The 230,686-nt window shown below is 58.6% G+C and carries 209 protein-coding genes, 6 tRNA genes, 1 other RNA gene, 3 pseudogenes, 1 riboswitch and 2 other annotated features; of the genes and pseudogenes, 56 read left to right on the top strand and 163 right to left on the bottom strand.

Translation table 11 applies throughout. The features are described from left to right. Nucleotides 1–174: 174 nt before the first annotated feature. From H522_RS0101110 to H522_RS21365, 7 genes are all read right to left on the bottom strand, one after another. The gene (locus tag H522_RS0101110) at nucleotides 175–1,311 is read right to left on the bottom strand and encodes a cysteine desulfurase family protein (protein WP_026960890.1); all 1,137 of its coding nucleotides are present in this window, start codon (nucleotides 1,309–1,311) and stop codon (nucleotides 175–177) included. A 63-nt stretch (nucleotides 1,312–1,374) separates the two neighbouring features. Then, nucleotides 1,375–1,785, bottom strand: a complete 411-nt coding sequence (locus H522_RS0101105) for an RrF2 family transcriptional regulator (protein WP_026960889.1) — start codon at nucleotides 1,783–1,785, stop codon at nucleotides 1,375–1,377. Between the two features lie 2 nt (nucleotides 1,786–1,787). Then, nucleotides 1,788–3,113 (bottom strand): replication-associated recombination protein A, encoded by a 1,326-nt coding sequence (locus tag H522_RS16795; protein ID WP_081411750.1) that lies wholly within the window; start codon nucleotides 3,111–3,113, stop codon nucleotides 1,788–1,790. A gap of 264 nt (nucleotides 3,114–3,377) precedes the next feature. Further along, nucleotides 3,378–3,560: non-coding RNA, 6S RNA (ssrS, locus tag H522_RS20835), on the bottom strand. Between the two features lie 110 nt (nucleotides 3,561–3,670). Beyond that, nucleotides 3,671–5,443 (bottom strand): aspartate--tRNA ligase, encoded by a 1,773-nt coding sequence (gene aspS, locus H522_RS0101095; protein WP_051343631.1) that lies wholly within the window; start codon nucleotides 5,441–5,443, stop codon nucleotides 3,671–3,673. A 26-nt stretch (nucleotides 5,444–5,469) separates the two neighbouring features. Further along, the gene (gene hisS, locus H522_RS0101090) at nucleotides 5,470–6,741 is read right to left on the bottom strand and encodes a histidine--tRNA ligase (RefSeq protein WP_026960887.1); all 1,272 of its coding nucleotides are present in this window, start codon (nucleotides 6,739–6,741) and stop codon (nucleotides 5,470–5,472) included. Nucleotides 6,742–6,838: 97 nt separating this feature from the next. Further along, nucleotides 6,839–7,109, bottom strand: a binding site (T-box leader). Nucleotides 7,110–7,168: 59 nt separating this feature from the next. Next, nucleotides 7,169–7,342: a hypothetical protein gene (locus tag H522_RS21365; RefSeq protein ID WP_155836101.1), complete on the bottom strand. Its 174-nt coding sequence runs from the start codon at nucleotides 7,340–7,342 to the stop codon at nucleotides 7,169–7,171. A gap of 139 nt (nucleotides 7,343–7,481) precedes the next feature. Here H522_RS21365 and H522_RS0101080 point away from each other — a divergent pair, with 139 nt between their 5' ends. Further along, complete coding sequence (locus H522_RS0101080; protein WP_026960886.1) at nucleotides 7,482–8,780, top strand: glutamate-1-semialdehyde 2,1-aminomutase; 1,299 nt, start codon at nucleotides 7,482–7,484, stop codon at nucleotides 8,778–8,780. Between the two features lie 100 nt (nucleotides 8,781–8,880). Here the strand turns inward: H522_RS0101080 and trxA are convergent, their stop codons facing one another. From trxA to H522_RS0101050, 6 genes are all read right to left on the bottom strand, one after another. Continuing rightward, nucleotides 8,881–9,198, bottom strand: a complete 318-nt coding sequence (gene trxA, locus H522_RS0101075; protein ID WP_026960885.1) for a thioredoxin — start codon at nucleotides 9,196–9,198, stop codon at nucleotides 8,881–8,883. 148 nt (nucleotides 9,199–9,346) lie between these two features. Continuing rightward, nucleotides 9,347–10,438 (bottom strand): sodium:calcium antiporter, encoded by a 1,092-nt coding sequence (locus H522_RS16790; RefSeq protein WP_051343584.1) that lies wholly within the window; start codon nucleotides 10,436–10,438, stop codon nucleotides 9,347–9,349. 162 nt (nucleotides 10,439–10,600) lie between these two features. Further along, the gene (locus H522_RS0101065; protein ID WP_155836099.1) at nucleotides 10,601–11,434 is read right to left on the bottom strand and encodes a hypothetical protein; all 834 of its coding nucleotides are present in this window, start codon (nucleotides 11,432–11,434) and stop codon (nucleotides 10,601–10,603) included. A 66-nt stretch (nucleotides 11,435–11,500) separates the two neighbouring features. After that, nucleotides 11,501–12,325 (bottom strand): ABC transporter permease, encoded by an 825-nt coding sequence (locus tag H522_RS0101060; RefSeq protein ID WP_026960883.1) that lies wholly within the window; start codon nucleotides 12,323–12,325, stop codon nucleotides 11,501–11,503. Next, complete coding sequence (locus tag H522_RS0101055) at nucleotides 12,325–13,257, bottom strand: ABC transporter ATP-binding protein (RefSeq protein ID WP_026960882.1); 933 nt, start codon at nucleotides 13,255–13,257, stop codon at nucleotides 12,325–12,327. Before H522_RS0101055 ends, H522_RS0101060 begins: the two co-directional genes overlap by 1 nt. Beyond that, nucleotides 13,254–15,245, bottom strand: a complete 1,992-nt coding sequence (locus tag H522_RS0101050) for a hypothetical protein (protein WP_035451970.1) — start codon at nucleotides 15,243–15,245, stop codon at nucleotides 13,254–13,256. Before H522_RS0101050 ends, H522_RS0101055 begins: the two co-directional genes overlap by 4 nt. A 280-nt stretch (nucleotides 15,246–15,525) precedes the next feature. Here H522_RS0101050 and panD (H522_RS0101045) point away from each other — a divergent pair, with 280 nt between their 5' ends. Further along, nucleotides 15,526–15,912 (top strand): aspartate 1-decarboxylase, encoded by a 387-nt coding sequence (gene panD / locus H522_RS0101045; protein WP_026960880.1) that lies wholly within the window; start codon nucleotides 15,526–15,528, stop codon nucleotides 15,910–15,912. A gap of 49 nt (nucleotides 15,913–15,961) precedes the next feature. On the opposite strand, the gene queF is transcribed toward panD (H522_RS0101045), so the two are convergent. Both queF and gerPC read right to left on the bottom strand, forming a co-directional pair. Next, nucleotides 15,962–16,336: a preQ(1) synthase gene (gene queF / locus H522_RS0101040; RefSeq protein WP_026960879.1), complete on the bottom strand. Its 375-nt coding sequence runs from the start codon at nucleotides 16,334–16,336 to the stop codon at nucleotides 15,962–15,964. A gap of 131 nt (nucleotides 16,337–16,467) precedes the next feature. Beyond that, a complete protein-coding gene (gerPC, locus tag H522_RS21695) occupies nucleotides 16,468–16,749 on the bottom strand; it encodes a spore germination protein GerPC (RefSeq protein ID WP_026960878.1) in 282 nt (93 codons plus the stop codon). A gap of 166 nt (nucleotides 16,750–16,915) precedes the next feature. On the opposite strand from gerPC, the gene H522_RS16785 reads away from it, so the two are divergent. The 4 genes from H522_RS16785 to H522_RS21360 all read left to right on the top strand — a co-directional run bounded on the left by H522_RS16785 (nucleotide 16,916) and on the right by H522_RS21360 (nucleotide 20,075). After that, complete coding sequence (locus H522_RS16785) at nucleotides 16,916–18,448, top strand: methyltransferase RsmF C-terminal domain-like protein (RefSeq protein WP_035451967.1); 1,533 nt, start codon at nucleotides 16,916–16,918, stop codon at nucleotides 18,446–18,448. Nucleotides 18,449–18,527: 79 nt separating this feature from the next. After that, nucleotides 18,528–18,908 carry a DUF2089 domain-containing protein gene (locus H522_RS0101025; protein ID WP_026960877.1) on the top strand — a complete coding sequence of 127 codons (381 nt, stop codon included), beginning with the start codon at nucleotides 18,528–18,530 and terminating at the stop codon, nucleotides 18,906–18,908. Beyond that, nucleotides 18,901–19,890: a DUF4097 family beta strand repeat-containing protein gene (locus H522_RS0101020; RefSeq protein ID WP_026960876.1), complete on the top strand. Its 990-nt coding sequence runs from the start codon at nucleotides 18,901–18,903 to the stop codon at nucleotides 19,888–19,890. Before H522_RS0101025 ends, H522_RS0101020 begins: the two co-directional genes overlap by 8 nt. Before the next feature lie 38 nt (nucleotides 19,891–19,928). Continuing rightward, the gene (locus H522_RS21360; protein WP_155836098.1) at nucleotides 19,929–20,075 is read left to right on the top strand and encodes a hypothetical protein; all 147 of its coding nucleotides are present in this window, start codon (nucleotides 19,929–19,931) and stop codon (nucleotides 20,073–20,075) included. A gap of 82 nt (nucleotides 20,076–20,157) precedes the next feature. On the opposite strand, the gene H522_RS20205 is transcribed toward H522_RS21360, so the two are convergent. The 3 genes from H522_RS20205 to H522_RS20200 all read right to left on the bottom strand — a co-directional run bounded on the left by H522_RS20205 (nucleotide 20,158) and on the right by H522_RS20200 (nucleotide 23,880). After that, entirely contained in the window at nucleotides 20,158–21,321 is a 1,164-nt protein-coding gene (locus H522_RS20205; RefSeq protein WP_026960875.1) for an aminotransferase class V-fold PLP-dependent enzyme, read from the bottom strand. Then, nucleotides 21,305–22,276: an SDR family oxidoreductase gene (locus H522_RS16775; RefSeq protein ID WP_081411748.1), complete on the bottom strand. Its 972-nt coding sequence runs from the start codon at nucleotides 22,274–22,276 to the stop codon at nucleotides 21,305–21,307. Before H522_RS16775 ends, H522_RS20205 begins: the two co-directional genes overlap by 17 nt. Before the next feature lie 131 nt (nucleotides 22,277–22,407). Further along, nucleotides 22,408–23,880, bottom strand: a complete 1,473-nt coding sequence (locus H522_RS20200; RefSeq protein WP_162143463.1) for a class I SAM-dependent methyltransferase — start codon at nucleotides 23,878–23,880, stop codon at nucleotides 22,408–22,410. A gap of 202 nt (nucleotides 23,881–24,082) precedes the next feature. On the opposite strand from H522_RS20200, the gene H522_RS16765 reads away from it, so the two are divergent. Beyond that, nucleotides 24,083–24,430 carry a hypothetical protein gene (locus H522_RS16765; protein ID WP_051343580.1) on the top strand — a complete coding sequence of 116 codons (348 nt, stop codon included), beginning with the start codon at nucleotides 24,083–24,085 and terminating at the stop codon, nucleotides 24,428–24,430. A 251-nt stretch (nucleotides 24,431–24,681) separates the two neighbouring features. Continuing rightward, nucleotides 24,682–25,206, top strand: a complete 525-nt coding sequence (locus H522_RS0100990) for a hypothetical protein (protein ID WP_026960874.1) — start codon at nucleotides 24,682–24,684, stop codon at nucleotides 25,204–25,206. Nucleotides 25,207–25,291: 85 nt separating this feature from the next. On the opposite strand, the gene H522_RS20195 is transcribed toward H522_RS0100990, so the two are convergent. The 7 genes from H522_RS20195 to H522_RS0100955 form a co-directional block, all read right to left on the bottom strand. Then, nucleotides 25,292–26,560 carry an ABC transporter permease subunit gene (locus tag H522_RS20195; protein WP_026960873.1) on the bottom strand — a complete coding sequence of 423 codons (1,269 nt, stop codon included), beginning with the start codon at nucleotides 26,558–26,560 and terminating at the stop codon, nucleotides 25,292–25,294. Then, the gene (locus tag H522_RS16755) at nucleotides 26,553–27,527 is read right to left on the bottom strand and encodes an ABC transporter ATP-binding protein (protein ID WP_081411747.1); all 975 of its coding nucleotides are present in this window, start codon (nucleotides 27,525–27,527) and stop codon (nucleotides 26,553–26,555) included. The genes H522_RS20195 and H522_RS16755 overlap by 8 nt, the downstream gene beginning before the upstream one ends. Before the next feature lie 58 nt (nucleotides 27,528–27,585). Then, nucleotides 27,586–28,587, bottom strand: coding sequence for an ABC-2 transporter permease (locus tag H522_RS0100975; RefSeq protein WP_026960872.1), 1,002 nt, complete (start codon nucleotides 28,585–28,587; stop codon nucleotides 27,586–27,588). Beyond that, on the bottom strand, nucleotides 28,553–29,512 hold the full coding sequence (locus tag H522_RS0100970) for an ABC transporter ATP-binding protein (protein WP_051343578.1): 960 nt from the start codon (nucleotides 29,510–29,512) through the stop codon (nucleotides 28,553–28,555). The genes H522_RS0100975 and H522_RS0100970 overlap by 35 nt, the downstream gene beginning before the upstream one ends. Continuing rightward, nucleotides 29,509–29,907 carry a GntR family transcriptional regulator gene (locus tag H522_RS0100965; RefSeq protein WP_026960870.1) on the bottom strand — a complete coding sequence of 133 codons (399 nt, stop codon included), beginning with the start codon at nucleotides 29,905–29,907 and terminating at the stop codon, nucleotides 29,509–29,511. The genes H522_RS0100970 and H522_RS0100965 overlap by 4 nt, the downstream gene beginning before the upstream one ends. Nucleotides 29,908–30,042: 135 nt before the next feature. Next, the gene (locus H522_RS0100960; protein WP_026960869.1) at nucleotides 30,043–30,381 is read right to left on the bottom strand and encodes a hypothetical protein; all 339 of its coding nucleotides are present in this window, start codon (nucleotides 30,379–30,381) and stop codon (nucleotides 30,043–30,045) included. 352 nt (nucleotides 30,382–30,733) lie between these two features. Beyond that, nucleotides 30,734–31,690 carry a nucleoside hydrolase gene (locus tag H522_RS0100955; protein ID WP_026960868.1) on the bottom strand — a complete coding sequence of 319 codons (957 nt, stop codon included), beginning with the start codon at nucleotides 31,688–31,690 and terminating at the stop codon, nucleotides 30,734–30,736. 84 nt (nucleotides 31,691–31,774) lie between these two features. Here H522_RS0100955 and H522_RS20190 point away from each other — a divergent pair, with 84 nt between their 5' ends. The 3 genes from H522_RS20190 to H522_RS0100940 all read left to right on the top strand — a co-directional run bounded on the left by H522_RS20190 (nucleotide 31,775) and on the right by H522_RS0100940 (nucleotide 34,308). Further along, nucleotides 31,775–32,185 carry a DUF309 domain-containing protein gene (locus tag H522_RS20190; RefSeq protein WP_245577964.1) on the top strand — a complete coding sequence of 137 codons (411 nt, stop codon included), beginning with the start codon at nucleotides 31,775–31,777 and terminating at the stop codon, nucleotides 32,183–32,185. 126 nt (nucleotides 32,186–32,311) lie between these two features. After that, the gene (gene galU / locus H522_RS16745; protein WP_211230628.1) at nucleotides 32,312–33,205 is read left to right on the top strand and encodes a UTP--glucose-1-phosphate uridylyltransferase GalU; all 894 of its coding nucleotides are present in this window, start codon (nucleotides 32,312–32,314) and stop codon (nucleotides 33,203–33,205) included. 38 nt (nucleotides 33,206–33,243) lie between these two features. Then, entirely contained in the window at nucleotides 33,244–34,308 is a 1,065-nt protein-coding gene (locus tag H522_RS0100940; protein WP_051343575.1) for a mannose-1-phosphate guanylyltransferase, read from the top strand. A 142-nt stretch (nucleotides 34,309–34,450) separates the two neighbouring features. On the opposite strand, the gene paaD is transcribed toward H522_RS0100940, so the two are convergent. The 9 genes from paaD to H522_RS20185 all read right to left on the bottom strand — a co-directional run bounded on the left by paaD (nucleotide 34,451) and on the right by H522_RS20185 (nucleotide 49,746). Next, a complete protein-coding gene (gene paaD, locus H522_RS0100935; RefSeq protein ID WP_026960866.1) occupies nucleotides 34,451–34,918 on the bottom strand; it encodes a 1,2-phenylacetyl-CoA epoxidase subunit PaaD in 468 nt (155 codons plus the stop codon). Between the two features lie 185 nt (nucleotides 34,919–35,103). Next, nucleotides 35,104–35,904: a 1,2-phenylacetyl-CoA epoxidase subunit PaaC gene (gene paaC, locus H522_RS0100930; protein ID WP_051343573.1), complete on the bottom strand. Its 801-nt coding sequence runs from the start codon at nucleotides 35,902–35,904 to the stop codon at nucleotides 35,104–35,106. Nucleotides 35,905–35,911: 7 nt separating this feature from the next. Further along, nucleotides 35,912–36,253, bottom strand: a complete 342-nt coding sequence (locus H522_RS0100925) for a phenylacetic acid degradation protein (RefSeq protein WP_035451961.1) — start codon at nucleotides 36,251–36,253, stop codon at nucleotides 35,912–35,914. 30 nt (nucleotides 36,254–36,283) lie between these two features. After that, entirely contained in the window at nucleotides 36,284–37,192 is a 909-nt protein-coding gene (gene paaA, locus H522_RS0100920) for a 1,2-phenylacetyl-CoA epoxidase subunit PaaA (protein WP_425386987.1), read from the bottom strand. A 44-nt stretch (nucleotides 37,193–37,236) separates the two neighbouring features. Further along, nucleotides 37,237–37,821, bottom strand: coding sequence for a TetR/AcrR family transcriptional regulator (locus H522_RS0100915; RefSeq protein WP_026960862.1), 585 nt, complete (start codon nucleotides 37,819–37,821; stop codon nucleotides 37,237–37,239). Nucleotides 37,822–37,907: 86 nt separating this feature from the next. Continuing rightward, nucleotides 37,908–41,831 (bottom strand): helicase-exonuclease AddAB subunit AddA, encoded by a 3,924-nt coding sequence (gene addA / locus H522_RS0100910; protein WP_026960861.1) that lies wholly within the window; start codon nucleotides 41,829–41,831, stop codon nucleotides 37,908–37,910. After that, on the bottom strand, nucleotides 41,815–45,444 hold the full coding sequence (locus H522_RS0100905) for a PD-(D/E)XK nuclease family protein (RefSeq protein WP_026960860.1): 3,630 nt from the start codon (nucleotides 45,442–45,444) through the stop codon (nucleotides 41,815–41,817). Before H522_RS0100905 ends, addA begins: the two co-directional genes overlap by 17 nt. Nucleotides 45,445–45,472: 28 nt before the next feature. Then, nucleotides 45,473–48,463 carry an AAA family ATPase gene (locus tag H522_RS0100900; protein WP_026960859.1) on the bottom strand — a complete coding sequence of 997 codons (2,991 nt, stop codon included), beginning with the start codon at nucleotides 48,461–48,463 and terminating at the stop codon, nucleotides 45,473–45,475. Next, nucleotides 48,460–49,746: a metallophosphoesterase family protein gene (locus H522_RS20185; protein WP_051343571.1), complete on the bottom strand. Its 1,287-nt coding sequence runs from the start codon at nucleotides 49,744–49,746 to the stop codon at nucleotides 48,460–48,462. The genes H522_RS0100900 and H522_RS20185 overlap by 4 nt, the downstream gene beginning before the upstream one ends. 183 nt (nucleotides 49,747–49,929) lie before the next feature. Between H522_RS20185 and H522_RS0100890 the strand changes: the two genes are divergently transcribed. Next, nucleotides 49,930–51,174 carry an MFS transporter gene (locus H522_RS0100890; RefSeq protein WP_026960858.1) on the top strand — a complete coding sequence of 415 codons (1,245 nt, stop codon included), beginning with the start codon at nucleotides 49,930–49,932 and terminating at the stop codon, nucleotides 51,172–51,174. Nucleotides 51,175–51,238: 64 nt separating this feature from the next. Here H522_RS0100890 and dusB read toward each other — a convergent pair whose 3' ends face one another. Continuing rightward, nucleotides 51,239–52,225: a tRNA dihydrouridine synthase DusB gene (gene dusB / locus H522_RS0100885; protein ID WP_026960857.1), complete on the bottom strand. Its 987-nt coding sequence runs from the start codon at nucleotides 52,223–52,225 to the stop codon at nucleotides 51,239–51,241. Between the two features lie 91 nt (nucleotides 52,226–52,316). Continuing rightward, nucleotides 52,317–52,547, bottom strand: a complete 231-nt coding sequence (locus H522_RS0100880; RefSeq protein ID WP_026960856.1) for a TM2 domain-containing protein — start codon at nucleotides 52,545–52,547, stop codon at nucleotides 52,317–52,319. Between the two features lie 126 nt (nucleotides 52,548–52,673). On the opposite strand from H522_RS0100880, the gene H522_RS0100875 reads away from it, so the two are divergent. Then, nucleotides 52,674–52,925, top strand: coding sequence for a hypothetical protein (locus H522_RS0100875; RefSeq protein WP_026960855.1), 252 nt, complete (start codon nucleotides 52,674–52,676; stop codon nucleotides 52,923–52,925). A gap of 32 nt (nucleotides 52,926–52,957) precedes the next feature. Here the strand turns inward: H522_RS0100875 and H522_RS16735 are convergent, their stop codons facing one another. From H522_RS16735 to H522_RS0100860, 3 genes are all read right to left on the bottom strand, one after another. Continuing rightward, nucleotides 52,958–53,818, bottom strand: coding sequence for a D-alanyl-D-alanine carboxypeptidase family protein (locus H522_RS16735; RefSeq protein ID WP_081411743.1), 861 nt, complete (start codon nucleotides 53,816–53,818; stop codon nucleotides 52,958–52,960). A gap of 172 nt (nucleotides 53,819–53,990) precedes the next feature. Next, nucleotides 53,991–54,653 (bottom strand): metal-dependent transcriptional regulator, encoded by a 663-nt coding sequence (locus tag H522_RS0100865; RefSeq protein ID WP_026960854.1) that lies wholly within the window; start codon nucleotides 54,651–54,653, stop codon nucleotides 53,991–53,993. A gap of 236 nt (nucleotides 54,654–54,889) precedes the next feature. Further along, nucleotides 54,890–55,315, bottom strand: a complete 426-nt coding sequence (locus H522_RS0100860) for a BrxA/BrxB family bacilliredoxin (RefSeq protein WP_026960853.1) — start codon at nucleotides 55,313–55,315, stop codon at nucleotides 54,890–54,892. 285 nt (nucleotides 55,316–55,600) lie between these two features. On the opposite strand from H522_RS0100860, the gene hemE reads away from it, so the two are divergent. The 4 genes from hemE to H522_RS21355 all read left to right on the top strand — a co-directional run bounded on the left by hemE (nucleotide 55,601) and on the right by H522_RS21355 (nucleotide 59,409). Beyond that, a complete protein-coding gene (gene hemE / locus H522_RS0100855) occupies nucleotides 55,601–56,656 on the top strand; it encodes a uroporphyrinogen decarboxylase (RefSeq protein WP_026960852.1) in 1,056 nt (351 codons plus the stop codon). Continuing rightward, the gene (gene hemH, locus H522_RS0100850; RefSeq protein ID WP_026960851.1) at nucleotides 56,653–57,582 is read left to right on the top strand and encodes a ferrochelatase; all 930 of its coding nucleotides are present in this window, start codon (nucleotides 56,653–56,655) and stop codon (nucleotides 57,580–57,582) included. The genes hemE and hemH overlap by 4 nt, the downstream gene beginning before the upstream one ends. Then, the gene (gene hemG / locus H522_RS16730; protein WP_051343569.1) at nucleotides 57,579–59,084 is read left to right on the top strand and encodes a protoporphyrinogen oxidase; all 1,506 of its coding nucleotides are present in this window, start codon (nucleotides 57,579–57,581) and stop codon (nucleotides 59,082–59,084) included. Before hemH ends, hemG begins: the two co-directional genes overlap by 4 nt. Nucleotides 59,085–59,217: 133 nt before the next feature. Next, nucleotides 59,218–59,409, top strand: coding sequence for a hypothetical protein (locus H522_RS21355; RefSeq protein WP_155836096.1), 192 nt, complete (start codon nucleotides 59,218–59,220; stop codon nucleotides 59,407–59,409). Nucleotides 59,410–59,485: 76 nt separating this feature from the next. On the opposite strand, the gene H522_RS0100840 is transcribed toward H522_RS21355, so the two are convergent. The 3 genes from H522_RS0100840 to H522_RS0100830 all read right to left on the bottom strand — a co-directional run bounded on the left by H522_RS0100840 (nucleotide 59,486) and on the right by H522_RS0100830 (nucleotide 64,038). After that, nucleotides 59,486–59,908, bottom strand: coding sequence for a chemotaxis protein CheW (locus H522_RS0100840; RefSeq protein WP_026960850.1), 423 nt, complete (start codon nucleotides 59,906–59,908; stop codon nucleotides 59,486–59,488). 5 nt (nucleotides 59,909–59,913) lie between these two features. Beyond that, a complete protein-coding gene (locus H522_RS16725; RefSeq protein WP_051343567.1) occupies nucleotides 59,914–61,962 on the bottom strand; it encodes a chemotaxis protein CheA in 2,049 nt (682 codons plus the stop codon). Nucleotides 61,963–62,028: 66 nt separating this feature from the next. Next, complete coding sequence (locus tag H522_RS0100830; protein ID WP_051343565.1) at nucleotides 62,029–64,038, bottom strand: methyl-accepting chemotaxis protein; 2,010 nt, start codon at nucleotides 64,036–64,038, stop codon at nucleotides 62,029–62,031. A 110-nt stretch (nucleotides 64,039–64,148) separates the two neighbouring features. Then, nucleotides 64,149–64,251, bottom strand: a riboswitch (cyclic di-GMP riboswitch). A 189-nt stretch (nucleotides 64,252–64,440) separates the two neighbouring features. Between H522_RS0100830 and H522_RS16720 the strand changes: the two genes are divergently transcribed. The 3 genes from H522_RS16720 (at nucleotide 64,441) to H522_RS0100815 (ending at nucleotide 67,178) form a co-directional block, all read left to right on the top strand. Next, on the top strand, nucleotides 64,441–65,052 hold the full coding sequence (locus H522_RS16720; protein ID WP_051343562.1) for a CheB methylesterase domain-containing protein: 612 nt from the start codon (nucleotides 64,441–64,443) through the stop codon (nucleotides 65,050–65,052). Between the two features lie 74 nt (nucleotides 65,053–65,126). Continuing rightward, nucleotides 65,127–66,440 (top strand): TrkH family potassium uptake protein, encoded by a 1,314-nt coding sequence (locus H522_RS0100820; RefSeq protein ID WP_026960848.1) that lies wholly within the window; start codon nucleotides 65,127–65,129, stop codon nucleotides 66,438–66,440. A 12-nt stretch (nucleotides 66,441–66,452) separates the two neighbouring features. Further along, nucleotides 66,453–67,178: a potassium channel family protein gene (locus tag H522_RS0100815; RefSeq protein WP_051343561.1), complete on the top strand. Its 726-nt coding sequence runs from the start codon at nucleotides 66,453–66,455 to the stop codon at nucleotides 67,176–67,178. Between the two features lie 118 nt (nucleotides 67,179–67,296). Here H522_RS0100815 and H522_RS0100810 read toward each other — a convergent pair whose 3' ends face one another. The 9 genes from H522_RS0100810 to H522_RS16715 form a co-directional block, all read right to left on the bottom strand. Next, a complete protein-coding gene (locus tag H522_RS0100810) occupies nucleotides 67,297–67,932 on the bottom strand; it encodes an MBL fold metallo-hydrolase (protein WP_026960846.1) in 636 nt (211 codons plus the stop codon). A 94-nt stretch (nucleotides 67,933–68,026) separates the two neighbouring features. Continuing rightward, complete coding sequence (gene dtd / locus H522_RS0100805) at nucleotides 68,027–68,476, bottom strand: D-aminoacyl-tRNA deacylase (RefSeq protein ID WP_026960845.1); 450 nt, start codon at nucleotides 68,474–68,476, stop codon at nucleotides 68,027–68,029. Nucleotides 68,477–68,525: 49 nt separating this feature from the next. Beyond that, on the bottom strand, nucleotides 68,526–70,724 hold the full coding sequence (locus H522_RS0100800) for a RelA/SpoT family protein (RefSeq protein ID WP_281173053.1): 2,199 nt from the start codon (nucleotides 70,722–70,724) through the stop codon (nucleotides 68,526–68,528). Continuing rightward, the gene (locus H522_RS0100795; protein WP_026960843.1) at nucleotides 70,724–71,236 is read right to left on the bottom strand and encodes an adenine phosphoribosyltransferase; all 513 of its coding nucleotides are present in this window, start codon (nucleotides 71,234–71,236) and stop codon (nucleotides 70,724–70,726) included. The genes H522_RS0100800 and H522_RS0100795 overlap by 1 nt, the downstream gene beginning before the upstream one ends. Before the next feature lie 21 nt (nucleotides 71,237–71,257). Continuing rightward, entirely contained in the window at nucleotides 71,258–73,258 is a 2,001-nt protein-coding gene (recJ, locus tag H522_RS0100790) for a single-stranded-DNA-specific exonuclease RecJ (RefSeq protein ID WP_026960842.1), read from the bottom strand. Beyond that, entirely contained in the window at nucleotides 73,255–74,193 is a 939-nt protein-coding gene (locus H522_RS0100785; protein WP_026960841.1) for a cation diffusion facilitator family transporter, read from the bottom strand. Before H522_RS0100785 ends, recJ begins: the two co-directional genes overlap by 4 nt. 69 nt (nucleotides 74,194–74,262) lie before the next feature. Further along, nucleotides 74,263–75,180, bottom strand: coding sequence for a protein translocase subunit SecF (gene secF, locus H522_RS0100780; protein ID WP_026960840.1), 918 nt, complete (start codon nucleotides 75,178–75,180; stop codon nucleotides 74,263–74,265). Continuing rightward, nucleotides 75,177–76,439, bottom strand: a complete 1,263-nt coding sequence (secD, locus tag H522_RS0100775; RefSeq protein WP_026960839.1) for a protein translocase subunit SecD — start codon at nucleotides 76,437–76,439, stop codon at nucleotides 75,177–75,179. The genes secF and secD overlap by 4 nt, the downstream gene beginning before the upstream one ends. Before the next feature lie 98 nt (nucleotides 76,440–76,537). Further along, the gene (locus tag H522_RS16715) at nucleotides 76,538–76,870 is read right to left on the bottom strand and encodes a post-transcriptional regulator (protein ID WP_081411739.1); all 333 of its coding nucleotides are present in this window, start codon (nucleotides 76,868–76,870) and stop codon (nucleotides 76,538–76,540) included. Nucleotides 76,871–77,324: 454 nt separating this feature from the next. Here H522_RS16715 and spoVB point away from each other — a divergent pair, with 454 nt between their 5' ends. Continuing rightward, nucleotides 77,325–78,908: a stage V sporulation protein B gene (spoVB, locus tag H522_RS0100765; RefSeq protein ID WP_026960838.1), complete on the top strand. Its 1,584-nt coding sequence runs from the start codon at nucleotides 77,325–77,327 to the stop codon at nucleotides 78,906–78,908. Here spoVB and H522_RS0100760 read toward each other — a convergent pair. Both H522_RS0100760 and H522_RS16710 read right to left on the bottom strand, forming a co-directional pair. Further along, entirely contained in the window at nucleotides 78,804–79,610 is an 807-nt protein-coding gene (locus H522_RS0100760; RefSeq protein WP_026960837.1) for a DUF421 domain-containing protein, read from the bottom strand. The two genes, spoVB and H522_RS0100760, sit on opposite strands and share 105 nt — an antisense overlap. A gap of 62 nt (nucleotides 79,611–79,672) precedes the next feature. Beyond that, nucleotides 79,673–81,376, bottom strand: coding sequence for a sensor domain-containing diguanylate cyclase (locus H522_RS16710; protein ID WP_051343559.1), 1,704 nt, complete (start codon nucleotides 81,374–81,376; stop codon nucleotides 79,673–79,675). Between the two features lie 314 nt (nucleotides 81,377–81,690). Here H522_RS16710 and H522_RS0100750 point away from each other — a divergent pair, with 314 nt between their 5' ends. Further along, nucleotides 81,691–81,912, top strand: coding sequence for a TIGR04086 family membrane protein (locus H522_RS0100750; RefSeq protein WP_026960836.1), 222 nt, complete (start codon nucleotides 81,691–81,693; stop codon nucleotides 81,910–81,912). A 49-nt stretch (nucleotides 81,913–81,961) separates the two neighbouring features. Here the strand turns inward: H522_RS0100750 and yajC are convergent, their stop codons facing one another. The 14 genes from yajC to tyrS form a co-directional block, all read right to left on the bottom strand. Beyond that, nucleotides 81,962–82,297, bottom strand: coding sequence for a preprotein translocase subunit YajC (gene yajC, locus H522_RS16705; RefSeq protein WP_051343557.1), 336 nt, complete (start codon nucleotides 82,295–82,297; stop codon nucleotides 81,962–81,964). Nucleotides 82,298–82,366: 69 nt separating this feature from the next. After that, a complete protein-coding gene (gene tgt / locus H522_RS0100740; protein WP_035451954.1) occupies nucleotides 82,367–83,488 on the bottom strand; it encodes a tRNA guanosine(34) transglycosylase Tgt in 1,122 nt (373 codons plus the stop codon). Beyond that, complete coding sequence (gene queA, locus H522_RS0100735; protein WP_026960834.1) at nucleotides 83,485–84,561, bottom strand: tRNA preQ1(34) S-adenosylmethionine ribosyltransferase-isomerase QueA; 1,077 nt, start codon at nucleotides 84,559–84,561, stop codon at nucleotides 83,485–83,487. Before queA ends, tgt begins: the two co-directional genes overlap by 4 nt. A 122-nt stretch (nucleotides 84,562–84,683) precedes the next feature. Continuing rightward, nucleotides 84,684–86,327: an anti-sigma factor domain-containing protein gene (locus tag H522_RS0100730; protein WP_026960833.1), complete on the bottom strand. Its 1,644-nt coding sequence runs from the start codon at nucleotides 86,325–86,327 to the stop codon at nucleotides 84,684–84,686. Between the two features lie 72 nt (nucleotides 86,328–86,399). Beyond that, on the bottom strand, nucleotides 86,400–87,143 hold the full coding sequence (gene sigI / locus H522_RS0100725; RefSeq protein WP_026960832.1) for an RNA polymerase sigma factor SigI: 744 nt from the start codon (nucleotides 87,141–87,143) through the stop codon (nucleotides 86,400–86,402). 126 nt (nucleotides 87,144–87,269) lie between these two features. Continuing rightward, the gene (gene ruvB, locus H522_RS16700; RefSeq protein ID WP_051343555.1) at nucleotides 87,270–88,319 is read right to left on the bottom strand and encodes a Holliday junction branch migration DNA helicase RuvB; all 1,050 of its coding nucleotides are present in this window, start codon (nucleotides 88,317–88,319) and stop codon (nucleotides 87,270–87,272) included. Nucleotides 88,320–88,356: 37 nt separating this feature from the next. Then, nucleotides 88,357–88,986, bottom strand: coding sequence for a Holliday junction branch migration protein RuvA (gene ruvA / locus H522_RS0100715; protein WP_026960831.1), 630 nt, complete (start codon nucleotides 88,984–88,986; stop codon nucleotides 88,357–88,359). Then, nucleotides 88,983–89,522, bottom strand: a complete 540-nt coding sequence (gene ruvC / locus H522_RS16695) for a crossover junction endodeoxyribonuclease RuvC (RefSeq protein WP_035451952.1) — start codon at nucleotides 89,520–89,522, stop codon at nucleotides 88,983–88,985. The genes ruvA and ruvC overlap by 4 nt, the downstream gene beginning before the upstream one ends. 278 nt (nucleotides 89,523–89,800) lie before the next feature. Continuing rightward, entirely contained in the window at nucleotides 89,801–90,220 is a 420-nt protein-coding gene (locus tag H522_RS0100705) for a hypothetical protein (RefSeq protein ID WP_026960830.1), read from the bottom strand. 111 nt (nucleotides 90,221–90,331) lie between these two features. Further along, nucleotides 90,332–91,066 carry a YebC/PmpR family DNA-binding transcriptional regulator gene (locus tag H522_RS0100700; protein WP_026960829.1) on the bottom strand — a complete coding sequence of 245 codons (735 nt, stop codon included), beginning with the start codon at nucleotides 91,064–91,066 and terminating at the stop codon, nucleotides 90,332–90,334. Nucleotides 91,067–91,069: 3 nt separating this feature from the next. Beyond that, complete coding sequence (locus tag H522_RS21350; protein WP_155836092.1) at nucleotides 91,070–91,237, bottom strand: hypothetical protein; 168 nt, start codon at nucleotides 91,235–91,237, stop codon at nucleotides 91,070–91,072. A gap of 105 nt (nucleotides 91,238–91,342) precedes the next feature. After that, nucleotides 91,343–92,326: a phosphotransferase enzyme family protein gene (locus H522_RS0100690; RefSeq protein WP_026960828.1), complete on the bottom strand. Its 984-nt coding sequence runs from the start codon at nucleotides 92,324–92,326 to the stop codon at nucleotides 91,343–91,345. Nucleotides 92,327–92,391: 65 nt separating this feature from the next. After that, entirely contained in the window at nucleotides 92,392–93,378 is a 987-nt protein-coding gene (locus tag H522_RS20180; RefSeq protein ID WP_051343553.1) for a LysM peptidoglycan-binding domain-containing protein, read from the bottom strand. 152 nt (nucleotides 93,379–93,530) lie between these two features. Continuing rightward, the gene (gene tyrS / locus H522_RS0100680) at nucleotides 93,531–94,778 is read right to left on the bottom strand and encodes a tyrosine--tRNA ligase (protein WP_026960827.1); all 1,248 of its coding nucleotides are present in this window, start codon (nucleotides 94,776–94,778) and stop codon (nucleotides 93,531–93,533) included. A 67-nt stretch (nucleotides 94,779–94,845) separates the two neighbouring features. Beyond that, nucleotides 94,846–95,062 (bottom strand) — a binding site (T-box leader). Nucleotides 95,063–95,173: 111 nt separating this feature from the next. On the opposite strand from tyrS, the gene H522_RS16685 reads away from it, so the two are divergent. Continuing rightward, nucleotides 95,174–98,074 carry a transglycosylase domain-containing protein gene (locus tag H522_RS16685; protein WP_051343551.1) on the top strand — a complete coding sequence of 967 codons (2,901 nt, stop codon included), beginning with the start codon at nucleotides 95,174–95,176 and terminating at the stop codon, nucleotides 98,072–98,074. A gap of 154 nt (nucleotides 98,075–98,228) precedes the next feature. On the opposite strand, the gene H522_RS0100670 is transcribed toward H522_RS16685, so the two are convergent. Continuing rightward, a complete protein-coding gene (locus H522_RS0100670; protein WP_245577958.1) occupies nucleotides 98,229–100,571 on the bottom strand; it encodes an endonuclease MutS2 in 2,343 nt (780 codons plus the stop codon). A 159-nt stretch (nucleotides 100,572–100,730) separates the two neighbouring features. On the opposite strand from H522_RS0100670, the gene H522_RS0100665 reads away from it, so the two are divergent. Further along, on the top strand, nucleotides 100,731–101,078 hold the full coding sequence (locus H522_RS0100665) for a phage holin family protein (RefSeq protein ID WP_026960825.1): 348 nt from the start codon (nucleotides 100,731–100,733) through the stop codon (nucleotides 101,076–101,078). 90 nt (nucleotides 101,079–101,168) lie between these two features. On the opposite strand, the gene H522_RS16680 is transcribed toward H522_RS0100665, so the two are convergent. The 7 genes from H522_RS16680 to hutU form a co-directional block, all read right to left on the bottom strand. Continuing rightward, the gene (locus tag H522_RS16680; protein ID WP_245577963.1) at nucleotides 101,169–101,675 is read right to left on the bottom strand and encodes a CvpA family protein; all 507 of its coding nucleotides are present in this window, start codon (nucleotides 101,673–101,675) and stop codon (nucleotides 101,169–101,171) included. A 32-nt stretch (nucleotides 101,676–101,707) separates the two neighbouring features. Continuing rightward, nucleotides 101,708–102,010 (bottom strand): cell division protein ZapA, encoded by a 303-nt coding sequence (locus H522_RS16675; protein WP_051343548.1) that lies wholly within the window; start codon nucleotides 102,008–102,010, stop codon nucleotides 101,708–101,710. Nucleotides 102,011–102,110: 100 nt separating this feature from the next. Further along, the gene (gene pheT / locus H522_RS0100650) at nucleotides 102,111–104,558 is read right to left on the bottom strand and encodes a phenylalanine--tRNA ligase subunit beta (RefSeq protein WP_026960824.1); all 2,448 of its coding nucleotides are present in this window, start codon (nucleotides 104,556–104,558) and stop codon (nucleotides 102,111–102,113) included. Nucleotides 104,559–104,646: 88 nt separating this feature from the next. Further along, nucleotides 104,647–105,708 carry a phenylalanine--tRNA ligase subunit alpha gene (gene pheS, locus H522_RS0100645; protein WP_035452049.1) on the bottom strand — a complete coding sequence of 354 codons (1,062 nt, stop codon included), beginning with the start codon at nucleotides 105,706–105,708 and terminating at the stop codon, nucleotides 104,647–104,649. A 584-nt stretch (nucleotides 105,709–106,292) separates the two neighbouring features. Further along, a complete protein-coding gene (locus H522_RS16670) occupies nucleotides 106,293–107,285 on the bottom strand; it encodes an agmatinase family protein (protein WP_051343547.1) in 993 nt (330 codons plus the stop codon). Beyond that, a complete protein-coding gene (hutI, locus tag H522_RS16665) occupies nucleotides 107,285–108,577 on the bottom strand; it encodes an imidazolonepropionase (protein WP_035451947.1) in 1,293 nt (430 codons plus the stop codon). Before hutI ends, H522_RS16670 begins: the two co-directional genes overlap by 1 nt. 47 nt (nucleotides 108,578–108,624) lie before the next feature. After that, complete coding sequence (hutU, locus tag H522_RS0100630; protein ID WP_026960822.1) at nucleotides 108,625–110,274, bottom strand: urocanate hydratase; 1,650 nt, start codon at nucleotides 110,272–110,274, stop codon at nucleotides 108,625–108,627. 190 nt (nucleotides 110,275–110,464) lie between these two features. Here hutU and H522_RS22260 point away from each other — a divergent pair, with 190 nt between their 5' ends. Beyond that, the gene (locus tag H522_RS22260) at nucleotides 110,465–110,596 is read left to right on the top strand and encodes a hypothetical protein (protein WP_281173052.1); all 132 of its coding nucleotides are present in this window, start codon (nucleotides 110,465–110,467) and stop codon (nucleotides 110,594–110,596) included. A gap of 128 nt (nucleotides 110,597–110,724) precedes the next feature. On the opposite strand, the gene tenA is transcribed toward H522_RS22260, so the two are convergent. The 7 genes and pseudogenes from tenA to H522_RS0100590 form a co-directional block, all read right to left on the bottom strand. Further along, the gene (tenA, locus tag H522_RS0100620; RefSeq protein WP_026960821.1) at nucleotides 110,725–111,402 is read right to left on the bottom strand and encodes a thiaminase II; all 678 of its coding nucleotides are present in this window, start codon (nucleotides 111,400–111,402) and stop codon (nucleotides 110,725–110,727) included. A gap of 138 nt (nucleotides 111,403–111,540) precedes the next feature. Beyond that, nucleotides 111,541–112,371 carry a carbohydrate ABC transporter permease gene (locus H522_RS0100615; RefSeq protein ID WP_026960820.1) on the bottom strand — a complete coding sequence of 277 codons (831 nt, stop codon included), beginning with the start codon at nucleotides 112,369–112,371 and terminating at the stop codon, nucleotides 111,541–111,543. Continuing rightward, nucleotides 112,371–113,321, bottom strand: coding sequence for a carbohydrate ABC transporter permease (locus H522_RS0100610; protein ID WP_245577957.1), 951 nt, complete (start codon nucleotides 113,319–113,321; stop codon nucleotides 112,371–112,373). The genes H522_RS0100615 and H522_RS0100610 overlap by 1 nt, the downstream gene beginning before the upstream one ends. Before the next feature lie 95 nt (nucleotides 113,322–113,416). Then, nucleotides 113,417–114,772 carry an ABC transporter substrate-binding protein gene (locus H522_RS0100605; protein WP_026960818.1) on the bottom strand — a complete coding sequence of 452 codons (1,356 nt, stop codon included), beginning with the start codon at nucleotides 114,770–114,772 and terminating at the stop codon, nucleotides 113,417–113,419. A gap of 49 nt (nucleotides 114,773–114,821) precedes the next feature. Continuing rightward, nucleotides 114,822–115,889, bottom strand: a complete 1,068-nt coding sequence (locus H522_RS16660; RefSeq protein ID WP_035451944.1) for a LacI family DNA-binding transcriptional regulator — start codon at nucleotides 115,887–115,889, stop codon at nucleotides 114,822–114,824. Nucleotides 115,890–116,062: 173 nt separating this feature from the next. Then, nucleotides 116,063–116,462, bottom strand: a pseudogene (locus H522_RS16655) (SDR family oxidoreductase); the annotation flags it as partial. 260 nt (nucleotides 116,463–116,722) lie between these two features. Beyond that, nucleotides 116,723–118,123 (bottom strand): sugar porter family MFS transporter, encoded by a 1,401-nt coding sequence (locus H522_RS0100590; RefSeq protein ID WP_035451942.1) that lies wholly within the window; start codon nucleotides 118,121–118,123, stop codon nucleotides 116,723–116,725. A gap of 287 nt (nucleotides 118,124–118,410) precedes the next feature. Between H522_RS0100590 and H522_RS0100585 the strand changes: the two genes are divergently transcribed. After that, on the top strand, nucleotides 118,411–119,442 hold the full coding sequence (locus tag H522_RS0100585; RefSeq protein WP_026960815.1) for a LacI family DNA-binding transcriptional regulator: 1,032 nt from the start codon (nucleotides 118,411–118,413) through the stop codon (nucleotides 119,440–119,442). Between the two features lie 13 nt (nucleotides 119,443–119,455). On the opposite strand, the gene H522_RS0100580 is transcribed toward H522_RS0100585, so the two are convergent. From H522_RS0100580 to H522_RS16640, 13 genes are all read right to left on the bottom strand, one after another. After that, nucleotides 119,456–120,229: a lipase family alpha/beta hydrolase gene (locus H522_RS0100580; protein WP_026960814.1), complete on the bottom strand. Its 774-nt coding sequence runs from the start codon at nucleotides 120,227–120,229 to the stop codon at nucleotides 119,456–119,458. 120 nt (nucleotides 120,230–120,349) lie between these two features. Then, on the bottom strand, nucleotides 120,350–121,672 hold the full coding sequence (gene odhB, locus H522_RS0100575; protein ID WP_026960813.1) for a 2-oxoglutarate dehydrogenase complex dihydrolipoyllysine-residue succinyltransferase: 1,323 nt from the start codon (nucleotides 121,670–121,672) through the stop codon (nucleotides 120,350–120,352). Nucleotides 121,673–121,684: 12 nt separating this feature from the next. Beyond that, complete coding sequence (locus tag H522_RS0100570) at nucleotides 121,685–124,537, bottom strand: 2-oxoglutarate dehydrogenase E1 component (RefSeq protein ID WP_026960812.1); 2,853 nt, start codon at nucleotides 124,535–124,537, stop codon at nucleotides 121,685–121,687. Between the two features lie 237 nt (nucleotides 124,538–124,774). Then, entirely contained in the window at nucleotides 124,775–125,572 is a 798-nt protein-coding gene (locus H522_RS0100565; protein WP_026960811.1) for a carbon-nitrogen family hydrolase, read from the bottom strand. After that, on the bottom strand, nucleotides 125,572–126,696 hold the full coding sequence (gene hisC, locus H522_RS0100560) for a histidinol-phosphate transaminase (RefSeq protein WP_026960810.1): 1,125 nt from the start codon (nucleotides 126,694–126,696) through the stop codon (nucleotides 125,572–125,574). The genes H522_RS0100565 and hisC overlap by 1 nt, the downstream gene beginning before the upstream one ends. A gap of 60 nt (nucleotides 126,697–126,756) precedes the next feature. Next, nucleotides 126,757–129,327 (bottom strand): MFS transporter, encoded by a 2,571-nt coding sequence (locus H522_RS0100555; RefSeq protein WP_026960809.1) that lies wholly within the window; start codon nucleotides 129,325–129,327, stop codon nucleotides 126,757–126,759. 130 nt (nucleotides 129,328–129,457) lie between these two features. Continuing rightward, nucleotides 129,458–131,791: a xanthine dehydrogenase family protein molybdopterin-binding subunit gene (locus tag H522_RS0100550; protein WP_026960808.1), complete on the bottom strand. Its 2,334-nt coding sequence runs from the start codon at nucleotides 131,789–131,791 to the stop codon at nucleotides 129,458–129,460. Next, a complete protein-coding gene (locus tag H522_RS16650; RefSeq protein WP_051343546.1) occupies nucleotides 131,788–132,357 on the bottom strand; it encodes a (2Fe-2S)-binding protein in 570 nt (189 codons plus the stop codon). Before H522_RS16650 ends, H522_RS0100550 begins: the two co-directional genes overlap by 4 nt. A gap of 2 nt (nucleotides 132,358–132,359) precedes the next feature. Continuing rightward, nucleotides 132,360–133,190 carry an FAD binding domain-containing protein gene (locus H522_RS0100540; protein WP_026960807.1) on the bottom strand — a complete coding sequence of 277 codons (831 nt, stop codon included), beginning with the start codon at nucleotides 133,188–133,190 and terminating at the stop codon, nucleotides 132,360–132,362. A 178-nt stretch (nucleotides 133,191–133,368) separates the two neighbouring features. Continuing rightward, entirely contained in the window at nucleotides 133,369–134,109 is a 741-nt protein-coding gene (locus H522_RS16645; protein WP_051343545.1) for a VWA domain-containing protein, read from the bottom strand. 111 nt (nucleotides 134,110–134,220) lie between these two features. Then, on the bottom strand, nucleotides 134,221–135,051 hold the full coding sequence (locus H522_RS0100530; RefSeq protein WP_245577956.1) for an AAA family ATPase: 831 nt from the start codon (nucleotides 135,049–135,051) through the stop codon (nucleotides 134,221–134,223). Between the two features lie 49 nt (nucleotides 135,052–135,100). After that, complete coding sequence (locus H522_RS0100525) at nucleotides 135,101–135,550, bottom strand: SRPBCC family protein (RefSeq protein ID WP_026960805.1); 450 nt, start codon at nucleotides 135,548–135,550, stop codon at nucleotides 135,101–135,103. 232 nt (nucleotides 135,551–135,782) lie between these two features. After that, the gene (locus H522_RS16640) at nucleotides 135,783–136,988 is read right to left on the bottom strand and encodes an MFS transporter (protein WP_051343544.1); all 1,206 of its coding nucleotides are present in this window, start codon (nucleotides 136,986–136,988) and stop codon (nucleotides 135,783–135,785) included. Nucleotides 136,989–137,234: 246 nt separating this feature from the next. On the opposite strand from H522_RS16640, the gene pabB reads away from it, so the two are divergent. After that, nucleotides 137,235–138,941: an aminodeoxychorismate synthase component I gene (gene pabB, locus H522_RS16635; protein WP_155836088.1), complete on the top strand. Its 1,707-nt coding sequence runs from the start codon at nucleotides 137,235–137,237 to the stop codon at nucleotides 138,939–138,941. Here the strand turns inward: pabB and H522_RS0100510 are convergent. From H522_RS0100510 to H522_RS0100495, 4 genes are all read right to left on the bottom strand, one after another. Further along, nucleotides 138,938–139,507 carry a manganese catalase family protein gene (locus H522_RS0100510; RefSeq protein ID WP_026960804.1) on the bottom strand — a complete coding sequence of 190 codons (570 nt, stop codon included), beginning with the start codon at nucleotides 139,505–139,507 and terminating at the stop codon, nucleotides 138,938–138,940. The two genes, pabB and H522_RS0100510, sit on opposite strands and share 4 nt — an antisense overlap. A gap of 65 nt (nucleotides 139,508–139,572) precedes the next feature. Beyond that, entirely contained in the window at nucleotides 139,573–139,836 is a 264-nt protein-coding gene (locus H522_RS0100505; RefSeq protein ID WP_026960803.1) for a spore coat protein CotJB, read from the bottom strand. Then, nucleotides 139,833–140,054 carry a spore coat associated protein CotJA gene (locus tag H522_RS0100500; RefSeq protein WP_026960802.1) on the bottom strand — a complete coding sequence of 74 codons (222 nt, stop codon included), beginning with the start codon at nucleotides 140,052–140,054 and terminating at the stop codon, nucleotides 139,833–139,835. The genes H522_RS0100505 and H522_RS0100500 overlap by 4 nt, the downstream gene beginning before the upstream one ends. Nucleotides 140,055–140,233: 179 nt before the next feature. Further along, complete coding sequence (locus H522_RS0100495) at nucleotides 140,234–140,758, bottom strand: divergent PAP2 family protein (RefSeq protein WP_026960801.1); 525 nt, start codon at nucleotides 140,756–140,758, stop codon at nucleotides 140,234–140,236. Between the two features lie 124 nt (nucleotides 140,759–140,882). On the opposite strand from H522_RS0100495, the gene H522_RS20175 reads away from it, so the two are divergent. Further along, the gene (locus H522_RS20175) at nucleotides 140,883–141,545 is read left to right on the top strand and encodes a DedA family protein (RefSeq protein WP_051343543.1); all 663 of its coding nucleotides are present in this window, start codon (nucleotides 140,883–140,885) and stop codon (nucleotides 141,543–141,545) included. A 1-nt stretch (nucleotide 141,546) separates the two neighbouring features. Here H522_RS20175 and H522_RS0100485 read toward each other — a convergent pair whose 3' ends face one another. The 8 genes from H522_RS0100485 to H522_RS0100450 form a co-directional block, all read right to left on the bottom strand. Beyond that, nucleotides 141,547–142,323, bottom strand: coding sequence for a TrmH family RNA methyltransferase (locus H522_RS0100485; RefSeq protein ID WP_026960800.1), 777 nt, complete (start codon nucleotides 142,321–142,323; stop codon nucleotides 141,547–141,549). Between the two features lie 172 nt (nucleotides 142,324–142,495). Continuing rightward, entirely contained in the window at nucleotides 142,496–142,855 is a 360-nt protein-coding gene (rplT, locus tag H522_RS0100480) for a 50S ribosomal protein L20 (RefSeq protein ID WP_026960799.1), read from the bottom strand. A gap of 48 nt (nucleotides 142,856–142,903) precedes the next feature. Further along, nucleotides 142,904–143,098: a 50S ribosomal protein L35 gene (gene rpmI / locus H522_RS0100475; RefSeq protein WP_026960798.1), complete on the bottom strand. Its 195-nt coding sequence runs from the start codon at nucleotides 143,096–143,098 to the stop codon at nucleotides 142,904–142,906. Nucleotides 143,099–143,368: 270 nt separating this feature from the next. After that, nucleotides 143,369–143,872, bottom strand: a complete 504-nt coding sequence (infC, locus tag H522_RS0100470; protein ID WP_035451939.1) for a translation initiation factor IF-3 — start codon at nucleotides 143,870–143,872, stop codon at nucleotides 143,369–143,371. A 321-nt stretch (nucleotides 143,873–144,193) separates the two neighbouring features. Next, complete coding sequence (gene thrS / locus H522_RS0100465) at nucleotides 144,194–146,143, bottom strand: threonine--tRNA ligase (RefSeq protein ID WP_035451937.1); 1,950 nt, start codon at nucleotides 146,141–146,143, stop codon at nucleotides 144,194–144,196. A gap of 495 nt (nucleotides 146,144–146,638) precedes the next feature. Further along, nucleotides 146,639–147,505: a sporulation protein YtxC gene (gene ytxC / locus H522_RS20170; protein ID WP_051343542.1), complete on the bottom strand. Its 867-nt coding sequence runs from the start codon at nucleotides 147,503–147,505 to the stop codon at nucleotides 146,639–146,641. A gap of 307 nt (nucleotides 147,506–147,812) precedes the next feature. Continuing rightward, nucleotides 147,813–147,887 (bottom strand) — tRNA-Val (locus H522_RS0100455). A 43-nt stretch (nucleotides 147,888–147,930) separates the two neighbouring features. Next, the gene (locus tag H522_RS0100450; RefSeq protein ID WP_026960795.1) at nucleotides 147,931–148,356 is read right to left on the bottom strand and encodes an acyl-CoA thioesterase; all 426 of its coding nucleotides are present in this window, start codon (nucleotides 148,354–148,356) and stop codon (nucleotides 147,931–147,933) included. A gap of 276 nt (nucleotides 148,357–148,632) precedes the next feature. On the opposite strand from H522_RS0100450, the gene panD (H522_RS0100445) reads away from it, so the two are divergent. Then, complete coding sequence (gene panD / locus H522_RS0100445; protein WP_026960794.1) at nucleotides 148,633–149,022, top strand: aspartate 1-decarboxylase; 390 nt, start codon at nucleotides 148,633–148,635, stop codon at nucleotides 149,020–149,022. A 130-nt stretch (nucleotides 149,023–149,152) separates the two neighbouring features. Beyond that, nucleotides 149,153–149,240, top strand: a tRNA-Leu gene (locus H522_RS0100440). Nucleotides 149,241–149,562: 322 nt separating this feature from the next. Here the strand turns inward: H522_RS0100440 and H522_RS0100435 are convergent. Further along, nucleotides 149,563–150,120, bottom strand: coding sequence for a recombinase family protein (locus tag H522_RS0100435; protein ID WP_026960793.1), 558 nt, complete (start codon nucleotides 150,118–150,120; stop codon nucleotides 149,563–149,565). A 985-nt stretch (nucleotides 150,121–151,105) separates the two neighbouring features. Here H522_RS0100435 and H522_RS22430 point away from each other — a divergent pair. Further along, a complete protein-coding gene (locus tag H522_RS22430; RefSeq protein ID WP_081411728.1) occupies nucleotides 151,106–151,915 on the top strand; it encodes a hypothetical protein in 810 nt (269 codons plus the stop codon). A 43-nt stretch (nucleotides 151,916–151,958) separates the two neighbouring features. Then, on the top strand, nucleotides 151,959–153,047 hold the full coding sequence (locus tag H522_RS0100415; protein ID WP_081411727.1) for a prenyltransferase/squalene oxidase repeat-containing protein: 1,089 nt from the start codon (nucleotides 151,959–151,961) through the stop codon (nucleotides 153,045–153,047). A 310-nt stretch (nucleotides 153,048–153,357) separates the two neighbouring features. Here H522_RS0100415 and H522_RS21690 read toward each other — a convergent pair whose 3' ends face one another. From H522_RS21690 to H522_RS16605, 4 genes are all read right to left on the bottom strand, one after another. Then, nucleotides 153,358–153,702 (bottom strand): thioredoxin family protein, encoded by a 345-nt coding sequence (locus tag H522_RS21690; protein WP_281173056.1) that lies wholly within the window; start codon nucleotides 153,700–153,702, stop codon nucleotides 153,358–153,360. A gap of 582 nt (nucleotides 153,703–154,284) precedes the next feature. Next, nucleotides 154,285–154,584: a hypothetical protein gene (locus H522_RS16615; protein WP_051343540.1), complete on the bottom strand. Its 300-nt coding sequence runs from the start codon at nucleotides 154,582–154,584 to the stop codon at nucleotides 154,285–154,287. A 758-nt stretch (nucleotides 154,585–155,342) separates the two neighbouring features. Beyond that, nucleotides 155,343–155,696, bottom strand: coding sequence for a thioredoxin family protein (locus H522_RS16610; protein ID WP_051343539.1), 354 nt, complete (start codon nucleotides 155,694–155,696; stop codon nucleotides 155,343–155,345). A 12-nt stretch (nucleotides 155,697–155,708) separates the two neighbouring features. Beyond that, a complete protein-coding gene (locus tag H522_RS16605) occupies nucleotides 155,709–156,209 on the bottom strand; it encodes a low molecular weight protein-tyrosine-phosphatase (protein ID WP_051343623.1) in 501 nt (166 codons plus the stop codon). 630 nt (nucleotides 156,210–156,839) lie between these two features. Here H522_RS16605 and H522_RS0100390 point away from each other — a divergent pair. From H522_RS0100390 to H522_RS0100370, 4 genes are all read left to right on the top strand, one after another. Next, a complete protein-coding gene (locus tag H522_RS0100390) occupies nucleotides 156,840–157,040 on the top strand; it encodes a YozQ family protein (RefSeq protein WP_026960791.1) in 201 nt (66 codons plus the stop codon). A gap of 195 nt (nucleotides 157,041–157,235) precedes the next feature. After that, nucleotides 157,236–157,311: transfer RNA gene (locus H522_RS0100380), tRNA-Phe, on the top strand. Between the two features lie 16 nt (nucleotides 157,312–157,327). Then, nucleotides 157,328–157,402, top strand: a tRNA-Gly gene (locus H522_RS0100375). Nucleotides 157,403–157,406: 4 nt separating this feature from the next. After that, nucleotides 157,407–157,480, top strand: a tRNA-Cys gene (locus tag H522_RS0100370). Between the two features lie 94 nt (nucleotides 157,481–157,574). Here H522_RS0100370 and H522_RS16600 read toward each other — a convergent pair. From H522_RS16600 to H522_RS0100325, 7 genes are all read right to left on the bottom strand, one after another. After that, nucleotides 157,575–158,846, bottom strand: coding sequence for an ATP-grasp domain-containing protein (locus H522_RS16600; RefSeq protein WP_051343538.1), 1,272 nt, complete (start codon nucleotides 158,844–158,846; stop codon nucleotides 157,575–157,577). A 24-nt stretch (nucleotides 158,847–158,870) separates the two neighbouring features. Beyond that, nucleotides 158,871–160,202, bottom strand: coding sequence for a UDP-glucose dehydrogenase family protein (locus H522_RS0100360; RefSeq protein WP_026960790.1), 1,332 nt, complete (start codon nucleotides 160,200–160,202; stop codon nucleotides 158,871–158,873). Between the two features lie 34 nt (nucleotides 160,203–160,236). Continuing rightward, nucleotides 160,237–161,190 (bottom strand): NAD-dependent epimerase/dehydratase family protein, encoded by a 954-nt coding sequence (locus H522_RS0100355; RefSeq protein ID WP_026960789.1) that lies wholly within the window; start codon nucleotides 161,188–161,190, stop codon nucleotides 160,237–160,239. After that, complete coding sequence (locus H522_RS0100350; protein ID WP_026960788.1) at nucleotides 161,187–162,338, bottom strand: glycosyltransferase family 4 protein; 1,152 nt, start codon at nucleotides 162,336–162,338, stop codon at nucleotides 161,187–161,189. The genes H522_RS0100355 and H522_RS0100350 overlap by 4 nt, the downstream gene beginning before the upstream one ends. Beyond that, nucleotides 162,335–163,432: a CotS family spore coat protein gene (locus H522_RS0100345; protein WP_026960787.1), complete on the bottom strand. Its 1,098-nt coding sequence runs from the start codon at nucleotides 163,430–163,432 to the stop codon at nucleotides 162,335–162,337. Before H522_RS0100345 ends, H522_RS0100350 begins: the two co-directional genes overlap by 4 nt. A gap of 222 nt (nucleotides 163,433–163,654) precedes the next feature. Beyond that, nucleotides 163,655–164,470, bottom strand: coding sequence for a dienelactone hydrolase family protein (locus H522_RS0100335; protein WP_026960786.1), 816 nt, complete (start codon nucleotides 164,468–164,470; stop codon nucleotides 163,655–163,657). 164 nt (nucleotides 164,471–164,634) lie between these two features. Further along, nucleotides 164,635–164,709, bottom strand: a tRNA-Ala gene (locus H522_RS0100325). A 169-nt stretch (nucleotides 164,710–164,878) separates the two neighbouring features. On the opposite strand from H522_RS0100325, the gene H522_RS16595 reads away from it, so the two are divergent. Next, nucleotides 164,879–165,370, top strand: a complete 492-nt coding sequence (locus H522_RS16595; protein WP_211230625.1) for a PepSY domain-containing protein — start codon at nucleotides 164,879–164,881, stop codon at nucleotides 165,368–165,370. A gap of 239 nt (nucleotides 165,371–165,609) precedes the next feature. On the opposite strand, the gene speD is transcribed toward H522_RS16595, so the two are convergent. Then, nucleotides 165,610–165,999, bottom strand: coding sequence for an adenosylmethionine decarboxylase (gene speD, locus H522_RS0100315; protein ID WP_026960785.1), 390 nt, complete (start codon nucleotides 165,997–165,999; stop codon nucleotides 165,610–165,612). A 342-nt stretch (nucleotides 166,000–166,341) separates the two neighbouring features. Here speD and H522_RS0100310 point away from each other — a divergent pair, with 342 nt between their 5' ends. Next, a complete protein-coding gene (locus tag H522_RS0100310) occupies nucleotides 166,342–166,872 on the top strand; it encodes a hypothetical protein (protein ID WP_026960784.1) in 531 nt (176 codons plus the stop codon). Here H522_RS0100310 and H522_RS0100305 read toward each other — a convergent pair. Both H522_RS0100305 and H522_RS0100300 read right to left on the bottom strand, forming a co-directional pair. Next, nucleotides 166,818–167,936: a glycosyltransferase family 4 protein gene (locus H522_RS0100305; protein ID WP_162143458.1), complete on the bottom strand. Its 1,119-nt coding sequence runs from the start codon at nucleotides 167,934–167,936 to the stop codon at nucleotides 166,818–166,820. The two genes, H522_RS0100310 and H522_RS0100305, sit on opposite strands and share 55 nt — an antisense overlap. Before the next feature lie 28 nt (nucleotides 167,937–167,964). Next, complete coding sequence (locus tag H522_RS0100300) at nucleotides 167,965–168,270, bottom strand: hypothetical protein (RefSeq protein WP_026960782.1); 306 nt, start codon at nucleotides 168,268–168,270, stop codon at nucleotides 167,965–167,967. Between the two features lie 266 nt (nucleotides 168,271–168,536). Here H522_RS0100300 and H522_RS0100295 point away from each other — a divergent pair, with 266 nt between their 5' ends. Continuing rightward, nucleotides 168,537–169,385 carry a zinc metalloprotease HtpX gene (locus tag H522_RS0100295; RefSeq protein WP_026960781.1) on the top strand — a complete coding sequence of 283 codons (849 nt, stop codon included), beginning with the start codon at nucleotides 168,537–168,539 and terminating at the stop codon, nucleotides 169,383–169,385. Nucleotides 169,386–169,488: 103 nt separating this feature from the next. On the opposite strand, the gene H522_RS0100290 is transcribed toward H522_RS0100295, so the two are convergent. The 5 genes and pseudogenes from H522_RS0100290 to H522_RS16580 all read right to left on the bottom strand — a co-directional run bounded on the left by H522_RS0100290 (nucleotide 169,489) and on the right by H522_RS16580 (nucleotide 173,149). Further along, on the bottom strand, nucleotides 169,489–170,697 hold the full coding sequence (locus H522_RS0100290) for an ABC transporter permease (protein WP_026960780.1): 1,209 nt from the start codon (nucleotides 170,695–170,697) through the stop codon (nucleotides 169,489–169,491). Nucleotides 170,698–170,716: 19 nt separating this feature from the next. Then, nucleotides 170,717–171,379: pseudogene (locus H522_RS16590) on the bottom strand (ABC transporter ATP-binding protein); the annotation flags it as partial. Continuing rightward, nucleotides 171,376–172,428 (bottom strand): efflux RND transporter periplasmic adaptor subunit, encoded by a 1,053-nt coding sequence (locus H522_RS16585; protein WP_051343537.1) that lies wholly within the window; start codon nucleotides 172,426–172,428, stop codon nucleotides 171,376–171,378. The pseudogene H522_RS16590 and the gene H522_RS16585, both read right to left, overlap by 4 nt. 114 nt (nucleotides 172,429–172,542) lie before the next feature. Beyond that, on the bottom strand, nucleotides 172,543–172,890 hold the full coding sequence (locus H522_RS0100275; protein ID WP_026960779.1) for a hypothetical protein: 348 nt from the start codon (nucleotides 172,888–172,890) through the stop codon (nucleotides 172,543–172,545). A gap of 10 nt (nucleotides 172,891–172,900) precedes the next feature. Then, nucleotides 172,901–173,149 carry a DUF3905 domain-containing protein gene (locus H522_RS16580; RefSeq protein ID WP_051343536.1) on the bottom strand — a complete coding sequence of 83 codons (249 nt, stop codon included), beginning with the start codon at nucleotides 173,147–173,149 and terminating at the stop codon, nucleotides 172,901–172,903. A gap of 143 nt (nucleotides 173,150–173,292) precedes the next feature. Between H522_RS16580 and H522_RS0100265 the strand changes: the two genes are divergently transcribed. Both H522_RS0100265 and H522_RS0100260 read left to right on the top strand, forming a co-directional pair. Next, entirely contained in the window at nucleotides 173,293–173,658 is a 366-nt protein-coding gene (locus H522_RS0100265; protein ID WP_026960778.1) for a hypothetical protein, read from the top strand. Between the two features lie 96 nt (nucleotides 173,659–173,754). Beyond that, complete coding sequence (locus H522_RS0100260) at nucleotides 173,755–174,192, top strand: CBS domain-containing protein (protein WP_026960777.1); 438 nt, start codon at nucleotides 173,755–173,757, stop codon at nucleotides 174,190–174,192. Nucleotides 174,193–174,328: 136 nt separating this feature from the next. Here H522_RS0100260 and H522_RS0100255 read toward each other — a convergent pair whose 3' ends face one another. Beyond that, the gene (locus H522_RS0100255) at nucleotides 174,329–174,544 is read right to left on the bottom strand and encodes an alpha/beta-type small acid-soluble spore protein (RefSeq protein ID WP_026960776.1); all 216 of its coding nucleotides are present in this window, start codon (nucleotides 174,542–174,544) and stop codon (nucleotides 174,329–174,331) included. Between the two features lie 114 nt (nucleotides 174,545–174,658). Beyond that, complete coding sequence (locus H522_RS0100250) at nucleotides 174,659–175,795, bottom strand: citrate synthase (RefSeq protein ID WP_026960775.1); 1,137 nt, start codon at nucleotides 175,793–175,795, stop codon at nucleotides 174,659–174,661. Between the two features lie 315 nt (nucleotides 175,796–176,110). On the opposite strand from H522_RS0100250, the gene tpx reads away from it, so the two are divergent. Then, nucleotides 176,111–176,629, top strand: a complete 519-nt coding sequence (tpx, locus tag H522_RS0100245; protein ID WP_026960774.1) for a thiol peroxidase — start codon at nucleotides 176,111–176,113, stop codon at nucleotides 176,627–176,629. A gap of 122 nt (nucleotides 176,630–176,751) precedes the next feature. Here tpx and H522_RS0100240 read toward each other — a convergent pair whose 3' ends face one another. From H522_RS0100240 to H522_RS16565, 7 genes are all read right to left on the bottom strand, one after another. Beyond that, nucleotides 176,752–177,180 carry a hypothetical protein gene (locus tag H522_RS0100240; protein ID WP_026960773.1) on the bottom strand — a complete coding sequence of 143 codons (429 nt, stop codon included), beginning with the start codon at nucleotides 177,178–177,180 and terminating at the stop codon, nucleotides 176,752–176,754. 88 nt (nucleotides 177,181–177,268) lie between these two features. After that, the gene (locus H522_RS16575) at nucleotides 177,269–178,111 is read right to left on the bottom strand and encodes an enoyl-CoA hydratase-related protein (protein WP_051343535.1); all 843 of its coding nucleotides are present in this window, start codon (nucleotides 178,109–178,111) and stop codon (nucleotides 177,269–177,271) included. 13 nt (nucleotides 178,112–178,124) lie between these two features. Beyond that, a complete protein-coding gene (locus H522_RS0100230) occupies nucleotides 178,125–178,871 on the bottom strand; it encodes an SDR family NAD(P)-dependent oxidoreductase (RefSeq protein WP_026960772.1) in 747 nt (248 codons plus the stop codon). Between the two features lie 38 nt (nucleotides 178,872–178,909). Further along, nucleotides 178,910–180,061, bottom strand: a complete 1,152-nt coding sequence (locus H522_RS0100225; protein WP_026960771.1) for an acyl-CoA dehydrogenase family protein — start codon at nucleotides 180,059–180,061, stop codon at nucleotides 178,910–178,912. Nucleotides 180,062–180,093: 32 nt separating this feature from the next. Further along, nucleotides 180,094–181,725 (bottom strand): AMP-binding protein, encoded by a 1,632-nt coding sequence (locus tag H522_RS16570; protein WP_051343534.1) that lies wholly within the window; start codon nucleotides 181,723–181,725, stop codon nucleotides 180,094–180,096. A gap of 311 nt (nucleotides 181,726–182,036) precedes the next feature. After that, nucleotides 182,037–182,954, bottom strand: a complete 918-nt coding sequence (locus tag H522_RS0100215) for a phosphosulfolactate synthase (RefSeq protein WP_026960770.1) — start codon at nucleotides 182,952–182,954, stop codon at nucleotides 182,037–182,039. A gap of 70 nt (nucleotides 182,955–183,024) precedes the next feature. Continuing rightward, the gene (locus H522_RS16565) at nucleotides 183,025–184,458 is read right to left on the bottom strand and encodes a glutamate ligase domain-containing protein (protein WP_051343533.1); all 1,434 of its coding nucleotides are present in this window, start codon (nucleotides 184,456–184,458) and stop codon (nucleotides 183,025–183,027) included. Between the two features lie 307 nt (nucleotides 184,459–184,765). Between H522_RS16565 and H522_RS0100205 the strand changes: the two genes are divergently transcribed. Beyond that, the gene (locus tag H522_RS0100205; protein ID WP_051343532.1) at nucleotides 184,766–185,599 is read left to right on the top strand and encodes an alpha/beta hydrolase; all 834 of its coding nucleotides are present in this window, start codon (nucleotides 184,766–184,768) and stop codon (nucleotides 185,597–185,599) included. A gap of 2 nt (nucleotides 185,600–185,601) precedes the next feature. Here H522_RS0100205 and H522_RS0100200 read toward each other — a convergent pair whose 3' ends face one another. Next, on the bottom strand, nucleotides 185,602–187,284 hold the full coding sequence (locus H522_RS0100200) for an ABC1 kinase family protein (RefSeq protein ID WP_026960768.1): 1,683 nt from the start codon (nucleotides 187,282–187,284) through the stop codon (nucleotides 185,602–185,604). Between the two features lie 85 nt (nucleotides 187,285–187,369). Beyond that, nucleotides 187,370–187,744: a YidH family protein gene (locus H522_RS0100195; protein ID WP_026960767.1), complete on the bottom strand. Its 375-nt coding sequence runs from the start codon at nucleotides 187,742–187,744 to the stop codon at nucleotides 187,370–187,372. 246 nt (nucleotides 187,745–187,990) lie between these two features. Between H522_RS0100195 and H522_RS20820 the strand changes: the two genes are divergently transcribed. Then, nucleotides 187,991–188,548 (top strand): CcdC protein domain-containing protein, encoded by a 558-nt coding sequence (locus H522_RS20820; protein ID WP_026960766.1) that lies wholly within the window; start codon nucleotides 187,991–187,993, stop codon nucleotides 188,546–188,548. Between the two features lie 43 nt (nucleotides 188,549–188,591). On the opposite strand, the gene thrB is transcribed toward H522_RS20820, so the two are convergent. From thrB to aceB, 16 genes are all read right to left on the bottom strand, one after another. Further along, on the bottom strand, nucleotides 188,592–189,593 hold the full coding sequence (gene thrB, locus H522_RS0100185; protein WP_245577955.1) for a homoserine kinase: 1,002 nt from the start codon (nucleotides 189,591–189,593) through the stop codon (nucleotides 188,592–188,594). Next, entirely contained in the window at nucleotides 189,590–190,669 is a 1,080-nt protein-coding gene (gene thrC / locus H522_RS0100180) for a threonine synthase (protein ID WP_245577954.1), read from the bottom strand. The genes thrB and thrC overlap by 4 nt, the downstream gene beginning before the upstream one ends. A 102-nt stretch (nucleotides 190,670–190,771) precedes the next feature. After that, complete coding sequence (locus tag H522_RS16560) at nucleotides 190,772–192,127, bottom strand: homoserine dehydrogenase (RefSeq protein WP_081411723.1); 1,356 nt, start codon at nucleotides 192,125–192,127, stop codon at nucleotides 190,772–190,774. Beyond that, complete coding sequence (gene leuD / locus H522_RS0100170; RefSeq protein WP_026960763.1) at nucleotides 192,124–192,723, bottom strand: 3-isopropylmalate dehydratase small subunit; 600 nt, start codon at nucleotides 192,721–192,723, stop codon at nucleotides 192,124–192,126. The genes H522_RS16560 and leuD overlap by 4 nt, the downstream gene beginning before the upstream one ends. Then, nucleotides 192,701–194,167: a 3-isopropylmalate dehydratase large subunit gene (gene leuC, locus H522_RS16555; RefSeq protein ID WP_051343531.1), complete on the bottom strand. Its 1,467-nt coding sequence runs from the start codon at nucleotides 194,165–194,167 to the stop codon at nucleotides 192,701–192,703. Before leuC ends, leuD begins: the two co-directional genes overlap by 23 nt. Next, a complete protein-coding gene (leuB, locus tag H522_RS0100160) occupies nucleotides 194,133–195,287 on the bottom strand; it encodes a 3-isopropylmalate dehydrogenase (RefSeq protein ID WP_026960762.1) in 1,155 nt (384 codons plus the stop codon). Before leuB ends, leuC begins: the two co-directional genes overlap by 35 nt. Next, entirely contained in the window at nucleotides 195,284–196,816 is a 1,533-nt protein-coding gene (locus tag H522_RS0100155) for a 2-isopropylmalate synthase (protein ID WP_026960761.1), read from the bottom strand. The genes leuB and H522_RS0100155 overlap by 4 nt, the downstream gene beginning before the upstream one ends. Next, nucleotides 196,803–197,849 (bottom strand): ketol-acid reductoisomerase, encoded by a 1,047-nt coding sequence (ilvC, locus tag H522_RS0100150; RefSeq protein WP_026960760.1) that lies wholly within the window; start codon nucleotides 197,847–197,849, stop codon nucleotides 196,803–196,805. The genes H522_RS0100155 and ilvC overlap by 14 nt, the downstream gene beginning before the upstream one ends. Nucleotides 197,850–197,901: 52 nt before the next feature. Continuing rightward, entirely contained in the window at nucleotides 197,902–198,435 is a 534-nt protein-coding gene (gene ilvN / locus H522_RS0100145; RefSeq protein ID WP_026960759.1) for an acetolactate synthase small subunit, read from the bottom strand. Beyond that, on the bottom strand, nucleotides 198,432–200,129 hold the full coding sequence (ilvB, locus tag H522_RS0100140; RefSeq protein ID WP_026960758.1) for an acetolactate synthase large subunit: 1,698 nt from the start codon (nucleotides 200,127–200,129) through the stop codon (nucleotides 198,432–198,434). Before ilvB ends, ilvN begins: the two co-directional genes overlap by 4 nt. A 104-nt stretch (nucleotides 200,130–200,233) precedes the next feature. After that, entirely contained in the window at nucleotides 200,234–201,898 is a 1,665-nt protein-coding gene (ilvD, locus tag H522_RS0100135) for a dihydroxy-acid dehydratase (protein WP_026960757.1), read from the bottom strand. 78 nt (nucleotides 201,899–201,976) lie between these two features. Next, on the bottom strand, nucleotides 201,977–202,885 hold the full coding sequence (ilvE, locus tag H522_RS0100130) for a branched-chain-amino-acid transaminase (RefSeq protein WP_026960756.1): 909 nt from the start codon (nucleotides 202,883–202,885) through the stop codon (nucleotides 201,977–201,979). A gap of 441 nt (nucleotides 202,886–203,326) precedes the next feature. After that, entirely contained in the window at nucleotides 203,327–204,526 is a 1,200-nt protein-coding gene (locus H522_RS16550) for a MalY/PatB family protein (protein WP_035451933.1), read from the bottom strand. Nucleotides 204,527–204,625: 99 nt separating this feature from the next. Then, complete coding sequence (locus H522_RS0100120) at nucleotides 204,626–204,817, bottom strand: hypothetical protein (RefSeq protein ID WP_026960755.1); 192 nt, start codon at nucleotides 204,815–204,817, stop codon at nucleotides 204,626–204,628. Nucleotides 204,818–204,938: 121 nt separating this feature from the next. Further along, nucleotides 204,939–205,835 (bottom strand): fumarylacetoacetate hydrolase family protein, encoded by an 897-nt coding sequence (locus tag H522_RS0100115; protein WP_026960754.1) that lies wholly within the window; start codon nucleotides 205,833–205,835, stop codon nucleotides 204,939–204,941. 171 nt (nucleotides 205,836–206,006) lie between these two features. Beyond that, nucleotides 206,007–207,617: a malate synthase A gene (gene aceB / locus H522_RS0100110; protein WP_026960753.1), complete on the bottom strand. Its 1,611-nt coding sequence runs from the start codon at nucleotides 207,615–207,617 to the stop codon at nucleotides 206,007–206,009. A 191-nt stretch (nucleotides 207,618–207,808) separates the two neighbouring features. Here aceB and H522_RS0100105 point away from each other — a divergent pair, with 191 nt between their 5' ends. Further along, the gene (locus H522_RS0100105; RefSeq protein WP_026960752.1) at nucleotides 207,809–208,615 is read left to right on the top strand and encodes an IclR family transcriptional regulator; all 807 of its coding nucleotides are present in this window, start codon (nucleotides 207,809–207,811) and stop codon (nucleotides 208,613–208,615) included. A gap of 183 nt (nucleotides 208,616–208,798) precedes the next feature. Here the strand turns inward: H522_RS0100105 and H522_RS0100100 are convergent, their stop codons facing one another. From H522_RS0100100 to H522_RS0100085, 4 genes and pseudogenes are all read right to left on the bottom strand, one after another. Next, nucleotides 208,799–209,752 carry a DUF979 domain-containing protein gene (locus tag H522_RS0100100; protein ID WP_026960751.1) on the bottom strand — a complete coding sequence of 318 codons (954 nt, stop codon included), beginning with the start codon at nucleotides 209,750–209,752 and terminating at the stop codon, nucleotides 208,799–208,801. Between the two features lie 15 nt (nucleotides 209,753–209,767). After that, entirely contained in the window at nucleotides 209,768–210,472 is a 705-nt protein-coding gene (locus H522_RS0100095) for a DUF969 domain-containing protein (RefSeq protein ID WP_026960750.1), read from the bottom strand. Between the two features lie 102 nt (nucleotides 210,473–210,574). Further along, a complete protein-coding gene (locus H522_RS0100090; RefSeq protein ID WP_026960749.1) occupies nucleotides 210,575–214,102 on the bottom strand; it encodes a M14 family metallopeptidase in 3,528 nt (1,175 codons plus the stop codon). 589 nt (nucleotides 214,103–214,691) lie between these two features. Continuing rightward, nucleotides 214,692–215,111: pseudogene (locus H522_RS0100085) on the bottom strand (MBL fold metallo-hydrolase); the annotation flags it as partial. A 292-nt stretch (nucleotides 215,112–215,403) separates the two neighbouring features. On the opposite strand from H522_RS0100085, the gene H522_RS20160 reads away from it, so the two are divergent. The 5 genes from H522_RS20160 to H522_RS16540 all read left to right on the top strand — a co-directional run bounded on the left by H522_RS20160 (nucleotide 215,404) and on the right by H522_RS16540 (nucleotide 221,777). Next, nucleotides 215,404–216,720, top strand: coding sequence for an FAD-binding oxidoreductase (locus H522_RS20160; RefSeq protein WP_162143457.1), 1,317 nt, complete (start codon nucleotides 215,404–215,406; stop codon nucleotides 216,718–216,720). A gap of 26 nt (nucleotides 216,721–216,746) precedes the next feature. After that, nucleotides 216,747–218,093, top strand: coding sequence for a (Fe-S)-binding protein (locus H522_RS0100075; RefSeq protein WP_026960747.1), 1,347 nt, complete (start codon nucleotides 216,747–216,749; stop codon nucleotides 218,091–218,093). After that, nucleotides 218,090–219,517 carry an FAD-linked oxidase C-terminal domain-containing protein gene (locus tag H522_RS0100070; protein WP_026960746.1) on the top strand — a complete coding sequence of 476 codons (1,428 nt, stop codon included), beginning with the start codon at nucleotides 218,090–218,092 and terminating at the stop codon, nucleotides 219,515–219,517. The genes H522_RS0100075 and H522_RS0100070 overlap by 4 nt, the downstream gene beginning before the upstream one ends. A gap of 96 nt (nucleotides 219,518–219,613) precedes the next feature. Continuing rightward, entirely contained in the window at nucleotides 219,614–221,257 is a 1,644-nt protein-coding gene (locus H522_RS0100065; protein WP_026960745.1) for an L-lactate permease, read from the top strand. Nucleotides 221,258–221,414: 157 nt separating this feature from the next. Then, nucleotides 221,415–221,777 (top strand): SPW repeat protein, encoded by a 363-nt coding sequence (locus tag H522_RS16540; protein WP_051343529.1) that lies wholly within the window; start codon nucleotides 221,415–221,417, stop codon nucleotides 221,775–221,777. Nucleotides 221,778–222,112: 335 nt separating this feature from the next. Here the strand turns inward: H522_RS16540 and H522_RS21345 are convergent, their stop codons facing one another. The 3 genes from H522_RS21345 to H522_RS0100045 all read right to left on the bottom strand — a co-directional run bounded on the left by H522_RS21345 (nucleotide 222,113) and on the right by H522_RS0100045 (nucleotide 224,267). Continuing rightward, a complete protein-coding gene (locus tag H522_RS21345) occupies nucleotides 222,113–222,361 on the bottom strand; it encodes a hypothetical protein (RefSeq protein ID WP_155836085.1) in 249 nt (82 codons plus the stop codon). A gap of 61 nt (nucleotides 222,362–222,422) precedes the next feature. After that, a complete protein-coding gene (locus H522_RS16535) occupies nucleotides 222,423–223,460 on the bottom strand; it encodes a rod shape-determining protein (RefSeq protein ID WP_051343528.1) in 1,038 nt (345 codons plus the stop codon). Between the two features lie 150 nt (nucleotides 223,461–223,610). Next, a complete protein-coding gene (locus H522_RS0100045) occupies nucleotides 223,611–224,267 on the bottom strand; it encodes a 3'-5' exonuclease (RefSeq protein ID WP_026960744.1) in 657 nt (218 codons plus the stop codon). 201 nt (nucleotides 224,268–224,468) lie between these two features. Here H522_RS0100045 and H522_RS21340 point away from each other — a divergent pair, with 201 nt between their 5' ends. From H522_RS21340 to fadH, 6 genes are all read left to right on the top strand, one after another. Further along, complete coding sequence (locus H522_RS21340; protein ID WP_155836084.1) at nucleotides 224,469–224,645, top strand: hypothetical protein; 177 nt, start codon at nucleotides 224,469–224,471, stop codon at nucleotides 224,643–224,645. Nucleotides 224,646–224,699: 54 nt separating this feature from the next. Further along, nucleotides 224,700–225,593 carry a ubiquinol oxidase subunit II gene (locus tag H522_RS16530; RefSeq protein WP_035451931.1) on the top strand — a complete coding sequence of 298 codons (894 nt, stop codon included), beginning with the start codon at nucleotides 224,700–224,702 and terminating at the stop codon, nucleotides 225,591–225,593. A gap of 14 nt (nucleotides 225,594–225,607) precedes the next feature. Next, entirely contained in the window at nucleotides 225,608–227,572 is a 1,965-nt protein-coding gene (locus H522_RS0100030; RefSeq protein WP_026960743.1) for a cbb3-type cytochrome c oxidase subunit I, read from the top strand. Between the two features lie 12 nt (nucleotides 227,573–227,584). Continuing rightward, entirely contained in the window at nucleotides 227,585–228,214 is a 630-nt protein-coding gene (locus H522_RS0100025; RefSeq protein ID WP_026960742.1) for a cytochrome (ubi)quinol oxidase subunit III, read from the top strand. Continuing rightward, on the top strand, nucleotides 228,214–228,558 hold the full coding sequence (locus H522_RS0100020; RefSeq protein WP_245577953.1) for a cytochrome o ubiquinol oxidase subunit IV: 345 nt from the start codon (nucleotides 228,214–228,216) through the stop codon (nucleotides 228,556–228,558). Before H522_RS0100025 ends, H522_RS0100020 begins: the two co-directional genes overlap by 1 nt. Nucleotides 228,559–228,663: 105 nt before the next feature. Further along, nucleotides 228,664–229,464, top strand: a complete 801-nt coding sequence (gene fadH, locus H522_RS0100015) for a 2,4-dienoyl-CoA reductase (RefSeq protein ID WP_026960740.1) — start codon at nucleotides 228,664–228,666, stop codon at nucleotides 229,462–229,464. On the opposite strand, the gene H522_RS0100010 is transcribed toward fadH, so the two are convergent. Both H522_RS0100010 and H522_RS16525 read right to left on the bottom strand, forming a co-directional pair. Continuing rightward, nucleotides 229,440–230,414 (bottom strand): ABC transporter ATP-binding protein, encoded by a 975-nt coding sequence (locus tag H522_RS0100010; protein ID WP_026960739.1) that lies wholly within the window; start codon nucleotides 230,412–230,414, stop codon nucleotides 229,440–229,442. The two genes, fadH and H522_RS0100010, sit on opposite strands and share 25 nt — an antisense overlap. Next, nucleotides 230,375–230,686 (bottom strand): oligopeptide/dipeptide ABC transporter ATP-binding protein (locus tag H522_RS16525; protein ID WP_035451927.1); only part of this gene is annotated, 312 nt, incomplete at its 5' end. The genes H522_RS16525 and H522_RS0100010, both read right to left, overlap by 40 nt.

Genomic DNA, 230,686 nt, shown 5'->3' with positions numbered 1-230,686 from the left:
GTGTCTTTTTCTGAAAATATTGTACAGATAAATATTTCGTATACAGAAACATATGTACACGAAAATCTATTGATATGGTAAACCATCTGTCCAACTGTTGCAATATAGGAATTGGTACAGTCCTCGCTAACCCCATATCCTGCAAAGGAAAACACGGCGCGCCAAATGTTTGCATCAGGTGTCTCGACGCAGGTCTGCCAACACGGAAGCGAGGATTTGCAGGGCACGTTCGATATCCGTTTCCTGTGTGTCTTCGGAAAAACTGAAACGCACCGCCGACCTAACTCGGTCTTCCGGCAGCCCGCAGGCAGACAGAACATGACTCGGCTCCAGGCTGCCGGCCGAACAGGCTGCGCCTGCGGAGGCAGCGACCCCTTCCAAGTCCAGCCGCATCAACAGTGTCTCATTGCGAACGCCCGCAAAGCTCACATTGACGATGGCAGGAGACGCGTCTGTGGGCGTGTTCATCGATACCCCAGGAATTTGCGCGAGTCCACGACAAAACCTGTCCCGTACGGCCCGAATGTGTTCGCGTCGCTCTGGCCCTGTCTGCAACAACCGCCGAGCCGCGGCGCCAAAGCCGACGATGGCTGGGACGTTCTCGGTTCCGGCACGCCGGTTTCTCTCCTGCGCTCCTCCCCGCAGGACAGGGGTCCAGCGTGTTCCCTGCCGGATGTACAAAAGGCCAACACCCTGAGGACCGTGAACCTTATGGGCCGAGAAACTGGCTAAGTCCACCCCCATCACGTCGGGACCTAGGTCGATGATACCTAGAGCCTGAATCATATCGGAGTGAACCACAACCTCTGGATGTTTAGCCTTGATTGCCGCTGTGACTTCACGCACCGGCTGGATGGTGCCAAGCTCGTTGTTGACCGCCATCAGAGAAACCACGCATGTGTCCGCCTCAATGGCACAAAGCAGTCGGGACACATCCACTCGTCCTGCCTCGTCCACGTCCACCTGCGTAACGCGAGCTCCAAGCGCCTCAAGCAAGTCGCAGGTGTGAAGGACAGCATGATGTTCGACTGCGGATACGACCACATGACCTTTTCCGCCCGCAGCAAGAAACGCGCCGACCAGCGCGGCCTGCACCGCCTCCGTGCCCCCCCCCGTGAAGACCAAGTCTCGAGCCTTACACCCGATGAGACGCGCCAGGTCAAGCCGCGCCTCGTCGATGGCCGCGCGCATCCGTCGCCCATACTGATGCAGGCTGGACGGGTTGCCCGGCGGACCGGACAGGCAAGCCTGCATGGCTTCGACAACCTCGGGATACGGGGCGGTCGTCGCTGCATGATCTAGATAAATCACCGTTCCTGCTCCTTTAAGAGGCTGTCCAGAAAGGGTCAGAACTCCTCTTTCTGGACACGCGCTTTAAATGTAATACATGAAGGTTCCGTCGTGCTTATCCTTCATGTTGACCAGGTCTTCCAGGGTAAATCCCTCCAATACGGACAGGATAGCCTGACGAAGTTTACCCCAGAGTTCAGCAAAGCCGTCATCAATGTCATCATCGACCAGATCCAGCGGTCCCTCCAGGGTGAGAATGACGTCTTTTACGGTAATTTCGTCTTTCCCTTTGGCAAGCACATATCCGCCGTATGCACCACGAATACTGCGCACCAGACCCGCGTTGCGCAAGGGTGCAATTAATTGTTCCAAGTAGTGTTCCGAAAGAGATTGACGTTCTGCAATCGACTTGACCGAGACCGGATTGTGGCCTTCACTCGCCGCTAAATCAACCATCAGCATCAGGCCGTAGCGGCCTTTGGTGGAAATCTTCATCTTCACCTCAGCCCCTTGGATTCGCTCTCACTCTGTCGATACACGGTGGAAACCCGGGCAACCGCATCCGCGTCATAGTAGCAGCGCGGTGTTACCCCCTCCGGCCAGTAGTTCTGTTCTACATAGGCCCCTGGATAGTCATGCGGGTATTTATAACCCACGCCGCTCCCCAGGCGCTCCGCGCCTTTATATCCCGTGCCGCGCAGATGCGCGGGCACCGTCAGCGAAATGCCGGCGCGAACGTCCGCCAGGGCCTGGTTAATCCCTTTGTACGCATGGTTGGATTTGGGCGCCGTGGCCAAGTAGGTGGTCACCTGCGCTAACGGGATACGCCCTTCCGGCATGCCAATCGCTTCCACGGCATGGAGAGCCGCCACCGCCAAGGGCAGTGCCTGCGCATCCGCGTTTCCGATATCCTCGGACGCCAGGATGATCAAACGCCTGGCGATGAAGCGCGGGTCCTCCCCGCCTTCAATCATTTTCGCCAGCCAGAGTAGGGCCGCATTCGCATCCGATCCGCGCACCGACTTGATAAAGGCGGAAATTGTATCGTAGTGCTCGTCCCCGTTTCGGTCATAGAGCACCGGCCGCTGCTGAAGCACAGACTGGATGACGTCGCGCGTGATGCGCGTGCTTCCGTCGGCGTCAAGCGCTGCGGCCATGGTTGCCATCTCAAGCGTGTTCAGTACCCGCCGGGCATCTCCGCCCGCGCCGCGAATCAGGAGCCTCTCCGCGTCCTCGTTCAGGGTGACCTGGTAGCGGCCCAGCCCGCGCTCTTTATCGGCGAGGGCACGGTGCACCAGCACCCGCAGGTCCGCCTCGCGAAGCGGACGCAGCCGAAACACGTGCGACCTTGAAACCAAGGCAGGATTGACATGGATGTGCGGGTTTTCCGTAGTGGCCCCAATCAGTGTAATCAGACCGGCTTCCACGTGCGGCAACAAAGCGTCTTGCTGAGCCTTATTGAAGCGATGAATCTCGTCGATGAACAAAAGGGTCCGCCGCTGGTAGAGCGCCTGCTCTTCCTTGGCCGTCTCCACGACCTGCCGAATATCGGCCACACCGGCTGAAACGGCGTTCAAGGTGGTGAAGTGCGCCTTGGTTTCGTTCGCCATCACCTGTGCCAAGGTGGTTTTCCCCGTTCCCGGTGGGCCAAACAGCAGGACCGAAACCATGCGGCCAGCTTGCATGACCCGCCGCAGCATGCTGCCCGGCCCTACCAGGTGCTCCTGGCCCACCACCTCGTCAAACGTCCTGGGACGCATCCGATAAGCCAGCGGCGCGTTTTCGTCCTGCTGCTCCTGTGCCTGCCATGTAAACAAATCCACTTTTATCGACCTGCCTGTACGGCCTGAGCCGAAATTTTCTATTTCCAAGCAACCCGCTCAACATTATTCCATTATAAGGAGTATCAACATTCCGGCGCAACCGTTCCCTCCGAGGCCGTCGCATCTCCAGTAGAACCCCGTTCGATTCCAGCCAAGCCTCGCCGAGCACCCGTCAATCGCGAGCTTCCGGAATCATGAGCATCCGCAAAATTTAAAAAAGCAACGGGACATCCCCGTTGCTTGACGTTCGGCAAGTTATGCGCGATGCGCCCCGCCCCTGCCGTGAAACCTGTAGTTTTGAACCTGCTCTCGCAGGTGGGTGTCCTGCTCTGACGTGAGACAAGTCCTCTTGTGACGAGGCAGGTGTTCACGAAAGAGACTCCGAACTCCCTTTCAAATGGGTGTTGGCTCAAAACGAGGAGGCTTACACCAACAGCGCAGGGCGTCATCGGTTGTGTGCTGTTATCGTATCACCATCGCCGTCCGCGCGCAAGTCGACAGCCGATTACACTTTTTGGCTGATCCGCGATGACATGGCCTGACTCGATGACGCAGCCTCATACAAGCGACTTGGCGGATCGCACACGCTCGGCCAAATCTAACCCGAGCACGGCCAGCTGCTCGGGACTGACATCCCCCGGAGCCCCAGTCAACAAATCGGTGCCGCTGGAGGTCTTGGGGAACGCGATGCAATCACGCAGGGACTTCCGCCCCCCCATAATCATCACCAGTCGGTCGAACCCGAACGCGATGCCCCCGTGCGGCGGTGTGCCATACTCAAACGCGTCCAATAGGAAGCCGAACTTCTCATACGCCTCCTCGGGCGAGAAGCCAAGTCGTTCGAACATCTGGTTCTGAATCTCGCGCCGATAGATGCGCATGCTCCCGCCGGCGACCTCAAATCCGTTGAGCACCAGGTCGTACGCCTCGGCACGCACCGCCAACGGGTTGTCCGCAAGCAGCGGCAGGTCTTCCCACTTTGGCATGGTGAACGGGTGGTGCATGGCCACGTACCGACCCTCTTCTTCGTCATACTCGAGCAACGGAAAATCGACCACCCACAGGAAGTGGAAACCATCCTTGGCCAGCTTCAGGTCGGCCCCCAGGCGGCTGCGCACAGCCCCCAACGCCGGCAGGACCACCTGGCGCGGTCCGGCCGCAATGAACACCAAATCGCCCATCTCGGCCCCGGCCCGTGAGGCCAACGCGCGCAGCTCGTCTTCTGTGAAAAACTTGGCGATGGACGACTTCACACCGCCTTCTGTCAAGGCGATGGTCGCGAGCCCCCGGAGTCCGTAGGAAGCCACGAATTGGTTCCACTCGTCCAGCTGTTTGCGCGACCAGGTCGCGCAACCGGGTGCCCGCACCGCCTTGACGACACCGCCGGCAGCGAGGGCATCGCGAAAGACGCGAAACTCGGTTTCCGTTACGAGATCGCCCAAATCCGTCAATTCCAGACCAAAGCGAATGTCCGGTTTATCCGATCCGTACCTCTCCATGGCCTCTTGGTAGCTCAAGCGCAGAAACGGAGTCGCCAGGTTTACGCCGAGGACGTCGCGAAAGACCTCGACCATCATCTCTTCCATCATTGACTGGAACGTTTCCTTCGGGATGAACGACTGCTCAATATCAAACTGCGTGAACTCCGGCTGTCTGTCGGCCCGCAGGTCTTCATCGCGAAAACACCGGGCCATCTGGTAGTAACGCTCGACACCGGCGACCATCAAGAGTTGCTTGAACAACTGCGGCGACTGTGGCAAGGCGTAGAACTCCCCCGGCTGGAGACGGCTCGGAACCAAGTAGTCGCGCGCCCCCTCCGGCGTGCTGCGGGTCAACATCGGCGTTTCCACTTCGAGAAACCCGTGTTCATCCAGGTATCTCCGCATCGCCCGCGCCACTTGATGGCGCAGCTTCAGCATCTGCTGCATCTCCGGCCGTCGCAAATCCAAGTAACGGTACCGCAGGCGTACGGCTTCATCCACCTCAATCCCGTCCTCAATGTAAAACGGCGGTGTCTTCGAGGCGTTGAGAATCTCTAGCTCCTGGACCGAGAGCTCAATGTGTCCGGTCTCGATTTTGGGATTGACTACCTTTTCATCCCGCTGAACGACCGTACCCTTAACCGCAATCACATACTCGCTGCGCAGCTGCCCAGCCCGCTCCAAAACCGCTTTGGGCGTCCCCTTTTCGGCGTCGAAGACGAGCTGGATAATCCCCGTCCGGTCGCGCAAATCGATAAAGACAATGCTGCCTAAGTCGCGGCGCCGGCTGACCCAACCAGTGAGCGTCACTTGCCCACCCGCGGGCACCTGCAACGTATCGTGGACCATGTGAGATCGAATCAGTGTCGGACCGTTCACGCCTGCCCCTCCTTGACTGCCTGAATGTGCTCGACCAACTCGACCAATGGAAGTGTGGTCTGCTCACCCGTATTCAGGTCCTTGACGGTAACCTGCTGCTGCTCTTGCTCCAGCGAACCGACGACGACGGCGAAGCGCGCCCGCTCCCGGTCGGCTGCTTTGAATTGGGCTTTGACGCTGCGCCCTTGATAGTCCCTATCTGCGAGGAGCCCGGCTTTGCGCAAGCTCTGCAAGACGCTCATCGCATAGACGTCGGCCTCCTCGTCCGCGGTCACGACATAAGCGTCCAAGCGCTCATCCTGCATCGACGTCAGGGCACCTTGTTCGGACAGTATGAACAGTACCCGTTCGATGCCAGTGGCAAAACCGACCCCCGGCGTCTCGGGACCCCCGACTTCGCGCACCAGCGAATTGTACCGGCCGCCGCCGCCAATCGTACCAAATCCAGCCACCTTCATCTCCCAAGCCGTTCGCGTGTAGTAGTCCAGCCCACGTACGAGGTACGGATCGACCGAATAAGAGACGCCAAGCGCGTCCAAGTAGTGCCGCACCGAGGCAAAGTGGGATTCGCACTCGGGACAGAGCTTATCGAGAATGGTCGGCGCGCCCACCTCCTGCAACAGCGCCTGACAGCGGTCATTCTTGCAGTCAAATATGCGCAATGGGTTGCGCTCCAGGCGATTTTGGCAGTCCTTGCAGAGCCGGTCTTTGACCGGGCGCAGCCGCTCGAGCATCTGCTCACGGTGCTGTGGACGGCACACCGGGCAACCGACACTGTTGATGACCGCCTGCGCCTGATGTATGCCAAGTGCGTGCAGTTGATAGAGGTGCAGGGTAATCACTTCTGCATCGAGCGCGGGAGCGTCGGAGCCCAAGACCTCGCACCCGTACTGGTGAAACTGTCGCTCACGGCCCTTCTGCGGCTTTTCGTAGCGAAACATAGGCCCGATGTAGTAAAGCTTTACAGTGCCTGGCTGTCCGTACAGCTTGTTTTCCACATAGGCACGAATGACGCCGGCTGTGCCCTCGGGACGTAGCGTGAGACTGCGGCCGCCCCGGTCATCAAATGTATACATTTCCTTTTCGACAATATCGGTGGTCTCCCCAACACCGCGGGCAAACAACTCGGTGTGCTCAAACATGGGTGTGCGGATCTCCGCGTAGTGGTACTCGGCAAACGTCCTCCTCACGACGCTTTCGAGGTAACGCCAGGCACCCGCGTCTTGCGGCAGCACATCCGAAGTGCCGCGTGGGCGCTGAACCAGCATCCCGTCACCTTCTTTCCTTGAAATGACCTACAGCACAAATCATCCAAAACCGACACCAGTCAAACGAAAAGCGCCCTCCGTCCATCTGCCGGAAACCGACAGGGACGAAAGGCGCTGCCTTCCGCGGTGCCACCCTGTTTGAGACATCCCAGGCTTATCAGCCCGATATCTCCTCTTTCGTACGCGTAACGGGCGCCGCCGCCTTCCCTTGGGACCTGTGCGTCGGACTTTGAAGTCTCTTGACTAACAGGTCGTTGAAGAAGGTTCTCAGAGGTGTCGTTCCCGTCCGATCTGCAAACCTGCTTCCAGCCAAGGCAGGTCTCTCTGTGTGCATCCAGAGCGGTACTCATCCTCGTCATCAAATCCGTATGGTTTGACTTTGCCAGAAAGAATTAATTGCAAATTATACGCATACGCTGGCAACCTGTCAATTTCTCCGCGCGAGTCCTGCCCTTCCCGGTCGCTCCCCCGGCGCCCAGGACGTGTCCGCCGGACGCCAGCGAATACACTCCGCCTCCGCCTCCATGCGCGTGCCGCGAATCTCCATCACCAGCTCCGACATGGGTCTGCCTGTATGTTCGAATACCTCAGACCGCTCCACATCCCCACCTCCGGCCGCACCTTCCTTTCCGGATTAGGGTGCGCCATCTGCGGTTGCAGCATGCAAAGTGTGATACCATCATGGGCGTGATCAACCCTTATCTGGTATCGGAGGAGAGCGAAGGATGAGTTCAACCGTGATGAACATTGCGCAGTCACGCGCCTGGTACGAACGGGCGGAAGGAGTCATCATCGGGGGGGTCAACAGCCCCTCCCGCTCGTTTAAATCGGTTGGCGGGGGCGTACCGATTGTCATGGCGAGGGGAGAAGGGGCGTACCTGTTTGACGTCGACGGCAACCGCTACATCGACTATCTGGGGGCATATGGCCCCGGCATACTCGGTCATGCCCATCCGCATGTGATGGAGGCGCTGCGACAAGCCACCTACGATGGCATCCTGTATGGGACGCCGACACGCTGGGAGGTGGAATTTGCGGAACGCCTGCGCGAAGCGATCCCGGATTTAGAGCGGATTCGCTTCGTCAACTCGGGGACGGAGGCGGTCATGACCACCATCCGCGTGGCCCGTGCTGCCACCAACCGGACTAAGGTCATCAAGTTCGCCGGGTGCTATCATGGACATTCTGACCTGATGCTGGTTGCAGCCGGGTCGGGACCGTCATCCATCGGCGTTCCAGACAGCGCCGGCGTCACGGCCGCGACGGCCGGTGAGGTCGTAACCGTGCCCTACAACGACCTGCCGGCACTGACTGAGGCGCTTAAAGTTCACGGGGGAGACGTGGCGGCGGTCTTGGTGGAACCGATTGTCGGCAATTTCGGCATTGTTCCACCCGAAGACGGATACTTGGCCGCCGTCATTGAGGCGGCGCATCAGGTCGGAGCGCTGGTCATCTTCGACGAAGTCATCACAGCGTTTCGATTCCATTACGGATCGGCCGCACAGCTGTACGACGTCCATCCCGATTTATACGCGTTGGGTAAGATTATCGGGGGTGGGCTCCCGATTGGCGCCTATGGCGGCAAACGGGAAGTCATGGAGCTAGTCGCCCCGTTGGGGCCTGCGTATCAGGCCGGGACGATGGCTGGCAATCCGGCCTCCATGCGCAGCGGCTTAGCCTGTTTGGAAGTTCTGTCACAACCCGGTTTTTACGAGCACCTCGACCGGTTGGGGCAACGTTTGCAGGAGGGCATTCAGGCGGCTGCGAAGAGCGAAGGGATTGACCTGACCATCAATCGTGTGAAGGGGGCGTTCACCGTCTTTTTCGGCACCCAACCGGTGCGCAACTACGCAGACGCACAAGCGACCGACAGTCAGCGGTTTGCGCAATTTTTCCATGCCCTGCTCAAACGCGGTGTGTTCATTGCGCCATCCAAATACGAAGCCTGGTTTGTCTCGGCTCCGCACACCGACGCAGACGTGGACATGACCCTCTCTGCATGCGCGGCGGCGTTTCAAGAAATGTCCGCCACCTCGTGATGGACTCACCCTGTGTCGATAACGATGGCGTACATGAAAAATCAGCCCACAGGCGGAGAGGTTTTCTCCGCTGCGGGCTGATTTCTGCTTGGACTATCGGTCAGTTGAGTACGTCCGCCAGTTGTGCAACCATGTCGCTCTTAGGACGATACCCGACCAATTGCTTGACCACTTCGCCGCCTTTGAACACGAGCACCGTGGGCACGCTCATAATCCCAAATTTCTGGGTCGTCTCTGGATTTTCGTCGACGTCGAGTTTCCCCACCTTCAGCTTATCGGCATACTCCTTGGCCACATCTTCGATGACCGGTGCCAGCATCTTACACGGACCGCACCAGGTCGCCCAAAAATCGACCAGAACCGGTTTATCCGATTGAATGAACGAAGCGAAATTCGCGTCCGTTACGACTTCCGGCATTCTATCTCCCCCCGCGAAACCATTGCATCCATATTGCGGTCACGGCCCTGCAATACGGTGCAACATCAATGTATTGCCATGCGGCTCTCATTGTACCACAGTCGTGCGGCCTGCTTGTAGTACTCACCTGTGAAAGGCTTGGACATACCTACGGTTCACTGCGATAGCGTGCCCGCATCCCCAAGGTCAAAAGCAGCATGGCGCCAAGAAGGGCGCCGCTGACCCAGTAGACAATGTGGGGGTCATAACGCAAGGCCAGCGCTTGCAGGGGGAGCACCCAGTACAGTAAGGATGCGCACAGCAACACCCCCGGGGAAAGCGCCTGATGCAACCGGAACATGCCAAACACGAAAGCAGCCGCTGCCAGGGTCAGGCCGCCGGTCAACTGTGCGTCCATGTTCAGTCGCCAAGGGGTCAACAGGATACCGATAGCCGGTACGAGCGTACTTTGAAAAACCATCGCCCCGGTGATATTCCCAACCGCTAAGGTATCCTTCCCCTGGTGTATCCAGACCACACTGTTCAAGGTTTCTGGGAGTTCCGTAGCCAGCGGAATCAAGAGGGCAGACAAGATAAACGGCGGGATGTTCAACCATTTTGCAATTTGTTCCACGCCGCTACTGAGCAAATGTGCGCCGCCGATAATAAGCCCCAGGGACAACAGCAGTTGAAGCATGATATGGGGCATCATGGGTAGCGGCGCCTGTCCCTGTAGATAGAGTGGATGAATCGGTCCAGATGCCTCAGCGGAATCCCGGGCCCGTAGCGTCAAAAACAGAAAAAGTGTATACAGCGCCATCAAAGCCCAAGGGACGAACGATTTGGAATGAGGGAGTCTGACGACGCCAACCACCAGGGCGAGGGAATAGGCAACAAGAAAAAAAGCCATATCGCGTTGAAACGAAACCGGATTCACTTCCAGCGCAGGGAAGCTGCGCCTGCGCACCAACAGGGCCGCCAAGGCCATAATGAGCGACCCGAGTGTCGCTAAGAGGAACGGTGCGCCCAGGATACCACCGATACCGACGTCCTGAGCGTCCCGAGAACCGCCACCAAGGATAATGGCTGTAATCGGGACCGCCGTCTCTGGCAATGCGGTCCCCAGGGCCGCGAGGACGCTCCCTACAGCACCTTGACTGAGGCCCAGTCGACGGCCTAGCCACTCCACCGCATTGGTAAACAACTCTGCCCCAAATAAAATCATTGCCAGGGCCAGCAGGATAGCCACCACGACCTGCATGCCAATCCCCCCCTGCCAGGCACGTCCGTCTCTAGACTGTACGTCCGGGGCAGGTCAGATATGACAAGCCGTAAGGCGAGGTTTTACGACAAAGCTTGATGCGCTACCCTGAATACCTAGGCCACGGCCCGGTCTGGGTAGCCGCCTCTATCCAGCTAACGACTAGTCCTGATGAACGTCATCCAGCAGCGTGTGGGTCAGTTCACGGGGATCCGCATCCGCGTCCACGAACAACGCCAGCCAAGCGTCATCGACCGCGGTAATCAACCAAACCTTACCCTCCTCTGCCTGGATGGAGGTCTCCATGAAGGAAGACAAGCCGACTTCCAAGCGCAGCCGGTTCGCCATCTGCCAGTACTCGCAGAGCGCCGCAATCAGGCTCTCTTCATAATCGCTATCCGCTGCCCCCACCCGTTTATCTTGAAACGCAATCCAACCTAGAATCCATGGTTCCTCCGTCAGGCGAGTAAAGACACGTTGCCACGTATCCGTCGCAAACATCGGTACGCGATGGGTGTACAGGCGAAACGGAGCATTCTCGCGTCGAAATACTGACTTACTTCCAGACCCAGTTTGGGACAACACTTCGACGTCCGATACCGCCACCGCCGGATCCTCCGAATCATCCGGCGATCCGCTCGTGTCCAATGTGGTCGGGTCGTCCGCCCGCTCCCCCGTGGAAACCGGGCTGTGCACCGCACCCGCGTCTTCCGGTCGCGCGTCGTTGGCGTTAGCGTCGGCGTCGTCTGTGTGCCCGGCAAGGTCTGGATTGAAAACGGGACGGGCTCCGCCAGCCGCAGCCAAACGGTGCGGGGCGACACTCGTATTCGCGGGTGCAACTGGCTGTTGTGCCCCGGCTTCGTCCCTACGTTCCACAGGCACTCGGTGATTGCCGCTTTTCGCCGGGGTATCCTCCTTGTCTTTGACCAAAATCACATTCAGCCACAACCAGACCGCACATAACACCGCCGCGACGGCGATCAAAGCGTAGATCATGCTCAGACCTTCCTTTCCTCCAACATACCCGTGCAGGGCGGCGGTTTCGTTGCCCAGCCGCATCAACTACTGATAGTTCCGTTCATCGCCTGGAAGGAACCGCCACAGCTGTGGCCGCAGTCGAAACACGGCTGGGATGGCCAAGACGACCACCAGAGCCGCGTAAAACCCAAGAAACCGTAGCCAGGCGTGTGAGACGGTGGTGACAACCCCGGCCAGCGACGCCTCAATCCAGAGCGGATTTAGACCGAGGAGCTCGTTCGACCACTGCATGGCAAAAAACTCCATCGGGCTCTGGGCCAACAGGCGTAAACCATAACCGACGACGCCTGTGAAGATGACCATGAAACCGACCGTGGCGTAGCTGAGAACCGTGCTCCATCCGGATCGGAGAGCAATGGTGGACCACAGCACGCTCAACGCGGCTATCAGGATAATGTTGAGCATTTGAAACCCGAACACCGCCAGGACCTCCTGGGGAACCGCTCCGCCAAACAGGAAGACCAGACTGTATAACGGCAGGGTAACCACCAAGAGCAGAGCGAGCAATGCACTGGAAGACAGAACCTTACCAACCAAGATGCCAATCGGGGACAGCGGTGTGGTCAATAGGACGGCCAACGTACGCCGTTCCCGCTCGCCGCTGATGGCGCCAGCGGCAAACGCGGGCGTGAGGAACGCCACCACCGTCATCTGCAGCAGGCTTAACAGCAAAAAAACCTGTTCACTGCGGGCTGGTAGCACAAACACCAGTTGTCCTTGCACGTTTTCGTACAGTAGAAAGAAGGTAAGAGCGGCCATCGAGACGAAATATCCGGCAACGACCAACGGCGTGCGGCGTGCCCGCATCCGCTGGCGGAATTCCTTGTACAGTAAAGGGTTGGCTCGCATCAATCGAGGTCTTCCCCCCTGTCCGTCAGGCGCAAAAACAGCTCCTCAATGTCTGTGGGGCGTTCCGCAAACTGGTACAGAACGATGCCCCTGTCCATCAGGGATTTCATCAACTGCGCCTGCTGTTCGACTGTCCCCCCGTAGAGAACCTCGACCGCCGGACTTTTGTCAATCACATCCAGCACGTGCGGGTCTTCGCGGAAGGCTGCGTGCCAGGCTTCTTTCGGGCCCTCACCGGTAATCCATAACGTGCGAAACGCGTCAGAGTGCGCTAACATGACGTTCACCGAGGCGATAGCGGATAGTTCCCCTCCCCGCATGATACCAATTTCGTCCGCGATCGATCCGAGTTCGTGCAGAATGTGTGAACTGATGAGAATCGTTTTACCTAGTGAGCGCAAGCGCTGCAACACCGACCGCATTTCCAGGCGCGATCGCGGATCGAGACCGGACGACGGCTCGTCCAAGATGAGAACCTCGGGGTCGTGCATCAGGCAGCGGGCAATCTCCAGACGCTGTTGCATCCCGCGCGACAACGCATTGACGTAACTATCCCGTTTATGGGCTAAGTCGACCCACTCCAGCAATTTCACCGCCCGCTTCTCCGCGGTTCTCCGATCTACCCCGTAGCAGTCGGCGTAAAAACGCAAATACTCAGCCGTCGTCAACTCGTCGTATACCCCGAACGAATCCGGCATATATCCGATGGCCCGCCGCACCTCATGCGGTTGATGGCTCACCTCATAGCCGGCAATAAACGCTTGGCCGGAAGTCGGCACGGTCAGGGTGGCCAACATCGACAGCGTGGTGGTCTTCCCGGCCCCGTTCTCCCCCACGATGCCAAAGACGGTCCCTTTGCGAACCGTGAGGTTCAATTGGTTCACGGCAACTTCTCGCCCGTACCGTTTGACGAGGTTTTGCGTCCGTATCACGAGGGCATCACCTTATTCGATGCAAAAACGGGAGTCACTTCTTGAAACTGACGAACGACCGTCAGCTGCTGCTCCGATGCAATCTTCTGCAACGTGTGCAGTTCCGGAATCGCCGGCGTGTTCGCTGTGCAGGTGGCGACCAGCATCACTCTCCCTGAGGTCGCTCCCACGTTAATCCCATCGCCCGCCGCCAACAGCTGGGCCAAGGAGCGACCCACTCCGTGGGTGATTTCACCGTTGTAGCGGCCGTACGTGGTTACCCAACTGCCATCCAAGGACAAGACCTTGGTATGCTCGTCGATAGTCACCGACTGGCCTGGCCGCAGCGTACCGAGTTCGTATAAATGGCGATTCCATACCAACGCCACATCATCCAGGGTGTATGGGGTCGCATTGCTGACCATTCCACTTAAGGTCCCTAATGAGACGTCCAAACTCGCGTTCAGTTGCCCCTGTTGGTTCACGGCACCAATCGCATACAGATAACGGACTCCCCAGCGACCCACCTCCGAAAACTGGGCGGTCACACCATGGTCCTCCGAGACCTGGGCGTTGCCCAAGGTGCGCACGTTCGTCTCGGCCAGAGGCAGTCCGTAAAATGCGTGCGCAGCGGTCATGCTGGCCGTCGTCACCATGGGTGACATAAAGCCACGCATGCCGTATGCCTCAGCGCTGCCGTCGCCGACCAATTCGAGTACGCCAACCCCTTCCGTCAGTACGCCGTTGGGTCGTTGACTGATACCGAAGCCATAGATGCCGACAGTCGTCACCAGACTGATGCTGGGCAACACAATCCATGCCCAGCTTTCCCGCTTGCGCCGCCGCAGCCAAAAGAACAAAACGGGCCCGACGACCAGCGCATAAACGGCAAACAACGTGCCCCAGACGCGCAGAGACGGCACCCGCAACGGCGGCAAGGCATCACTCGCCGTAGCCAGGTTCAGCGCCCCGTCTGTTCCCGTTAACGGCGGAAGCGCCCGTTGGCTCTTGACGCTGCCGTTCTTAATCACCCAGGTCCACAGCGTTGCATTGCCAGGCCACCCTAAGACCACCGGCTGCAAGGGCGAAAACGAAGTCTGTACTACCATGCCGCGTCCAACCGCGCGAGCCGCGATCAAGGGCTCAGCACGGGTGCCCACCCAGACTTGTGTATCCTCCCCCGTCAGGCGCCCGGAAATCGTAACCTTTCCAGTTGGAGGTGGGACACTGCCGTCGATGACGGAGGCTAAAAGGTCGGCCGACGCCTGGCGCGACCGGGACGGCCGCAGAGGCAATTGCTGCTGCCAGGACTTATCGACCGGTGCCACACCCGTTACCAACAGCAAACCGCCCAATTTCACCCACATTGAAAGAGCAGCACGCTGACGGTTGCTCAAACGACTTAGCGTCTCTGGAGTGATGGAAACGGCCGTCAAGTCTTCTAGTAAGTATGGAAAATCCGGCAGCGACCGCGGCGCAATCCGTACCGGCAGCACGGGCTGGCCATTTTGACCGTTTGAACTTCCGGTGAGAAACTGAGCCGCCTGCGCCTTGTCGGATACGACGGCAACCAGGGATACGAGACCGAACGGATTGCCCCCCAGCGGTGTGCTGACCGTTTTCCCGTTTGCCGAACAGACCACCTGAGCACCGGCGGCCACCACTTGTCCAGGAACCACAATGTGTTGGTCTACCGCCTGATGCGCGGGCAAACGTACATCCCAGACCAAGCGCCCATCAATGAGACGATCGCTGCCCAGACTCTGATGCACGGTAACCTGCAAGCGCGCCGACGTAGCGGGTCCAGGGTTGACGATATGTAGCACGACCGGCACCGGCCGGTCTTTTGAATAATAGCCGTTCAGACCCACAACGGAGTTCATCTGCAAGCTCGCCGCCTGTGCCGTCCCCGGAAATCCGCCACTGAACAGGGAAGTGCTTGCGAGGAAAGCGGCGGTGAACAGCAGCCCCGAGAACGCCCGCTTGTGGAGCCGTTGGAACGTACGCACGAAAACCGTCCTCTCAAAAGGATGAAGTGCGTGTCCGGAAGGGGGACGCCTTTCGGACAACCTCATGAAGTCTGTCTCCTTCCCAACCTTCCCATATTCGCTAGCCCCAACGCAAGTTCCTGCCCACAATCCGGTAAATCCCGGAACTTTGGACATTCCTTGCGCACACGATGAGAATGTAACGCCGCGGTGGACGGATCGTCCAAAATGGCACTCCTCTGTCCGCCCGCCAGATTCAGCGGTCATCGATATTTTGGCCGCTTTCAGATTGAGGTGTCACATGCTTAGGACGATATGTAAGGGGAAGATTCATCGTGCCACCGTGACAGCCGCCGACCTGAATTACATGGGCAGCGTCACATTGGACGTGGACCTGATGGCGGCGGCCGACATTCGGCCATACGAAATGGTACAAATCACCAACTTGTCCAATGGGGTAATCTGGCAGACGTACGCCATTGAGGCCCCGGCGCAATCCGGAGAAGTCTGCCTCAACGGCCCACCCGCGCGCCACTTTCAAGTCGGGGACGAGGTCATCATCCTGTCGTTGGCTCAGGTCCTGGATGAGGAGTATGAACGCGTGGCGCCGCGGGTGGTGTTTGTCGACGCGAGGAACCGGATCGAAAGGATTGTGCAGGAGCATAGCGCACCCACCTGGAGTCGTTAAGCCCTTTCCGAACAACCTCTCAGACCATATGTGACAGACGGCAGACCGGTCAGCGGTTCTCAGTCTCCTGCTCCCGCCGCCACTCTGTGCGCACTACGGTGTGAATGCCGCCACGAATCGTGAAGTCTGCGGTCACCTCGGCGTAGCGAGGCTTGGCCGCAGCCACGAAATCGTTCAAGATGATGTTCGTGACATCCTCGTGATAATGACTTTCGTTGCGAAAACTCCACAGATACAACTTTAGAGACTTGAGTTCGACCAAATGCGCCCCCGGCTGATAATGAATGCGAATGGTAGCAAAGTCCGGTTGTCCGGTCATTGGACAAAGCGTCGTAAATTCGGATGTTTCCATGGTCACATCGTAAACCCGATCCGGATGTGGATTCGGAACCACAACCAGTTCGCGTGTTGGTCGCGTCGCCATGAGTCCCACCTCCATCCAAAGTATGGGTGCCACAGGGTTTTCCCTGTCCGTACGCGGGCCTGCGTCAGCTACGGCACGCCCTGCACCACTATACCGCGCGGGGGCCGAGCTGACAATCCGTACGGCGGAGATCAAAAGTCGTCGTCTGCTTCGGCTTCGGGCCATCCATCCGACACCTGGCGGAGTTGCCCGCCCGGAGGCCATACCATGCGGCCGCCGGCGATGCCGATGGTCAAGGTCCCGCTGAGGTCGCGCACGGCGAGTTTGTCGATGTGATATTCGAGCTTATGGACACGAATCGATGCATTTTGCCGCCACCAGGCGAGTTCGGCCTCGAGCGCGTACACACGTTCCCACAGCCACTGCACCTGTGCAACCAGTTCGTCCAGGTTTTGCGGTCCGCTGCTCGTCACCGTCTCCCAGCCCCTTCCAAGACACGCTTTACCCAATCGTATGCGAGCACGTCTGGGCGAGTGCCTATCCGGGCTCGTATACACGCATTGCGGCCTTCCTGTCCGCGTGGTATGGTGAGGAACACTGGCGATAGAACCAAAAAAACGTAAAGGATGAAGGTATAACATGCAGGGGTTGCCAAGAGCATTCGAACAACGGATGAAACCGCTGCTTGGGGAGGAATGGTCCGATTTTCGCGACGCGCTGGAACACCCCCCTGTACGCGCGGTCCGGGTGGCACGCCGCCCGGGCGAAGCGGCCGGCCTCGGAGACGGCCCTATGCATAAAGGCCTTGCAAACGAAGGCCCTATCCATGACCGTCGCGGGGCCAGCCTCCTCGGGTCGCTGTCGGAACGCGTTCCTTGGCGGGAAGATGCTCGCTTACTCCCAACCGACTCCACGTTGGGGCGCAGCGTCTGGGTGCTCACCAGCGCCTGTTACATCCAGGAACCATCCGCGATGGCTGCGGTTCCCGCCCTTAATCCACAGCCTGGGGAGCGCGTGCTGGATTTGTGTGCCGCCCCCGGCAGCAAGGCGACCGATATCGCGCGCCGCATGCAGGGCCAAGGTGTCTTCGTGGCCAATGAGCCTCATCCGGCGCGTGTGCGTACTCTGGTTGAGAATCTGGAGCGCTGCGGCACCCCAGCCTGCGTTACCCAGGCCTATCCCGAGCAATTGGCAGCCGCCATCGGCTCGTATTTTGACGCCATATTAGTGGATGCGCCGTGCTCCGGCGAAGGCATATTCCGAAAAGACCCGGAGGCCCGCGCAGAGTGGCGAGAAAATTCTCCGATTCAATGCGCCGCACGACAGCGGGAGATTCTCTCCGCCGCGTTTTCCATGCTGCGACCAGGCGGCCGCCTGGTCTATTCCACCTGCACGTTTAATCCGATGGAAAACGAACAAATGGTCGCGTGGGTGCTGGAGCACTTTCCGGTGTCTCTCGAGCCCCTGCCACTTTGGCCCGGCTGGGACGTTGGACGATCCGATTGGCTCGACGGGCAAGTCTCGTCTTTGGTCCGGGAGGAAATTTCGAACACCCGACGCCTCTGGCCGCACAAAGGAATCGGCGAAGGGCATTTCATCGCGCGTTTTCGCTTCCACGACAAGGTTCAGCCCGCGCCAGACAGCCTGCAACCGTCTCTTCGCGTGTCAGGGCGGCGTCTTTCTGGACGCCGCGGCAGGCCCCTCGCCCAGCGCGAGCCGTCCGTAGCTGCATGGCAGGACGAACTTGACGCCTGGCTCAATGCAGAGGGAGTTCCCGACTCGTGGCGTCACCCCTATGTCCTCTGCGACCAGATGTATGCGGTGATGGACAAGGCACTCGTCGACCGCCTGCAGGCGGCGGCCATACGGATAAAGCGGCCCGGGCTGTGGCTGGCAAGCTGCGAACGGAACCGTATACACCCGCAGCACGCTTTGGCCATGGCCTCAATCCCCCACCTGGCTCGACACGCGGTTGCCCTTGAGGAGGCGGACGCCATTCGGTATCTGCGAGGTGAATCCCTCCCTGATGCCGGTCTGCGCGGATGGGGGCTTATCCATATCGACGGCTGGCCACTCGGATGGGGAAAAGGCGTACCCGGACGCACGAATAACCTTTACCCGAAAGGATTACGGCGGACCGACCTCGAACCCTACATAACCCCGGGTCATTAAAGTTGGTTCTTGCATATATAAAGATTTATGATCAATAATACGAAAGAAATACATCAAATTTTTAAAGGGAGGGGTTGAGGTGGACCGTACCTTACCGGTTCATTGCCCTGCCTGCCAGCAGGTCATGGAGGTCAGTGAACTGACCTGTCCCGCGTGCGATACGCGCGTTCAAGGCCGTTTCCCGACTCCGGCCCTACTGCGCTTGACGGTCGACCAAATGCAGTTTGTGGAAACCTTCCTCCGCTGTCGGGGGAACATCAAAGAGGTCGAACGAGACTTGAAGATCTCCTACCCGACGGTGCGCTCCCGGCTCGATCAGGTCATTCGCGCGTTGGGCTACCCGGTGGCGGCTGTACCTGAGGATGAGCGCACCGAACAGGTGCTCAACGGATTGGACACCGGAGAACTCACCTTCGAACAGGCGATGGAATTAATCCGGGAGGAGAATCGCAATGAATGAGCGTCGTAAAATCTTAGAACTGGTGCAAGAAGGAAAATTGACCGCCGAACAAGGGGAGCAGCTGCTGCAGGCGCTCGACGAAAAGATGCAATCGCGGCGGGGACGTACACTGGATCTGAAAAACCTCGCGGAGTGGAAGCAACTGCGTACGCAGTGGGGTACGCAGCTGTCGTCTTTGTTGGGTCAGTCCCTGGCCGAGGCGCGCCGAAGCCTAGAACACGAGATGCGCAACTTGAACCGCAGCTTTAGCTTTGGGCAAGGCCCGACCTTAGCTGTGAGCACGGACATCTCCCTGCCCGCAACCATCAAGGACCTGTATGTCGAAACGAAAGACGGGGAGATTCAAGTGGTCGGTTGGGAGGCGTCCTACATTCGCATTCACATCCGCGGCCGAGTCCGGGCCGACGACCTATCAGCCGCCCGCGAAACGCTGGAGAAGGCGTTGCAAGCCCAACAGGGCGACGAATCGTACCTCTTGACCATTCTTCATGAGGCCAAAGAAGGGGTTGTCGGCGCGCACCTGGAACTCTCGGTGCCGGCCGACATGCGAAAAATCGAAGTTTGTTCGCAAAACGGGCCTCTGCACGCCGACGGTGTGACGGCTAGTGAAATTCAGATGAATACTGACAACGGCGGCGTGCGCGTCCACCACTGCTCGGTCCAAAGGCTTCGCATCGAAGCGCGCAACGGCAGTCTCGACATCCATGACAGTCTATCTGCCACGACGCGGAGTGTATACGCCAAGACGGATAACGGCACGATTGTCATAGACGGGATTCCTGCCGACACCAACGCTTCAGGCATCGCGCGCAGTGACCTTGGGCGCGTCGAAGTGACTGGCGCACGCGCACAGGTCGAGGCGATGGAACCCGGAAGTGATCCTCGCCAATCGACAACGCGGTTCCAAATCGGCGAGACCATCGAAAGCGCGGCCCGCATCTACTGCGAAAGCCACAGCGGATCGGTGCGCATTCATGCCTAAAACGTTAGCGGCGAATCCCCAGGAGGGAGGCACCCGCGATGATTTACCACCCGTTGTACAATGCTGGATGCATCGTTCTGGCGCTCGTTCTCATGTGGGTTTTGGCGCGCGGTCTGCGCAGCGCGTTGCACCGGCCAGACGAAGTGGCCCGTGCCTCGTCTGACGATCCGGACGACCGCCGTTAACACGGTCGCCGTTCGGAGGTTATCCGGATAGCGCGTTTTGGCTGACGCCGCAGCTGGATACGAGGAGCCATGGAGGTTGCCCTCAGCTGCGGCAAAGGCCCTCTATCACCTGCAGGAAACGTTGAACTTCATTTTCCGTGTTGTAAAACGCGGTCGACACCCGCAACAAGCCGCGGTCCGTAATGGTGCGGATATCAATATCACGTGCCCGCGCCTCGCGTAGTGCAGCGTTTGCGTCGACCTTATCCAACCGTAAATGCACCAATCCCGCCCGTTGGTCGCGCGGCGTGACCACTGTGACACCCGGTAGGTCAAACAGTTTATCCATCAACAGCCCGGACAGCCCGTGCGTGCGGCTGAAGATATACTCCCAACCTGCGGTGACCCGCAGAAAGTGTAGACTTTGCCACCAACCCAGCCACAGGGAGACCTCCCCTTCGCTGTGCTCAAAGCGGGCTGCGGTCGGCGCAGGCAGATAATGCCCGTCCGGTGTCCATGCCGTGACTTCACGCAGCGACGACGTTCCCGCAAAGGTGACGTCCAACTCCTGAAGGCGTCGGGGGTTAACGTACAAGGCGCCTGTGCCTTGCGGGCCACACAACCACTTGTGTCCCGGAAAGGCGTATAAGTCAATCCCCACCGTCCCCAGGTCGAGTGCCTCCGCCCCCGCCCCCTGCGCGCCGTCCACCACAACCCAGACCCCATAGCGATGCGCGATTTCCGAGAGGGATTCCAGCGGAAAACGGCGACCGGTCGCGTACGAGACGTGGGAGCAGACCAAAACCCGCGTCTTCGGGGTGATGGCCTGTTCAAACTGGTGACACAGTTCCTCCTTGGACAAAGTGCCGTCGAGCACCCGCACGCGGACGCCCCTGCGCTGTCGCTGCACCGCCACCGGTAGAGCCGCTCCAGGGTGCTCCACATCGGTCGTGATAATCTCGTCCCCCGGTGCCAAGGGAATGCTCCAGAGGGCGAGGTTCATCCCTTCCGTCGTGCTCGACGTGAGGACAAACGCCTCATCCTTTGCATGAAACAGGTGGGCCAATTCACTTCGCACCAACTGCCGCATCTGGGCCAGCGTTTGCCAATAACGGTCCCCCCGTCTTCCCTCGTGCAGCTGCGCCGAAATCGCCTCGGTCATGGCTTGCACCGTTTCGTCAGGAAGCGCCCCCGCGCTCCCCGTGTTCAGGTACACGATGCGCCGCAGCGCGGGGAAATGCCGACGCAGGTTATCCACGTGTGCCATCCGTGCCGTCCTCCGTTTCCTTACCGCAGCTGAGTTGAAACATTGTGAAGGTTCCTTGGCGCGATCCCGAACGCACTGTGTAGACCGCGTAGCGGTTAGGGACCTTGTTTACCGACTCCACCTCGGCCTCGACACCCCATGGGAACACCCAAACCTTGTCCCCGACTGCGAAGCGGCGTGCTTCGTTCACCACGTCCTGACCATCGTCATAGGCCAGAATGTCGTATCCGCCAGTCACCTCCGTGACCGTGCCGCTGACATGATGACTGTCCTCGTGGCAAAGGAAAGCCACGATACGGGCGATGTCTCCCCCGACCGCAGGACGCGAAAGCGGGTCGGCGGGCACCATGGCTTCCCGAATTAAACGCGTCTTCCACGGCCCACGCACATCCCCCGGGCAAACCATATTGGCCGTGATGCCGCTCTGCCGCTCCTCCCGGGCAATACTGCGCGTCAAGGACGCCAGGCCGGATTTAGCGGCCGCGTACGCCGCCCGATACCGCCAGCCGGCCGCCCTCCCCGCGCCATCGAATCCGACCGTGACAATCCGACCGAACGCTCGCTTGCGCATCCCGTCCACGACGAGGCGATACATCCATAAAAAGTTGCTGAGGTTGCCGTCCATCATGCGTCTCCACATGTCGTCCGAATAATCGGCCAATGCAATCCGTTCAAACACAAACGGACCGAAGTTATGTACGAGCGCATCAATACGACCAAACTCCGCAAGGCTTTGCCGGACGGCTGCCTCGACTTGCGCCTGCACGAGCAAGTCCGCTTGCACAGCCACCGCCCGCACACCCAGTGCATGCGCGGTGTTCACCAACTGCTCGGCCTCAGTTCGGCTGCTCCGGTACGTAAACGCGACATCCCAGCCCGCTTCCAACAACGTCCGAACAACGGCAAATCCGACCCCGTTGGCACCAGCGCTGACAAAAGCCACTCGCCGCTGCATACCCGTCCTCCTTTCTTCTCATGATACCATGAACCTGGGACGTCTAGGGTATGCCTGGGCGCAGAATTTCCAAGCGGACCCCTTCACTTGCTGCCGTTGCGGAGCTTTGCACTTCGACCGGTTGCGGTCGTTTACATTTGGGGGCGCACGGCCTTCAGCCAGACGGCCGGAAACTCAATGATACGTTCCGATATCGGATATTTGCGGCACACATCCTCGCCGCGATCGACCAGCTCAGAAATGACGGCGCGACGGTCATCCCAAGGGAGCTCCATGAGCTCAACTTGAAAGTAGCTCACCCCGCGCACGAGAAACTGCACCACCCGTTCCGAATCCTCAAAACAAAGCGGCGTATTGACGTGCTCAATCTCCAGGCTGTGCAGCCCAGCCCCAGCGAAATATTGATGCAACCGTTCCAGGGTCGGCAGGTAGTTGGCCGGACGGTCATGGCTGCGCCCGCGGGAGAGTTCCAATAGAGGCGCAAACCACTCGCGAAAGAACGGTCGGTTCAAATCCACCTGTAGACCCTGGTAAATCGAAATCAGTCCGCCCGGCCGCACGACGCGGCGCATTTCTGCGAGGGCCTTCGCGCCATCGACAAAGTGAATGAAGTAGCTGCCGCAGCACACATCGAATACCGCATCGGCAAATGGCAAATTTTCCACAGAAGCCTGCTGCAGAACCACCTGCGGCGGAGACCCCAGCTGCCGCCACTTGCGCGCTGCCTGGTCCAGCATGCCTTGCGAGATATCGGTGGCTGTCAACATGCCGAGGCGGCCGACCGCTTCATATAGACCACTGTCAAACGTCAGCGCGCCAGTTCCGCATGCCACCTCCAAGACGTGGGTACCGTCGAGATCGCCCAGCCATTCGATGTACTCACGTCGCTGCCGAGGGGTTTCAGGAAAGACCGCGTTGAACAGGTCGTCGAAGTTTTCAGCCCGATCGAACTGGTAGACGTAGGACATCATCACTCGTTTCGCAATGTATCCTGAATCGACAAACACCTGATGCAGCAACTCGTACGTCTTCAGCCCGCGTCGGGTGATGGCCACCACCCTCTCGTCCTCCCGCTGCCGAATTCGAAACATACCGCGGGCCAGTCCAAGAATCAAGACCATGTCCAAACTCCCTGGCCGATAGGGATGGTGACGCCGGGCCTGTAAATATTCCGCTTCGGCCAGTTCCTTGTGATAGTAGAACGGCTGCAAAATGTCGTGGCCGATAACCCAGTAGTAGAGCCGATAGAGGGTATCCAATCCATATTGACTAAGAAAGGCGGAGACGCGGCGGTGCGCCTCCAGCAGGACAGCCGGAGTCGGAATCACATTGCCCGTGTGCTCGTGCATAATGGACATCGCCGTCGACAACAAAGTCTCCAGCAATCCGTTTTGCGCCAGATTGAGGGAGAAGGGCGTATCCTCTAAGCTGCGCATGCGTTCATAGTGAGTAAAGCGCTGAAACAGGCTGTCGGTCATCGCCGATGCCTGCTCATATACCCGTCCGAACACAGCTTGAGAATACGTGTTGACCAAAAGCGGGTCGATGAGAATGCCAGCGTCCATCATCTTCTTGATGTTTTGAATCCACGCTTCGTATTCCACCCGCATCCCCTCGCAAAACGTCTCATTCTCGCGTATAATACAGCCAACATCTTCGGCGTGGACCCCGTGTTCGACGCGGTCGTTCTCTTCCCGGCGCGTCTATCTCTCCTACTTCTGAAAACCTGTTTCTCTGCGCCCGTCAAAGCCACATACACCGTGTGTCCGCTCCATACGCTATACAAACCGCCCAGGAGGTGTCGCCATGTACTTTCGCTACGACGACCGCCTGCAGATTGAGCTCCCCCACTTTCCCGTCCCGTTTGCCAGCCTGCCGCCCGAAGTGCAGGAGGAGGTGCTCGTGACCTGGGAAAAAATCCGCGCCCGCATCCCAGAACGTATCCTGGATTTGGAGCAGCGCATCGAACACGTGCTGCAACAGGTGCATCACGAAGAAGACTGGAACACCATCGCCGGATACTTTCAGCAAATCTCGGACTACGCCAGCCGCATCACGGAATTGAATACCTGGCGTCGCGTGGACCCCTCGCTATCGACCTACGCGCACGAGGAGACCCACCTCGCGACCGAACATCGAGATCGCGAAAAGTGATACCAAAATTTGACCCTACACGATAAACCGACACAATGTCAATTTAGATTAGCATACCGAGCGAAAATCGTCATCGTTCTCCTTGGCCATCCCCGCCGGGTCTGATTACAATAAGGTCTGGATCCGGCCGGGGACTGTACATCCTGGTCCGACCTCTGAGAAATTCCGTGGCACGAGGTCTATACATCACACTCCCGGGCCAAGCTGATCCAAAAACACTGGCTCGCCTGAGCCGTCCGGAGTGGAGACATATGGAAGCCCAAATCCCCGAAGAGTCCCGTTTCGATTCGCCGTCCTACAGCCTCTGGTCTGCCAGCACCCAGGTCGAAACCAAGTGGCTGGCGTTCCATCAGATGAAGTCACTTCTGCGTCGAATCGCAAGGCAGTGGCAAGAGACGACGAATGCGGAGGCGCTCGACACGCTGGGTCTGATACGCTGGGAAATCTGGGAGGCGGAGTGTGGACTTGCCCCGCACCCGGAGGTAGCCATCGCCGAAAGCCACGACCAGGTTTGTGGCGTCTTATCTGGACTTGGTCACGCCGGTCAGCGCTATTTTTTCGTCAATCACCTGGCCGTTTGTTCCCCCACAGGGGACGTAGATGCGCACGAGGTACGCCAAGCCCTGTTAGTCGCGGCGATTGACCGTAGCATTGAGCTTGGGTGGCACGGGTGGGTGGCCTGCGAACCGGCGGCAGGTGAAGAACGGATGTGGCGCGAGTTGGGATTTTCTAAGTATGACGACTTCACCTACCGCCGCATGGGGTACTTTCATTGACGCACGAGCGCGTCCTTGAACCTCCAAGCCGTCCTTGAGGCTTGGGCCCATCATCCCGTCGGAACGAGGCCGCGGCCGAAGTGGATCACGCGTTTAAAACGTCTCGACGGACAAAATAGATGAACGCGCCGAGGATAGACAATCCTCCCCAAACAACAAGGGTACCTAGACCCGACAGCAAGGATACGGTTAGGGTGAGCTGTGTCGCGGTCGATCCGGTCCAGTCCGCGGCCAGGTTGAGGTGCGTCGGGAAGAGGAACGCCACCCAGTGCGACCCCTGCAAAAACTGGGTGACGATGAAACCGATGACGACCGCGCCTAGGGCCGCAGCGGTGCTGGCCATGGCGGACTTCAAACAGGTGGTGCACACAAAGGCAATCGTCGCCACCACCATCATCGCCAGCGCGGTCAAGCCGATGGCCGCCAGGGTAAACGCCCACATCGGCAGGATGTGCGCGTGGCTTAACAGCGGCGTCACGACAGTGTCTGTTCCGCCATCGGGGCTGACAAAGCGCTGAAACGCGTACGAGAGGCCCACTACCTGCGGCTGTCTGCCGCCGGTCGCGCCGTATTGTAGGCAGCCAATGAGCCAGACCACTCCACACAATCCGACCGTCAGCGCAGCGGTCGCCATAAGCGCCACCAACCACTTGCCTAAGAGCACCTTCCACCGTGGCACCGGCCGCACTAAGAGCAGTTTGATGCTGCCGGAGGTCGCCTCGCCTGAAACAAAGTCTGCCGTCAAAATGACGGCCAGCAAAGGCAGGAACACCTGGGCTGTAAAGCCGAGAAAGTCCCTCACCATGTCATACGGCGTCTGTGACCACGTGGGCAACGGCCGAATGTGGTGTTCCAGGCGGTAGGTAGCTTGGAGCAGGTCCAACCTCGTTTGCGCGATGCCTGCGGACTGCTGGGCGGCCTGGAGTGCGTTCGATGGCTTCGGTTGCGCGAGCTGTTGTTTCAGATTCGCTTGCTCGTCTTTCACACTCTTCGCTTGTGCCCGCTGCCACTTTGTGTCCGATTCTGTGACCTCGGCAATCTGCTCTTGCAACCGACGGATATTGTCCTTCAGCATCTGAATCTCCGAAGCGGCATCCGCATTGCCTCCCGGACCGGACGCCGTATCTGAATGACTCCTTTCTTTTTGCAACTGACTGAGCTCCTGCTTGTCCATGGTCAGCTGCTGTTGCCACGCGGTCAGCGAGTCATACCGAAGTTGATTTTGGTGATCGTGGTACGTTTTGTAGACGAACAACGCAATCATGGCCACCCCAAGCAAACCGGCCACCCACAGCCGGCGTCGACGCAGCAGTTTCATCCACTCATTCTGATAGACCCGCCAGAGTTCAAGCACGGGCTACACCCCCTCGCTCATGGTCATCCAGCGCTGCGGCAGAACGGAAGCGGGCCGTGTTATCTGGACCATCATCAACCAGGTCAAGGAACGCCTGTTCCAACGACCCGCGCATCGGCTCGACGGCGTACACGTCCACCCCGCCATCCACCAACGCCCGAACGAGCCGGGGCACGTCGTCCGTCTCAGCCGCCACCAACAGGGCCTGCCCGTCCGCTCGCGGCTGCGGCCAGCCGGCCTCAGTCAGGACAGACCTCGCCTTGTCCACGTCGCCGACCCCCACGCGCACTGTCCCGGTCCGCCCCGTGGTCAGGTCTGCGACATCCCGTTCAGCGATGATGCGCCCGCCCTTGAGGATGGCGACCCGGTCGCACATCATCTGGATTTCGCTGAGCAGGTGGCTGGAGACAAACACGCTCATCCCTTGCGCCGCCAAGGCCCGCATCATCTCGCGAAACTCGCGCATGCCTGCCGGATCGAGTCCATTGGTCGGCTCGTCCAAGACGAGCAGCCGCGGGCGCGCCAACAGGGCTTGCGCTACTCCCAGGCGCTGGCGCATGCCGAGCGAGTAGCGTTTCACCTTGTCATCGAGACGCTCGCGCATGCGGACCCACTCCGCCACCTCGTCAATCCGTTTGCCTGCGTCCGAAATCCCAGCCAGGCGCGCGTAATGCAACAGATTCTGGCGACCAGTCAGGTAACTATACATCTCCGGGTTTTCAACAATGGCTCCCAGCGCCGCCATGGCCTGTCGCCGTTCCCGCCAAACGTCATGGCCGAGCACGCGAATCTGTCCCCGCGTCGGACGAGCCAGACCGACAATCATCCGAATGGTCGTGGTCTTACCGGCCCCATTGGGTCCGAGGAACCCATACACCTGCCCCGCTTCAACCGTCATGTCCAGGTCCTCGACAATCCACCGTTTGCCAATTCGTTTGGATACCCGATGCAACGTTAACACCGACACCCTGCTTCTCCCCCTTTCGGCTCCAACCCCACCGCGGACAGACCGTTCTGTCACGCGCTCAGTCGTTGTCCGGATTTCGGAATATCACCCACATGACACCGCGCAGACCGGCATAGAGGACACAAGCTAACACAAGCCAGACCAACGGAAACCATCGCGTTTCGTTGAAGTGCCTGCTAGTCATCGCCGCCGGAATCAATCCTAAGGCCAGGCTGACCACCCACGGCACCAACCGCCAGATAACCGGCAGGCCAAATAGGTCCTGGAAATGTTCCGCGTGCACGCGGGCAAAAGCGCGCTGGCCAGCCCAATACCCAAACGCCGCCAAGAAAAACAACCACAGCACAGCGAGCCATGGGATGGGAACGGGCGCGTTCAACCACGACCACGGGGAGATGTGGGCAACCACGCCTGGCCACTGTTGCGGTTGATTTGGAGAGGAATTGAAAGCCACCAGGTTGGGCAGCCAAATGGGCGCGTCGACAAGAATCGCCGTGATGATGAGCACCGGAAAAGCGCCCGTGACGACGCACGCGACAAGAAACGCCATTCCGTAAAAGGCCGCCAGGATGGCCAGTTCATCCAGCGCGAAGGCAGCCAAGGTGGCGGGGGACGGCCGCTCTGGTGCAAACGCACCCGAAACGGTCACGATGAGCGTGAACACCACGATGAGAGCGAACAGCCAGGCAGCGCCAAGGACAAACTTGACACGCAGGAGATCCGCCCGTGTCACTGGCCCCATCAAGACGCAAAGCAGCCTCCCCTGAGACCGCTCCTGGGCCACCTGTACCTCAGCCACAACCATGACCGCTAGGATGGCCAAAAAGCCTGTGGTTCCGTCACTGTGCATCCGCGTGACCACATCGGTCAGGTAAGAAGCAAACGCGTTCCAGGCCATCGCCCGCAGCCCCGATTCATTCTGACCTTCGACCAATCCCAGCCCGAGCACCAACAGGCGAAGAAGGGGTTCACTGAGGATGAATAGCCCGGCGCCGATGAGCCACCCGTGGGTCTCCCGCCACTCTTTATAGACCAGCGCTTTCGGAAAGTAAGAGCCCATCGCGTGCATACCCCTCCCGCAGCATAATAAGCCGGAACAGGGCCTCTAAATCCAAAGCTTCAACATCGACCACCTCGGCCCCAAGGCTCCTGAGAAAATCCACGAGTGCGTCTGTCTCTCGCTCCACGGTTAGGACATACCAGCGCCCCGTCTGTTCGATGTGCCACACGCAGGCGTCCAGACGAGGAGGCAAGGGAGAGGGAAGTGGCTCGGACAGCACGGCCCGGACCTGGCGCACTTGCTGCCGCAGCTCCTCCAGTTCGGCCGCCCGCACGATGCGCCCTTTGTACATGAACGCCGCGTGGTCGATCATCCGTTCGATGTCCGCCAGGTTATGCGTGGCCAAGACGAGCGTCACCCCGCCGGCTGCCTCCTGTGACAACAGCTGCAGAAACTGGTGACGGACGACCGGATCGAGCCCGTTCGTCGGCTCATCGAGCAGGAGCACCGATGGGCGGGTGGACAGGGCCATCGCGACCTTCACCTGCAGGCGCATACCCACCGACAGCCGGGCCAACCTGCGCTTGGGTGGCAGTTCGAGCCCGCGCAGCAACCGCTCCGCACGCGACGCATCCCAGTTTTCGTAAAGGTGACTGGCGTATTGAAACGCTTCGGCCACCGTGAAGTGCGCCAGCGCGTTCCCGTCCTCTCCCACGTACACGATGCGCTGGCGCAGCCGAGCCGCCTCCGCAATCATCGGCTCGCCCAAGACTCGAACCTCGCCCGCATCCGGCCGGTACCAGCCCATGCATAGGCGAAGCAAAGTCGTCTTGCCGGCACCGTTCGCACCGAGCAACCCATACACACTGCCGATTGGCACCTGCAAGTCCACGTCCGTGAGCACGGGGCGCCCACCGAGCCGCTTGCTCACCCGAACGGTCTCTACGGCCCAACGTGGCCCCCCGTTTTCTGCCTCCTTGTTCACGGCTTCCCCTCCCGTTGCGTCCGCCAATCCTTGAGCACCCGTTGGAACAGCTCCAGCAGCTCCTGTTCCCCCATCCCCAGGTGATGCGCCTCAATCACCCACTTGCGCATCGAGTCCCTGAGTGCCTGCCGCCGTTCCGCAGCGTCAGGCGCAATGCCTACAGCGGCGATGAACGTCCCGCGCCCGCGCACCACTTCAATCACCCGCTGCCGCTCCAGCTCCTGATACGCCTTGGCGATGGTGTTGTGGTTGATTGCCAGCATACCGGCCAAATCGCGCACCGATGGCAGTCGGTCACCCGGCCGCAGCAGTCCTTGCGCAACGCGGGCTTTCACCTGATCGACAATCTGCTGGTACATCGGCACGGATGAACGCGCGTCTACGCGCAGCCACATACGCTCTGCTCCTCACAGATAGAGATGCGGTTGGAATTTCCTTTCGATCGATCCGCATGTACCGGTATATGTGGTACACTCGGAGTATACGGGAGACTTTTTGGAAAAGTCAACCCATTGTTACATATCGGTTTGTTACATAGGATCCTCGGTTCTGGACGAACCGTGAGGGTTCTGGCACTCTGCGATAGCCTTCGCCAACGCCGCCCGAAACGCGGCCACTTCGGGGCCCGGGTGTTCGAGGTCCTGCCGTCGAAAGTGGTGCAGCCACGGCCCACCCCGAAACGGGGCCACGTTATGTGGCGCCACGCGCACCTCGTACCAGACATCCTTATCTATATCCGCCGTCGGGGCGGCGGGTAAACGCCGCACCGTGCGGACAAGCACGTTGGCCGTCTTGGCGTCAATCGGCGGCTGCATCAGCTCGATGTCGGCCAAGGGAAAGACCGTGTGCAGCCATGTCCATTCGCCCATCGTCGTCACCTCCGAACGTCCACCTAGGCCAGAACAGGTGGGGATTCGCGCGCACCGCACCAAGTCGCGGCAGAAAGTCGACCTGGAGCAGGGAAGTTCTAAAGCTTTATCAAAATCTGTATAGAATACCGAAAGCGTCGCGCAAACAGTCCTCAGCATGGAGAGGGGGTCAGCGTATGCGCAGACGCGGGCTAGACAGTGACCATGCGAGGTTTGCCGGCCACTCGGTGTTCACCCGGAATACGACGATACCGATGGAAAACAGCACACAGCTCTACCGCGAGTTCGTGGTCACCCTGTCTTTGTGTCTCTCATCCAGGCATCACGATTCCGGGCAGCTACGACTCGTGCATCAACCGCGCATTCCGAGGCGTTTGCAAAAGCGAGTCAAAAACCGTTTGGCATCCAGCTCCAGACAGACGTCCGCGTTGACCTTGCCCGGTGCATCAGGACGCCCATCGACCACCGTCATACCGGTCGTCAGACGGCCCTGCGTCTCGACCGCGACGTGCATCCGTCGCGTGCGACAGAGAGAAGGGTCGGAAACCATCGCGACCGCCAGTGGATCGTGCAGGGCGCACCACGGCTCCTGGGATTGCTGAACCCGCTGATAGGCATTCATGTAAAAGCCGACCGCTTCCCGGAGCAGCGGGGCGTAGGGGAGGTCGTCCGCCAGCGTATCTAAGTGCTCCCCAGTCAACCGCGCCTGCATGGTTACATCCAGGCCGACCATGGTAATGGGTACCCCGGAGGTGAAGACCATCTGGGCGGCCTCCGGATCACCCCAAATATTGGCCTCGGCAACCGGAGTGACGTTCCCTGGACAGGCCGCAGCACCGCCCATCATGACCACGCGCCGGACCAGGCTGGGCAGTTCGGGGTCAAAGGCGAACGCCTTGGCCACATTGGTCATGCGCGCTACCGGCACCAACGTCACTTCCCCCGGATAGCGCCGCACCGTCTCACGGATGAACGACATGGCGTCGCCCGCTTGCGGCCGGCGGTCATGCTTGGGCAGCGTGGCCCCGCCCAGACCATTGTCCCCGTGTATCCAGGGCACGGGTCCCTCCCATTCCCGCAAGAGGGGTGCTGCCGACCCACGAAACACCGGCACATCTGCGCCTGCCAAATACAGGAGCGCCAAGGTGTTGTCGGTAGCCGTGTCCACGTCCACGTTGCCGAAACAGGTGGTGATACCAAGCAGTTCAATATCTGGATCGTTTAATGCGTAAAGGATGGCCAGGGCGTCATCGACGCCGGTATCGACATCCAGAATGACTTTGTGCTTCTGTATTGGATTCGCCGTCATAAAATCCCTCCAGACGTCATGCTATGATGAATAATAACGAAAACCGCCACCGTCTCCAATGGCGATGAGGATAACGAGGTGCCCATGGAACCGCGACTTGAGGCCTATGTTTACGACTTCAATGTGCGAAAGGACTATTTTGCGTGCCACGAGCATCTGGAGTCGTTATGGCTGGACAGTGGACGCCCGGAAGTTATGAAAGGGCTTATCCAAGCAGCCGTGTGTCTGTACCATCTGGAATCGGGCAACATCCGAGGCGCGATGCGGATGTGGACCCGCGGCCGACCGCGCCTGGTCCAGGCGGCGCCGGACGCGCTTGGTCTTGACATTCGCCAGCTGGTTGCAGACCTGGACGGGGTTTTTGCCCGCATTCCAGACTCCTGGCGGAGTAAAGTAGTCGATGCCACTCAGGTTGAGTCCTTGGGTCTTCCCCAGGTCCGTCTCCGCGTACTCCGACCAAAGCCTCTACCAACATACGGAAAAAGGAAACCGTGACCGGGAATTTTATTGTATAATGAACGTTGCTTTGACAGGATTCTGATTCGCCGTGCCGAATCCGCTGTGCCGATGCAGCGTAGTAAATTGACTGTTTCTGTTGACTGAGTGTCTAAAGAGGTGACTTTGATGAAGGTCCGCAAGGCCGTCATTCCGGCCGCCGGTTTCGGCACAAGGATGCTTCCAGCGACCAAGGCCGTGCCGAAAGAAATGCTGCCGATTCTCAACAAACCGTGCATCCAGTACATCGTCGAAGAGGCGGTCTATGCTGGCATTGAAGAAATCCTCATCATCACAGGGAGAACCAAAAAAGCGATTGAAGACCACTTTGATCGCTCGCCTGAGCTCGAACTGCACTTGGAGCAGAGCCGCAAGTCGACCATGCTCACCGAGGTCAAAGCCATCTCAGACCTGGTCGACATCCACTACGTCCGACAAAAGACCCCGCTCGGTCTCGGCCATGCGGTCCTGTGTGCGAAGTCGTTCGTCGGCGATGAGCCGTTTGCGGTCCTTCTCGGGGACGACATCATTCAGTCCAGTACCCCCGTCACCGCACAGCTGATGAACGTCTACAAAGACTCTGCCACGGCGGTCGTAGGGGTCCAACCTGTCCCGCGCAGCCACGTATCGAAGTACGGGATTATCGATCCCGGGGCGTCGACGCCGTCGACGGATCCTATCCAGATTCAGAACGTGGTCGAAAAGCCCGCAGAGACAGATGCACCGTCCAACCTAGCGGTGCTCGGCCGCTACATCTTGCCCAGCAGTATCTTCGAAGTCTTGGAGAAGACGCCGCTCGGACACGGTGGCGAGCTGCAGTTGACGGACGCGATTCAGCGTCTGGCTCAGGACGGCAAGGTATACGCTTACGAGTTTGAGGGCGTCCGCCATGACATCGGTAACCTGGAAGGATGGCTGAAGGCGAATATTTCGTTTGCCATGGCGAATCCCGCATTGGCGGAGTCCGTCCGCAACCTGGTAGCGGAACATGACAACGCGGTGCAGCAGAGCGCACTGTAGAGACTACAATCACGCCTAGACAGGAGGTCGAACAGGGAATGGAGCGGAGCCTGAGGGTTTCCAGAGGGACGTCTGCAAGTACGCAGGCTGCGGTCATTCTGGCCGGAGGTGCTGGTGAGCGCCTATTCCCGTATTCCAAGGCAGAACTCCCGAAGCAGTTTTTGCCGTTGGTCAGCAACCGTTCCATGTTGCAGGAGACCTATCAGCGCCTGCGCAAGCGATTTCCGGCCGATGACATCTACATTGTCACGCAAGATGCGTTCGTAGACACGGTGCTTGAACAGCTTCCTGCGGTGACGGGGAGCCATATCCTGATTGAACCGGCCCGTCGAGATACGGCGGGCGCGATTGCCCTGAGTCTCGCGGAGATAGGCGGTGACTATGACGTCGTCCTGTTCTGTCCGGCCGACCACCATATCGTGGATAGCCCGGAGTGGGATGAAGCCCTGGCCACCGCGCTCTTAACGGCGGCCGAAGAACGACGGATTACCCTGTTCGGCATCGTGCCCAACTATCCAGAAACCGGCTACGGGTATATTGAATACGAGCGCAGCGACGACCCGGTGTGTCCAGTCGTCCGCTTCCACGAGAAGCCAGACCGTGAAACGGCGCTACGGATGGTTCGATCCGGACGTTATTTGTGGAACTGCGGGATTTTCGCCATCCCTTGCGATACCGGCATGCAGGCAATACGCCGCCACCTGCCTGAGCACGCCCTGCTGTTTGAACTGACGGATCGGACAGCGCGGACGGAGGTGTTTTTATCCCTGCCCAAGGTTTCGATTGACTATGGGCTGCTGGAGCGTGAACACGCAGCCTTGGCCGTGGTTCCCGCATTCTTTGCCTGGAACGACCTCGGCTCCTGGACCGCATTGGAGCGGGTCTTGAATCGAGACGAAAACGGGAATTACCTATTTGGCCGGGTTAAGTCACTTAAAACCAACAATTCGATTGTGTTCGCGCCCAAGCACGAGGTGTTCCTCTATGATGTCTCTGACCTGCTCGTGGTCTGTCATGAACAGCAGGTTCTGGTCACCAACAAGGCAGCCAGCAGTAACATGAAACAATGGTTGCCCCAACTCACCAACGGAACGTCGTCGTAAGACAGGTCCGTCCCAGTGGTAGGCTTGACGAGAGCCTAAAAAAGGCGCCTAAGTGGGGATGGACTTGCCCTGTACCTTGCAAACGACGACCCGCGCAGCGTTTGCCGCGTGGGTCGTCGTTTTTGTCTTGTCTTCTTTTCGCTCATACGGGCTTCATTGCCTCAAACGGCTGGCGACATTGTTCACAGTAATACAATGACCGGCACGCGGTCGGACCAAACAGGTTTTCCAAGCGCGTTTGATCCGATCCGCAGTACGGACACTTGGGTTTCTCCATGCGGCCTGCGGCCAGGGCGCAAGGCGGTGGTGCAATCCCAAAATCCCGCAGCTTCTCGCGCCCCTCCGCGGAGATGCGTTCGGTCGTCCACGGCGGATGAAAGACAAACTTCACCTCCACGGATGAGACGCCGTCTACCTGGGCAAGCCGACGCTCGACCTGGTGCTGAATGATGGATAAGGCCGGACAGCCCAGGAAAGTCGGAGTCAACTCTACCGTGGCCTTCCCGTCGGCAAACGTCACGTGATTGACCATTCCGAGCTCCACGATGCTCAAAGCGGGAATCTCCGGGTCCTTCACGTCTGTCAATGCCTGTTGCAGTAGGCCGACCATATTGGCTGGCGACCCATCCTCCACCAACGCTGGTGTCGTCCGCTTCTCGTTCACCTTTATCCCCCCTCTTGACGGGCTCAGTTGTCCCTGCGCCAAAGTGTCGATGTGTCCGGACTGCTCATCCTGTTTCGTCTTCTAGGGCTGCTCGCCACGGTTCGACGGATCTCACTCACCACACATCTCTCTTACCACGCGGCGGATGGATTCGCTGCATAGACCTCCGCCATCACCTTGAGCATTCGTTCCAGGGCCGGCGTATGCGTACTCCGACCATCCGGAATCGGTTGGACACGCTGCAGTTCCGGCGGGACCGGAAGCCGCCAGGCTTGCAGATGGTCCTGCACTTCCCGCTGCCAGACAGCCGCAATCTCCTCTCCAGACGCCGTGAGAATGCCCAAACGCTGTAATCGCGGGTCTTGCAGCGCACCGGAGAACAAGGTTCCAAACTCCGGACGAAGGGCATCCAGCGCCCGTTCCACACGCTGGCGAGCCTCCCCGCCGCCGCTCAGCCGGCCCAACACCGTTTCCATGTGCAGGAGGTGATAATACTCCTCACGCAACATCTTCACGGCGCCCTCCGCCAGCGGAGTGTAACTGCTCCCTGTGAGTGCCTCAAGACGCACGCGGTCAAACACATCGTACACGTAATGGCGGAGAATGGTCTCTGCCCAATCCCCGTTTTCCCGCTCCAGGAGTCGGGCGTTACGCCGCTTGTCCGCAGCGCGGGCAAACGCCAGTTCATCCGCGTCTTCACCCGTGAGTTCGCAGATGCGGTCAAAGAAGAAGGTCGCATGTCCCACCTCGTCCTGGGCGATGGAGCTGAACGCGATGTCGCCTTCAATGTCCGGCGCCAGACCGAGCCATTCCGAATCCCGGTGACCTATCGTCAACTCGTCGTCCGCTAAGTCCATCAGAAGGGCCAACAACGCCTCCTTGAACTCCGGATGCGCCAGGACATCGGCTGGGCTTGTGCAAACCGTTGCCATCCTCACATCAGTCCTTTATCATGTCTTCCAGTTGCAGCGCCCGCTGCTTGAACCGTTTCCAGCGCCGTGCATTCTCCGCCGAATACCCGTCCACCCGGCGGTAGGAACGGTCGAACTCCTGCGCGAAAAAGTCCGTATCCTCATAGGCTGTGGCGTGAATTTGGTCTTTGGCCACCACCCAGATGTTCACCGCCCGCTCACGGCGGAGGAAATTCTCACGGGCCATCTGCAGGGCTACTTCCGGAGACGGAGCCAGGACGCTGCCGACGTGCTGATGATGCTGTAGATGGTCATACTGGACGAATACCTCATACGGGTGATACAGGCCTTCCGCCTCTTGCAAACGCATTTCTGGTTCACCCCCAACGCCTTTGGGTTCTCAAACCGCTGCGGCCTGCCCTGTTTGGCGCATGGCTTCTCGCACCCATTGCTGGCCTTCATGCGCCTGCCTCCGCAAGGCAATTCGCTCCTGCGACTTAGGACCGCAGTTCTCCCTCACCATCCGGCCAAGACGCTCCCAATCCGGCTGCGTGTATGACCAGGTCTGCGTCTCCTCGTCAAAACGCAGGTTCGGATCGGGCACCGTGAGACCAAGGGCGCGGATTCGCGGCACGTAGCGAGAAAGGAACTTTTGCCGCAACTGCTCGTTCGTTTTCTCCCGAATTCGGTACTTCATCATCAGTTCGGCCGAACGCGAGATGGTCGGCGGGCCAAAGAAAAAGTACAGCGATTCCCACCAGCGGTTGACCGCGTCCTGCAGCATCTGCCGCTGCTCCGCCGTACCTTCCGCCAGGGACAAGATAATGGACTCGCCGTGCTGCATGTGGAAACTCTCCTCGGCGCAAATGCGCTTGAGAACCCGACCATACGGAGCGTAGGAGGTATCCAGCAAGGCCGTCTGCGCGATGATGGCTGCCCCATCGACCAGCCAGCCGATGACCCCGGCGTCCGCCCAGGTGGGAGAATCCATATGAAAGACATTGTGAAACTTTGTACGTCCGTAAAAGATGTCCGTAATCAGCGACTCCCGGGTTACCCCGAGCGGCGCCCCGAGTTCTTCCGCCACGCGCAGGAGCAGCTGTCCGTGCCCCACCTCGTCCTGAACCTTTGACATTAGACCCAACTTGCGGCGCAGCGTCGGAGCCTTGGGCACCCATTCTTTCTCCGGATACGCCCCCATAATCTCGCTGACCCCGTGCATCTGAATAAACTTCAACAGGATGCGGCGGTAATCATCCGGCATCCAATCGGTGGCCTCAATCTTTTCGCCGCGCTCAATGCGGGCCATAAACTGTTCGAGCTTTTCACTTTCGTCGTGCTGGACTGCCACACTCACGAGCATTCCCTCCTCGCCAGTCCGTTCAGGATGACGTCCGCCAATGCGTCGGACACTTCCTCCGGGGTTAAGTCGCCATCCGGATGGTACCATTGGTACAGCCAGTTCGCGACCGACAGGGTCACGATGCGAGAAAACCGAGACAATTCCGGAGCAAAATCCCCGTTTTCGACGCCTTCCTCAATGATGCGTGCCCACAACTGCTCATAGGCATCCCGTTTCTCCTGGATGAGCTGCCGTCGCTCACCGCCCAGGGCCCGCCACTCGTGGCAAAACACCGCACCGGCCGGCAGGTTTTCGGCCACAACGCCGACATGCGCCGCCAAAGCGGCCCGAAACTTGTGCGCGGGCGGATCAGAACTAGCCGCAATCGGCGTCAGACGCTCCAGAAACGCATCCGCGACGTGATTGGTAATTTCAAATAGCAAATCCTCCTTCGTTCGAATGTGAGCGTACAAACTGCCTGACAACAAGCCACTCTCATCGGCAATATCCCGAATGGTCGTCCCGTGATAGCCTTTCGTGCTGAACAACACACTCGCCGCTTCTAAAATCTGTTGGCGCCGGCCACGTACCGCCATCGGTCCACCTCTCATTCCGAACAAACAAGCGCTTGCTCAAATCCATTCTATGCCTTCGTTTGGAAACTTGTCAAACGCGTTCTATCTCATTGGTCCGTGAAGACGCTGGACAAATCCACTGCAGACATCGGCACCACCGCGCGCGCGCGCACAAAGTACAGCCAGGCCGAGACCGGTCGCGGACGAACTGCGGCCTCTACAACCCGCAGGTAAGCGGCCACCTGGGCGGCGTACTCTGCCGCATGCTCGGTCACCTTGCCCGCCTGCACCTTATCCGTTTTGTAGTCGACCAAGACAAATCCGTCCTCCTCTTCGAACATGAGATCGATGACACCCTGCACCACCACAAACCGGTTCGTCTCCGTGCCAGGGTTCGCCTTGTCGATCCGCACGGCATCCGTCTCTGGGTGCGCAAGCTCAAGGCGGGCGAAGAACGGTTGCTCGCGCCAGACGCGCTTGGCACGAGCGGCCCTTTGGCCCAGGTCAGACTGTAAAAACGCCAACACGTCGTCCACGACCACCGTTTCGCGCTCCTCGGCGCTGATTCGTCCTAAACGGCAAAGCTCGTCCAAGGCCGCTTCGACCGCCGTACGGGTCGATGGTACCGTAAAGTCAATGTGCTGCATGACCGCGTGGTAGGCGCTGCCGCTGGCGCGCGGTGACGCCTTGCCGTCGATGAACTGCGGCGTCTCGAGCAGGTTCTCGGCCGCGGCCAACGACAGCCGTCCTGGCTTTGCCTTTCCCTGCGCAGGCCTTCGGGCCACCCAAAGCCGTCGTAAATCGGTGGCGGATACTTTTCCCGGGACGTCCGTCCACAATGGTCTGTCCGTAGCCCCAAGAAGCGCCGCCGACACCATGCTTTCGGTGGCATCCTCCGTGTTTTGCTTGAGCCACGCGCAAAAGGCCGAGAAATCCACCCATTGCCCTGACTCTTCCGTCTCGGCAGGCTGCCAGCCGATGAGCGGGATGGGCTTCGCTCCGGGCAAGGATGCGTTCCAAAGCTGGACGTGAAAGCGAGCCGGATGGTCATAGACGCCCGCGAGAGGATGCAGCACGCCGGTATGGGCCGCGTCCGTCTGTACAGCCTGCCGCAGCCCGCTGCCATCTTGATGACGCAGGAGCGCAGGGAGCAACCAGTCCACATAGCCCCGGGCCCGCATGAGCCAAAAACTGGGCAGTGCCCTGCCTTCACTGGGAACCCCTTGCAGTGCACGACGCAGCCGCTCTTCGACGTTTTTCATCGAGGCGACCAAAATCAGTCGTTCCCGCGCCCGCGTCAGGGCCACGTAGAGCACCCGCGCTTCCTCCGCCAGAAACTCACGACGATTGATCTCGGCCAAGGCCACCGACGGCATGGTGACCCAGCGGCGACGGCCACTCCCGTCGACAAACTGGGGTCCCACCCCCAACTCGGGGTGCAACGGATACGCCTTCTCCTGCGGGTCTTGATAGAACGATTTACCCAAATCCGCCACGAAGACGACCGGGAATTCGAGGCCCTTGCTCTGGTGAATCGTCATCACCCGGACCACATCCTCCCCGGCCGCAATGGCCTGGGCCTCACCGGTGTCCATCTGGTGCGAGACGATGTCGCCCAGCCGCCGAACGAAGCCAAACACCCCGTCCCGCGTACTGTTATCAAACTCACGCGCCTTGTCCAATAGAAGCTCGACATTGGCGCGGCGGATTTCGCCTCCCGGCATCGCCAAAAGAAACGCCATCAGGTGGGTGTCCGCAAGGACCTTACGCAGCACGACCTCAACCGGGTCTTGCCGCGCCGCCTGCCGCCAGGCTGAAAACCGACGCCAGAAGCGGCGCAGACGCTCCGCTAACTCCTTCGAGAGAACGGGTTGATCCCCCTCCGTCTCCTTCCCCGCCTCGCCAGACTCAGCGGCGCGCACGGCCTGGCGTAGAGCGTCGTAATAATTGCCGCTGGCAAAGAGCCGGATTTGCGCCAACTCCACGTCGTTCAACCCGACCAGCGGCGAGCGGAGCAGGGCCGCCAGCGCCACCTCGCGGCGCGGGTTGTCAATAGCAGCCAGTGCGCTGGTCAGCCAGCGCACCTCCAGCGCCCCGTAAAAACCGGTGGACGTCGCCCCATAAGCCGGAATCTTGTGCCGGGCCAACACGTCCAGGAGCGTATTGGTGCGGCCGCGGGCGGATCGGAGGAGGATGACGATGTCGCGGTACTGCAGGGGTCGATACTGTTTGAGCCCTGCATCCCACACTTGGTGCGCCGGATGACCGTCCACCTGGCCCATCAGCTCCAAAATCCGTTGTGCAATTACTGTACCTTCTAGCTCTAAGGCGTTCAGGTCCTCGATGGACACCTCCGCATCCCCGAGCGCGTCCGGGCTGTCGCTGCCCTCCGGCGTCCATCCGTCTTCGCTGGCGCTGTCGTTGTCTGCTTTGCCTTGCTCGTCGTTCATCCGCTCCACAAGGTGAACCTCCACCGGCCCGGCCAGCGTATGGACGCTCTCCTCGGCCTTCGGGTATTTGGCGCCGGCCACCATCCACGTCTCCTCCGTGTACGCAATCCCGCCCAGCGCCGGGACAAACCACTGCATGAAGAAAAAGTTGACCGCGTCCACCACCTCGACGCGACTGCGATAGTTAGCGGTCAGCTCAATGACTTCTCCGGGCTCCGTCCGTCCCATCGTATGGTAGCGGTGCAGGAACAATCCGGGCTCCGCCATGCGAAACCGGTAAATGCTCTGTTTGACGTCCCCGACGACAAACAGGTTTCCTTCTGGCCGCGCGATGGCTGAGACCAGGGTATCCTGAATGGGACTGGTATCTTGGTATTCGTCCACAAACACCTCGACAAACTGATGCTGAAGGCGATGGCGTTCGCCGCTCTCTGGGTCTTGCAACACGCGGAGAGCCAGGTGCTCCAAGTCGGTAAAGTCGAGCGCCTGCCGCCGCCGTTTGGCCGTCTCATACAGCGTTTGGAACTCCCGTATAAACTCCACCAGGGCTTGCACGTGCGGCGCCAGCTCCCGGATGTCGGCCAATAACGACGCCTCGCCGCGCCCCGCAATCGCAATCACCTTCTGCAGAACCTTCTTGGCCTCATCGCGCAGAGCCTTCACCTCCTCCTTGCAGGGGTGGTTCTTCCCGCGCACGGACGCGTTCAAAAGCCCTTGCAGCGCCTGGGCCGTCGGCAGGGACGCATCAAGACCTTGAGCCTCCAGCTGACCGCGCCATTCTCGCAACGCCTGGCGGACGGCCGTCAGGTTGTCCGTATACTGTGCCAGTTCGTCTGCACCCCCGGCCAGGTTCAGGGCGGTGGTACACAGTTTCTCTGCGTACGCCAGCTCCTCCGCCAGCCACTCGAGAAACACAGGCGTCCAGGCTAGCCCAGAGAACCCTACGGCCTCGGCCTCGGCGTACGACGCCTGCACCTGATCTAGCCAAGCGGCGGGATCCGGCTGACTGCGCGAAAAGGTGTCCATGCGAAACACCAGTTCCGCCAGACGCAGCGGATTCGCCGCTTGAAACCGAACCAGGGTGTCCGCAAACGCCCCCGCTTCGTCCCGAGCGAGGCGCGACTCCAACAGGCGTTCAAACTGTTCCCGGCGCAAGAGAGCGGATTCCTCTTCCGAGAGAATGCGAAACGTGGGCTCAATTCCAAGGAACAAAAAGTTCCGACGCACCACCTCCATGCAGAAACTATGGAGCGTGGAAATCTGCGCCTGGTCAAGCAGCAGCAATTGTCGGGACAGACGCCGGACGGCACCTTTGTCTCGCTCTTGTCTGGCCTTGGCCAAAAGCTCCTGCAGACGCAAGGCAATTCGGTTGCGCATCTCTGCCGCAGCCGCCTCGGTGAAGGTGACAATCAGCAAACGGTCGAGATCGACCGCGTGTTCCCCGGCAATCCGGCGGACCACGCGCTCCACCAATACCGATGTCTTGCCCGATCCGGCGCCCGCAGAGACGAGCAGGTTGTGTCCGACGGTTTCAATCGCCCGCAGCTGACTGTCTGACCAACGGTCATTGCGAAACGCCACTCCGTTTCCCCCTTTCCGTCCGGGCTGCGTACCCGGCCCATTCGCGCATCCGTTCCCGAGAGAACGGCTCGAGACGGCGAAGCGGCCGCGCGTCCCAGCGCCTGTCGATGTGGCAAACCGCGTGATATGGGCAATACTGGCAAGCGGTCTTGCGGTTCAGGTCATACGGAGCGATAGCCACCTCCCCGTCCTGAATCCGCGCCCCGATTTCTACCACGTGTCCAAGCGCGCGCCCCAACAGCCACTGCCACTCCTTGGGACTTAATACGGGCGCTGTTTTCCGCCACGATCCGTCCTGTTTAAAGAAAGCGGGGAACAGGTCGGTGGCCTGGCTGCCGGCGCGCTCATCCATCGCCTGCACCAAATCCGCGTCGGCGAGCAGCCAGCCGCGGCTGCGCATCTCTTTATACGACCGTTCCGTGGCCTCGGTTTCGCCTGGGGGCGCCAAGTCGACGGGCAGTTTGCGGTGAATCGGCACGTAGACCATGCCCGCCGCAGGCAGCGACACGCCGAACAGTTGCTCTGCGTACGCTCCGACCACGGCGGTGTACACGGGCAGCTGCAGGCGCAGGCCGTGCGCGACCTCGGTCAGGTCGAGGTCCTGAACGCTCGACTTGTAATCCAACACGCGGAAACCTGCCGTCTCACCGTCCTGAACCACGTCCACGCGGTCAATTCGTCCGCGCAAGCGCACCACCCTGCCGTGCTCGTCCGCCACCTCGAACGCGGGTAGGGTGTTGTCCGGGTGGTCGCCAAACGACAGCTCCGTGAAACTGGGGGCGAAACGTCCATAGCGAAGGTGGCGAGTGAGTACGACCGCCGCGTCCTCCAACACGGCCAAGATCGACAGCGCCTGCTGGCGACGCAGCGCCTGACGCTGCCCCGCATGAAGCCCCTTGGCGGCGAGAACCTCGGCAAACACCGCGCGCATCGCCGCTACGGCATCCTCGTCGCCCATCTGCCGCCAGGCTTTCAGGTCTTGACGCTGCCTGGCGACGAACGCGTCCAAGGCATCGTGCATCAAGGCTCCCCGAAACGCCGCCGTAACGTCTGCCGTCTCCTCTTCCTGCAGCTTCAGACCGTATTCGACGAAGTGGCGATACGGACAAGCCGCAAATGTCTCCAACTGATAGACATTGACCGTCAGCGGATGGCCAAATAAGGCTTTGGCCAAGGCCGGCGGCAGTTTGGCGGCGGTAGTCCGATGCCGTAAACCCGCGTACACCGTCTCAACCACGCTCTCCCCTGCGGGTTGAGTAAGGTGCCATAACAGGACGGCGGCCGCGAGCGGATCGACCGACCGCTGGCGCACGCGACGAACCGCGTCGGCCAATGCCGCAGCCGGAGTGGACGGCAACCGCCGCTCTGCCTCCTCCACCGCGTAGGCCGTTCCCCCTGTGGCCCGGTGTACCGTCCACGGCACGCTCCCATCGGCAAACAACTGCCGCGTTCGTTCCACGACCCGCGATGGACGCAATTCGCGTCCTGCGGCATCCGCGAGCGGATAACTGAAATACAACCGCTCGGTCGCGCGCGTCAGGGCGAAATACGCCTGGGCACGGGCTTCCGCCCGCCTATCGGCGAGCGTTCCACCTAAACGCCGGCCAAACCAGTGTTGAAACTGCTCGCGCTCCTCCTGCCGCAACAACCCGGTTTCGTGTACCCTGAGCGGCAGGGCGCCGTCGGTCGCCCCGACGAGGAACACCACCTTACGCTCCCATCCGGCCGCCCGCGCCATGTCGCTCACCACGACCCGATTCAAGCCGCTCGGGATGGTGGCCAGGGCTTCACCTTGCAGGTAGGCGCGCACGAGTTGAAACAAGAATCCACGCGGCAGTACTGCCCCTGGCAGCGTGCCGGCAAAGTCGTCGAGGAGTCCAAGCAGCTTTTGCCAGGCTTGTTCGTGGACACCGGCCGCCACCGGGTCTTCCTCGCCACTGCGGCCGGCGACCAACCAGCGGGCAATCTCGGCGCGAGCGTCGACGCGCTCAAACAGGTCCCAGAGCTGCCGGGCGAGTTCGTCGGCAGCCAGGCTGGGACGGCTGAGCGCCTCGAAGAACGGCAACATGTGATCTCTCAACCGACGGCGCAGGTCATCCGCACGCTGGTCCTCCCGAACCAGGGATTCCTCACTTTTGAACCCCGCCCGAGACTGCTGCGAGAACGTCCACGGCTCGGCCTGCTGCCAAACCTTGACGCCCTCGACCTCGTGCTTGACAAGGTACATCTCCAGCCAATCCGCTTCGGCCATCGACAAGGTGCAAAACGGCGTGCGGATGAGGCGGAGCATGGATTCGAGCGAACACCCCTCCTCCACGGCGGACAAAGCCGCCAGGGTGAAGCGTGCCAGCGGATGCGAGGCCAAAGGTGGATAGACATCGTGTTGGCAAGGGATTTGATGCTCCGCAAACCGTTCTTCCAAGACCGCTGCGTAATCCTCCAGGTGCGGGACAATCACAGCCACATCCGCGTACGACATCCCCTCTTGGTGGACCAGCCGAGCGATTTCCCCGGCAATGCTATCTGCCTCCACGCGCCGATTCTGGGCAACCGCCACCTGAATGCGCGCTGCCGCCCTAAGTGTGGTCGGCTGGTCATCCGCCAAGGCAAACCGCTCCATGACCGCCAGGTCGGGATTGTCCTGGAAACGGGCAGGGGAACCGGCAAGGGTGTGGATGGATATACCGAGGCAGAGCTCCTCGGCCCGCTCCTTAAACTCCGCGAGCAGCCGTTCGGCCGTTGGACAGATTCCCCGTTCTGGGTGCTCCAAATCCACAGGCAGCGTGACCACCGTCCGATCCGCATGCTGCGCCAATGTCAACACAAACTCCCGCTCTGCCGGCGACATGTCGGAAAACCCGTCGACGAACACCTGCGCCCCAGCGAGCGTCGGCCACGAAGGCACAGCTTCCACCGCCCGCAGTAGCAGGTCGTCATCATCAGCCAGGCCGCGAGCATCCAACTCCTGCCGATAGCGGACGTAGAGCAGACACAAGTCGCGCAGCTTCCCGTACAAAGACCGACCCGCAGCCAGCTCCGCCGCTCGTCCGACCGCATCGGGCCGAGCCGCGGCGGGCGACTCGGCAAGAGCCCCGGTTTGTCCGGTACGCAGGACCCCGGCGTGGCCAGCGGTAAGGGCGCCGGCTTGTCCAGCGGTCAGCACTCCCGCTTGACCGGCGGCCGCTTCGAGACGGGCGGCAATCTCCGCGGGCGCGGCCAGGTGATCTGTCAATTCGCGAAAGGTATCCAGGATGGCGTCGAGAAAGGCAATCGACGGCTCCACCCGGTGCAGCACCTGCAAGTCGGCCAAACACTCTTGGTACACCGCGGCCAGCAGCAGCCGTTTCCCGGTCCGGTTGATGAACGCCAAACCCGGCTCCACCTCGGACACCACGCGGCCAGCCAACCTACGAATGCTGAGCACCTCCGCCCGCAGGGAAGCGGGCACCGTGCTGAGCAGCGCTCGCTCCGCCGTGTACGACATCGCCTCTGGCACCAGCCAGAACAAGCGCGGTCCGAGAGCGTCCTCTGTGATTTGCTCGCGAATAGCAGCCGCGACACGCCAGCTTTTACCGCTTCCCGCTGGCCCTGCCCAGACCTCTAACTTGGCCATCCGATTTCATCCTCCCGCTGGGACAGCCTCAAAACTGCCCGTTTTTCGCGTGCGCTGGGGACGGACTCGGTGTGAAACCGTCAGGGTGGGATAGCCCTATGACGTCAATTCCGTGCGTCTCTGCCCAGACGCGCACCGCGGTCTGACAGGTCAAATAAAGAATCTGCTGCTCCTCTGCCGTGGCGCGAATCACCTCGAGCAGACCGGCCAGGCGCGCCCCGTCCAAGTTGACCAGGGCGTCGTCGATGACGACAGGCAGTTGAACGCCACGTTCCCGATAATCTTGAATCAGCGCCAGGCGCAGGCTCAAGGCGGCCAACTCGCGCGTTCCCCGCGACAGCTCGGCGGGCTCCCAGGCCCGACCGTGGGCGTCGATGACCACCAGCTTGCCCCCCGCTTCCGTCTCCTCCGTCCGCAGCTGAGGATAGCGTCCGTGGCTGGCCTCGTTGAGGATGGCGGCCGCCGTCTGCAGGGTGCGTGGCTGACGGGTGGCCTGGTGGCGCGCCCTTGCCTCTTTCAAGAGCGCCTCCGCCAGCTTGTAGACGGCCCAGCGTTTGGCCAGCGCATCGCGCCGGGCAGAAAGTTCGCCAATCTGCCAGTCGATGTCGGAGAACGTCCGCGACCATCCGTTTAACCGCGACTCCAGTTCCCCGACGCGTTTAATGCACACCTCTTCGTCCTGACGCAAGGACTCGAGTTCGCGCCGGGCCGCCTGCAGACGCTCGGTCAGCACCCCTTCCGTCTCCCCGCGCAGTTCCCTGCAAGCCGCCTGCCAGGCGTCCAGGCCACCGGCTTTGCCTTGGGCCTCCGCACGCGCCCGCCGCCAATCGGCCAACGCGTCCTCCAGTTCCTGCAGGGCGTCCTCCTCTTGCCGACGCAAGGCGTCGAGACCGGTCTGGGCACGGTCCAGCCATGCCTGGAGCCGCGCAGGGTTGTCGGCCACCTCCGCCGCGGTCGGCGCTTGCGCGGGATCCCACAAGCCAAAGGAAGCCAGGTGACGACAAGCGCCGGTGACGGTACTCACCACATTCTCTGCCTCGTGTCGGACCGCCTGCAAGCGTTGGCGGAGTTCACCCTGCCGGCGAAACTCAGCCAACATTCGCGCCGGACGCACATCGTCCTCTGCCAACTGGCCGCCGTGTTCCCGATACCAACGCGCACACTTCACACGGTGCCGATGCAGGGCTAAACGACATGCCTGTTTCTCCCGCGCTGCCCACTCCACGCGTGCGCAGGCTTCGCGCCAGGCCTGCACCAACTGCGCATCCAGTCCGAATTGGTGAAAATCCTGTTCCTGTCTGCGCTGTGCAGTCGATACCGCGGCGAGGGCAGCCAACAGTCCAGATTCATCCGTGTGGTCAACCGTCACCGTGGCCAGTTCGGCGCTCATTTGCTCAATGTCCGCACGCAGGCCGGCCGCCTCAGCCTCCACATCGTGGGTCTTCCGCCGCGCCGTCGCCGCGGCCTGGGCCGCCCGGAGACCGATGGACCAGACGGCCGCGAGCGCCCCTAGGACGGTAAGCGCGGCGACAAACGCCCGCTGAAACAACGCTGCGGCCACCGCCCCAAGCGATAGAACAGCCGCCACCCAGAATCCGAGGCTTACGCCAAGCCGCGGTTGGGTCCGTTTTTCACTCCCTGCTGCATCCCGCACGCGCCGCAATGCGGCCAGGTCCCGTGTTTTCTGCAGCATTGCCTGGAGCCGTTGCGTATCCGCAGCGAGCTGCTCAAGTCGCTGCTCCGCCAAAGCTCTCCGATCCGCCAGTTCGCGCTCAGCATCCTCTGTAAAGCCACGCTGGCGCAACTGCTCCTCTCGATCCGCCCGCATCACGACCGCTTCCTGTAACGCTTGTTCGGACGCTTCCAGCTTTCGGGACAGGCGTTCGTCTTCCTGTGCCATTGCCTCCAATTCGGCCATATGCGCGGGGTCCTCCACAACCTCTCGTGGCTCGAACCCCCCCGCATCCGGGAATCCGGGATCCAAAAATCCCGGGTCGGGGAAGAGAGTCAAGGAACGCCGCAGGTCCTCAACCTCCGCCCGCAAACGCTGCAGCCGCGGTAGACCTTCGCGGACTTTTTGGACACTCCACGACCACGAGGCCGTCTCCAGGTTGCACGCCCGCAGTCGCCTCAGCGTCTCCTGGGCCGCGGACTCCAAGTCCACGCGTCCATCGAGCCGGTCGACGACCGTACCGGCTCCCGACGGTGAAAGCACGGCTTGGGTCGACGCGGCGATGGCCGCCGCCAAACGACTCTCTGCCGCGCTCGCCTCGATAAACAGCGGGTAGAGACTCTTCAAGCGTTCCGCGTGCTGGTAATGGTCGGTGGCTCTCCGTAACGCTTGGGTCAACTCGGCGAGCCTTGTCCGCTCCTGTTCCAACTCCTGACGCACCGCCCGATAGGCTGCCGCCGAGTCGGATTGCTGGCTGCGTGCCTGGTGGAGAGTCTCCAGGTCGAGCAGACACTGCGTCAACTCGGGCCGCCTGGCGCGCGGATCGGGATTGAACAGTGCCTTGGCTCGCCGCAGCAATTCGCTTTCCAGCGCAGCGGGCGACTGGCGGCCCAGGCGGTCAACCACAAACAAGCGTTCACTGACCGCCCGGTGCTCTGGCGTGAACACTGATAACTCTTCGAGTTGAAAGGTAAACACCGATTGATAGACCAAGTCCTCGACCACGTTGAGTTCAGGCACAGCTTGGCGCAGGGCCGCCTCGCCTGCTTGCCGATTTCCCTCTGGGTCATACAGCAATGGCCGACGCCGCCGGTCCAAACTCCGTTCCAGTCGCCAGAGCTGGCCGTCCGTCTCAAAGATGAGCACGCCGTGGGCGCCCTGCCGCTGGATGAGCCGCGGCTCCGCGCTCACCACGCGACCGAACAAAAGCCCGCGCAAACCCGCGAGGAGGCTGCTTTTCCCCGCTTCGTTATCGCCAAAAACGATGGTCAATCCGTCCCCGACCCCTTCCAGGACGGGGCCGTGATGTGGGCCAACATGGTGAAGTTCCAACCGGCGCAGCTTCATCGCGCATCCTCCTGTACCGCCCACGCCGTCAACAGCCGGAAAGCGGCTTGCAAAAGCTCCGCAAGCTCCGTTTCTGATATCGCGTCAAAGGCCAGTCCGTTACCGGGGTGAAAGACATCGGCCAACTCGCGGCGAGCCCATTCTCTTCGGGCCAGCGGATCGCTTTGATAATGCTGATAGACGCGCACCAACTCGCCAAGTAACTCCGGGCTCTCGGCGAGCGTCGCCAAATCGAGCGCAGGCCGTACCCGCCAATCGACGTGCGCTATCCAGATTGGCCAGAGCCGCGCCGATGCCTCCTGCCGGAGGGCCTGTAAAAATTCGTCGTCTTCTAGCCGCAACAGTCCTTCCGATACGCTTTCGCCTTCCACTACGACCCGGACCATCAGCCACCGCTCCGGAAAACGCACCAACAGCCGCGCCAGCGACGCCAGCACGCGTTCGCGCACCCCCGCCAGGTCGTCGGCCTCTTCCACACGTACGCGGCATTCCGTCCAAATCAGCTCGCTGGTCGATACAAAGCGAGCCGCCACCTGGGCCGATGACGAAACATCGATGACGAGACAGCCGCGTTCCCCAGTTTCCTGCATATGCCGTCCCTGCGGATTTCCCGGATAGGCGATGTAGGGCCGGGCGGATCGTAAAACAGTCGGCTGATGGATGTGTCCCAGGGCCCAGACGTCAAATCCACGCTGCACCAGCTCCGCCTCCGTGGCCGCGCAGTACTCGGCGTGCCCATAACTGGGCCCAACGGCGCCGTGATACAGCGCAACCGCGAAATCCGCTTCCGGTTGACGGACAAACGCGTACGCCATGGACGGTGTCAGTTCGCGCACCGGGTAGGAAAAGCCGCTGACCTGCACGCGCGTATCGTCGTCGAGGTCAATCCACACGGAAGGAGCCTGATATGTCGCATCGGCCAGCCGCGGGGCAGCAGGCAGGACGTGGACACTGGCCGGCCAGGAGAGAGGCGGCGGCGCAGTGAGCGGATCGTGATTGCCGTGACAAAGAACGACCGGAATGCCCGCCTCAGCCAGGCGTTCGAACCCCCGCAGCCACTCAAAGTGCACCGCCATCGATACGTCGGTGCGGTCGTATAAATCGCCGGCAATCGTCACGAAGTCCACCTGCTCCGCGATGGCGATGTCGACAATCCGCTGCCAGACCCCGTCCGCTGCGCGCCGAAGGCGGGTTTGCCACGCCTCGGGCAGGTCTCGCGTCCAACCGGCCATCGGCGATCCGAGATGGACATCGGCGGTATGTAAAAACCGAAACGCTCGCACGCGACTCCCCCATTTCTGTCTGTCCTGTGGCCCTTTCCGGACTACCTCTATAAGCGTCCACCCGGTCCGGACCCGTGCCCACGCATGCACACCCTTCTGGGCACCCGCATATGTCGGTATCATCCTGCCGAACGCCATAGCGTGGGTGGGTCATCTTACTTGTCGAGGAAAGGAGTGGCCGCGATGAGTGATGTCACCGTATCGGTCACATCGAGTGAAGAACGGCGGCCTTCAGCGGCACGCCTTTTATCCGTATCGGGAATCGGACTGTTATTCGATTCGATGGACAATGCCCTGCTCTCGTTCGTCCTGACGTCGATTGCTGCCCAGTGGCACCTCAATCCCAGCCTGATGGGCATCCTAGGCAGCATCAGCTTCATCGGGATGGCGATTGGGTCCGCCTTTGCCGGGTCGTTGGCTGACCGTTTCGGACGCCGGACCATCTTCATGTGGACCCTTCTGATTTACAGCTTGGCCACTGGATTGACCGCATTCGCCGGGGGATTGGCCGTATTTATCATCCTGCGCTTCCTGGTTGGACTGGGGCTCGGCGGCGAACTGCCGGTTGCGACCACCTACGTACTCGAGTCTTCCCCGGAAGCGGTCCGCGGCCGCCGGGTGGTCCTATTGGAATCGTTTTGGGCCGGCGGGGCTTTGCTCGCCGCGCTCATCTCGTTCTTTGTGGTGCCGTGGACCAGCTGGCGAGTCGTCTTCCTGATTGGTGCCGTGCCGGCCTTGTTTACCCTGATTGTACGCCAAACGCTGCCAGAAACGCCGAAGTTTAGGGCTCTCCCGCACAAATCCATCCGCCGCTCCATGGCCACCCTGTGGCACCCCGGCATCTTGTGCGGGACCCTGGTGACGTGGGTCCTGTGGTTTGTGATGAACTTCGCCTACTACGGCATGTCGGTCTGGCTGCCGTCGGTTATGACAATAAAAGGGTACAATTTGGTCCACAGCATCGGCTACGTATTGATTATGACAATCGCCCAGATTCCCGGCTACCTGACGGCTGCCTGGCTGGTGGAGAAGTGGGGGCGCAAGCGCATCCTTGTCCCCGCCATGCTATGCACAGCCCTGGCCGCGCTTGGTTTTGGCCACGCGCCGAGCACGGTCTGGCTCATCATCTTCGGCTTGTGCCTAAACTACTTCATGCTCGCCGCCTTCGCGGGTACGTACATTTTTACGGTCGAGCAATTCCCAACATTCGCCCGTGCCTCGGGAATTGGTTGGGCGGCCGGGTTCGGCCGGATTGGCGGCATCGTCGCGCCGTTTTTGGTCGGAGCGCTGCTTGGCAGCGGAGTCAGTATCACCGCCGTCTTTACCATCTTCTTTGCGACCGTTATTGTGGGCTTTGCCGTGGTCCTGATTTTCGGGCGGGAGACGCTCGGTCGTCAAATTGACGATCCGCTCCACGACGAACCCTAAACCTGCATCGCACCGTTTACCAGCTGATGCGAGGCAGGCGTCGTCACGGCGCCTGCCCCGATGATTAAGAGGCCTTCGACAGCGACGCGTCCAAAAACCCCAACAAGCAATCCCGCATCCCCGTCAAGGTCGTTTGCTGATTGATGACGTTGCGCATCTCCGCGCACCCTGGCAGGCCCTTGATGTACCAGGCGGCGTGTTTGCGCATCTCTTTGACCCCAATATTTTCGCCTTTATACTCGACCAACAATTCCAGGTGGCGGATTGCAACCTCGATGCGCTCCTCCACACTTGGCGGGGCCAGCTTCTCTCCCGTGCGCAAAAAGTGTGTCACTTCCCGGAAGATCCATGGGTTGCCGAGGGCAGCACGACCAATCATGACCCCATCGCAGCCGGTCTCCTCAAACATCCGTAGCGCATCCTCGGGACTGGCCACATCTCCGTTGCCAATGACGGGAATTCGCACCGCCTCTTTCACCGCCCGGATGATGGACCAATCAGCACGCCCGCTATACATCTGCTTGGCGGTTCGTCCGTGTACGGCCACCGCACTGGCACCGGCCGCCTCCACCGCTTGGGCAACTTCGACCGCGTTGATGTGTTCATCGTCCCAACCTTTGCGAAACTTGACCGTAACTGGCTTGTCCACCCTCTCAACAACAGCCCGGACAATCGAAGCTGCGTATTCGGGATCGCGAGCGAGCGCCGCGCCCGACCCATTCTTATAGATTTTCAGGACCGGGCAGCCCATGTTGATGTCAATCAGGTCAGCGTTGGTTTCGCCCACCATCTCGGCCGCCTGAATCATCGACTCCCGGTCATACCCGACCAACTGCAGGCTGACCGGGTGTTCGTCCGGCAAAATGGTTAGCATCTTTTGCGACTTCTTATTTCCATTCACGAGCGCCTTGTCACTGACCATCTCTGCACAGACCATGCCAGCCCCCAGTTCTTTAGCTAAACGGCGAAACGGGGGATTGCACACCCCGGCCATCGGCGACAAAATCACCGGGTCCTCCACACGCACCCCACCAATTGTCAGCACCCGCATGTGTCCATCCTCCATTCACCCGTGCTCCTTCAGCTATCTATCGGTGAAGCATAACAGACTCACGCGGGAAGGGGCAAGCCGTTCGGAACACTCATCCATGTCTCTGCGCCATACCGGCGGTCAAGAATAGGTCAATGAGCCACCAAACACCTACGATGAACATCAACAAGTGACCGATGAGAATCGGGAACGTGACGCCGCCAATCACCGTTAAGGTCAACATCGTGACGCCACTGACCATCCGTCCGCAGTACATGCGGTGTACTCCGAGGTAACCCAGAAAGAACCAGAGGACATACGCCAAAGCGACAGACCGCTGCATCGTCCTCATCCCCCCAGTAAACTTTAACGGCGTACCCGTCACCCCAACATATTCGTCAACAGCTTGTTTCGATGTAGCACCGCGAACGAAGTGGGCACACAATGGGGCGAGGAGGGAGATGGCGATATGAGCGTTTGGATTCACGGAGGAAACGTGAACATCGCCTCGTTCAACAATAACAGCGGTGTGTATATAGGCCAAAACATGGAGGACGGGTGGGACAGCCTCTCCCCCGTCAAAATCGCGGCTGGATTTTCGATGGGGGATGGCAATTGGATGTGGGCAGGATACTCGGGCTACTGGGGATGGTGCGGGCACCATCAGGGGCTATTCGATATGGATCTGAAAAATAACGGCACCCCCAGCTGGATGCGGTGAAGGGTGAACTTCATTCCGCGAGCTGCACAGCATTAGACCAGCTCCACGTCGCGGTTTTCCGCGGCAAACTGCAGCAGCCTTTGCGTCTCGCGATACATCAAACTCTTACGCGGGGCACCCAACACTACGGATATCCGTAGACGCCCGTGCTGACGCACCGCAAACGCGAGACAATACATGGCTTTCGAGGTATAGCCTGTCTTGCCCCCGACGATTTCACCAAAGGGACTGTCGGTAAGGTAGATGAACCGGTTCCCGTTGCGAATGGTCTTGTCCTCAATCGTATACTGCTTCGTCTGCATCGCCTGAACAATCTCGGGATGACGCACGGCCTCGCGCAGAATCAAGGCGATGTCATGGGCGGATGAGCGATGCCCATCATCGTGCAATCCGTTTGGGGTGACGAAATTCGTATGCGTACACCCCAACAGACGCGCCTTCACATTCATCATGCGGGCGAAACCAAGCTGCGATCCGCCGATGGTCTCAGCGACGGCGTAGGCGACGTCGTTGGCGCTTTTCATAATGAGAGCATTCAGGGCTTGTTCAGCCGTAATGTAGGTATCCGGCTTCAGCCCGAGCCGAACACGCTCCTGACGCGCGGCCGTCTCGCTGATGTAGACCGGGTCATGCATATGCAGGTATTCTACCAGGAGAATGGCCGTCATCAGTTTCGTGGTGCTGGCTGGATAGAAGGGTTCATCCGCGTTTTTCGCATAGAGAATGCGTCCACTGTCGGCGTCAAGAACGACCGCGGCGCGCGCGTTGACGTAAACCCGAGAAGGTCCACCTTCACGCGCTGAGGCATGAATCGTAAACAGACTCACCACAGTTAGGCAGGCCGTCAAGAAACTAAGCCACCGCCGCCAAACCGGACTCCGGGAAGGATTCACAGACCCACACTCCTCCACCTTTCAGACTGCAGATCAGGCTGTAACGTGAATACAGGCACGGTGAGCACGCGGTAGTACCCCGAAAGGGGGTACCGAAACGCGTGTCCGTGCCTGCTGCGAAGACACCCCAGCCGAGACACAACAGTCCTAAGATGAGCCAAAGTGGAGCCTCTTATGCCGGCTGGACAAGCACCCGTCGAGCCACGGATTCATCCAGGGCGTATGTGCTGTCGCCGACGACCACCTCAATCCCAGCCTCGTACGGATCGAGCCCACGGGTAAGATGCAGACGGTTGCCTGGGACAATCCCGGCGCGATGTAAGAAACGCAGTAAATCCAGGTCTTCCTCGGCCATCTCGACGATCCGGATGACGCGGACATCGGCGGGTGCCGGCACCTCAGACAGCGGCTGACCCTGCGGCTGCGACGCTCCCGAACCGGGAATCACATTGCCGTGCGGACAAGTCGTGGGGTGTCCGAGTCGTTCAAACAGTTGCCGTTCGACCAACGACGAGATGCTGTGCTCAAGCCGCCCTGCTTCCACATGGGCGTCCGCCCAATCCAGCCCGAGTTCGTCAGTGAGCCAGCGCTCGAGCAAACGGTGTCGGCGCACCACCTGCTCCGCCCGTTCCCGGCCACTCTCCGTAAGTACGATTTCCTTGCCTTCTCCCGTGGACACGTACCCAGACTGGGTCAACCGTTGCACGGTTTGCGTTACCGTCGGACGGGCGACGCCGAGGTAATCCGCCAGCCGCGAAGGGATGACCGTTTCCCCTTCACCGTTCAAGACATATATCGCTTCGAGGTATTCTTCCATTCCGTGTCTGCGAGCCATAACAGCCTCCTGGGAGTTCTTGTCGACGATTTGCGACAACTGCGGACAGAATTCCCTCCAATCCATATTCTAACATAAGCGAACGACCAACCGCTTCTCGACGGTGGTCGTTCAACCGAGTTGGATGTATTGATTCATCGGGCGATGACGCCTGTGGCATCGGCCGGGATCACGCCCGCGCGGACATCCCGTCGCATATCTGCACGGGCCAAGCGCCTCAGTTCAACGCAAGCGGCTTAAGCGCAGTACTCGTCAAACAACGATTTCAGCTTTTCCGCGACCGCTTGCGCGTCCGAGCCTTCGATATCGTGGCGGTGCAACGCCCCAACCAGTTTTCCATCCTTAAACAAAAACATGGATGGAGAAGAGGGAGGCAAGCCTTCGAAATACTCACGCGCGCGAGCGGTGGCTTCCTTATCCTGGCCCGCAAACACCGTCACCAGGTTGTCTGGCCGTTTATCGTGTTCCAACGCCAAACCTGCCGCCGGACGCGCAATGCCGCCCGCGCAGCCACAGACCGAATTGACAAAGACCAGCGTGGTCCCGTCCTTCTTCTGCAACGCTTCATCGACTTCTTCCGGCGTCCTTAGCTCACGAAAGCCTATCTGCGTCAATTCATCGCGCATCGGCTGAACCATCATCGCGTAGAAATCCAATTCCATCGACATCTCCATGCCTCCTCGCCAATCGGATGCAAGCGGCGACTCCATCGTCGTCTCTTCTATTATACTGCTTGTGACCGTTCCGCGACAGTTCGCGTCAGCCCCCGCGCCAAGCATGGAACACTGGGGGCAGTTGGTTGCAACCTTGTCCAGGGATTGAGTATAACTGGGTTGAACTGATTTCCAAATCCCGCTTATCGGCTTATCTTAAGGGCGTTTTTGCCCCGGGTTGAGGTTTTGTGCCACTGCGGGCAAGCCAGCCCGGCCTGAGAAAAGAGGGTATGCATGTCGCGAACGGATCGATTCTTAAAGGCGTGCCGGCGCCAGCCGGTCGATGTTTCGCCGGTCTGGTTTATGCGCCAGGCTGGCCGCTATCAGCCGGAATACCGGCAGCTGCGCGAGCGATATTCGCTGCTGGAGATCTGCCGACAACCGGAACTCTGTGTACAGGTTACTCGCCTCCCCGTGGAACAGCTGGGGGTCGACGCCGCCATCTTGTTTTCTGATATTTCTTTGCCTATCGGTGCGATGGGACGTGAGTTCGACATTCAAGAGCACGTCGGACCGGTTTTGGCCCACCCGGTCCGGAGCCGGCAGGATGTGGAGTCCTTACACCGGTTTGAACCGGAGGAAGCCCTGCCGTACGTATTCGAAAGCATCCGAGGCTTAAAACGGGAGCTGCCGGTCCCGCTCATCGGCTTCGCCGGCGCCCCTTTCACTCTCGCCAGCTACATCATTGAAGGGGGGCCGTCACGCGATTACCTGCGGACAAAACAGATGATGTGGTCCGAGCCGAGTCTCTGGCAAGACTTGATGGATACCCTGGCGGACGTGACCATCCGCTACCTACAGTCGCAAATTGCGGCGGGTGTGGATGCCGTCCAGCTGTTTGACTCCTGGGTTGGGAGCCTTTCGCCTGACGACTACCGGGTGTTTGTCCTGCCAACGATGCGGCGGATTATGGATGCCCTAGAGCCGTTTGACGTACCCCTCATCTATTTTGGCGTGACCACGGGCGAACTGTTGCCCATCTGGCCCGAGACCGGGGCCACCGTGATTGGCGTCGACTGGCGTGTGCGCTTGGAAGATGCCGCAACGCGCGTGGGTCCCCAAGTCGCCCTGCAGGGAAACCTCGACCCAGCGCTTTTGTTTGCCCCCTGGGAGGTCATCGAAGCGCGAACCAAGAGCATCCTCGATCAGGGACTGAACCATTCCGGATTTATCTTCAATTTGGGCCACGGCGTTCATCGACTAACAGACGCGTCGAAACTGCAGCGATTGACCGAGTTCGTCCACAGCTACAGCGAGCAGAGATTGAAAGAACAGGGGGTGAGGGTATGAATTTGAAGCTCGGTGTGCTGCTGATGGCCTACGGAACTCCGCGCAGCTTGGCCGAGGTCGAGGCTTATTACACCCATATCCGCCACGGCCGGAAACCCACTCCCGAACTGTTGGCCGATCTCGTTCGTCGCTATGAGTCCATCGGCGGCGTCTCCCCTCTGAACGCCATTACCCAGGCGACCGTTCAAGGCCTGCAACAGAAGTTGAACGAAAACGCCTTGCCGGCGCGCGTCTACCTTGGCTATAAACACACCGCCCCGTTTATCGCGGAAACGGTTGAACGTATGGTCCAGGAAGGAATTCGCGAGACGGTGGCACTGGTTTTAGCACCGCACTACTCTGCCTTGAGCGTAGAGACGTACCTCGCCGAGGTCCGCCGCGCCGCCCTTGAGACCCCGCTGCGCGTACACGAAATTCGTAGTTGGCACCTCCATCCCGGTTTGATTCAACTCTTGGCTGAGCGGGTGCACGCCGCGCGTCAGAAGCTGCGCCACCCAGAGCGTGCCCCGGTCATCTTCAGCGCCCACAGCTTGCCAGCGCGGATTTTACAGCAGGGCGACCCGTACCCAAAGCAGCTGCGTGAGACCGGACAGGCGGTCGCCCACCGCCTCGGCTTGGAGCGTGTGACCTACGCGTGGCAGAGTGCCGGCCGTACTGCGGACGAGTGGCTGGGTCCCGACATCCTAGTCGTGCTGCGACAGCTGGCCGAAGAAGGTTGCCGAGAGGTGGTTGTGTGCCCGGCCGGGTTTGTTTCAGACCACCTGGAGGTTTTATACGACATCGACATTGAATGCCGACAACTGGCCGACTCCTTAGGCATGCGGCTCGTGCGTACCGAGTCCCTGAATGACGATCCGGACTTTATCCGGGTTTTGGCGGACCTTGCCGAGCAGAAACTCAGACAGCCGGGGAGGGAACACGAATGACACCCGCGAAACGCGTAGTCATTGTCGGCGGGGGCATCAGCGGCTTGGCCTGCGCATTTTATTTGCAGCAGATGGCCCGGGACGCGAAGTCCACGTCCTTCGAATGTACCGTGCTTGAGGCGGATGGACGGCTGGGGGGAAAACTGTTCACGTATCGCGAGGATGGATTCATCCTGGAAGGCGGGCCCGATTCGATGCTGGTACGGAAGCCGGCCGGAATTGGGCTCGTGCGGTCACTGGGCATCGAAGCGGAGCTGGTTCCGTCCGGATCTGGCGTGGCCCGGACCTACGTGGTCTCGAGGGGCAAACTTGCCCTCCTGCCCAGCGGCACGAACATGGGCATTCCTGCGCACTGGGATGCTCTCTGGGGCAATGAGGTGATCTCTGCCCGGGGAAAGTGGCGCGCGCTGCGAGACTTGGTACTTCCCCCGATGCGCGAGGAAGGGGACGTATCGGTGGGCGCCTTCCTGCGCCGGCGTTTGGGAGACGAATGGGTGGACCGGCTGTGCGAGCCTTTGTTGGCCGGAATCTATGCCGGTCGCGCCGACTCCCTGAGCCTTGAGGCGACCTTCCCCCAGTTTCGTCGGCTGGAACGCGAATACGGCAGCCTGATGCTGGGAAGCGCTGCGGAGCGCCGCTGGCGGGCGGCACAGGCGAGGGCCCAGGGGCCCGCCGCTGCGGCTGCGGTTTCCGCGACGCCGGGTGGTCGCAGCGCGTTCGTCGCCTTGAGGGGCGGCTTTTCAACGCTGGTCGAGCGCCTCTACGACGAACTCCATACTTGGGCAAAGCTTTACACAAAGGCGCGCGTGGAGTCGCTCCACCAAACGGAGGATGGGCGGTACTGCGTGTCATTCACCACCCCGACCGGCGTACAAAACCTCACGGCAGATGCGGTGATCATCGCGGCGCCCGCCTTTGTTGCCGCAGAGCTGCTTAAGCCTTGGCTGGCTCGAGCTCGCTACCTGGCCGACATCCCCTACGTCTCCACCGCCACGGTCTCCCTGGCGTACCGGAGCGAGAACCTACCGGTGCTGGACGCATCCGGTTTTCTGGCTCCGCGCGTCGAACGGCGGTTGATGACGGCGAGCACGTGGCTCTCCACCAAATGGCCGCACACCACCCCGCACGGGTACGCGGTGCTACGGTGCTTTGTCGGACGCGCCGGACAGGAAGAAGGCCTGGACTTGGATGACGCAGAGATGATTCGCCGTATCCGGCAAGAGCTTGCCGAACTCGTCGGCATCACGGCGCAGCCGGTGTTCACCCGCGTAACGCGTTGGGTAAAAGCGATGCCCCAATACGGAGTTGGTCACCTGGGCCGGTTGCAGGCCGTAGAACAAGAACTGACGGAAAAACTCCCAGGAGTTTTCCTGACCGGCGCCGGTTACCGCGGCGTCGGCATCCCAGATTGTATTGCCCAGGCGCAGACCGCCGTAGAGCAGACCCTGAACTACCTGCATCAACACGCCTCGCCCTCACCGCATGCGTACGCCAACCGATAAACGTTTGGTAAAAACTTGGGCGATCCGCCTCTTTGCACGGATCGCCCGCAACCAACAGGCGCTATTTTCGGTGATAAGAAAAAAGCAAGGGGCGCATCCTAACCATGCATCTGACCGAAAAGGAGTTGGAGCGATGCGTCCCACAACTTCACGCACAAACAAGCTGGCCCGCGCAGGAGACGGGACCCGGCAACCGGTGCCTTCCTCCCCCACGGCCGAGCCAACGACGGGTTCTGAACCCTGGGTCGCGGTGGAGAGCCCCGACGACTTTCGTTACGAGGGCGGGGGTGCTACGTCGTCGCCGCAAAAACGGCCGAATCAATAACCCTAGAGTGGCGAAACTTCAGTCATCGAAAACGAATTCCACGAAGCAGTCGGCATGACCTCATGGTGTTTGCCCGTTACGCCCCCAGGGCGTGTTCTGGATTCAACAGGTATTCTAGGTCCAAGACAGCAACCGGTTCTCTCTGCACGTCGGCGATGGCCCGAACCGCCTCTTGGTGCGCTCGGGCCTCATGAACTTCCAGGTTGCTTTGCGGGATTTCCAGTACCTCGCGCACATGTTCGGCCAGGAGTCCAACCGTAATCTCCGCGCGTTCGAGAACGATAATTCGGGTTTGCGGTCCCGTTGGGGTTTCCCCTAATTTCAGCAACATGGCTAGGTCAATGACCGGAATCACCTCACCCCGCAGGTTCATCAGGCCTTTGCAGCACGGTTTTGTTCCCGGGACCCGGGTGAAGGAGCCGACGCGCTCCACCGACCGGACCGCCTGCATTGGAATCGCGTACGCCTGACCGAATGGTCGGCAAACGATATACTGCATCTCCCTCACCCTTTATCGATTGTTTGAGATTGCCCGGACCCATAGTTGGCTATCCAGTCGGCCGCGTTCAGAATCAGGACAACCGCCCCGTCGCCGAGAATCGCGGCCCCGGAGATCCCAGGTACCCTTCCCTGCAGGTACCCACCCAACGGTTTCACCACAATTTCTTCCGTATCGAGGAATTCATCCACAATCACGGCCACGGACCGATCCGCCCAGCCAAGCACGGCCACATTCAGGGGTTCTGTGGACGCTGGCACAGAGGGGTTTCCCATCCAGTTGCGCGTATCGAGCAGACGCAGGAGCCGCCCATCCAACTGGATAAAGTGCCGCCCTCCCGTTTCCCGAATCTGCTCTGCATCCACCTGATAAATTTGCAACAAGGAACTGATAGGCACGGCGTACCGCTCATCCCCTACACGAATGAGCATAGCTTGGATGATCGATAAGGTCAGAGGCATACGGAGGATGAAGGTTGTCCCTTTTCCCGGCGTGGACCGCACCTGGACCTCCCCGCCGAGGCCGGCGATGGTATCTCGTACAGCATCCAAGCCAACGCCGCGGCCCGAGATGTCAGATACCCGCTCAGCCGTGCTGAATCCCGATACGAACAAAAACCCGTAAACCGCTTCGTCCGAGAGTTCAGCCACCCGGTCCGGATCGATGAGTCCTCGTTCCACCGCCTTATTCGCGATCTTTACCCGGTCGAGGCCACGGCCATCGTCGGCCACCTCGATGAAGACGTCGTCTCCACGCTGGTAAGCGGAGAGCCGCAGCGTACCGACCTCCGGTTTCCCCGCCTGCAATCGCTCTTCCGGGGTTTCCAATCCGTGGTCCATCGCGTTGCGAATAAGGTGCACCAGAGAATCCCCGACTTCGTCCATGATTGTACGGTCCAGCTCCGTCTCCTGCCCTTCCAAGTGCAGGTCGACCCGCTTGCCCAGCGATTTGGCAAGGTCTCGGACCATGCGCGGGAAGCGCTGAAACACCGTCTCGACAGGCAGCATGCGAATCCGCAACAACAATGCCTGCAAGTCGTCACATACGCGCTCAAAATGGTGCACCGCCTCGGACAATTCCGCATCGCGGCGCTGTGCGGCCAACTGACGCAAGCGGGTTTTATCCATCACAATCTCACTGAACCGATTCATAACGTCGTCCAAGCGCGCCAGGTCGACCCGTATCGAGCCCTGGCCACGCCCCGCGCGGGTCCCAGCCAAACCGCTCTGCGATCCGCTGGACGTGCCCTGTGCGGGGCGCTTCGGCTCTGTCGGCCGATCCGCTTGCGGCAAGGACCGTGACGGGTCACGCGGCTGGCTTTCCGGCGCGGGACCTGCGGTCGGAGCCTCTCGAATTTCAGGCTGTCCGTGTTGGATAAGCGTCACCTGCTCAATCTCAGCAACCCCTGCCAGGGCAGCGCGGATGGCGTCTTCATCTCCGGATTCGAGGCCAAGGGTGAACACCCCTCCACACTCTCCGGCCATCACCCGATCCATCGGTGGGTCGGTGCACGTGATGACCACCGTCCCTTCGAGCGCTTGATGCACCATAAACGCGCGCACGGCCGGCATCGTGCAGTCCTTCGTAAACTCCACACGCACCAAAAGGCCAGACTTTGCAGCTTGTTCCGCGGATTTTGTGCTGGCAATTTCCCCAGATTCGATGCTCGTAGCCGCGCTCAACGCAGCCGCCAGCTGTTCGCTTACCCCGGCAATCTCGACCTGTGTGTCCGTACCCTCGTCCATCACGGCCTGCACGCACGCTTCTAATGCATCGACGCAGGCAAACAGCGCGTCTATCAGCGCGCCGGAAATCGCGACGCGTCCGGATCGAACCCCGTCCAGTCCGTCCTCCATCTCGTGCGTCAAGTGAGCCATTTGTTCGAACCCCATGCTCGCGGCCATACCCTTCAGCGTATGGGCGGATCGGAACATCCGTTGAATAATGTCCGTATTTTGTTCATCCCGCTCCAGTTCGAGCAGGCTGTCCGCCAGCGATTGCAGGTGCTCCTGTGCCTCCTCCAGGAAGAGTTGGATGTATTGGCTGGTGTCCATGTGTTTCATGCCCCCTGGTCCAGGTTGGCCCGTGACGGGCCGTCTGTAGCTACCCGCCAAATCACCTCAGACACGGAAATGGCCAATCCGCTTCTGCAACTGTTCGGCCATCTCACTCAGCGCCCCTGCCGAAGCCGTAATCTCCTCCATCGAGGCTAACTGTTCCTCGGCTGATGCAGCCACCGTCTGCATGCCGGCAGAAGTGGTTTCCGTCACGTTCGCAACACCGTCCATGCCATCCTGGAAGCGTTCGGTGTGCTCAGCCATTTGTCCGACCGCCGCCGAAACGGCCTGTATCTGGGCTGCCACGTCACCGACCGCCTGGAGAATCTGCTGAAACGACGCGTTTGCCCGGCTGGCGCGCTGAACGCCCTGCCCAACCGCCTCCACGCTCTCTGCCATAGAGTGAGCGGCGTTCTCGGTTTCGGCCTGAATCGCTTCAATCCGCATCACGATTTGTTTCGCGGAAGCCGTGGACTCTTCCGCCAGTTTGCGCACTTCATCCGCAACCACCGCAAAGCCCCGGCCCATCTCCCCGGCTCGCGCGGCTTCAATGGCCGCGTTCAAAGCCAGGAGGTTGGTTTGATCCGCAATCCCCGTAATGACTTCGACAATCTCGCCAATCTCACGGGAGCGGTCGCCCAGCCCTTGAATCACGTCGGCCAGTTGATGGACCCGGTCTTCGATGGCACGCATTTGGGCAATCACCGATTCGAGGTCTGCGCGTCCGCGCGAGGCCACGAGGGAGGCATCCTGAGCTGCATGCGCCACCTGTTCAGAGGCGTCCCGCACGCGCTGCATTTCGCCCACCATATGCGCAACTTGTCCGCGCGCATCCTCCACAATCTGCGCCTGCCGCTCCATCCCGGCGGCCGTCTCCTGAACCGTCAGCGTCACTTGTTCCGTCGCGCGGCTGTTCTCCTCCGCACTGGCACTCAGCTCTTCCGCCGAGGCTGAGACCTGCCCAGCGGTTTCACTGACCTCGTGGATAATCTCCCGCAGCGACTTCGACATTTCATTGAACGTCTCCGCCAAACGGCCCAATTCGTCCCGGCCGCCAACCGGGATACGCTGGGTCAGGTCTCCCTTGCCTATGTCCTCTGCGGCCCGCATCAGCTCCGAGAGCGGCTCAGTAATCGACCGAACAACGAAGAACATGAGAATTAAACCAACGATGAGCGTAATGACAATAACCAATATAGTAATACTCCGGATGGGGGCCGCTGCCGCTGTGTATTCCCGCGGGAGAATGACAGCGGCCTCTTTCCAACCCGTCAACTTGTTGGTCTCATACTCGATGTGCTCGGACGATCCATTCGTCCGCACGTCAAACTGCCCGGTCTGACCGGAAAAGAGTGGTTTCCAGGCAGCGTCCTTCAGCACACTACCGGTGTGCATTCCCTGATTCGAGATGACGACCCGGTCGTTCGTCAAGACCGCCAGGTGACCGCTCTGACCGATCTTGACCTGTTGCGCCATGGAGGTGATGGGATTGGCCAACAACTCGAGCCCAATCACGCCATCTCCGTTGGGGAGCGCACGGGCAATCGGAATCACATAGGTGCTGCTGGCAGCATCGTAGACTGGATTGCCAATCACGATGGAGCCAGATGAGCTGGCGGCTTCTTTATACCAGTCCGTGTTCACCGGGTTGAAGTTGTTATTTTGCGTCCCGGACGGTTGCACATACAAGCCCTTATTCGTCGCGACGAAGGCGCGCAGCACCAGCCCGTCATGCGAGGTATAAAAGTCTTGCAGAACGGTATTCAATTCGTCTTTCTTGCCCGAAATTAAAATGGCGTCCGCGTTATTAGCAAGAAACGTGATGTTTTCTTCCTGCTGGGTGAAAAACGTGGTCAAGGATTGATCAAACAACGTGACGTTGGAAATCGCGGAGGAATTGACTTCCGATTTTACATGCCGGTCCGCAGCCTGAAAGGAGAACCAGCCAATCACCAGCGCAGGTACGATGAGCAAGACGAGGAAGGAAACCAACAAACGCATTCTAACGGATGCAATGCGACCGAAGCGGCCTACCGACGGCAAACGAAAGCGAACACTGGTTACCTTTTCCACTCACGAACACACCCTTACCTCTCTACAGATTGCAGCCTCGATGTGCGATGTACGACTGTTTTCTATCGGTGCCGCGAAAAAAGGGCAGCCCGCACGGGCTGCCCGACTGCAACGGCACCCCGGCGATCCTAGGTCGAGCTTGCAAAGACCAGCCAGACCCGTAGACCCGTAGTTTTGCGTCCCAGCGTTTCCACTGGTTTGCCCTTTTACGCTGCCGAATCAAGTTTTGAAGAGGAATGCAAGAGTTCCATGCCCGGAAAGGCTTGGACCATGTATTGCATTCATGGTATCACAACCAACAAATCCCGACAATAAGCCACACGCTGTGGAGAGGTGGTTTCCCCCTCGGTCGAGTGCCAGGTATAGTAGACAGGAACGTTATGACAAGTGAGGGTTGTTCGAGTGACGACGAAAGGTTTGGCGGCAGGACCATTCCCCGACAACTGGCCCGGGTTTTTGCTCATTGGCGCGTCGACCGGAGGCCCAGCTGCGCTCGCACGGCTGCTCCCCCGATTTGGCCCGGACTTTCCGGCCCCGATTTTGGTCTGTCAGCACATGACGAAAGGATTTACGGTGACGCTCGCAGACCACCTTAATCGCCTCTGTCCCCTGCCGGTTTCAGAGGCCAAGCACGGAGAAGAGGTGACTCCCGGCCGCATCTACATCGCTCCAGCCGGGTTTCAGACTCGTCTGCAGGCAGACACGTCCATTCGCTTCCACATTGACGAGGCACCCGGGGTATACTTATACCGACCTTGCATCGATGTCACCCTAGAGTCGTTGGTCCCGATTTACCAACAACGGTTATTAGCGGTCATTCTCACCGGCATGGGACGAGACGGAACCGAAGGCTGTCGGCAGGTGAAAACCGGCGGCGGTTACGTGATTGTCGAAGCGCCGGAGAGCTGCGTGATCTACGGTATGCCAAGATCCGTCTGGCAGGCTGGTCTGGCAGACGCGCAGGTACCACTAGAGGCCATCGCAGATCACATCGAACAGTGCCGCCACAATTGAGGCCTTCCCACCTAGCGACAGCGCCCGAATGAAACGCGGCCAGCGCAACGAAACGTGAACAAGGAGGAAGCCCAGTGAAGTTGCCACGCTTCAGCCCCACCCAGCGGATTGCGCTCAGCTACGCCGGATTTGCTTTACTGGGCGCGATTGTGCTGCTACTGCCCATCTCGCGCCGCGTAGGCGTGAGTTTTACAGACGCCGTGTTTACCGCAGCCAGCGCTTGCTACGTCACGGGGCTGAATACCGTCAACACGGCAACGGCCTGGACTCCCTTTGGCGACGCCGTCATCGCACTGTGGATACAAGTCGGCGGCGCAGGTATCACCCTTATTACCACCACCATCTATCTGCTCATGGGTCGGAAAATCCCCTTTGGGACCCGGGTCTTGATGGCACAGGACCGAAACTTCGGACTGGTCGGCGTGGTCCGCCTGTTTAAGAACATTCTTTACTACAGTTTTACCATCGAAGGCGTGGCCAGCCTATTGCTCGCCCTATACCTGCACTTCGTCTATGGCTACGCTTGGGTGAGAGCCGTGGGTATCGCTGTGTTTCACTGCATCTCCGCCTTTAACAACGCCGGATTCGACATCTGGAGCAACAACCTCGAAGGGTTTCATAATGACGCGTTCGTCGTCCTGCTGACCAGTGTTCTTATCATCCTCGGCGGGCTTGGTTTCGTCGTGCTGGCGGAACTGTACTCGTATCCCGTACGCCGCAAGCTGTCGTTACACACACGGATCGTCCTGCTCATGACGGCCATCCTGCTCGTGGTGGGCACGATGCTCATCTTCGCCTTTGAAGCAAACGCCTCTATGCGGGAGCTGTCCTGGCCGAGCAAAGTCTTGAACGCCTGGTTTATGTCCGTCAGCACGCGCACCGCCGGGTTTGATACCATTCCGGTCGGGTCCATGCGGGAAGTGACCTGGTTTATCATGACCATCCTCATGTTCATCGGGGCTTCGCCCGGTTCCACCGGCGGTGGGATTAAGACGACAACGTTCTACACCCTGATGAAGACCGCCATCGCAACCATCCGCGGCAATCCGGAGATTGTCGTCGGGGAACGCTCCATTCCGTTTGAGATTGCCCATCGCTCGCTGGTGATCTTCTTGTTGTCGATGGGGGTTGTCATGGGCTGCACACTGGTGGATGCCGCGCTGGAACCGGACATCCCGTTGATGAAGGTCCTGTTTGAGGAAGTCTCCGCCTTCGGTACCGTCGGACTGAGCACGGGCATCACCGGGGTGATTGGCACGCCGATGAAATGGGTGATAATCTTTACGATGTACATCGGACGTATCGGCATCTTCACGTTCCTGCTCAGTATCACTCAGCAGGCGCAGTCCAAAGCCAGACACGTTCCAGAAAAGATCTTCATCGGATAGGGGTAGTTCGTCATGGCAAAAAACCGTGGCTTGACGGGAATTGGACCTGGTCGCTTTCTCAATGGGACGAGTCGCCGTCAACCGAAAACCATCGGCATTATTGGTGCTGGCCGCTTTGGCACGGGTGCTGCTCAAGAGCTGCTACGGCACGGTCATAACGTGCTCATCGTTGACCGCGACCCGAGCTGTCTCGAGCAATTGGCCCCGTTATGTCACACCGCGATTGGCAACGCGGAGGATAGTGACTTCCTCGCAGAAGCCGGATTTAAAGATGTCGACGCCGTCATTGTCGCCATCGGCGATAACGAGACAAGTTCCAACCATGCCACCATCAATTGTAAAGACTTCGGCCTCTACGTGGTAGCCAAGGCGACACACCCCACCCACGGCAAGATCCTGGAGCGGTTGGGCGCAGACATGGTGGTGTATCCGGAACATGATTCGGGTGTGCGTATCGCGCGGATGTTAACCCGTTCCGCCGTTCTGGAGATGTTCGAACTGTATGAAGAGGTCTTCATGATGGAGGTAACCGCCGGGGGCGAGCTACTTCATAAGTCCCTTGAGGAATTGAACTTGCCGCGGCGTTTCGGGGTTCAGGTGGTGCTGATTATCCGGGGACGCGAGACCCTTTTTCCCGTCTCCGCCCAGGACGTGATTGAACCGGACGACAAGCTCCTGTTGCTGGGTTCTTCCGAATCACTGCATACCGTCGCAAAACTGGCCGAAAACAGCAAGTGAAACCAGAGCCAACCCTATGGCACGTCCCTTGGGCGCTGGGGCATTCCGCCCAGCGCCCGCGCCAGAAAGTGCTTGTCCGCGTGCGGGGCAATCCCTTAGATGGATTTCCGAAAAGGGGTTAGAGAGAACGCAGGAACGGATTCGTCTTTCGCTCCTTCCCCATCGTCGTCGCCTGCATGTGGCCGGGATAGAGGACCAGGGAATCGTCCAGCTCTAACAGTCGGCGCAATGAATTGGTCATTTCGTCCGCATCCGAGAGTGGCAGGTCCGTGCGGCCGATACTGCCGGCGAACAGGGTGTCGCCAGTCAGTACAAAGTCGTTGCCGACCAAACATACACTGCCCGGCGAGTGACCCGGTGTGTGCCAGACGGTAAACTTCCTTCCGCCTACGGACACCGTGTCTCCGTCCGCAAAAAATCCGTCGGGCGGGGCAAGGGCAGCCGCCGACTGGCCCAACCACAGCCGCGCGTATTCGGGCACGGCCTCCCAGAGTGGCTGATCCGCCGCATGCACAAACGCCGGGACACCGTAGCGGTGCCGGACCGCGTCCACACCGAGCACATGGTCAATGTGTGCGTGCGTGTTCCATACCGCCGTCACACGCCACCCCCGCTTGTCAATGTGGGTGAAGACGGGTTCGAGCGCGGTGTCCCCCGGATCGATAATCACCGCTTCGGCCCCTGCCCGGTCGTCGGCGGCCAACACATAACAATTGGACCCAAACGGGCTGACGACAAACACATCCACGCGCATGGTTCCACCCCCTCGATTGCTCCCGAACATTACGCGTTGCCATTGGCCTCTCCAATTCCCGCTTTCGACGGTGCCCTTTCCATCGCAGCCGAGTTTAAAAACCGCGCCGACTGTCCAACAAGATCGTCACCGGCCCGTCGTTCACCAAGGACACCTGCATCATTGCACCAAATCGGCCGGTTTCCACGTGCAGCCCGAAACGGCGCAGCTCTGCGTTGAACGCTTCGTACAATCGTAGCGCCTTGTCCGGAGGCGCGGCCGCCATATAGTTGGGGCGACGGCCCTTGCGCACATCCCCATAGAGCGTGAACTGAGAGACGGATAGCACCTGGCCCCCCACCGTCTGAACATCGAGGTTCATCTTGCCATCGGCGTCTTCAAAAATGCGCAGATGAGCCACCTTTTCTGCCAAATACGCGGCGTCTTCGTCCTCGTCCTCGACGCCCACGCCCAAAAGGACCACGAGACCATGGTCAATCCGCCCCACCACCTCCTCATCAACCTGAACCGTGGCCGGTCCGGATCGTTGTACGACTGCACGCATGTCACCACCTCCCTGTTCACACGATGACCAACCGTTGCACAAACCTGCTTCATAAAATCACCCGGCGCACGCTTTGCACGTCTTTCAAGCGCTTGAGACGTTCCACCACGGTGCGTAAATGTTCCAAGTTATGGATGCGGACGCTCAGGTGAATGTGCGCAATCCGCCGACTGTCCGCGCGGCCACTCACCGCCGTCACGTCCGTCTTCGTCTCGGCCATCGCGTTCATGACTTCGTTCAGCAGACCGTTGCGGTCGAGGGCCAAAATCTCCAACTCCACGCGGTAGTCCGAATCGGGCGTGGGTGCCCACTCCACCTCCAACATCCGCGCCGCATCCTGACGCAGTTCCTCCACATTGGGACAATCCGTCCGGTGCACCGATACGCCGCGGCCGCGGGTGACAAAGCCGACGATTTCATCCCCGGGCACCGGATTACAACAACGCGCAAACCGCACCAGCAAATTATCGGCACCCTTGACTCGCACACCCGTGTGATTGCGGCGCGAACGCGGAGCAAACTCGCGATTGACCACTTCAATCGCCGCTTCCTGATGGTCCTTGCGGTAGCGCTCCACCAAACGCGTGACCACCTGGACCGGGCTGAGGCCACCGTAACCGACCGCCGCAAATAGGTCTTCCTCGCGCGTGAAGTTAAACTTCTGCAGGATGTCCGCGATGTACGCGGGTGTCATCAGGTCACCCGGGTTTAGGCGCTGGCGCACCAACTCCTTCTCCACCAACTCCCGCCCGCGGCTGATGTTCTCCTCCCGCTTCTCCTTTTTGAACCACTGGCGAATCTTGCTTTTTGCCTGGGAAGATTGTACAATTTTCAGCCAATCGCGGCTTGGCCCGTAGCTGTGCCGTGAGGTCAAGACCTCGACAATGTCGCCCGTTTTCAACTTGTAATCTAACGGGACAATCTTTCCGTTCACCTTGGCGCCGATGCAGCGGTTGCCGATGTCCGTGTGGATACGGTAGGCAAAATCAATCGGGACCGATCCGGCCGGAAGTTCGATGACATCGCCTTTTGGGGTGAACACAAACACTTCGTCGGAGAACAGGTCAATCTTGAGCGTCTCCATGAACTCCTGGGCATCGCGAAAGTCCTGCTGCCACTCGAGAACCTCGCGGAACCAGGCCAGCTTCTGGGCAAACTTGCCCTCTGCCTTTTGGGCGCCTTCTTTGTACACCCAGTGCGCAGCAATCCCATACTCGGCCGTTTGGTGCATCTCCCAGGTGCGAATCTGGATTTCGAGCGGATCGCCATTCGGACCGATGACGGTCGTATGCAAACTCTGATACATGTTCGCCTTTGGCATGGCGATGTAATCCTTAAACCGGCCCGGCATCGGTTTCCACAGGGTGTGAACCACGCCCAAGACGCCGTAACAGTCCTTGATGCTGTCGACAATGACCCGGACCGCGAACAGGTCGTAGATTTCGTTGAACTCCTTATGTTGAGTGACCATCTTCCGGTAAATGCTGTAGATGTGCTTGGCCCGTCCCGAGACCTCCGCTTGGATGTCCAGCTCCTGCAGCCGTTTGCGCAGGATTTGCATCACACCCTCGACGTACTGCTCCCGTTCTTTACGTTTTTGCGCCATCAGGTTGACAATCCGGTAGTACTGCTGTGGGTTCAGATAGCGAAGGGCGGTATCCTCCAGTTCCCACTTCATTGTGTAGATGCCGAGCCGGTGAGCCAACGGAGCAAAAATCTCCAGCGTCTCACGGGCGGTGCGAACCTGCTTTTCGGGAGACTGATAGCGCAGGGTGCGCATGTTATGCAGTCGATCCGCCAGTTTAATCAAGAGGACACGGATGTCCTTGGCCATCGCCATGAACATCTTGCGCAAGTTCTCCGCCTGGTGCTCCTCGCGGGAGTCGAACTTAATCCGCTTGAGTTTCGTCACGCCGTCCACCAGTGCGGCCACCTCGGGCCCGAATTGGCGGACAATATCCTCGCCGGTGACGGAGGTGTCCTCGACCACATCATGCAGGAGTGCGGCCGCCAGGGTGGTCGTGTCCAGGCGCAAATCGGCCAAAATGTCGGCCACCGCTAATGGGTGCGTGATGTACGGATCGCCCGATTTGCGGAACTGGCCGCTGTGCGCCGTTTCCGCCAAGGCATAGGCCCGCCGCACAATATCGAGTTCCTCTGGTTTGGCGTATGTTGCTACTTTCTCGCACAGGTCTTCAATCGACACACGACCACTCCCCCGCCGCACCCATTCCTGCGCCATCGCCATCAGTACTCAACCAACGTCCGTATGGCGATATCCTTGAGCTTGTCCCGGCCCCGCAGGTGGGTCAGCTCAATCAAAAACGCGGCGCCAACCACGTGGCCCCCGAGTTTGCGCACCAGTTCAATCGTGGCCCCGATAGTCCCACCGGTGGCCAAGAGGTCGTCTGCGACCACCACCCGCTGTCCGGGCCGAACCGCGTCCGCATGGATTTCCAAAACGTCTGTGCCGTATTCGAGCTGATACTCGACTTGGACCGTTTTCGCCGGCAGCTTGCCGCGCTTGCGAACCGGGATAAAACCAACGCCCAAGGCATAGGCTAACGGTGCCCCGACCACGTATCCACGCGCCTCAGGGCCCACAATCAGCTCAGCTTGCAACTGCCTCGCAAACGCCGCTAATTCATCAATGGCCTGACGATACCCCGCGCCATTGGCCAAGAGCGGGGTGATATCGCGAAACAGGATTCCGGGCTGTGGGAAATCCGGAATCTCCCGGATATGCGTTCGAATGTCCATACTTTCGCTCCTATCGAAGAATTAGACCGTCCATTGTGTCACAACCCGCAAGTAGCGCTGATAATTGACAGCCTCTCGCAAGTCGCGTGAGGGTGCAGATTCAACAACATGATACGCGTGATTGGACAGCCGGGCAAACCCGAGTTCGACAAATGTATTCAGCATCGTCTCCATCTCATCCGAGCGGTAAACGGGCGTGTCTTGGCCGGCCTCTGCTTGCCGCAAACGACGCCGCGCGCGCAAGAGCCGGTATACCTCCGCAAAGTGTTCACGCGTGAGAATGCGGTTCGAAATCCCAGCCTGCACGATACGCAGCTGCACACGCCGACGCCCCTGCCAGACACTTTCCTCCAGCTCCACAATGGCGGTCAACGTGTCGCCCGGCCGCCACTCGGATACAGCCGCAGGCACATTGAACCAGATCAAGTCTTGCCGGCAGCCAGCCTCAACCACCCGCAATCGGACGTGCCGTCCGCCACCTAAAGGGCGAATCTGTTCAATCCGCGCCGGTCCAATGAAAAACCGCCATACGGGATACTCCGGTCCATAGGGCCCTAAGCGTTCAATCCACTCGCAGAGTTCTAGAGTCACATCCGACAGGGCCAGAAAGTCGTCCGCAGCCGGGCGCGCCGTTTCTTCTGCCGAGTCGGCCCCAGCCTCGGCCTGCCACGACCGGGCGAAGGCGGACAGCTGCTGCTGGATTGCGCCCAGGTTCTCCCGCCGGACGCCACAGCCGACCGCCGCGTCATGGCCGCCAAAGTGATCGAACAACCCGGCGTTTTCCGCCAACGCGGTATGTAAAGGAAACCCGTCCGGGGCCCGGCCGGATCCCCGCAGTAGGTCGTCCCCTTGGTCGGACAAGGCGAGACATGGCCGACCATAAGCCTCGCAGACTTTGGCGGCGATAATCCCGGCGATGCCGATGGACCACGGACCGTGGGTGACGAGAAGACCAGCGCCCGCTTGAATTTGTTCTTCCGCCTGCCGCTTTGCCAGGAGAAACCCCTGTTCCGTCTCCGTCTTGCGAGTCTTGTTCAGGTGTTCAATCGTCTCCGCCAGCGCCATCGCTGTGCCCACATCTTTGGCGAGCAACAGCTGCAGGGCGTGATCCGCCGTGTCCATGCGACCCGCAGCATTCAGGCGAGGGGCAATCCGCCACAACACGTCATCGGCTCGCACTCGGTTCGGATTCAGGCCGGCCCGTTCGCAAAGGGCCAGCCAACCCGGTCTGCGGCAGACGCGCAGCGCTGTCAACCCGTCCCGAACCAGGCGGCGGTTCTCCCCCAGCATCGGCATCACGTCCGCCAACGCCCCGAGCGCCGCCAGTCCAAGCCGATAGGCCTCGCCTTCGTCTCGTTCACGAGAGTCGTCTAGCCCTGCCGCTCCGGTCGCCGCGAACAGGGCCTGGCAGACCTTCCATGCGACCCCGGCTCCGGAGAGCCGTTTGAGGTCCGGACAACTCGCCCGTGACCAATGCACCACAGGCAGCCCGCCCGGCAGGGATTCCTCTCCAGGCTCATGGTGGTCCGTGATGACGACGTCAATCCCTTTTTTCAGGGCGTAGGCAATCGCCGCCGTAGCGCGGATGCCGTTGTCGACCGTCACAATCAACCGGCACCCGGCAGCCAAGGCTCGCTCGACCAGCGTTTCTGACAATCCGTACCCGTCCCGTTCTCGATGTGGCAACAGACACACAGCCTGCGCCCTCAGCTGCTCCAGACCGTCCATGAGAATCGCGCTTGCCGTCACGCCGTCTACATCATAATCGCCCACGATGGCGATCCGCTCGCCGGCCGATACCGCGCGACGTATCCGCTCCACCGCCCGTCCCATGTCGTCAAAGTCGAACGGATTGGAATACGGGATGCGCTCCGGCGCCAGCCAGGCACCGGGATCGGGCTGTTCATCCACGCCCCGTGCGCACAACCACCGCGCCACGCGCACCGGAATCGCCAGTTGCTGGGCTAGGTTCCGGGCACGCTCCGGGCTTACCGCAGCCGTCCGCCACAACGGCGTGGTCATCCGTCTCCTCTCCCCTCTCGATCTCGTCGCGGGTCCTGTGCGTCTTCCGCATAATACGGATTGACGTGGACCAACACGTCCAAGACACGCGGAAATTCGTGCATCAACACCTGCTTGACGTCCGCAGCAATGGCGTGTCCGTGGGCCACCGTGATCTCAGCGTCCACCCCGATTTTCACGTCCACAATCACGTACTGACCGTGATCGCGCACGCGCAGCTCGTCAATCCGCCGCACCCCCGCCACGCGGCGGACACAGGTCTGATAAGGGGTCATTTCCTCACCCTCCAGCACCCGGTCCATCAAAGGTTGAGCCGTTTCCCGCGCCAAATCATACCCCATCTTCAAGACCAAGAGCGCGACCACCGCACCCGCTACCCCATCCATATAGAGGAGTCCGCGGACGCCGGTCTGCTCTCCGACAATCGCCAACACGATGCCGACCAAGGCCGCCAACGAGGCGAATACATCGGAACGGTGATCCACCGCGCTGGCGAGAAGAGATTGGCTGTTCAGCCGCTTACCCAAGCGATGAAAGTACTGATACAAGATCTCCTTGACGACGATAGCGGCTGCGGCCATCCAGGCGGCCGGCGGCGACGGCGGATTAACGGAGGCAAAGAGGGAACGAATGGAGTCGTATCCGACCTGCAAGGCGACCAACACCAGCACCGCCGCCACCACCGCGGAACTGAGCAGTTCCGCCTTACCGTGTCCGTACGGGTGGTCGGCGTCTGGCGGCTTGCGGGCCACGCGTAGCCCCACCATCACCGCCAGGGAACCAAACACGTCTGCCCCCGAATGCACCGCATCCGCCAACAGAGCGCGGCTATCCGCGTTCAAACCAATGACCGCCTTGCTGAGCGTCAGGGCGACGTTGACGACCAGCCCGCTCCAGGCGGCGATTTGTAATTGGCGATCCGCCGGTCTTTGCACCGCGCTCCCTCCAACTAGATCAAGAATGCGCTCCTGTCGGAGCGCACTTATCGCAATCCTCGCGGTCTCTTAGGACGAGCTCTCTGTCGCCTCCGCGGCGGCCCGCTTCATCTGGCGGCCGCGCCAGACCAGCCAAATCGGACTGGCGATAAAAATCGAACTGTAGGCGCCGCTGACCAGGCCAACAATCAGCGCCAAGGTGAAGTTGTGAATCGACTGTCCGCCAAATAGATACAGCATCACAGCGGCGATGAGTACGGTGACGACCGTGTTGATGGAACGCGTCATCGTCTGCCACAGGCTACGGTTCACCAACGCTTTTAGCTCGTCAAACGTTTTTGGCTGCTCGAGTTTCAGGTTCTCGCGAATCCGGTCAAAGATGACAATCGTGTCGTTGATAGAGTACCCGATAATGGTAAGGACCGCCGCCACAAACGTCAAGTCCACCTCCAGCCGGAACATGGCGAACACCGACATTACAATAAATGCGTCGTGCAAGAGTGCGATAATGGCGGCAATCGCAAACCGGTATTCAAACCGGACGGCAAGATACGCCACAATGAACAAGGACGCTATGAGGACGGCCCATACGGCCTTGCGCGACGTCTCTTGGGCCACAAACGGCGACACCGTGGAAATAGCCGCCCCGTGGGAATGCGGAAACTCCTGCTTCTCCAGCCGGCTGATGTCCGCCACCTGCGTCGGTGTCAAGACCTGGGGAAAACGGACAATCGCGGTTTGTCGTCCCTTGCCGGCTACAGTGATGGCGTCCTGCCCGACACTAAGCCCCGCATCGTGCATCATGGCGCGTACCTCATTGATATTCACGGTCTCCCCGAGGTCCATCTGCACCCGTGAACCTGCCTTAAAGTCCGTGCCGAGATTAAATCCCATCGTCAAAAAAACAACCAGGCCAATGACAGTAATGGCTAGCGACAAGGCGAAAAACCAGTTGCGGCGCCCAACGATGTCAAAACGCACCTTCACGGTTTCACCACCCCTCTCGGCGCCCCGTACCACCATGGACGGTGGACTACGCCAGACCGGGTGAGCAAAAGCAGCATCGCGCGACTGAGCAGGACGGCTGTCAACATGCTGATGATGATGCTAATCATGAGCGCCACAGCGAAACCGCGAATGTCCCCTTGACCAAACCAGTACATCACAGCGCCCGCGATAAACGTGGTTGCGTTGGCGTCGACGATAGTACGCAAGGCTCGCTTGTTGCCCGCGATAACCGCTGATTGCAGGCTCTTGCCAGCACGAACCTCGTCTTTCACCCGTTCGTAAGTGATAATGTTGGCGTCGACTGCCATGCCCATGCCAAGCACGAGCGCGGCCAAACCAGATAAGGTTAAGACGACGTGCATCCCAGAGAAGGTGACAAGGGTGAGATACCCATAGGCGACCAAGGCCAAGTCGGCCACCACGCCGGCCAGTCGATAGACGATAATCATAAAGAGGAAGATTAACGCCACGGCCGCGAGACCCGCCCATAGGGTGGCCTTTAAGGACACCATACCGAGAGTCGGCCCCACATTCATGGAGCTAATCAGCTTCAAGGGATACGGAAGGGCCCCGGCGTTGAGTTCTTTTGCCAACTCGGTCGCGCTTTGAACTGTAAAGTTGCCCGACAGCTGCGTCTGTCCGTTGGGGATTTCGCCATCTACCCTAGCAGCCGTCAAGAGTTGCCCATTCAGGAATGTGTAGAGGGTCTTGTTGGTGTATTGCTTCGTAATATCTGCCCACTTTTGCTTGTTCTTGAACGTGAGGTCGACCACGATGTTGCCGTACTCGTCCTGTGCTTCGTGGGCGCTGTTGGGCTGCATGTCTGCCCCGGTAATGAGCGGCTTCGCTTTGGGATCAGGCACCCATTTGCCATTCTTTTGCACGGCACTGCCATAGATCTCAAGCTGGGCGGTTTGGCCAATCACCCGTTCCGCTGTTTGCTGATTGAAATTTCCCGCCAACTCGACGCGGATTTGGTTCCCACTCTCCAACTCAATCACCGGCGAGGCCACACCGAGCGAGTTGACGCGCAGCTGCACCGCTTGCAAGAGCGCTTGTTTTCCAGCTTCCGTCAACGGCTTCCCTTGCGGCGGTTCAATCTTATACAAAAGGTCCATGCCGCCTTGCAAGTCGAGACCGAGACGAATCGTTTTCCAAATATTCATTGAGGTGCCTGCGGTCACGCCGAGAACCATGCAGACAATCGCTAGAAAGCCCAGAAAGCGGCCCCACCTCATCAGTGCCTATCCTCCCCTACCGCGCCGACAAAGGTGTTCGCAAAAGCGCAGTCACCTTTACGAACACCTTCCGTAAAGCGACACGACCTTTAGTATAATCAACCACGCTTACCACCGTCAAACCAACCCGTATCGGCAAACGGGCTGTTCTCTTTCTGCCCCGCCTTAAAGGCATTCAGTGTCGCGTAGTTCATGAACTGGCCGACTTGCAAACCAAGGATGGCTTCCACCATCCGGTGCAACGGCTGCGCCCCTTGCATGCGCTCGCGCACACAGCGCCAGATATCCTCTGCGCTGACCTGCTCATAGCCCAGCAAGCGGAACTCGTCTGCTTTTACTGCGCACAAATTCAGCAAATCTGCTTCGTACTCGTACCATTCCCGAGCCAACGTCCCTGGTTCACGAACGGGCCGGTCCTCCTTCGAAGTCATTCTCGTTCCCCCTACCCCTCACAGGCGCCGCTGTCATCCCTCAACACGCTTTCAAGCAGAGCGGCCGCATCAGCCTTTTACACTTACCATGTTTCGCCGCAATTGAAGCGGATTCCTGCAGCAGAACACGACTAACTCCGTCCCTTCGCGCATACAGATTCCTTTAGGACGTGCCCCGGTCTGTCCCAGGGGGCTTCGATGAAACCAATCTGCTAAGCCCGATATCAGTGGTTGTCCAGAAAGCGTCAGAACTCCGGGACTGTCGCTCGGCCTAAACGGTCTCCGGGCTATCGCCGGCCTGTACGGGATAACAGTCTAGTGGACTTTTGTCCTGGGGACCAGGCCTCGCTGGCGACCAGTGCCCCAATCTGGACGCGTACGATACATGTTTGCCGGGACCTCATCAGGTCCGCCGCTTGGGTCCGTTCCAGTCCGGCAAGGAGGGGTTACGCTCGTGGTTCGCCGATCCTTTTTGCATGGGGCTATGATTCTCATTGCCGCCCAGCTTGTCAATCGCATCCTCGGCTTTGTCTATCGGATCTTTCTCACGCGTCTGATTGGCGCCCAAGGTATTGGCCTGTTTCAGCTGGTCAGCCCCCTCCTGAGCCTCATTCTAACGTTTGTGACGGCCGGCTTGCCGGTTGCCATCTCGAAACTGGTTGCCGAGACCGTCGTGCAGCGGGATAAAGTCCGTACCCTGCGGGTTTTACGAGTGAGTACAGCCGTGATCCTCATGATGGCCGTGGTGTTCACGCTGTTGATGTGGTTTCTCCGCGGCCTTGTCCGGCGTTACTGGCTGACCGATCCGATGGCATACCCGACCTACCTGGCTATGATTCCGATTGTATCCATCATCGCCATCGCCAGCATCTTTCGCGGGTACTTTCAGGGGTTACAGGATATGTCGCCCCCTGCCTGGGCCTCCATCGTCGAGACCATCGTGCGCATCTTGAGCGTCTGGGTACTGGCCGCCTATTTTGTGCACGTCAGCCTAGCGTACGCGGCTGCGGCGGCAATGCTCGGGATGATGTGCGGGGAGTTGGCAGGACTCATCTTTCTCGCCATCCAATACCGACGTCGGGCTCGCGTCTCGGTCCTCTTCGCCGATGCGCCCAACCGTAGCCTGGAGACGACCAAACAAACCCTCTACGCCATCGCGGAAGTCGCCGCCCCTGTCACCTTGAACCGTCTCATTGGTTCTTTGCTGTACGCGGCCGAACCGGTGCTGGTCACGCGTGCGCTGGTCTTGGCCGGTTTCAGCGCGCAAACCGCGACCATGCTGTACGGCCAGTACGGCGGCATGGCCATCCCGCTCTTAGTGTTTCCCACTGTCTTCACAGGCGCCTTGGCCACCACGCTGGTGCCTGCGGTCTCAGAGGCGGCTGCGGACGGCCAACATGGGCGAATCCGCATCCGATTGATGCAGACCTGGAAGGCCACTGCCTTGGTGGGGTTCCCGATGTCGGTCATCCTGACGTTGTTCGCGACACCGCTCTGTCAAGCCATTTACGGAGAACCCGGGGTAGGTCCGATTTTAGCCCTCATGGCTCCCAGTGGATTTCTTCTGTATCTACGTGGACCACTAGCGAGTATCCTGCAGGGACTTAATCACGCGGGAGCGGCGATGCGCAATTCGGTCATCGGCGGGGTTGTCCAACTCATCCTGATGTACCTGCTGGCCGCCCGCCCTGGTCTTGGAATTCTCGGCGTGGCCTTGGCCACGTCGGCGTCCGTCGTCCTGACGACCACGCTGAATTTCATCAGCGTGTATCAGCAAATCGGATTTGCCATCCGGATCGACGATACGGCGAAGATTGCGCTGGCCTCCTTTGGCATGCTGATTGTCCTTGAGCTCCTTCGCCAATCGGAAGCCCCCAACAACACGGGGTCCATCCTGTTAGCCATCGCCATCGGGGGTCTCGTGTATACCTGGCTACTTGGTTCGATGCGAGTCCTCACCACTGTCAACCTCTCCCGCATCCCGCGTATTGGGCCCACTCTGGCGCGCATTCTCAAGTGCTTCCCGTTCACCGTCTGACCTCTGTAGGTCGGGGGCATCGCGGACATCGATATGTAACCGGCCATGACGGTCAATCGCCGCATACATCACATCCTGAATTTGGCCGTAGCCGCGCCGCTTGAGTTCGGATTCCAACCAAGAGCGGTCTTGACCAATCTGCGTTAAGGTTTTGCCGACAATCTGGCCATCCACGACGAGCGGCATAGGCATTCCGACCGGCTCTGCCGCAATCCCCGCGTCGGCCGGTGTCAACGGCTGGCGCTCAGCGCGCGGAAACACGCTTAACTCTCCCGACGTTTCCAAGATGGCAAATTCCACGTCCGCCACATTCGTGAATCCTTTCTCCCGTAACTGAGTCAATAGATCATGCATCGTGTAGCGGGCGCGCGCCATCTCCTTGTCACGAATGTGGCCGTGTTCAATCAGGACGGTCGGTTCCCCTTCAACCCAGTGCCGGAAACGATGGCTTTTTAACTGCAGTACGGCCACCAAGATTTGCAAAACTACGAGTGCCCCGATGCAAAAGACGGATTGAAGCAAAGGAACCTGCGTATCTTCCATGGGAACGGTCGAGAGCTCCGCAATCATGACGGAGACCACAAAGTCGAACACGGAAAGTTGGCCAATCTCTCGCTTGCCCATAAACCGCAGCGCGAGCATGACACACAGATAGAGAACCAAAATCCGGAGAATCAACTGCCAGAGCGGAAGTTCGAGCATCCAAGAGCGCCCCCACCTGCAAACTCCGGCGCCTAAACAATCTGGAACACGGCGCCTGACCATCAGTATGAGTCAAGCGCAGACGGGGTATGAGACGAAAACCGTTGGGGATCGAACTCCGGGGAGTAGACGGCAACACGGTTGCGCCCGCGCCATTTGCCCCCCCAATACAAGGCCAAATCCGCCTTCCTGAGCAAATCGCGGTCACGGCGGCCGTGGTGAGGAAACGTCGCATAGCCGCAGCTTACCGTGATGCCCTCCAGGCGCTGTCCATCGTAATCGACCACATGTCGGCTGACCGACTCTCGAATCCGCTCGAGAATCATGCCGGCCTCCTCCACATCCGCCGGCAAAATGAGGGCAAACTCCTCGCCGCCATAACGCGCGACCAGGGCCTCAGGGCCCGCAAGATCCACCAGGAGGTTGGCGACCGACCGCAGCACCGCATCGCCTGCCAGATGGCCATATGTATCGTTAAATTGCTTAAACAGGTCCACATCCACAATCGCGATGGACAGCGGCAACCCGCGTTCACTGGCGGTCCGCAGCCAGTCGTGCAGGGCCTGGTAGAAAAAGCGGTGGTTGTACAGCCCAGTTACCCCATCACGCCAAGACAACTCCTGAAGCTCCTGATAGAGCTTGGCATTCTCTAACAAAACCGCCACTTGTGCGGCCAAGGCGCTGACGTACTCCAAGGTGCCTCTAAAGGCGGCAATGTTAGCGGCACAACACAGCAGCACCCCATGCGCGTTGCCGCGTGCACGCAGGGGGACCAGCGCCAGACTGCGGAACCGTTGCGGAAGCCCATTGTCCGGCCGCAGCCGAGAGTCCTTTTGGCTATCTGGAATGTATACCGTCCCCGTTTCGTGGGCCACCTGCCAGACCAATCCGCCGTCTTGTTGACGCCACCCGTCCAATCGGTAAAAAACTGAGGTGTCTGTGGGATAAACGGCATTGGGGAGTAAAATTTCTCCCTTCTCATCGAGGGTGAAGATCGCGGTGGAATCCGCGTCGGTCAGTTTCATGGCCAGACGCGCCGCTTCTTCACAGATCCGATCAATATCAAACTCAGCCGCCAATCGGCCGGTCAGTTCATGCACCTGCTGCATCAGCGTCATCCGCCGATACATTCGCAAAAGTTGGCCGAGTAGCACAATGGGCAGGACGGCAACCGCCGAGATGAGCGGACTAATCGACTTGAGCGCCACCATCACGACGTCAAACGGCAAAGCAATTAGATAGGAAATGCCATCCCAACAAGCCACCTCAAGCGCGCTGCTCCAGGAAAGTCGCCCCCACAGCCAAGCGCACACCTGAATGAACAGATGGTTGACCAAAAAGAAACCTACCGCTCCAGCCAGGCCCGCGAAAAACAAGTGCACACCCGCTGCCACGGCGGTACCTGTAGGAGCCAGTATACGAACGATGAACGTTAACACCCAGGTACTGATGGCGTACTGCCCCGCGTTGAAAACCGAGTTCGTCCAGCGCGACCTCCGTGTCGGGATGAAGGGAGCGCACAGCTCGGCGATGACCATCACCCACATCGCTGCCGCACCGCCATAGGCGATGGCCACCCCTATCGGTATGGCGGCAATCAGCGACACCAACATCTTCCCAAGCGGAACCGGCATCGCTTCGAGCAGGGTGGCCATCACAAACCAATACAACAGCAACCACGGAGGAATCGAATGCAACTCTGGAAGTTCGGTACAAGCGAGAAGAAACCCGGCAACCCCAATTCCCCACTGAAATAGTTCAGCCACAGGTATCCGGTTCCTGTTCAAATGCCCTCACCCATTCAAAAGGCGCCCTTCCCACCAGAAGCGCCCTTTTTGTATCTCTCAAAATCGTCGTTGAAATCGGGTATCCTTCAATGTGGCGTTCTCTTTCCTTTTTTAATCCTTACAGACATCCGTTATTTTCTGAGATCGGTATGTCATATTGTACCATGACTTTCATAGAACTTGGGGGACCCGAATAGAGATAGGAGGGACTTGGGAACCTTTGCGAGGTTGTCCCCGGATACGCGCTTTGCATGAAAGGCTGCCTCCCCAACAAGGAGGAGAGAAGAGCACCCATGGGTGAATACCGCTCCATACGGCACTTTCCCGTGCTCTACGGGCTAACCTGGGCATTGGTCATTACCGTCACTGGAACCGTTCTGGCTACCCTATGGTTGCGCTTGATCTACGCCCCGGAAGCACAGCGGGATACAGCCGTTTACGCTATCCGCTGTGCCTCCGTCGTCATCGGAGCATTTACGGGGGCATTGAGGCAGGCTTCGCGCAAGAACGCTTAGACGATGGAGAGGAAACTATCCGTTCTCCCCCGCGCCCGATGCCTCGCACCTATTTGTCATCCGAGCTGGACTCGTCCTCCCCATCGTCGTCGCGCTGCTCGGCGTTGGCAGTCATCGCTTGCGGCGCCTCCTTGACCACGTTGGCAATCGCCTGTGGGACCATCTGAATCGCCACATTCGGGGCCACTTCGACGGTAATCCGTTCTTCCCCGACCTCGGCGACCTTCCCAAAGATCCCAGCCGTTGTCATCACCTCGGCTCCCGGCGATAACTTGCGGATCATCTCAGCCCGACGCTTCTGATTCCGCCTTTGCGGCAGAAACATCAAAAGATAGAAAAGGGCCAGGATGACAATGATAAAAATCAGGGAACTTCCAGACTGCAAATGGACTCATCCTCTCTCCGCGAAGCCCAGTCCAAACCCGAGACCAGGTGCGCGTTCACGAATTGTCAATTATTCATTATACCCATACTGTGTGTAGAATTCCTGCTTGTACTCCAGAAAACGGTCTTCGACAATCGCTTGACGGATGTTGGCCATCGTGTTCAGCAGGAAATACACATTGTGATAACTGGTCAAACGAATCCCAAGCACTTCATCCGCCTTGATGAGGTGACGAATGTAAGCCCGGGAGAACGTTCTACAGACCCGACAACTGCAGTTTTCATCCAAGGGCAGAAAGTCCTGCGCGTATTGGGCGTTACGAATGACGATCCGCCCCTTTGACGTCAGTACTGTGCCGTTGCGCGCGATGCGCGTCGGCAGTACACAGTCGAACATGTCGATGCCCCGCTCCACGCCCTCAAACAGGTCGTCCGGTGAGCCGACACCCATGAGATAGCGGGGCTTATCGGGCGGGAGCAGCGGCGTCGTGGCTTCCAAGATCTCATACATCAAGGGCTTCGGCTCGCCGACACTGAGCCCGCCGACCGCATACCCTGGGAAGTCCAGCTCCAGCAGGGATTCCGCAGCCTGACGGCGCAAGTCTAGGTATACACCGCCTTGGACGATCCCGAACAGGGCTTGCTCGTCCGGACGCCGATGCGCCGCCTTGCAGCGCCTGGCCCAATCCAGGGTGCGTCGCAGCGACGTTTCCAAGTAACTCCGCTCGGCCGGATACGGAGGACATTCGTCAAAAGCCATAATGATATCGGCGCCCAGTTTATTCTCAATCTCCATGACCGTTTCCGGCGAGAAGAACAGGCGACTGCCGTCCAGGTGAGAACGGAAGTGCACGCCTTCATCGCTGATCTTACGCAGGTCGGCCAAACTGAACACCTGAAACCCGCCGCTGTCGGTTAACACGGCGCCCGACCAGCGCATGAACCCATGCAGTCCGCCGGCTTCGGCAACCAGGTTCTCGCCCGGGCGTAGGTGAAGGTGGTACGTATTGGACAGGATAATCCCCGCCCCCATTTCCTCTAGTTCCCAAGGGGCCAGGGTTTTGACCGTCGCCTGCGTTCCGACCGGCATAAATACCGGGGTGTCAATCACCCCATGCGGGGTGTAAAGGCGACCCCTGCGGGCCATCGTCTGGGAGCTCTGGGCGAGGAGCTCAAAACGCACGGGATTCATCGGGCGCCCTCCCCCTTCCACTCGGCCTTGCGCGTAATAAACATCGCGTCGCCAAAACTGAAGAACCGGTACCTCTGCTCTACCGCCTCCGCGTAGACCCGTTTTGTGAACTCGGTACCCATCATGGCCGCGACCAGCATGATGAGCGTGGATTTTGGCAGATGGAAATTTGTAATCAGGGCATCGACGATGCAAAAGCGATACCCGGGATAGATGAAAATATCCGTCTCTCCCGGCCCCGCCTGAACCACACCAGACGCCCCCGCGCTTTCCAAGGTCCGCATCGCCGTGGTCCCCACGGCGATGACACGCCGGCCTTCCGCACGCGCTCGGTTGACCGCCGCAGCCACCGTCTCCGGAACCTCATACACCTCGCTGTGCATCGTGTGTTCCTCCACCCGCTCGGCCTTCACCGGTCGAAACGTCCCGATGCCTACGTGCAGGGTCACGTACTGAATCTCCACACCCTGTTTCGCAATCTCGTCCAACAATCGATGCGTGAAATGCAGGCCTGCGGTGGGGGCCGCCACTGACCCGGGCTGACTGGCATAAACCGTCTGATACCGTTCTCGGTTCGCAAGCGGTGTATGGATGTAAGGGGGGAGCGGCACCTCTCCGACCCGCTCTAAGAACCCGCTCATCGGGCCTTCTACCTCAAACCGCAGCCGCCGCAGTCCACCCTCAGCCACTTCTAAGACTTCTGCACGAACCCCGGTACAGGTGGCGCCCTCTCTGCCTTGGTGGAAAATCAGGCGATTGCCGACATGCAAGCGCTTGGCCGGTCGCGCCAGCGCCCACCACTCGTATTCCGCAACCGGGCGGGACAGCAACAGCTCAACCTTTGCCCCAGTGTCCTCCTTCTCCGCGTACAGTCGAGCTGGCAACACCCGCGAATTGTTCAGTACCAAGACATCGCCAGGGCGCAGATGTTGACCAATCTGCGAAAATCGCGTGTGGACCATCGTCTGCGCCACTGGATCGACCACCAATAAGCGCGACTGTTCCCGATCCTTCAACGGCGTTTGGGCAATCAGTTCTTCTGGCAGCTCGTAATCGAATTCCTCAACCCGCATCGCTATCATCCTTCCTCAAAGGCCACGGGCAACCAATCGAATCCTTATTATACGGGAACCACGTTGTTATCCCAAAAGCCAGATCAAAAAAACCGACCCGCTGGTCGGCGTGGAAAAGTGAATTATTTGGTTGTCTTGCTGCCACCTCTGTCTGACTCTGTGGCGTGCGGCTTGTCTCCGCCCCCATGAGGCCCCGTCTGTGCGCCCCCGTGCTGCCGGAACCGGTCTCGGGTCAGTGGAGGCTGTAGGCTGTGTCCATGCGCCCCCTGAGTACCCCCGGATGCACTGGCCGATGGAAGGCGATTCGAATGCACGTCCGTCCCATTGTCGGTTCTCCCATGCGTGGAACCCACAGAATGACCAGGCGCGGAGTGACCGGAATGGACGGAGGGGGATGCCGCCGCGGGCAGCGGATGGTGTGGCTCATGCGGCTGGTGGGACGCAGTGGCGTGAGACGGGTCTCCATGCGATGAATGCCAAGCCTGGTTCTGCACAGGGGTCCCTTTCTCGTCCGTCTGTGTTCCCCCCTGCGAGCGGCTTGTACCCCCCGAAGCCTCCGTCTGGGTGCCCGAACGCGCGACTGACGCGGCTCCTGGCAATCCGGACGGAGTCCCCGCATCCGTTGCCGCACTGTCTGCGTTCACCTGCACCCAGAAGGTCACGTCGCCGACCTGAATGCGAATTGACTGACCGTCTGAGAAGGCTTTCGAGTCGGCAGCGCCAGCCCCGCCGCCGGACTTTGCCGTCCCAGATGGTACCGCCCCGGCTTGCGCCGATTGATCTCGCGACGGTTTTTGGGTTCCCTTTTTTCCTTTGTGTGCTGCGTCAGGAGCCATGGAGGATGTGGATGACTTTGTCGTTGCACGGTCTCTCCCATTCACGGCAGAGCCACTTGCATTCGCGGTCCCGATGTCATGAGACGTCGAAGGAGATGCGTTCTCCGTCTTCTCCTCGCCTGTCAGAGACCGGAGCAGCGACGCAATTGCCGCGTCGTCACCGTTCTCAAGCGTTGTCAAAAGGGATTTGGAAGCCTTGGCGGCGGCCAGTACATCGGACAGTGTCGGACCCTGCAGGTCTTCCAAAGACACCGGCATTCCTTCTTTGTGGGCTGCCAGGTAAGCCGCTAACTTGCCCGGTGAAAGCTGCGCCTGGTGAGCCGTCTTCCAGACAGTCCGGGACACGTCCAGGGCGTATACGGCCGGATGTAGTTGCTCTGCCTGCGGATTTTCACGAATCGCCGATTCCACGGCGGATAGGGCCACCGTGCGTATATCATCGACGTCGTCATCGGAACCCGCTGGCGCCGCCGAAATTAAGATGGTATCTCCCACCGGCAGCATCTTCCTGTTGACACTCGTCTCGACCAGGTCATCCAACGCTTGTTCAAGCTGCGCGCCACGAACGTGAACCTGCGCCAGGAGCGTGCGCCCAGCGGCATTCAAGGGCGAAGCTTCCATCACCCGCGTATGCTGATCCACCGTCAACGAAACGCTTGGATTCATGTCCAAAGACACGTAGGCATAAGCCCGTTCCGGCGACAACATACGGCCAGCGCCAAAAATTCCGATTCCCAAAAACACAACGGCTGCAACCGCTGCCGCAGCCACTTTATACCAAGCGCGTGTCCACCATGACCTCCGTGCCTGCCAGATGACTTCGGCACCCACCGTCATGCCCTTTTGTCGCGGAATGCGACAGAAATCGCCATCTCGTGTTAACACGATGGCATGCCGATGTGTGATGCCAAGCACAATTCCCCTTGGCATCCGGCTGCCGCCTCCTTTCACCCCAGGAAAGGCCGCCCAGGAAGTGAATCGAACACCACCTCCCGGCATCCCCTAAGAAATGTAATCTTGGAGTGTTCCATAGTCGCCGGACAACAGCAAAATCACGGCGAGGATATACTTTCTCTGTCTTTCCAACGTCTTTCGAGAAACCGACACACGCTCCTGCAGGAGTTTTAAAGGCAAGGCCCGGCGTTCCATCACGTAACGCCGCATTTCCTCATCCTCAACAACCAAACGAGCCACTTCTATGGCGCTTTGGCGCGCATCAGCGTGCTTCGGAGAAATATCAACTAGTTCCTGAAATGACAAACCAAACTCATGCAGTCGTTTTGCGTACTCTTCAATCTCCTGCCGACGGCGCTCTTCCTCTTGCCGTCGTTCATGCGCATCGAGAGAGGTCCGCACCTCAACGTAGTTGATGACGTTATCCCCCTCATCCACTACGTCGAAGTCGGTCCATGGCACGGTGCGTCCGTGCAGCCGCTGCGATCGGAAGTAATCAATTAAGCGCCTGCGGATAACAGTTTCCGCAAACCCGAGGAAGTTGACCTTCTTGGCCGGGTCAAATCGATCTATCGCTTCATTCAACCCCATCAAGGCAATGCTGAACTCGTCATCCTTGTCTGGGTCGATGTAGCGGCGCGATGTCTGAGATGCAATCCGCAGCACAAACGGCACGTACGCCTCAATCAGGTCGTTGCGGGCCTGTTTGTCCCCGGACTGGGCCAATTTGAGCAGCGGGTAGAGACGTTCGGGGTCCTGCGACGTTTTGCGTCGAATGGGGAATCCCCCCACACCTGCCACCTCGCTCTATGTAGATTCGTACCCCGCGGGAGTTTTTGGGGGGCTGGTCGAACACCAGCACCCGATTTGGCAAGAAATCGCGATTTGAGAGGTGGTCCCGAAAGGGGTACACGCACTTTACATCTCGTTTCGGTTCGGTTTTGTTCCTTCCCCCACCTCTGCGCCCCATCGTTCAAGCGGAAGCGTCCTGTGCAGGTGCTCATAGGCGCGCACCGTCACCACCCGTCCACGCGGGGTCCGCTGAATAAAGCCCATTTGAATGAGATAGGGTTCATAGACATCTTCAATGGTGCCCGCTTCTTCGCCTATAGCGGCGGCCAAGGTATCCAGCCCGACCGGACCGCCGTCAAACTTGTCGATGGCGGTGGTCAACAGTTTGTAATCCAACTCATCCAGTCCCAATCGATCTACATGCAGGCGCCCCAACGCTTTGTCGGCCACCTCACGCGTAACCGTGTGCTGTTTATGCACCTGCGCAAAGTCGCGCACGCGCTTGAGCAGCCGATTGGCTACACGCGGCGTTCCGCGACTGCGGCTGGCGATTTCCCGCGCGGCTTCCTCGTCCAATGCCAGTTGCAGAATCCCCGCCGTGCGTAGGACGATTTGAGTCAAATCCTGGACCGAGTAATAATCCAGGTGCGCAATCACCCCAAATCGATCCCGCAGGGGCGCCGACAACAGGCCCGCACGGGTGGTTGCCCCCACCAGCGTGAACGGCGGGAGGTCAAGCCGCACCGAGCGCGCGGTCGGTCCTTTGCCGATGAGAATATCGAGGGCAAAGTCTTCCATGGCGGGATACAACACTTCTTCGACCGCGCGCGGCAAGCGGTGGATTTCATCGATGAACAGGACATCGCCGGGCTGCAGATTCGTGAGCAGGGCAGCCAAATCCCCCGCCCGCTCAATCGCGGGTCCGGATGTAACGCGGATACTGACCCCCAACTCATTCGCGATGATCATCGACAGCGATGTCTTGCCGAGTCCGGGCGGCCCGTACAACAGTACGTGGTCAAGGGCTTCCTGACGTTCCCTGGCCGCCTGAATAAACACCCGCAAGTTGTCCTTAACGGCCTGCTGGCCAATGTAGTCGTCCAAAAAACGTGGGCGCAACGTATCGAGGGCCGCATCCTCGCGGTGCCACTCAGCGGCCACCATGCGTTCCTCCATCCACGTGCCCCCTTCCCTATCGTCCATCCGTTTCCGTTTACGCCCGCACGCCAGCTAAGTGACGCAGACAAGCACGGATAGCTTCCGCCGCGTCAGCCGGCTGGCCTTGCACAAACACCTGAGCCACGGCCTCGGAAGCTTGCCTTTCATTATAACCAAGCCCTATTAGGGCCTCAACGACGTCCATGGCAAGGTCGTCTGCCGGCAGAGTGCCCTTGGATGGAGAACCCGGACTGGATGAGGTTTTCGTACCGGATACCGGAAGGACTGCGGGCACCTTTTCACGCAGCTCCAGGATGATACGTTGCGCGGTCTTCTTTCCGACGCCAGGAAATCGGCACAAGGCGGCCGCGTCTTCCTTGAGCACGGCGGCATAAAACTCGTCCCGCTCCGCCTCGGACAAGATTTGCAAGGCACCTTTCGGGCCGATGCCCGAAACCCCAAGCAAAAGCTCAAACCAATCTCGGTCCTGTTCGTCGAGAAACCCGTACAATTCGTCCGCATCCTCGCGTAGGTGGCGATACGTATAGAGAAAAACATCCTGCCCGAGCCTCACCTGGTGCATGACCGGCGCGGGCACCAGCACCCGGTATCCGATTCCGTGCACATCCACATCGAGATAACTTAACCCGACGTTGTGCACCTTACCGCGCACAAACACAATCATGCTTGCGGCCCCCCTCGCAGGCGGCCCGGCCACCGCTCGGATACCAGACGGAGCGTCAGAGGTGCCGCGTGTGCGTGCGTGATGGCCAGCGCCAGTGCGTCCGCCGCGTCATCCGGGCGCGGCCGCTCAGCCAGGCCCAGTAACATGCGCACCATCTCCTGAACCTGACCTTTCTCCGCCTTGCCGTAACCGACCACCGCTTGCTTGACCTGCATCGGCGTGTACTCCGCGATAGCCAGATTTGCCTCGGCCCCGGCCAGCAGTGCAACCCCCCGCGCCTGACCAACGCTGATGGCCGTTGTGGTGTTACGCCCCATGAACAACTGTTCAATGGCCATGACCTCTGGACCGGTCCGAGCGATAAGGTGATTCAACTCGTGAAAAATGGTTTGCAAGCGTAATGCTGCGGGCGTATGCGGAGGGGTCTCGATGCAACCATAGACCACGGGTTGCAAGCGAGACCCTTCCGCGTCGATGATCCCGTAGCCCATTCGGGCTGTCCCTGGATCAATCCCAAGCACACGTGTCTTGTTCACAGTCTGCCACTCCTACGCCACCACATGGGTGGCGATTATAAGAATCGGTTCTCCTTTGGGAAGCAAAATTCCTACTTGACAAAGGTGCATTAGCAGTAGCCTTACAGACACAGAAAAAAGTTACAGGCGGACCGTTGGTTCGGTCCGCCCGCATTCGTACTAAATCTATCAATATGGCCTCGCCCGATGTGGCTTCGAATGGCTTCACCCGGCGACTTAGGTTGATGTAATCGCAGTGAGCTACGGAGCAGCCCCCCCAAGTTTCAGGCGCGAAATCATTACACGGAGCGCTCACTGCCGGGCCCTGGCACTTCCCGCACGTATACCGGCAAATGGAACCATAACGTCAGACTGTGGTCCAAGCGCCAGCAAGGATGCTCCGCTGCAAAACTGACGACCGCATCCGTTCGTACAGGCCGAACAGCCAACTCACCGCGGCCGTCGCCGTACAGCGTAAGGAAGACCGCCTGACGCTCTGGAGCGTCGGCAATCCACGCGTCCTGAGCCGCCTGCGGCGAAACCGCGGCCCGCTGGTCAAAATCGGTCACCGCCGGCGTATCCGCCCACGCCCGCGGTGCCGCCGCACAGGCTCCCAGGAGAACGGCCGTACCGCCGATGAACACCTGCATCCACATCCGCGCGCACCGGCCACGACCGCTTGCGGCCAGCCCGTGCCCGCGGGCGCGACACCGTGACATGCTCCCACCTCATTTCCTGTCGGTTCAGGTGTAGCATGCCACCCTCGACACCCCTTATGCAGGGTTCTGATTCTGCTTCCCATCCGTCCAACAGACACCTGTCCTGCCAATTCAGGCGGTTTCCGTAACCTCCAGATTCGCGTACACGTTTTGCACGTCATCGTGCTCAGAAAGGGCGTCCAACAAGTCCAATACCGACTCTGCCTGGTCTTCGGACAGCGGCACGGTGGTTTTCGGCTCATACGTAATTTCCGCGTCCTGCACCGGCAGCTTTTGCGCCTCCAGCCCATCCCGGACCTGTGTAAACACCTCCGGAGCGGTGACGACAACAAACTCGTCCGACTCCTCCCGTACGTCATCCGCCCCCAGTTCAAGCGCGGCTAAAATCAGGTCGTCGAGTTCAATTCCCGCCGCCTTTTCAATACTAATCCGGCCAATGCGTTCAAACATCCAAGCGACACATCCGGTCTCGCCCAGGTTGCCGCCGCGCTTGGAGAAAATATGGCGGATGTCCGCTGCGGTCCGATTCCGATTGTCGGTCACGATTTCCAGCATCACAGCCACGCCGTGCGGACCGTAGCCCTCGTACACCGCCTCTTCATAATGAACTCCAGGCATACTGCCCGTGGCCTTCGCAATCGTGCGCTGAATGTTGTCGTTCGGGACGTTGTTCTGCTTCGCCTTTTCAATCGCCACGCGCAACCGGAAATTGGTTTCCGGATTGCCGCCGCCTTCTTTGGCCGCGTTGTAGATATCGCGCGACAGCTTAGTGAACAACTGTCCCCGAATCGCGTCCTGCTTGCCTTTTCGCCGTTGGATGTTGTGCCATTTTGAATGTCCTGCCATGTATCATAACCTCCCATTGCGGAGATAACGGAAGTCCATGCCAGCAGATTTCCCCAGAACGAGCGCATCCTGCGACGCGCTTCCATAAATTTGACCATCCGGCTCGTAGACCGCTGCCGCGTACAATCCGTGCTCGTCCGATTCTTCGACGAAACTGAAGTCCGACGTCATCTTGACTCCTCTGACTGTTGCCGTCGGACAGGTTGCGGTCCGCCTCTCAGTATAAAATTCCTCTCTGTCCGACGGCAAGCCACACAATCACCTGACCGTTAGGCATCAAAATGGACCGGGCGGGAGCAAGCGATCCGCTCGCACGCGGCCAAAACGCTCGCTGTAATCGCGCCGCCAGGCTAATAGGCGTTGGCGCTCCTTATGGAGTGCAGCCCAGATGCGCAGGCGGCCGCTTTTTGGACAACCCTGGCTGCACCACTCGGCCAGTGTCCGGACAAGAACGTCTGGGAAGAGCAGAACTCTCCAGCAGCGCTCCTCCTGAATCTCCGTGAGGTACGCAACCTCCCGATAGGAAGCCATGAGGGCGGACACTTCTGTCGGGTTAGGCGGAGCAAAATACACTGTATGGTTGAACAACTGCATCACGTCGAGGAACGGATCGTCAATATCGGCGTGATCAAAATCGATGAACCCGACGGGATAGGAGAAATCCGACATGCTCGCGTCACCGGCCTGAGTCTGTCGGTGCGCACCCATCGGCTTCAGCCAGATCAGGTTATGCGGCGCGGCGTCACGGTGGCAGAAGGCCACTTCGCTACAGGCTCCAGGATAGAGGCTTTCCACGTCACAGGCGGTTGCCATGGCAAACACCCAGGAACGGCTCCGTCCAAGTCCCGGACACCCGGCCTCCGCCTCCGGCCAGGTCCGCTGCAGCGTCCTCAGCTTCCCCTGCAATCGCTGAGCAAACCGCGCCGCGCGACCATGTACGCGCAGATATGGTAGCCATGGCCGCGACAGTCGGTGTAGGTTGGCCAGTGTCACCAGCGCCAAAAACCGTTCTGTGGCATCGGCCAGACATACGTGGCGACCAGGCAGCCAAGGCTGTAGGTAACCGGATGTGCCATCTAGACGCAGAATCATCCGGCCGTCTCGGGTAGGCAACGGCGCAGCCAAAGCCAGGCCGTGGAGGCGCAGCCGCGCCGCCAACCACACCAGCTCCGCCAGCCGGGCTTCGTCGTCGCGCTGACCAACGGGCTTCCAAATGTACCGCCGACCGGAGGTGTCGATAACCCCAACCACGGTCTTCATGGGCAGCAAACACCGAGGGACTATCCCATAATGAACGGCGAGCAGCCGCATTAGGGCGGACCCGGTCATTGTTCTCCGGGCGTCACATCGTCCTCGCTCGCGGACTCCATGAAACGCCAACCCTTTGCCCCGTTCCAACCTTTTTCCCCGTTCCAGGGGATGGATTCTGAATCCCACGCCCAGGAGGAGCTATCATCCCAATCATCCCAACCATCCGCATAAGCCACACCGTACGGCGACGGCGGATACGGCATGCCCCAAGTCACGTACGGATAGCCGCCCATGCGGTAAGGAAAGTGGGTATGCGGTCCTGGATACGCCCCTGGTGGATACCCGTACTCCGGCCCTGGAGTGGTTGCAGGTGGATACCCCGGACCGGGTGCGGGCGGATACATGGGAACTCCGCTGGGATATCCGCCGACTTGCGGCTCGGGAACCGTGGGATAGCCCGGTGGTGTCATGGGCGGCGCCACGCCGGTATAATCCGCAGCCACCGGTTGACCGGCACCCGGTCCCATCGAAGGAGCGCCCTCGGGCCACGCCGCGCCAGGATGAGTTAGCGGCGCCTCCGGGGATGGCCCCGTACCTGGCACGTAGACGATGTCTCCGGGCGCTAAAGTCGACTCGTGTGAGGTATTCATCTGTTGGAGTTGGCTCACCGGAACCTGAAACGCTTGACTGATGGATTGCCAGGTCTCCCCCGGTTGAACCACGTGCGGCCATACGAAACCAAAATACGGAGGAATGGATTCCCCAGGGCCGTTCGTCAGGGCGCCACCGCCCGGCGGCGCCATACCCGTGGACGCACCTGCTTGCGCCTTGGCGCCGACTGGCACGCCGGTCCCCGCCGTTTTGTCCGTCGTTTTACCCGCAGTCGATTTAGGTCCCGCCTGTCCCTTCTGCAACTCGGGAATCAAGATGACCGTGCCTGGCTGCAGTTGATTCGGATCGCGAATTTGCGGATTCGCGGCCATCAACAACGGCAAGCGGACGCCGGTCCGCTTGCTGATCTTCCACATTGAATCGCCTTCGCGTACAATATATTTTTTCATCCGTCCGCCTCCTACATCGCGCTATCCCGCCGCCATGCGGCGCGGATGCGCATCTGCAACCAATATATGCAGGAGCCCAGAGGATGCCCAATGTCTCCACAACTTCGGCCGGCGAACTGGTATCCAGTTGCGCCACTACATTTCGAATTTGGCTACGCGTTTAAACGGCAGCGGACAAAACGGCGTTTGCCGACCTGAATGACCATCCCGTCACGCACGTCAATCTCGGCGTTCACATCGTCCACCCGCTCCCCGTCTAGGCGCACCCCGCCCTGCTCGACAAATCGGCGCGCCTCGCTGCGACTGGCGGCCAGTCCGAGCTGCACCAGCAGTTCCACAATCCATACCCGCGGCGTCGCCACGGTCGCTTCCGGGATATCCTCCGGCAGTCCACCGGCCTGGAATACCTGCTGCCACCGCGCCACCGCCTGGCGGCTGGCCTCCTCACCATGGAATCGACGCACCAACTCGCTGGCCAGGCGCATCTTGGCATCCCGCGGATGCAAAGCCCCGTCTCGTAACCCTGCCTGGATGCGGACGAGCTCGTCCAGCGGAACCTCAGACACCAGCTCAAAATACCGGGGCATCAATTCGTCCGGAATGGACATCGCCTTGCCAAACATCGTATGCGGGTCTTCAGCCACGCCGATGTAATTTCCCAGGCTCTTGGACATCTTGTGTACACCGTCAAGGCCCTCCAACAAGGGCATCATCAAGGCCACCTGTTGCTCCTGCCCAAACTCTCGCTGCAGGGTGCGTCCCATCAACAAATTAAATTTCTGATCCGTCCCGCCCAATTCGATGTCGGTGTGCAGGTGCACGGAGTCGTACGCCTGCATGAGCGGGTAAAAGAATTCGTGGATGTGAATTGGTCGGTTCTCCGCAAACCGCTTGTGAAAATCCTCCCGCTCCAGCATCCGTGCCACGGTCAGCGTCGACGCTAAGCGAACCACATCCGCAAACGTCAAGGGCGCCAGCCAATCCGCGTTGTAAACCACTTCGGTCTTCGTCTCGTCCAGCACCTTGAAAATCTGCGCGACGTACGTTTTGGCGTTTTCCTGAACCTCCTCCGGACTCAGCTGCCGACGCGTTTCCGATTTATCGGTCGGATCGCCAATCTGACCGGTAAAATTGCCAATGACCAGGTGAGCCACGTGGCCGAGGTCCTGCAATTGACGGATTTTCTGGAGCACCACCGTATGACCGAGGTGAATGTCCGGGGCGGTCGGGTCGAGCCCCAGTTTGATGCGCAGCGGTTGCCCCGTGGCAACCGAGCGGCGCAATTTGGCCACCAGGTCCTCTTCGGGGACAATTTCGGCCACTCCCCTGCGAATCACCTGCAGTTGGTGTGCCACAGCGGCTTCCTGCTCTGGCGTGAGTACGTAATTCTTCTCCGTCATGCTGGTCTTCTCCCTTCTCGACTACCCTCACCGGCCCGCACGATTGCCCAAGAAAAAATCCCCGCCCCTACGGGACGAGGATGCTCGCGGTACCACCCGAATTGCCGCTGACCTACATCACGGCCAGCGGCCCACTCTGTGGCGGTAACGGAACCACCGGCGCCGACTCACGCCGACGCACCTCCCAGGCCGTAACTTCAGTGAACGGGTCGACCGGTTTGCACCCTCCACCGGCTCTCTGACACGACTCCGCTCACCTACTGAAACCTGTTCCTAGGCTGTTTTCCGGGCCGAATTTTGTGCCAGTATATCAATCGTCAGACACCCTCGTCAACCGTTTGCCGTGCCCAGAGACTACCTCTATAATCAGGGTAATTGGGAGGGGGTATCCGTGTATGGGCGACACGCCGAAACGGCCTTCGGACGGGCGGCCAGAAAAGGGGCATACCGCACCCGATGCACGCACGCCGACGGCACGTTCCGAACGGTCGCGCAGGCGGCGCATCGTTATCGCGATTGTCAAAACCGTGTTGATGTCTGCCGCCTCGTTGATTGTCCTCGGGCTGGGCGCGGGAGTAGGTTACGCAAAAGCCCTGCTCAAAGGCTTGCCGAGCATTTCGGCAGCAACGTTTACAAACCTCAGTCAACCGTCCGTGGTCTATGACCGAAATGGCATGGTGATTGGCAAATTCGACCAAGATGGAACAAGACAACCCATCTCGTCCATGAAGCAGGTGTCGAACAATCTGGTCGACGCGTTCGTGGCGGGTGAGGATAAGACCTTCTGGACGAACATCGGCATCAATCCGGTGGCAATGGGCCGAGCCTTGTTACAAGACGTCACCCACCACCACATTGAAAGCGGTGCAAGCACGATTACGCAGCAGACCGTCAAACTAGCGGTCTTCCCGGAACAACAGCAGACTTTGCGGCGGAAGGTGCAGGAGATTGCCCTGGCGCTGAAACTCAACCACATCCTGACAAAACCTGAAATCATGACGGATTATATGAACTGGGTATGGATGGGGAATATGGGCGGTCGCCAGGTTTACGGTGTGCAGGCCGCGTCGCGCATCCTGTTCCACAAAAGCGCCAAGGACCTGAACTTGCCGGAGGCCGCGTTTTTAGCGTCCATTCCGAATAACCCTGCCGAGCTGACGCCGTACCGTTTTGACACGAAAAAGAACCACTACGTAATCGATCCGTCCCCTGTTATCCCCAGGCAGCATTACATTCTCGAGCAGATGCGGAAAAACGGCATGATCACCGAGTCGCAATATAAAGATGCCATGTCTTTTGATATCAAGAAAGACCTGCACCTGCCTCCGAAAATCTCGGTTCAATATCCGTACCTAATGCTGGACGAGATTAAACCTTGGCTGGAGAAGCAGCTGGTGAAACAGGGGCTGTACACTAACGCACAACAGGTGGACGCGGCGCTTCCGACGGCTGGCTACAAAATTTACACGACCTTTGATTTACACATTCAGGACCATATCGATCAGGTGCTTGCGGACCCTGCGTTTTACGCGGGCACCCAAGCAACCCGTATCGGGCCCAATGGAAAAGCAATTCCCAATCCGTTTGAGGCCGGAGCGGCCCTGATTGACAACCACACTGGGGCCATTCTCGCACTCGGCGGCGGAGACGGCAAGACGAACGTAGACCACTCCGATGTGCCGAGACCCCCCGGGTCTTCTATCAAGCCACTGGTCGATTACGGTCCGGCTCTAGATATGCATGCCATCACGGCAGCGACCCCACTGGAGGATGCGCCAATATCTTATTACAAAAACGGCAATGTCCATGATGATGACATGCGCTGGCGAGGGGTCGCGACGGCGCGACAGGCCTTGACGTGGTCGTATAACGTGCCGGCGATTGTCGTGCTCCATGACATCGGACCAGAAAACGGGACTAAATACCTAGAGAAGATGGGGATTTCCCCGGGAGACAAGACCATCGAAGGCCGAACGACTCTTACGCAGGGTGACCTGCACCGACTATCCACGGCCATTGGGGGCCTGCACTATGGTCTCACCGTCCAGCAGATGACCAGCGCCTACACCACGTTGGCCAATCAGGGGGTCTGGCACCAGTCGTATTTCGTCTCGAAAATTGTCGGACGGGACGGTCAGACCGTATACCAGGTTCACCCGCAGGTGCACAAAGTGTTCTCGCCGCAGGCCACGTTTGTTCTCGACAGCATGCTCCGTGATGTGGTGACCCAAGGGACGGCCACGATGGTGAATCAGCACTTCCCGGGCCAATACATCTACGGGAAGACGGGAACTTCCGATGACGAACACGACGGCTGGTTCATTGGCTTTACACAGGACTATACACTCGGGCTATGGACGGGCTACGACTATCCACAACATATCCCGTCCAGCGTGTACAACCGGAAATTCACCATGTGGAATGACATTATGGATCCGTTGCTTAAAGACCATCCATCGACCAAACCCTTGCCGCGACCTAGCGGCCTTGTCCGTGTCGCCGTCTGCAAATATTCCGGGCAGTTGCCCACGGCGCCATGTAAGGTGGATGGAGATGTGTACACAGAGTGGTTTATTCAGGGTACCCAGCCGACGAAGACGTGTGATGTTCACGTGCAGCTGCCGTACGTCGTGTATCAAGGGAAGAAATACCTGGCCACGACAAACACACCCATCAACGAAATCGAAGTGGGCATTTTTCTCAAGCTGCCGTTTTCCATCAGCCCAAATGTGAAGACGGAGATCAGCTCTGAGCTTGCACCCACCCAGCCAGACCCGCGTGGAGGTATCGTTTTGTCCTCCCTGTCCAGTGCCAGATTGGCGGCACGGCCAGCGGCGCCGAAGCTTAGCGGTAGCCTATTCGGCGATGGAGTGGAACTGACCTGGTCGAGCTCGGATAAAGCGACAGAATACAGTGTTTGGCGAGCGCTGAAGGCGGACGGACCATACGTGAAAATTGCCGATCATGTTCACGGAACTCAGTATCTTGATAAGTCGGTGCTGCAGAATTCCGGTTCCGTTTACTACCGGGTCTATGCCTTGTCCGCATCGGGCCTGTCGAGTGCATCCAACACCGTGGCCGTTCAACTGAAAGGACCCAGCAGCCCACCAGCCAACAGCACGGGCAACAGCGCCGACAACGGCACCGGCGCAGTCACGCCTCCGCAGGCACCGGGTAATCATGCAAACACTCCGGCCCCGGCAGGGCCCGGCCAAAACAGCGCTAATTCCCCACGGTCCGGAGATGCCCAAGGCGCCGACAACAACCAAAACGGGACGTCGAACGAACCGCAGTAAGGCTGGCTGAAAAGTGAGGATTTAACCCCTAACGGGTTCTGTTTTGGAAGCAAAGTTACAAACAATACAGCAAATGGAGCGTGATTTCGTACAGTGAATCGCGCTCCATTTGTTCTTGTTACGTCAAGGATGTTGAACACCGGCCCCCCGCTACCTATATGTTCAAAGTCACCACGGTGGCTCCATCGCCGCCTTCTCCCGGTCCCCCGGGCGCCCAGGACTTGACGTGCTGGTGATTGCCCAGAAACCGGCGTACCCCATCGCGCAGAACGCCGGTTCCCTTTCCGTGAATCACCGTCACCCGCGGCAAGTGGGCGACCACGGCGTCATCCAAGTATTTATCCACGCGGTACAGGGCCTCGTCCAGAGTCTCCCCGCGGACGTCCATCTGCAGGGGCACCGACTTCACGGCACTGCGGCGGACCCCGGCGGTCTGCGCCTGCGCTTTCGGCCGCTCTAGGAGTTCAACCTCATCTGCGTTCACCTTCATTCGCAAAAGCCCCAGCTGCACGACGATTTCTCGGCCACCCTCCGCGACCTCCACGACCTCGCCCTTTTGTCCGACGGACAGCACCCGTACAACGGCCCCCACTGGAATCGATTCCTGCGTCGTTTTGCGATCCGTTCGCGGTCGCTCCATCGCGTCGGGAACCGCAGATTCCAGGCGTTTTCGCAGCTCTACAAGCTCATGGTCTTTGACGGTCTCGGCACGTAGCTGCCGCAATTCTTGAATCACCGCTTCCGCTTCCCGGCGCGCGTTCTCGACGATGGCCTTGGCCAGGGCCGCGGCCTCATCGCGGCGTCGCTGTTCCTCAGAGAGCAGCCGCTCGTTTCGTCGTTCCCAAGCTTCACGCAGCTCCTTGGCTCGCGCTTTTTCCTGCTCCGCCTCGGCCAACGCCTCCTCTGCCTGTCTGCGGGCCGATTCCATCTGAGAAATAACGTCCTCCATACGTATGTTTTCCGCTTCCAAGCCATGGCGGGCGCGCTCCACGACCCGCTCGGGCAGACCGAGGCGGGCCGCAATCGTGATGGCATTGGAACGACCGGGCACCCCCACCCGCAGCCGGTAGGTCGGGCGCAGCGTGTCCACGTCAAACTCGACGCTCGCGTTCACGGCCGACGGGTGACGGAACGCGTACGCCTTCAGTTCCGGATAATGGGTCGTGGCGATGACACGACTGCCACGTGCGTAAAATTCATCGAGTATCGCCATGGCCAGGGCCGCGCCTTCGGACGGATCGGTCCCCGCGCCGAGTTCGTCGAGGAGGACAAGGCTATCCTTGGTGGCAGACTGCAGCATGGCCACAATGTTTCGCATATGGGATGAGAATGTGGACAGGCTCTGTTCAATGCTCTGTTCATCGCCGATATCCACGCAGAGGGTCTGACACCATGCAACCTCGCTCGTGTGTCCCGTGGGGAGAAAACACCCAGCCATGGCCAATAAGGTGAGCAATCCGACGGTCTTTAGGGTCACCGTCTTGCCGCCCGTGTTCGGTCCCGTAATCAATACCATGTGAAATGATTCGCCGAACCGGATGTCCAGAGGGACCGCCTCTGCACGGGGCAGCAGTGGGTGGCGAGCCTGTCGCAGGTCCCAGACTCCGTCCAAGCGGATGCGCGGCCGCAAGGCATCCTCGCGCTTGGCCCATTCCGCCTTGGCGAACCAACTGTCAAGCAGAGCGAGAATCTCCACGTTGGCGAAAAGCGGTTTACTGATAGCGCCCACAGCCTGGGAGAGGGTGTGGAGTATCCGTTCAATTTCCCGCTCTTCCTCCACCGCCAAGCGCTCGGCGCGTTGGTTTTGTTCAACGACTGCCTGCGGTTCAATATAAACCGTCGCTCCGGAAGCCGAGTAATCCCGGATGATGCCGCGAATCTGATTCTTGTACTCCACACGCACCGGCAGACACAGACTGTTGCCGCGCATGGCAACGATCGGATCTTGGAGAATCTTCTGGTGAGAACGTAAAAATCCATCCAAGACTTCGCGGACACGCGCCTGTACCGTCCGTCGTTCGGCGCGCAGCTGGCGAAGGGTTGGGCTGGCCTCATCGAGCACCGTCCCGTCGACATCGAGCGCATGGCGAATTTTCTCTTCCACCGTCCGGTCCTCAAACAATTCCTGAACCGTGTTCTGCAACCGGGGAAAGGATTCCCCGCCATGGCGGAGGATATATCGACGGATACGGCGAGTCGCCTCGAGCAAATCCGCGACCGCGACCAGGGCGTGCGGGCTGAGGGTGCTGCCAATTTGCGCATTCTGCAAACTGCCGCGAATGTCGCTCACCCCTCCGAACGGTGGCACACCAAACTGAAACAGCATCCGCAACGCTTCATCGACACACTCCAATTCCTCGTCCGCCGCCTCAGGGGTTGGCAGACAACGCATGGCTTTGATGCGCTCTCGGCCCAGGGAAGTAGCGGCTCGTTCCACGATCTCGTCTATGACCTTGTCAAATTCCAGGATGGTATATGTACGTTCGTCGATGGCCATCATTCAGTCCTCGCTTCCGACGCCACATAGCTCCGCCCAAACCGGGAGACACTGAGACCGGGCGACGCATAGTGGCCGCAAGTTCCAACCCATTGTAGCACATGAGAATGCCGGATTGCGGACAGGCTAAAGGTACAACGCATGGAAAGGAGGAGCGGCATGAACTGGCTGGGAACGATTGTCCGCTTCATCGTATCCGCTCTAGTCCTGATGTTTGTTGGGTTTCTGGTACCCGGTTTCACAGTGGTAAACTTTTGGACCGCGCTGGTGGCGGCCGTGGTGATTGCCCTTTTGGGGTGGGCGGTCGAAGCCTTGTTCGGGCGCCGCATTTCGCCCTACGGACGAGGATTGGTCGGGTTCATCGTCAGTGCAGTCATCCTTTACCTGACCCAACTCGTCGTACCCGGCATGCGGGTTACCGTCCTCGGCGCGCTGTTGGCCTCGCTGGTCATCGGCATCATTGACCTGTTTGTTCCGACCGAATTCCGTCGCAGTCGGGATACGTAAACCCAACAGCTCGTAGCAAATAAAAGGAGACGATCTTTGGCCTGGATCGTCTCTGTTTTTTCTTTCGAGTTGCATTTGTATTAATTTCCACTAAAGATTGGAGGCGGCGTGTTCGGTCGTCACGGCAAAGTGTCTTTGTTCAAACCAGGAGGCAATCTTCGACTGGTTTAATTGTTGCTGCACGCGGGAATTGGGTACGTAGTGTAAAACCAGAGTCAAGACGTACATCACGGCCAAGGCAAACACGACACTCGCCACAAGACCGGCCAATCGATTCAATTGGGACAGAACCGGTAACCGAAAAACAGTATCCAAAAACCCAATCAGCACGCGCACCACGACAAAGATAACGACAAACGCGAGAAAGAATGCAAGCGCGCTGTTGGCGTCCCCGAGCCACTGCCCAATGCCTGGTGTGGATGTGTGGGGAATCCAATGCGTCTGTGCGAGGATGGGGGCGATGTACGGACGCAACCAAAGCGCGCCCACATACGCCACACCCACCCCGACAAGACGCATCACCTCACGAAACAGCCCTTGTTGATACCCTTTCCACGCCGCCAACAACACCACAATCCCGATGATCAAATCCAACATGTCCAAAATGGACACCCCACTCATAGCTGCAATCAGGAATCCCGGCCGGGATGCTCCGATTCCCGTGTCGCTGCAGCCGTTTGCTCTTCCAACAGCTCCAGCAACTCCTGGTATTCATTCTGCAAGCGAATGAGCTCATCCGCTAAGTTGATGGCTGCCAGTACTGCAACACGCCGCGACTCAAGCTGGGGGTTTGCCTTGGCCACCTGCTCCATGACCGCATCCACTTTATCCGCAACCTGACGCAGGTGCGCGACGGACGCGTTCCCGCGGAGCGTGTATTCCGTACCAAGGATGAAGACGCGTGCGCGGTTCACTTCTTCTTCTTTCGCCACGAGGAGCCCCCCATCGCATGAGCATGCCTTATTTCACACGGGATGATAAGAGAGTTCGTGCCGAAGCCGTCAAACTCCTGCCCGACCATCGATTTTTGCGTCAGCCGCGCAGGCGGGCGCCAAATCGGTCGGCCCAGGCGGCGAGAATCGCCTTCTCCACCTCTTCTGTCTCTTCATCCGTCAGCGTCCGCTCATCCGATTGGTACGTAAAGGTCACCGCGACGCTCTTTTCACCCTCGGGAATCCCTTGTCCGACATATACGTCAAACACCCGACAGTCTTGGAGAATGTCGCCTTGGTCTTTCGCCACCTGGCGCGCCTGGGCCAGTAAATCGGCCGCCTCCACGTGGTCAGGGACCAGCACAGCCAAGTCCCTGCGGATAGCTGGGAAGCGCGGAAGTCGACGCACCTTCCACACTCGGTCCCACTCCGTCTCCAGGAGATCCAGGCGAAATTCCGCGTAAATCGCGGGTCCCGTCCCGAGTCGGGCCGCGGTTTCCGGATGCAGCTCCCCGATACTGCCAATCTCCTGCTGACCATCGAGAACGACACGGGCGCACCTCCCAGGATGCAGCCAAGAAATGGTTTGATCCGGACGAAACTCCACACGGTCACGCAGGCCGAGACTCTCCAACCAGCCTTCGAGGACGCCTTTAGCATCGTAGAAGTCGTAAGCGCGACCGGGTTGCCAGAGGCGGACGGGCTGCTCGCCGAACCACAGGCCCGCCCATTGATTGACTTCTTGCGGCTGTTTCGTCAGGGGCAGTTCCTCCGGCCAATAGACGCGGCCGATTTCGAAAATGGCCCCTCCCTCCACACCGTGACTGAGATTGTGGACAGCCACCTGAGCTAAGCCGGGCAGCATGTGCGTCCGCAAGGCGATGCGCTCATCGGACATCGGGCGTAGCAGCGGAATCATCTGCCGATACGGAGAGCCTTCCGGAATGCGCAAGGCGTCCAAAACGTCCGGATGCCATAAGGTGTACGTGAATACCTCGTGCATGCCTTGTGCCGCCAACACTTCCCGGGTTTGTTTCCGCAGCCGTTGACCCGGCGTACGCACGCCAAGGGTGGTTGGTCCCGTCGGGAGCGTCGCAGGGATGTCGTCGTAGCCGTGCAGGCGGCCAATCTCCTCCACTAAATCGGCCTGTAAGCGAATGTCGGGCCGTCGCGTGGGAACCCCGACTTTCCATACGTCCCCCTGGCGTCGCTGTACCGAGAACCCTAAGCGGGTGAAAATTCGTTCCATTTCTGTCTCCGGCAAGCGGGTACCCAGAAGCTGGTTCGCCGCCTGCGGTGAAAAGGGAATCGATACAGGCTGTTCGGAATCCCCCTGTTCTGCGCAGACAAGCCCGCCAACCGGCGTCGCCCCCGCCAGCTCCACCAAGAGCTGCTTGGCCCGAATCATCGCTCCACGGACAGCGAGCGGATCGATCCCTTTTTCAAATCGCTGCTGGGCTTCCGAACGTAGTCCTAGCTTTTGCCCGGTGCGACGAACGCTGGCCGCGTCAAAGCGGGCCGACTCCAAGACCACGCGCCGGGTGGCCGCAGTAATCTCCGAGTTTTCACCGCCCATCACGCCGGCAATGCCGATGGCCCGGTCCACATCCGCAATCACGATGACGTCCTCATCCAACTCCCGCGCCTGCCCATCCAAGGTCGTAATCGGCTCTCCAGGGGCGGCCTGACGGACGATAATCGTGCCCTTTCGCACCTGATCAAAGTCAAACGCGTGCAAGGGTTGGCCCCACTCGAGCATGACATAGTTGGTGACGTCGACCACCACGTCAATTGGCCGCACCCCCATCGCCAACAGGCGCATCTGCATCCACAAGGGTGACGGTTTGATTGCGAGACCCTCCAATACCTGCGCCTCGTACCGCGGACAACGGGGCGTCTGCAACGCCACTCGCACTGGAGACGCACCGGTGTCCAACGCTTCCGCCTCAACTTGGCGATCCGGAAAACGAAGGGGTCGTTCGAACAAGGCGGCTGCCTCATAGGCCAGACCGCGCAGAGACAAACAATCGCTGCGGTTGGGCGTGAGGCTGATATCGAGAATGACATCGTCCAGGCCGAGCAGCTTCACCACGTCCGCACCAACCGGCGTATCCTCAGGCAGGATATACAGCCCTTCCGTCTGCGCCTTCGGCAGCCAGCGTACTTCCAGCCCAATCTCTTTCGCTGAACAAAGCATTCCCTCAGAGTCGACCCCGCGTAGCTTCGCCTTTCCGATGGACCCACCGGGCAGCTTGGCACCGACCAAGGCCGTCGGGACGTGTTGCCCGACGGCCACATTGGGAGCCCCGCAGACAATCGTCAACGGCGCCTCCCGTCCAACATCCACCCGGCAGACCTTCAACCGGTCGGCGTTCGGGTGCGGCTCGCAGTTGAGGACACGGCCAACGACCACCCCCGTGACGCCCTCGACCCGGGGCGTTACGGATTCCACCTCAATCCCGGCGCGGGTCAAAGCTTCCGCTAGGTCGTAGGCCGAAATCCCGTCTAAATCCACGTACTCGGACAGCCATCGATAGGAAACTCGCATACACTTCTCCCTTTCATCGCGACCTTATATGCCCTCGGTCGGAACGCCCTCGCATCTGACCTACCTAAAGGTTCGTCAACACGTATGATCAAGCAGTCGTAAACTGACGCAGCAAGCGCAAATCGTTCTGATACAACAGGCGAATATCATCAATGCCATACTTCAGCATAGCAATCCGCTCCGGACCCATACCGAACGCAAAGCCACTGAACTCGCGACTGTCATACCCGGCGCCGTCCAGCACATGTGGATGAACCATGCCAGCGCCGAGAATCTCCAGCCAACCGCTATGCTTACAGACGCGGCAGCCACGGCCTCCACAGTTGGTACAGCGGACATCGACTTCAGCGCTGGGTTCCGTAAACGGGAAGAAGCTTGGCCGCAGACGGACCTCCTGCTCGGGGCCGAACACCGCTTTCGCGAACTGCAAAAGCACCCCTTTCAGGTCGCTCATGCGGATGCCTCGATCGACCACCAACCCTTCAATTTGATTGAACGCGTGCGAATGGGTGGCATCGTCTTCGTCGCGTCGGTAGACTCGGCCGGGGCAAATCACCTTAATCGGGGCGAACGGCCGCATTTTTTCCATCGTTCGCACCTGCATGGGCGACGTCTGCGTGCGCAGCAGGAGTTCCTCAGTAAGATAGAACGTATCCTGCATATCGCGCGCCGGGTGGTCTTTAGGAATATTTAACATCTCGAAGTTATAGCGATCCGTTTCCACCTCGGGACCTTCGGCGATGGAAAACCCCATACCCAGGAACACGTCCTCAATCTCCTGGATGACACGTGTCAGCGGATGCAGAGACCCGCGCGCCGGGGCTCGCCCAGGCAGGGTGACATCGATGCGCTCGGAACGCAGGCGTTCGGCCAAGGCTTGCTCCTCAATCTTCTGTCTTGTCCGGACGAAGGCATCCTGAAGCGCTCGTTGCGCCTGGTTGACCGCCTGTCCGACACGAGGCCGCTCCTCTTTCGACAGATTGGCCATTTGCCGCGACAGCTGAGCCAAGGGGCCCTTCTTGCCCAAGTACTGGACGCGCCAAGCCTCCAGCTGCTTCCCGGCATGAGCGGCGTCCAACTCCGCCCCGCGGGCCACGTCGTCCAATGCTGCCAACGCCTCATCGCGAAGGCTGCTAATTTCCGCCTGCAGCGGATGGGTCGTCATATCTGCCACCAACCTTTCCCGCAAAACCATGGCTTTCTCTGAGTTCACACCCAATATACGTGGGTTGATGCCCCTATCCACATGGGCCACGCGATAAACGCGTACCCATGAAAAAAGCAACTCGCCCCAAGGGACGAATTGCTCGCGGTACCACCCTTCTTGACGCGTCGCGCATATCCGTGTCCAACCACACTGCGCGCCGGTCCACTCACGATGAGATAACGGGATTCTCTCCCGGCCCGCCCTACTGCACAACCCCGCTCCTTTTTTCTCGCGACTGTCTCGTGACGCAAGGGACCACTGCGTGGTTCAGGCAGGCAGCTCCAGGGTGAACTTCACGCAGACCATCTTCTAGCGCGCTCGCAGTCTATGGCGCAGCCTCCCTGGCAGAGACCGTCCGCGCTACTCTCCCCTTCACAGCTGTTGGGGTTTTTCACTTCATCGAAAAATCCGTTGCCTTATAGTATACGTAAAGTCGCATGACAAGGCAAAGGTTTGTCGACAGCAGACAAAGGTTTGTTTCCGTAGCGTGAAGGTTGGTCGGCTTTGGCCGGCACGCTCTGCATCGGTCACTCCGCTCCTTCAGTCGCTTGGGACGCCCTCATCCGCAACGCGACCCCGGTGATGAAAGCCAGCGTCAGGTGAGCGGCCACCCGCGTCGTCAGGTCGCGGACATCTTGGGACGGATCGGCACAAACGATGTCCATCATGGCCACATTCGGCTGCATCCCCAACCACTCCAGCGCATCCACGGTCTCTGTAAAGGAGAGGCCGCCAGGGCTCGGCGCGGGTACCCCTGGAACGAGGCTTTGGTCGAGCACGTCCATATCGAAGCTGACATAGACGCAGTCGGTGCCACTGCTCGCGGTGTGCCAGGCCTCCTGAACGAGTGCCGCCAGCCCCTGTCGACGCACCTGCCGCGCGGTCACCACCGTGACGCCATGCTGCTTGACGTATTCGTGGTACGCTTTGGCGTTCACGTAATCGCGCAAACCAATCTGGACCATGTGCCGCCCTTCGACCCGCCCGGATTCCAGAATCGTACGAAACGGCGTGCCGTTGTGACGCCCCCCATCCTCCAGGTTGCGAACATCGTGATGGGCGTCAAAGTGAACAATGCCGATATTCTCTTCACGGGCGCGCGCCATCCCTAACACGGCGCAACCGGTCGTCGAGTGGTCTCCCCCCAACATGACCAACGGCGCCAGGTACGTCTCCCAGTATGACGCCACCGCCGCCTCGATGGCTTCATGACAGCGGGCAAGGTCAGTCAAGTGCATGCGCACGTCGCCGAGGTCGACCACCTTCAGCGACTCACGGAGGTCCAACTGGTGTTCGAGGCTATAGGGCGTGAGCGCCTGAAACGCGGTCCGGATGGCATCCGGCAGCCGAAATGCCGCCGAGTGGCTGATGGACGTTTTGCTAAGCGGCGCGCCAAGCAGAGCGAGGTCGAAGCACGGCCTAACCCCAGCGTCGTCCGGGTACGGCTGAATCCAATCGCTGACCTTCGGATCGAGGTGGTCGCGAAAACACCAGCCGGGACGCTGCACGTGAGCTATCATCACGCTTCACCCCCAGTCGTCCTCACATCCGCCGCCACGACGCGCCCGTTATCCACCACCTGCACGCCACGCTTAAACACGGCGCGAATGTGATTGATGCCAAAATGATACGGGATGTATGCCAAGTCATCGGTCTCCCAGACACAAATATCCGCCTGCTTGCCGACCTCAAGGCTGCCAATGCGGCGCCCGCGGCCGATGGCGTATGCGGCGTTGCGCGTGACGGCCGTCAGGATTTCCTCCGGCGTCATCCGGTACAGATTCGCGGCCAGAGCCATCATCAGCTGTAAGGATTCACTGGGGCAGCTGCCCGGGTTATAATCGGTCGCCAGCGCCACCGCCCCCTCCGCCTGGTCGATGATAAACCGCGCGTCAGCCGGTTTCGCCCCCAGGTTCCACGACGTACCGGGCAACAGCACCAGGATGACCCCCGCCTTGGCGCAGGCTGTGAGCCCCTGCGAAGAGGCGTGAATGACGTGATCCACGCTAACGGCGCCCAGTTCAGCCGCCAGTTCGGCACCGCCCAAAGGCTCGATTTCATCCGCGTGCAATTTGAGAGCGAACCCCAACTCACGGCAGGCAGATAGGTATTGGCGACTCTGCGGAACGGAGAACACCCCGTCCTCACAGAAAATGTCGCAAAACTCAGCCAGACCATCACGCCGTACCTCGGCCGCCACCGTCCGCATGTGAGCCAGAAACCCATCCGCGTTTCCCCGATATTCCGGCGGCAGCGCGTGCGCCCCCAGGAACGTGGACACCAACTCCACCGGCTGTTCGTTCTCAAGCCACCGGGCTACCCGCAGCTGTTTCAACTCCGTCTCCCGGTCCAGGCCATACCCGCTCTTCGCCTCCACGGTCGTCACACCCTGCTCCAGCATGCGTGTGAGCGACAGACAGGCCTGCTTAACCAGCTCCGCTTCCGTCGCTTGCCGGGTTTCCCGCACCGTCGCCAGAATACCCCCACCCTGGCGCAGGATGTCTAGGTAGGGCACCCCTTCCAGCTTGAGGCGCAACTCGTTCGCGCGCGATCCCGCATGCACCAGGTGGGTGTGCGGATCGACCAGACCGGGCGTGATCAAACGGCCGCCGGCATCCCACGTCTCTGCCGGGGTCAGGCCGGCTTTGGCCGCAGCATGGGCGTCGCCGACGAACACGATGTTTCCGCCGCGAATCCCGAGCACCCCCCGCTCCATCCATCCCACATCCCGCATCGCCTGACCGCACCGTGCTCCACTGCCCCCGGCCAGTGTGGCCAGGCGGCCGTTTTCAATCAGCAGATCCACCTGCACACGGCACCCCTCCTCACACACGTCACCTCACACTCACACGCTGCCAGTTACGTGCCCATCGGGATGTGGACCCCCCGCGCTTTCGCTACCTGTTTGGCCTTCTCGTAGCCCGCGTCTGCGTGACGGACGATGCCCATGCCTGGGTCGGTGGTCAAGACCCGAGCCAACTTTCGCTCCGCCCGGTCCGATCCGTCCGCCACCACAACCATCCCGGCGTGGATGGAATACCCCATGCCCACACCGCCGCCGTGATGGACCGAAATCCAGCTCCCGCCAGCCGCTGTGTTGATGAGCGCGTTCAGAATCGGCCAGTCGGCCACCGCGTCGCTGCCGTCCTGCATGGCCTCCGTCTCGCGGTTCGGACTGGCGACCGATCCACAATCGAGGTGGTCGCGGCCAATCACAATCGGCGCCGAAATCTCGCCCCGCCGCACCATATCGTTGATGGCGAGACCAAACCGGGCGCGCTCTCCGTACCCCAACCAGCAGATGCGCGCCGGCAAGCCCTGAAAGTGAACCTTTTCCCGGGCCAACGAGATCCAGCGCCGCAGGTGGTCATCTTCCGGGAATAGGTTCAGCACCAATTCATCCGTTTTATAGATGTCGGCCGGATCGCCCGACAGCGCCGCCCAACGAAACGGCCCCTTGCCCTCGCAAAACAGGTCGCGGATGTACGCCGGCACAAACCCGGGAAAGGCAAAGGCATCCTTGACCCCTTCGTCGTACGCCACCTGCCGGATATTGTTGCCATAGTCAAACACCGTACTGCCCCGCGCTTTCAGGTCGAGCATCGCCTGCACGTGCACAGCCATGCTCGCCTTCGCGCGGCGTATATATTCATCAGGAGCCGACTGGCGCAGCGCCAACGCCTCGGCCAGCGTCAGACCCAGCGGGACATAGCCGTGAAGCGGATCGTGCGCAGAGGTTTGATCCGTCACGAAATCCGGTACCACCCCGCGTCGGACCAACTCCGGCAGCACCTCCGCCGCGTTGCCCAAGAGGCCGATGGAGAGCGGACGGCCGGTATCCTGGGCCGCATGCGCCCGGACAAGCGCGTCGTCGAGCGACGTGGCCATCTCGTCCAGGTAGCCGGTCTCGATGCGCCGCTGGATACGCTGGGCATCAACTTCGACCACGATGACCACGCCTTCGTTCATCGTCACCGCCAGTGGCTGCGCGCCGCCCATGCCGCCAAGTCCGGCCGTGACAGTCAGGGTTCCGCGCAGGCTCGATAAGCCCTTTTGTTTCGCCGCCGCTGCAAACGTTTCGTACGTGCCCTGCAAAATCCCCTGCGACCCGATGTATATCCACGATCCGGCCGTCATCTGGCCGTACATCATCAGGCCTTTCTGCTCCAACTCGCGAAAGTGGTCCCAGGTGGCCCAGGCCGGCACCAGCATGGAGTTGGACAGGAGCACCCGTGGGGCATCCTCATGGGTGCGAAACTTGCCGACCGGTTTCCCGGATTGAATCAACAAGGTCTCGTCGTTCTCCAGCTCTTTGAGGCTGGCCACAATCGCTTCCAAGCACGCCCAATTGCGCGCCGCCTTGCCGATGCCCCCATAGACCACCAGGTCCTCGGGCCGCTCTGCCACCTCTTTGTCCAGGTTGTTCATCAGCATCCTGAGCGCCGCTTCCTGTTCCCAACCTTTACATTGTCTCTGACTTCCGCGCGGAGCGCGGATTTCTCGCACCATCGTTCGGCCACCTCCCATGCTCTCAACGTACGTCAAGCTCTGACAGAAGCACGAATTGCCAACGCGTAAAATCAGAGAGGTTCTTCGGTTATCCATCCCAGAATACGTACAAGTGAAACTATTCAGACTCTTAAACCCAAATCAAGCTCGGCATGGCAGTTGCGAAAGGAGATTTGCCCGTCCCGGAGCGATGGTCGCTTACTTCGGATACTTGGCTGGAACGGGCGTAGGCATCCTCGTCTACTTGCTGATTGTTCTGGAGGTACTGGCCATCACCATGGTGAACCTGTACGAAGGGAATGTCGGTGGCGACGACGGTTAGCGCATTGTGGTTTGGCGAGGCACCAGAGCGGCGCGATAGCGATTGGGATTTGTCTTGGCCGTGGTCGCCGCAGCCCTGTACTACCTCCCCATGAAGGCCCGTCTTAAAACGAACAATCTTGGAGCGGATCAAGAAATCGGCCAACCCGCCCCCTGATACGCAGCGTCCCAAAACATGTACTCAAACCGACTGGCGGTGACAAACCGTTCGCGTAGGCGGTCAATTCGCCAGTCGGGCAGACCGGCCGCTAGTTCATCCAGACATGACCGTAGCCAGGCGGTCAACTCACCAAAGCGTGGGTCCGAGTACTGTTCCACCCAGGCACGATAGGGAGAATCTGGTGTCAGCTGGTTGTCCGCAGCGAGCTTACACCCCACCTCCCAATACAGCCAGGCGCAAGGCAAGAGCGCAGCAAGGAGTTCTGCCAAATCTCCGTGCGCCGCCGCATCCAGCAGGTACTTCGTATACGCGAGGGTGACCGGCAGCGGCTCGGTCGTCTCGAGTTCTTCTACTGAGATACCAAACTGCGCAGCGTAGGCGCGATGCAAGTTCATTTCGTGATTCAAGGTCGATTGGAGCAGGTCGGCAAAGCGGGCGGCCCACTGAAGTTTTGGTGCTTTCATCACAGCCCAGGCAAACAGCTTGCTGTAATCGATAAGGTACACGTAGTCTTGACACATGTACTGCCGAAACTTCGCTAGGGGCAGGCTATCCGCTGCCAGTTCGCGCAAAAACGGGTGATCCATCGCAGCCTCCCAGACTGGCCGCGCCGCGTCATAAAGCGTCTCGGTCACCGTACCGGGCATTCGCGTCCCGTCCTTTCCGGTAGCTTCTCAATCCTATTCTACCACGCATGAACCGCGAAAAAATCGGTAGACCAAGTTAAGCCGCAGCGCGGTGAAGGCTGTCGAAACGCCAGGGCATCCAAGGTCAGCCTTTGACTGTCAGCCTTTGACGGCTCCATTCGTCAAGCCGCTGACAATCCACTTCCGAAATACAATCACCAACACCACAATCGGCACAATCGACACCACAGAACCGGCGAAAATGGTGCCGTACGGCACGTTGTACTGGCCGCTAAAGAGTGCAATGCCAACCGGAATGGTGCGCATGTTGTCCGCAGAGTTGAAAACCAAGGCCATAAAGAATTCCGTCCACGCGGCAACAAACGTGAAGACCGCGGCCGTGAACAGACCCGGTTTGGTCAGCGGTAGGAAGATGCGCCAAAACGACTGAAAGACGGTCGCCCCATCGACGGTCGCCGCTTCAAGCAGTGCCCCCGGCACCTGCAGGAAATAATTGCGGAGGATCCAGACGGCAAACGGTAAGTTGAACGCTGTATACGGAATGATTAAGGCTTGGTATGAGTTCAACCATCCGGCGGTGCGCAGCAACATGTATAACGGCGTGACAATGGCGATTGGCGGAAACATCGAGATGACCAACAACGCAATCATCAGGGCTCCCTTGCTTCGGATGGGCAAACGCGCCACGGCAAAACCGGCCATACTCGCCAAAACCAAGACCAAAAACGTGCTCACCACCGACACCAAGACGCTGTTTTCAATGTAATGGGCAAATCCGTAGCGATGAAACGCGTCAGAATAGTTACCGAAGGTAAAGTGTCTTGGTAAAAAGGTCGGCGGATACTGACTGATTTCCAAGCCCGGCTTGAAGGAAGTCAGTAACATCCAAATGAACGGAAGTAAAATGAGCACCAAGAACGCAATCAACACGATATAGCCAAACACAGTGCGGGACTTCGATTGAACCATCAGGCTCCCTCCGATTCAACCAGGGATCGGAACGCAGACAGAAACACGAGACAAACCACCAGCACCATCAGCACTGTGGCAACTGCAATCGCGGTACCGGTGCCAAAATGCAAGTTTTGGAACAACGTCTCATACCCGAGAATGGCCAGCGACTCGGTTGCCGTTCCGGGCCCGCCATTCGTTAAGACAAACGGCAGGTCGAAAACGCCAAACGCCTGCAAGATGCGGAACAAGCCGGCGAGGGCGATGCTGCCGCGAAGCAGAGGGAAGGTCACGTGCCAAAACGCGTGCCAGCGGTTGGCTCCATCCATATAAGCGGCTTCATAATACTCATCGGGAATCATCTGCAACCCAGCCAACAAGATAATGACCACAAACGGGGTTGTCTTCCAGATATCTGCAACCATCATGGCGATAATCGCTAGGCTCGGTGTTCCCAGCCACGTGACAGGCGCCCCGATTAGATGCAGGGCTTGCAAAATCGCATTGAGAACTCCGTACACTCCGTTATAAATGTAGGCCCACATTTGCGCGGAGATCACCGTGATAAGCGACCAGGGAATGAGCATGATGACAAGCGAGACATCCTTCAGTCGACGTACGCCATTGATGGCAAGAGCAATCAACATCCCGAAGAACAGTTCAAGGACCACAGTGACAACCGCGTAGTAAACGGTGAACCAAACACTGTGCCAGAACAAACCGCTGGACACAATGGCATGATAGTTCGACAGGCCGGTAAACGATAACGAGAATCCACTGCTTGTCAACTGCACATCGTTGAGACTCATCCAAACGGAGTACAAAATCGGAAATAACGTCACGGCCGCAATCACGATTCCCATCGGCAACAACATGCCGTACCCAGTGCGGCGCTGGCTGTCTAGAAGCGACTTGTCCCGCGGGGACGGTTCCGTAACGGACCAAGTCTCTGTTCGACTCATCGCCATCTCCCTTCCCTCCGTACCGCCAAGAAGCGGGACCGTCCCCGCTTCTTGGAACACATTTCCGATTTATTTATAGACCACCTCTAGCGCACCACCTCTTAGAGCCCGCCGTTACCGCCCAGCGCAGACTCAATCTGCTTCGAAGCATTGCTCAGTGCCTGATTCGTGCTCACGCTTCCCGCCAAAGCCGCATTGACATTGGAATACACGGCTTTCGCGATGGCCGGGTAATTCGGATTCTGAGAGGGCCGAGATACATACTTGACCTTTGGCACAATCGCAAAGATGGGGCTCTTTTGCTTGACGGTCGGATCGTTCTGCACCTGTTTGTTGGTGGGAATCTCACTAAAGTCTTTAGCCAGAATGGTCTGTGCCTCTTTGCCGGTCATCCAGTCGATGAACGCCAAGGCAGCCGGGAGATTCTTGGTATGCGGGTTGATATATAGGTCCCAACCACCAATAGTGCTATAACCGGGGCCGCCAGAAAACGACGGGAGCGCCGTCACACCGACTTTCCCCACCACCTTCGAGGCTTTCGGATCCTGCGAGCTTGGCCAGGCGTACGACCAATTGCGCAAGAAGGCCGCATTCCCTTCCGTGAAGACGTTGAGGGACTCGTTCTCTTGGAACTGCACTTCTGAAGTTGGAGATACCCCGCTGGTGATAAGGCCGCGCATAAAGTTCAGCGCTTTCTTTCCAGCTGCGGAGTCGAGAGCCGGCTTCCCGTCACTGCCCAACACCTGTCCACCAGCGTCCGCCAGGTACTCGTCGAAATCGCATAACAGGCCTTCATAGGACGCCCCCTGCCAGACAAACCCGTACTTGACGAGGCCCTTTTTCTGCAAAATCTCGGAGTCCTTCTGTACGTCCGCCCATGTCTTCGGCACCGGAAGGCCCGCCTTCTTCAGCAAATCCTTGCGATAATAGAGGAAAGCCGTATCGACAAAGAATGGAGCCGCGTACACCTTGCCTTTATAGGTCGCCCCTTGGACCAACCCGTCCGCAAACCGATTCCAGAAAGAATTCGGAACGAGACCGCTCAACGGCTCCGCCAGCTGGTTTGCCGCAAACTGAGCCGGCCATACGACGTCACCCAAATATACGTCCGGGGTGTTCGATCCGCCCCCAATCGCGGTCGTCAGGCTGGCACGGTCAGTGTCTGTGTTGCTGTCCTGGTTTTGCAGCTTCACTTTGATGTTCGGATATTCCTGTTCAAACTTCTGAATCAACGTCTTGCGCAAACCCGTGTGCGTGATAGGCGGCGCCGCCCAGACGATGGTCCCCTTGGCATGGGAAAAGTCGATGGGCTTACTGCCCCCCTTGGCTCCCGCGTTTGCGGTGTTTGTGGCATTCGCCGTGTTCGATGGACTGCTGCTTGTTCCACACCCGGCTACAACGCTGCACGCAAGGAGCGCAGAAACTCCGGCCGCCATAGCTTTGTTCTTACCTTTCATCACAGGACCCCTCCGTGATTGAGATCTTGATGCACAACCGCTGCATCATCTATCGTGAAATGGCTCGTGCATCCGACGATGAAAACAAGCTTGATTCGTGCGCAATCACTCTTACCGTGCCGCGCTCGATAATTTGATGGGGAAGCAAGTGAATGCCCCCATAAGCCTCCTTCGATCCGGTCGCAATCGCATGCAACAGGCACTCGACCGCCTGGCGGCCAATCTCGTGAAACGGCTGAGCCACCGTGGTCAGCCCCGGGGTCATCATTTCGGCCACGTGTAGGTTGTCAAAGCCCATCACCGAAACCTCGTCCGGAACCCGCAACCCGTGTTCCGCGAGACAGCGGATCGCCCCCAGGGCCATTTCGTCGCTCGCGGCAAACACAGCGGAAAACGCGTCCCGCCCCACTCGGGCCACGATACGGTTCATCGCGCGATAGCCTTCGTGAAAGTGAAAATCCCCGTAGTCTAGGAGTTCAGGATGATACTCCAGACCGTAGTGCGCGAGCGCCTGGCGATAGCCTTCAATGCGAGTGGCGCCTGCCACATCGTTGTCCGGTGGCCCGGCGACCATCGCGATGCGCCGATGTCCCCGAGTGATGAGGTAGGCGGTCGCATCAAACGCGGCTTTTACATCGTCCGTACGAAACGCGGCCAGCGGACGAATGCGTGAGTGGGTCAAGGCCAGCACCACCGGAATCCCCAAACGGTCAATCATGGCCTGGTAATCGTCCGTGATCGATCCGCTCGTAAAGATAATTCCGGCCACCTGATGCTGTTTCAGAAACGTAAACCCGTCCAGCGCCCGGTGTTCGTCCAATTGAGCATCGAACAGCAGCACCTTCATCCCGTGCGCCCACGCCGCCTCTTCAATACCCTGATAGAGTTCATTGAAAAACAGGCCATGGATGCCCGGTACCAACAGCCCAATCGTGTTCATGTGCTGAACACTCAAACCGCGGGCAATCGCGTTTGGCCGAAAATCGAGCTCCTCCATGGCCCGCTGCACCTTCCGGCGCGTTTCCACTCCGACTTTGTCTGGGTCATTCAACACACGTGAGACCGTGGCTGGGGATACTCCAGCGTGCTTTGCTACAGTGCGAATCGTGACCTTCATCGACGAAGCCCAATCCCCTCCAGAAGCGCTTTCATAAAACAGTTTCATAAAACGGTTTCAATCGTATCACGTAGACACTATAACGAAAACGGGGGCGCGTGACAAGAGGGGGAGTGGCCCCGATTCGAAAAAGGACGGGAATTCCTATGGTTGTGCTCTGGCGGCGCTATGGGTCATTGCGCGCGGTACCCTCCGTCGATCACGACGGCCTGGCCGGTCACGCTGCGGGCCTTGTCGGACGCGAGGAAGACGGGGTAATCGGCAACCTCCTGCGGAGTGAGCAAGCACCGCTACGGAACAAGCGGGTAGATCACTGTCTACAGCACGCGTTCAACCGGCACATTACGTGTCCGTGCCAAATCTGCCAGCTGGTTGCGAACCAACGGCGTATCGACGTATCCTGGGGCACAGGGCGTTGACCGTGATCCCGTGCGTCGCGCCTTCGAGCACAGCCACTCGGGTCAAGCCAATCACCCCGTGCTTCGCCCGAGTTGTAGGCTTCCTCCCGGCAAAACCAGTGAGGCCGTTCACAGAGGCGATGTTGATGATACGGCCAAACCCCTGATCTTTCATCCTCGTACAGTCGATGGTAGGGGGGGCATCCTCCTCGCGAACGAGATCCGTATTGGCGGCCGCATGATGGACAAACGGTACAAGACAGTCCCAGTTGCCTGCGACGAACAGTTGTATATTGGTTTTGGTTTCTATATTTTACTATTATATAACACAAGGCGTTTATCCTGCGAGTAGAATAAATAAACGCCCAAGGGACGAGCCTAGGGCGTTCTTTCGTTATTTCGTTTGGTTCTCTGTCTGTGTCGACCCGTATCCAATCAAACATTGTGCGAAGGTAACGCATCCTGCCCATCTTGCAACCATTCCGACTGAATTCGTTCCATGGTCTTCCCACTCGTTTCCGGTACGACTACCTTCATGAAGGCCGCCATGACGATACAGCAGAAGGCAAAGATGAAGAAGGTCCAGGTGGCGCCAATGGCCTGCAGCAGGATGGGGAAGAATTGGGCCACTAGGTACGTGGCAAACCAGAGCGCAAACGAAGCGACCGACATAGCGCGCCCGCGGATGGTGGTCGGATAGATTTCGGATAACACAATCCAAACCCCACCACCCCACGACAACTCATAAGCGATGGTGTGTAAAAACACCATACCTAGTACCAGCCACGTGACCATATGCGGCAGCGCGAACACGATGCCCAACACCGCGAGGAAGACCGCCATCGCCCATCCGTTCCACACGAGCAACCGCTTACGGCCAACGCGATCGACAATCATCATCAAGACAATGACAAAGGCCACTTTGATGGCACCAATCCACACGGTGTCGTAAAACGAAGCATTTTGCCCGGCGCCGGCGGCCTTAAAGATCATTGGGGCATAGTAGCCCACCGCATTGGTCCCGGTAAACTGTTGAAAAATGGCGAGCACGATACCGATGAGGATGGCCTTGCGAATCCCCGGGCTAAAGATTTCCTTCCAAAATGAATCCGGTACTGCGCGGATGGATTCATGAATTTCCCGAAGTTCGCGCTCCACATCCTGAGAGTCATGGATCCGTCGCATGATTTCCACCGCCTTGGGCTCGGCACCGTGGGCGATCAAGTAACGGGGGCTTTCCGGCACGAGAAACAACAGGATGAGCAGCAGAAGCGCAGGTATCACACCCATGCCAAACATCCACCGCCAGCCTACCGACTGATTCCACGCAGTAGCATGTGAACTCACAATGGCAGCGTTTACAAAGTACACAATGAAAATCCCGGTGACAATCGCCAACTGATTGGAACCGACTAGCCGACCGCGAATTTTTGCTGGCGCCATCTCAGCGATATAAAGCGGTGACAACAAAGACGCGAGACCAATGCCAATGCCCCCGATGAATCTTCCGACTACAAGCATCGAAACACCTTGTGCCAACGCCGTCACGACACTGGAAATGAGGAAGGTTACACCCGCAATGACAAGCGCTTTCTTTCGACCCAGTTTGTCGCCAAGGTAGCCGGCAATGAGCACGCCGAGCATGGCACCTAGGTCAATACTGCTGGACACTAGTCCTGTCATGGCGGCCGTCATGTGAAATTCCGACTGTAAGAATCCGTTAGCCCCGGCGATCACACCCGTATCATAGCCAAACAAAAGTCCACCTAATGAAGCAATCGCAACGATGACAATTACATAGCCCAGACTCGCCTTTGTCTCACCCTGTTGTTTCATAGAATACCCCGCGCTTACGTGCACTTCATTTCACCTGCCCAGATTTGGTATGATACCTACCTATGCATGAAGGTCACACGGTGCAATTTAACTGTTAATTAACATATGAGACAAACGTTCATCGCAACACTCCTGTTGTCCTATCAATCATCCCCTCTCAGAAAAACAAGCGTCGTTTTGTCGGCGCATCATGAAAAGTTTTATCGTTTCCCATTTTAGTTATTCTGCAGTGAACTCGTCAACATGTTATAATTAACACATTAAATTTGAGATATGGAGTGAATCTCATGGCTACCATGACGGACGTGGCGCGACTCGCGGGTGTATCCGTGATGACTGTGTCGAGGGTCATGAACCGCAGCGGATATGTGAAACAATCCACACGCCAACGCGTGATGGAAGCCGCGCAAAGACTCAACTATGTACACCGCAATCAACACAACCCGAGCCCGGTTGCGACCAAAACCGTCATGCTCATCGTACCGGACATTACCAACCCGTTCTTTACGTTTGTGGCTCGTGGTGCGGAGGATGTCGCCCATAAGCGAGGATACCGGATTTTGCTCGCAAACACAGACGAAAGCTTCGATAAGGAGCGGGAGTACATCCAGATGTGTTTGGATTACCAGGTAGCTGGGGTATTAATCGTTCCAGTGGGCGATCAGTCGCTGACAAATCTGGAATACCTCATCGAGTATCGGGTTCCCTTTGTACTCATCGATCGAGATGTGGACGGAATTGAAATGGACATCGTTAAGGGTGATATCCAACAGGGTTCCAAGCGACTCGTCGAGCACCTTATCCAACTCGGTCACCGACGCATTGCCGCCGTGGTTGGACCTCTCCACAACAGTGCCAGCCGAGAACGCTTGATGGGCTATCAGGAGGCATTAGCAGACCACGGAATCCCGTTTGACGATGCATTGGTACACGAAGCGCCCATGACGCGGGACATGAACACAAACTTCATCGAAGCGCTCGTTTCCATGCCGAACTCGCCCACCGCCTTGTTTGTCGCAAATCTCTTCCAGTATGCCCGGATTACCCATGCATTGTCCCGGCTTGGGATTCGCGTACCGGAAGACATGAGCATGGTTAGCTTCGGCAATACCGACGAACTGGCATCCGTCGATTCAAAACTCACGGCAGCGATACAACCCACGTATAACTTCGGATCTCTCGGTTTGCAACTCCTGCTGGAACGAATCGAAGGGGTACGCAAACACCCGACGAAAATTATCTTGCATTCGGAAATGGTATTGCGTTCATCGACAGCTCCGCCACACCGACCATCGCTTGGGTTACCCGATAACGTTTGACGTGTTGGCATCACTACGAATCGGAGCGGAGAATCTGGGCGATACATGAGGCAACCCGGGAATTGCGAACCAATTGACGGTGGTCGTACGGAAAGTCGCCCAGGTGCCGGGCGCCGAGTATCACGGCAGATGTATGCGGCACTAAGCCGTCGCTTGGAATTTTGTGCCGCCGTCGAAGCACGTGAAATCCCGCCCATACCTCACCCAGGGTGCCCCAGTTCTGAAGGCCTCCGTCGCACGAGCCGCGCAGCGTGAACACCTGGCCTTGGTGCGCCAAATCCAATCCATCCAACGGATGTTCGCGGTTGAACTGGGCCATCGCATCCGGTGTAAGCTCAGCGACCGCCGCGCCAAAGCCAAGCCCACGCGCCAAGACGAGGTACTCGTCCGCCAACGGCGTCCCGTGATGCGGCGTGGCGATGGTTACGAGGTGGCGGACCCGGCCCGGTTCGGAGCCGGCGACGAGGCGCCCGATGAGTCCCCCCATGCTGTGGCCAATGATGTCGATGGGGTTCTCCAACCCCAGCTGCTGCTGGATAAGGTTCAATTTCTGCCGGACGCGTGCAGCCTGCACAAAGGCCGAATGGCGTCCGGGGAAATACGGCCAATTCCGCCCACAGCCGAGGACATTTCGACCTGCCGCCCTCCAGCGCCAAGTCCGCGTGCATTCGTCCGTGTAGACGAGCAAAATACACCGTTCAGGCAGCGCTTGCGCGAGTGTCCGTACGAAGTGCAGGCCATAAGGATGCCAGTTGAGGAGTCCGTGCAGGAGGACCACCGGCCTCATACTCAGCATCACTCACCTTTACACAAGGCGTTCGTCTACAAAATACGTTCGCAAAAGGCGTCCTATACTAAGAACCCCGGCAGGACACTCGCCTACCGGGGTTTATGCGCAATTTTCCGTTCAACCTTCCAGAAGCAGTGTTTCTGGGTCCTCAATCATCTGTTTGATGAGACCGAGGAACTGGACCGCCTCGGCACCATCGACAATCCGGTGGTCATAGGACAGCGCCAGATACATCATCGGACGGATTTCGACTTGGCCGTTGACGGCCACCGGCCGTTCCTTGATGCCATGCATTCCAAGGATACCTACCTGGGGTCCGTTCAAAATCGGTGTGGAGAACAAGGAGCCAAACACCCCACCGTTGGTAATGGTGAACGTCCCCCCCTGCAGGTCCTGCAGGCTCAACTTGTTCTCGCGGGCCTTTTTGGCCAGGCGGGCAATCTCCCGTTCAATCTCCGCAAACGTGAGCCTATCGGCATCCCGCACGACCGGGACAACCAAGCCTCCCTCGGTCGATACGGCCACACCGATATCGTAGTAGTGCTTCACCAGCAGGTCCGTACCCTGGATCTCCGCGTTGAGGAGCGGGAACGCCTTGAGCGCCCCAACCACCGCCTTGGTAAAGAACGACATGAAGCCAAGGCCAACACCATGCTGTTCCTTGAAGGTCTCCTTACGACGCTTGCGCACGTCCATGACGGCCGTCATATCGACCTCGTTGAACGTGGTCAGCATCGCGGCTGTGTGCTGCACCTCGACCAAGCGCTTGGCAATCGTTTGCCGCCGGCGCGACATCGGGACTCGCTCGACGCGCTTATCCTCAGCCGCTGTCGTGGACGCGGACGCTGCTGCAGGCGCAGGAGCTGCCGCAGGCGCGCTCGGGCGTCCTGCCGGAGCGGGCGCCGGGCCCTCTTGACCCGCAGCCGCCACGTCGCCTGCCGTGATACGACCAGCTGGATCGCGGCTAGGAACGGCTGTCAGATCGATGCCGCGTTCCTTTGCGAGACGACGGGCAGCCGGCGTCGCCAAGGCTTGTCCCGCATCAGCCGCCACGGGCGCAGACGGACCTAGCGGGGGCTGGTAACGCGGTCCCTCTTGTCCGGGATTTTGCTCCGCGTTGGCTGCGGCAGTCTGTGGGGCCGGTTGAGGAGCAGCGGGAGCCGCCTCGCTCGGCGCCGCAGCCGTGGTCGCCGATCCCGTGGCCGCGCCCTCGCCGACAATCGCGATGGTTTCGCCGACCTGCACCGTCTCCCCTTCCTGCTTTAAGATCTGCTGTAAGACCCCAGCTTCATTCGAGATGATCTCGACGTTCACCTTGTCCGTCTCCAGCTCAGCCACCGCTTCGCCGGCGCTGACCGTATCGCCGACCTGTTTCAACCACGAGGCTATGGTTCCTTCAACAATCGATTCCGCCAACTCCGGGACTTTGATCTCGCTCACGGGTTTGCCCTCCTACTTCACGGCTGTCTTGGATTCATTGAGCTGCAACGCCTCCGAGACAATGCGCGCCTGCTCCAGGTTGTGCACATCCGGCTCGCCTTCCGCCGGGCTCGAACGCCTGCGCCGACCGATATACCGAACCGCGATATGATCCGCCACCGATGCGTGAATGCGCGGCTCCATGTAATTCCACGCGCCCATGTTCTTCGGTTCTTCCTGCACCCAGACCACTTCTTCCAAGTTGCTGAAACGGCTGACCACCGCCTCGATTGCCTCCTGCGGGTACGGGTACAGCTGCTCCACGCGCACAATGTGGATGTGTTCCAGCGGCTCCGAAGCGGATTCGAGCGCCGTCTCAAGGTCAATCGCCATTTTCCCAGTACACAGAATGAGCCGTTTGACCTTGTCCGGATTCTGACCGAGACCCGACTGTTCCACAATCGGCCGAAACTCACCTTCGCAAAACTCCTGCCACGGCGACGCCGTACGCGGGTTGCGCAAGAGACTCTTGGGCGCCATCAGGACCAATGGCCGCATGTGCGGCGTGCCCAGGCGTGCCGCTTGCCGCCGCAGCAAGTGGAAATACTGCGCTGCGCTCGTCAGATATGCGACCACCCAGTTGTCTTCGGCGGCCAGTTGCAGGTAACGCTCCAGACGCGCGCTGGAGTGTTCCGGCCCTTGACCTTCATATCCATGCGGGAGCAGCATCACAAGGCCTGAGTTCTGCCCCCATTTCGCCCGACCGGCGGCGATGAATTGGTCAAACATCGGCTGCGCCACGTTGGCGAAATCACCGTACTGGGCTTCCCAGAGGACCAGCGTCTCCGGCGCAAACACGTTGTACCCGTACTCGAATCCGAGCACCGCCGTCTCCGTGAGCGGGCTGTTATGAATCGCGAACGTCGCCTTCGCCTGCGGAAGCGCCTGCAGTGGCGACCAGGTGCGCCCCGTATTCGGATCGTGCAGGACTAGGTGACGCTGGGCAAACGTACCGCGTTCCGTATCCTGGCCCGTGATACGCACAGGCGTTCCGTCTTCCAGAATGGTCGCAAACGCCAGCGCCTCCGCCAACGGCCAGTCGACGCGTCCATCTCCCTCCAGGCTCCCTTCACGCCGCTTGAGAATGCGCGCCAGCTTCGGGTAGACGGTAAATCCTTCCGGCCACGTCAACAGGGCTTGGTTAATGGCACGGAGTCGCTCGACCGCCACCGCCGTCTGAACCCGATCCGGTCGCCCTGCATCCGACAGCGGGGATTTCGGCGGATCGACCTCGCCGGCCGTCACGCGCTGATATTCCTCCTGGAGGCGCTGCCCCACGGATTTCTCCATATTTTGAACGTCTTCCGGCCGGACGACTCCCTCAGCGATGAGTGCATCCGCATACAGGGCCCGGACCGTTTTGTGTGCGTTAATCTTGGCGTACATCAACGGCTGTGTTACGGCCGGATCGTCCATTTCGTTGTGGCCCCAACGACGATACCCAATCAGGTCAATCAAAAAGTCGCGGTGGAAGCGAGAACGGTACTGACACGCCAAGGAAATCGCGGCCAGACAGGCTTCCGGATCATCCGCGTTTACATGGACAATGGGGATTTCATAGCCCTTCGCCAAATCGCTGGCGTAGCGGGTTGAGCGGTCGTCGAAACTCTCGGTGGTGAACCCAACCTTGTTGTTCGTGATGATGTGAATCGTGCCACCGGTCTGATACCCGGCCAAACGCGAGAGGTTCAACGTCTCGGCGACCACGCCTTCGCCCGGAAACGCCGCATCGCCGTGAACCAAGACGGCAAACGCCCGCTTCGGGTCCTGTTTCGGTGCTCCGCCACCCGTACGGTCCTCCTGTGCGGCCCTTGTAAAGCCTTCCACGACGGGGTTGACCACTTCCAGGTGGCTGGGGTTGTTCGCCAGGGTCAGGCGGACCTGGACCTCCTTGCCCTCGGTGAGCGAACGGGCCATACCCAGGTGGTACTTGACGTCCCCCGTCCAACCGTAGTTAATGCCCATCGAACCTTCGGAGGGCACCAGTTCCTTGTTCGGTGCAGCGTGAAATTCGGTGAAAATGACTCCGTAGGGTTTGCCCAAGACGTGGGCCAACACGTTCAAGCGGCCGCGGTGCGCCATTCCAATCATCACGTCGCGGGCTCCCGCTTCCACCGCGCAACGGATGAGGTGATCGAGCATCGGCACCAGAATGTCGACGCCTTCAATGGAGAAACGCTTTTGGCCGATAAACGTACGGTGCAAAAAGCGTTCGAAGCCTTCCACTTCCGACAGGCGCTCCAGCAAGGCTCGTTTCTGTTCGGCTGTGAGCGGCCGCTTCAGCGCCCCCGATTCGACTATCTGGTTCAACCAGATGCGCTCCTCAGCCACGTGCACGTGCTCAAACTCATACGCGAGCGACCGTGTATAGATTTCCCGCAGACGGGCAATGGCCGCGCGTCCGTCGCGGACATCGGATGGTGCCTGCGGCCAAATCAGACGCGCCGGAATCTTTTCCAGGTCTGCGTCCGTCAAACCGTAGGTGGACGGTTCCAAATAATGTGTATCCCGATTGGAATCGTCAATCGGGTCAATGCGGGCTGCCAAGTGTCCATATGTACGGATGTTGCAGACCAGTTCGGCGGCAGCCAACACCTTCTCCAGGTCATGGCCAGCCGTTGCCGTCGCTCCGCTGACCATCCCAGTGACGGTCCCTGCCTCGTCGCTCGGCGGCGCGCCAAACTCATCGAACAAGCGACGCACAGACTCGTCTACCGATTGCGGGTCTTCCCGGTAGCGTTCGTACAATTCGTTGATGTACCCGAGATTGGGACCTAGAAACTCCCGCCACGGATTGTGCGTGTCGGCTGATGTCCCATTCGCCATACGTCCATCTCCTCATCTCGGAATCGCTCAATCGCTTTACGTAGCGTGAGGAATAATTCAACTGGCCATACATGCTAAAATGCGTGTCCGGACGACCTCTCAAACACAGCAAAGCGCGCCATCTCAGCCGCGCGATGTATGGTAGCTACCTGCTGCCGCAACTGATCCTACCACTCAGGTATGGTGGTGACAAGTACGGGATAGCCTAAAAACCGGAAACTGACATGAAGTCGTAATTCACGTACGATTCACTTTCGCTTGGTAGACGTCTGGCCGCGCGTCGCGCAGCACCGACATCGCGCTGCGCACCTCCTCCACCTTGGTGAGGTCAATGTCCGCATAGAGAATACCCGGCTCTTCTCCGCCTTCGACCACCATTTCTCCCCACGGGTCTACGACAAGCGATCCGCCCGCAAATCGGTCCTGGTCATTCCACCCGGACATGTTGACCGCCACGACGTAAGCCTGGTCTTCAATCGCCCGGGCCGTGCACAGCGCACGCCAATGCGCGGCCCGCTGTACAGGCCACTCCGCTGGGATGAAGATCACCTTCGCCCCGGACAGGGCGAACCGGCGAGCCAATTCCGGAAAACGCAGGTCGTAACAAATCATCACCGCGGCCTCGTTGCCGGCCAGCGTAAAGGTATTGGCCGCTTGGCCGGGAACCAGGTACCGGTCTTCGGCCATCAAGCCAATCAAGTGGACTTTGCGGTACACATGCACCAACTGGCCGTTCGGCGCAAACGTGCAGGAGGTGTTGGCCACCCCCTCCGGACCACGCACAGGCCATGATCCGGCCACCACCCACAAACCCAGCCGTCGCGCCGCCTCGGCCATACGCGCCCGGGTAGGACCGGTGAGCGTCTCCGCGTGTTCCTCAAGGCGCCCAAAGTCGTAGCCACTGGTCCACATCTCGGGCAGCACAGCCACATCCGCGCCGCCCTCGCGAGCTTTGGCCAGCATCTCTTCGGCGGTTTGCCAATTCCGTTCTCGCTCCCCTTGCCACACCTGCATCTGACACAGGGCAATCCGCATCATACCCCTCCTCTCTGGAGGATTTCCTCGACAACCTCTGGGAAAACCCGAGCGAATTCATCTCGCTGCGCGGGCGTCCCAACCGTCACCCGGATGCAGCGACTGAGCGGTGCTACCCCTGGCATGCGGATAAACACGCCCTGGGCGAACAGACGGTCGACCAACTGCCGGGCCATCGCTTCACTGCCCACATCAATGGCGACAAAATTCGTGCGTGATGGGAGTGCTCGATATCCCAAGCGGGCGGCTAATTCCGCATACTCGCGACGACCGCGGTCGGTCTCGGCAATTACGTAAGAGAGAAATTCACCGTCGCCAAGGGCCGCCAGCGCCCCCACCTGGGCCAGGCGGGCGACACCAAAGTGCAGCCTGACCTTATCCATCGCGGCCACGACGTCGGGTGCGGCGATGAGATAGCCAATGCGCGCCCCCGCCATTCCATACGCCTTGGAGAACGTCCGCATCCGAATCACCCGCGGGTCATCCAGGGACAACGGCAAAGCCGAGTCCGACGGCGCAAATTCGATGTACGCCTCATCGAGAATCACGAGGCAAGACTCGGGCAGTTGCGCGAGAAACGCCGCCACCTCGCTGCCCTCGTAGTACGATCCGGTCGGGTTGTCGGGATTGGCGAGGTACACGAGTTTTGCCATGACCTCCCGCGCCGCCTGGGCGAGCGCGGGCAAATCGTTTTTGAAGTCGGCCGTGTACGGAACAAAGTGAAGACGACCGCCATGGCCCGTGACGTGATAGTTAAAGGTCGGATACGCCCCGGCTGACGTGACAATAACGTCGCCCGGTTCAACGAACAGGCGCACGACCAGACCGAGCAGGTCGTCAATCCCGCAGCCCACGGCGATGGATTCAAACGGCACCTGGTGCCGGTCCGCCAGCGCCTGGCGCAAGTCGTAATTTTCCGGATCGCCATACCAGGCCTGCTCTGCCAGATGCGCCTCCATGGCCGCCAACGCTTTGGGTGACGGGCCAAACGAGCTCTCGTTGGCACCCAGTCGTAGGCGAACTGACACCCCGGTCTGACGTTCCAACGCCTCCGGGGCAACGAATGGAACGGACTTGGGCAGCTGCTGGATAAGCTGGGTAAACTGATTTTGTAAATCGGTCAACGTGGTCTCTCCTCCAATGGATAGTGCGTGTCCGGAAAGGGGCCCCTTTCCGGACTGTTCTTATAACGAGTCCGCTCCCGGCGCCGCAGTCCCCTCTGGATTGGCTGGCGTACCACGAGCCCCGGTGCCCACCCGTACACCCCCGTCGGTAGCCGCCACCGAATGCGAACCGAGGTGCTCCTCCTGTATGTACACCAACGCCTCACACGTTTCCGATAAGACGGTCGCCTGAAAGTGAATCATGTCTTCGACGTCCGGAAACTTCTCGTGCCGGTGGCACGTCTGCAAACGGAATCCGCCTGCCCCAAACCGTTCCAGGCTTCCTTGGCGGATCATCCCCCTCAACACGCGCGCGGTCGCCTCCGTCAGATGCGTCTTCTCGACCGCTTCCGGCACGAGATGTGGGCCTAGCTGCCCCTCATCCGCCACCTCCGGCACCAACTGCGCGCCGGGCGGCAAGGCACAGAGGACCTGGCGGAAACCCGCGCAAGCCTCTTCCAGCGCAAACACCGTCCCGCTCGGCAACTTCGACAACCACGTACAAATCAGTTGACTGACGGTGACCGGGCGCGCTGCCGCCAAGAGGGCGTTGACGGCGTCCACATCCGTCCGCAGGTGGGCTGGGATGGAAACGATGCGAATATAGAGCGTCAGTCTCCGGTTTAGGTACGGATCGTAACTCAGAGCAAAGGCGTAGAGCGCCCTCGCCCACGGGGCCAGTTCATTGTACGACTGACGAAAACGCGTCATTTTTCCGTCCTGAGAATACCGCCCTTCGGGCGTCAGGTAAAGGGTCCGTCCAGACTCGAACACCATGCGGATCTCGGCCAGCTGCCGTTCGATGCGGGCGCGCTGCCCTACACGCAGTTGTTTGCGTACCTCCGGGACCAAACAGGTCATGGGCGCCCGTATTTGGCCACGCTCAGCCCATCGCCGCCCCCACAAAGCGGACAACCGTACATGCCCGGGCAGGTTGAGGCGCGCAAGCCACGCGTCGGTAAACACCTGCGATAGCGGAACGTCACCCAGCAGGGTACGGGCTTCGTACGCGTAGCTGTGGATGGGCCGCGCCAACGGCTGGTTTTCAATCGGCACCAAACCAAGTATTGGAAATAGACGATGCAGGTTCAGCCGGTACAATAAAGGGCGCAGCCAGTTTGGACCGCGAAACGCGAGAAACCCTGGTTCAAACAAACGCTGACTGGCCACATAGTGAATCGGATGGCGCCACCCCGTACGGAGCGTGAGCCAAGCCGGGATGACCATGCCTTCTAAATCGTGTTGATGATTCGAAATCACCAGCGTGGGGCCACTCATCTTCGGGATGCGGTCGAAAAAGCGAACCCGATAGGCGAGACGTACGTAGCCAGCAACCAAGGCGGAAACGAATACGCGCAGCGGCGCCCCCCACCAAGGGGATGGTAAACGTTGGGACACGGCATTCGTCTCGGCTCGCGAAACCGCCTGCGCGCGAATGGACCAGACCACCCAGGCACCAGCTAGAAAGGAGGCAGCCGCCAAGAGAAACAAGTTCCGGTAACCGGACGCTGGCGTGGCGGCCGTCGTGAGAATCACCCCGCCCACCATCGGCGCGAGCACTGTGGGAATGGCCGAGGCCACCCCCCAAATCCCGAGGTCTCGGCCGGCGTGCTCCATGTCGGGTAGAACATCGACCGTCAGCGCCCAACTGGTGGCCAAGAACCCCCCATAGCCGAGACCAAACAACAGCGCAAAGCCCAAGATCCACTGTTCGGACTGTAAAAAGGCGAAGCCGCCCGCAGCTACCGCCATCGGCAGAATGGAGACAGCGGTCAGGCGACGACGTCTCCCTGCATGCGCGAAACGTCCAAGGAAAATGCTGGCCCCCACCGAACCGATAAGCGACAGCCCAGCGACGAAGGCTGTGTCCTGAGACGGATTGGAAATCCGCAGCACGTCGTGAAAAAAGTACAGGACAAACGTCATCAACAAGGTCATACCAAACGAAATCAGCGTCTGAGCCAAGAAAACGCGGACAAAATTTCCTCGCCGTCCGAGCCGTTGGGCAACCGAGGAGCGAGGTGTGGACTTAGAACGCGGCAGACAGACGGTGGTGATAAGAAATCCGGCACAAATTACGCCAGCCATCGGTAAGAGCGAAACCTTGGGTGACCAAGCGGCCGTCACCAGCCCGAAAATCGTGCCCAGCAAAATCGCAGCCCCGTTATAGCCGGACGCGACGCCGCGCAGAGATGGCGGCACCACCTCCGACCAAAGCGCCTGGTAGGCCACCGTGGCCATGCTGTGACCGAGCATCGTCACCAGACAACAGACGACAAACCAGGTGTAGTCTTGCGCCAGGTACATGCCGACAAGCCCCAGCGCGTTCAGCGCGCCGCCAATGCGGATGCTACCGTGGCGGCCGCCCAGCATCCCCCGATCAGCCGAAAACCCCACCACAGGCGGGATAATCATGGCGACCAAGGCGCTCAAGGTGGCCAACTGCGCCAAGGCGGCGGTGTGTTGGGCCGGGGACAATCGAATCAACAGGGCCGGCACCGCAATGGTCAACAGCGCGGAGGACTGAAAGTTGAGGGCAAACGCATAGATGTTGACGGTGAACAACAGGCTTTGACCACTCTCTTTACCCACTTCGGCCCGCTCCCCCCGTGACACAGGTGTTTATTCTCAGTCTACTCTTTTCCAGGCCGAAAGAGAAAGAGAAGCAAGAGCGCGCCCGACCCGAGGCCGGACAGGCCCTTGCTTCATGGAGAGCGAGCCATCAGGCAGTATGACTACCCTGTTCCACCCATCTGACGATTTGCTGCGGACGAATCGGGATTTCCGTAACCAGCACACCAAATGGCGCCAACGCGTCGGAAACCGCGTTGGCCAACGCCGGGGGTGCCGCAATCAGCGACCCTTCTCCCATCCCCTTGAAACCGCCGACGTTGTCTGAGGGTGTTTCGATGTGTTCCACCCGCATCCGCGGCACATCGGTCGCGGCCGGGAGCAGATAGTCCATTAGCGACGTGGTCACCAGCTGCCCATTGTCGTCGTAGCGCAGCTCCTCCAAAAAGGCGCTGCCAATGCCCTGAGCCACGCCGCCATGAATCTGTCCTTCGACAATCATCGGGTTAATCAGGCGACCGCAGTCGTTGACCACCGCATAATCGAGGACCTTGACGAAGCCCGTGCGGGTGTCCACCTCGACCAGAGCCACGTGCGTGCCGTTGGAATACGTCGTCGCCATGGGGGGCTTGTAGCGCACAACGACTTCCAGCCCCGGCTGCATGTCCTCCGGCAGTCGAGCGACGTCCGTGTAGGCAATGCGGGCTAGATCCTGAATCGAATACGAGCGTGCCGGCACCCCTCGGACCTGGGCATGGCCCGAGACCAGCTCGACATCTTCCTCCGCCGCCTCCAACAGGTGCGCAGCCAGCTTGACCAGCCGCTGCCGCAGCTTCTGGCTGGCCACAATGGCCGCACCGCCGCCGATGGTCCCCGATCGGCTGCCACCGGTGCCCCCGCCGAAGGGAGCGCTGTCCGTATCCCCGTGGATGACCACCACATCGCCGATGTCCACGCCGAGTTCGTCCGCAATCAACTGCGCCATGGTCGTCTCGTGGCCCTGCCCAGACGGTCCTAGCCCCAGCGCGGCCGTCACAGTTCCGGTCGGCTCAATACGAATCGATGCCGCCTCGTACGGGGTCGATCCGGCCTCCGACTCGGCGCCTGCTGACGGTTCGACGAACGTGCAGATGCCAATCCCCAGGTACCTTCCCTGCCGGCGCCACGTCTCCTGGTCACGCCGAAAGCGTTCGTAATCAATCAGCGCCAGCGCCTGCTCCATCGACTCCGCGTAGGAACCGGGATCGTACACATTGCCGGTGGCCGTGTGGTACGGAAAGTCCTCATCGCGAATGAAATTGACGCGGCGCACGTCAGCAGGGTCTTTTCCGAGTTGGCGGGCCACCAACTCGACAATTCCCTCCTGCACCTGCGCCCCGACCGGGCCTCCGACGCCGCGGTAGGCACCCACCGGCGCTTTGTTGCTAAAGAAGCAATCCACCGTGATGGACACGTGCGGAATCTTATACGGACCGGTCAACATGCTCGTGGCCCAGCCGGCTTCCCCGACGGCGCCTGGAAAACCTAAAAACGGGTAGGCGCCGGTATCCCCAAAGACATGGTCCCGAACCGCCAAAATCCGTCCTTCATCGTCAAACGCGACCTCTACCTCGTGGCGATTGTCGCGCGCGTGCGCGTCCGCCAACAGGCTCTCCGTCCGGTCGCTGACCCATTTTACCGGGCGCGCGAGCCGCCTGGCGGCGTCGGCGACAAGCAGGTATTCCGGATAGAGCATCGCCTTGATGCCAAACGCCCCGCCGACCTCAGGCACTACCACGCGAATCTGGTTTTCCGGCATCCGCAACAATTCCGTGAGCTGAGAACGAAACTGGTGCGGCGATTGGTGGGAAACGTATACCGTCAAGCGTCCGGTGGCGGGGTCCAACTGCGCCATGCAGCCTCGCGGCTCCATGGAGACGCCGGTCTGCCGGTGTGTCACAAACGTGGCCTGCGCCTTATGGGGCGCGCTGGCGAACACCTCGGCGAAGCCTTCCGTTTCATGTTCAGTATGATGAAAAACGTTGTCCCGGTGCGCATGCACGCGCCGTCCTTGCGGCGACAGCGCCGCAGCCGCGTCGAGAACCGGCGGCAGCGGGTCGTAGCTGATACGCACCAACTCCGCCGCGTCTTCAGCAATGTATCTGTCTTGTGCGAACACCGCCACGACGGGTTCGCCGACGTAACGAACCTCGTCCTTGGCGAGCACGGGCTGGCCGACTTCGTAGTGCTTGGTATATAAGGAAATGTCACAATCGTCCGCCGTCCATACCGCGTGCACACCAGGCAGCGCCGCCGCTTCCGCCACGTCAATCGCGCGAATCCGCGCCGCCGCGCGATTGGAGCGGACAAACGCTACATGCAGCGTTCCGGGGAGATCGATGTCATCCAGGTAACGTCCTCGGCCGCGCAACAGACGCGCATCTTCCAGCCGCGTCACCCGCGCGCCGGTGAGGCGTGGTTTGAGTGGCCCTGGAGTGAGTGTCATGCCCCATTCCCTCCTGTCGCCGCTTCCCGTCCATCGACCGCCGCTTCGGTCTGCCCCGCCGTGGGTTCATGGCGGGCGCGGGCCGCGCTTAGCACCGCCTCCACAATCGACTGGTAACCGGTGCAGCGGCAAACATTCCCCGATATCACGTCACGAATCCTCGCCTCGTCCGGGTTCGGGCAGGTCCTGAGTAGCGCTTCGGCCGTGACAATCATGCCCGGCGTACAAAATCCGCACTGCAGGGCGTGATGTTCCTCAAACGCTGCCTGCAATGGACTCAAGCCCTGTTCCGGGGTCAATCCCTCGATGGTCGTGATTTCATGCCCTTCCGCCTGTACAGCAAACAAGAGACAACTGCGCTGAGGCTGCCCGTCGACGAGAACGGTGCAGCTGCCGCAGACCCCCTGCTCACACCCGACGTGAGTCCCGGTGAGACCCAACTGATGGCGCAGGACATCCGATAACAGCCACCGTGGTTCCACGTCCAGCGTATGCCGATGGCCGTTGACCACCAGCGTCACTCGGGTTGTGGGCCGATTGGCCGTCGAATACTCACGCACAGACATCTTCACATCCCCCTCCCAGCCACGGCTCGTTGGTACGCCTGTTCGGCGGCCGATTGGGCAATCCGTCGACGGTACCAAGCCTCGTCTTCGTCTTCGGGAGCGTCCACGTCGACCAGCGCCTCCGCGAAAACTTGTTGCCGCCGCAAGCCCTCGCTAGGCAGTTCCAGCTCGCGGCGTTCCGGTCGGCCGCCCACGCCAAACCAGGTCACGGCCCCCGCGCCGCCTCCGGCGTACACCTCGACAAACGCCCCAGCAAGGGCGAAATCTCCGGGACGCCGCGCGTGCTCCGCAAACCCAAAACGAGTCTCGGTCGGCACCGGTAGCTCCACTGCCGTCAAAATTTCATCCGTCCCAATTCCGGTCATGAGATAGCCATAGAAAAACTCGTCCGCAGGCACGCGCCGGACGCCATCGGCGCTTTGCAGCACCAATTCCGCGCCCGCCGCAACCATGGCTGCAGGCAGCTCCGCCGCGGGATCCGCATGCACCAAGGATCCGCCGATGGTGCCGCGGGTGCGAATGGCCCAGTGCCCGATTTCGCCAGCCGCTTCCGCCAAAGCCGGGAAGCATGCCCGCACGGTTGAATCGGTATGCAGCTGCTGATGCCGCACCACCGCCCCGATACGCAGGCGGCCGTGCACCACTTCAATCGTTGTCAGTTCTGTCAGTCCATTGATGTCTACCAGCACACTCGGTCGACTGAGGCGGAAATTCATCAGTGGAATCAGGCTTTGCCCGCCCGCAATCACCTTGGCATCCGGCTCATGGGCCAGAATGTCGAGGGCTTCCGCCAGGGAATGCGGTCGGACATAGGAAAACGAGACTGGTTTCATCGAAGTGTGCGGCGCTTGGCCCCCCACGGTCCGGCATGGGGAGGAGCGCCGCGACCCTCCCTTCGAGTTCCGAATTCGTATCCACTAGGCGATGAAGGGTCCGTCCGGGGTCAACTTGACGCGAAGGCATGGCACTTACCTGCCTTGCGTAGCAACCACGAACCCGGACGACCGCCTCTCATTCCCAGGCCACACGCAATAAATCGGGGACCGAATGACCTGGGTACATCCGGGTCACGTACGGTCTAGCCGCGAGGAGGGCGCGAGTTTTCAGTTCAAACCCAGGCGTCCCCAGCCAGGGATGAACCCATAAGATGCGGCTGCCCGCCTTTCGCATCGCGCGCAGCGCGTCCGCCAGCACAGCCGGATCGCCCGCGTCCCATCCGTCGCTGACGACGAGGACGGTCGTAGTTTCCGAAAGCCAATTCGATCCCTGGCGCTGAACCCACTCTGCGGCGGTGTCGCCCAAGCGGGTCCCACCGCGCCAAAGCTGGCGCAGGCTCTGCAGCGCCTGGCATGTACCCGGGTACGGCCGGTGAAACAACGCCGTTGCCTCGACGAGACGGTGGGCAAACAAAAACACGCCCACTTGTGGCAAGTCGCGGACGAGCGCGTACACCCAAGGCATGTACAGCGGAATAAACTCGGCCATCGACGCCGACACATCCCAGAGGACGACCAAGCGCCCTGACTGGAAGCGGGAACGCCGCGCGACAAAGTCAGGTCCTAGTTGCCCCGTCTTCGTCCATTCCCGGAGGGAACGACGCCAGTCGACGCCGCTGGCGCCGCGCTTACCCCAAGAGCGACGACTGCGCATCAGCGGCAGCCCAACCGCCTGAATCGGCCGCGCCGCCCAGGTTGGCAAGTGCGGAGGTAAACCGTCGATGTCTCCCCCTGCACCGCGGCTGGCACGCCCCATCCCCAGCCTTCCTACCGGAAGCAAAGGCGACGTACGAGGTGCCAGCGACTGCGCTTGTACCGCCCGGTCCATCGCCCGTTGCGCCTGAAAGAGGGAGGAAACCGGTTTCTTTCAGGTATCCGGTTCCACCAACTGCGCCAGACGGGCACGTACCGTCTCGAGGTCCAGGCTGTCCTTGATGACGCAGCCCAAGGTGCGTGACACCCATTCGTACGTCCACGTACCGTGCGAGACCAGGTAGGCTTGCCCCCAGTCGATGGTCTCCGCGAGTCCAGGCGGTTTCTGCAGATCCCAGGAACGCATTTGCTGAACCGCTTGCACCAAATTCTCCGCTGCACTCAGGGGCAGACCCGGAACATGCAGACGCAATACCTCACGCTCCTCCTGTGGGCTGGGCCAGGTGAGGCTGTGATACAAGCAACGCCGACGCAAGGCGTCACTGAGCATGCGCGTGCGATTGGACGTAATTACGACCACGGGCTCGACACGGGCCGTAATCGACTGCCATTCGGGCACGCTCACCTGAAATTCGGCAAGAAACTCCAGCAGCAAGGCTTCAAAACCGGCGTCCGCCCTATCAACCTCATCAATCAACAACACGGCCCCGCCGTCGGAAAGGAGGGCCCGTGTCAGTGGCCGCGGCAAGAAGTACCGCTCGGTGAAGACGTCTGCATCCGCGTGTCGCGAGAGGTCGGCCAGCTGCTTGTGGTAGTTCCAGTCGTACACAGCCGCAGCCGCATCCAGGCCTTCGTAGCACTGCAGGCGGACCAATTCACGACCCAGCGCGAGAGACAACGCCACAGCCAGCGAGGTCTTGCCGACGCCTGCGGGTCCCTCCAGCAACAGCGGACGCTTCAGGGATAGCGCCAGATCCACCATCGCGGCGAGGTCCTCATCGGCAATGTACCCGTTTTCGTGCAAGCGCGGTGCAATTCCAGGCAACACCCATCCTCCCTACTCTTTGCAGGCTCAACTCCTCATTCGGCTTTGCTTAGGTCACAGAACGCCGCGCTTCCTTGACAACCCCGTTGAAAAATTGGCCAATCAGGAATTTGGCGACGCCGGACAGCACGCGTTGACCGACCCCGGCTACGGTCCCGCCCACTTTCGCTTCGCCCTCATAGACGACCTGCGATCCGCCCCCATCCGCGGCGGCCAGGGACACGGCGACATCGGCATCCATAAACCCCATGGGGCCCTCTCCGTGTACCACGAGTCGGTAATGACTTCCAGGTTCCACGTCCAACAGCTCCAACGTCCCTTGGTAGGACCCTTTGATGCCTGCCACGCCGACCTCCATCGTCGCTTCATACAGAGAATCGCTCTTCTTCTCCAACGATTTCATCCCAGGCATCGCCCGCGCGATGACGTCCGGATCAATCAGTAGTTCATAGGTGTGCATCGGGTCTGTAGGAAACGCCTTACTCCCAGAAATCTTCATGGCGATTCTCCTTTTCAGAGAATTTTCACGAATGCCACCAAAGCATATTTACCCTACGAATCCACCAATTCGCACTCAATCACTTTTCTTATTCCACATTGATGCCAGAAAACCCTGCTTCCAACGATATGCCCCTGGCCTTCTGGTCATGCGCGGTACCTGAGTCGAGCGGTGTTCGCTCCACACGAGACCTGCGCACCTGACGCGGGCCAGGGCCAGCCTACACCATTGGTTACCCAACACGAGCCGTCGTGGAGGTCGGCTTTAACAGCCGGACCCTGGGAATCCATATCAGGCATAAGAGTCCGCCGATGACGCTGACACAGGCGGTGAACCAGAATACCCCCGACAGCCCGAGCCACTGGCCCAACCAACCAGACACAAACGGTCCTGCGCACATGCCGATGGAATAAATGGCCTGAAAGAAGCCCATGGCGGTGGCGCGCCGATTTTCTGGGACCGCACGGATGGACAACCCCATCAAAATCGGGATCAACACGCCTTGGGCGAAACCGTTGACCGCCTGGGTCAGCATCAGCACCAACAGGGTATGCACAACGGGAACCACGGCTGTCGCCAAGGCGGCGCAAATAAATCCGGCAGACACGGTCACTCGTTCCCCAAACCAGCGCACGAAATAGGTCCCGCCGACGTAACCGGCCACTGCATTGGGCAGGGTCGTTGCCAGTGTCAAAACGGACAGTGCGGCCTTCGACGCGCCGATGTGCACAGCGGCCAGACTGGTAAACCCGTACATGGTGGTAAAGGTCACGCTCTGCCCGAAAATGGCCAACAGCGACACGGACAGGAGCGGCCAACTCCTCCCCATCCGCAGCAGTTCACCAACCCGCGCCGGGGTCCGCGCCACCGTCACCGATTCGCGGATGAAGAAGGCCAAGACGAGTCCCAGCAAACCACCGCCGGCTCCGACCCAAAACGGCGCGTGCCACCCGTAATCCTCAGCCAAAAATCCCCCCAACGTGGTGGCGGCCATCTGTCCGAGACTGGTGTAGAGACTGATGAGGCCCATGGCCCGCGGCGCTTCCTCGGGCGGAAAGGAACTGGAAAAAAAGACGGTGAACGCGACCCAACTGGCAGCCGCCACCCCGGCCAGAGCTCGCCAGCCCAAAGCGGACCAACTGTCGCTGGTCAGGGCAAAGCCCAGGCTGGAGAGAGCCGCGCAGGCCACCCCCGAGACAATAAACAATTTCCGGCGTCCCAACCGGTCCGACCAAATCCCGAGCGGAACCCGCAGCAGCATCTGGGTAAACCCGTAACTGCCAATGACCACACCGACAAAGAAGTAACTGCCGCCGATGGCTCGGATATACGGGGACAAAATCGGAACGTACGTATACATCGCGAACCAGTACAGCATGGTCACCAGATAAAACAGAACGTGGGACGGGCGGTTTGAGCGCTGGCGTGAAGACGACATCCTCTTATGCTCTCCTTTTCCTCTTAAATCTCACTGTCCTCTCAAGTTTCGCCGTCTTTTATAATAGGCTCGTAAGGAACCCACTAGAATTCCCTGTCTGGAAAGGCGTGATCCGAGATACGCATTCGCTACCAGCCGCACACACCCCCGTTTGCCTATTTCGCCTTTGCACAAACCGCGGACGCATCTCTCGGAACACATCCGCTGGTCTTCACTCAACCGGACGAGGTGGTCACCGCATACCGCGTGGATGAAGTTCTACCGGCGCTCAGACACGTACAGCGAGCTTGCCGGGAAGGTCAATACGCAGCCGGATTCGTGGCTTACGAAGCGGCACCGGCGTTTGACCCTGTGTTGGTTACCCGTCCAGCACAAGGTAGTTTGCCGTTGGTCTGGTTTGGCCTCTTTCGCCATCCTGTACTCTCGGCCTCGGGCCCCTTGCCAGATTCCCGTTCGGGCACAGCGTCCCAGGACGCCAATGAGCCAGGCATGGCGCCTGAACTCAGGTGGGAACCGAATTTATCTCAAGCCGACTACAATGCCGCCATTCGCACCATTCGAGACGCCATCGCCGACGGGGAGACCTATCAAGTCAATTATACCTTTCGCATGAAAGCGAAGAGTCTGAATTCCGCCTGGGACTGGTTTCGAACCTGTCTCGATTCCCCGGCCCCGCCGTATGCCGCGTGTCTGGAACTTGGCCACTTCGGTATCGCTTCGCTGTCGCCCGAGCTATTTTTTCGCTTCGACGGAAACCGGGTGGAAACGCGTCCGATGAAAGGAACCTATCCGCGCGGACGCACGAACGCGGAGGATGAAGCCCACATTCAAGCCCTGCGAAAGTCGGAGAAAAACCGCGCGGAAAACGTCATGATTGTCGACCTGCTGCGCAATGATTTAGGGCGAATCGCGAAGGCGGGGACGGTGCAGGTTGACTCACTGTTCGATGTCGAGGTCTACCCAACCGCCTTGCAGATGACTTCCACCGTGTCCGCTCAGGTTCGGCCTGGAGTTTCGTGGTTCGACATCCTAGCCGCACTGTTTCCATGCGGATCGGTAACCGGGGCGCCGAAGGCACAGACGATGGCTCACATTACCCAGTTGGAGACGGAGCCCCGGGGAGTTTATTGCGGCACCATGGGCTACATCACCCCTGGAGGGCAGGCTATATTCAACGTCGCGATTCGCACGCTTGTGGTGGATTACGAACACGATGTTGCGGTATACGGAACCGGGGGTGGCATCACCTGGGACTCCGGGGCAGAGGAGGAGTATCAAGAGGCTCTGCTCAAGACGGAGGCTGTTTTACGTCCACGTCCTCCCTTCCAGCTGCTGGAGACGCTCCGCCTCGTGGACGGACGGTTTCACTTGTTGGCAGAACACATGGAGCGGTTGCTGGACTCGGCCCATTACTTTCGCTTTCGCCTCGACGCCCGTCGGGTGCAAGAGCGACTGCAAGAGGTCGCCGCGACGCACCCAACGGGCAGTTGGCGGGTGCGACTGCTCGCAGACCGGGAAGGCCGCCTCACCACGGAGGCAACGCCCCTGTCTCTCATCCCCGAGGGTGAGGCGCAACCCGTTCGTTGGGCGAAGTCGCCAGTGGACAGCCACAATCCGTTCCTGTTCCATAAGACTACGCTCCGCACGGTCTACGATCACCATCGTCGGGAGGCCGGGGACGTGTTTGACGTGCTGCTCTGGAATGAGCGCGAAGAGGCCACCGAGTTTACCATTGGTAACTTAGTGGCCGAGATTAGGGGCCATCTTTACACACCGCCTTGTTCATGCGGGCTCCTCGATGGCACCCTGCGCCGTTGGCTCATCCGCCAGGGACGGATACTGGAGCGCTCGTTGTCCAAGGTGGATGTGGAACGAGCCGAGCGGTTGTGGCTGGTGAACAGCGTGCGCGGTTTCGTGCCGGTTAAGCTACGGCCCGGGAAGGCGCCGTCTTAAAACACTTTTTTCTCGCTCTGGTACTCTTTTAGGATTTCCACCGCCTCGCGGAAGCGTAGCGAGTGGATAACCTCGCGCTCACGCAGAAACTTGAGGCTATCCTGGATATCCACGTCGTCGGTCAAATCGATGAGCCACTGATAGGTCGCGCGCGCCTTCTCTTCGGCCGCAATGTCTTCGTACAAATCGGCAATCGGATCGCCCTTGGCTTGGATATACGTGACCGTAAACGGGTTGCCGGCCGCGTTGTGGTAGTGCAGCGCGAAGCTGTGGTCTGCGTAGTGGTCACCCAACCCCGCCTCTTTCAACTGTTCTGGGGTGGCATCTTTGGTCAGCTTATAGACCATCGTGGCAATCATCTCAAGGTGGGCGAACTCTTCCGTTCCGATATCTGTTAACAGACCTATCACCTTGTCTGGTATGGTATATCGCTGGTTCAGATAACGCAGGGCCGCCGCGAGTTCGCCGTCGGCCCCGCCGTACTGCTCAATCAGGTACTTCGCCAAACGGGGATCGCACTTTGAAACCTTGACTGGGTATTGAAGCTTCTTCTCATAAATCCACACCGCATCATCACCCTCCCGATGCCCGTCGACAAGTGGTTGGCACGCTCGATGTATCAGGGCGCCTGTCAGACCTGCCACGGCCACGGGCTGTCATTCCAGGACCAATGTGCCCCCACCGGGCTGTTCCCGAACTCAAGCAAGGGACCGAAAGCCTGTTCAAACTGCTGCATCAACGCCTGCTTGCGGCGTTGGTACTGATGAAACTGGCTTACGGCCGGCTGGTCGTCCGGGTGCGTATCGAGGTAAAGCGTCAATTCGACCAAGACGAAGTCCACGGCCTGCAGCTCGTACAAATATCGGTAGTACTCTTTCGGCACCGGGCGCGTCATGGGTCGACCTCCTCCCGTACGGGCGGCTCATACGGACTGTACAGGTCCGGCCATAATGTCCCTTTGCGCAGCGCCTCGTGCGGAGAAAACTGCTTAAGCCCTGACGGTTGAAACGAGATGAATTGATTGGGCGGAACGATGTATGCCTTGACACGTTTGGGCGCACACGGGTCAAACGGACTCCGATAAGGACGGTAGAAGCGCCATTGTTTATCCATGCACCCTCCTCCTCGCACTTGTAGGGTGGTCAGAGCCCACTATATGCGAGCAGGGCGAATGCGGAACTAGTCCATGGAGAGATGGGCAAAAGCCCAAGGTCTGGAGAGGCAGGGCTGGGGAAAGACAAACGAAGGGCCGTAGCATGGGGTGCGGCGGAACCCTGGGGGAGCGGGCGAGGTCAGAAGTGCACCCACAATGCCACCAGCACCCCGACCACGCAGCCGCCCAGGACTTCGGTCGGCTTATGGCCGACGTGTTCGTTCAAAATCGGCCAGTCAATCAACCACCAGGGCGTCTTGACGATGTTCAAACGCGTGATGGGCGCGGAGGAATCCGACTGGGGAGCGTACTCTTCGGACGATTGAAACAGGTCTTTTCGCCCCTGTAGGTCGCGCAGCAGTTGATTGAGGACAGCCGCGTGCCTGCCCGTCTGCCAGCGCACGCCCGCCGCATCGTACATGACAATCAGGGCAACAAACATGGCAATGGCCAAGACAGGGTTACTTCCCCCCTCGCGCAACCACAGTTCCGTGACAAGCGCGACGACAAGGGCGGTATGTGAACTCGGCATACCGCCAGACTGTTTCATCATTTTCCAGTCCCAGCGGCGCAGGCGCACCATCAGCAGGATGGGCTTCAAGACCTGTGCCACCAGCATCGCCAATAGCGGCACCACCCACATATTGTATGCGTTCCCCATCATGGCTCAGTCCCTCGAAAAATTGCCGTATTCCGTGCCAGAAACACCCTAGCACGGCTGTCATGGTCACTGATAAGATACCTGTAGACAGTTTGTGTGCTCAAATTCGCGGTAAAGGAAGAGGCCCGTGCACTTTATTGAACACCTGATGCAGGTCTATGGGTATTGGGGCATCTGTGGCGCCCTCGCACTGGAATATCTGTTCGTACCGGTTCCTGGCGAAACTACGTTAACCGCTGCGGGCGTGCTCGCCCAGCGCGCAGACGGGCAAATCAGCCTCTTTTGGCTCATCGTCGCGGCCACGTTTGGCACGTATGCCGGATCGATGGTGGCATATCTGCTGGGCCGAGTGCTCGGTCGCCCGTTTCTGCTTCGCTACGGCCGCTATGTCCGCCTTACCCCAGATAAACTGGCGCAGGCCGACGCCATCTTTGCCAAGTATACTGTACCCACTTTGTTGATTTCACGCTACATTGCGTTTGTGCGGATCTTTGTGCCGTATATTGCGGGCATCAACCGCATTCGCCTGGTCATCTATGCCCCGGTGATGCTGGTAGCATCCTTGCTCTGGACAGCGCCGTTCATCCTGGCCGGTTCTTTGATTGAACAAATGATTCATGCGGTGCTTGCCGATTGGCAGAAGTATCTTTTGCCCGCCATCCTCATCGTGGCCGCCTTAGCCGCGGCGTACTGGTGGTTCCACCGCTGGCTCAAGCGGAAGATGGATTCCGTCACAAAAGCGACCGGGGTGTCCAGAGAAGAACCACCGTCCGTCGGCGGACAGAGCTGATTCAAGTTGGACGCGTCATCTCATACAACAGGATGGCTCCCGCCACGGCAGCGTTCAAGCTTTCTGCACCGCCAGGCATGGGAATGCGCACCTCGTGGTCTGCCGCTTGCTGAACCAGTTGCGAGACCCCATGCGCCTCGCTGCCAATCACCATCAGCGTCGGCCGTCGATAGTCCAGTCTATGGCATTCGGCCGATCCGTCCGCACCCGCTGCCAGCACCTGTCCGTCCGGCCACTCCGCGCGCCAGTCACGAACAAAATCGAGGGCCGATTGCTCTATGACGGTAAGCCGAAACAACCCACCCATTGCCGCCCGAACCACCTTCGGGGAAAACGGATCGGCCGTGCCTTTCGCGCAGCAGACGTGCGTCAGCCCGAACGCCTCCGCGGTGCGCAGCAGCGTGCCGACGTTGCCTGGGTCCTGAATACCGTCCAACATGACGCAGCGGGCCGGAAGTTTCACGGCTCCGGGCTCGGGCAAACGGATTACCGAGATCACCCCTTGCGGGGTCACGGTATCCGACACTGCCGCAAACGCCTGTGGAGAAAGCTCCACAAACGGAATGCTCCGACGAGCCAATTCGCGCTGCACTTCCGTATCCAGCTCATCCCGGCTCACATCCCACAACACGGCCAGAATTTCAACCCTGGCGGCCAGCGCCTCTTGCAGCTGGCGCGGCCCTTCCGCCAAAAAGGCCCGCTGCTGGGTCCTCCCGCGCCGCGTTTTGAGACGCGCCCAAGCACGGACTCTGTCGTTGGCGGCCGACTCAATGTACATGTCTTTTCCCTCCCGAGACTGGAGCGCCGGCTGCTGTCGCCAGTTACGAAAAACCCGGCGGACTTCCGCCGGGAATGGACGTATCCAATTTATAGCGGCTGCCCGGAAAGGGGTCAAAACTCCCATCGAACGGCTTGGGTCTTACCCAACCCCTTTCCGGACACGCAATTCATTACGCCTCCAGTTTCGACTTGGCGACGTTGGCCAGTTCGGTAAACGCCTGCTTGTCTGTGACCGCTAGGTCCGCGAGCATCTTGCGGTTCACCTGAACGCCCGCCAACTTCAGGCCGTGGACAAACTTGTTGTACGACAGACCGTTCATGCGGGCCGCGGCATTGATGCGCTGAATCCACAAACGGCGAAAGTCGCGTTTGCGATTGCGGCGATCCCGATAGGCGTATTGTAGAGACTTCCACACCTGCTGCTTCGCGGTACGAAACAGACGGTGCTTGGATCCGCGATACCCGCGGGCCATTTTCAGGATCTTTTTATGTTTACGGTGTGTCACCATGCCACCTTTTACGCGTGCCATGAGTCCTGTTCCTCCTCACATGCTGGTTCAGTTCCGGGATGATCTGGGTTAGTGGGCAATCATCTGTTTGATGCGGCGCAAATCGCTGTTCGACACCAGGGTCGTTCCACGCAGCCGCCGCTTGCGTGCAGGCGACTTTTTGACCGCCTTGTGATAGGCGAACGCATGCGGCCGCTTCAGCTTGCCAGAAGCCGTCCTCTTGATGCGTTTCGCTGTCCCACTGTGCGTTTTCATCTTTGGCATATATACGTCCTCCATTTCCATGATTCACGTTCTAAGAGGTGGTCCGGAAAGGGGTCAGAACTCCCCCGGCACATTGCTTCGTCAGCGTCCAAAAGGCTCCGGGGCTATCGCCCGGCCTAAACGGTCCCCACTGGGGACCAGGCCCCCCTCACGTACCCAGAAACGTACGCTCGGATCGCATTTTGGGCTAACTTCCTCGCGCTGCTTGGGTCTTACCTGACCCCTTTCCGGACACTCAATCGAAGCCGTTGTCGTCCAACGGCAGGCTGGTCACGAAGACGGCTGTTTGGGAGCCAGAATCATAATCATCTGGCGACCTTCCAGCTTAGGCATCCGTTCGACGATGGCGTCCTCCGAAACACTAGTCGCCAACTTCATCAACAGCTGTTGCCCCAGCTGCGAATGCGTGATCTGGCGACCGCGAAAGCGCACGGAGACCTTAACCTTATCCCCTTCCTTGAGGAACTTCACAACATTTTTCAGCTTGACGTGGAAGTCGTGTTCCTCAATGTTAGGCGTCATCCGGACTTCCTTCAACGTCACGATCTTCTGGTTGCGGCGCGCCTCTTTTTCCTTCTTGCTCTGTTCATACTTGAACTTGCCATAGTCCATAATCCGGCACACTGGAGGCTTGGCCGTCGGCGCCACGGCGACCAAATCCAGTTCCTTCTCCTCCGCAATGCGCCGGGCATCCCGAATTCCCATAATGCCAAGCTGGGTCCCATCAACGTCGATGACACGGACTTCCCGTGCCCGAATTCCGTCGTTGACCAGATATCCGTCTTTGCTAATAAGATTTCACCTCCAAAATTCGCTGCCCTGCGGCTCCGCCTGCCGGCGAGAATGGCTGCCTACCGGCGTTCCCTCATCATCGAAAAGGCGCGGGACTTTTGTCCCGCGCCTCGTTCATACATGGGCCGTCTTTGGACGCGTTGCATCGTCCACGCAAGCATCCTTGATGCATACCGTCCTTCGTCGGTCATTTCGGTAACCCGTCGGCATTTGCCCACAAGGTGAGAAGCGGGAAGCTCCTTCTTTCCGTCATCTTCACTTGTTAGTTGAGCAGATTCATTGTAGCGGACTTGCGTGCCATCGTCAACCGGTCTGCACCAATAGCCGTTTTTCCGCCACTTCTTCGCCAAGGCGAGCGGAAAACTCAGCCAAAGACATGACTCCCAAGTCACCTTGACCGTAGCGGCGTACACTCACCGTTTCCGAAGCCCGTTCTTTCTCGCCGATGACCAGCGTATACGGCGTCTTTTGCACCTGAGCCTCGCGGATTTTGTAGCCAATCTTTTCCGGGCGGGCATCGACCTGAACACGGAACCCTTTCCCGCGCAACGCCTCGGCGACCGCATTTGCGTAATCCGTAAAATCTTCCGCCACAGTCGCAACACGTACCTGCACCGGCGCCAGCCAAGCCGGGAACGCCCCTTTGTACTGCTCCAGCAAGAACGCAACGAAGCGCTCCATCGTACCGACGATGCCACGGTGAATCACGACCGGCCGGTGCGGCTTCCCATCCTCGCCGATGTACTCTAAGTCAAACCGGTTGGGCAAATGGAAGTCCAGCTGTACGGTGGACAGGGTCTCGTCCTTGCCGAGCGCCGTGCGCACCTGCACATCCAGCTTCGGTCCGTAGAACGCCGCCTCTCCCGGAGCCTCCACGTACTCCAGGCCCATGTCATCCATCGCTTCGCGCAGCATCCGCTCCGCCAGTTCCCACATTTCATCGTTCTGGACATACTTCTCCGTATCGGACGGATCGCGATACGACAGGCGGTGGTAATACTCGGTGATGCCAAAGTCCCGATACACGCGCTCAATTAGCCGGACGACGCGCGAGAATTCCTGCTTTAATTGGTCTGGCCGCAAAAAGATGTGGGCGTCGTTCAAGGTCATCGCCCGCACCCGCTGTAGTCCGGCTAACGCGCCAGACATCTCGTAGCGGTGCATCGTCCCGAGCTCCGCGATGCGCAGCGGCAGGTCTCGGTAGCTGTGCATCTGCGACTTGTAGATCATCATATGATGGGGACAGTTCATCGGCCTCAGCACCAGTTCCTCGTTGTCCATCTGCATCGGCGGATACATGTCGTCATGATAGTGCTGCCAATGCCCCGAAATCTTATAGAGCTCTACACTGGCCAGGTGCGGGGTATACACGTGCTGATAACCCAGACTCTCCTCCAGGTCGACAATGTAGCGTTCGATGATGCGCCGCACCGTCGCCCCGTTCGGCAGCCAGAGCGGCAAGCCCTGTCCCACTTCCTTGGAAAGCATGAAGATGCCCAGGTCCTTGCCGAGTTTGCGGTGATCCCGCTGCTTGGCCTCCTCCAACTGCTGCAAATAGGCATCCAGCTCGGATTTTTTGGCAAATGCCGCCGCGTACAAGCGCGTCAACTGTTCCCGGCTGGAATCCCCCCGCCAGTAGGCGCCGGCAATCGACATGAGCCGAAAGGCCTTGATGCGGCCCGTCGAGGGCAGGTGTGGACCGCGACAGAGATCCACAAATTCGCCTTGTCGGTAGATGGTCAACGTTTCTGTCTCCGGCAGGTCTTCGATGATTTCGACCTTGAAGCGGTCTCCCCGCTCCCGGAACATCCGCAGCGCCTCTTCACGGCTGATGACTTCCCGCTCAACCGGATAGTCCGCCTTAATGATACGTTGCATCTCCGCCTCAATCTCCGGAAACTGTTCCGGTGTAAAGACGTGATCGGCAAAATCGTAATAAAATCCGTTTTCAATCACCGGACCGATGGCAAACTTGACGCCTGGATACAACCTTGAGACCGCCTGCGCCATGACGTGGGCACAGGTGTGGCGCATCACGTCGACACCCTCCGGACTGTCGAGCGTGAGGATTTCTAAGTCGACGTCGTCTTCCAGTTCACGGCTGAGGTCGACGATCTTCCCGTTGACCTTGGCCGCGACCGCCTCCCGACCAAGGCGAGGTCCGATATCCGAAGCAATCTCGGCAAACGTCGTATGCGCTGGATACCGGCGGACTGAGCCGTCCTTCAGTCGAACCGAATACTGCGGCTCCATGGGTATCGCCTCCATTGCTCGGCAGCACGACGGGAACTCCGCCCCGTGCCGCATTAATGCGTGTCCAAAAAGGGAGATCCCGGACACCTTACAAAGCAATAAAAAACGCCCCCGCCTTGATGTCTTCGCATCAGGACGAGAACGTTGTTCCCGTGGTTCCACCTAATTTCAGCCTTGGGCATGTCGCCTTAAACGCGTCCCCTGGCCCTCATTTGCGGATAACGTACGCCCCGGGTGCCGTTTTAGCCGAAGATTCCTTTGGCCTCCCCGGCACCTGCTGGAAGGTGGTATCCGTGCGGACTTTCGTGGGTGCGCTCGCAGCCTATGGCGCGATCCTCTCTGATACACGCTCCATCCGCCGGCGTGTCCTTCGTCATCGCATTTCCGAAAGTAAATTTGTTGTCCATTATAATCCGCTGTCGGAACAAGTCAACCCTGCGAACGTCACCGTGTCGAATACCGTCGTTTTTTTGTCACAGATTCAGGCTTGTACCCTTACAGCGGCGCAACACCACCGGATTCGCGCAGGCGCCGGCAGGTGGGACAGCCGCCGCAGCGTACCGCTCGCTCCACAAACACCCGTTCCACGGTTTCCGCAAAACTCGGCCAAGGTGCGTTCACGCTCAGGTCATGGATGACGATTTCCTGTGGGGAACGGGTAATAAGGATGCTCATCGCCAAATCCTCGGCGTTGACGTCTTCCCCAGGGCAAGCCAGTTCCGCCGCCAACGACACTTCGCGATCGCGCACGAGCTCACCGCTGTCATCGCAAATCCACACCCTCTCATCCGTACAGAACACGTGCAAACGCTGTTCGGACAGGGGTTGCACATCGAGTACATAGCGGAGCATCGCCACAAATTCTTCGTACTCCTGATCCGTCAAGACCTGCTCCACGAGCTCCTCGAGTACCCCATGCAGCCACATCAAATAAGACCGGCCACGAAATCGGACCAATCCCTCGATGTTGAGCATCTCCTCGGGAACCAACTCTTCCAGTGCTCCCCGTATGCGCGCCACGAACTCTGCGTACGGATGCTCGGCGGGTGATGTCATGGTCGCCTGCGTGTCCAACGCCTCAAAGTGGCGCGGCCCACGCGCGCAATGCATGGTCAACAACCCAATATACTCCCGCTGATCTGAAGTCAGTTCTGGGTGTGTCATAGACAATCGCTGTTGAATATACTCGTATTGCCAGTCCGAAAGAATGAAGGCCAAAAGCACAGACAAGAGATTCTCATCCGCGCCAAACGTCCAGACACAAGAGCCGTCCTCCGCGCACCGGATGTCGCACCCTGCATCCCCAAGTCGCCGATACAGTGCTTGCTTCGCCAGTTCGACTTCAATGCGTACACTGCGCATGCGGACATCCGCCTTTCTGGTTCGCATCCTATTTGACCAGTATGAAGAAACCGGCCAGCATGTATACCTGGTTTGCGGTGTACGCATACCTGCTGGGTTTGCGTGACGACAATCCGCGTCGACTTGAACCGTCGGGATCGAAAAACGCGGGAACAACGGCACAACCCCGCCCGTTTTACACCCTATGCGGGGGAGAAGGTCACAGACACGGCATCCGGCGACCTGTGTTTTCGATATCCATCCCCCGGTTTTTCCTGCGACAAAAAGGTGCCTACCAAACTGGCAGACACCTTTCTCATTCCATATGTGGTGCGGCTGACAGGAATCGAACCTGTGGCCCCCACCGTGTCAAGGTGGTGCTCTCCCTCTGAGCTACAGCCGCGTATCAGACACGTATGGAATGATACCATGATAACTTGGGCGTGTCAATCTCCTTCGTACAACCGGACCAACCGCTTCCACAATTCAGGAGCCCGCTTGGCAATGTTCACCGCATGACCGCGTTCATCGACGTAGGCGTGCTCGGTGGAGCCTTCCGCACACAATTCACCTTTGGCATTCCAAACCTGGTACGCAAATTTCATACGCGTACGTGTGAGGGACACCAACTGCGCATCGACTCGTACATTATCCTCAGCCCGCAAGGTTTTCCGATACTGGCATTGCACCCCGAGCACGACCACTACAATCCCCTGATCATGAAACGCCTCCATATAACCCACCCCGTGCGCCCGTAACCAATGCATCCGAGCCACGGAAAACCAGTCGATGTAAGCCGGGTGGTAGACGATCCCGGCCGGATCGCATTCCCCCCAACGGACTTCCAATTCTGTGCTGACCGTACTCCCCATCGTCCGTTCCCCCTTTTATGTATGTTGTAAGCTTCGTACCCAAGCTTTAAGTATACCGCAACGGCTCGCACACCGTTTGGTTATCGGCGCCCCCTAGGAAGCATGCAAAATAGCGTCGGAATATGAGCGAGGGAACGTGGATAATGGGAGCTTCCGGCACATTTCCGAATTCAACTACAAGATCCACGGCAATCCGTTCCGATTTTCCTATACGTTTTCTCTTTTCATTGGACGCAGCGTCTCGTATAATCGCAACTGGGTGAAGGGGGCAAAAACATGTTTCGGACGCTGATGAAGTCCAAAATCCATCGCGCGACCATTACCGAAGCAAACTTGAACTATGTAGGCAGCATTACGATTGATCGTCAACTCGCCGAACAGGCGGATCTACTAGAAAACGAAAGAGTCCAAGTGGTCAATATCAACAACGGCAGCCGATTAGAAACTTATGTTATTTACGGTCCTGCAGGCAGTGGCTGCATTGAGTTAAACGGAGCCGCAGCGCGGCTGGGTCAAAAAGGCGATTTGGTCATCATCATCTCCTATGGCGTATACAGCGAACAAGAGGTCAAGGAGCATCAACCCACGGTCATCTTGGTCGATGACCAAAACCGTCCTGTAAAAGCGTTGACAGAACGCGCTGGGCAGACCGTGGAATCGCTTTGACGGCGGCTTTCATGAAGCCCCGGAATATCACCCACTTTCCCTACGTAACCAGAATGTCACCGGCTTTCGCCGTATCACCGGATTGACTTTTTCGTGCAGGGACTGGTACACTAAGCAGGAATATTTGTGAGCCGGGATGGCGGAATCGGCAGACGCAGCAGACTTAAAATCTGCCGGGCCAAAAGCCCGTGCGGGTTCGAGTCCCGCTCTCGGCACCAAACCGCATCATTACAGCGTTTTTCACCGTCTGGAGCAGGCTGATCATTCAATCCGGGATCAGTCTGCTTTCACTATAGTGGTCCCAGGAAACTGAACAAGCAAAAGGGGGCCATTTAAGCTACACTATGGGCATGCGAAAACTTTACTCATCTTCATTCGGTTCAGATGATAGGACAACACAAGAACAAGGTTATCGCAGGATCCACAGGCAGAACCATACACACCTAAGAGCCTAAGAGCCATCGCGACAGTACTGATGACTTACGCAGGTTGGAGTATGGCACGGTGTTAGCGCAGAGTGTATCGAAGTATGCAGGGTTATTAAACATTGCTGCGTTTCTTGATATATCTGTATAACGTGGTCTTGCTCACTCCTGTGGCCTTCGTGATCTCGGTGATGCTGTACTGTTTGCTGTCGTACATTTTGAGTGCCAATTTCACTTTGTCCTCAGCTTTTCGCGGTCTGCCACCCTTGCGTCCCCGGGCTCTTGCGCTCGCTAATCCCGCCTTGGTCCGTTCTCGAATCATGTCACGCTCGAATTCGGCCAGGGCAGCGAAAATCGTGAACACGAGTTTTCCGGTTGCCGTCGAGGTATCAATACTCTCCTTCAGAGACACAAAGTGGATGTCTTTCTCCCCGAACCCAGATATCAAATCAATCAGATGCTTCGTACTGCGCCCTATGCGGTCGAGCTTCCACACGACAACCGTATCTCCAGGACGCAGGTATTTGAGCATTTCATCCAGTTGTGGGCGATCACGTCGTTCTCCGCTTATTTTCTCTTGAAAGATCCGCTCAGCTCCATATTGCTGAAATGCATCAATCTGCAGATCCAGGTTCTGATCTTCGGTGGACACGCGTGCATAGCCAAAGATCACAACATCACCCCGTCAATATCGTACCAAAAAGGTGAATATGGTCGATAAAAAAACGTTGATAAAGGGACGGGTTCTGGTACTGGTTAGGACGGGGTTTCTTGTAGGAAAAAACTGTGAGTAGGGGTAGTATCAAAAACGGGCGTTTTTGGTTCCTTCGGATAGACTCTTGAGCCGTATTTTCATTCGCTAACGCCGTGACTTGTCGAGAAAAAGGGGCGAATTTTCTAGGACATGTACCCTGTAACAGGACAATCCCTAAAACATTAAATGGCATCGGAAAGTCAATACCGACGGAGGGGGGGGAAGTTTAATGTACGGGGTCTTTGGTGGCTACACCCGTTGGGCCGTGGTGTTCCTGATTATCTTCGTATTGTTCTTTTTGCTCGTTCCGGGTTACGGCGGCGCAGCTGGATACTAACCCATCTGCTGGTCTGTAAACACTTTTCAATGATGGAAGGACGTGAACCAACTATGTACGACGGTGGCGCTTTTGGAGGATTCACCCGCTGGGCGGTCGTATTCTTGATCATTTTCGTGTTGTTTATCTTGCTTGTGCCTTATGGAACGGCCACTACTTGCACCACAACTCCTGTCTATTAAGTTCGCAACCGACTGCACATCCCGTTTCGTTAATCGATATGGGAGGTGCAGTCCCGTTTTGATTTGATAAAGTCAAACAGAAAGTTTCTCTTTCGGAGGAGAGGGAGCGACCGTGTGCAATCGACTGGATTGCGTCAACAACATGGGAAAATGGGTACACTTCCAAACCCAATGGGGAACGCATCGGGGCATTGTTACCGATGTCAACAATCGTGCGGTCCTGATTCGGGTTCAATTTTGCTAATTTTAGCCCGATGACTTTCATCAGAATGCTGTGGGTTGCCGAAAGCTGGGTTTTGGGTTAAACGCCGACAAGCTGCCTCCTTGTCCCAGAATACACTTGAACGTATCGGTGAATCTACGGTCGCGTGTAAGGGATGAGGGCATGCAGATGAATTCGACAGTAATCGGTACACAAAGAGGTACTCTCGATTTCACAATTCATCTGGCTGCAAAAAGGTTGATGGAGAGCCAAAATGCGGGCGGCTTTTGGTCGGATTGCTTTGACACTGGGGCCATGCCAGATGCACAAACAGCAATTTGTCTATACCTATTGGGCGTAGACGATCCAGAGTGGACCTCTTCACTCCTATCACGTATTCTATCCACCCAGAGGCAAGACGGATCGTGGGGTGTCTATCCTGAGGATGGAGGGGATTTGTCCACCAGCGTGGAGTGCTACTATGCGCTGCAATTGTATGGATGGTGGAGAAATCACACGGAAGAGCAACGTCTCGCACAAGAGTTTATCCTTCGACGTGGCGGTATGAAACGGTGTCGAAACTTAACCAAAACGATTCTCGCCATAGGTGGAGAAATTCCTTGGTCCTGGCTACCATCGCCACGACTGTATCTGCTTTTATTCTCCGATTGGTTTCCCATTTCCATCTGGGATGTTGTGACGTTCACACGTCTGCATATTGTGCCCATGCTTATACTATCGTCTTTCAGATATGTGGCAAAAGGTGCGACTACACGTGTTCTTGACGGCTTACTGACGCCCCGGCAAAGGCGATTTGCACTGTCTCGAAACCAAGCCGACGGCGGGCGGCAACCATCGTCGACGATGCTTCGGCGGCTTTCTCGGTGTATACATTGGATGATGGATAAACGGGAAGAGGACGGCACGGCCGCAGGATATCACTCATCCACTTTTCTCGTCATTTTTGCTTTGTGTGCCTTGGGTATGAGATAAGTCACTCAGAAATTCAGTCTATGCTACAGGCCATGCGCAATCGTTGTATTCGGATCCGCAAACGAGATATTGTCACCAACAAACCTGTGATGCCCATGTATGGAATACGGCTTTGGCCGTCAAGTCATTACAGATATGCGGGAGATCGCCGCAGTCTTCGACGATTCGGAAGGCTGCCAAATACTTGATTTCAAAACAACATCACACAGTTGGTGAATGGGTCATTAAGAACCCGAGCCAACCAGGCGGCTGGGCATTCTCAAGTAATAACACCACACATCCCGATATCGATGACACAGTGGCTTGCCTTGAAGCGCTGTTCCCATTTCGAGCGGAATATGAACAGTCTTGGTGGAAGGGCGTTGATTGGTTGCTCGGCATGCAGAACCGGGATGGGGGATGGTCGGCGTTTGAGAAAGACTGTAATAAACGCTGGCTTGAATGGATTCCCGCCAATGATATGAAAAGGACCATGTACGATCCGTCGACGCCGGATATCACCGGAAGGGTGGTAGAATTTCTGATTCGCTACCGGGTCTTGTCTTTGAACTGCGAAAAGATAGAGAGGGCCATTCAATGGCTACGCAGGCATCAAGAGACGGATGGTTCGTGGTTTGGTCGATGGGGCACGACCTACATTTATGGTACCTGGTGCGCCGTGAAGGCACTGGTAGCCGCGGAGATTTCAAGCCGAGATCGAACGATGCAAAAGGCGAAGGAATGGCTGCTCGGCATCCAGCATACAGACGGGAGTTTCGGTGAATCCTGCCAGAGCGATCTCCAGGGGCGGTTTGTACCGCTGCCGGAAGGGTTGCCAACCCAAACCGCATGGGGCCTGGATACACTTTTGTATCTATTCGAGATTGAGGAGAGTCGAACAGAGCGACAACGCTTACAAAGTGCTTGTGACCGGGCTGCAAACTGGTTGCTGCGGAGTGCCGATAACGGAATCTGGTATGAAGAAATGCCGACAGGTTCCGCATTTCCGGGGGCGCTTCACATCCGTTATCACATTTATCCAAGAGTGTGGCCGCTCATTGCTCTGAACCATTATCGGTCAGCATCTTCTCTTTTTGCTCTGAAAGGGGGTGAAACAGATGCTAGATCCGAGGCTTCTGAATACGTTCCGTAGTAGAATCGCAAATCCAGTGTATTGGCGGCGTACACATCGAATTCTTCGTTCCTACAGCCGCCATCACTTAGCGACACCGGATGGTGCCGGAGCACTGGTGGATCACTTGTGCAGTGCGTTGAACGTGCGACTAACTCCGGCGCAGAGAACGCATGCTGTAAATTGGATTGTGTCACAACGAATCGATCCGCAACATCCGTGGCACCAAATGCGCATGTGGAGCGTTGTCAGTGGAGTATGAACCGACTCGACAGATGACCAGCAAAGAGGCTGTCCCCTTCCCCATCTTATGATGGGTTTTGGGGCAGCCTCAGGTTGGGGCGTATACGCCGGCTTCGACCATGGATATATGAGACGGCTGTGAGTCCAGGCTGGCCTCACAGGTTTGTACGGCCCTGACCCAGGCCTTCAGCTGGTCTTTGGAGCGGTAGCCGGTGACTTGGTCCACGACCACTCCATCGCGGAACAGGACGAGGGTCGGGATGGCCATCACGGCAAAGCTTTCGGTGGTTTGTGGATTCTCATCCACGTTGATCTTCGCCACCTTCAGCGTGTTCCCATACTTAGGCTCGAAGGCTTCCAGCACCGGAGACATCATCTTGCAGGGTCCGCACCACGGCGTCGCATGCCTACAACTTTTCGATTGTATGTCCATATAAAAGGACCCGAAATCCGCGCCATTGCGCAATCCGGGTTCTTGGCATGAGCCTATGATAGAGGTGTAACTGTCGAAGCCGAGGTTTATAGGGTCACCGTTTACGGCTCCCGCCGTGCGGGGTAGGGTCTTCCTGGTTTCAAGCATAACTGTCACTGCATGCCTCTCCCTCTACACCGGAGGATTCTTCCGTGCTGCCCTTCCAGATTCTTCACACGTTCCATGGCCTTCGCCGGTACACACGCGGCTCGGCTTCCTCTTGTCCCTTTCGTAACGATGGACGCAGGGTCTTGCGCCGTCCTACGCGAGTACCCCGCTGACGCTGTAGAACGGCGCTCGTTTGGGCATGTTCGGCCTCCTGAGGGTGTAGCCTGGCTTGCCCCCGGTATAGCGCCGGTTTTCCCGGTATTTTCGCAGGGATAGCGCGCACCCAAAGTTCAGTAAAAACACTACTTGTTTTCCGCAACTTAGAAATACAAAAAACGTGGCGTTCTGATATACCGCGTTTACCTAACAATTCCGAATAAGATAAAGTGTAGATCCGAAAAGTCGAAAATCCTTGTCCGTCTGTGGCTTATGGCATTACCACCAGTAGCGTCCCGCAAGTGCCCCTAGCGTGAACCCAGTGAGTGCACCGAAGCCAAAATAGCCTGCCGGGGAATAAATAGGAGTCGTGTCGACTGGCTGTTGGACCGCAATGGCAAGTTCCGCTAACGACTTCCGTGTCTCTGCGGTCCCGCTGGCTACCACGGGCGCCGAAAGCAGATAAACTCCATTCGGTGTAACGGACTGTAAAATACCTGGGTACTTACGCCCACTTACGTGATGGGCAATCACGGGGCGTCCCACTAACTGGCGTGCAACCGGATATAGCGGGTGCATGATTGACGCCTCCCTCTTATAATCAATAGGCCGTAGTACAGGTTGTCATTGCATATGGAACCAGCAGAATGAACAATACGAAGATAATTAGGAATACAACAGCCCAACGAGTATACCCACCGAACACTCCGTATCCATCGTACACAGACCGTCCCTCCCTTTTTGTGACCTTTTATTAGATACGTCCAAGACAGACATACAGTAACCGACATTTGTCCCTGTGTCGTCGAATTTGAAGTTGAAAACCCTGAAATGACGGTGAGCTGACACAGTAAATGACGCACCGAATGGCACGTCATGTACGGGAATTGTATGATAATGCAACAGCACTGCATAAACGATCACCGCGTTGGTCGGCAAATCTAAAACGAGCTACACACTAATCGGCGTACTGCGTGATCGGAACACAGATATTACCAATTAAAAGAAAAACAAGCGAGTTTATCAGCAAAAAGAATCTATATCAGGCGTCCGAATTATTTACGATTTATTGTGTCCAGTCTATTGACATAGCACCAAGATGAACAAGTTCCATATTCACGCGCATTTGTCCCTAATCGTTAACGGCAAAGAAATGTTTATTAACGGACGACCGTATGCAGGGAACTTAAGGAATATCGTTTTGAAATGGCATGAGGAGATAACATTAGGAAATCGGATCGCACGTTTCTCCCCCAGTTTCATATTTCCTAAACAGTTACCCAAATGATTACATGGATAGCGGTCATGGCCAATATTCAAGTATTCGGGGGAGACTGTTATTTTTCCGTCGTGGAAAATGTGAGTTCTGACCCGAGCAACCACCGGTGGAGATTCTCTACAACCCACATCACCGAATGAAAGGCGTATACCCTATCCTCAGGCTTTCCATGTGACCAAAAGAGCAGACAGGGAACACTTGTAACCTGCCAAGCTTGCGCCAGATGGGGGATCAAATTCAGGTTGCAGCCGTAAACCGTCGGTTTGTTTGGCAGAGCCTCGCAAGCGATATTCACCATTTTCCGCTCCAACTGGCAGGTTCCGCACAATGGGGTATGTAAAAACAGAACCACCCCTTCCCCGGCACTGCCAAGCAGGAAATTCAACGTTGCTTCGTCCACATCCCGGATCACAGGTCGTCCTCCTCAACCTTGTCCATGCGCTTTCCGATTGGACTGGATCCACCCATGTTCTTGGGCCAATAGCTCCAGCAGTCGTGCACAGCCTTTCTGCACTAATGCGTACACCTCGTCAAAATTCCCCGTGTAATACGGATCGGGAACATTTTTGTCGGATACGTCTTCAACCAAGTCCAGCAAACGCAGCACGCGCGCCCTTGGCTGTCGACTGATGCGCCGTATCCCGGCCAGGTTCTCATCGTCCATGGCCACAATGTAATCAAACGTCTCCAAATCGGTGCGGTGAATCTGACGCGCTCTCAACCCTTCCGAGGGAATCCGCTCCCGTTCCAACACAGCGAGGGTTCCATGATGAGGCCGTTCACCGACATGCCAACCGCCAATTCCGGCCGAGTCGACCATCACCTTATCTGCCCATCCTGCCTCCTTTAGCATCTGTCGAAATACCGCCTCTGCCATCGGTGACCTGCAAATATTCCCTAGACAAACAAAAAGGACCCGAATCAACGCCATCTCTCCTCGTCGCGGGCTATGATAGCATACACCGATGTTATCATCGCATAAGCCGCAAAGATTGACAAAGTGATTAGCGTGATCGATCGGTTCCAACGGCTTGTCCGATGCCTCGTCAAGAGACCGCCCGCTTAGGCGGGCGAATCAGGAAGCAGTGCGTTTGTGATACATTTACCGACAGTGACGACGATGGCGATGGTGTCTTCTACGCCGCCTAGCGATAATCAGAGCCCTCTGCCCAGGATCCAGGTGAATAACAATCCGTCTCCGATGCCGATGAGAATGCCTGTGCATGGAGTTTCACCCCCTTCTCGTCCATCCTATGCCATGCACCGAGCATGAGATTGGACCAACTACCTATGTAGCATCGCGCCCACTTGAGGAAACATCCATGACAAACCGATGGCAGACCCGTTCGACGTTCTTTCAAGCATTGCGGGTTATGATCCTTGTTGCGGGCGGGGATACCCCCCTTGCCCTATCCCCTAAACTACCCTTTTCCCTGATACCCGCGGGTTTTCCGTGGGCTTTTTTCTTTAACAGCAATGGCCTGTGCATGAAGAGAAGGGCCATGGGGATACTAACGAAGTCGACCGAACGTCCCATGAAAGGCAGGGATATGAAATGGCATGCAACGACCGCCCGTTGCCAGAGACAAACCGCACTCCGTTCGATGTTCGCGACACGGTTCCTGAGTACAACGGCCTGCTACATCTGGACGACGGGCTCGCTGTGATTCAGCAACAGTTGCGTGACGCCTATACGTCCGGGACGAGTGACGAGTTTACCTCTGGGCGTACCGTGACCGAAATGGACATTGAATGATGGAATGATGAACCCATGGTCACGAGAGCCGCGCATGGAAGATTTTGTATATGCCAGGGCTTCCTACGTCTTCCCTAAGGCTGTCCAAAACCCGAGCCCGGTTCGGGTCATGGACGGCCTTTTGTATGGTCCGTTGCCGTAATGGCTTGACAGGTACGATGACATCCGCTATAGTTATCGGTGTTCGACTTCATTGGCTCGGTAGCTCAGTCGGTAGAGCAGAGGACTGAAAATCCTCGTGTCGGCGGTTCGATTCCGTCCCGAGCCACCATAGATTTATTCGACATGCGGAAGTGGCTCAGGGGTAGAGCATCGCCTTGCCAAGGCGAGGGTCGCGGGTTCGAATCCCGTCTTCCGCTCCAAAATGGCGCCATAGCCAAGTGGTAAGGCAGAGGTCTGCAAAACCTTCATCGCCGGTTCGAATCCGGCTGGCGCCTCCACTTGTCCGTGAGAGAAACACCCGAGGTTTTGAGGGTGTTTCTCTTTCTTTGTCAATATTCCTAGGTCGGTCCGCAAAATTCCCGCGAATTGCGGTTATCCCTTGGCCTTCCCCCTTACCTTATACTTGCCTCGTTTCGATTCCCGATTTTTGAGCTCAGACTGTGTTGAACGAAGGTGGAAGCGAATGCAAGATGCGGCCTTTTCCGCCGCAGACTTTGCCTCTTCCTCATCCTTCGCTACAGCAATGACGTACGCGTACCGCTTACCCATCGACAAAGGAGGCATCAGATACGCGTTTTTATGGGGTTGTACAAACACCTCCCGAATGCCCCGTATTTTTCGGGCACGATGACGGCCCGTGACTTTTTCCAAGTACCCCGGTTCATCAACCGTAAGGTAGCGGGCGTAGCCGACATATCGACTTTGTGGCGTCAAGTCGGGTTCTTCCCCGCAGAGCGAACGGATCGTCTCCTTGGCCAAGTTGATTCCCGTAGTATACTCAATCAGACGGTTCATGGCGGCTCCCGAGATGCGCGGATTCACTTCAATGATACGGCACTTATGATGGCTCCAGCGAAACTCGACGTGAAAAGCCCCCGTTTCCATCCCTGTCCGCTCCCGAATATCGGCAACCATGTCCTCCACCGCCTGCCTCAATTCCGAATCGACGTACGGTCGGATACAGTATCCGGTAACAATAAAGCGTTCGCCGAACGTGATGACTTGTTCGACAATCGCGACGACGCGCGCCTGACCCTCATGCACCAAAACCTCTGCCAAGAATTGCGGCCCAGAGACGTAACTTTCCACCAACAGGTCGTAACCTGGATAGCGGTTCCGCAAGCGGGTCGCGTAGTGCTCAAATTCCGCGGAACTGGATGCAAAAAATACGTCTTTCGATCCGGTCGAGCGTGGCGACTTCACTACCACTGGTAGCTCAAGCCAAAGTTCGATGCGTTTCGAGTCGGCCGAAACCCGTTGAAACGGGATGGAATAGGGGGACTCCCGGAGACATTCACGCAAGGTCAGCTTATCTTGCATCCGTGCAATCGCATTCACCGTCTGATGTGGCAGATTGAACTTTTGCGCGAGCCGCGCCGCCGTCAACACATGCGCATCGGTGAAGCTGATAATAGCACATACGTCGCGACGCTGCATCCGTTCCCGAATTTCATGTTCTACGTGTTCCGTGTCTTGTAAATTCGCCCATACCATGTCATCTACGTACGAAAAAGACTCACGGTTTCGGAGGAAGCTGGGGCGATCCGTCAGCAACACTGTATGCAGTCCAAGCTGTTTCGCCGCCGCGATGGCATCCCGACTGGACCCATGCTTGTTGCAGCCAATAAAAATCAACGTCTTCACCCATCCCCACCTCCTCTTGGCGGCTCAGACGTCGGCAGCCCAAAGGCCTCGGTCATCGCCGTGACTAATCCCAACATATCGAAGCCCGACCTTTTCCACATGCGTCCGGTCCAAGGCGTTACGCGCATCAAACAGCCAATTCCCGCGCATCTGATGTCTGACTTTTTGCCAATCGGCACGGAGAAGTTGCGGCCATTCCGTCACCAGGATAAGGGCATTCGATCCGGCCGCAGCTTGCTCGACCGATGTGGCTACCTTGATGTCTGGATAGATTTTTTGTACACGTTCCGCCCCCATCGGGTCGTACGCCACCACCGTAACCCCTTTTGAGAGCAGCAAGGGAATCAAGCGCAAGGACGGGGCTTCACGTAAATCATCCGTATGCGGTTTAAACGTCAGGCCTAGGATTCCTATCTGCTTTCCGGATAACCCGCCAAGACGCGTTTCGACCAGGTGATAAAACCAATCGACCTGCGTGTCATTGACCGCCTGCACGCGTTCGATAATGGAGAGCTCTACCCCGTACTCGCGCGCAGTGTGCAGCAACGCTCGCACATCCTTCGGAAAACACGACCCGCCATAGCCGATGCCCGCCTTGAGAAAGTGGGGTCCAATGCGCGGATCGAGTCCCATGCCATGCGCCACCTCCGCTATATCGGCACCCAACTCCGTACACAAACGGGCAAGTTCATTGATAAAGGAGACCTTACAGGCTAAAAAGGCATTGCTGGCATATTTAATCATCTCGGCATTGCGTGAGGTGGTCACGAGCCACGGTGCGGACATTCCCTGATACACCTGACGCATGAATGCCAGGGCACGTGGCGAACGGCAGCCAACGACGATGCGCTCAGGCTGCAGTGCGTCCCTAAGGGCCTGCCCTTCGCGCAGAAACTCGGGGTTGGAAACGACATCGAACGGGATTCCCACCTTGCGCTGTTTCAGTTGCCCGCGAATCCATTGTTCCACCCGTTCAGCGGTACCGACCGGCACGGTGCTCTTGATGACAACCACGGTGTACCCGTGCATGCCCCGTCCGAGCCCCTCAGCAACAGCGCGGACGGCAGACAGGTCACACCCTCCGTCCGCCGCAGAAGGGGTCCCAACGGTAACAAACACCACTGTATTATCCGTCATGGCCGCCCGGAGATCCGTCGTAAACCATAAGTGACCCGTCTGCCGGTACTGCTGCACGCGAGATGCCAAACCCTCTTCATAAATCGGTACCTTGCCCGCCTGGAGTTGACGGATTTTTCCCTCATCGATATCGACACAGGCCACCCGATGCCCATTTGCGGCCAACGCGACCCCCGTACATAGCCCCACATAACCTGTTCCCACAACGACAATGTTCACCATCGACACCCCTGTATGCTGCCAAATTGCAATCCTAGAGCCCGTATAATCGCCGCAGGTCCGCAACTTGGCGGGCAATCCCTTCAGCCAGCGTGACGCGGGGATGGTACTTCAAAACCCTTCCGGCCGTGCCAATGTCTGCGAAGGTGTGTGCAGGGTCACCTGGTTGGGATGGTAAATAGGTCCGTGCAGCCGTCAGCGAGCAACAGTCCTCGATGCATGCGATGACATCATTCACGCTGGCCCGGTTTCCACCGCCTATGTTGAAGACATCGCCCGGCTGGCCAGCCTCGACGGCGGCCAAGTTGGCGTCAATGACATCAGAAACAAACGTAAAATCCCGCATCTGTTGTCCATCCCCGTAGATGGTTAAAGGCCTCTGCAACAAAACGGATAAAATAAAGCGGTGTATCGCCATATCGGGCCGCTGCCTGGGACCAAAAACCGTGAAATAGCGAAGCGAAACCACCGGTACCGCGAACGCAGAGGCATACACGCGGCACAAGTGCTCAGCAGCCAATTTCGTCACCCCATAGGGCGAAAGCGGACGCGTCGGCGCTCCTTCGCCGAGTGGCCCGGACATTTCGCCGTAGACCGATGAAGAAGACGCGTAGACGATAGAAGGCCGCAAGGCAGGGGCGATGTTCTTAACGGCATCTAGCAAAAGCTGGGTGACCAGAACGTTGTCCTTTACATAATCTGCGAAGGACCGCCCCCAACTGGTGCGCACGCCAGGCAAGGCCGCCTGATGAAAAACAACGTCCGCCCGACGGATGAATGGATCCCAGTCGAGCGTTCGGAGGTTCTGTTCAATCAAGGTAAAACCCGGATGCGCGGCGACATGCGCCAGGTTTCTTTGCTTAATCCAACGCTCGTAATTACCGGTGAACGCGTCGATGCCGACGACTTCGTACCCCATGTCAAGTAATCGTTCACACAAGTGCGATCCGATAAAGCCAGCGCATCCAGTGACAACCGCTACGCTCATCGTCCGGCCTCCCAGACGCCCAAAAGGTCATCGGCCACACGACGCCAGCGGTAACGCTCTTTGGCCAAGCGGCGTCCCTGTCTGCCCATGACCCTGCGTAACTGACTGTCCCCCAGAAGCTTGCCGACGGTTTTGGCCATTTCCCGTGGATCATCCGGCTGCGAGACCACGTATCCGTTCTCCCCAGGTACAATCACTTCCGGGTTGCCGCCGCGCGCGGTTGTGACGATAGGCAGCCGCGCCGCCATCGCTTCGTAGTGCACGCGGGCCAACGGTTCCTCCCACTGGGAAGGGCAAACAAACACGTCTCCGACCCAAAACCAATGATGAACCTCAGAGGGAGCCACGAATCCGGTGGTGACCACCGGGATTGGACAGCGCTCTGCGAGGGCTCGCACATAGGCGATATAGTCACTGATCTCGTTGTCGCTGTACCATTTCCCGCCAACGAGGACGAGCGCCGTCTTTGGGTGGTGCTTTGCCAGATACCACATCGAGCGCACCAAGATGTCTGCGCCCTTTTTGGGTGAGAGGCGACCCACAAACAAGACCACGTTCCGGTCCTCAATGTGAAATTTGGACTTCAGTTCATGCCTTATCTGTTCGACTTCTTCTAGATTCTTGCGCGGGTTGTAGCGATTCACGTCGACTCCAGAATAAATCGTGCGCAACTGATGAGCGGCCTGCGGATAGTCCTCGGCAATCCGACGACCGACATAATCACTGATGGTCACAATCCGTTCACACGCCTCGATGGCTGCTAAGGCTTCCTTCTTAGTGATTTTGCCGGGCAGAAACATGTCGTTGTGCATACTCAGGACGATGCGCGCATTGGGCGCCTCCTGACGCACCCGTGGTACGAGCCGCGGACGGTTAAAAATATGGATAAGGTCGTACTGTTGACCCGATGCACGCAAGAAATTCAATACGTGTTTCTGATAGACATCGTAGATTTTCCCAGGAACCCGCACATAGCGAACGGGCCCAATGGTTTCGCTCGGGGGTAAGTCTGGGTCTTCGACCCCTAACACCGTGACTTCGTGACGATTGGCTAGATACGGAAGCACGCCATCAATGTACGTTTGAATGGCGCCACCGCGGACCGCTGGTACCGGCAGTTTTTCTGTGACAATAAGCAATACCTTCATGACTCGGACACCCCCAGCCACTTCTGCAGCTCTTTGAGGGCCTGCCATTTGCTTGCCTCGGATTTTTCGACCTGCGCCAGCACAGGCGCCAATTCGGTCTGCATAAATTCAGCGGGACGAAAAACCATCTCTTTCACATTTTTGTAGAATTCATTCGGGAGTGAAAAGTCCACCCAGAGCACTTTGAGGACGTCGGGTTCCACCGGGTTCGCCTCGCGATAGGCTTTGATCATGCCCTGAATCCAATCGACGTTCCAATTCCCAGCATCCTCCATAGTTGAGCTGATCAGCTTGCGCAAGTCGCGAATCGGCAAGTCGTAAGCGACGCCATCCAGGTCAATGATCCACAGCCCCTCTGGCCCCATCTGGCCGTTCGACCAACCATAGTCCTGGTGAGCCAGTCCCCAGGCGGGTTCTCCACGCCGAATCAGTTTGCGGTATGGGGAGGCTTGCAAACGCTTATAAGCTTCTACGGCCTGGGCTTCATATTTATCAACCGCCGACAACAGCGCCTCGCTCCCGGGCACATCCTTGTACACCTGAGCCAAAACGCGAAACCAGCCGATTTTCACCGCCATTTTGTGGTACGTCTGCTCCCACCGATATAAACGGGAAGCATGCACGGCCCGACGGGGCGCAACATATCCTTGGGAACGACGGTGAAACTCACCCAGTCCGTAACAGAGTGCTTGAGCACCCGCCAAATCCACCTTGGAAACCGGTTGGAGGGGTTCAATCCATTCCGTTACAATCCACAATTTCCCGCCTGATTTACTGTACAACCGCCCCATACGGGACTTAATCAAGGTGGGCACGCGAGCCTTGCGATGCACCAGATAGTCCTGAGCGGCCACTGCAAACCGACTCCGCTCAGGATTGCGGTGCAACAGTTTTAGACTGCGCGGCCCTTTATCCGTTTGGAGTTTCCAAATGGCCCCCCCTTTATCGGATTTGGCCGTGATTAACGTCATGTCTTTCACCCGCATATCATACCGAGCGATGACCTTCTCGGCGGCCTTCAGCACTTCTGGAGGAACCGTCATATCCGGATCTGGATAACCTCGGTCTATCCATGGTCCAATGGTGTCTGCCATCCCTACCCCTCCTTTCGAGGTCTGCCCTAGTGTATTGGCGGGTACGGGAGTCGGTACAAGACAATGGACCAGCAAGCGCGCGAATTGGCGAACGTCCAGGCACCTGCTGGGGAGGGGGAAACAGTCAAAGGGGCTGCCCCCATCACCCTGTAACCGGTAATGGGGACAGCCCCTTTGAGTAAGAGACAACAGGTGAACAGAGCACACGTATCACTCAGCGGTTTAACTCAGCCACTCATTGAAGTAGTTCAGGGTGCGAGCGAACGCGTCACGGCTCGCGGCAACGTTATAGGAGCGGCGTGTATCGTTGAAGAACGCATGGTGAGCACCCGGATAGACCTTGTAATCAAAATCCTTGCCTGCCTTTTTCATGGCCTCGGCCAGGCCCGGCGCGGTGGCCGTCAGCTGTACGTCCAACTCCCCGTAAAAAGCACGCACGGGGCATTGTATGGAAGCGATGCGCTCCTCTTTCGGAGACCGCCCGTAGTACATGACTGCCCCTTTGAGCTCAGCATCCAGACTGGCCAGGTGGGCAGCCAGGGCGCCGCCCATGCAATAACCCACGGCAACTACACCTTGGCCTTTGCTCAACTCGCATTCGTTGCGCAGGAAAGAGGCGGTAGCCAGCAGCTGTTCCGTATAGTTTTCGACATCCAAACCGCCAAACAGCGTCGTCATCGTCTCCATCACGCGCTTGCCCTCATCCTCGGGTAGCTTCGCCAGTTCAGCGTCGCGTTCCTCCGGGTTTCCCCAGGCCGTGGGCGGCAGCTTTTCCAGGAATGACTTTACGGCTTCCACACGTTCACGGCGCACGGCTTCCCTCCGCTCACCGTTCACCGCGTATAAATCTGGAGCGAAGGCCACATAACCAGCTCGGGCAAACCGTTCGGTCACGTCCTCAATATGCCCATCCACACCCCAGACCTCTTGAAAGACGATGACCGCCGGCAGAGGTGTCTGGGCATAGACTGGGACAGCCAAGTACCCCGAATACCGCTTGTCTTGGCCGTAACGTACCCATCGCGTAGTCAATCCCATGGAAAGGCCTCCTTCAATCATTGAATGTTTCGGACCCAAAAGAGTCTACAAGAATAGGGTGACCAAATCAATCCAGGTCGACCACGTTCATACCGTTCTCCACAAATCGTCAAACACCTTCCCGGGAAAACGAAAAAAGACCCGCCTCTTCTGCAGGTCTTGTGTGGTGGAACCGATGGGACTCGAACCCACAACCCCTGCGCTGCCAGCGCAGTGCTCTCCCATTGAGCTACGGTCCCTCACTCTTCAGTTTCCGTTTCTCGAGATTCAGGGGTTTTCCTTCCCTCGTGAACCGGACATTTGATATTATAGCGTGCCTTCATGGCTGCGTCAAGCGGATCGTAGATATACATATTTTGGAATACATCAGGACACCCTGACACTGTATCCAGCGAGGAGGAGTGGACGATGAGAAAGTGGCTGCTTGCAACGAGTGTATGCCTGATGATGGGTAGTGTAATTCCTGTAGCATGGGCAGGGGATGGCCTTTGGCGACATGTCCCTTCAACCCATTATCATGGAACAGTCCGCGCTGTCACCGGTCACCCATTTGTCGAACCGACAGATGGGACCCACGCGTGGCAGCTTCGGTCCAGTGTCCGAGTCAGTCGGCAGGTGCTCCGTGAAGCGTACATGGCCAGTCGCAATGCGTACACACAAAAGCTGCAAAAATACGCGAAGGTTACAGCCGCTCAGGCCGAGAAGGCGATCTCCCAAGCCCACCCAGGCATGAAGGTCGAGGATGTCCAGTTGCGCAACATCCGGACAGATTTGGTCTACACGGGCATCGCTCAGGATGATGAAGAGCGGTACTTAGTCATTGTCGACGCGGGCAACGGCAAACTGCTGTTGGATAAACCGCTGCCGACGCACCATCAGCGGGTGTTTTCCGGCGATTGAAGGGCCGATTGCCCCATTCGTGCGGAAAGTTCGGATGGGGCTTCGATTCCGTAGTGACGTCGGTAAGGAGATATTGGCCTACACGTCTGGACGCTAGGTGGAACGTGCGCCTCTGGACGCGCCAGTAAGCAAAAGGAAAAGTCGCGCCACCGGCGCGACTCTCGAGGCACAGTCTTATGGATGGTGAACCAATTCGTTCGTATATGGGATTACGGGTGGGTCCCATGAACCGGTGCCGGTTATACGGAAACCGCGCGCACCTTCACATCATCCAACGCAATGGGCCCAATGCCGCGTGGAACCTCAATCGCGTCGCACTTGGTGGCCCCCAACGCCTCGGTGATATAGTCGCAAGCGACGTTCGGATCAATCCGGTCCCCACACGTGTACACGTCAATGCTTGCATAACCATGTTCAGGAAAACTGTGGATGGTCAAGTGGGATTCCGAAATAATAACCACCCCACTGACACCCTGCGGCGCAAACTTATGAAATGCCACTTCCCGGACTTCCGCGCCCGCTTCCAGCGCCGCATTGACCATGATACGTTCAATGCTTTGCAGATCATTGAGACTTTCGGGATTACATCCCCACAGTTCCGCAATCACATGACGCCCAAAAGTGTCCATAAAAAAATCCCCCTTTTAGCGCAAATGCCATGCCTGTAACGGCATGTGGAGCCCTGACCATTCACCACGGGGGAAAGTTAGTCCTTCGAGGTCCTAACCCTTTAAGTGAAGGAGGGTTCCAAATCTGCGGTTGTGGCCAGTGGACGAAGCCAAAGATTACGAATGACAGTATACGATGCAGCCTGTCATTTTGCAACCAGAACTTTCACGAACCACGGAAAACGATACCGGCTTGGTCCACGGTTCGCTGTACCTTGCACGGTTTTCAATTTCAGTATATTCTATCAACAATGGGAGTCCACTTGTCAGCAACCTGATATTTGACGGGAGGCGGCCCTAAATATGACCAGACGCCCCATCCTCGGCCAGGTGCTCGCATTTTTAGCGGCTTGCGTCATCGTCGTGACCGGGATCTACGTCTTCGTCCTCTGGCATAACCAATCCCCAGAGCGGGTGCTTGCTGCCAAATCGGGCCACGTCCTGTACCAGACGTCGACCATGGCGATGGGAGATATTCAGCATGGGTCGCAAAAACAAGCCGTCCTACTCCGTTTTTCGCGCGATGGAGGGTGGGTGGTGGAAGGAAAGGGCGCGTGGCTGCGAACACCAGCGGCTGGATCGATCCGCTTGGCCGTCTTGCCCAACACCAGCTACGGTTTTTCGGATGCGTATTGGCTATGTGTGAGCCGTGAAAACCACAAAGTCACGCGTCTCCAGCTCGTGGACGTGACCGGAAAACACGCCCCGCAGACGTTCATCTTTCATGAATCCGGTATCATTGAACCGGTACAAATTGAGGGACCGGTTCGCATTCAGGTTTATAGCGGCCAAGACCTCCTCTTCACGGTTTCCTGGGACCCGAGCAAGGCCTGAAATCCACGTTCATACGCGGCCAACAATTCCTCCGGTGTATGCTTGGGGATGACGGTCGCCTGAAAACAAGCAGCCAAACTGCGGGCCGCGTCCGGATCGGCTAAGAGATGGTCGATGCATGCGGCCAAAGCGTACGCGTCCCCCACCGGCGCCAAGAGTCCCGTTTTTTCGTGATCAATCAACTGCCGAATCCCGGTAATGTCCGTACCCACGTTCGGGATCCCGTGGAACCCGGCTTCTAAGATCGACAGGCCGGTTCCCTCGCTGCGCGAGCAGAGGACATGGACATCCAATCCAGCGTAAAACTCAGACACGTTTTCGCAATATCCGAGAAAGTGGACCCGATGAGTCAGTCCCAATTCGTGCGTCAAACGCCTGAGCGCCTCCTCCATTGGCCCCCATCCTGCAATGGCCAAGTGGACATCCGTGCGTTTCAGGTATGGCAGTGCCCGAATCAACACATCGATGTTCTTATTCGGATGAAGCCGCGCCGCTACCCCCACCACCTGGGTATCGGGAGCCAACTGCAGCTTTTGGCGAAGTTGCCAGCGGTAATGACTGTTCGGTTTCGGAAGCTGTTCGAACACGGTCGCATTAGGGACGTGGTAGGCCGGCCGCTTGCCGCAAAGCGACATATAATCGGGATTGACCGCAAACAGTCCGTCCGCAAACCGGAGCGACAACGTATTTATGCGCGTCCAGACTGCACCTCGCACAGGACGGCCGAGAAAGTCATCGCGGGGATCCGAATGAATCGTGGAGGTCCAACGACAACGAAGGCTCTGGGCAGCGAGTGCGGCCACCGTATTCATGCGTGGCCCATGGGCATTGATAAACGCGTGACCGGAGATGTGGCAAAGAAACCGAATGAACCTGGGAACGACCGTCAGGCGGCCAGGGGGAAGCAGGGTCGTGGGTACCCCGATGTCGAGCAAGCGTCCATAGAGATAACCATCGCCGGCCACCGCAAAGTGGTATGTAAACTGAGGATGCCCTCGCGTCAATGCCTGGGCAAACGCGGCGAGGTGGCTGGCCGCACCACCTTGTTCGTTCCCCTTAGCCAAAATCACAACTACGCCGGCCGACTTCGCCTCATGAGGGCCTATACCCCTGTTTGGTATGTTCCATGACGTAACTCGAAAGGTCGTGTTCATCAAAATGGATACACTCTCGATGCAGCAGCAAGTGGTCTATCGAAGCCCCCGTCAGCTCCGCCGCAAACGCCAACACATGGTGCCGGCGGTGTGTGGGCTCTGGCCATACTGATTGAAAGTATTCGTCAATGCGGCGAAACTGGTCCAGGTTGAGGCCAGGCACCAAATGCACGAACGCCTCCGGCGGCAATTCTAATATGTCGTAGTTCTTACCATCGTATTCAATCGTTAAGCCTAAACGCATGGTTGAATTCTCACCCTCTTCGCTGAAGAGTATAGCGAATCCCGCTCCGGCAAACAATTTAAGTGCCAGCAGCCGCAAGCGTTGCCACACGCAGAAACCGTGACGTCGCAATAGCTGCTGGGAGTTTGACGTAACGCGTTCCGCCAAAGAAATGAGACAAATTCGTCACGGAAGGGTGGACCTTCCCCCTTTACGCCCAATTTCCGCTACCGGTACCATGTATCTATAGAATTGATTTGAATCACATATGGGGAAGGATTGAGGAAATGAACACCATCAAGACATGGTTCCTGATGGGACTCTTGACCGTCATCCTGGTGCTGATTGGCGAGTGGGTCGGCGGCCATACTGGTATGCTGGTGTTTCTACTGATTTCCATTGTGATGAACTTCATCGGCTACTGGAAAAGTGGGGACATGGCAATCTTCATGACCCAGTCCTACCCGGTCGCAGAACACGAATACCCAGAGTTATACGCAATCATTCGCCGATTGGCGCACAGGGCGGGCTTGCCAATGCCACAGGTGTATATCACACCTTCACCTCAACCGAACGCGTTTGCCACGGGGCGAAACGCATCCCACGCGAAAGTGGCGGTGACGGAAGGAATCCTACGCGCACTGTCCGCGCGTGAGTTAGAAGGCGTGTTGGCTCACGAAATCGGCCATATTAAGAACCACGACATTTTGATTGGTTCTCTGGCCGCGATGATGGCCGGTCTCATCACGTCCATTGCCAATATGCTGCAATGGGCGGCCATTTTCGGCTTTGGGCGTCGTGATGATGAGGACAACGGCGGTATTCTTGGCGAGTTGGCAATGATGATTTTGGCGCCTATCGCGGCCACGCTGATTCAGTTTGCCATCTCCCGCGCACGCGAGTATAAGGCGGACGCTACGGGCGCGGAATTGGTGGGAGATCCGAACCCGCTAGCGGACGCTCTAGAAAGGCTGGAGGCCTATGCCCAGCACATCCCAGGCGGATTTTCACCGGCGACCTCGCACCTGTTCATTGTCAACCCTCTGCGGGCGGAACGACTGGTCAATTTGTTCAGTACGCACCCACCGACCAGTGAACGGATTCGCCGTCTGCGCGCCATGCGCCTTCTCGGCTAAACAAGACTGTAAATGAGACTTCCCGCCCATATCCTCGGCCCTCTCGAAGAGGGCCGATTTTTCGTCGGTCTGGTTGGTATCCTTCGCCCCTTACCTCGCCCCTTTATTCGTAGCGCAGGGCATCAATAGGATTCAAGCGGGCCGCCTTATTAGCCGGATACAAGCCGCAGATGAGTCCAATCAAGGTCGAAAAGACAAGGCTAATGGCGATTGCCCAGCCGGAAATGGAGGTCGGCAACCCGGTCAGCATCCGCATCAGGAACGATACTGCCCCCCCTAAGAGCACACCCAACACACCGCCAATGAGCGTAATCAACACCGACTCCATCAGAAATTGGAGTAAGATGGCGCGCCTTGTGGCGCCTAGAGAGATCCGAATCCCGATTTCTTGCGTCCGTTCCGTGACCGATACGAGCATAATGTTCATGACACCCACCCCGCCGACGACAAGCGCGATACCGGCAATCGAACCAATGACCAACGTCAAAATCCGTGTTACCTGCCCGATGGTCTGTTCCAGTCCCGCATAAAAGCGTGTACTCTCCTCGAACGCGTTGGCGTTATGCACGCGAATGTTCAATGCGGTGACAATCCGCTGACCCAATTCCACCTTGTTGACGCCAGGATCCACCTGCACGTCCATTTCCGAGATACTCCACCAAGGAAACAGGTCGCGACAAGTGGTTGCGGGCATGTATACATAGTCGGTCCCCAGGAACCCCCCTAACAAGTTCATCTGACTGGGTGCTGCGACTCCAATGACCTGCAGCGGCTGCCCGCCTATTTGTATCGTTTCTCCAAGTGGGGAGGGCCCCTTGAACAGTTTTTCGGCCAACGAGGTGCTGACCAACACCACTCGGCGATGGGCCAAAACATCCGTCGCGTTAAACATCCGACCCTGAACGACCGTGAAACGGGCGATCTCGTTCAAATACTGAGGTCCAGCATTGAGGGAAACGTTAACCAGTTTGCCACCGCTGGCCACCGTGGCTTGGCCGTAGAGCGTATAGTACACATCCGCAACCCCCGGAAATTGCCTGGCAAGGGCAAAATCCGCATCGGAAAACGACAGGATTTGTCCCGGTTGAGGCAAGCCTGGTTCCATCGTCTCCTTGGGCAAAATCTGAATGGTGTTCTGCAGTCGCGGGCTCTCAATTGTCGCGATGACGGCCGCTTGACCGCCCTGACCTAAGGCCACAATCGCGATGATGGCCGAGACCCCGATGAGAATCCCCAGCATCGTGAGAAAAGAGCGTAACTTGTTGCTGCGGATGGCCGTCCAGGCGGAAAGCAGCATCTCCCCAAGGTTCATGCGCGACCCCCCTTGCCGAATCATCCATCAATCGGCCATCGGAAATGCGGATGATCCGGTGCGCCATCTTTGCCACATCCGCATCGTGCGTGATGACAATCACGGTCATCCCATCCGCGTTCAAAGCCTGGAACAACTCCATGATTTCCTGCCCAGTGACGGAATCCAATGCCCCGGTCGGTTCATCCGCCAACAGGAGAACCGGGTGATTCGCCAAGGCGCGGGCAATGGCTACCCGTTGCTTCTGACCACCTGAGAGTGCATTTGGAAAATGGTGTGCCCTATCAAGAAGTCCCACCTGTTGCAGCAGGAACCGCGCCCGCTCGCGTCGCTTCCAGCGTGGGACACCGGCGTAGACCATGGGAAGTTCGACGTTCTTTTCCGCCGTCATGCGAGGTATCAAGTGGAAGTTCTGAAACACAAACCCGATTTCCTGATTGCGAATCCGTGCCAATTCGTGCGCGGTCAGTTGTTCAATTGGCCGTCCAAACAACCGGTACGATCCGCTCGTTGGCGTATCCAAACAACCGAGGATGTGCATCAGCGTCGATTTGCCGCTTCCCGAAGGACCCATGATGCTGACAAACTCTCCGGCTTCCACACGGAGATGAACGTCATTGAGGACAGTCAGCCATTCTTCACCCGACCGGTATCGTTTGGTCACCCCACAAAGTTCTATCACTTTACCGTCACGGCCTCTCCGTCCACAAGTCCACTAGGGTCCTGTACCACCTCATCCCCAGGCTGTACCCCCTTGGTCACCTCAACCCGTGTCGCGCTGGATTCGCCCAACTGCACAGGGACTTGATGCACCCGTCCGTCGTGGTACACATAGACGGCATAGCCGGTTCCCGTTTGCACCAACGCATCATACGGCACCGCAATGACCTTCTCGGCCGTCGCGCTGGCAATTCGAACGTCGACCTGATAGCCCATGGGGACCGGAAACGCGTCCGGCGTGCCGATATCCACTTCCACCTGTCCCCCGCCGGAAGACTGACTCGTCGCATACGCGGCGACCTGGGTCACCCGGCCATTCCACTTGTGATTCGGGAACGCATCACTCGTCAGGGCGGCGGTCATCCCGGCGTGAATGTGTACCGCATCCACCTCCGACACGGTGGTTACGACCTGCTTGTCCTTCCCCACCACCTCGACTAAGGGTGCCGCACTGCCATCACTAGTAAGACCCGTGGGGTTTACATCCAGGACCGTTCCAGAGAACTCCGCTCGGATGATGGTTGCGTTGTACGCAGCCTGTGCTTGTGCTAACTGAGCTTTCGCTTGCGCCAAGGATGCGCTGGCCTGGTCCATCGTACCTTTGAACTGAGGCTGCAGTCCGGGAGGTACGGAAAGATATTGTTCTCTTGCTTGCTGATACGCCTGTTCTGCGTTTTGCACAGCGGTTTGTGCAGCCTGTAAGGATGCGGCTTGTGTTTGGTTTTGGCAGGTTAACAGAACGTCACCTTTGCGGACATGCTGCCCGGCCTTCACCCGAATTTCGTCAAACGGTGCTGGCAATGCGGAAGCCATCACCACCTGTCGGTTCACGGGACGTACGGTACCGCTGGCAAAAATCTGGTCTCGCAAGACCTGTTTTTCGACCTTGACCACATGCACCGTGGGTTGGCGTGGCCACACCCGCCAGGCGATAACGGCCGCCGCCAGCAGGATGACAACCACGCCCACCCACCACCAGCGTCCGAATCGGCGCCGAGTTTCCTGCTTCACCCACGTCACTCCTCATGTCCACAAACACACGGATACCTCAACAATACATGACAGCGACGGCCTATGAAAAGGGGAGTCGGTCAGGGTTTGCCGTTCCGACCTGCCGGACAACCTCTATAAGCCGGGACGCACGTAATCTAGATGCTCCGACTGCCGGTACACGGACGCTTGCGCAGTGGCGGAACGGACATAGTTGTCCGGGATCTGTGCCTGAACCATGGCCGTTTGCGGGAAAGGTGCCCAGTCTGCTCTGAACGAGCCCGCATTCGAAGGCGAGAGATAACGGGCGCCATAGGAATACGCATGTTGTCGATCCGTCTCTATCCCCCTTGGACTCTCCACCCGCGTGGTTGGCCCGCGCAGCCTGCCCAGCCGCTCTTCGATGGCTACGAGCTGGGAGCGAATTTGTTGCAACTGTTGTACCACCTCGATAAGTTCCTGATTGAGCCGATGTTCCTCCATCCCGAATCCCTCACTCGTCCTCATGATGAAACCATATATCCTCGGCAACTCGGTAGTTCGTATCCTGGGTAGGGTGCATGAATTGGGCCGCCGGATCCCCGTCGGCCGATTGCGCACGCGCGGTACCTGGGTCCTCCATGTCTTCAACCCACTCATCGCCAGCCATCAGGACCGGATCGATATCCGTGCTCCAGTGATCCAGCGGGGTCTCGCGCCACGGAGGCAGCTTTCTGCCATCGGTCGGAGTGGTCTCACTCATGCCGATCCCTCCGGTCGTTCGGTCACACAACACCCATAGCCTACCTCACGCGTACGGGTCGAATGCGTCCCTGGCATAGTTTGTCCGATTCCGGCATAGCCATCAGTAGACACGCATCCATCGCATGCCTGGGAGGGTCCACGATGTACACCCCGGTTTACAACCGCCTGGTCGGATGGCTGTGTGCAGCCATCGCTGTCTTGGGCTGGGTTTCCGGTCGAGTTGGAGAATATATGCAGATATCCCCATTGGAATCCGGGATCCTGATGACCGTTAGCGTTTTCGCCGTCCTGGGTTCTAGGTCCCGCATCCGGTACGCAGTTGCCGTCGCTACGGTAGTAGGCCTTGCCCTGTTGGTTTGGGGCATCGCCGGGAGTTTCCATCCGCACCTGTTCGGGGTGAGCGCAGAACCGTTGGAGAACGCAGGGCGCATCCTGATTGGGGGGTGGGGGGTATACCTGGCCGTCGAGGACACCCTGGCCTGGCGACAGGCACGCTTGGCAGCGTGAGGCTTCCAGTACACGCCTGGCGGCATAAGGCTCTCCTGTGGGTGCATACTAAACGGGCGGACGTTTCCGCGTAGCTTGGACCAAGGGGGCGATTGCGTGAAAGTCAGGGACTTGATGACGGCAAACGTTTCATATGTGCAGGAAACAGACCCTGTCCAAAAGGCAGCCCAAATCATGAACTCTGTCAACTGTGGCTCAGTTCCCGTTTGCGACGCGAATAAGCATGTCGTTGGGATTATTACAGACCGTGATATCTGCTGTAAGGCTGTGGCCAAAGGCAACTTTAACGCAAAAGTCAGCGATTGCATGAGCCGTCAAGTGGTTACCTGTACCCCGGACACGGACGCTCACGAGGCAGCGGACCTGATGGCCCGTCACCAGATTCGCCGTCTGCCGGTGTGTGACGCTTCCGGTAAACTGCAGGGCATTTGTGCGATTGGTGACTTAGCGCGCCAAAACATTCACATCAATGAAGCCGGAGACGCGCTCAGCCACATCTCGCAGCCGACCCAGGCCCAGAGTCAGTTGCAATAACCGCACAATTTGCAAGCCCGTGAGCAGTCCGCTCACGGGTTGTGTTTTCCTGGATGGTTATCCTATCTATAGTACGAAAAAGAGTACGAAAAAGGCCCCACGCCATCGCGTGGAGCCCCTTTTCAACACGTTTTCATTAACTGCGGCCAGCGAGCTGCTGTTCCGCCAAAGCCACCAACTTGCGGGTGATGTTACCTCCAATGGCACCGGTATCTCGCGTCGCCATGGTACCCCAGTACCCGTCGGCCGGAGGATTGATGCCCAACTCGGACGCCACCTCGTACTTCAGCTGGTCCAACGCCTTGGCTGCGCTCTGTACCACCAGCGTGTTCGTCTTCTGTCCTTGTGCCATGTTTATCACCTCCCTGGTGTAGGCATAGTGTGCCCGCTCCAGGAAGGGATACGCTGTTACATTCTGGCTTAGAGGTTGTCCGGAAAGGCATAACTCCTTACTGGACTCGGAACTTCAACCCCGCTCCGCGAGGGGAACAAAGCGGCGGTTGGTTACGCCAGTATATTCCGCACGCGGCCGAATCAGCCGGTTGTTCTGATACTGTTCCAAGACGTGCGCGGTCCAACCGGATATACGGCTGCAGGCGAAGATGGGGGTGTAAAGGTGAATCGGCAACCCGATGCAGTAATAGAGAGATGCCGAGTAGAAATCGACGTTCGCGTTAAGCCCTTTCTTCTCTCCCATCAGCCGCTCGATTTTCTGCGACATTTCAAACCACTTGGTTTCGCCTTTCCGCTCTCCAGCCTGCTTGCTTAGTTGGCGCAGGTGGGTCGCACGCGGGTCTTCGGTGCGATAGACGCGATGGCCAAAGCCCATGATTTTTTTCTTGGCGGCTAGGGCGTCATCGAGCCAACCTTCCACCTTCTCCATGGAACCGATTTCCAACAACATCCGCATGACACGCTCGTTCGCACCGCCGTGCAAAGGTCCTTTCAGGGTGCCAATGGCGGAAACAATCGCTGAATAAATGTCGGACAGCGTACCGGCCGTCACGCGGGCCGAGAATGTAGAAGCGTTCAGCTCATGGTCGGCATGCAGAATGAGCGCCGTATTGAACGCCCGCTCCGTAAACTCGTCCGGTTTTTGACCCTGCAGCTCATACAGGAAGCTAGCCGCCATACCGAGACTGACATCGGGCTGCACCGGTTCCAGGCCCTGCCGTAACCGTTCCATAGCCGCGACAATCGTCGGCACCTGAGCAACCAGGCGCGTCGCCTTACGCACGCTCGCCGGATACGAATTATCGGCAACATCCGGATCGTACAAGGCTGCATAGGAAACGGCCGTACGCAGGATGTCCATCGGATTGGCATCCTTCGGCAGGCTGCGAAGCAGTTCCATCACTTTGGGATGCAGCGTCCGTTGACTGGAAATCGCTTGCTTGAACTCGTCCAGTTGCGCTTTGTTTGGCAAATCCCCATGCCACAACAGATAGACGACCTCTTCAAACGAAGCCCCGCCGTTGACCAAATCGTGAATGTCATACCCACGGTAGATCAACCGACCTTCCCGGCCGTCCAAATAGCAGATTTCCGACGTATTTGCAACGACGTCTTCCAACCCGGCTTTAAAAGCAGCTTGCTGGCTCATCCGATTTCCCTCCCAAATCACGCCACATTTGGCCACAAGTTCGATTATACTACATCGGGACAAGCAGGGAAAAACCTGTGGATGACGACCGGCCTTGCGGACAAGGCAGCCGCCATTCGGGCATAGTGTGCCCACCTGCCCATCACGCCACAGCCGTGGAATTTGGTTTGTTGCGGCCTGAATTGTGTTCCTCACCCCGAGGAATCAAACGCATCGGTGGGCTTGTCTCGGTACCGACCTGTGATATCATAAAATTGTGCCCAGGAAAGAAACAGGTCGATTCTTTGCCGAGTTACGGGAAAGGATGGGGAGAAGATGGCAGAGGAACGCACCGGTGCGGTGACGTTTGCAGGGAAACCGGTCACATTGATTGGCCCGCAAATCCAAGTGGGTCAAAAAGCGCCGAACTTCGAGGTTTTGGCCAACGACCTGTCGCCGGTGACCTTGGCCGATTCGAAGGGCAAGGTCCGCATCATCAGTGTCGTGCCATCGTTGGATACCGGCGTCTGCGACGCACAAACCCGCCGCTTTAACGAAGAGGCGTCAGGTCTCGGGGACAACGTGGTCGTGTTGACCATCAGCGCGGACCTTCCGTTTGCGCAAAAGCGCTGGTGTGCGGCGGCTGGAGTTGACCGCGTACAGACGCTGTCTGACCACCGGGAGATGTCGTTCGGTACGGCATACGGTACATACATGAAAGAGCTCCGATTGGAATGCCGTGCGGTCTTCGTCGTCGACTCGAATGACACGGTCACCTATGTGGAATACGTCCCGGAGGTCACCCAGCACCCGAACTACGAAGCGGCTTTGAACGCGGCGAAAGCGGCCCGCTGAAGCCAAACACGAAAGCCAAAACAGGAAGCCCTCCGAAAAAGGTGTGTCCTGGCGCCAGGCGAATCGCATCATGCTGCCTGGTGCCAGGGTCTGTTCAAGAGGTCTGGACAACCTTTAAGTTATCACTCCCGAAACCCACCCGACCGGCGCAGATGCCGTTTCAGCTCGACCAGTGCGGTCGTCAAGCGCCGGTATTCCTGATGCGTCCGTTGCCAGTCGGGCTGCTGCCGTTGAAGTTCCCGGTCTATCGCGGTCAGTGCGCTGCGAATAGCGGCTTGCTGTTTCGCATCCCTGGCTACCGCCGGCGCAAGGGCCGTCCATGTGTGCTGTATTCCCGCGAATTTCTGACGTGCCAGCCCCCGATTTTGCATGTCCATGGCCCGCTTGAAGTCTTCCACCTGCCCGCTGAGCGTCACCAGACCACTGCCCAAATCCTCGGCGTGCCAGACGAATCCACCGCGGTCACGCTGCGGAGATACGGGTACCGAACACCCACCCGCGCCCACCATCAGTACGACGATTATCGCGCTTACCCACCATTTCGCTGCCATGCTGCGCCTCCGAGCGGATCGGTTTCCACAGGGGTTTCACGTCTAGGGTATGCAGGCAGCGACAGGCCTACTCTGAAGCTCGGAGAAGTTAGGTCTCCTCTTCCGTCGTCGATGGACCTTGCGCCGCACTTGGCCAGCGGCGGAACTGGCGGAAATTGACGTGCCGTTTCTCGATAAACGCCCGGTTGCCTTCCATCGCCTCCCTTGTTCCGTAATACAAGCCGACGGCGCTCATCCCCAGCTGGGCGATCCCGCCAATATGCGCGGTATCCGCGTTAAACGAGTACTTGGCGAGCTTTAACGCGGTGGGGCTTTTATCAAGAATCTCGTCGCACCACTTCCGCACCTCCGCGTATAAATCGGCGTGCGCCACCACCTGGTTGACTAAACCCATCTGCAGGGCCTCCGCCGCCGTGTATCGTCGACACAAGTACCAGATTTCGCGCGCCTTTTTCTCACCGACAACACGCGCCAAATAGGCCGTGCCATAGCCTGGATCGACCGAGCCCACGCGGGGACCCACCTGGCCAAAGACAGCCTGATTGGACGCGATGCTCAAATCGCACACCACATGCAGAACGTGACCGCCACCGATGGCGTAGCCGTTGACCGCCGCAATGACTGGTTTTGGAATGTTGCGAATGAGCGCATGCAAGTCCTCAATATCCAACCCCAATTCGCTCCGGCTGTGCCCTCCATAGTTCGTGCCCGTAGCTCCACGTTCCTTTTGGTCACCACCCACACAAAACGCCTTGTCGCCAGCACCGGTCAAGACGACCACACCGATTTCCCGATCCGTCCACGCGTCCGCAAACGCCTCAATCATCTCCGCCACCGTCTGCGCCCGAAAGGCGTTCAAAACGTGTGGTCGATGGATGGTGACCGTCGCAATGCCTTCCGACTTGGTGTAGAGGATATCCGTAAAAGCCAATTTGCCTGGCCCCCTAACACATGGTCAGACCCCCGCTCACGCTTAGCGTTTGCCCCGTGATGTAACCCGCGTCCTCGGAAATGAGAAATGACACAGCGGCCGCGATGTCGTCAGGTTCTCCCAGGCGGCGCATCGGGACCGCCTTGGTCATGGCCTCTACCAAGCGTGGATTGGCCGCAGCTACGTCCTGCAGCAGGGCGGTCTGGGTGGGCCCTGGGCAGACTGTGTTGGCCGTAATGCCGTGCTGCGCCATTTCTCGTGCAATCGTTTTTGTAAACGCGATGATTCCTCCCTTCGCGGCGGAATACACCGCTTCCCCCGTCGATCCGACGCGTCCCGCATCGGAGCCAATATTGACAATTCGGCCATATCCGGCCTTCATCATCACGGGCAGCGCCTGATGCGTGCAGCGGATGGTGCCTAAGAGGTTGACCTCCAGGACGCGCCGCCAAGTCTGCTCCTCACTTTCCAGAAACGGCTCGACTTTGTCCCATCCCGCGTTGTTGACCAGGACGTCCCAACGCCCAAACCGCTCCAACACCACATCTCGCGTGCGCACGACATCCGCGGTTCGGCAGACATCGCACGCCTGGGCCAAGGCTTCACCACCCGCCGCGCGAATCTCCGCCGCAGTGCCCGCGGCCAGGTCCGGGTCGACGTCTGCGATGACCACCGCCAGACCTCTATCCGCCAATCGCCACGCAATGGCCCGGCCAATCCCCTGACCGCTGCCGGTGACCACAGCCACCTTGGCCTGCATTCGGCCTCACCCCCGCCTCACTTCGTCTGTGGTCTCAGCTAGTGCGGCCCGCGATCACGGCCGAACCATGCCCTTGCCAACACCAGCTTCTGAATCTGTGGCGTACCGTCGCCAATCTCCAGTCCAATCACGTCACGCAGCCGCTGCTCGAGCGGCAAGTCACGGCTGTAACCGGTATGCCCATGCAGGATGAGCGCAGTATGAATCGCCTCGCGGGCAATGCTGGGTCCAAGCCACTTCATCATCGCCGCCTCTTTCGTGTGCGGCCGTCCCTGATCCCTAAGCCACAAACCGTGATAACACGCCAGCCTCGCCATCTCTACGTAACTCTGCTGCTCGACAAAAGGAAAACTAACCCCTTGAAAGCTGGACAAGACGCGTCCAAACGCCTTGCGCTGCAGGACATAATCCCGAGTTTCGTCGAGACTCGCCTGAGCGGCTGCCAGACACTGCAAGGCAATCAACAAGCGGCTGAGGTCAAACCCGTTCATCACTTGTTGAAAGCCTGTGTGCAGGGTACCGACCAGATTCCCGCGCGGAACCCGCACCGATTCAAACACCAGGGACCCCCTACCAACCGGTCGGTTCCCCATGTCGTCGTAGCGCCGGCGCTGGATACCCGGTGTATCCAACGGTACGACCAGCGCGCTGATACCGCGCGCTCTGGCGTTCGGCAGTGTCCGGACAAAGACGAGGGCGGCATTCGCATGCATCGCCAGGCTGACGGACGCCTTTTCGCCGTCGAGAATGAAATCCTCGCCGTCGACCACCGCCTGGGTGCGCACGGCAGCCGCATCGGACCCCGCCTCAGGCTCCGTTAACGCGATGCACATCCGGATCGATCCGTCGCACAATCCAGGCAGCCACTGTTCCTTCAATCTAGGTGCGGCGTGTCGATTGAGGATTTCCCCGATGAGCGCCGAGAGCACCACCGCATAGGCGCAGTTAAAGTCGCAATAGGCAATCGCCTCCACGGCCAGACCGGTGGTGACCGCGTCTGCCTCTACACCCCCGTACGCCTCATCAACCCGCAGACTGGTCAGGCCCATCTGCGACATCCGCCGCCAAAGGCGTTGTGGAAACTCGTCGCGCCGCTCCCACGTAGTGTAGAACGGCGCGATTTCCGTTTGCGCGAAACGGCGGATGGTCGATTGGAATAAGCGCTGCTCCTCGCTGAGAGAAAAGTCCAAGCGGGTCTCTCCCTCCGCACGGAAGGTCTCACTTACCCTTCCGCCAGCAACTGTTCGCGCAGCTTATACTTTTGAATTTTGCCGCTCGGCGTCCGCGGCAATTCCGCCACAACGCGGACAAACTCCGGCCAGTAGTGCTTGGACACCCCTTTTTCCCGGAGGAACGTCTGAAGGTCGGAGAGGGACAAAGGCTGGCTGCCTGGTCTTTGCACAATGAAGGCGCAGACCCGTTCCTGCAGGCGCGGGTCCGGCTTGGCGACCAGGGCGACTGCCTGCACGTCCGGATGCTCGTGTAACACGTCCTCCAGGTAGCTGACCGGAATGTTTTCACCCCCGCGGATGATGATGTCTTTCGACCGACCCGTGATTTTGATGTAACCGTCCGCATCCATGACCGCCCGGTCACCCGTTCGAAACCAACCGTCCGGGGTGAACGACTCGGTCATCAAGTCCGGTTGATTGAGATAGCCGACAAACAATGTGGCGCCACGACACTCTAGGTCCCCTTCTTGACCAGGCGGACATACGTTGCCGTTCCCATCGACCACGCGCACCTTCAGTCCGGGGAAGACGATCCCGTCCGTCGATGTCAACTTATCAACCGAATCGTCGGGTCGAGTCACGGTCACCAACGCGTTTTCGGTCTGTCCCCAACCGGCGAGTACCTTGCAGTCTGGCAGTACGTCGAGTGCTTGGCGAATCACTGGACGCGGAATTGGAGCCCCGTAGCAGCCCCAAATCCGCAGCGAAGAGACATCAAAATCACGGAGACCCACCGCGTGAATGAAGTCGTATAAAAATGGCGTCGCCCCGTTGGTCACACTGATGCGATGCTTTGCGACCAAACGGACGAACTCCTCCGCATTCCACACATCCTGATAGACCGCGGTTGCCCCAAGCATGGTCGGCAGGCGAACGCCGTAGAGAAACCCAGTCTGGTGGCCAAAGGTGGATGCCATGTGAAAGACGTCGTCTGTGTGCACGCCCATCCGCTTTGCCCAGGCGACAATCGGTCCATTCAGGGTGTTATGGGTGTGTATCACCCCCTTCGGCATGCCGGTCGTCCCCGAAGTGAAGATGAGTTCCGTGGGGTCATCCGGCGACGGCCGGTAGGGCTCCAATTCTTGATCTGTTCGCCCCTCCTCGTATGCGTGTTCCAAAAACGATTCCCAACTGTCAGGCTCCGTTCTGCCGACGACCAACACCTTGTCGGTCAGCGGAATGCGCGAAGAAAGGTCGCGCACCATCTGGACATAGTCAAAGCCACGAAACTGCTTCGGAATCACAAGAAGCTTCGGCTGCGCCTGGCGGAGCATCACCTCCAGCTCGCGGCCGCGATAAATGGGGATGAGGGGATTGGAGATAGCACCAATGCGGGAACAGGCGTAGTGCAAAATGACCCATTCGCACCAGTTGGGCAACTGGAAAGAGACCACATCCCCTGGCCGGATGCCCATCTCCAGCAGCCCGAATGCCACGCGACGAACCTTATCGGCCAGTTCCCGATACGTGTAGGCGTACAACGAATCCAAAATCGCGACCTTGTCCGGCAATCGCTGCACCGCATCGTCGAGAAAATCGCATGCCGTCTTGTCTGGCCAATGGCCCTCGCGGCGATACGCCTCGCGGTCTGCGGCTGTGTGATGGAACCACCACGTTTGCACGTGCGAACACCTCCGAATGGCGCTGCGAGTTGGGCACGAAATCGCCCGCCACAGGGCGTGCGGCCCGGAGCTAAATGCCTGAGTGCGACGTTTAAGTGCGGGTCCGGAAACACGTTTCCGGACAAAGTAACGGGTTCACATCAGAACGATTGCGCTTATAGTGAACCATACACCTCATTCTCTCGAATTATGCCGAAAAAATGAAGAGACAAGAGAATTTTTCTCCGTCTCTCGAGTCGCCCTCAATCAAGCTGGGTCGATACACCTGTCGGCGGCCACCCATTCACCCGTTCATCGACAGTGACACGTTCTCACCGGCGACGACCGTTCGTTCCCCGGCGGCCATCGAGCCAAATGACCGGACCGGTCGACGAATGACCGCCGTCAGCCGCCGCTTGCTTTCGTGGTGGCGAGAACGTACCCTCCGCATCCTCGGGATGCGTAACCTCTCGCTCCGGCCACACCCAATCGGGATTCATCCCCCGTCTGAGCGCCTCTAAGAGCGTGACGGTTTCGGGATTGACATCCGCCAGGTTGAGCTTGCCGCCCAGCTCCTCCACGAGACGGAGCTGGAGAAGAGGGTTGCGAGTCTTTAAGATTAGCCGATTCTGTAAGGGCCCCATGGCCTCCATGATTTCTACAAGGCGCTGTTTCTCAACCATCCACTCGGCTTCCCGCCCTCCCTGCGGCCAACTGGGCAACGGCAGGAGGAGATAATCTGCCCCTGCCTGCAAGTCGCTGTGCACCTGACGGATGACCTCATCCGGATGAGTGAGGTGTCCGTTGTGGTGCGACAACTCGGCAAACACGAGCAAGCCCTGACCGTGCGCCCGCCGAATGACATCCCGTCGTACCCGTGGGGAAAGCCTCCCCTCTGCATCGGCCATTAGGACGGACCGCAGACCACTCTCAGCCAACGCGGTGATATACGCACTCAGGGCATCCGCGCGTAAGGCGGCCGCAAACGCTTGACCGCTGGGACAGGGCAACACCCCATACTCCTGACAGAGACAAACTTTATCCATCAGCCACCCCGGCGCGTGCATCGCCGCGTGACACCCGGACAGCATCCAAAAATCAATCCATTCAGCGGTTATCTGTAGACACTCACGCATCCGGGAGGAAGTCATACCGTCGTCAATGACCAAGGTCAAACCCGCGATGCGGGGCTTTTCGACCCGTTCCAATAAGGACTTGCGCAACCAATCGGTCCAATGTACACCGTCCACGCCCACACCTCCCGAAACCCGCCTATCTAAACATATGGGCATGGACAGTTATAGGTGCCAAAACGGGACGTTAGCGTGTATCCATCGAATCGACAGGAGCCAGTGAGTCCCCCTCCGCTTCTCTCCAAATGTTCCGCGTGTCGCCGCCAAAGTGCCGCATCGCGTCGGCGACAAACGATTGAGTACCCAACAGCAGCAAACCATCAGCCTCCTCCGTCCGAGCGCGTGCAACCGCAAACGCCTCTTCCACATCGGGAAGCCAATCAGCCAAAATGCCGTACCTCTCCGCCGCGTGCAGCCAGCGGTCGTCAAAACGTAGGTGAGGGTTGCTGGCACCGGTCAAGATGACCCAGTCGATCACGCCCGCCAGTGCGCCCAAAACCCCATCACCGTCTTTGTCGACCGGGATGGCGACCACGGCAGCAAACCGCCGCGCCTTGCCCACTCGACGCAATGCCTCTACCCATGCCGCCACATGCACCGCCGTCTCCTGGTGAATTGTCCCGTCGACAAGCGTGAATGGCCGATGGGAAATCACGTCCATACGCCCCGGCAAGCGCACCGAGGTTAAATTGATCTCCGGGGGCAGGATATAATCCGGGCCGCGCAGGTCTTGCATCACCCTCTGCGCGGCCACCGCAGCCACGGCCGCGTTCTGAGCCAAAAACCCCGGCATGTATGGCAGGCGGATACGGGTTTCTCGGCCGTATACAAGGGGAACGGTAACCCAGGTCTCCCCTTCCCTCGTGCCGATGTCCGGCGCACCCGCCCCCTTCTCAGGCACGCTCTCAATGTGGCATGCTTGTCCCTGCCACGCATCGTTCAGGACCTTTTGAACCGGCGCCGATTGTGGATGACTCACCAGCCAGCGGGTATCACGGGTCAAGACGCCCGCTTTCTCGCGCGCCACGTCCTCGAGCGTAGGACCTAATTCCTGTTTATGTTCCAAGAACACCGGGGTCAACACCGCCCCCTGATGGCTGACCTGATTCACGTCATCGTGCAGGGCGCCGCGTCCCAGTTCGAAAATGTTGACATCTGTCGCCTGTTGCCGAAACCAAAGGGTGGCCACAACCGCCAACAGGCCGACAGGCCCAATGTATTGCGACGTGGGAATCGGAAGCTGCCGGGCCTCGTCATATACAAACGTCATCCACCGGATGAACTCCGGTTCCGGCATGACTTGGCCATCAAGGCGAAACCGTTCCATGAAGTCAACCAGGTGTGGGCCGGTAAACAGCCCCACACGCAGACCGAGCCGCTGCAAAATCGCAGCCAGCAGGATGGCATTGGACCCTTTTCCTTTACTCCCGGTCACAGCGACATTGTTCGCGTCCTGGTCGGGGCTCCCCAACTGGTTCAGCAAGCGCCGGGTCCACTCGGGGTGTCGAATCAACCGGTCTGGCCCCGGCTGTAGATAGGGACGAGCCCGGTTATACCACTCATATACGAGTGCGATGGTTTCTCGAGTCGTCCGGGTTGGCTGTGTAACCACGTGTTGCATGCGCAAGATCTCCTCATGGGGTCCGTTCAGGACATCCTTGAATCATTTGTGCGTCAAAGTCTGTGTATGAAAGCGGATCGACCAGTCGAGACGTCGTCCGGTTTTTAGCCAGTGTACCACAGGTGCGAGCCTTTTCAGTCCGGTTCGGAAGAGAGTGGTCCAATCGCGGTCAGAAACCTCCTCGGATTGCATGAAATCTGTCCGCAATGTCGTATAATACCTAGAAAAGGAATCCTTGCGGGCGGCGCGCGTCCATTCATCGGCCTCCCGGTTCGCGCCGAACACCGTGAAGTGAGGAACGGATGCGATGCTGAAATTGAAAGATTGGCATTGGCCAACCCACGGTGCGCGCGCGGTCGTGCTGTTGGTGCACGGAGCGGGCGAACACTGTGGCCGTTACCAATGGCTGGCTTCTCAGTGGCAACGGCGACGATACGCAGTACTCGGAACGGATTTGCCGGGTCTGGGCCGATCTGGCGGACACCGTGGGCACATTGACTCCTTCGAAGAATACCTGCACGTCGTCGACCGGCTGGTTCGTCAGGCCGACGAACTTTACCCGAACATTCCACACATTCTCTTCGGACACAGCATGGGTGGCCTGATTGTCATCCGCTACCTACAGACGCGGCCCCATCATCACCACCACCTGCGCGCGGCCGTGCTATCTTCCCCTTGTCTCGAATTAACCATGACGATTCCACGCTTTAAGGCCCGTATGGCCACATTCCTAGACAAAGTCTGGCCACGCCTGATTCAGCCAAACGGCATCGAGGCCGGCCATATCAGCCGATCCGCGGAAGTCGTGGCCGCCTACAGGCAAGACCCACTGCTCGTTCCCTATGTGAGTGTGCGTTGGTTTATGGAATTGCGACGGGCCATGGCTGCAGCCAAAACGGCGAGTAGCCGCTTTCGAATTCCCGTGTTGATCCTGCAAGCGGGTGCAGACAAGCTGGTCTCGCCAGAGGCGTCCGAGCGGTTTGCAAAACGGTTGGAGGCGCCGCACAAGCGATTCGTGCTGTTTGAAGGATACTATCACGAATTGTTCAATGAACCGGAGAAAGAAGTCGTATTTTCAGAGATGGCCAAGTGGCTGGACGAAGTGATGGCTGCGCCGCCCGCGAAAGTCATGCAACCGTGAAGCTAAAACCGGCCGGATCGAAAAATCGCCCAAATCAGCCACGCCAGCATGGCGAAGATGAGAATGAGGCCGACATCCGTCGCGGGTACGCCCATCAGGGGAAGCTTCGGGTTGGTCAATGAGGAGGCAACCATCCAGCCCGCCATCAGAATACTGAAAGACAACAGGATTAGGCTGAAGGACAGGCGATTCCCGATACGGTCCAGCTTGCGCAACGTTTGCTCGAGTTCGGGTAGCTTCAGGTTAAACTCGAGGGGTCCACGTCGCGCCTGCTGCAACACGTCTTGCAAAAGGCGCGGCAGCTGCAGCGCCGTATCCGACAAAAGCTCAACCCCTCGGAACAGACGCTCCGCAGCCCTCGCTGGACTCACCCGTTCGAGCAAAAGCCGGCGTCCAAACGGTTCCGCAATGTCCATGATGCGAAACCCTGGATCGAGGTTCTCGACGACCCCTTCAATCGTCAACAGAGTCTTCCCCACCAGCGTAAGGTCCGGGGGGATCTCGATCTTATGTTTGTACGCGACCGTAAAGATGTCTTTTACCGAGTCGCCGAGCGAGACCTCAGAGAGCGGAACATCGTAGTATTTCTCACGTAATTCGTCGATGTCGCGGCGGACCTTGCGCATGTCGACATCGGCCGGGATAACCCCCATGCGCGTAAGCGCCCGCACAATCGCGTCCGTGTTCCGGCGCATCAGGGCAATCACCAGTGAAGTCAGGTGAACGCGCATCTCGGGGGACAGCCGGCCCACCATTCCGAAGTCGAGAAACAAGATTCGGCCGTCCGGCAGAGCAGCCAAGTTGCCAGGGTGCGGATCGGCGTGAAAGAAGCCGTGGATAAGCAACTGCTCAAACACGGCCCGTGACGCCCGGGCCGCCAACTCCCCCAGGTTAAATCCCTGTTCCCGGAGCGTGTCCACGTCGCTCAGTTTCGTGCCCTGCACGAACTCCATGACGAGGACACGGGATGTGGTATACGACCAGTAAACCTTGGGGATGTAGATTTCCCGATTCGCACGGCTGTCTCGGGCGATTCGTTCGCAATTGCGGGCCTCGGTCCGGTAGTCGAGTTCCTTTTCCACCGTCCGCGACAGTTCTTGCACCATATCCGTGATCCGATAGTGCCTGGCCACACTTAGGTGACGCTCCGCCCGCCAAGCGAGATCGGCCAAAATCTCTAGATCAATCCGCACCTGTTGCCCAACGCCGGGACGCTGAACCTTGACAGCCACCACCTCGCCCGTGCGCAATACCGCCCGATGGACCTGCCCGAGAGAGGCGGCCGCGAGGGGGGCCGGATCGAACAGGGCGAATACATCTTCCAGAGGCGCGGAAAGTTCATCCTCGACGATGGCTCGGACCTCGTCAAATGAAAACGGAGGCACCTGGTCTTGTAATTTTTCCAGCTCCACGATGAGGTCTTCCGGCAACAAGTCACGCCGCAGGCTGGCCACCTGACCGACCTTGATGAACGCCGGGCCGAGTTCCTCCAGCATTTCGCGCACCTGGCGCGGCATATTCGGGCGTGGAGTCAGCGCATCGTCGCCGCCGAGAAACCACTTACGCGGCAGTCGCAGCACATCATTGAGTCCTATGCGCGCAACAAACCAAGCAAACCCGTTTTTCACCAAGATTTGCGCAATGGACCGATAGCGATTGAAGTGCCGGACTTTGCGTGGAACCATGGTCTCCCTCCTCGGCCCCTCCCATTGTACCGTATTTTTCACGACCACGCCGGCGTCGTTGTCTGATTCGACCACAACCCCGGATTCAATAGACGGTCAGCAGATAGACCACCATCGCGAGCAGGAGGAGAATGAGACAAGCACTCAAAAAAATGGGGAAGCGAAAGGCGGAATGAAATCCATCCGTGTTAATCCCCTGCCGTTTGGTGAGATAACTCCAACAGGCGTAGACGGAAGAACAGAGAGCTACGAGGATGGTAAAGAGTCCTATCCCGCGGATGAGTGTGTCCGCCAAAGAATGCACGTCGCGCGCAAGCTCAAAGTGCAGACTCGTCGTGACAAAACCAATGCCAAGGATGGCGATGATGGTCCGAATCCACGCGAGAAAGGTGCGCTCGTTGGCCAGATGCTGCTGCACGTATTTCGACTCGTCCGATTTCTGCTCGCCTGATTTCTGCACACCTCACCCTCCCGTCGTCGCGGTGACTTCAAATCCGTGTCCGAAGTTCTGCCCTCATTCCGAAGTACCGTTTCAACCTAGTTGGTTGTGGGAAGACCCCGGGAGCCCCACCCTTCACGGATATCCTATCACAACGCCCCGAAAATCCGCCGTCATATCTCCAACGAGGGTGAAAAATGTGTTATAAGGGTAAAAGTATGAGAAGACCCGTATGGAAACGGATTCGAGTCGGAAAGGGGAAATGGCGTGGGTACACATGGGTTGTCAATTGTGGTTATCGTCGCCTTGATTGGTTGGGGGTTGTATCGCCGCGTGCGCCGCACCGTGGGGTTTCAACCGCTGCAAGCACGCCGGATGCGTGTCCGCTTTGTTCTATTCACGGTACTCCTGGTTCTCCTTGCGTTTACACCAATGCCGACGCGGGCGGATCGTTGGTTCATGTTGGTGGGCGTGCTGGTCGGTCTCGGGCTGGCAGGTGTGGCCGCAAGCACAACCCAGTTTCAACAGAAACAGGGGGTCTGGCACTATCGGCCAAGCGGATGGGTCAGCGCCATCGTATTGCTGATCTTCTTCGGCAGGCTAGCCTACCGCATGGTTGAACTGTATGAGGGGAGTAAAGGGGCCCCTGTGGTTACCTCGACGGGTACGGGCAACGCCGCTCATCTGCAAGCGGCCAGTTATACCAGCGACCCTTTAACGTTGGTGGCCATCTTCATCTTGTTCTCCTACTATGCTGGCTATTTCCTCTATCTCCTGTGGCGAGAGAGACACCTGGAACGGTCCCCAGAAGGCAACCTGCGCTGACCTTTGTGGGTCGCCAGGACCGCTGTCGCCAGGGCGCCGCGGGCTATCTCCGCGGCGCCAGACGCTCCACCTGCGGCTTGTCCAACCAGGGCCGCAACACCATCGACACACACTCGACATTGTACTCACGCCATGCCAGTGTGATTTCATCCGCCACCCGAAGCGCAGTCTGTTCGTCATCGCACCAGGCCAAAAGGGACGGCCCGGCCCCGCTGAGCGTCAACGCCTTCGCGCCTTGCCGCAGTGCCGCTCGCCGGACGTCGTCGAAACCCGGAATCAGCCTGCGTCGATACGGCTCATGGAGCCTATCCCCAAAGCCCACGCGGAGAAGGTCGAGCTGACCGCTGGACAAGGCCAGCATCAAGCGCGACGCCTGTGTCACGTTGTAGACCGCATCCGCCATCTGCACCTGGTTTGGCAACGCCTTGCGCGCCTTTTCGGTGGGCAACGGGAAGTTCGGCACGCCGACCGCAAACACGAGCTGCTCCGGAATCGGAAGCGGGAGATACGCCGGCCCCTGTCCTGCCCCGGCGCACAGGCAACCCCCGCCAAACAGAGCCGGCGCGACATTGTCCGGGTGCCCTTCCAGCTCACTGGCCAAAGCGAGCAACCCAGCGTCGTCCAACACCAAATCGGGCTCAAAGCACGCGACGAGCTCGTTCGCCAACAACAAGCCCCCAACAATGGCGCTCGCGCTGGACCCGAGCCCCGAAGCAATGGGAATTTGGTTGTAGGCCCGTAACCGCCACTCCCGCGGGACCCTCCCCGCCCCCACCTTGGCAAAGAGGAAGTCCATGGCCCTGACGATGGCATTGTCCCGGGAAACCGGAAGCTGGTTCGCAGCCTCTCCGTCAATTTCGACCGAGAATGGGTGGCCCGTCTCAACCTCCATTTCATTGAACAGGGCCAACGCCAGGCCCATGCAGTCAAAACCAGGCCCTAAGTTCGCAGAGGTAGCGGGCACGCGTACGCGCAACCGCAGCTGGTCTCCGCAGTGATTTTGTGTTGTCCTCACAGCTTCCACATCCGCCACCCTATCTTTCACAACCGTTTCTCCAAAACCTTTTGCACAGCCGTCAGTTCAGCATCTACCACTTGTGTAGACCGTGAGCCGAGTTGGGTGGCGGTATCCGGGTCCTTCAGACCGTTGCCGGTCAACACACACACGACGGTTTCGTCCGGATGGAGCTGGCCTGTACGGGCCAACTGCAGCAATCCGGCCACCGAAGCAGCAGAAGCTGGCTCGGCGAATACACCCTCACGGGCAATGAGCTTGTACGCCGCACGAATCTCATCATCGCTGACCGCGTTAATCGCGCCGCCGGATTCACGCGCCGCATTTAAAGCGAGCGTGGCCGACGCCGGGTTGCCGATGCGAATGGCAGTGGCGAACGTCTCCGGGTTTTCAATCGGGTGTCCGACCACCAAAGCCGCCGCGCCCTCAGCCTCAAAACCATGCATCTTGGGCGCTCGGTCGATGACGCCACCCTGCTGGTAAGCCCGAAACCCTTTCCAGTACGCACTGATGTTTCCAGCGTTGCCCACCGGAATACAAAGCCTATCAGGCGCCCGGCCGAGTGTATCGCACACCTCAAACGCGGCGGTCTGCTGTCCCTCGAGACGGTACGGATTGATGGAATTGACCACCGTCACGGGCAGTTTCGACGCCAATTCGCGGACAAGCTGCAGCGCCTTGTCAAAATTCCCGCGAATGGACACCACTTCCGCGCCGTAAATCGCTGCCTGCGCGAGTTTGCCAAGAGCGACCTTGCCCTCCGGAATCAAGACCACGGCGCGCAGACCGGCACGCGCCGCATACGCCGCCGCAGAGGCTGACGTGTTCCCGGTCGAGGCGCAGATGACCGCCTGACTGCCCTCCTCGACCGCCTTGGCCACCGCCAGTACCATGCCGCGATCCTTGAACGATCCGGTTGGATTTGCTCCTTCGAATTTCAGATAGACATGGCACCCTGTACGTTCGCTGAGGAGAGGCGACGGAATCAAAGGTGTGTTCCCTTCGCACAGGCTGAGCAGAGGCGTCGTCTCCGCAACGGGTAACCACGACCGGTAGGCCGAGAGAATCCCAGGCCACCCCCTGTGCTGCATGGAATCGTTCGTCATGAAGAAGCCCCTCCCCCTATATCGACCACGTTTTCCCGAGAACTATCCTAATTAAATTAAATATGGTCCGGACACAGATATGAGTCAACCACGAAGCGTGCCTCAGGCCTCGGCGGCAGACAGCACCTCGGCATCCCCCGCTAGACCGACTTTGTCTTCGGCCCTCGCCTCATCATCGCTCGGTTCAACCGGCATCACGCTGCACACTTCGCGGACGGAAACCTCCGTGCCCAGCGCATCCAGCACCTTGCGCAGGCGCTGCGGCATGGTCCGGTGCGTGACAATGACAATCTCCGCAGACCGTTTCTCGACCCGCTTTTGCAGCACCGATTCCATACTCACACCGACGTCACCAAAGACACTGGCGATGCGGGCAAACACCCCGGGCTGATCCTCCACCAAGAGACGCAAATAGTGGCGCTGCGGCTCAAGGGAGTTGGCATCGATCCGCTTGTTCGGCAGGCAATACTGGGGCGCCGACTGCACCACACCCAGGCGCAGGTTCCGCAGGACATCGATTAGGTCACCCACCACAGCGCTTGCGGTCGGCAGCGAACCCGCGCCACGGCCAAAAAACATCAAATCGCCGGACGCGTCGCCCCGCACGAACAGGGCGTTATACGAATCCGATACGCTAGCCAGCGGGTGCTCTTTTGGTACCAACGTCGGCCGTACCCGCAGCGCCAGGTGGCCACCTCGGTCGGTACCCGTCGCCAACAGCTTAATCACCGCCCCCAGCTCTTCGGCATACTGTACATCCCGCGCCGAAACGGAGCGAATCCCTTCGACCTCCACGTCTTCCAGACGTACCCGGGCATGAAACGCAATCGAGGCCAGAATGGCCAGCTTGCGTGCCGCGTCGAAGCCGTCGACGTCGCTGGACGGATCGGCCTCGGCATAACCTAGCTCCTGCGCTTCCCGCAGGGCGTCGGCATAGTCCGCACGCGTTTCGGTCATGCGTGTCAGAATATAGTTCGTCGTGCCGTTGAGAATCCCTTTCAAGTCGGTGATGTCGTTGGCGCTCAGGGACTCCTTTAACGGACGGATGAGGGGGATGGCCCCCCCCACCGCCGCCTCGTAGTACACATCCACGCCCGCCTTGGTCGCCGCTTCCCAGATCTCCGGTCCATGGCTGGCAATCAAGTCCTTATTGGCGGTGACCACGTGCTTTCCAGCCGCAATCGCGGCCAACAACATCCGTTTCGCATCGTCTATGCCGCCAATCGTCTCGACCACAATGCGAACGTCCGGATCGGACAGGATGTCTTCGGGACATGTCGTTATATGGATGCCATCCAGGTTCACACCGCGCGGTTTTGCGGGATCCCGGACCAAAATGTGTTTGAGCACCGGACGCATCCCGGTCATTGCCTGAATCTTATCCACGCGCCGCTGCAGCAACTGCACTACGCCCGATCCGACCGTTCCACAGCCGAGCAGTCCAATCTGTACGTTCATCTCCCGACCGCCACCTTGCGTCGGGCCTCATAGGCCGCAATCGCGCCTTCATGCTGTAGAGTCAGCCCGACATCGTCGAGACCATGCAGCAGCTTGTGCTTACGCTGCGGATCGATTTCAAACAGGTACTGGCTTCCATCCGGCAGCTCCACCCGCTGATTCTCAAGGTCGACCGTCAGGTGATAAGAGTGCCCCGCGCCCACTGCAAACAGGTGTTGAATCGCCTCGCTCGACAGAACTACTGGCAAGAGCCCGTTCTTAAAGCAGTTGTTATAGAAAATATCAGCGAACGACGGCGCCAAGATCACGCGAATGCCATAGTCGGCCAGTGCCCAAGCCGCGTGTTCGCGGGAGGATCCGCAGCCGAAGTTATCGCGCGCCACCAGAATGCTGGCTCCTTCGTAATACGGCTGGTTCAGCGCGAATTCCGGGTTTGGCGAGCCATCATCCAGATATCGCCAATCGTAAAACAGGAATTTCCCGAACCCGCTCCGTTCAATGCGTTTCAGAAACTGTTTGGGAATGATCTGGTCGGTATCGACGTTCACGCGGTCGAGGAACGCCGCCTTCCCTTCATGCCGGACGAGCGGCTCCATGGCTAGCACCTCCTGTGTTAATCGGGGACGGGGACCCGTCGAGAAATTCCCGCACATCCACAAAATGACCCGCAATCGCGGCGGCTGCCGCCATCGCCGGACTCACGAGGTGTGTGCGCGCCCCTTTGCCTTGACGTCCTTCAAAGTTCCGGTTGGAGGTGGAAGCGCACCGTTCGCCCGCCGGGACGAAATCCGGGTTCATCGCCAAACACATGCTGCACCCCGGCTCGCGCCATTCGAACCCGGCAGCCCGGAACACCTCATGCAACCCTTCGGCCTCGGCCTGCTCCTTGACCCGTTTGGAGCCCGGCACGACCAACGCCCGCACACCGGGAGCCACCTTCCGGCCTTTGGCGACCTCTGCCGCCAGGCGCAGGTCCTCAATCCGCGCGTTGGTACAAGACCCAATAAATACGTGCTGGATGGGCACCTCCGTCAGCCGTGTTCCCGGCGTGAGTCCCATGTAAGCCAACGCTTGCTCCGCCGCCTTCCGAGCCACCGGAGACGCAAAGCTGGCCGGATTCGGAATCGGGTCATTGATGCCCAGACACATGCCGGGATTGGTGCCCCAGGTCACCTGTGGTTCCAATTCCGAGACGTCAAGCTCGATGACCTTGTCAAAGACGGCCCCCTCATCCGTGCACAGCTCCCGCCAGGCTTCGACCGCCCGGTCAAAATCGCTTCCCTGCGGCACGTGTGGGCGACCCCGCAGGTAAGCGAAGGTCACCTCATCCGGGGCCACCAATCCGGCCCGGGCACCGGCTTCAATCGCCATGTTGCACATGGTCATCCGGCCTTCCATGCTCAGGCTGCGCACCGCTTCACCGGAAAACTCGATGACATACCCCGTTCCAAAGTCCACCCCATAACGACCGATAACCGCCAGAATCACATCTTTCGCAGTGATTCCCGCCGGCAGCCGACCGTTCAGGCGAACGTTCAACGTTTTTGGCCGTACCTGCCACAGGCACTGCGTCGCGAGGACGTGTTCCACCTCACTCGTCCCGATGCCAAACGCCAACGCGCCAAACGCGCCATGGGTCGAGGTATGGCTGTCCCCACAGACGATGGTCTTGCCAGGCTGTGTGAGACCCAACTCGGGACCGATAACGTGCACGATGCCCTGGTCACGACTCTTGAGATCGGCAAGTGGGATTCCGAACTCGCGGCAGTTGTTTGCCAACGTCTCAATTTGCTTCGCCGCAATCGGATCGCGCACATCCAGCGGGTTATCTGTCGGTACGTTATGGTCCATGGTCGCAAACGTCAGGTCCGGGCGCCGAACGCGACGGCCAGCCAGACGCAGCGCTTCAAACGCCTGCGGCGACGTCACCTCGTGGACCAGGTGCAAGTCAATGTAGATGAGGCTTTGACTCCCATCCTCGACAACGACATGTGATTCCCAGATTTTATCGAACAGCGTCTTCGGCTGCGCCGTGGACATGAACCGTCCCCCTCCTTTGCCCTTCCAATCGATTCTGCAAGGCCTCGAGTACCTTATCCGTCATTTCGCCGGTTCCCAGCGGCTCCGCATGTGCCTTGACCCCGGCGCCCGCCCACAAGTCCGCTGTGCGCCAACCAGCTTCCAGCACGTCCTGAACCGCCTGCTCGACGGCCTCCGCCACTTTCTCCATCCCGAGTGAATGACGCAGCATCAAGGCCACGGACAGAAAACTGGCCAACGGGTTGGCCTTGTTCTGGCCCGCAATATCCGGAGCCGAACCGTGCACCGGTTCATACAGGCCGGGTCCGCCGCTGCTCAGGCTGGCGGATGGCAATAACCCAATGGATCCACTAATCATCGCGCCCTCGTCGCTGAGAATGTCGCCAAATAGGTTCTCGGTGACCAGCACGTCAAACTGGCGCGGATTTTGTACCAGCTGCATGGCCGCATTGTCTACCAATAGGTGGTTTACTTCGACAGTCGGATACTCGGACGCCAACCGTTCGGCCGTCTCCCGCCAGACTCGGCTCGATTCCAACACATTTGCCTTATCCACCGAGGTCAACTTGCCTTTGCGCTTGGCCGCCAGTTCAAACGCGAGCCGCAAAATCCGCTCAATCTCTACCTCAGTATAGACCAACGTGTCGACCACCAGCAGGCCGTTCTCGGTCTGACGGCGCTCCCTCGGCTCGCCGAAATACAGACCTCCGGTAAGCTCGCGGACAATCACAAAATCGGCACCTTGCACCACCTCAGGGCGCAAGGGAGAAGACCCGACCAGACTCGGGAAAACCGTAATCGGTCGCAGATTCGCGTAGACCCCGAGCGCCTTGCGAATCCCGAGCAGACCAGCCTCTGGCCGCAAGTGGCCCGCGCCCTTATCCCACTTCGGTCCACCCACGGCTCCAAGCAGTACAGCGTCACTGCCTTGACACAGCTCCACCGTTTCCTGCGGTAATGGGTGGCCGGTCTCATCAATCGCTGCACCGCCAATCAAACCGTATGAAAACTCAAAGCGTTCACCGGTCCACGCCGCCACGGCATGCAGCAACCGCACGGCCGCCGCTGTCACTTCCGGCCCGATGCCATCGCCAGGCAGTACTGCAATCCGTTTCGTCATCCGACCTCCACCACCTTGTCCCGTCCTGGCACCTGCAGTCGATTGATGGCATCCAGGAACGACTTGGCCGATGCCGCCAGTACGTCGTTATCGATGCCACGGCCGCTTGTCACCCGGTCCTCGCAGGCCACGCGCACATAGACCTCAGCCAGCGAGTCCTGGCCTCCGGTGGTGGACTGGATGCGATAGTCGAGCAGGGTGATTGGGCTCGCGACAATGCGTTCAATGGTATTAAAAATTGCTTCGACGCTGCCGTTGCCGGTGGCTGCCTCACAGACCACCGTGCCGTCCGGCTGCCGCAGACCCATCGTCGTGGTCGTCAAGGCCGATCCGTACGAGACTTGCAAGAATTCCAGTTCAAACCGTGGTCCGGTTGGCTCCGCCTGGGCATCCAGGGCAAGCGCCAAAATGTCGTCATCCGTTACCTGTTTCTTTTTGTCCGTAAGCGCCTTAAAGGCGACAAACAGCTCGTTGAAACGCTCCTCGTCCAGTTCGAGCCCTAACTCTTTGCACCGTTCCCGGAAAGCGTGGCGACCCGAGTGCTTGCCGAGCACCAGCGAATTGGAGGACAGACCGACCATTTCCGGGCGGATGATCTCGTAGGTCAACGTGTTTTTCAGCACTCCGTCCTGGTGAATCCCCGATTCATGCGCGAACGCGTTCGCGCCAACCACTGCCTTGTTGGCCGGAACCGACATGCCAGTGAGCTTGCTCACCAAGCGGCTGGTGCGCACCGTCTGACGCAGGTCGAGCCGGGTCGTGGCATCGTACACGCTCTTGCGGATGGCCAGCGCCACCGCCACCTCCTCGATCGAGGTGTTGCCGGCTCGCTCGCCAATCCCGTTGATGGTGCCCTCAATCTGGTCGACCCCCGCCTCAATGGCGGATAAGGTATTGGCCACAGCCAAGCCAAGGTCATCGTGACAATGCGCCGACAGCTTGACTCCGTCCAAGTTCGGAACGTGCTCGCGAATGTAGCGAAACAGGCGTCCATATTCCGCTGGGGTGGTATACCCCACCGTGTCCGGTAGGTTGATGACGGTCGCCCCCGCCTCAATCACCTGTTGGATGATGTGCACCAGGAAATCCCAATCGCTGCGGGTCGCATCCTCGGCCGACCACTCAATCAGTGGAAACCGCTTGGCCGCGTATCGAACACTGGCTACGGACGCCTCCACGACCTCCTCGGGTTTCATCCGCAGTTTATACTGCATATGAATAGGCGAGGTAGCAATGAAGATGTGCAGCCGCGGCTGACTCCCTTCCCGAAGGGCCTCCCAGGCGGCGTCAATATCTTTCTGGTTGGCTCGCGCCAAACCGGTGACAGAACAATTCTTCACCGCTTTGGCGATCTGACGGACCGCTTCCAGGTCACCCTGGGAAGCGGCGGGAAAGCCAGCCTCGATGATGTCGACACCGTACTTTTCCAGTTGCAGGGCAATTTCCAGCTTCTCATGCGGGTGCAGGTTGACACCCGCGGATTGCTCCCCGTCACGCAGCGTGGTGTCAAAAACCTCAATGTTCCGCATCCGCCGCCACCTCTGCTTTCGACATCGGTACCCCTGTCGTTTGCCGGCGGATAAACGGCATCATCTCGCGGAGTCGACGACCGACCACCTCCACCGGATGCTCCTGTTCGCGCCGGTTGATAGCATTGAACTGGGGCCGACCCACCTGGTTCTCCAAGATCCAGCCCTTGGCGAATGTGCCGTTTTGAATTTCCTTCAACAGGCGCCGCATCTCGGCCTTGGTTTCCTCCGTGACAATCCGGGGACCGGCGGTGAAGTCTCCCCACTGAGCGGTGTCCGATATCGAATACCGCATGTATTCCAGACCGCCTTCGTACAGCAGATCGACAATCAATTTCATCTCATGCAGACACTCAAAGTAGGCAATCTCTGGCTGGTATCCAGCCTCCGTCAGTGTTTCAAAACCGGCCTTGATGAGCGCCGACAAACCGCCGCAAAGCACCGCCTGTTCCCCGAACAGGTCCGTTTCCGTCTCCTCGGCGAAGGTGGTTTCCAGAACCGCCGCACGTCCCGCGCCAATGCCCTTGGCATAAGCTAACGCCAGTTCGCGGACACCGCCGCCGGCAACCTCCTGGCCAACCGCAAACAGCGCCGGAACGCCGCCGCCCTCAACAAACACCCTGCGGACGAGATGCCCCGGGCCTTTGGGTGCGACCATGAATACGCCGACTCCGGCAGGCGGGACTATCTGGCTGAAATGGATGTTGAAGCCATGAGCGAACGCCAAAGACTTGCCCGGAGTGAGATGAGGCTCGATTTCATTCCGATACACTTGCGGCTGACGTTCATCGGGGAGAAGAATCATGATGACATCCGCCTTTTGTGCCGCCTCAGCCACCGAGTAGACAGTAAACCCGTCTTCCTCCGCCTGCCGCCAGGAACGCCCCGCGCGCAGACCGACAATCACATCCACGCCGTTATCTCGCAGATTCTGAGCATGGGCATGCCCCTGTGAGCCGTATCCAATAATCGCCACGGTTTTATTCGTCAGGGCGTTCAACTCGATATCTTTGTCGTAGTAAACCTTCACCATTTGCTCCAACATCCTTTCCTGTATGAAGTCTCCGGACACCCACTCAAAGCGATTAGACCCAGAGTGCGTTGCTCTTCGACAGACGAGCAATTTCCTGAACGGTTTCACTGTCGCGCGTCATGCTGGTAAGACCAGTGCGGGCAAGCTCCTTGATGCCATACGGACGCAGCAAGGCAATCAAAGCGTCAATCTTCTCTGGCTTACCGGTCGCTTCAATCGTCACCGAATCCCGGCCCACGTCGATAATGGAAGCGCGGAAAGGTTCAATCAAGCTGGCAACTTCCGAACGGCTTGGAATCGGGCTGTGCACTCGAATCAAAACCAATTCGCGGGCAACAATCGGTTGGTCCGTGATGTCCTGCACCTTCAGGACATCAATCTGTTTGGACAGCTGTTTGATGACCTGTTCAACGACCCGCTCGTCTCCGGTTGCCAACACAATCGTCATCCGCGACTGGCCCTCCAACTCGCTGGGGCTAACCGTGAGGCTCTGAATGTTAAAGCCACGCTTTAGGAACAAACCGGTAATGCGATTTAAGACACCGGTCCGGTTATTCACCAATACGTTCAAAATGCGGGCGTTCATGGTTTCACCCCTATCATCTCGTGCAGCCCTTTTCCTGGCGCGACCATCGGATAGACGTTTTCGTCCGGCGCCACCCGGCACTCAATCAGTGCAGGTCCGGGAGCGGTAAGAACCTGCTCTAGCACCGCGGTGCAAGACGCTTCGTCCGCCACGCGATACCCTGGAATGGCATACGCTTCCGCCAGCTTGAGATAGTCCGGCTGAAAGGGAAGCAAGGAATGCGAATAACGGCCTTGATAGAACAATTCCTGCCACTGCCGCACCATGCCAAGAGCCAAGTTGTTGAGGATGATGACCTTTACCGGGAGCTTGTACTCAGCCAATAGCGCCAGTTCCTGTACCGTCATCTGAAAGCCGCCGTCACCGAGCACTGCCGCGACCACCGTGTCTGGCGCCCCCAACTGGGCCCCTATCGCGGCCGGCAACCCGAAGCCCATCGTGCCAAGTCCACCGGAAGTCACAAACCGATGCGGTTTGGCGAACGGATAAAACTGGGCCGCCCACATTTGGTGCTGGCCAACATCCGTCACCACAATCGCGTCTCCGTTTGTCAGGCGGTGGATCTCCTCAACGACCCATTGCGGTTTCAGTTGATCCTCTTCACGTTCGTACCATAGCGGGTAGGACTGCTTGAGTTCCAATAGGCGATTGACCCAATCCTGATAGGAGCCCGGTTGTGGACACTCCTGCAGCAAAACCTCCAACGCGCGGCCAGCATCGCCGACCACTGGGATATCCGTAGGCACATTCTTGCCGATCTCGGCCGGATCGATATCGACGTGAGCCACCTTCGCCCGCTGAGCAAAATGTGATAGATTTCCCGTCAATCGGTCGTCAAACCGGGCCCCAAAGTTCATTAACAAGTCGGCCTCGTACATGGCGTGATTGGCGGCAAACGTCCCATGCATACCGCCCATACCAAGGAACAGTGGGTGTGTCCCCGGAAAACTGCCGAGTCCGAGCAAGGTATTGACCACCGGGATCTGCGTTTGTTCGGCAAACCGCCGCAACAGGTCGTGCGCGCGGGCGTGCAGGACCCCTGCCCCAGCCAAAATGACCGGCCGTTTTGCCGCCCTGATGGCCGCCGCCAACTTACGCAGCTGCAGCCGGTTCGGCTCTACGGTGGGCTGATAACCCGGCAGACAAACCGGGTCATCGTAGCGAAACACCCCTTTGGCGTTTGAGATGTCTTTGGGCAAGTCAATCAACACGGGGCCAGGACGGCCGGTCGTGGCGATGTGGAAAGCCTCTTTGATGACCTGTGGTAGCTCCGCTACATCCCGTACCTGGTAGCTGTGCTTGGTCACCGGCATGGTGATGCCAAGGACTGAAGCCTCCTGGAAGGCATCCGTACCAATCACATTGGTCGCCACCTGACCGGTGAATACCACCAAGGGCAAGGAATCCATCATCGCGTCGGCCAGACCGGTCACCAAATTGGTCGCACCCGGTCCAGAAGTGGCAATGACGACACCGGGACGTCCAGTGACACGGGCGTACCCTTCGGCCGCATGAATGGCCCCTTGTTCGTGGCGCGTCAAAATGTGCTGAATTCCGCACTCGTACAGGGCATCATAAACGGTCAGCACCGCGCCTCCGGGATAGCCGAATAAAACTTCGACACCTTCCTGGCGCAGCGCCTCCACCAACATCTCCGCACCGGTCAATTCCAGCACCGATTTTGGTGCCTTCATCCGGTCTTCGACGCGCGTCGAGCCTTCGATCTGCTCCGTGGACGGTTTTGGCGCTGCAGCTTCCGCTCCCGTGCTCATGATTTCTCTCCCTCCATTTTCTATCGTTAGCCCCGCAGGACAGCCCCCGTGTTGGCGGAGGTTACCAACTGTGAATAGCGGCGCAAGTATCCGCTCCTCTGTTTGGGTTCCGGCGGGGTCCATCGCGCCTTACGCGCCGCGAGCTCCGCCTCGTCCAACAAGACATCAATCGTTCGCGCCTTCATATCGATGCGGATGCGGTCCCCGTTTTGAATCAAGGCGATAGGCCCGCCTTCGGCCGCCTCTGGGGAGATGTGCCCGACGCAAATTCCGCGCGTCGCCCCTGAGAAACGCCCGTCCGTAATCAGGGCCACCTTGGTGCCAAGCCCCCGGCCCACAATCGAAGACGTCGGGGCCAGCATCTCCGGCATCCCAGGTCCGCCTTTGGGCCCTTCGTAGCGAATCACAACCACGTGCCCTTCGCGCACTTCTCCACTGTTGATGCCCTGCTGAGCCTCTTCCTGCGACTCATAAACGATGGCTTCCCCTTCAAACTCCGTGATGCCGTCCTGAACCGCCCCCACTTTGATAACACCACCATCGGGAGCGAGGTTGCCAAACAACATCGATAAGCCGCCAACCGGGCTGTAGGGATTGGTACGGGGGCGAATAACTCGTTCGTCGAGAATCTTCGCATCCTGGACGTTCTCCCGAATCGTCTTGCCCGTAATCGTAATGCGTTCCGGATGAATCGCTCCCGCCTCAATCAACTCTTTGATGATGGCCGATACACCCCCGGCCCGGTGAACGTCTTGGATACTGTACTCGGAAGCAGGACTGATCTTTGCGATATATGGAACGCGCTTGGCAATCTCGTTAATGCGATTCAGGTCGTAGTCAATCCCGGCCTCATGGGCGATGGCCATCAGGTGCAGCACCGTGTTGGTCGATCCACCCATCGCCATATCCAGCGCAAACGCGTCATCAATGGCCTCGGGCGTGATGATGTCGCGCGGCCGAACATCTTCTTGAACCAGCCGCATCAGGTGACGAGCCGCTTCGTAAATGAGTTCCTCGCGTTCTTTTGAGGTGGCGACGATGGTGCCGTTCCCGGGGAGGGCAATACCCAACATCTCCATGATGGTGTTCATCGAATTGGCCGTGAACATACCCGAACACGATCCGCACGTTGGACACGCGTTCTGCTCTAAATCGAGCAGGTCCTCCTCGCTAATGCGCCCCGACTGGTAACCCCCTACCCCTTCAAATACGGACATTAAGGAGAGGGGCTGCCCACTCCGCGAGCGTCCAGCCTCCATCGGACCCCCGGAGACGAACACGCACGGGACATTCGTCCGCACGGCCGCCATTAGCATCCCGGGCGTGATTTTGTCACAGTTTGGAATGTAGAACACACCGTCGAACCAGTGCGCGTTGATCATCGTCTCCGCAGAATCGGCAATCAGCTCTCGGCTGGGGAGAGAATAACGCATCCCAATGTGGCCCATGGCAATCCCGTCGTCCACACCAATGGTGTTAAACTCGAACGGAATACCGCCCGCTTCCCGAATCGCCGCTTTGACCACTTCACCCATTTGCTTTAGGTGCACATGGCCTGGAACGATATCGACGTACGAGTTGCAAACCCCGATGAATGGTTTTGGCAAATCGGTGGGTTTTACTCCGGTCGCGTAGAGAAGACTGCGGTGAGGCGCCCTGTCCACGCCTTTTTTAATCATGTCGCTGCGCACTGAAGCACCCCCTTTGAACTTTGAGGTTGTGCGATGGCACGAGCACGTAAGACCTAAACATCCGATTCGGCTCGCGCATTAGGCTCCGGGTGTAATCGAAGCGACGCGGTCTGGATACACCTGCACGCCGTCCACCAAGACACGGCTACGGAACGCCTTGTGAATCTGCTTCGTACACAATCCCGGCTGCCCGTTGCCGATGACCCGTCCATCCACTTTGACCACAGGCACAATTTCCGCCGCCGTACCGGTCAAGAACACCTCATCCGCGACATAGACATCGTGACGGTTGAACGCCTCTTCTTTCACCATGTAGCCCAGCTCTTCCGCAATCTCTATCACCGCTTGACGTGTGATCCCGGCAAGGGCACCCAAATACGTAGGAGGGGTATAAAAGACACCGTTTTTCACGATGAACACATTTTCGCCAGAGCCTTCCACCACGTAGCCCTCGGTGTTCAGTACCAGCGCCTCTTTGGCGCCAGCCACACGGGCGTCAATCTTTATGAGGATATTGTTGAGGTAGTTGAGCGATTTGACCTTGGGGCTGAGAATATCGCCACGGTTGCGCCGGGTTGGCACCGACACAACATCAATTCCCTTCTCGTACAGCTCCTTCGGGAACATGGCCAATTCCTCGGCGATGACAAAGACTTCTGCGGCATGGCACTTCCATGGGTCAAGGCCCAGGTCTCCGACACCACGCGTTACGACCAACCGGATATAGGCATCGTCCAAGGCATTCCGGCGTACAGTCTCAACAACAATCCCTTCCATTTCGTCGAGGCTGTACGGAATTTGCAGTAAAACCGACTGTGCCGACTCATACAGACGGACCAGGTGTTCGCGAAGCCGAAACACATTGCCGCCGTATACGCGAATGCCCTCGAAGATTCCATCCCCATACAACAGTCCATGGTCGTAGACAGAGACCTTGGCTTCACTCTGGTCGACATAGTCGCCGTTGAGAAAGATGGTTTGCCCCATGTTCCTTCACACTCCCGAAGAAGAAATCAACAAAGCCGCACGGGCCCCACTACTGGGATCCGTTCGAATCGTCCTACTATTTTCTGTAAGCCAAATTCAGCTAGTGAAAAAAGTGAGAACGATGAGGCGAAAATCGAAGTTTGAAGGACATTGTAGACGGGCAAGAAGACGAGTGTCAATAGTCACAACTTTCCCCATTATAACTGTAAGCGCTATCGGTCTCCTGTCCGTAAACGCTTACTATCGTGCCACACATGCTTCTTCGAGGAAATATGAACTTTTTTTGAACGCATCCAAAAATGTCGGGGAACGTCGACAAAATACGGCGGTCCACCGACCGCCGCACGAGACGAAATGACGCGGTTATCGAGAAAGTTGTTTGGAGAAAGCGGAGATCCAGAACAGGGGGAGAAAGTTTTGCACAACAGGCAGAAACCAATCTCAGGGATGCAAGTGCTTGTTCCGCCCCGCCTGCGCAAGAGCCCTCCGTAGGCGTGTAACGGCTTCTTCAACCAGACTTCGTGGACAACCGATGTTCATGCGCATAAATCCCGCTCCACCCGTGCCAAAGATGTGTCCTTCATCGAACGCAATGCGGGCCTCTGTAAGGCAAAACTTATCCAGTTCCTGCGTCGAAAGACCCAATTCGCGAAAATCCATCCACACCAGGTACGTCCCCTGCGGGCGGATGACGGATACACCGGGCATGTCCTCTGCAACCGCCTTGACCAGCAGATTCACATTCCCTTCCAGATAGGCAAGCAGCTCGTCCAACCAATCGTCACCATGTCGATACGCGGCCTCCGCGGCCACCAGACCAAGGACATTCGCCCCCGCCTGAGAGCGGCGCCGCTGTGTGGCGACGTACGCCTGCCGCAGCTGTGGATTTTCGGCAATCACGAGCGCTGTTTGCAGTCCGGCCAGATTGAACGTCTTACTCGGTGCAACGCAAGTCACTGTACGTTCCGAAATGGACGGGCTTAACGAAGCCAACGGCGTATGCTTGTGCCCAGGCAAAATCAAGTCGCCATGGATTTCATCCGCGATGATGCGTACGTCTCGGCGCGCGCAGACCTCCGCAAACCGCAAGAGCTCGTCTTTCTCCCACACGCGGCCCACCGGGTTATGCGGGCTGCACAAGATCACCAGTTTCACGTGGTCATGCGCCAACTTTTGATCGAGATCGTCAAAGTCCATCACATACTTGCCATTCTGGAGAACAAGGGGATTTTCAACAATCCTACGCCCAGTTTCCCGAATGACGCGCATGAACGGATAGTAGACCGGGGGCTGCACCAGAACCCCGTCACCGGGCTCGGTCAAGGCCTCAATCAAGATGCTGATGGCCGGCACGACCCCCGGGGCATGCGCCAGCCACTCGGCCTGCACCTGCCAGCCCTGACGACGGTGATACCAATCTGCCGCCGCTTCCAGGTACCTTTCCGTCACCAAGGGGTAACCAAATACACCGTGGTCAATCCGCTGACGCAGCGCAGCGAGCACCGGTTCCGGGGACCGAAAATCCATGTCGGCCACCCACATCGGCAAAGCGTCCGTGGTCCCGAAACGCTCCTCTAAACCGTCCCACTTTGAGCAGTCCGTACCTGCACGGTTGATGGTTTGATCAAAGTTGTACTTCACGTGGCAAGTTGTCTCCTTTCTCGGCCCCGAATCCCTGCAGAGCCCTGATTCGAAACCAACCCTGCCACTCCATCATACCGAATCTTGTCGCATTCCACCTCACTCAGATTCAATTTGTCCGTCCACGACACGATACTCCTGCGTGTCATGCGGGATCTCTGTGGCCACCCCGCCCTCGTTGGACATGCGCTCGACACTCGACGCCTCCGTCTCCGGCGTTTCCTCTGAACGCGGCAGCATCGGGTCTGGGGGAGAGGGGCGATGCTGCCTTAAACGCGGTTTCTCCTGCATGAAACAGACCTCCTTGACTGCCGGTGTGACGGACTCCGGCAGTTACTCGCTGCTATTCTCCCCCATATGCGAAAGGCCCCATTCACTTACGTGCATGTCCGGAAACGGACAGACACTCTCTTCAAGAAACCTGCACAAAGCGATTGGTCAGACGCCCCAATCCCGCAATTTCCACGCTGACTTCATCGCCGTCTTGGAGCCAGCGCTGCGCTTCGGGAGCCATGCCCAAAATCACGCCTTCCGGGGTGCCGGTCAGGATGACATCGCCAGGAACCAGCGTCATGTGCTGTGACAAATAGGAGACAAGCTCCGCACAGGAGAAAATCATGTCACTGGTGTTCGAATCCTGCCGAATTTCACCATTGACGTAGGTGCGAATGGGCAAGTCGTTCGGATTTGGAACTTCGTCCGCAGTGACCAGATAGGGTCCTAGGGGAGCAAACTTATCGCACGTCTTTCCGAGCAACCATTGCGGGGTGCGCATCTGCAAATCCCGCGCTGAGACGTCATTGGCCACACTGTAGCCAGCTACAACATCCAAGGCACGGTCTGGCTCAACGTGACTGACCCGCTTGCCAATCACAATCGCCAACTCAGCTTCATAGTCAACTTGCGTGGAGCTTGACGGCAACGGGATCGATTCGCGGTGGCCGGCCAGCGCGTTATTAAATTTGCTGAAGACAACCGGATTCTCTGGTACTGGTGCGCCTGTCTCCGCCGCATGCTTGCGGTAATTGAGACCGATGCAAATGACCTTCTGCGGCCGCAGGACGCAGGGTCCGAAGACAGCCTCCTCTGTATGAATGCCCTGCCAGCGGGTCGTATGCAGAGCCTCCCGACAGAGCTGCTGCAGGCGCGCCTGCAGATCAGGGTGGGCCAGGTAGTCATCGACCGTTTGCGGAAGCGAATTCACCGGTTCCCCTGCAGCCTCCGCAAGCTCAAACACAGGGGCCAATCGCTCGCCATCCGCGATGGCCAACTGCCACCGGCCATCTTTATGTACATTCGCAATCTTCATCCGTTCATCCCCCGTTCTCGATAGCCGAATGATTCATAGCCGATAGATTGCAAGAAATCGAATCATACCTACCTTTTAGTATAACGTGGAGTAGAACGTGTGCTGCAACCTCCTTCCTGTCTATACCGGGCAGCGACGCGCCGAGGCGCGCCGCTTTTGGTTCAAAGACCGTCACCCGACCAGGCGTTCATACCCCGGGAGGGTCAGAAAGTCTACAAAGTCTTCCGCGAGGGTCAACTCCTCGAATAACTGAGCGGCCTCCTCATAGCGACCGGATTGATACCGGTCATTCCCCACCTGTTGCCGAATCTTCTCCAGCTCCTCGGCCAACATCTGCCGAAACATCTCGACCGTGACCTTGCGTCCGTCTACGAGCACACCTTTCGGATGGCGAATCCACTGCCAGACCTGTGCCCGAGAAATCTCTGCTGTGGCCGCATCCTCCATCAAATTGAAAATCGGCACAGCTCCAGCCCCGCGCAGCCAAGCCTCCATGTATTGAACACCGACACTAATGTTGGTCCGAAGTCCCATCTCGGTGATGGTCCCTTGCGGGACTTCAATCAGGTCCGCGGCGGTCACCTGCACGTCCTCGCGCTTGCGGTACAGCTGGTTGGCCTCGGGCATATGCGTGTTGAACACCTCAAGCGCCACGGGGACCAACCCGGGGTGAGCGACCCAGGTGCCATCATGACCATCTCGCGCCTCCCGTTCTTTATCGGCGCGCACTTTGGCAAACGCCTCGGCGTTGGCGTCCGGATCGTTCTTGACCGGAATTTGCGCGGCCATCCCTCCAATCGCAAACGCGCCGCGACGGTGGCAGGTTTTGATGGTGAGCAGGGTGTAATGGCGCATGAACGGAACGGTCATCGTGACCTGCGCACGGTCGGGCAGGATGAACTGCGGATGATTGCGAAACTTCTTGATATAGCTGAAGATGTAGTCCCAGCGGCCACAGTTTAAGCCCGCCGCATGATCACGCAGCTCGTAGAGAATTTCGTCCATTTCAAACGTGGCCAAAATCGTTTCGATGAGAACCGTCGCCTTGATGGTGCCAACCGGGATCCCCAATTGTTGCTGGGCATAGACAAACACGTCATTCCATAGTCGTGCCTCCAGGTGGCTTTCGAGCTTTGGGAGATAAAAGTACGGACCACTGCCGCGGTTCAACAGCTCGCGCGCATTGTGGAAAAAGTACAGCCCAAAGTCGAACAGGGCGCCTGCCACTGGTTCCCCGTCGACCAGCACGTGTTTTTCGACGAGATGCCAGCCGCGTGGACGTACAATGAGGGTCGCCACCTGGTCCTGGAGGGCATAATGCTTTCCCTCCGGACTGGTGTACTCAATCGTGCGCCGCACCGCGTCACGCAAGTTTATCTGCCCGCCCACCGTGTTCTCCCAGGTCGGAGAATTGGCGTCTTCAAAGTCGGCCATAAAACAGCGAGCCCCCGAATTTAAGGCGTTGATGACCATCTTGCGGTCACCGCTCGGTCCCGTGATTTCCACCCGTCGATCGGTCAGATCCTGTGGGATGGAACCGACCGTCCAATCGCTTTCCCGAATTTCACGCGTCTCCGGCAAGAAGTCGGGTAACTGCCCGGCGTCAATCGCGCGTTGACGGTCGACGCGGCGCGCCAACAACTGCCGGCGGGTCCGCTCAAAGCGACGGTGCAGCCCGGCCACAAACGCCAGCGCCTCCGGGGTTAAGATCTCTGCGAACGCTTCCGTGTAAGGTCCCTGAACGGTTACCCCGGCCGGACAACGATAGGCGGTTTCCAACATAAAGGCATTCCTCCCTATCCTGTTTCTTCACAAAGGACGCAATTCTGAACCTAAGGATAACACACAGTTATGTATTATGGAAGATGGTTCTGCATTGCAGAACACAATTTGACCTTACGGGCTAACCGGTAAAGGGAGTTCGGTATAATAGATCGTATCCGACAAACACCTGTCAAATCGGAGTGGGTTGCGTGGAAGACTACACAGTCAAATCGGTGGATAAAGCACTTCTCCTCTTAGAAGTCATCAGCGATTACCCGCGCGGCGTTGCCATTACGGAGTTGTCCAGCCGCACCGGGATGTACAAAAGTACGGTACACAGGTTGTTGGGCACCTTGATGAAGCGCGGTTTTGTCGAGCAGGACGGTCAAAGTGGACGATACAAACTCGGTTATACGCTCCTTGATCTGGGCATGCGGTTGTTGGCGTCGATTGACTTACGATCCGAAGCCTTGCCGCACCTTCAGGAATTGGCCAGACAGGCCAATGAGGTTGTCCATCTCGCCCTGCTCGACCAAGGTGAGGTCGTCTACATTGAGAAGGTCGAAACTCCACAGACCATCCGTATGCACTCACGCGTGGGCAAGCGCGTGCCTGTCCACGCCACCGGTTTGGGTAAGGCTATTCTAGCCTTTCTCCCAATTGAGGAAGTCCAAGCACTGATTCGCCGATACGGTTTACCCAAGTTGACCGAGTTTACAGTCACGGATGAACAAACGCTGCTGGAGTCCTTAGAGCGGATTCGTCAGCTCGGCTATGCCATCGATGTGGAGGAACATGAACTGGGGATTTGCTGTGTGGCCGCCCCCATCTTCGACAACGCCGGTCAGGTCGTAGCAGCCTGCAGTGTTTCGGGGCCCCGACAGCGGCTAGACCCCGCCCGCCTACAGGAACTGAGCCCGGTAGTGGTACAAACCGGACGTCGTATCTCGGAGCGGCTCGGTCACCTCGCATCGACGCGCCGGTCTCCCATCAGCAGCATGACCGACGAGAGCTAAAGTGCGACTAAGCCCGCTCCGTTTTTTCCAAGTTCATCCAGCGTTACTTTATTGAACGATTGCGACAGCGCTCGAATCTTCCCATCTCGATGGTCTCCCGCCCTTGCTGGCGGCCATCCGGACATCCGTCTGCCGCCGGGGATTTGTGAGTACCCTGTCTCGCTAAGGTGCAGGATCCCCCCTCTAACGCGCAACGGCGTACATAAGCACGATGTTCACGGCTAAGAGGATGACGGCCGTGGGAATCTGCACCTTGATGACGTGGTACTTATTCTTCAAGTCGAGCAAGGCCGCGGGAACGATGTTGAAGTTCGCGGCCATCGGTGTCATCAGCGTACCACAATAGCCCGCAAACATCCCGATGGCGGCAACTCGGTCCACATTAACGCCAAAGTGCTGAATGATGAGCGGAAGGGCTATGCCGGCGGTCATCACGGGAAACGCCGCAAACGCGTTGCCCATGATGATGGTGAAGATGGCCATGCCTACGCAGTAGGCAAAGACGGCCCAGAACAGCGAGTTCCCCGGAATGATGTGATCGACGGCATGCGACACGGCGGTCCCGACGCCGGCACTGTTAAAGATGGTCCCGAGCATCGCCAGTGCCTGCGGCAAGACCGCAGCCCATCCGATAGACTCCAACAGGCGCCTGGATTCCTTCACAGAGGTAGTGGGGGTACTCTTGGTCATGATCAAGCCGACGATGAGCGCGATGACGGTGCCAACCGCCAGGGAGACCATGGTGACGTTCGTTTGATCGAAGATGAACCGCCCTGCGAGTTTGTGGGCACCCACACCCTCCACTCCGGCCACCGTCAACAGAGGGATGAGTAGAGCTGGGAAGAACAACCAGGGTCCGAGCCGCTTGCGGTTCTCTAGGCGCTCTTCCCGTGTGGCCTCGCCGTATTCCCCCTTACGGACCAGGCCCATTCCGGCCAGGATGACAATCGCAATGACAATGATCCCCACGTAAAACGGCGGAATGACCTTCGCGCAAATGAGCGTAATGGCGTATAAAAGATAGAAGAGTCCCGACGTGATTCGGCGCGGGTTCTTGCGATCAAAAAACGTGTAAATACTCCCGCACAGCACGATAATCCCGATGAAAATATAAACCGCTTCCGTTGAGATAAACAGCGTCGACACCTCCCATTAGTTCGAATTGGATGTGGATACAACCGCGGATGACGAGGATTTCCCCAGCCGCCGTTGAAGTCGTTTGTCGAGAAGCACGAGCCGGATGCTATGGATGATGAACGCCGCGGTCGCGGTCGGAATCGCCCACAACCCCATCTCAATCGGCGTCGAGTGAATATGGTATTGATCGAAGAAGCCCTTCATGAACAGGACGGCGCCCACCGCGATGAAGATGTCTTCGCCGAAAAAGACACCTATCGTATCCGCCGCGGCGGAATGCGCGCGGATTTCCTGCTGAGTCTCCTCCGGCAATTCCCCGTACCTCGCCTCGACCGCTCCTTCCGCCATGGGCGCAATGAGCGGCCGGACGGTCTGGGCCGGCCCACCAATGGACGTGATGCCAAGAGCCGCAGCGACTTCCCGAATCAGCATGTACAGAATCAGGATGCGTCCGACCGTGGCGGCACGGATTTTCGCAATCAAGCGCTCGGCCTGTTCGCGCAGGCCATGCCGCTCCAGCAGCCCAACGACGGGCAGCGTGGCGATAAAGATCGCCATATAACGATTTGTCTCGAAAGCCGTGCCGATTTGCGTGATGATGTTGTAGAGGGATTGGTGAGCGACAAGCCCGGTTACAAGTCCCGCCACCGTAACGACGAGCAACGGATTTAGGCGAATGATGAAGCCGACGATGACAATCGCAACTCCGATGAGTACCACTCCAAATCACCCCTTGAAAATTTAATACTAATAAATAACTATTATATCAGAAATTGATAACCCCCCAGGACGACACCAGTTACCGGCGTCCGCGCGGCAATTTCAAAGAATCGGCCTCCTTCTCTCCATCCGGACACGGATCTTCCCGTTCTCCAATCTCTCCGCAGAGACCTCGACCCTTTGCGTCGTCTTGACCATCCACTCTATGACGGATTTATTGACCACCAGGTGTGCATCCGCACACGCCCGCAACTCCTCGCCCTGCACAGTCTCGTCGTTGACTTCCGTGATGATGTCGGCCGTAATCCAATTTGGAAACCGCTCCACGAGGGTCGGCGACTCTGGATTCTTGCAGCTCTCCCACGTATGGGCAATACTGCCGTGCGACAGTTCCACCGGGAAGTAGTCCGGGTCAAATTCGTTCCCCCAACGGCGATATGTGTCGAGCCACGCGGCGTTGTCCCGTGCCACGTCCGGGTGTTTGTCAAGGCTTTCGGTCACGTACCCACGCAAGGACGCAAGGGCGTCGTTAAAGATCTGCTCGCCCGCTGTGGGTTTGCGCCAAATGGTATACATGCGCGCGCTCGGAATCCAGTACGAGACCGGAAAGCGCGGCGGGCTGCTGTAACCGCTGAACGGCTGGATCCATTCGTGAGACGGAATGCCGTGATCATCAATCGCGATATCCGGTTTCCAACGATCCCACACTTTCGGGTAGACGCGGCTCTCGCCAAACATCGTGTCGGGGTGGAAACGATATTCCTGAAACTCCAGGCCACACGCGTTGTACCTAGCCGCGTGCAGCTTCCACTTCGGGTGCTCCGAAGCCATCCTGAAGTGCAGGTTTGCTCCGTCCACGTTTTCCAGCGGGACCAGCACGAGATTGACGAATTCCAGCACGCGCCCGTCATCTGCCACATCCCGCACCAGCCGCAAGGCCGCGTTCGTACTAGACACCTCATTCGCATGATGTCGCGCATTGATGAACAGCGTCGGCTTGTACAGCGAGTGCTTGACGGGAGACGAAATGCTTCTCTCCCGGCGTCCAGCGTACAGCTCGACGAACCAGATCCACTCCCCTTGGAACGAGTAGTCGAGGCGTATAGCCCGGCCGGGAATGGTTCCGCGGTTGCGGTCCAACCACTGGGCCACATCCTGGTTGACGAGGATGACCTTGTCGACCATCGAATCGTCGATCGCGGAACCCCGCAACAGAGTCCCCTCCGCGTTCCGCCCTAGACCGCGCGGATGGTCCGCATTCCCGTCGGAATCCGCGGCCGCCCCCAGCCATGTCTCCAATCCCCTGGCCAACTCCGCTTCTGTGACGCCAGCTACGGTAAAATGGCGCCCCCCGTCATCGCAGGTCAGCCGAATGATGCGGGCACCTTCGAGAACCCGCCTGTCCATGGGGCGAACTACGCGCTTCGTGTCGCCGGACACGATGGTGATTTCATCCACCGTCGGGAAGGTGTACAGTTTGATGATGGCATGCGGCGTGCAGCCCGGTTCAGCGTGGATGAACGGCAGGATGCCACCCGGCGCGTTCCAGGTCAAGTCGGAGACGGAGAGCCCGTATTCATAGAACGCGTGCAGCGAGTAGAAATAGATATCCTCGTGCAGCGCTTCGAGACAAGAGTTGACCTCCTCCCTGTATGGAATCTCCTCGTCCTCGGCGTCCAGTGTGACGTGGCACTCCAGCTGCATGAACTTCGGCGTCCCTTCATGCAAGTCCGGACGACGCTCAATCTGTGGCAGGACGGACTGGTACCACTTCCAAAACCGGAACGGGTTTGTGGCAAAGGATTGGCTCGCGACGGGCGTGTCCAGGTTCCCCTCATAGATGCGGCACCCGGCGGCCGGCACGAGCACTCGTCCCAGCTCAGGTTTCTCGGGCATGTACAGCGCCGTCTCGGTCCATCCTTCCCAGGTCCAGGTACCAAGCGGCAGGCCATGCGCATCAAATGCCCGAACCTGGAACATCGGCGCGGCACCCTCCTCCAGCAGGCGCAGGTGAATCCGATCTTTCGGAATCCCGATTTCCGCCACCAATAGCTCGTCCGCCGGATAGAGGTCTTGCAGGAACCGGTACGGGCGATCGAGGTATTTCACGTCCGGTCGGAATGCCCGCGCGGCCACCTCAACGGAATGAAGTCCCTTGACTCGCCGCAACTCCGGCAGCACCTCGTGCATAAACCAGTGTAAGCCGGACTTATTTGCGTTGCGGTAGACAAAGTGAACCTGCACCCCGAAGGTATTGCGGAGCCTTTCCCGCATGCGCTCCGCGAAGGATACGAACGTCGACGCGCTGACCGTGGTTACGATCTCGATGGTAAACGGCCTTTTCTCGACGTCCCCGGCCCTTCGTCCTCGAAAGAATTTTTCTACGAACTCTTCCATATCCCTCATCTCTCCGGGGTCGGCCCACTCGAGTGTCCACGCCGGAGCGGTCTGCTCAATGTGAACGGTCGGCACTCCCGTCGCGTCCCAGAATTCCGCGGGCTGTGCCAGGTGAGCCGGAACACGTATCTCCGTGACCCTTCCATTGGTCCTTTGCACAAACGCCATCATCGCCAACTGGGCGCGCGCGTGGACATCCCGGCTCGGGCTCCGCAGCATGGCGAAGCGCTGCCGCCACGTGTCGCCGTGCCAAATGTCTGGCGGATCGAACCAATCGCGAATGATCTCGCGAACGCCACTAACCAGCTTGTCTTTTCCGCCCGTGATATGAAGACATGTGAGAACCCTGTCTTCCGCCAGTTCTGCGGACCACCCGTAAACGCTGTCTTCACGCAGGCAAATGGATACGAGCAATCCGGGCATCCCTGTCTCTTCCCCGGGGCAACACGTCACTGGAAAGGTCATACTGCCTGCAGACATGGCCATGCGGACAGCCAATTCGACGGCGGCAATCATCTCCTCGTTTGATGCTCCATACACCGCGCCCGGGTTTCTGCACGCTTCGCCCGAAATCCTTTTCGTCTCGTTCAAGAGGAACGTCACGTCCAGGGATGGATGCACATCCCCATCCGAGGTGTGATAGATGCCCTCCGTGGTAAACACATTGTGAAGCGAGAAGTTGCTCTTGGGTGGCCAATCCTCCAGCTCCGGCCGCAACCTTTGTGGCGCCTGTTCCGGGGAAATGAAAATGACAGGATGGTCGATGTCGATTTTCTCCCCAAACCCGTTGGTCACGAGGTAGCGCGCAGCCAGCAAGGTCGTCTCGGGCTTCGTTCCCGTCACGACCACAATCGTCTTTCCCTCGTCGCGATAAGGGTAAACGATTCCCCTATCCTCAGAGCTTTCGCCACGCATGCGCAACAACGGTTGAACCCCATCGCCGAGGACCTGGGTCAACCAGACTTCATCGGTTCCGAGTACGAGGTGCACGCCGCCTTCGACCGAATTGCCGGCATCCGCGTCGTCGAGCCGGTCGAACACAAACAGGGAATCGAAAAATGGTTCCCGCAGTTCGGCCAGGTGGAATCCGATCCTTGCTGCCACCTCGACAATCGCAGCCGTCTCCCAGATTGTACGGTGCGAAGGAATGGTGATGCGCCTACGCAACCCGCGCGGAACCAAGTGATTCTCGCGCGAGGCAAAGATTCCCCCTGTACTCCAAAATCCATCCATGAAATGTTCGCTCCTTTCCCCGCGTCCAAAGTCGGGACGGGAGAATGATTCGAACCTTGAATCATTCCGGACTCCGAAAGTTTATTCCACATCGTGGACCTAAATAATTGGAAAGTCGCTCCCTGCTCGGCGGAGTCTAAACACATTTCAAGCCAGGAACGAGCACCTTTGGGGTTAAACAATCTAAGCATACACGACACCGCCCTTGGAGGAAAGGCTATAAAATACATATTAGTTCAATCTCAAATCCGCTCCCCGTTCGGGGGCTCAAGTTTGCTTGTAGACTTTCTCGTGAATTGAGGTATGCAAAGGCGCTTTACGAACTCTTCAATGTAGAAAGGGTGAGCAGCGATTCACGTGTTCGCAATCAATCGATGGACATCTCTGAGGTTTATCGGTCAGCAGCACTTCCGTCTGGAAGACGTGTTGGCGCGGCGACTGACGGATCAATCAATCCTTGTCGACTGACACCCCGCCTCTCAAGAAGCTCAATATTTCGGACGAAACGTCAACTCCATAGACGGTCACCTTAGTCTGACGACACCTTACAGGGGAGGAAGTAGCCCACCAGGGGATTTTGGGTTCATACTCGATCCGTTGTCCGCATAATCTCGTTACTGCGACGAATGTCTTCAAGGGTTGCTCCCACAGAGCCGTTGTCATTGATTTCCTTGATGTCCGAATAGTGAGCCGGCAAGACCAACACATCATCCGGTAAGTATTCAATTTTCTTGAAGACGGTATCGCACAGAGCCTGTCCCCACTCTTTGGCTTTCCCATCCAAATCCGGTCGGCCCAAACCGTCAACAAATATGGTGTCTCCGGACAGCAGAAACTTACGATTGACCAGGAACGATGTGCTACCTGGCATATGCCCGGGCGTAGGCATCTCCAGGACTTCCACGTTCACGGCCCCAAAGTGGATGTGGCTGTGCTTCTCCAATGGCTCAAAGGGTTGATCGGAACCCTGCATTTCTCCGGACGAAATGTAATACGTGGCTCCCTTCCGAAATCACCATGTTCCTCTCATATTTTTAGGGAGATTGATAAGCACGTGGAACATAGTCATGTCCTGGTTCAACGAAACATGCCCAATTTGTCATGAGGAGCTCGTCTAGAGACTGGATAATCGGACAATTCAATGTTACCATATTCATAAACCAATTTCCTGGCCGGTACATCGACATTTGAGTTCTGTACCGGTATCACGGAACGCAGTTCTGCATAATAGAACAGATAGGACGAAGGTTACTTGACAAGGGAGGCTCAAGTGACAGATGGAAGCGGGAGACCAGCGGCATATGTGCATTGCAACAGCTGTCTCTGAGGTCATCGGCCAGCAGCACGTCCGTGTGGACGACACACTGGCGCGACGGCTGACGGATCAAACCACCCCTGTCGTCATCGCGGCCCCTCCCGACGAATCGACCGTCGCTCAGCTTTTGCAGATGGCCACGGATGAAGATTGGTCCGTCGTGCCGATAGGTGCGGGCACACACCTCGACTGCGGGGCGGTACCCAGCCGCGTCGAAATCTTGCTGGAAAGCACGCAGCTCTGTCAAATTGTCGACTATTCGCCCGCCGACATGGTGGTAACCGTACAATCCGGCACACCGCTTAGCCGGCTGCAGGCACACCTGGCCAACCATGGGCAAATGCTGCCGATAGACCCCCCTTGCTCGCCGCGGGCGACCATAGGAGGCGTCGTAAGCGCCGGTCTGTCAGGTCCTCACCGTATCCTGTACGGGACTCTGCGCGACCTGCTCATTGGGGCACGGGTGGTTTTGGCCGATGGGCGAGTCGTTCGTCTGGGCGGCAAAGTCGTAAAAAACGTGGCTGGATACGACGTGACCAAACTGCTAGTAGGCAGTCGCGGGAGTCTCGGGTTTATCAGCGAATGCACGTTCAAGTTGAAACCGCTTCCCCTCCACCGAGCCATGTGTCTACTGCGCGGCAGTATGTATCAAGTCGATCGCGCCCGTGCACGGGTGATGGACTCTCCGTTGCTGCCGAGCGCTTGTGAAGCTATCCACACCGCAGAGACCCATGAAGGGACGCCCGATGGAGAAGGGGGCGATTGGTGGCTTGCGGTGGATTGCCACGAAAACCGTGAAGCGGCCGAGTTCCAGACAGAACAGTTGCTCCTCTTGGCCGCCGACCTAGGGATGCAAGCAAAAGTCTTTTCCAGCAATGAGGTCGAGCAGTTCTGGGTAGAACACGGAGAACGCTGGGCAAACCCGGAATGCGTCCTGCGGGTGCAGTGCCCCCCTTCCGACCTGATGTTCATCCTGCAGGAGTGGGCGCAGGTGTTGACTCGGCAAAACTTGCCGCCATATCTGACTGCAAGCCTGCCGGTTGGAGTGGGACGTGTCCGCGTTCGCACCGAGAAGACGGAAAACATCATACTACTGCTGGAGGAGTTGCGTGCGGCAGCCCGCAAGCGCAATGCGGCGACTGTCCTGGAAACGGCACCGACGGCCATCCGGCGCGCTTTTCCGGTTTTCGACAGTCCGCGCCTTGGCCTCGCGGAACGACGGCTGCAAGCGGCCGTCCGACAGGTCTTTCAGGCCGAGGGGGCCCAGTTTCCAGACCCATACGCAGGAGGGATGTCGTCTTGAGCACCACGGAGACACGAGATGAAGTCATGCAGGCGCAGCATGGGTCGCTGACCTCGTCAAGCAGCGCCTTTGTCTACCGCGACGCACCCGACGTCGAAAGGTATTCGGCCTGCGTGCATTGCGGCTTTTGTCTGGAGGTGTGCCCAACCTATCAAGAGACCTCCGATGAAAACCTGTCTCCCCGCGGTCGTGTCTATCTCATCAAGCAAGCAGCAGAAGGAACCCTGACCTTGGCAGACGGCCTGCAAGACCCTGTCTTCACTTGCCTGGATTGCCGGGCGTGTGAGAGTGTCTGCCCATCCGGCGTCGAGGTCGGAGCGCTGATTGAAAAGGCCCGCGGGCAGTTCCATCAAGCGGCCGATCACACTGGAGAGAGCAACCGCCTGGAGCGGCTGTTCCTACGCGGAGTATTCGCGCATCCGCGCCGTCTGCGCGCACTGCGCCGACTCTTGCGCGTCTACCAAAAATCCGGTTTACAGCCGATGGCCAGGCGTCTACGGATACTTCACATTCTCCCCGCTCATGTACGCGAGATGGAAGCCGTGTTACCCCCCGTGTCCAAGCGTCCGGCACTGCTGGACCTGCCGGAGGTCGTAGAGCCCACAGACACGCAACCGGATACAACCTACAAAGCGACCGCCGCACTATTTACGGGTTGTGTTATGGACGTCTTTTTTTCCGACATCAATCAGGCTACAGCCCGCGTCTTAAACCGCAACCGGATGCGCGTCCGAGTGCCCAAATCGCAGGTCTGTTGTGGGGCACTGCATGTCCACGCTGGGGACCGGGATCAGGCGCGTTTACTCGCCCGCCAAAATATCGAGTCGTTCCTCGCGTCGGACGCCGACTACATCGTCGTCAACGCTGCGGGTTGTGGAGCGGCCCTCAAGGAGTATCCGGAGCTGTTCCGCGAGGACCCAGAGATGCTCGCCAAGGCGGAACGGTTTGCCGCGCGGGTGCGCGACGTGACGGAAGTCCTGGTCGAGGCCGGGTTTACGGCTCCCCGCGCACGCCTGGAGCGGACCATCACCTACCACGATGCGTGCCACCTCTGCCATGCCCAAGGGATCCGCCGTCAACCCAGGGAAGTCTTGACGTCCATCCCTGGCTTGAACATGGTCCCACTGCCCGATTCGGAACGGTGCTGCGGCAGTGCGGGGATTTATAACCTCACCCACCCAGAGATGGCCAATCAACTTTTAGAGCGTAAGATGGACGACATCCCGGAGGACGTAGACGCTGTGGTCATGGGCAATCCCGGATGTATGCTGCAAATCCGCCTAGGTGTCTATCGGCGGGGCGTGAATCTCGACGTCCTACACACCGTGCAGCTGTTGGATGAGGCGTATCGAAGGGAGGAGCAAACGTGTTGACCGATGGTCTCCTGCGCGAGCTCGAGCGCATCGTCGGGCCGAAAGGACTCATCTCCAATCCGAGGCAGCTTACTGCGTACGAGTGCGACGCCTATGTCGCCCAATCCGGCCGACCTTCCGCCGTTGTCCTCCCCGTCGACACGGAGCAGGTCGTCAAGGTGGTCCGCTGTCTGTCCAACGCGGGCGTTCCGTTTCTTCCGCGCGGAGCCGGAACCGGGCTCAGTGGGGGCGCCACCCCGTTGCACAACGAGGTGGTCATCAGCCTGGCGAAGATGGACAAATTACTCCATGTCGACTTTGTGAACCAGCGTGCAACGGTGCAGCCCGGTTTCGTCAACCTCGAATTGACGAAGCGCGTAGCCGCTCAAGGATTTTATTACGCCCCCGACCCATCCAGTCAATCCGTCTGCACCATTGGCGGCAACCTGGCCGAAAACGCGGGCGGATCGCATTGTTTAAAGTACGGCGTAACGACCAATCACGTAGTTGCCGCCAAGGTTGTACTACCTGATGGCGAAGTGATGGAGCTAGGCGAACCGTTCGGTGACCCCCTGGGGCTTGACCTGCTGGGCCTGTTTGTCGGATCCGAAGGAACGCTTGGAATTGCCACAGAAATTACGGTCCGCATCTTGAAAAAGCCGCAAGCGGTAAAAACGGTCATGGCCTGGTTTGACCGGGTGGAAGACGCCTCAGATACCGTGTCCGGCATCATCGCCGCTGGCATCATCCCGGCTGCCTGCGAGATGATGGATCAACTAGCCATGCAGGCGGTCGACAAGAGCCGCTACCATGTCGGCTATCCACCGGACATCGAAGCAGTGCTGTTGATTGAGGTCGACGGTTTGGCAGCCGGCGTCGATGAATTGGCGAACCGTGTCGTCGAGGTCTGTCGTAGACACCATGTCCGATCCGTCCACATTGCCCGCGACGAGGCCGAACGTGCGCTGTGGTGGAGCAGCCGCAAGATGGCGTTCCCTGCCATCGGCCGCATCTCTCCGGATTATATGGTGCAAGACGGGGTGATTCCGCGCACGCGCCTGACAGAGGTCCTCAAAACGATTGCAAAGTACAGCGAAGAAGCAGGACTACGTGTTGCGAACGTATTCCACGCCGGGGACGGCAACCTGCACCCGCTTATCTGCTACGATGCGCGCATCCCCGGTCAGACCGAACAAGCCACCCAGTTAGGCCGGCGCATCCTCCAGTTGTGTGTCGATGTCGGCGGCAGCATCACCGGCGAGCATGGCGTCGGCATCGAGAAAATCCACGAGATGGGGTATCTGTTCCACGCGCCCGAGTTGGCGCTGCAAGCGAGCTTGCGGGAAACGTTTAACCCAGGCGACCTTTGCAACCCCGGAAAACTGATTCCCCGTCCGGCGCGTTGCGTGGAAATCAAACAGGCGGCAGCAAGTCTAGCACTCTGAAAAGACACCTTTCCATCTATAACGACCGAAATGACCGGCATATCAGTCGCAGGGGAGATGATTGGCGACGCGTCGTTCGCCAGGGAGGGGACAGGGATGTTCACCCAATGGTACACCCCGATTGCCGGAAGTGTAGGCTGGTCTGCGCTGGTTGCTGTTATTCCCATTCTCTACTTTTTTGTCGCTTTAGTTGGGCTGCGGATGCGCGCTCATGTGGCGGCGCTCTCCACCGTCATCCTGGCCATCCTTGACGCTTGGATTGTCTTCCGGTTTCCGCTCGACAAAGCGGTTTCAGCCTCCATCTATGGGATGTTTACCGGCCTTTGGCCCATCGGCTGGATTGTCTTCGCCGCAGTTTTTCTATACCGCATCACCGTCAATACCGGTTTTTTTGACGTCATCCGCCAATCCATTTCGGGCCTGTCGGAAGACCGGCGGATTCAGGCACTCCTCATCGCGTTTTCCTTCGGTGCCTTCCTAGAAGGCACATCCGGGTTTGGCACCCCCGTGGCGGTGGCTGCGGCCATGCTGGCTGGACTCGGCTTCAACCCGATGTATGCGGCGGGTATCTGCCTGCTGGCCAACACCGCTCCCGTCGCCTTTGGCGCGGTCGGCATCCCCATCACCGCCATGGCCACGGCGACCGGTTCCAGTCCGCTGCTCATCAGCCAAATGGTCGGCCGCATCCTGCCTTTTGCGTCACTCATTGTTCCGTTTTGGCTGATGGTCGTCATGTCCGGCTGGCGCGGCATGCGCGAAGTCTTTCCGGCAGCTCTGACCTGCGGGCTCTCATTTGCCATCACACAGTTTGCCGTCTCGAACTTTGTCGGGCCGGAACTCCCCGACATCTTGGCGGCAATCGTCTCCATCCTTTGCCTGATGATTCTCCTGCGCTTCTGGCAGCCGAAGACCGTGTGGCGGTTCCCGGATGAACCTCTGTCGACACTTCACCCAGGGCAGCCGACAAGAACATCGCGCCCGCGGGCCGGTGAAATCTTTCGCGCCTGGTCTCCGTTCCTCGTCCTTTGCCTATTCATCATTCTGTGGGCGATACCGGCCGTAAAGAACGTGTTGGCCCACGCCACAGTTCTCGTCAACTGGCCCGACTTACACCTGAAGGTTGCAGAGGCCGCGCCGATTGTGAATAAGGCGGCCCCGCTGGCGGCGCAGTGGAAGCTTGACATCCTCGGCGCCACCGGCACCTCCATCCTCCTGGCCGCAGTGGTCGCCAAGTTTATCCTCGGCCAGTCCTGGGCGAATTGGTTCCGCACCCTGAATGAAACGTTTCGCAGCCTCATTTATCCTTTGTTGACGATTGCGTTTGTCGTCGGGTTTGGCTATCTGTTCAACTACTCGGGTATGGCGGCCACCATCGCCATGGCCCTAGCCGCAACGGGCGCGCTCTTCTCGTTCTTTGCCCCGTTCCTTGGTTGGCTTGGCGTTTTTCTGACCGGCAGCGATACTTCCTCCGACCTGTTGTTCGGCAATCTGCAAAAACTCACGGCGCTCCAACTAGGACTCAATCCGTACCTCACAATGGGGGCAAACTCGGCCGGTGGGGTCATGGGAAAAATGATTTCCCCCCAATCGATTGCGGTGGGCACCTCCGCCACCGGCTTGGTTGGCCATGAAGGCGATCTGTACCGGTTTACGCTGAAACACAGCGTGGCCCTCGTGCTATTCGTGGCCATCATCACAACCGTGTACGCTTACGTATTTCCGAATGCCATCCCGCACTAAGCACATACAGATACGTGCATGCTCAAAATACATGCATGCTCAAAGCGGTCGCAGGGATGGCATAAATGAGCCTCCGTAGGGAGAAAGTAAATGCGGTAGCAAATCAGCCACATGAATCCGAATCGACTTTAGCCCTTGTGAACGGAGGCTTACACCGTTGAAGTGGAGGAGTTGGATAACCGCCGCGATTGGTGCCTGGTTTGTGATAGCGCCCTGGGTACTTGGTGTAGCCCACTTCCCCTATGTGATATGGGCCAGTGTCATCTTCGGCTTGCTGCAGTTGGTCGTCTCCATATGGGCGGCCGTGGAGCCACGCGTACCGAGCTGGCGGATGTGGCAATATTGGGTTGTCTTGTTTACTGGACTCTGGTTCCTCGTCGAACCGTTCCTGGGTCACTACGAGGTTGAGCAGTATTGGGCAACGGAAGGGCCCGCGCTACTAACCATCGCCTTGACCTTCTGGTGTCTCATGGAGCATACCGGTTGGGGTCCCGAAGAAAAAGGGGGATCTCGACTCTAACCCGGTTTGTCTCCCGTTTCAGCCGTCTTCTGTAAACTGCACCGGATATCCGTCCCTTGGCCCGCGAAACTAGGCACCTTCAGGCGCAATCTTTCCCACTCATGCACCCCGAATTCTGTCACGCATAGGTTGTCAGCGCGACAGAATTCGGGGTGCAACGGTCGTTTTTTACGTCCCTACGGAGGGGAAAGGTTTGTGAAGACCACGTCAGACATCCCTTGGCCGAGTTGTGATCCCACCCGCCCCCGCGTCGAGGAGCCATCACGCTGACGTGCCGCTTAAGCCTTGCCGCGCTAGCCCGGCTGCCTGCCCGCATCTGCACCATCGTCAACGGCTCAGCCGCTGCACCACACCAAGGCAGCGACAAATGGGACGGCCCCCTGGGTGTGCACCGTTATAGCGTAAAACCCGACCCGATAGGTTTGATGCGCCTCTGCCGTCTCTGCAATGAGTCGCTGTCCAAGCTTGGCAGCCGCCAAGAATTGCGCAAACCGCATTTTATTCGCGTACGGATCGGCCTCAAAACGGGCCCGCGTGGCGCATCGACGGACTGCCCTGCCTACTCCGCTCCGCTCCGCGCTCACGACGGTCGTCTTGCTGCTTTTCGAACATTATAATGAGTCCCCTGGTTCAAACTGTGAACCCTTAGCGTCCATGTTGCAGCAATCCGCGAATGACGCACGTATCCGGCTCTGCGTCGGCCGCTACGGGGACGTCAATACGCTGCCGGAGGATGTCGAGGAAACGGTTCATCCGCGCTCCGCCCCCGACCAGGACGATGCCTCTATCCATCACGTCCCCTACCAGTTCCGGCGGGCAAGCCTCCATTGTATCACGAATCAGTCCAATGACCTGCTCCGCGTATTGATCGAGGATTTCTCGCACGAAACCGAGCGGGATCTCCAAGGAATCGGGTAAGCCATTGGTCAGGTTCCGACCACGGACTTTAAAAGTGGCCTGCCCCGACTCCGCCCCGGAGGCGTGTGGTACCTCGCTCGATTCGGAGCTTGTCGACTCGGTTGCGGTTGCCGTCTCGGCAAGCGCTGGCATCGGGTCTGGGTCTTGGCACGCCCATTGCTTAAGCACCTCGGCCGTACGCAGCCCAATGGCGAATGCAAAGTGGCGTTGCACCTTATCCACGAGTTCTTGATCGATTGCCCGGCCACCCACATTTAGGCTGCGCTGTTCCACGACGCCGCCCAAAGACAGCAGGGCCACCTCGGTGGTGCCACCGCCCAAATCAACAATCAACGAGCCGATGGGCTGGTCAATCGGTAAACCGGCGCCGCGCGCCGCAGCCAGTGTGGCCTCGACAAATTGGACGCGCCTTGCCCCTGCCGCTTTGGCGGCCTCATCAAACGCCTTACGATCTACCTGTGATTGGTGGCTCGAGTGAGCCAGAACCAGGTCAAACCGCTTCCGCAGTCGACCGGGCAACACCGCAGCCACGATGTATTTGAACACGTCGACGAGTGCGTCAAAGTCGCGCACGATACTGCCTTCTATCGGGAACGAGATGCGAATGTGCCCCGGATGACGGCCTATCATCTGTTCCGCGAGGCGGCCCACCACTGGCCCAGAAGCTTGTCCATACGCCACGACGGACGGTTCATTGAGTAAGTCCGAACGAGTCACAACCCCGGCACGGAAACCACAGGTGCCGATATCTATCGCCAAATTCATGCGCTTCGCTCCTTAAGCAGGTTGTCCGGCTTGGGGACAATAGGATCCTAATTCGACAGAATTCGTCCCATAGTATTCGGGCGCGAAGGCGCGTGCGCGGGGGTCGTTGAATAGGAAAAAGGCGCCATATCCTGGCGCCTTTCAATTCTCCTATTCAAACAATCCTTGCAACTTGGCGAAAGGGTTGTTGTGAAATTCCTCTTCATAGACCACTTCTGTCTTCAGGCGACCGGAACAATCGTTTTTCTCCAGTCGAAAGACCGGGCTCTCCGCATCGTAAATGGCGTTGAGCACGCGAAACGTGTTGATGGTATCCGCCAGCGCGTTGTGCGCTTGACCCTCCGGTTCCAACTGGAGCAGTTCCAACGCGTTCTGTAGGCTGCTGCGCTGATTGAGCCGAAACTTGCGGCCAAACCACTTCTGTATGTCATTGTAGTTGCGAATCCAATCCAACGATACGCCATGCCGACGGCAGTCCGAGATGAAGTAGTCACGGTCGGATAACGACCACGAACACAGGTAGTACTCATCCTCGCCAATCCACTCGAGAAAGGTCTGCAAAACCTCTGGAAACCGCTTTGCACCAGCCATGTCGGATTCTGTAATACCCGTGAAGCGGGTGGTGACGACCGGAATCGAAGTCACATCCTGCGGACGTACGTAGGCGTGAAAGTGGCCCGCGTCCTGCCACTTGCCGCCTTCGTCCGGAATGGCGCGCACTGCGGCAATCTCGATGATTTCCGCGTTATACATATGGCCGCGGCGGACGATGGCTTCCACATCGTGAATGATGAGCTGTATGGCCATTCCCTCCCCTTGTACGCTCCTACACCATTTACTTTGATTCTAGCACAGCCAGCCGCTCCGTTGAGCGGCGGCGAGAAATCTTTTGCGGTTCTGTGAACAGACCTGGAACCGAGCGCGGACACCGCTAGCCGAATGGGTAATTTGGTTCATTTTTACTCATGATATGGGTGCAGTAATCCATCCCGTACGAGGAGGTTCACCATGAAACAAGATGCCAATAAAGGACTCGCGAAGCTGTACTGGGTACTGGGAATCATCGTTGTCCTGTTCTTTGCGCTCGGTGCCGTCTTGTGGTGGTACGACGATTACATCATCCACGAGCACGCTACAGCCGCGCAGTGGCTGGCGAGATTGACTGAAACCCCGCATTTCGGATAAAAAACCAAGATCTGAAAATCTTAATCCAGGGACAGAAAGGAGACGGATGTGCAAATGAAGTGCCCACCCGCGCCTACACGCTGGCTGCGCATACTGCCCGTCGCCGCAACGTGCCTGTTGTTGTCCGGGTGTACGCGTGAACAGTTTCTCGTGTTCAATCCAGTCGGTCCGGTCGCGACAATCGAGATGCACCTGATTATCCTCTCGCTCATTCTCGTCGGCATCGTGGTCGTGCCGGTCATACTCCTCTTGTGGTATATTGTGCACCGTTTTCGGGACCGACCGGATAACAAGGCGCCGTACCGCCCCGAGTGGTCAGAGAGCAAGACCCTGGAGGCCATTTGGTGGGGGATTCCCATCGTCATCATCGGCATTCTGGCCGTCAACACGGTGCACGACACGTTTCGGTTGACCCGACCGCCGGAGCCGACCGGATCGCCCTTGACGATTCACGTAACGTCACTCGACTGGAAGTGGCTCTTTCAGTATCCCGACCAAAAAATCGCCACAGTCAATTACTGCTACATTCCGACGGGTCGGCCGATTCAGTTTGTCCTAACCGCCGATGCCCCAATGAACTCATTTTGGGTGCCACAACTGGGCGGACAGGAATATACGATGCCGGGTATGGCGATGCGGCTTTGGCTGCAGGCAAACAAGCCGGGTACATACTTTGGCAGCGGTGCCAATTTCACCGGGCGAGGGTTCGCCCATATGAAGTTTGACGTCATCGCCACATCGAACGCGGCGTTTGAACAGTGGGCCACCAAAGTCCGGCAGACGGCGCCAGCGTTGACGCGGGACGGCTATGCCCAGCTCGTTAAGCAGAGCGTGGTGGGGCGCATGAGCTTCTCGTCATTCCCACCGGGCTTGTTCAAAGACATCATCATGCGCGAAGGCGGCATGTACATGAAGCATGACGTGAACGTCCTGGATAACAAAGCGTAAGGAGGGGAAAGGACATGCCAGATGACAGTCTTCACGTAAGCCACCTTCTGGTCACGGGCGATCCGCTCATCTATGGTGCGGATGTGTCAATTTTGATTGTCAGCATCGCCATCGTCGCTGTCCTCACCTACTACAAAAAGTGGGGCTGGTTGTGGCGCGAGTGGCTGACCACGGTCGACCATAAGAAAATCGGGATTATGTACGTGATTTCGGCGCTACTCATGCTGTTCCGCGGTGGCGTGGATGCGCTTTTGATGCGCACGCAGTTGGCGTTCCCGAACATGCGTTTTTTGGAAGCGGAACACTACAACCAGATCTTCACGACCCATGGGACCATCATGATTCTGTTCATGGCGATGCCGTTCATCTTTGCGATGATGAACATCGCCGTTCCACTGATGATTGGCGCCCGCGACGTGGCGTTTCCGTACCTGAACGCCATCAGCTTCTGGATGTTCTTTTTCGGCGCGATGCTGCTGAACCTGTCCTTTGTCATTGGCGGATCGCCCGACGCAGGCTGGACGAGCTACCCGCCGCTGGCCGATTTACCGTTCAATCTAGGGCCAGGAGAGAATTACTATCTCATGGCTTTGCTCATATCCGGCATCGGCAGCACGGCCACTGGCATTAACTTCTTCGTCACTATCATGAAGATGCGGGCACCAGGGATGACGCTGATGCGGATGCCGTTGTTTTGTTGGTCGATTCTGGCCACCTCCATTCTCATCATCTTCTCCTTCCCGCCACTGACCGTGGCCTTGGCGCTGCTATTAATTGACCGTGTCGCCGGCGCCCACTTTTTCACCATGTTAGGTGGCGGCAATTCGATGATGTACGTTAATCTCTTCTGGATGTGGGGCCACCCCGAGGTCTACATCGTCGTCCTGCCGGCGTTTGGGATCTTCTCCGAGGTCGTGGCGACGTTCTCGCATAAACGCATCTTCGGCTATTCTTCGATGGTCGCCTCCCTCATGGCCATTGCGGTGATCAGCTATTACGTTTGGGTGCACCACTTCTTCACGATGGGGGCAGGGCCCGGCGTCAACAGCTTCTTCGCGTTGGCGACGATGATCATCGCCATTCCTACTGGTGTCAAGGTCTTCAACTGGCTGGCGACGATGTACTACGGCCGTGTGCACCTTACCATCCCCATGAAATGGGCTATCGGGTTCATCCCAAATTTCGCCATCGGCGGTGCGACCGGAGTGATGCTCTCTGTGGCTCCGGCCGATTACCAGTACCATAACAGCTACTTCGTAATTGCCCACTTCCACCAGACTCTGATTGGCGGCGTCGTCTTTGGAATGCTCTCCGGCATGTACTACTGGTGGCCGAAGATGTTCGGTTTTTTGCTCGAAGAGCGGTTTTCAAACTGGGGGTTCTGGTGGTTCAACATCGGGTTTTACGTCTGCTTCATCCCGCAGTACCTGCTCGGGCTCATGGGCATGACGCGGCGTGTCTACATTTATCCAACAGGCATGGGCTGGTCAGCTCTGAACCTGATATCCACCATTGGCGCCTACATGATGGGGATTGGCTTTCTGTTCATCGCAGGCGGGATTGTCTACAGTATTTTCTACGGAGAGCGCGACACCACCGGCGACCCTTGGGATGGCCGCACCCTCGAATGGTCGATTCCATCCCCGGCGCCACACTACAACTTCGCGCGGATTCCGGTGGTCACCAGCCGCGATGCCTGGTGGACGATGAAAGAGGAGCGCAAGAAAGGCATTCTTCCGCCCGATTCGGGAGAGTTGCGGCCGATTCACATGCCGAAAAACTCAGGGCGGCCGTTCATCCTGGCGTTCTCGTTTTTCGTGGCCGGATTCGGGTTTGTGTTCAACTGGTACATCCTGACGGTCATTGGTTTCGCCGCGGTCGCGGCCTGCCTATTACTGCGGTCGTTTGACTACGATACCGATTATTACATCCCGGTCGAAGAAATCCGTAAGACCGAAGCTTCCTACGGGAGGTCGTGAGCCATGTCAGTCATGGAAGGTTCCCTCTACAATCTGGAGCGTCGGCACCCGAAACATGAACATACAGAACACGCGGACCATCCGGAGCCAGACCTGTGGATATTCGGTTTCTGGATCTTTCTATCGTCTGACCTGATCATCTTTGCCAGTCTATTCGCGGTGTATGCGGTGCTGCATACCCATATCGCGAACGGGCCATCCGCACGGCAAATCTTTGATGTTACGGGGTTCACCGCGGAGACGCTGTTTCTGTTGACCAGCAGCTTCACGTGTGGCCTCGCCACGTATTCCATGCAGCGTGGGCGCAAGAGCTGGCTGGCTGTGTGGCTGGTGGTGACGCTGATTCTGGGATTGTTGTTCATAGGATTTGAGGTCGACGAGTTCGCGACCGACGCCATGAAAGGCTACACCATGAGCACAAGCGCCTTCCTCTCGGCGTTCTACACACTCGTAGGTACGCACGGGTGTCACGTGTCGTTGGGCATTTGCTGGATGACGGCCATCCTCATCCAGGTACTGCAGCGCGGCATTACGGAGGTCACCGCGCGCAAGGTATTTGTCGTTGGCCTGTACTGGCACTTCCTCGACGTCGTGTGGGTGTTCATCTTCACCGTCGTCTATCTGACAGGAGTGATGAGTTGATGTCGGTCATGGAAGACAAACTGTCCGGCCGCGGCAAGGCCGGAAAAGAACATGGACACGGGCCGTGGATGCACGTCATCGGCTTCGTGATATCGATTATCCTAACACTCGCCGCCCTTTGGCTGGTACTGTCGCACGCGATGAGGCCAGAACCACTGTTCGCCACCATCATGATCCTCGCGGTGCTGCAGATCCTTGTCCAGCTGTTCTTCTTCATGCACATCCTGGACCGACGGGGACCGGCGTGGCATGTATGGATGCTCATGCTCGCCTTTGTCTTTGCCTTTGTCGTCATCGCCGGCTCCATCTGGATCATGACCTTCGGGACTGGGGTGACGTTCTGAATCTCTTTCCTTTTGTTTTGTTCCCCCTTCCCCTCAGCCCTTGCAGTATAATAGAGGTTAAATGATAATGGCACGATCAACAGGTCAGGGAAACGGGGGAAGAATATGTTCGTACCGGATGCTTTCTCCGGACAAACCGCCATCGTCACTGGAGGAGGCACGGGAATCGGCCGGGCCATCGCACGGAAACTTGCACATCTTGGGGCCAACGTGGTCGTCGCAAGCCGCAAACTTGAGAACCTGGAGCGCGTCGTGCAAGAAATTGAGGCGGACGGAGGTCACGCCTTGGCCGTCGCAATGGACGTGCGACAGCCTGAAGATGTCAGCCGGACGCTCGACGCCGCAATCGAACGGTTTGGCTCCGTGCAGCACCTCGTCAACAACGCGGCCGGCAATTTCATCTGCCCGGCGGAGAAACTGACGCAAAACGGCTGGCGGGCGGTGCTCGGCATCGTCTTGGACGGCACATTCTACTGCTCGCAGACGGTGGGCAAACACTGGATTGCAGCGGGACAGCGGGGCACCATCACCAACATCGTCGCCACGTACGCCTGGGGGGCAGGCCCTGGCGTGGTTCACTCCGCCAGCGCCAAGGCGGGGGTCCTGGCGATGACGCGCACCCTGGCGGTGGAATGGGGACGCTTCGGCATCCGTGTCAACGCGATTGCACCCGGCCCGATTGCCGGCACAGGCGGAGAGGCACACCTGTTTCCAACCGAAGCGGACAAGTTGCGCATGGCTGCGAGCGTCCCACTCGGTCGCCTTGGCACGCCCGAGGAAATCGCCGCGGCAGCCGTGTTTCTGCTCTCCCCGGAGGCTGCCTACATCAGCGGCGAGTGCCTGACGGTAGACGGTGCCCGTTGGCTGAACCACAACCTATTTCAGGCCAGCTCCTCCGCAAAGTGACAAGCCGCCAGGTGCCCCGACTCCAGCTCACGCAAGGCTGGGGTCTCCTCGCGGCACCGCGCCTTCGCAAACGGACAGCGGTGGGCAAACGGACCCCCCCCCCGCCCCTCGCGCAGGTCTGGCGCCTCACTGGCCGTCTCCGGCAACGCCTCCTGCCAGCTGCTCCCCGGCGTCGCCGCAAACAACAATCGCGTGTACGGGTGCAGCGGCCGCTCCAACAGGCGCCGCGACGCCGCCGCCTCCATGATGCGCCCGCCGTACAGCACCATGATGCGGTCGCCAAAGTACCGCGCCGAAGCTAGGTCGTGCGTGATGTACAGGTACGACAGGTTAAAGTCCTGCTTGAGCTCATTCATCAGCTTCAAAATCCCCGCCCGAATCGACACGTCCAGCATCGAAATCGGCTCGTCCGCCACGATGAACGACGGATCCACCGCCAACGCCCGCGCGATGGCCACCCGCTGCCTCTGCCCGCCCGATAACTCGTGCGGGTACTTAGCCCGAAACTCCTCCACTGGGTCTAGCCCCACCCGGTGCAACAGCTCGTCCACCTGCTCCGACAGCTCCCGGCCGCTTTTACCCCGATACCTTTTCAACGGGTACGTCAGATGCTTCTCGATGGTACGTACCGGATTGAGCGATCCGAACGGGTCCTGGAACACCATCTGCGCTACGCTGCGGTATTCTTTCAGCGCCCGCCCGCGGATGCGTGTTACGTCCTGCCCCGCCACCCGAATCTGCCCTTCTGCCGGCGTCAGGATGCGCACCAGGGCCCGCCCGATGGTGCTCTTGCCCGAACCGGACTCCCCGACCAAGGCCAGCACCTCTCCCCTGCCGATGCGAAAGCTCACCCCGTCCACTGGCGTGATGAACATCCGCTGCCCCTGCCGCCGGATGGGGAAACGCACCTTCAGGTTGTCAACGTGGATGTAGGCGTCTTGCTTGGCCATGTGTAGGCACCCCCTCGCTCCGCTTCGTACAGGTGGCATTCCACCTGGTGTCCGTTTACCTCATGCAGCTTCGGCCGCACCACCCGGCAGGCTTCCGTCGCGTACGGGCAGCGCGGGTGAAACGCACACCCGGAAGGCAGCTCCTGCAGGTCCGGCGGGTTACCCGGGATACCCTCAATCTCCACATCCTCATGCGTCAACCGCGGGATGGCCCGCATCAACCCTTCCGTGTACGGGTGATGCCCCGCCTCCCCGAGGTGCAGCGCCTTGGC

Origin of the sequence: Alicyclobacillus herbarius DSM 13609 (genome assembly GCF_000430585.1) — a bacterium.
GTDB classification, from domain to species: Bacteria; Bacillota; Bacilli; order Alicyclobacillales; family Alicyclobacillaceae; genus Alicyclobacillus_G; species Alicyclobacillus_G herbarius.
The sequence above is the reverse complement of the archived record's forward strand: the minus strand, read 5'-3'. Positions and strand labels throughout refer to the sequence as shown.

Coding starts and splice junctions, on each gene's coding strand:
- H522_RS16645 (WP_051343545.1), bottom strand. CDS start 134,109: ATGGGGCGTGCCAGCCGCGGTGCAGGGGGAGACATCGACGGTTTACCT.
- thrS (WP_035451937.1), bottom strand. CDS start 146,143: ATGGAGCCGCAGTATTCGGTTCGACTGAAGGACGGCTCAGTCCGCCGG.
- secD (WP_026960839.1), bottom strand. CDS start 76,439: ATGAGGTGGGGCCGCTTTCTGGGCTTTCTAGCGATTGTCTGCATGGTT.
- H522_RS0100730 (WP_026960833.1), bottom strand. CDS start 86,327: ATGCCAAGGGGAATTGTGCTTGGCATCACACATCGGCATGCCATCGTG.
- H522_RS0100090 (WP_026960749.1), bottom strand. CDS start 214,102: ATGGATGGATTTTGGAGTACAGGGGGAATCTTTGCCTCGCGCGAGAAT.
- hemG (WP_051343569.1), top strand. CDS start 57,579: ATGACACCCGCGAAACGCGTAGTCATTGTCGGCGGGGGCATCAGCGGC.
- H522_RS16650 (WP_051343546.1), bottom strand. CDS start 132,357: ATGTCTGTGCGTGAGTATTCGACGGCCAATCGGCCCACAACCCGAGTG.
- H522_RS0100540 (WP_026960807.1), bottom strand. CDS start 133,190: ATGAAACCAGTCTCGTTTTCCTATGTCCGACCGCATTCCCTGGCGGAA.
- H522_RS0100290 (WP_026960780.1), bottom strand. CDS start 170,697: ATGAACCTTGGGGAGATGCTGCTTTCCGCCTGGACGGCCATCCGCAGC.
- hemE (WP_026960852.1), top strand. CDS start 55,601: ATGTCGCGAACGGATCGATTCTTAAAGGCGTGCCGGCGCCAGCCGGTC.
- H522_RS0101060 (WP_026960883.1), bottom strand. CDS start 12,325: ATGCGAGCCAACCCTTTACTGTACAAGGAATTCCGCCAGCGGATGCGG.
- H522_RS16715 (WP_081411739.1), bottom strand. CDS start 76,870: ATGACTTCGAAGGAGGACCGGCCCGTTCGTGAACCAGGGACGTTGGCT.
- H522_RS0100500 (WP_026960802.1), bottom strand. CDS start 140,054: ATGGATAAACAATGGCGCTTCTACCGTCCTTATCGGAGTCCGTTTGAC.
- speD (WP_026960785.1), bottom strand. CDS start 165,999: ATGGACACTTTTGGGCGTCATGTGATTGCGGAACTGTGGGGATGTAAT.
- H522_RS0100230 (WP_026960772.1), bottom strand. CDS start 178,871: ATGCAGGCCAAGGTGGCTGTGGTCACCGGCAGCGGTCAGGGGATTGGC.
- H522_RS0100295 (WP_026960781.1), top strand. CDS start 168,537: ATGAACACCATCAAGACATGGTTCCTGATGGGACTCTTGACCGTCATC.
- H522_RS0100795 (WP_026960843.1), bottom strand. CDS start 71,236: ATGGACATTCGAACGCATATCCGGGAGATTCCGGATTTCCCACAGCCC.
- panD (WP_026960794.1), top strand. CDS start 148,633: ATGTTTCGGACGCTGATGAAGTCCAAAATCCATCGCGCGACCATTACC.
- H522_RS0100390 (WP_026960791.1), top strand. CDS start 156,840: ATGGCATGCAACGACCGCCCGTTGCCAGAGACAAACCGCACTCCGTTC.
- H522_RS0100275 (WP_026960779.1), bottom strand. CDS start 172,890: ATGGAGGAACATCGGCTCAATCAGGAACTTATCGAGGTGGTACAACAG.
- H522_RS0101080 (WP_026960886.1), top strand. CDS start 7,482: ATGAACATTGCGCAGTCACGCGCCTGGTACGAACGGGCGGAAGGAGTC.
- H522_RS0100355 (WP_026960789.1), bottom strand. CDS start 161,190: ATGAGCGTAGCGGTTGTCACTGGATGCGCTGGCTTTATCGGATCGCAC.
- H522_RS0100450 (WP_026960795.1), bottom strand. CDS start 148,356: ATGGGGAGTACGGTCAGCACAGAATTGGAAGTCCGTTGGGGGGAATGC.
- H522_RS0100205 (WP_051343532.1), top strand. CDS start 184,766: ATGCTGAAATTGAAAGATTGGCATTGGCCAACCCACGGTGCGCGCGCG.
- H522_RS21340 (WP_155836084.1), top strand. CDS start 224,469: ATGAAACAAGATGCCAATAAAGGACTCGCGAAGCTGTACTGGGTACTG.
- H522_RS0100030 (WP_026960743.1), top strand. CDS start 225,608: ATGCCAGATGACAGTCTTCACGTAAGCCACCTTCTGGTCACGGGCGAT.
- H522_RS16530 (WP_035451931.1), top strand. CDS start 224,700: ATGAAGTGCCCACCCGCGCCTACACGCTGGCTGCGCATACTGCCCGTC.
- H522_RS0100590 (WP_035451942.1), bottom strand. CDS start 118,123: ATGAAACAACAGGGTGAGACAAAGGCGAGTCTGGGCTATGTAATTGTC.
- H522_RS21690 (WP_281173056.1), bottom strand. CDS start 153,702: ATGGACATACAATCGAAAAGTTGTAGGCATGCGACGCCGTGGTGCGGA.
- queA (WP_026960834.1), bottom strand. CDS start 84,561: ATGCGGGTTGAGGAATTCGATTACGAGCTGCCAGAAGAACTGATTGCC.
- H522_RS16670 (WP_051343547.1), bottom strand. CDS start 107,285: ATGATAGCTCACGTGCAGCGTCCCGGCTGGTGTTTTCGCGACCACCTC.
- H522_RS0100800 (WP_281173053.1), bottom strand. CDS start 70,724: ATGGCGATGGCGCAGGAATGGGTGCGGCGGGGGAGTGGTCGTGTGTCG.
- hisS (WP_026960887.1), bottom strand. CDS start 6,741: ATGCTGGTTCAGCGCCCACGCGGCACTTCGGATGTGCTGCCGCAAGAC.
- H522_RS16775 (WP_081411748.1), bottom strand. CDS start 22,276: ATGCAGCGGCGAGTGGCTTTTGTCAGCGCTGGTGCCAACGGGGTCGGA.
- hutU (WP_026960822.1), bottom strand. CDS start 110,274: ATGGTGCGAGAAATCCGCGCTCCGCGCGGAAGTCAGAGACAATGTAAA.
- H522_RS0100310 (WP_026960784.1), top strand. CDS start 166,342: ATGACCAGACGCCCCATCCTCGGCCAGGTGCTCGCATTTTTAGCGGCT.
- H522_RS0100010 (WP_026960739.1), bottom strand. CDS start 230,414: ATGGCCAAGCAAGACGCCTACATCCACGTTGACAACCTGAAGGTGCGT.
- H522_RS0100900 (WP_026960859.1), bottom strand. CDS start 48,463: ATGAAGCTGCGCCGGTTGGAACTTCACCATGTTGGCCCACATCACGGC.
- H522_RS0100860 (WP_026960853.1), bottom strand. CDS start 55,315: ATGGAATTGGATTTCTACGCGATGATGGTTCAGCCGATGCGCGATGAA.
- H522_RS20190 (WP_245577964.1), top strand. CDS start 31,775: ATGGAACCGCGACTTGAGGCCTATGTTTACGACTTCAATGTGCGAAAG.
- H522_RS16685 (WP_051343551.1), top strand. CDS start 95,174: ATGGGCGACACGCCGAAACGGCCTTCGGACGGGCGGCCAGAAAAGGGG.
- H522_RS0100025 (WP_026960742.1), top strand. CDS start 227,585: ATGGAAGGTTCCCTCTACAATCTGGAGCGTCGGCACCCGAAACATGAA.
- H522_RS16595 (WP_211230625.1), top strand. CDS start 164,879: ATGAGAAAGTGGCTGCTTGCAACGAGTGTATGCCTGATGATGGGTAGT.
- H522_RS0100925 (WP_035451961.1), bottom strand. CDS start 36,253: ATGCGTTTGCAAGAGGCGGAAGGCCTGTATCACCCGTATGAGGTATTC.
- H522_RS0100705 (WP_026960830.1), bottom strand. CDS start 90,220: ATGTCACGGTGTCGCGCCCGCGGGCACGGGCTGGCCGCAAGCGGTCGT.
- recJ (WP_026960842.1), bottom strand. CDS start 73,258: ATGACCACGCCGTTGTGGCGGACGGCTGCGGTAAGCCCGGAGCGTGCC.
- ytxC (WP_051343542.1), bottom strand. CDS start 147,505: ATGCGCAGTGTACGCATTGAAGTCGAACTGGCGAAGCAAGCACTGTAT.
- H522_RS0100700 (WP_026960829.1), bottom strand. CDS start 91,066: ATGGCAGGACATTCAAAATGGCACAACATCCAACGGCGAAAAGGCAAG.
- H522_RS0100570 (WP_026960812.1), bottom strand. CDS start 124,537: ATGGCGAATGGGACATCAGCCGACACGCACAATCCGTGGCGGGAGTTT.
- H522_RS0100690 (WP_026960828.1), bottom strand. CDS start 92,326: ATGAAGACCGTGGTTGGGGTTATCGACACCTCCGGTCGGCGGTACATT.
- H522_RS0100960 (WP_026960869.1), bottom strand. CDS start 30,381: ATGGGCGAATGGACATGGCTGCACACGGTCTTTCCCTTGGCCGACATC.
- H522_RS16535 (WP_051343528.1), bottom strand. CDS start 223,460: ATGAATTTGGCGATAGATATCGGCACCTGTGGTTTCCGTGCCGGGGTT.
- H522_RS16640 (WP_051343544.1), bottom strand. CDS start 136,988: ATGTCGTCTTCACGCCAGCGCTCAAACCGCCCGTCCCACGTTCTGTTT.
- H522_RS21350 (WP_155836092.1), bottom strand. CDS start 91,237: ATGACGTCGGACTTCAGTTTCGTCGAAGAATCGGACGAGCACGGATTG.
- H522_RS0100255 (WP_026960776.1), bottom strand. CDS start 174,544: ATGGCACAAGGACAGAAGACGAACACGCTGGTGGTACAGAGCGCAGCC.
- H522_RS0100525 (WP_026960805.1), bottom strand. CDS start 135,550: ATGAAGATTTCTGGGAGTAAGGCGTTTCCTACAGACCCGATGCACACC.
- H522_RS0100880 (WP_026960856.1), bottom strand. CDS start 52,547: ATGCAGCGGTCTGTCGCTTTGGCGTATGTCCTCTGGTTCTTTCTGGGT.
- H522_RS0100940 (WP_051343575.1), top strand. CDS start 33,244: ATGGAGCGGAGCCTGAGGGTTTCCAGAGGGACGTCTGCAAGTACGCAG.
- paaD (WP_026960866.1), bottom strand. CDS start 34,918: ATGGTCGGCCTACTGCAACAGGCATTGACAGACGTGAAGGACCCGGAG.
- H522_RS0100965 (WP_026960870.1), bottom strand. CDS start 29,907: ATGTGGCTGCGCGTAGACGCGCGTTCATCCGTGCCGATGTACCAGCAG.
- H522_RS0100585 (WP_026960815.1), top strand. CDS start 118,411: ATGGCTACCATGACGGACGTGGCGCGACTCGCGGGTGTATCCGTGATG.
- H522_RS0100670 (WP_245577958.1), bottom strand. CDS start 100,571: ATGGCCATCGACGAACGTACATATACCATCCTGGAATTTGACAAGGTC.
- H522_RS0100120 (WP_026960755.1), bottom strand. CDS start 204,817: ATGCAGGAGAAACCGCGTTTAAGGCAGCATCGCCCCTCTCCCCCAGAC.
- ilvE (WP_026960756.1), bottom strand. CDS start 202,885: ATGGGGCAAACCATCTTTCTCAACGGCGACTATGTCGACCAGAGTGAA.
- H522_RS0100865 (WP_026960854.1), bottom strand. CDS start 54,653: ATGGCTCGCAGACACGGAATGGAAGAATACCTCGAAGCGATATATGTC.
- tpx (WP_026960774.1), top strand. CDS start 176,111: ATGGCAGAGGAACGCACCGGTGCGGTGACGTTTGCAGGGAAACCGGTC.
- H522_RS0100045 (WP_026960744.1), bottom strand. CDS start 224,267: ATGGCCATACAGCTCATCATTCACGATGTGGAAGCCATCGTCCGCCGC.
- H522_RS0100565 (WP_026960811.1), bottom strand. CDS start 125,572: ATGCGGATTGCCCTGTGTCAGATGCAGGTGTGGCAAGGGGAGCGAGAA.
- tenA (WP_026960821.1), bottom strand. CDS start 111,402: ATGCCCGGTACGGTGACCGAGACGCTTTATGACGCGGCGCGGCCAGTC.
- H522_RS16680 (WP_245577963.1), bottom strand. CDS start 101,675: ATGTTGGATTTGATCATCGGGATTGTGGTGTTGTTGGCGGCGTGGAAA.
- paaC (WP_051343573.1), bottom strand. CDS start 35,904: ATGGCAACGGTTTGCACAAGCCCAGCCGATGTCCTGGCGCATCCGGAG.
- H522_RS0100990 (WP_026960874.1), top strand. CDS start 24,682: ATGGAAGCCCAAATCCCCGAAGAGTCCCGTTTCGATTCGCCGTCCTAC.
- H522_RS20205 (WP_026960875.1), bottom strand. CDS start 21,321: ATGGCACACGTGGATAACCTGCGTCGGCATTTCCCCGCGCTGCGGCGC.
- H522_RS0100020 (WP_245577953.1), top strand. CDS start 228,214: ATGTCGGTCATGGAAGACAAACTGTCCGGCCGCGGCAAGGCCGGAAAA.
- H522_RS0100505 (WP_026960803.1), bottom strand. CDS start 139,836: ATGACGCGCCCGGTGCCGAAAGAGTACTACCGATATTTGTACGAGCTG.
- H522_RS16765 (WP_051343580.1), top strand. CDS start 24,083: ATGTACTTTCGCTACGACGACCGCCTGCAGATTGAGCTCCCCCACTTT.
- H522_RS22430 (WP_081411728.1), top strand. CDS start 151,106: ATGCAGATGAATTCGACAGTAATCGGTACACAAAGAGGTACTCTCGAT.
- H522_RS0100875 (WP_026960855.1), top strand. CDS start 52,674: ATGAGCGTTTGGATTCACGGAGGAAACGTGAACATCGCCTCGTTCAAC.
- H522_RS16565 (WP_051343533.1), bottom strand. CDS start 184,458: ATGCAACACGTGGTTACACAGCCAACCCGGACGACTCGAGAAACCATC.
- dtd (WP_026960845.1), bottom strand. CDS start 68,476: ATGCGTGCAGTCGTACAACGATCCGGACCGGCCACGGTTCAGGTTGAT.
- H522_RS0100115 (WP_026960754.1), bottom strand. CDS start 205,835: ATGAAGATTGCGAATGTACATAAAGATGGCCGGTGGCAGTTGGCCATC.
- H522_RS0100300 (WP_026960782.1), bottom strand. CDS start 168,270: ATGCGTTTAGGCTTAACGATTGAATACGATGGTAAGAACTACGACATA.
- H522_RS0100075 (WP_026960747.1), top strand. CDS start 216,747: ATGCAGGCGCAGCATGGGTCGCTGACCTCGTCAAGCAGCGCCTTTGTC.
- H522_RS16785 (WP_035451967.1), top strand. CDS start 16,916: ATGCAGGGGTTGCCAAGAGCATTCGAACAACGGATGAAACCGCTGCTT.
- H522_RS0100350 (WP_026960788.1), bottom strand. CDS start 162,338: ATGAAGGTATTGCTTATTGTCACAGAAAAACTGCCGGTACCAGCGGTC.
- aspS (WP_051343631.1), bottom strand. CDS start 5,443: ATGGTCCACGATACGTTGCAGGTGCCCGCGGGTGGGCAAGTGACGCTC.
- ilvC (WP_026960760.1), bottom strand. CDS start 197,849: ATGGTGAAGGTTTACTACGACAAAGATATCGAGTTGAACGCCCTGACG.
- H522_RS0100550 (WP_026960808.1), bottom strand. CDS start 131,791: ATGACACTCACTCCAGGGCCACTCAAACCACGCCTCACCGGCGCGCGG.
- H522_RS0101065 (WP_155836099.1), bottom strand. CDS start 11,434: ATGATCTACGCTTTGATCGCCGTCGCGGCGGTGTTATGTGCGGTCTGG.
- H522_RS16660 (WP_035451944.1), bottom strand. CDS start 115,889: ATGAAGGTCACGATTCGCACTGTAGCAAAGCACGCTGGAGTATCCCCA.
- H522_RS0100915 (WP_026960862.1), bottom strand. CDS start 37,821: ATGGCGGTACGTGGCCGGCGCCAACAGATTTTAGAAGCGGCGAGTGTG.
- fadH (WP_026960740.1), top strand. CDS start 228,664: ATGTTCGTACCGGATGCTTTCTCCGGACAAACCGCCATCGTCACTGGA.
- rplT (WP_026960799.1), bottom strand. CDS start 142,855: ATGGCACGCGTAAAAGGTGGCATGGTGACACACCGTAAACATAAAAAG.
- H522_RS0100810 (WP_026960846.1), bottom strand. CDS start 67,932: ATGCGCGTGGATGTGTTTGTCGTCAGCCCGTTTGGGTCCAATTGTTAT.
- rpmI (WP_026960798.1), bottom strand. CDS start 143,098: ATGCCAAAGATGAAAACGCACAGTGGGACAGCGAAACGCATCAAGAGG.
- H522_RS20160 (WP_162143457.1), top strand. CDS start 215,404: ATGTGCATTGCAACAGCTGTCTCTGAGGTCATCGGCCAGCAGCACGTC.
- ruvA (WP_026960831.1), bottom strand. CDS start 88,986: ATGATTGTGTTTGTGCGCGGTAAGGTGCACAACGTCGGGTTAAGTTAT.
- H522_RS20180 (WP_051343553.1), bottom strand. CDS start 93,378: ATGAAAAAATATATTGTACGCGAAGGCGATTCAATGTGGAAGATCAGC.
- leuD (WP_026960763.1), bottom strand. CDS start 192,723: ATGGAGCCGCTCGTCCGGCATGAAGGGAAGGCGGCGTTCCTCGACCGC.
- paaA (WP_425386987.1), bottom strand. CDS start 37,192: ATGGCCCGCATTGAGCGCGGCGAAAAGATTGAGGCCACCGATTGGATG.
- ruvB (WP_051343555.1), bottom strand. CDS start 88,319: ATGGAGGAACGCATGGTGGCCGCTGAGTGGCACCGCGAGGATGCGGCC.
- H522_RS0100240 (WP_026960773.1), bottom strand. CDS start 177,180: ATGGCAGCGAAATGGTGGGTAAGCGCGATAATCGTCGTACTGATGGTG.
- H522_RS0100495 (WP_026960801.1), bottom strand. CDS start 140,758: ATGATGGGGAACGCATACAATATGTGGGTGGTGCCGCTATTGGCGATG.
- H522_RS0100615 (WP_026960820.1), bottom strand. CDS start 112,371: ATGGTTCAATCGAAGTCCCGCACTGTGTTTGGCTATATCGTGTTGATT.
- H522_RS0100580 (WP_026960814.1), bottom strand. CDS start 120,229: ATGAGGCCGGTGGTCCTCCTGCACGGACTCCTCAACTGGCATCCTTAT.
- H522_RS0100760 (WP_026960837.1), bottom strand. CDS start 79,610: ATGCTCGAACTTCCGCTCTGGCAGTTGATTCTCCGGATTTTGGTTCTC.
- H522_RS16615 (WP_051343540.1), bottom strand. CDS start 154,584: ATGCACCCGCTATATCCGGTTGCACGCCAGTTAGTGGGACGCCCCGTG.
- ilvB (WP_026960758.1), bottom strand. CDS start 200,129: ATGAAGGCACCAAAATCGGTGCTGGAATTGACCGGTGCGGAGATGTTG.
- H522_RS0100065 (WP_026960745.1), top strand. CDS start 219,614: ATGTTCACCCAATGGTACACCCCGATTGCCGGAAGTGTAGGCTGGTCT.
- aceB (WP_026960753.1), bottom strand. CDS start 207,617: ATGTTGGAAACCGCCTATCGTTGTCCGGCCGGGGTAACCGTTCAGGGA.
- dusB (WP_026960857.1), bottom strand. CDS start 52,225: ATGCGGGTGCTGACAATTGGTGGGGTGCGTGTGGAGGACCCGGTGATT.
- ilvN (WP_026960759.1), bottom strand. CDS start 198,435: ATGAACGCCCGCATTTTGAACGTATTGGTGAATAACCGGACCGGTGTC.
- H522_RS0100345 (WP_026960787.1), bottom strand. CDS start 163,432: ATGGCAGACACCATTGGACCATGGATAGACCGAGGTTATCCAGATCCG.
- panD (WP_026960880.1), top strand. CDS start 15,526: ATGCTTAGGACGATATGTAAGGGGAAGATTCATCGTGCCACCGTGACA.
- H522_RS0100605 (WP_026960818.1), bottom strand. CDS start 114,772: ATGAAAGGTAAGAACAAAGCTATGGCGGCCGGAGTTTCTGCGCTCCTT.
- H522_RS0100815 (WP_051343561.1), top strand. CDS start 66,453: ATGGCAAAAAACCGTGGCTTGACGGGAATTGGACCTGGTCGCTTTCTC.
- H522_RS0100155 (WP_026960761.1), bottom strand. CDS start 196,816: ATGCGGAACATTGAGGTTTTTGACACCACGCTGCGTGACGGGGAGCAA.
- H522_RS16580 (WP_051343536.1), bottom strand. CDS start 173,149: ATGAGTGAGACCACTCCGACCGATGGCAGAAAGCTGCCTCCGTGGCGC.
- H522_RS0100200 (WP_026960768.1), bottom strand. CDS start 187,284: ATGGTTCCACGCAAAGTCCGGCACTTCAATCGCTATCGGTCCATTGCG.
- H522_RS22260 (WP_281173052.1), top strand. CDS start 110,465: ATGGTCGCTTACTTCGGATACTTGGCTGGAACGGGCGTAGGCATCCTC.
- leuB (WP_026960762.1), bottom strand. CDS start 195,287: ATGACGAAACGGATTGCAGTACTGCCTGGCGATGGCATCGGGCCGGAA.
- tgt (WP_035451954.1), bottom strand. CDS start 83,488: ATGAATCCCGTGCGTTTTGAGCTCCTCGCCCAGAGCTCCCAGACGATG.
- H522_RS0100955 (WP_026960868.1), bottom strand. CDS start 31,690: ATGACGGCGAATCCAATACAGAAGCACAAAGTCATTCTGGATGTCGAT.
- H522_RS0100665 (WP_026960825.1), top strand. CDS start 100,731: ATGAACTGGCTGGGAACGATTGTCCGCTTCATCGTATCCGCTCTAGTC.
- trxA (WP_026960885.1), bottom strand. CDS start 9,198: ATGCCGGAAGTCGTAACGGACGCGAATTTCGCTTCGTTCATTCAATCG.
- thrC (WP_245577954.1), bottom strand. CDS start 190,669: ATGACGAACGATTCCATGCAGCACAGGGGGTGGCCTGGGATTCTCTCG.
- H522_RS0100750 (WP_026960836.1), top strand. CDS start 81,691: ATGGGTGAATACCGCTCCATACGGCACTTTCCCGTGCTCTACGGGCTA.
- H522_RS16560 (WP_081411723.1), bottom strand. CDS start 192,127: ATGAACGTACAGATTGGACTGCTCGGCTGTGGAACGGTCGGATCGGGC.
- H522_RS0100975 (WP_026960872.1), bottom strand. CDS start 28,587: ATGGGCTCTTACTTTCCGAAAGCGCTGGTCTATAAAGAGTGGCGGGAG.
- queF (WP_026960879.1), bottom strand. CDS start 16,336: ATGGCGACGCGACCAACACGCGAACTGGTTGTGGTTCCGAATCCACAT.
- leuC (WP_051343531.1), bottom strand. CDS start 194,167: ATGTCCACGGCGCAGCCGAAGACGCTGTTCGATAAAATCTGGGAATCA.
- H522_RS21355 (WP_155836096.1), top strand. CDS start 59,218: ATGCGTCCCACAACTTCACGCACAAACAAGCTGGCCCGCGCAGGAGAC.
- H522_RS0100335 (WP_026960786.1), bottom strand. CDS start 164,470: ATGGGATTGACTACGCGATGGGTACGTTACGGCCAAGACAAGCGGTAT.
- H522_RS0101020 (WP_026960876.1), top strand. CDS start 18,901: ATGAATGAGCGTCGTAAAATCTTAGAACTGGTGCAAGAAGGAAAATTG.
- H522_RS0100840 (WP_026960850.1), bottom strand. CDS start 59,908: ATGCAGTATATCGTTTGCCGACCATTCGGTCAGGCGTACGCGATTCCA.
- tyrS (WP_026960827.1), bottom strand. CDS start 94,778: ATGACGGAGAAGAATTACGTACTCACGCCAGAGCAGGAAGCCGCTGTG.
- H522_RS0100485 (WP_026960800.1), bottom strand. CDS start 142,323: ATGTACATTGAGTCGGCCGCCAACGACAGAGTCCGTGCTTGGGCGCGT.
- H522_RS0100265 (WP_026960778.1), top strand. CDS start 173,293: ATGTACACCCCGGTTTACAACCGCCTGGTCGGATGGCTGTGTGCAGCC.
- H522_RS0100250 (WP_026960775.1), bottom strand. CDS start 175,795: ATGAGCCAGCAAGCTGCTTTTAAAGCCGGGTTGGAAGACGTCGTTGCA.
- H522_RS0100890 (WP_026960858.1), top strand. CDS start 49,930: ATGAGTGATGTCACCGTATCGGTCACATCGAGTGAAGAACGGCGGCCT.
- H522_RS21360 (WP_155836098.1), top strand. CDS start 19,929: ATGATTTACCACCCGTTGTACAATGCTGGATGCATCGTTCTGGCGCTC.
- H522_RS16790 (WP_051343584.1), bottom strand. CDS start 10,438: ATGCAGGTCGTGGTGGCTATCCTGCTGGCCCTGGCAATGATTTTATTT.
- H522_RS0100610 (WP_245577957.1), bottom strand. CDS start 113,321: ATGGCGATGAGTCGAACAGAGACTTGGTCCGTTACGGAACCGTCCCCG.
- hemH (WP_026960851.1), top strand. CDS start 56,653: ATGAATTTGAAGCTCGGTGTGCTGCTGATGGCCTACGGAACTCCGCGC.
- pheT (WP_026960824.1), bottom strand. CDS start 104,558: ATGCGAGTTTCCTATCGATGGCTGTCCGAGTACGTGGATTTAGACGGG.
- H522_RS0100905 (WP_026960860.1), bottom strand. CDS start 45,444: ATGGCCAAGTTAGAGGTCTGGGCAGGGCCAGCGGGAAGCGGTAAAAGC.
- H522_RS0101105 (WP_026960889.1), bottom strand. CDS start 1,785: ATGAAGATTTCCACCAAAGGCCGCTACGGCCTGATGCTGATGGTTGAT.
- H522_RS16725 (WP_051343567.1), bottom strand. CDS start 61,962: ATGGACACCAGCCAATACATCCAACTCTTCCTGGAGGAGGCACAGGAG.